We start from the raw sequence: 230686 nt of genomic DNA on the forward strand, positions 1-230686 counted from the left end.
CAATAGATCGGCAAAGGCTGAACGCAGGTCATAATTCTTTTCATGGGGAGCCGATTGTCGATCGTTGAAGGTTACTTTTGCCAACTGGCCTAAAGTATCACTTCTAGAAGCCAGTGTTTTAATGTCTTTTTGTTCCAATTGTAGCCAAGCTTCAACGGGCTGTGCTGTCGCCACTTTGGAGGGATCTTTTTCAAGATAGTAATGGACCGCAGCACGACTTAATTCAAAGTGATGCTTGCGCCCTTCGAGGAACCACTCGCTGACTTCTTTAAGATCAGGATATTGTTCTGATGTAAGTTCTGCTAAATCTTCATACCAGTGAAGAGAAGCATCAACATACGCATCGTATTTCTTGGATAAGCAGGTATTGTCCGCTGCGGTAACCATCGATGAGGTTGCCCCAAGTAACAAAGCAATCAGTAGACGTGTCATAGTATTTCCTTATGAAGAATAGTTATTCTAATTTCTTTTACATTAGAGGGCGCTAAATTAACTGTGATTATTGAGCCTCAATATAATGAATTTTAAGCTAAAATCATGCGATCTAGCCAGCAAGAGACGCAAAGAAAAGCATCATTACGGGGACTAGAAGGCTAAGTATGAAACCGCTGACAATCGCAATCGGCACACAACGAACGCCACCCGTAGTTTGAATCACTGGAAGAGTGAAATCGAGAGCCGTTGCCCCTGCATAGCCGATGGCAGTGCAGGGTCTCGTGCGAATCGCTAGTGGAATGAGGACTAAGGCCATCAATTCTCTGAGAAGTTCAATTAAAAACGAGGCGCCTCCATATACGGGACCGAATGCGTCACCCATTAAAATGCCCGCTAAAGAATACCAGCCAAACCCAGACGCCATTGCCAGTGCCCGAAAAAGATCAATATCGAGCACGAGAGCCGCAAGCGCTCCGCCAAGCATTGATGTCGAAATGACGATGAGCGCGATAATCATACCGTGCTTATTGACGAGTATTTGACGCAGGGTTAAACCACTATTTCTTAACTGAATTCCAATCAAAAATAGTAAAGCAAATAAGATCCATTCGCTGGCGTTATCAACCCAACTGAGACTGAACGGAAGCATCAAACCGACGACAAGACCACTCCCCACGACCAACACCAATTTGACTGACTCGATGGCCATTTCAGATAATGGCAGTTTGGTTCGCTTCGCATCCGTTTGGACTGGAAGAAGCTTGTCGACGAAAGGAAGAACCGCGAGATTGCTGATGCTTAAACAGATGAAGAACACGCTAACGTATTGAATGATCGTCTGTAAGTTTTGCCCGAGGTCGTCCAGTGCAGCGAGGCTAAGCCCCATTAGAGCGAGAATTACATAGATAAGCTTAGAGGTCGCTGTGTTGATTAAATCGAGCTGAGTGGCTTGAGTGACAGAAATCAGATAGCCCGCCATCAGTGGTGCAAAAATAAAAACGATCCCTGAAAACATGTTGGGTCCTATTTAATGGCGGTGGGGCTACAGACCACTAGCACTGATCAGTTCATTAATTTGCAAATTGAAGTCGATATCACTTAAGTTACTGAGTTTATAGAGTATATCGGCACCAGTAACGTCAAATTCAACCGTATGGTCATCAATGGCATCGTCTTGTCTGCGAAACATAAGGATATGATTTGCAATGCGGGCGACATCGATGTAACTGACGTCAACTGTACTGGGCTGCACTGGCTGATTGGACGCCACTTCGAGAAAATCAGCATCAAATCCCCATTTCTCCAAGACCAGTTTGCTGGCATTAGTACATTGATTGCTGAAAATTTGAAAAGCGATGTCTTCGGCCAAATAGTTTCCTTGCTCAAGATAGAGGTGGTACTCATTGACGATACAAAACAAGCCTATATCGGCTAACAGTCCAGTTAACAGTGCTTTGTCTGTTTCCAGATTGTTGTACCTTGGATCATTGGACTCTTTAAATCCTTTTACGACCATCACCATGGTTGCCGCTAACTCTCTTGAGTCATGAGCACTATTAATCAAAATGTCATTGCAGCCGCGACTCAAGTTGACAGAATGTTTTAACTGCTCGATGGCTTGTGCGGTAACGATGTCTCTGACTCGAAGGATGCCAAGGCGTGAAACGGCCGTGACAAGATCAGTGCAGGTAATATTGCGTCGGTTAAATATGACGGAATTCGCAACTCGAATCACAACAGCGGCAAGGCCGGGGTCTTCGAGTAAACTATCTGCGACATCCAAGATGGTTGTGGCGTCGTGAGTACACAACTTTTGAATTTTCAGTACGACATCTGGTATAGGGGGTAGAGTCACTTTACCTGAGTTGATCGCCAGCTCAATTAAAGATGAGAACTCTGATTCAATGCCTCTAATCAGAAGTTCGTTATTTTCGGGTAACCAGTAAAAAGATAGGTGGTTCATTCTTTGTTAGCTAAATAGTCATCAGTTAACAGTTTAACGTTCTTGCTAACTAATATGCAAATTATTGAGCTACCAAATGAGCGTTACCGCCTGATGTATTTTTGACAGTAGAGTACCAAATAGGCCATTCCGTGATATCCATTCCATTTTTATTCCCATTTAGTTTGTATCAGTGTGATATCTGCACAGACATAAGCAACAAGCTTAACTACCATTTATATTCGTTCGCTGTCGTCGACATAAAAAATACACTTATAAAGCATAGTCCTGTCGGCTGAACTCAACTTTATCGCTTATAACTGCTGCTATCTGGTGATCACAAATAATCGGGGTAATGATTAGAAGGATCAATAGAGATGACAGAGCAAAAATTTATCAATTACGTCAGAAAGTTCGGTTTTTTCCAAAAGCGTTCTATGTTTGGTGGAGTAGGGGTGTTTAAGTACGGAGCTATGTTTGCGCTCATTAGTGCGAACAAAGTGTTTATTCGTGGGGGCCGTCATTTGGATGCTCAGTTGACATCCTTAGGCTGTGTCAAATATCGTCATGTTAAGAAGCAGACGATTGCCACCGTAAACTACTATGATATCTCGGAATTGTTTCAACACCGAAGTGCGAGCCTAGATGAGCTTATTAAGGCTGCGATCAATGTTGCGGTCTCTCAACGGCATTTTAAAAAGTCGTCGGCAAGTCGTCGTTTGCGTGACTTGCCCAACATGCAGCTCACGCTCGAAAGAATGGTTAAAAAAGCAGGTGTCGATGATGTCGATACTTTTGTCGAGCTAGGGGCACCGGAAGTTTTTTCTAAGGTAAAGGCTATTTATGGAAACGATATAGACGTTAGACTTCTTTGGAAATTTGCTGGTGCGATTGAAGGGATACATTGGAAACTGATTCAGGAACCACGTAAACAAGAGTTGCTTAAAGGTTGCCCTGAGTAAATAACGGATACGAAGTAACCAAATAGCCGAAGGCAACTCGCCCTTGGCTACTTGGATTCAGTCAACTTGCTTAGAATTTAAAGCGAGTAGTGAACATCAATTGATCACCATAAAAGTCGTTAATTCTTACTTCCCCGCCGACGGAAAAGAGTTCGGTGGAATGGAAACGAACATAGGCGCTGCCGATCCAGTCGTCATTGTCATCAATGGAAACGTACCCACCTTTGCCACCGACTTCCAATTGAGGACCAAGCCATTGGCGGACACCTAAGTTGAGTTCCATACCCGTATCGGTTCCCTTACCACCTTTACCCCCATAGTCGACAACACGTAAAAGCATTTCTCCAGTGAAGTCGGCCCAATTATTGATGGGAGCGTGGAAACCAAAGCCTGCGGCGGTATCGTAATCACCTTCAAATTCAGAGTCGATACGCCCAATAACATGGGCATTGGGGTGGATAGACTTACTTACGGCGACACCAAAAGTGACAGGACTGGCACCAATACGAGCTTCCAGATGATCGTAGCTGAAATTACTCATAACGGATTGACTATTTGTGTCGGTCTCTGCAAAAGCTTGACCAGTTGCGAGCACGAGGGCTGTGGCTAAGATTGTTTTACGCATACGAAAGAAAAACCTATTCTTGTTAATTTCCCTGTTTAGTTGCATTTGAACGCAGCTATTATCAAATCATCCTAATGCATAGTTGTAGTCATACACTACTAAAATGTCATTGTTTTGGCGATCTTTTATATTAATGCAAAAACTGAGCCGCTATGAATAGGTTTAGGAAATATGGCTTGCCAACCTTGATGATTGTTGACGAGAGTGACTCATTGCGTCAGTGAGTGCCGATGGGGAAACGCGGCAAGACGTCGTTGATGGCCTTCATAATAATTGACGTCTTTTTAAGGGTGGCTATCCACCGCTGCTTTCTCCTAAGGTCAATGCGTGCGCAATCGCGTCTAAAGTATTGTAAAGTATTACTTACCCTGATTTATCTCAATGTTTTTTGGTGTAAACTGTCTAAATTAACCCAACGAAGATAAATAAAGATAAACATATGCATCAGTTAAAAAAATACGGCGCTATTGGTGGCGCAATAGCCTTGGTTGTGTGTTGGCCACTGGCAGTCGGTCAAATTGGAAAAAATGTCATTAATGATAGTATTGGTAATATGAGTAGTGACGTGTTGAAAGCGGAGGTTGTTCGCTATGAACGCGGCTACCTTTCTTCCGACGTCCAAACACGTTACACCATTCTGGATCCAGAATTTGTACGTCAATTAGAAAGTGACGACTTACCAACCGAGATTATTGTTAACAGCCACGTTTCTCATGGCATCTTGAGTCTCAAAGCGGTATCAACATTGGATAATTTGGAACAGCTTCCGTTGACGCTTACGACAGTCACGCAACTCAACGGCAACACAGATTACACCTTGGATCTCGACAACTGGCATCAATCTACTCAGGGTGATGAGGGCGTCATGGTGTCAGTGACCCCATCAATATTGAAAGGTCATGTCAGTGTGTTGGGTGAAGTCAGCTTTGACCTAGATATCCCCTCTGTTGAAATCGATTTTGTTGGCGGAGAAAAAATGCTTCTGTCAGGTATGTCGGGTACTGGTCTCGGCCGGAAACAGAATAGTTTCTGGTTAGGTGAGCAGGAAATCAACATGGCAGAGATGTCGATCTTAGATGCTCAGCAAAATACAATGCTGGCGATTAAAAATGGTCAGTATCTGCTTTCTTCGTCAATAGATGAGACGTCGCAGCGACTTCACAGCCAGCATGTATCGACGGTCGAGCAAATTGTGATGCCACAAGGTACAGCCAACGATGTGGTGGTTGATTTTGAGTTGGGTGATCTTGATAGCGTTTCATTTGAGAATATTTTGGAGGTCTACCAAGGCAGCTCAAAATTAGGTCCAGAGGAGAGTGAAAAAGTGATCCCATTTGTGGAAACTCTGATTGAAAAAGGTTTTTACTTATCGCTTAACAAGATGGCAGTCAACTTCGGTAATGATAGTGAATTTGAGGGGCAGATAAAGGTGACGCTCCCAGAAGGAACCAATAGTGTGACGCAGAATCCTATGGCTGTGCTGCAAAATTTGACTGGTGATTTAGGGGCTTCTTTCTCAGGTGGTTTGGTTGAGCAATATCCGTTCATTAAGCAAGGTGTAGAAGACGCGGTAATGATGAAGTTTGCCAGTAAAACGGATAAAGGTTATCAGATTCAAGCGCAGTTAAAAGAAGGCAACCTAGTGTTTGAAAGTGGTCAGAAAATTCCGCTGATGGCGATACTATTTGGTGCAGTGATGCAGTGATGCAGTGATGCAGCGATAAGTTAAATTTATCCATGATTCGAGCAAAAGAGGTCTCTAAGACCTCTTTTGTTACTTTTTATACGCCTTAAAACGTGCTATTAATCCTGACATGAATGATCGAAACTTAGCATGAGCAAGGAAACTCGAAATGGACAAGATTTTTAACTTTAGCGCTGGACCCGCTGGGTTGCCAAAAGCCGTTATGGAAAAAGCGCAAGCGGAATTCGTTGAGTGGGGTGGACTGGGTACTTCCGTCATGGAAATCAGTCATCGAAGTAAAGAGTTTATCGAGGTCGCAGAACAAGCAGAGCAAGATCTGCGAGATTTATTAGCTATCCCAGACAACTATAAAGTTCTTTTTTGTCAAGGGGGCGCGCGGGCTCAGTTTGCTGCGGTACCGCTTAACTTGCTTGGTGGGGCGAGCACAGCGACTTACATCGATGCGGGTTATTGGGCGAAAAGCGCCATTACAGAGGCGCAAAAGTACTGTCAAGTGGCATCTTTTAACGCGAAAACGACGAGAGATGGGAAAGTGGCGGTTATGGATGTGGCCGAATGGAAGGTTGATCCGCAATCGGCCTACGTGCATTTTTGCCCGAATGAAACCATTGACGGTATTGAAATTAGCCAATTGCCAATAACAGACAAGCCTATCGTGGCCGATATGTCTTCGACTATTTTGTCGCGAGAAATCGATGTTTCTCAGTATGGTGTGATCTATGCCGGTGCCCAAAAGAATATTGGCCCTTCAGGTTTATGTATTGCGATAGTACGGGAAGATTTGCTAGAACTCGCCCACGAACTGTTACCCAGTTTTCTCAGTTATAAAGTGCAGGCAGAAAAAGACTCCATGTTTAATACCCCGCCCACATTTGCGTGGTATTTGTCGGGTTTAGTCTTCAAATGGCTTAAAGAACAAGGTGGAGTGTCGGCGATTGAACAAATCAATCGTAAGAAAGCCCATCTGCTTTACGACTGCATTGACCAATCTGAATTTTACAAAAATGACGTCCATGAGTTAAACCGTTCGCGTATGAATGTTCCCTTTCAATTGGCCAAACCTGAGTTAGATGATCTTTTTCTTGAGCAAGCAAAAGCAAAAGGTCTGGTGTCGCTGAAAGGTCACAGAGCAGTGGGAGGCATAAGAGCCTCACTGTACAATGCCATGCCACTTGAGGGGGTGAAGGCTCTGGTGACGTTCATGGATGAGTTTGAGAAAGCGTATGCCTGAATCCGAGCCCTCAAACTTTGATGTCTATCAAAGTCTGAAACGAGCCACCACCTGCTCTAGTTTTTCGACTTTTCGATAGAGTTCGCTAACCGCTTCAGCACCATCCTGAGTCGTGCGAACGGAGTTTGCAGCAATTTGGCTGATGGTGTTGATGTCTCTCGAAATTTCTTCGGCGGCTCCAGACTGCTCATTCCCTGCGGTGGCGATCATATCTATCATTTGGTTAACATCTTGTGCCCGAGAGACAATTTGCACTAGCGCTTCACCCGCCGAATCTGACAGTGTGACGCCTTCGGCAACTAAGTGCGTGCCTTCTTTCATTCTTTCTACCGCCTGACGGGTCTCATTTTGAATCGATGAAATGAGACCGCCGACTTCTTCCGTGGCTTTGGATGTTCTTTCCGCGAGGCCACGGACTTCATCGGCCACAACGGCAAAGCCTCTTCCTAGCTCTCCCGCTCGGGCTGCTTCGATGGCGGCGTTGAGTGCTAAAAGGTTGGTTTGCTCTGCAATATCATTGATGACTTTGATTACATTGCCGATTTCTTCGCCTCGCTTGCCCAAACTGTCGACGGTTTCCGCGGTTTCATTGACGACTTCAGAGATACGATTCATTCCGTGTACGGTTTCCTGCATGAGTTTTCCGCCGTTGGTCGCCTCTTCACCCGCTTGGCGTGAGCTCGAGGCGGCATCTGTGCTTTGCTCTGCTACCTGACTTACTGACATGGTCATTTCTTCCACGGCACTGGCTATTAAGGTGGCTTTATCCGCTTGTTCCTCGATTCCAGAAGCGACAAGCCGGCTGGTGTCATCGACGGTTTTGGTGTTGTTTGATACTTCCGAAGCTACTTGAATAATGTTAGATAGCACATCCCTCAGTGATTGTTGCATACCATCAATGGCCCTTGCTAGCTCACCCAATTCATCTTTATTGGTCTCGTTGATGGGCGCTTCTGACAAGTTGCCTCCTGCAATTGATTTTGCTTTTTCAGCAATAACGTCAAGACGTTTCTTAATGACCTCAGATAGGCCCCATGCGACGACAATGCCGACCACAAGGACAATAATGACATTGGCGGTCAACCAAACAACGATGGTAGACATATTATCATTGAGGTTGACCAAGGCGGCGAGGGAATCGTTGGTTTCTTCATTTGCTGAGGTATTTAATATGTCCTCAAGAGGCACGATGGTTGATTGTTTTAAATCGGCGACGAGTTGATTGGCCATTCTTTTCCCTGTTGGGTCATAGCCTTCAAAGACCTCTTGAGCGATGCGTATGATGTCGAAATAGTATTGCTCTACCTCATCAATGTGATTGATGGCTTGAGGGTTTTGTACTAACGGACGAAGCTTTTCAATATAGTCAGAAAATGAACCAGCATCATTGTTGAACGTATCCCTTGCTGAAGGGTTGCCCATTATATAAGCGTTAAGCGTTGCTATCATATCACCAGCCTCATCAACCAGTTCAAGATAATAGCGGATCGTGGGCAAATCAAAATTAAGAGAACGGCTTAGGCTGGTGCTTCTGTATGCGTCAGCCACTCTTTGTTCCGCCGCTTGGTCAAGAAGGTTTTCGAGAGGGACACCGATATCCTGAGTTAACTGATGGATCTTTTTGATGGCTTCTTTCTCGTCGGCAGGATTGTATTGGGCAAAGACGCCTTGTTTCACTTGTTCAATGTAGTGATTCGATAAAGAAAGGATTTTGTTCATTTTTTCAACATCAGCGTCTTTGCTAGACTCCAGCGCACGCAGCTGTGAAAAATGCTCTTGAAATTCACGAGCGTTACGCTCAAATACATTACGCTGTCCTGCATCGCCATTAAGATATTCAAGTGCATTGGTTTGTAAGATACCGACTTTATTAAGGACATTAAAATAGGCAAGTACACCAGGTACATCATCTGATTCAATTTCTTCTGAGACCATAGAAGAGTGATTGACCAAAGACCAGACGACAAAAGCAAGAATAAGCGTTGTAATGACAATAATTGAAAAACCCATATAGAGGGCGTGGGACAAACGAAGGTTCATCTAGAGTCTCCAGTGACGTCGTTTTACTTCACTAAGTATGGAGTCTATCAACCAAGGCGCAACTAATTCCCCCAATTATCCATTGAGTGGTGTCACCAAAACAAAAAATCGCAGCCAAAGCTGCGATCAATAAATGAAGGTAGGGCGTCTACGGCTAACGGCGTTTTGGCTTGCGACTCACATTTGGTTTGTTGTTTGAACCGCCCTCGGACTTCACCTTGCTCAATCCTGCAGGCTTAGTGTTGTCTGACTGGCGACGGTTGTGAGTTTTTCCGCTGCCTGAGTCATTCATTTTCTCAAAGCCCGGTTGGCTCTTGGTGTGCTTGGTAGCAAATCGGTTAGAGCCATGTCTTCCTGATTTTCTTCGTTGAGCTGGCGTTAACGTGTCATTATCTTCCGCGGGAACCAGACAGCTTGGTTTATCACCAATAAGGTACTTTTTCCCCATACTGATCAAGGCTTCGCGTATTACGGGCCAGTTTGCAGGATCATGATAACGCAGCAAAGCTTTATGCAAGCGTCGCTGACGATCACCTTTGGCGACAGGCACGATTTCTCGTTTTTTGTATTTGACTCGTTTGAGTGGATTGGTTTCTGAGTAATACATTGACGTGGCATTACACATCGGTGAAGGATAAAAGTTTTGGACCTGATCGCACTCGAAATCATTTTTCTTGAGCCACAATGCCAGATTCAACATATCTTCATCTTTAGTCCCAGGGTGTGCTGAGATAAAGTAAGGGATAAGGTATTGTTTTTTGCCTGCTTCAGCGCTGTATTTCTCGAACATTTCTTTGAATTTGTCATAGGTTCCCATGCCCGGCTTCATCATCAGGTCTAATGGGCCTTGCTCGGTATGTTCTGGCGCAATTTTAAGATAGCCACCGACGTGGTGCGTGACCAACTCTTTAACGTATTCAGGTGATTCGATAGCGAGATCGTAGCGAACGCCGGAAGCAACCATGACGTTTTTTACGCCCTTTACATTTCTTGCTGCACGGTAAAGATCGATCGTATGCTTATGATCAGTATTGAGTTTGTTACATATCCCAGGAAACACGCAAGAAGGTCGTCGGCAATTGGCTTCAGCTTTAGGATCGCTGCAACCCAAGCGATACATATTGGCCGTCGGGCCTCCTAGATCGGAGATCGTCCCAGTAAAGCCAGGGACCTTATCACGAATGTTTTCAATCTCATTGATGATTGACTCTTGCGAACGATTCTGAATAATTCGTCCTTCATGCTCTGTTATTGAACAAAATGAACATCCACCAAAACAGCCTCGCATGATATTGACCGACGTTTTGATCATATCGTAAGCCGGGATCTTCGCTTTACCGTATTGGGGGTGTGGTACGCGTGCATAAGGGAGCCCAAAGACATAATCCATTTCTGGTGTCGATAGGGGAATCGGAGCCTGATTGACCCACAGCTCACGGTCACCATGGCGCTGAATCAGCGCTCGGCCAGAGTAGGGATTCGTTTCTAGATGCATAATGCGGCTGGCATGCGCATAAAGTACGCGGTCATTGCTGAGTTTTTCGAAGTGAGGAATGCGTACTGCAGTGTTCGCTGCATCATGACGAGATGGACGAATAGCTATCGGTTTTGCTTCTGTCTCTTGTCCCTTTGTCTTCGTTTCGCATTGTTCCTCGACAGCGTAAGGGTTGGGCGGAACAAAGGCTTCTTTACGAGGTTTTTCTATTCTGGACGAATCGACAACCTCGAAACCTTCTGGTGGGGTAGGCAAGCTAACGACGGTTCCACGAATGTATTTGAGATCGGCAATATCTTCACCGTCAGCCAAACGATGAGCGACTTCCACTAAAGCGCGTTCAGCATTGCCGAATAACAGAATGTCGGCTTTGGCATCAAACAGAATGGAGCGACGTACTTTGTCTGACCAATAATCGTAGTGGGCCAGTCGACGCAGGCTGGCTTCAATACCACCAAGCACAATAGGAACCCCTTTATACGCTTCTCGACAACGTTGGGAGTAAACTAAGGTGGCGCGATCGGGTCTTTTCCCACCTACGTTGTTAGGTGTATAGGCGTCGTCATGGCGCAATTTACGATCCGCGGTATAGCGATTAATCATCGAATCCATATTGCCTGCTGTGATGCCGAAAAATAGATTTGGACGACCTAACTCTGTAAACGCGATTTTGTCTTGCCACTCCGGCTGAGCAATGATTCCTACTCTAAAACCTTGTGCCTCGAGCAAGCGCCCGATGATCGCCATTCCAAAACTGGGGTGATCGACATAGGCATCACCCGTGACAATAATAATGTCGCAGCTATCCCATCCAAGGGCATCCATTTCCTTTCGGCTGGTAGGCAGAAAAGGGGCAGGGCCAAAACATTCCGCCCAGTATTTTTTTTGCTCATGAATAGGAGTTGTCGTGCTGTACATATTTTGTTCTCTGTGCCAAGGAGCGCGAATTATAGCGACTTGCGTGCCTTCTATCCACCACTACATTCCTTATCATCATGACAGTCTCAACTCATCGTGTTGTGGTTTCTGTTAACAAGGTGGCGGATTAAACGAGAGAACCTGACTACAGTTATAGGCACTAGGTTGATTATTGGGATAAATGGACTGCTTATGGAAAATGACATTCTGGCGAAGAATTCAGCGATATTTTTAACGTCAAAACGCCAGCCCAAGTATCGAACCTATCCTTGGGAGCTTGATTTGTCGATCCAGCAATTTACTGCTGATAAAGAGCTGATGGAACAATTGTTCGGTGAGGCATCAACCACCATTTCTGCTAAGTATTTACTCAGGCTTGTGCCTTCTTCTCAGCGTCGAATGGTGCATCGTACATTTAAGCAGGTCTTAACATCTGAGCATTCCAAAACATTTCACTGTTGTCTCATGACACCAACAAGTTTGTTCACCTTTGTTGAGTTCACCATTTCTCAACGAAGTGAAACCGCATTGATGGGGACGATAGCCCCTTGTTTAGTGGTGCCGTCACAAATGGCGGCGGCGGATATCTTTTATTCGGTGTTTGAAAACCGTCATCATGGTGTATTGGTGGCGGATTCTGAAACGCGGATCTTGGCGTGTAATCGTCAGTTTGAGCGTTTAACGGGTTATGAAATGAGGGATTTGGTTGGATTGAAGACCAAGGTCTTCAATGCTGAAGTGCTCAGCGAAGAATACTACGAAGCCTTGTGGCAAAAAATTGAACGTCACGGTTACTGGAGTGGAACCATACTGACACGCAAAGCCGATGGTGGCGCGATACCACAGGATATGACGATTCACAAAATTGCGCCAGGTAACGGTCAACATTATTATTTAGGGTTTTCATCCGACCTCTCTGACCAACTCAGCCGACTCGACGACCATCAAGAGGGAGGGGTAGATTTACTGACACAACTGCCAAGCACTGAGCGGTTTATCCAAAGCCTGACTACATTTTGCAACGAAAGTCAGCCAGACACCCCTTTGATCCTACTGGCTCTTCAGCCTCATTTCCCAAGTTCTAATGAGCAGGAAATTAAACGTCAGTTTGCCAGTTACATTGCCGAGAGTACTCGAACTCTCATTGCTGGCTATTTAGGTGAGAGTCGTTTTGTTGTTCTATTGTCGGGTGACAGTGCCAGCTCTGAACAGAGTATTAGGGTCATTCGCAAAGCGATTAAGTTGTTTTTTCATAGTTTTAATCATGCGCAAGGGTCGGTCGCGTTAGCAATGAAAACTGGCTTAACGGGTGTCTCTTTGTTTCATCATGATGCTCAAACCCCTGATCAGTTAGTTTCTCATGCCTTTCAGGCTTTGTTTGGCATTAAAAAAAATGACAGTAAACACGTGGTATTTTACGATCGAAAAATTCATGGCCAGATTGAGCGTAAAAAGCAACTGGAAGTCAAGGTGACTCAAGCTATCTTAAGTGAATCCATCGACGTTCATTTTCAGCCGATTGTTGACCTCAAGCACGGCCGAATTGATAAGTTCGAGGCGCTATGTCGTTTTCCAGATTTCGGTGAGTTAGCAGCGTCTACGCAAGAGCTCATCAATATTGTTGAAGACCTCGATCAGATCATTGAGTTAGATGATGTGGTTAACAGAAAATCGATGGCCAGTTTATCAGAGTTGCAAGCGCTGTTCGGAGAGCATATCGGTTTGTCGGTTAATCGTTCCTTTTATTGCAAGGAAGATGTCACCGAGGTGCTCAGACATTGCGTTGATTTGATTGGGCAAAGTGGTCTCTCCCCCCATCATTTAACCATAGAATTTACCGAAAGTGCTTATTTCGAAAGTAACCGTCATCAAGAACAGCTGTTGGATACGATCAGAAAGGCCGGTGTGACGATTGCTGTCGATGACTTTGGTACTGGCTCTGCGTCATTAAGCTACCTCAACAAGCGTTATTTTGACGTACTCAAAATTGATCAAATGTTTGTCAACGGACTCTCGTTAGGCAGTCGACAGTATCATATCGTTAAAACGATAATTCATTTGGCGCAAAAGTTAGGCTTAAAAGTGGTGGCAGAAGGAGTAGAAACGCAAGAAGAGTTAGACATCTTAAGCGACCTCGGCACTGATTATATTCAGGGCTACTTTTTTTCTAAACCTTTATCGCTAGAAGATTTGCGTCATGTCGGGGCCTTGTCTATTTTCACCGAAAAGGAGCCGACAAACGTGGTGACTTTACTCTCACTCAGGACGCGAGATCTACCTAAGCTCGATCCCGGAGACCCACTCTCATTGATTCACGCTTATTTTGAAAGTGAGTCAGTATCGGTGATACCTGTCATTGATTCTGGACACTGTGTCGGTTTGGTTGACCGAGTCGCGATGAGTTTGCATATGACGGTGAATATGGGCACCGATCACGAAACAAATCAAGAGCAGGCCAATTGGTCTAAACCCGCCAACAGAATGATGACGCTACCTCTGGTGCAAATTGATTGTCAGACCCCAGTCTCAAAAGTGATCAGCTTACTTGATCAAAAAGAATTACCTTGGGTGCTAACGGACAGTGATGGCAAATTTAAAGGTATCGTCGAACAGAAACACATCATGGGCTTTTTAACCGAACAAGTCCCTTGATGGCGTTAGCCAGTCTGCTATGATTGCCGCCCCTTAACATTACATTGACAAGACATATCATGGTTCAGCAATTATTAGCCGCACTCGCTCCGATGTTACTGGGAGCTCAGCTACTTGTGACGCTTATTTTGATCAAGGGTGAGCTTTGTCCGGGTCAGCGTGGCCGGATCCATAAAATGCTACCTGTCTTCGCGATTCTTTGGTTAGCGGTGGCTTCGATTCACATTGAAGCGATGATGATGGCGTTTGCTTTGGCGTATTTTTACTCTCAGGTCCAAACAAAAAAAACCAGAGTGCAAGGTCCTTTATGGGTGATGCATGTGGCGAATGGTCTTGCTCTCGTTTATATCGGGATTGAGATGACTAAAAAGCCTGATATTGTCGCTGGTATCAATACAGGGATACAAGTCGTTTTGCTTGGTGCCGTTTTTGCCCACCTTCTGTTGACCGTCGCCCGAACCCGTTTACAAGCCTTTCATCGCCTCCTGCCTGCGACGGGAGTAGTGTCGACCATGTTGATTTGCTTGACAGTATTATACAAGTCTCTTGAACTGAGTGAGCCAGCACTGATTGAAGTCGGGGAATCCGTGTTATTGAGTTTCGTATTGTCTATCGCGGCAATCTTAATTTGGTGTGCTCATATCATATTGTCAAAACCCGTTCACAAGTTATCACTGACAGCCGCCGTGATTATGTTGCTGCTGGCCACGACCATGAACCAAGTATTGTTTATCGTTTAGAAGTATTTCATGGTGAGCTTCTTATTTCGGGTCTACGCTTTCTTGAGCGAGAAGCAAAGGAGCATTGTGATGGACTTGAGCAACATAGGTAGCTTAGATAGTGTGATCTTGCTTGGGATTGTGAATGAAAAACTCCGGATAGAATGCCACAGCTTACAAGACTTGGTCACCATGTATGAGATGGACGCCGACACCTTGGTTGTGAAACTGGATGTTGTTGGTTACTGCTATGATCCTTTGACCAACCAGTTTAAGGCCAATGCAGGCTAAACTAGAGTCACCTGACCGTACTCCTAAACAACGTTGATCCCTTCAAGATGATTTTTCGACTGATGTCTGGCGGTGTTAAAAAATGCCTGAAGATAGCGTTTATTTTTTTCTCCGTGACGAGTGGCCGCAAAGAGTCTGCGAGAAAGGCCTGATCCAAAAGATAGGCTGGTAATCAGCCCTTGACGTGAGAACTCGCTGATTGCCCAATTGGGCAGAGCGGCGACGCCAAGACCCGCAGAAACCATTTGCACGAGCATCAACGTATTATCAGCTTGTTTCCATTTAGCAGGCTCAATACCAGCGGGTTGAAGAAAGTGCTTCACCACATCAAGACGATTCTTTTGCACCGGATAGGAAAGCATGGTCTCACTTTGTAAATCCTGTGGCTCGATGCTGGTTTTCGACGCCAATCGATGATTGGTCGCAGTAACCAATCGCATTTCAAAATCAAATAAGGGTTCATAATGAACCTCTGAGCGCGGCTGGATATCCGATGTGATCACGAGATCAAGCTCACCATTTAACAAGGCGGGAAGAGGTTCAAAGCCGAAGCCAGACGAAAAGTCTAATGTCACGCTTGGCCAAGCGACTTGATACTCTCTCAGTGCCGGCATTAGCCATTGAAAACAAGAATGGCATTCAATGGCCATATGCAAACGACCATTGACATCTTCTTTGAGACTGGCCAGTTCGTTCTCTGAACGGGCGATTTGGGGCAGTACCTCATCGGCAAGTCGCAGCAGGATGTCCCCTTCTGACGTAAATCTCACGGGGCGAGTTTTACGCAAAAACAGTGGTGCGCCAATACGTGATTCAAGGTCTTTGAGTTGATGGGATAGGGCCGACTGAGTCAGATGCAAATGGGTCGCCGTTGCGGTGAGAGAACCCGTGTTCCTTAAAGTGGACAGTGTTTTCAAGTGTTTAAGCTCTATCATGAATTCCCTTCAACTTTTAGCTGTTAACGATGAATACAACTAACTTACCTGCAATTACCGGATGTGTAAACATCTAGATGGCCAAGTGTTGAGTTTGTCTCCGTGTCCAACTCGGTAATATGAATTTTCCTAATGATCAGTGTGAGCAATTGGAGATTGTACCGAGCGCGTTTAATGGAGATAGTTTAGCCATCTAGACGCCTCGTTATTTGGCGACTTATTTGGCAGACATTGATAGCGAAACCACATTGAAAGGATCAACCGCATGGCAACGACAACTCATATATTAGGCTACCCAAGAATTGGTGAAAAACGTCAACTCAAGTTCGCATTGGAAAAATATTGGCGTGGTGAGATTGAGCAAGAAGAGCTCAAATCTGTGGGATCAGGTTTAAGGCACCATCATTGGCAAACACAGATGGATGCGGGGCTAAGTTATGTCACGGCGGGAGATTTTGCGTGGTATGATCATGTGTTGACAACCACATTACTCCTCGGTCATGTACCAAAGCGTCATCGTGATGGGCCTTCTGATCTGGATACCTTGTTCAGAGTAGGCCGTGGACAGTCTCAGGCTGGTCGTGACGGCAGCGGCTCAGCGGCATCGGATATGACCAAGTGGTTTAACACCAATTACCACTATATCGTTCCGGAGTTCAGCAAAGATGACCGTTTTGATGTCAGTTGGCCTCAACTGTTTGATGAAGTCCATGAAGCGGTGAAAACTGGCCACCGTGTTAAGCCTGTGCTTTTGGGGCCACTCAGCTATCTGTACTTGGGCAAAGAAATTGAACAGGATTTTGATCGTTTGTCACTTTTACCACATTTGTTAACGGCCTATCAAAGCATACTAGCGAAACTAAAAGAACAAGGAGTCGAATGGGTCCAGATAGATGAACCCATACTGTCTCTGGAACTTGAACAATCTTGGTGCGATGCCTTTCAGCCGGCATATCAGGCCATCCGCAGCGATGTCAAAATCCTTTTGACAACTTACTTTGATTCCGTCACAGACACGTTGGAAAGAATTGTGGAGCTCGATGTCGATGGACTGCATGTTGATGTTTGCGCAGCGCCTGAGCAATTGGAAACGATCATTCCATTTCTTCCCGATCATTGGGTTCTCTCTGTCGGGGCGATCAACGGGCGAAACGTTTGGCGAGCCGATCTTAGTGACTTGCGCCAGCGTTTACAGCCAATAAAAGATAAGTTAGAAGAGAAACTTTGGGTGGCCAGTTCCTGTTCGTTGCTTCACAGCCCAGTTGATTTGGACATGGAACCAACACTCTCTGAGGAAGTGCGCAGTTGGTTCGCATTTGCTAAACAAAAAGTCAGTGAAGTCGCCTTATTAGGACGAGCTTTAGATGGCGATTTACAAGCGATACAAGCGTGTGAACAATACAGCCAACCGATACAGGCTCGCAAGAATGCCAGTCACGTTAATAAGCCTCAAATTCAGGCCCGCTTAAGTCAGTTGAACAGAGCAATGGCTGAGCGCAGTGCGCCGTATGCTGAGCGAGCTGTTCATCAACAGGAAGTCCTCGGTTTGCCGCTTTTTCCAACCACAACCATAGGGTCGTTTCCGCAAACCAATGAAATCCGTCTTCAACGCAGTGCGTTTCGAAGTGGGCAGTTATCGGAGCCGGAGTATATCAGTGCGCTAAAAGGTCATATAAAAGATGCGGTTCAGCGTCAGGAAGCGTTGGATCTTGATGTTCTAGTCCACGGTGAAGCGGAAAGAAACGATATGGTCGAGTACTTTGCTGAAAATTTGGCAGGTTTTCAGACGACCCAATTCGGTTGGGTGCAAAGTTACGGTTCACGATGTGTCAAACCTGCGATTGTCGTCGCCGATATTGAACGTGAACAGTCTATGACGGTCGAATGGTCCACCTACGCTCAGTCTTTGACCTCTAAACAAATGAAAGGCATGTTGACAGGGCCAGTAACGATTCTCTGTTGGACATTCCCTCGAGAGGACATCAGTCGCAAAGACATTACCAACCAGCTTGCGCTTGCGCTTCGTGACGAGGTTTCCGATTTGCAGGACGCGGGGATCAATATTATCCAAATTGATGAGCCTGCCATTCGGGAAGGTCTGCCACTCAAAAAGCGCGACCATGGACAATATCTTGAATGGGCGGTCAATGCTTTTAAGATTTCAGCGGCGAGTGCGAAGCCTGAAACACAGATTCATACTCATATGTGCTATTCGGAATTCAACGAAATTATTGATTCTGTCGCCGCCTTGGATGCCGATGTTATCACCATCGAAACATCACGCTCTAACATGGAACTACTTAAAGCTTTTGAGGAATTCAATTACCCGAACGAAATTGGACCAGGAGTCTATGACATACATTCACCCAATATCCCCAGCGAAGATTGGATAGAAGGCTTATTGAAGAAAGCGGCCGAAAAAATTCCTGTCCAGCGCCTATGGGTTAACCCAGATTGTGGGCTGAAAACGCGCAATTGGTCAGAGACAGAAGCCTCTCTAGCCAACATGGTGTCAGCGGCAAAGAATCTTCGTCAGCAATTCGGGAACTAAGTGGTCAGTATCAGGCCAATGGTTTAAAGGGAAATCCTGTCATAGGATACATACCCTCATCATCATGTGGTGAGGGTTGTTACTATTAAGCACCAAACCCGTTCGAGTTGGTGCTTAATAGTGACACAGAGGCTCATCTGCCGTGTCAAACAATGGGCATAGATAAGGCCTATCTTAGATCGATTCGCCGTTGACACTAACCTCGACATCAATATTGCCGCGAACCGCATTGGAATAAGGGCAGACTTGGTGTGCCAGTCTCGTCAGTTCTAATGCTTGTTCTTGAGGAAGGTCAAGTTGTGCTTCTAATCGAACCGTCAAGGCAAAGCCGCCGTTTTCATTTGGACCAATGCCTACCTCAGCAGTGACAGGCGCTTGTTTAATCGCAACGTTGGTTTCTCTGGAGACGTGAAGAATCGCGTTAGAGAAACAGGCAGAATAACCGGCAGCAAAGAGTTGTTCTGGATTGGTTGCGAGCCCGCTGCCGCCCATTTCTTTGGGGTAAGCAAGATCAAGATGTAATAATCCATCGTCGGTGCTTACTTGACCGTTACGACCTGAAAGTGCTTTGGCGGTGGTTGTATAGAGTGTTTTCATTGATTTTTCCTTTTTATTTAAGTTGTGCACAATTTAATTTCCGACAATCTTATATCGAAAATGAGTTAAGATGCAACTATATTGTGTGCAATTTAATTAAAGAGATCAGATCGACTATGACCAAACGCCGCCAAAAGAGCGATCTCACGAGTGATGAGGCTTTGTTACTCGACAATCAAGTGTGTTTCCCGTTGTACAGTGCTGCAAATGCTGTTAGTCGTGCTTACCGCCCTATCTTGGATCAACTCGAATTGACGTACTCTCAGTATCTAGTGATGATGGTGTTGTGGGAACAAGATGGGGCAAGTGTGAAAGAAGTGGGGGCTCGTCTTTATCTGGACTCCGGTACACTAACACCGCTTCTTAAACGTCTTGAATCGAAGGGGTTTGTGGCTCGATCGCGCAGTGAGGAGGATGAACGGGTAAGAGTACTGAATCTGACTGCAGAAGGCCGACGCCTTCAAAAAGTGGCGAATTCAGTGCCCAGCGCGATGAAATGTAAAATAGATTTGTCGATTGACGAGTTAATGAGTTTGAAGCATTTGTGTGAAAAAGTCGTCAAGAAGCTGGCCTAATGGTGCGGACGTTAAGATCAATCAAGAGGGTAATGTGGCCAGAACGCGTTCTGGCCACATTAGGTTTAACGGTAAATCTAAGTTAAAGCGTCAACAAGTAATTCACCAGTTGGTTGTATTCGTCAACTGAGCGAATCTTCTCCGTTTTAACAATATACTTATTGTTGACCAGTACCCCAGGTACTCCGGTTAGCGTACTCTTATCAAACTGTTTATCGAAGCTTCGCTGCATGGCGTTGACAACAAAGCTGTTGTAAGTTGAGTCGTACTTTTGGGGTTCGACGCCATTGTCAATGAAGAGCTGGCGCAGTGATTGTTCGTTGTTAGGCGCGCTGCGTTTCTCATGGATCTGTTTAAACATAGCAGGCACCATCGTCTTTTCTACGCCTAATGACACCATCGTGGCGTAAGACTTGGCCATAGGAATCGCCATATTGCCGCCCATAAAAGCCACATGTACTTTTTCAAAGGTCGTCCCAGCGGGTAAAGCGGATTTGAGGCGCTCTATTGCGGGTTCGAATTGATAACAATGTGGGCAGTAAAAGGAGAAAAATTCAATCACTTTAGGGGTGGCGGATTTTTCTGTCTCTAGCACTTGGTAATGTGTCCCCAACTCGAATTTTGCTGCGTGAGCACTCACAGTGAGCAAAAGAGATATAAACAGGGTGAACAACGTTTTCATTGATTAAATTCCTTATTGAAACAGTAATTTTAAGCCTAATTGGCTGGTATTTGTGTCAGATTAAGGAATGAGTAATGGGAGGGCGAAAGGGCACCTGAATTCTTGTGACCACTTTATCGATGCCATCGTTGCCAATTGGAGCACGTGAAGTATCCGGGAAATGAGAAGGCGACATACTTGAAATAAACGGAAGGTTAAAAACGCAAGCGGAAGTGCAACAATGTACCGATGCAGAAAGATCGCTGTGCGTTGATATTGAACATTCCACAGGCTGAATATGCCGGTTTTCGTGTGAATCAAACAGGCGCTCATTGACTGCGACAGGTGAAGGTTCAGCGATTGGCATACTCCACGCTACACTGGCAAAAACAAGCGTAAAAACAATCAGCAACAAAAAATACAGCGGACGAACAACCAGAGCGAGATTTCCTTCAGTGGGGGATGATAATGGGGGGATGGCATATTGTTCATTGATATATGCTTACCCTTGCTACTTGCAAAATTATGCCACACATAATGATCTCATCAAGTGATAATCAACACGTAAACCGCGATAACGCCAGCATAATTGATCTGGCGATAGCCATAGAGCGTGTTTCTTTGGTTGATAAAGCGAACTTTATCCACTTACGGGGTGTCATAAACCACATTGTCAATATAAACGGACAGATGCATGCTGCATGTTACTCGTATTCTCTTAATCAATTTATTCCTATTTCCTCTTCAAGTGCTGGCGCAACAACCAGTGATATATCAGTTATCGGTGGATCATGACGATCCTGACTCGGTAAAAGTTGATGTCGATACACAGTCTCTTGGCACGATTGAATTCAACCCTTCGAGGACACGTGGTAATGATACTCAGCCGCAACTGTATTGTACCGAGAGTAGAGAGCACACTTTTTCGCTGTCCTACGGGCAAGCAGCACAATGTCAAAGCGTGCACTGGAGATTGCCGTTAGATAACGTCACAGCCGAAGGGCTAGACATCGCCGACCAACAAGACAGCCGTAGCGTTCAAAAAGGTTGGTATTTTGTGAGCGAATGGAATTCTCTACCGAGAATAAAACAAGTCGAAGATGTGGTTGTATGTGGTCCAGACAAACGTTGTCAGCCGATACCTAAGCTTTCCCAAGCGCCGGCATTTGTTGTTTGGGGTATGCAAGACTTATCACTGGATATTAATGGACATACGGTGAGGGTGTATAGTGACGTCGATAACGTTATGCACGATTTGGCACGTTGGAAACCGACGTTTGAAAGGCAGTTGAGTTATCTTGAGAATGTCTTTTCAAACCCTGATCGTAAACAATGGCAAATGGCCTTTTTTGAACGGAAGAAAAGAGCGGGCAACCTGAGTGGGGCGGCAGGTAATGCGTTAATTTTGATCAACACACTAACGGATAATTCAGGCACTCTATCCGAGCATTCTATCCAGATGCTACTAAAAATTGCGGCGCATGAATCAGTGCATATCATGGATACGGCCTCTCGACCCACTTGGGCTGCTGAAAGTCTCGCCGAGTATTACGCGATGAAGTCGTTGCAAAATACGGACTATCAAACTAACGATCCTCTGCAAGAGTGGGTGACGTTATCCAAACGCTTTCCGTTTTCCGACACCGGTTTGATCGAAGCGAATCGACGTTACGAACACCAACATCAACAACAATATTACCCCTTGTTTTATTTTAAAGGGGCGGCATTTTGGTTCGAGTTAGACCGACAACTGGTCAAGAAAGGGACCAGTTTGGACAGTTTAATGGCCGGTTTGATGTTTAAAGAAACGGGGGACTTGTCTGACGGTTTTGTCGCAACCGTCGTCAATCAGGTCGGCGCTCAACCATGGCGAAACATCGAGCAGGCTTACCTTAAATAAAGAAGGGGCGCATTCTATGCGCCCTTTACGATGACCACCTCAGCACTTACTGGTTGAAATACTGCTTCATAATTTTATTGGCGTCGATTTTTTGTAACCCCTGATCAACAATAGCCTTCCATTTTTTTCCAGACTCATCGTTGGCAAAGGCGATGAACAACTCTTTCTCTGCAAGCAATTTTGAGTTCATTTGTAACGTCTCTTTGGCATTGTGTAAATTCTTATCGCTGGACAGGAGGTAAGCCAGCACATTGCTGTCGATTACGGCCAGAGGAATTCGCTGCCCCACTACTTTTTTGAGGTTTTGACTGTCACTGGTCACGGCTTCAGACTGCAACTCTCCGCTGGCAACTAGGGTATCGAGCGCTTCGGTATTCACGTAGCCCCTGACCACGCCGATCTTCATTGACTTGAGATCTTGTAATTGATTCCAAGTAATGGGGTTGGCTTTATTTTCGACAAAACCTAAAGGGCCTGTGCCGATAGGCTCAGAAAAAACCAGATCGTTGGCTTCAAAGTGATACTCTGGGAAATAACCTGCGTACTTCGTTTGACTTTTGGCAAGGTGGACCGCTCTTTCCCAAGGATAAAACTCAACATTGAGTTGATGCCCCATCGCCTCTACGGCTGCTTTTACGACGGCAACGGAGGCACCTTGTGAGTCGAGCGCTCGTCCCGAGTAAGGGGGCCATTCTAACGAGGTCAGAGTGAGTACCTCTGCACGAACAGGAAGGCATATTATTGCCAAACATAGCATCAAAGACTTAAACGGGTTCATTTGATTGTCCCTTTGTTCCGTGAATGTTGTTAGATCATAGACAATTTTCTAACCAAGATGGTTGTTTTGTATGTATTCCAACGCTTAAACATTAAGTCAATGGCTCTAGTCTTTGGTATGGCTCTTAGCTTTAATCTCGAGGAGGGGACAAAAGCCGTTGAATTTTTTGTTTAGTAGAGAGATCGTTTCTGCGTACATCATGGAAGATTTCAGCCCAAAGGTGGAACGTTACCACGAGCGGATTATCGCTATTGACCGGCTTAGTGATCCCGTAGCGCACGGTTTCTACCTCGGGTTCGAATGTACCGAACAGGCGATCCCAGATAATCAGGACCCCTGCATAGTTTTTGTCAATGTATTGGGGGTTGCGACCATGATGAACTCTATGATGGGACGGCGTGTTGAACACCGATTCTAACGGGCCTAAAGAACGCACCCACTGAGTGTGAACGAAAAACTGTAAACCGAGATTGAATAGCACTGAAAAGAGAACCCACTTGGGCTCAAAACCGATGATGACAAGCGGCACCCAAAACAGCCACATCCCCGCTATTGGATAGGTTAAACTTTGACGGAAGGCCGTGGAGAAATTCATTCGTTCAGAACTATGATGCGCAACGTGAGCGGCCCACATCCAACGAATGCGGTGACTGGCGCGATGAAACCAATAATAGAGAAAATCTTGGAGTATCAGTAGGCAGATAAAACTCATTGCGCCCATTTCGATGTCCATCAGTCGCCAGCCAAACAGCCAAAGATAGAGTTTAACGATCAGCAAGCCGGTGATAAGGTCAGCGAGTTGATGCATTCCGGCTAAGGTAAAGTTACACAGCACTTCCGGCCATCGGTAGGCTGAGCTTTCAGGCAATCTTCCGCGCTGTTGTCCCATGAGATACTCAGTCAGCATGAGCACTATAAAGACGGGAGCAAACAGAATGAGCAGCCATTCGGGGTGATCGATGATGATGTCAAAGGAGAAATCCAGCATGCCGTTGTTCCTCAAAATCGTGATTCACGTTACCAACGTGCAAAGTGGTCTTCTGTCAGTCCGACGGCTTGGTCAATGTCGTGACGCTGTCCAACTTCGTCTTGGATACTTCCGGAAAACATACCGATAAACTGACGGAAGTTACTTTTCAAAATAATCAGGTTTCGCTTTTCACTGCGTTGGTAGAGGGGGTTAAAACTGAGATTAACTCGGCCATCCTCAGAATAAATATGCCAGTTAGGGAGAGTACGGAGACGGTCAAAATGAAAGTGAACAGGCCCCAAGTGATGGCGATGTCCATTAACCCAGAATACATTTTCAGTACTGCCGGTTTCATTCACCCCAGCGGCCAAATTGAAGCCAAATAATCCCGCTGAGGTTTGGAAACTCAGGCTTGCCCAGCGCCAGCTCGTCTCTCTTCTCATAAAGCCTGCGGAATAGTCATAACTGGCCAGTGCGCGGTCAAGATCGAGTTCCCTGTTATTGACACTCAGTGTTCCGGCCACCTTGAGAGCATTGTGCTTTTGAGTATACGTCCAACCTGAGTAGCCCGTGGGTGTGTTGACAGACAAGGGGAGTGAGTCACTTTGCGTCAGGAGACAAACATCCAGCTTGAGATGTTGAGTGTTTGCTTTGATTCGCCACAGCCCTTGTTCAATTGAAAAAACAAGTTTGCTAGAAGCGATGTGAGTGGTGCCAGAGAAGGGAGAGCACGCCATGGTTTTATCAAAATCAAGTGGTCGCAGGAAACGCTCTTCGGTGAGTGTTTGTTGCTCAGTATCGTAAACATAGCAAAAAGCAGAGCCTAAATATCGTATATCGGCAATCGCGATACCGATGAGGTATTCAGGGGTCACGATGCTGACAAACTGAAATCGTTTAAAATGAAAATACTTGGCTAGGCGACTAAACTTGCGGTCCATGCAGGTTCGGTAGTCAAAGTGGTCGACCCCGAGCGATTTTGGGATCCCATCGAAGTGACCGTAAATAGGTTGGCCATTTGGTGAGATCAATGTGTCGGGCGCGGGTTGAGTTTTTGTCATCTTGGCATCGTTTTTTGGCTGAGCTCCTACTCAGTGTGCTCAACATTGAGTTGAATTATCAGGTTAATTTCGGCCATAAACCCGCTTACGATCACGCGCTACCTGTTTGACAACCGCTATGCTTTGGCCAGTGGCCACATAACCTATGATATTGATGTGAAGGGACAATACCAACAGAAGACTCATCGAATTCGATGGACGAATGACCCACGAATATGGCGAAGGGATTCACGCACAAATCAGGCCCAAGTTGATGACGAAACCATCGCGGTTTACCTTGCTTCATACCGTTGTGCCACCCGTGCATTTCAGCCACAAGCCGCCTTAGCCAATCAAATAACAAGGCAGCTTTATCAGACGCTGGGTGACTTTCCTTTAATGGAAGAAATTGCGGCACAGTATGGCTGTTCTTTACGCACGCTGAGAAGGTTACTTACTGATGAAGGCACTAATTATCAGCGTTTATTGGACCAAGTACGGCGACAGCTGGCCAGTGAATTTCTCAGTGCCACAAAGCAGACCGTTGAACAAATTGCCCAAAATATGGGCTTTTCTGATACGGCCAATTTCAGGCGAAGCTTTAAACGATGGACGGGAACAACGCCGAGCCAATTCAGAAAACGTCATTCACCGTCGTGCACTTTGCCTGCGTAAACCATCCACCATGATTTGCTTGTGAGTGAGGAAAAAAATCAGTGTGTCTTGACCAGAGTCAGACCACTAGGTAGAGAATCCCCGAAGGCCCGTTTAGATTCGTTTTCCGTCAGGGTTTTGACCTCTTCGACCAAGGAAACCCAGGATTGAGGCACCTTACTGTGCTTGAGTTTGGACAGCACCTGCTCACGGTAATCGTCGTCAATATCGAAAAGCCGATCACCCGTCTTACGGCAAACCATAACGGCGGCAAAAGCAATCATCGGCTCTTTTTGCCAATTCTCTTGAAGCATCTTGGGTAGCCATTGCTGAACTTGCTCGCGTGGAATGACATGATGCTGACTGCCATACAAAGGCACTCGGGAGGCGAGTCGGCCCAAAGCCCACCAATGTGCCTGCTCAAACTGGTTGTGGTTGATGGCTTTAGTCATAAACCAGTTAGCCAGCAATACCTTGTCTTCTACCTCAAGGTGCTCAAGTGACGCCGCCAGACGAACCATGGACTCATAGCCTGATTCTTGCGCCAATTTGGCTGATTGTGGGTTTTTCATGGCACCAGGGTGAAGGTGTTTGGCCATGTCGGCCAGTAAGGTTTCTTGCTGCTCTTGATTGAGTCCACCCGCGACACGGCGCCAAAACACCCACCAGTCTGTCCAACCTTGGTGATTTTTAAACTGAATACCTTGTTGGTAAAGCGTCCATATTTGTTCGACTCGCCATGAGTCGGTGGCATCGCCAAAACCCGGACGCAGCGAGAAGCCCGCTAGGCGAAGCCAATTTTTCTCGTGCAGTTCTGAACGACGCCGCCGTTTTCTCCCTTGAACGAGGGTATCAAACATCTGACGGAGTATGGCGAAATCCCATTGGTCACGTTTGCCGAGCCTTCTTTCTAATTCTTTACCCAGTGTTTTGATTGCGGTGGAATCGGCACTTTTGTTATTACCACTGTAAATACGGGTGATAAGGTCAGTCGCTTCCGCTAATTTAGGGTGAACATGTTGCGTTTGTGCCGCGTCAGAATTTTGATTCCGAACCTCAAATTCAAGCGCCCAGCGCTTGTTGCTATCGTCGACATGGACGCATTCTATTTTCAGCGTGCCGACTTCGGTAAGCTGGCAAGCAAGCTGGACTTCGACACGTTCTTTTTGATTGACCTCAAGCTCAAGCCCATTACCTTCCAATGTCGATATATAGGGAGGCAGCGGAGTAAATAAATCAGGGTCTACGTCGACCATGATGCCATTTTGCACCTGAGTGTCTTGGGTAAGATTGTCATGAGTCGAGGTCAGAAGGCTAAATCGCACTGGTTCACCTAAGGTCAACGAAAAACGACGACCATTGAGGCGGATCTCCTCTCCTTCCTCGGTTCCTTTCGCTAGAAGACACAGAGCCTTACCCATCTTGTTTTTTTCTTCGAGGTGCAAAAAGTAGGAGCGGGCAGCGCCGCCGCCTATTTTCAATTGTGCCCCATGACGCGCTTTGGCAAACTCAACCGCTCCCAGTGCGACCGACCAGTCTGGATGAGGGTTGTCGAGCACGGTCACCGGTCCAGTTCGCCATTTTTCCAGCAATTGGGTCAATCGTTCGGTCACCAGTTCACTATTAAACACACCGCCATTGAGCAGGACGGCGACCGGAATGGCGGGCTGGTGTTTATCTTGTTGATTGAGGGCCTGATAACACACGCCTTGGTGCTGAGTGAGGAACTGGGCAAGGTGCTTGCTTACCGCAGGATCGGCGACGTACGGCAAACCAAACTCGACCATGGCACTGTGTCGCTTGTCTGGCAGTTGATCAAAGTCGGAAAGGGGGAAGAAACCATCCAGCGCGATCTGGTGGACCTCATGTTGCGTTAACTCGACACTTTTTGTCCCGCCAAGAAGCTTTGAGCCGCTGCCCAACATGGTAATCTTAACGTCTGTTGGTGCGGACTTGGCGAGTAGGCTCTCTTTGGCTTTTCTGGTTTGCTGAATCAGCTTGGTGAGCGCGGCAGCATTGAATTTTTTGCTGGTGCTAAAACGACGCTCGGCAAGGTGTGCAAGGGCTAAGTCGAGGTTATCCCCGCCCAACATCAGGTGATCGCCGACACCGATTCGGTTCAGCGACAATTCCTCATGGTCAGTCTTGGCCTCAATTAAGCTTAAGTCCGTGGTTCCACCACCCACATCGCAGACGAGAATGAGTGGTAAACTATTGAGCGTTTGTGCCGCTGATTTAAGGTGTCGCCCATACCAGTCGTAACACACGGCTTGTGGCTCTTCTAGCAACACAATGTTCGGTAGTCCGGCCAGAGAGGCGGCTTCTAATGTCAGTGCTCGTGCTGTTTCGTCGAAGGAGGCAGGCACGGTAATGACAACGTCCTGCTCGGCGAGTGGGGCGTGCGGGTGGTGATGGTCCCAAGCCTGACGGATATGATTGAGGTAGCTGGCACTGGCAACAATAGGGGAAACTTTCACAACCTCGCTTGTCCCTGCCCAGGGGAGGATATCAGAGCGTCGATCAACCCCTTGATGGGAAAGCCAGCTTTTTGCACTGCAGACTTGCCGCCCTTCCACTTTCGCGCCCAACTCACGCGCCCATTCGCCAATAATAACATGTTCTATATCACCGCTGACAGGCTGAACTTCCCAAGGCAAAGTCAAATCAGAGGCCAACACTTGATCTTGTGCTGGATGAAAACGAAAAGAGGGCAGTAGGGGTTTGCGAACCACTTCGCCAGGGCCAATCAATTGATCGATAGCGAACAGAGACACTTCAGAACGCGGTAAAGATTTTGTCATTTCACAAAAGGCAACAACGGTATTGGTCGTACCCAAATCGATACCGACGAGAAAGCGGGGAGATGTCATGCAAAGCCTTATCTGTCGTTATATTGACAGAATTAATGGGTGTCTTATCCGGCAAAAAGGATGCAAGACGAGTGGATAATACGGGCGTTTGAGTGCGGTTACCCAGCGCTTGTATTAGTGAAAGTAAAGAAGAAAGTGACGGCACCCATGGGATGCCGTAAACGAATCAATCTTCGTGCGTGTGGTTGTCGCGAACATCGAATTCAACATGCCATTTTTGGCCGTTATCCGCAGCAATCGCTTCAAGGTAAAGCGTACCAAGTTCTGTCACCTTTGCAGCGAGGGTGACAGGCACGACATCGCCTTCGCGGCGACCGTCTGAAATTGGAAGAGTAACCTGAATTTCGGGCAACTGATCAAGCTCATCTGGCCCCCAGTGATCCAAATGAGTTCCAGCGGAATCATCGCGTCGAACGGTTGAGCCAAAGAACTGAAAATGAACCGGTTGGCCGATCACCAACCCAAACGGCTGGCTTGGGACATCAACACTGGAGCCTTCTTCCATGCCAAAAGGAGCGACACACAAGGCTTCCATGGGAGCCGCCATACCGGGAATAGCAGGCATAGCACTTTCAATACCCACATAATAGCTAGAGGCGATACCACCGCGAATACGAACGCCTTGACCACGACGCACGGCGCCATAGTAGGCGGCTCCGCCCGCGACGGCGAGATCAAGGTCCACGCCAGTAAGGCGTGTTGCTGGCACTGAATCGGCGTCCTGTAACCAAGTGTTGATGGTGTCTTTTAGACGCTCGGCGAGCAGGGTTGATTTTAACACGCCGCCATTGAATAAAAGAGCCGTTGGTTTGATGAAGTTTGCTGTTGTTGATGTCTCTGCGCTCATTCCCGGTAAGCCTGCAAACGGATTGGGTGGTGGCGTATTCTCTCCGTCCAATGCGTGGGATTGTTTCGACAGGAAGGCCGCGATATGGCGCGTGATCCCTGCGTCTTGAGCATAAGGTAACCCCATTTGCGTCAACGCGCCGCGATGGCGTTGAGCGGGGTGCTCACTGATGGCGACTTTAGGCAAAAAGCCGTCGACCAGAGTCTGTTGAACCTCATCCTGAGTGAGTTCTGTTTTGAGCGTTGCACCGAGTAACTTGGAGCTACGGCTCGGCACGACGATGGGAACCGATGCAAGAGCACTATCATTGAGTAAGGCTTCTTTAGCATCACGACAGGCATGAGTCATTGCTTGCACCTGCCATGGCTGAAGCTCTTTACCTTCTTGAGAGAGTTTCATTTTAAGGCGGTAGGCAAGTGCGAGGTCCATATTATCGCCACCGAGCAAAATATGCTCGCCAACCGCAATGCGATTAAAACTCAGGTTGCCATCATTTTCCGTGACTTCAACCAAAGACAAATCTGTGGTGCCGCCCCCGATGTCGACCACTAAGACAATATCACCGACGGAGACTTGGTCTCGCCACTGGTCATTGCTGTTATCAATCCAGTTGTAGAGTGCAGCCTGTGGTTCTTCCAAAAGCGTTAGTTGGGAGAGACCGATATTACGAGCCGCTTCTGCGGTTAAATCACGGGCGGCTGGGTCAAAGGAGGCCGGGACGGTAATGGTGACATCCTGAGTGGATAAACTGTGTTCAGGGTGAACGTGGTCCCACGCCTGTTTTAGGTGCTCTAAATACAATTCTGTGGCGCGCAATGGCGACACTTTTTCCACGTCCTCTGGACTGCCTGCTGGCAGGAAGGCTTCACGGCGATTGACACCACCATGGCACAGCCAAGATTTAGCGCTGGCGATTAATCGAATCGGTGTTTTACTGCCCAAGTTACGCGCAATCGCTCCAACCAGAGCGGTCGGCTGCGAAGACCAAGGTAACACCCGAGACGCTGAATTCATTTCATGCAGGTGAGGTTGATACAGGAATGATCCTAACTGTTGATGTGATTCCACTGTGCCTGGAGCGACAAGTTGAGGAAGCGTCATTACCTCCACACGCGCATCATCACGAGAGCTATCGATATAAGAGAGCACACAGTGAGTCGTGCCTAGGTCGATACCCACACTGTACTTGGGATCGTCGGATGGAGCCCGATAGTTATTGTCCATTATAGCTCTACCTCGGCAGGCGCAATCACGGAAGCGTCGTAGTTTTCTGCCAGTTGAGGCAGCGTAACGGCGCGCGCTTTCCAGCCTTTGTGAATCAGAGTCCCGTTGAAAGGAGCGTGACCGGTGACATTACCTGTTAGGCGAATATGTTGTGAATTGAAACCCTCCTCAATGATGATGCGAGTTTCCTCATCTTCATTGCGAATCGGTTCCAGTGAAACGTATTCGCTTAACACTTTTTGTCCGCCGCTATGGATCACTCGAGCGGCAGCGCCCACTTCTTCGTCTGAGAAAGAGGTGAGGTCTTCTTGAAGGAAATCGATGAGGCGGGCTTCTTGTTGCATAATTGAGAGAAGTTGCATTGCAGAATCCGTTGATGCGGTAGCAAGTTTTGATTGTACTTCAACGACTTTTTCAACGATCTTTTCAACTTCGATAACTTTTTCAACTTCGACAATTCTTTCGACAGGTTTTTCTATTTCGACAATGGTCTCGACTGGCTTTTCAACCACTTTGGATTTGCGTGATACTGCGATCATGAGCAAGAGTAAACTGGATGCAGTCAGACCTGCATGAAGGATATCGAACGTTTGTGGGATCATTTGTAAATCAAATGTCATGACATTTCTCTTTATCATCGTGTGAACAGCAATCATATCTTGATGGCTACTGTCATTATTACTGGGTTAAATTAGGGCAAATATTACCATATTCAAGTCAACAGACACTCGGAAAAGCGCATTTCTTACGCCTGATTGATTTGTTTTTAGACACTTTCCATCTCCGGATAGGTTAATCAGCGTACTGGCGCAATAATATGGACGTAAAAGTTGGGGAAACTCTGTTCACTTGAAGCGCTTGAGTTCGAGTTTTTTGTGCGACTAAGGTAGAATTTGCGATTCAATAACAAGACTAAACATAGGCGAGCAATGAACCATAACCGCATAGTTTGTTTCGATCTGGAAATGTGCTGTTGGAATGAAAACGGTGTCGGTACAACCGGTGAGATTATAGAAGTGGGTTTGGCAGAAATTGACCTAATCAAAGGGGAGATCGTTAAACGTGCTCAGTATTATTGTCAGCCACAACAGGACGAAATCTCGTTGTTTTGTACTCAACTGACTGGCATCACGCCCCGCAAAATAGATAAGCAGGGTAGGCCATTAGACGATGTGATTAAGTCCATGCTGAAAAATTTTGGCGGCGCTAAAAAAATCTACGCATCTTGGGGACGAGATGACAAAATACTTGCGCAAGAGTGCAAAGATAAAGGCATCGAAATGCCGTTCAATGAGTTCATTAATCTCGCGACGCTTTATCGTATTCAACATCGTCTTAAAGATAAACGAATTGGTCACCGCGCCGCTCAAGAAGCCGAGAATATAGAATGGGAAGGTCGGCAGCATTCTGGCTACATTGATGCTTATAACTTGGCGAAATTGGCATTGACCATGCTTTAATCGTGACGACAGACCGACGAAGCTGCTGGAGCATTATTTGAGGTCAACCACTGAGAGTTTGGCGCGGATAAACTCACTATGGTCAACATAGAGTAGCTCTGCTGTTTTACGAATGACGGCCTCTTCCATTGGGTCTATTTCGCCATCAGCGTTCGCGACTTCCCACATGGCTGTGATCAGCTCGAAACGCTTATCTTGGCTTAATTCTCTGAGTTGTGAGGTAAAATCGTACAACGATGCGGAGTTGTCGGTTTTGGATTCAGCCTGACTCAATAGGCTTTCGATGTCTGTTTCATTTAGGTCAAGCAACCGTATCAGTAGCTGTTGTTTTGCACGAATTTCACTTTCATCAATCTGATGATCAGCACTGGCGACTTCACACAGTAAACAGGCAATGGCAAGGTTGGGGTCGGTCAGTTGGTTCCGGCCAAGATCTTCGCCATCGATAAGCTGCTTAAACAGCGTTGTGATTGAATTCAACATATCATGTCCCTTCATTGTATTACTTCTTTTATTCATAGTGATGATTCACGGCGAGTACAAGCCTTTTGACAGAAACATTACTTTTCTTTTATTTCAGGGAAGTCGATTTCATGGCCCTCACCTGTGAGAATCGAGATTCGCTCCGGTTTCCCTTTTGGATCGAGCCTAAGTTCACCAATCGCGCTGGTATTGACCAAGCGCCGCAACCCTAGGGTATTTGGACTGCGCTTTTTGACTTTGAGACGTTTACGTTTAGTCAGGAAGTTAAGCAGTGAACGGGGAGAATAAAGCAGCCTGTCCAAATGGTCACATATCGCCAATAAGGGTTCTGGGAACTGATTTTTAAGGCCACTGGCGGTAATCTGATAAATATTTGGGCTGTTACGACGAAAACGCAGTTTAATGTCGTACGCAAAAGAATAATGGACATCCCCCGATAAAATGACAAAATTTGTCGGCGTTTTAGTGTGAGTGAAGATACTGAGCAAGGTATTTGCGCTACCTGGGTGCGCCATCCAGTTCTCAGCATCGATCACCAGCGGCTGTCTGAGATGAGTCATGGTCTTCTGCAGGGCTTCGATGAACTTTACGCCAAAAACTGGGGCAGCAGAAACCACGATGACCTTGTCTTGATGCATCAATTCTTGTTGAAATTCTATCAGGGCTTCCCAATCCATCAACCCTGACGGTTTATCCATTCTGGATTCTGAACGCCATCGACGAGTACGGGTATCTAAAACCACAACCTTTGGCGAGGTGTGAATTGTAAAATGCCACTCTTCAAACCGATAAAGGTGATGTATAAACGAGTCGTGATTCTCGGTCGTTGGGCTCGCGAAATACTGAAAAGCCAGCGATAAAAAATCTTGGTTGAAGTTATTGGGGTCGTTCCCCCAACCCTGACAGAGCCAATAGGCGATCAAACCGTTGCCAATGATACGGTTCGAAAAAGGGGTGGTATACGCTGCTTTCTCCCACCCCACGGTCAGGTTCCAATCGTCAGTGACGTCATGATCATCAAAGATCATATAGGTTGGTATGTGCGCGAGCAGCCTATGAACGTTGGGTAACCCCTCGATAAAGTCCTCCAACACAGATTTATCTTGCTGCCACTGTTGCTGCCACTTGGCGGACAAGGTTCGGCCACCGTGCGTAAAACCCTCGTCGAGCAATCGCGACAGGTTAAGGCAAGGCCACAGTGTCGGTGACCAGACCAACAAATACATGGCAAAGAATTCAGCAACGGTGATGAGGTGATTTTCATTCTCCCGCGAACTGAAGACAGGGACACGTCGGTTGGGAAACAGTTTTGTGATCAGTGATGCAGGGTCAGCGTAGTCAGGGAGAAGCTTCTCTCGGCCATAAAAACAATCAGGATGACGATACAAGTCTTGGGCAGAAGATATCGGCGCGTGTTCCAAGATTTCGTCAGGTAAACCCAATAAATTGATAGTTTGCAGTATGGCATCAAGCATGGGACCTGCCACGTGATCGGCGTATATCTGATCGCCACTCATCACCAACATATCCGGCCGCTGTTGTATTGATTGATTGGAGACCTTTTCATCAATGCTGGCTAGCGCATCTTTACTCGGGTGGTGTGGGTTACGGCACGAACCATGAAGTATATAATCGGCTTGAGTAGAGATTTTGAAGGCGAGTTCACTTTCTCCGTCATAAAGAAGGTGCGGGTATCGTTGGCTAAGTGCACCATGTTGTGTTTCAAACTCATAACTCAGGGCAATATCTGTGGGAAATTGCCCTTTAAAATGCGCCAGTGTGACGAAGCAATGGGTTCCAAGCTGAACTGGTTTGTGATGACTGAGGTCGTCAGTAAACACAGTACTGGATTGCGCCGCGTGCTTAAGAATAAAACGGCCCTCAAGTGGGCGACTGGTCACCAACCAAAAAACCAGTTCATTGGGGGTTGATTTTCTTAATAGTGGACCAGCGAGTAGGAAAGGTAATTCAGGTGCGGATTTCATTGACTTTTTGTTGGGTCCTCAGGTGCTTCCATTAATTCGATTATCTCAGAGCTCGATAGTTCGTGGCCCATAAGAAACAGCGCCAGCATAGCATCGGTTTTTGTTTTTGTATCGGTATTTTCATCCAGTATTTGCTTGAATCTATTACGGATCATCTCTATTTCGTGATCGACAAAACCTCGCGCTTCTTCGTCGCCACCAATATCCTCTGGCGCATTGTCAAACGTCAGATACAGAAGGTCTTCGTCGAGGCGTGCCTGTATCAAGCGTTCTGGCAACCAATCGTCTCCAGTCACAAGGCTTGGGTCCTGACCTTCAGGAATCGAATCGAGTAATGTCTTTAAATCGGATACTTTCACAGTCTTAGGTCGTTGAACGAACGGATACTCTTATAGTAACGGTGAATTGCACTTAAAGATAAGTATTAACTTTGTAGATTGGCCACAATTTGCGAGTTTCGATCAAATTTCAAACACATTCGTCAATAAAAAGAGAGAATTACAAGGCGAAATATTTTCACAATTGAATAACCAATACAGACGGGTTTACGATCCGTCTTCGGCTCTGAGCTTCAACGGAAAGCAAGAAAAGCAGGCTTGGCACGTTTGAAATATTTGCTGTGCGGAGTGGGACATTTGCCTCGTCGTCTGTGGTACAATCCGTGGCAGTTTTATGTAGTGAAAAGAATAGGTAACGCTTTGACGTCGTCACAGCCAGAAAAAAAATCAGCCTCGCAAGGTAAAGTAAAGACAAACAGCGCCGGATCTCTGCGGGCAGCGCTCAACCAGTGCATGCTCAAAGACAGGTTTCGCCTGAGTAAACGTATATCGGGTGCCACCAAAATACACAATCAAGTTTCTCGTGACGCCGCGTTTGATGATATCGCACTCGACATCGCAAAGTCGATGATGACGGTAGCGCAGCGGTCACAATCTCAGCCTACCATCGACTACCCGGCTATTTTGCCTGTCAGCCAGAAAAAGGCGGACATTGCCAAAGCGATTGAAACGCATCAGGTGGTGATTGTTGCTGGCGAAACAGGATCAGGAAAAACCACCCAGTTACCGAAAATCTGTGCCGAGCTTGGGCGAGGTCAGTTTGGTCTGATTGGCCATACGCAACCGCGCCGTCTGGCCGCCCGTTCAGTGGCGAACCGTATTGCGGAAGAAATGGAAACCAAGCTAGGTGAGTTTGTCGGCTATAAGGTTCGCTTCAATGATCAGATATCTGAACAAACTCAGATCAAGTTGATGACAGACGGTATTTTGCTGGCCGAGATCCAGCATGACCGATACCTAAACCAATACGACACGATCATTATTGATGAAGCGCACGAACGCAGTCTAAATATTGATTTTATTCTGGGTTACTTGAAAGAGCTCTTGCCGCGCCGTCCAGATTTAAAAGTGATTATCACCTCTGCGACGATTGATCCTCAACGTTTCTCAAAGCATTTTAGTCATGCCCCAATTGTTGAGGTTTCTGGGCGTACTTATCCGGTAGAAACCCGTTACCGTCCACTGCATGGCGAAGACGACGCTGAACGTGACCAACTAGAAGGTATCTTTGAGGCGGTTGATGAGCTGTGTGATGAAGGTTTGGGTGACATCCTGATTTTCATGAACGGCGAGAGAGAAATCAGAGATACCGCAGATGCTCTAGAAAAACGCAATCTCAAGAGTACGGAAATCGTACCGCTTTATGCACGATTGTCTGCCAGTGAACAGAATAAAATCTTCCAGCCACATGCGGGGCGTCGTATTGTATTGGCAACCAATGTCGCAGAAACATCGTTAACGGTGCCTGGCATAAAGTACGTGATAGATCCCGGTACGGCACGAATTAGTCGTTACAGTTACCGAACCAAGGTACAGCGCTTACCAATCGAACCCATTTCGCAAGCGAGCGCTAATCAACGTAAAGGTCGTTGTGGTCGGGTCGAAGAAGGGATTTGTATCCGGCTATATTCAGAGCAAGATTTTGAATTGCGTCCAGAGTTTACTGATCCGGAAATTTTGCGGACCAACCTCGCTTCTGTCATTCTTCAGATGACGGCACTTGGGCTGGGGGATATTGAAGCATTTCCATTTGTCGAAGCGCCAGACAAGCGCAACATTCAAGACGGTGTTCGGCTACTCGAAGAGTTAGGTGCCCTGAGCGATAAATCCAAAGACACCAAAAAACGCCTGACGGCAATGGGCAAACAATTGGCACGCTTGCCGATTGACCCTCGCTTGGCTCGTATGGTGTTAGAAGCCCCCAAATATGGGGCACTTAAAGAAGTCATGATCATTGCCTCTGCATTGTCGATTCAGGACCCTCGTGAAAGGCGGAGTGATAAACAGCAGTCATCGGATGATAAGCACAAGCGTTTCTTTGATGAAGAGTCGGATTTTTTAACCTTCGTTAATCTTTGGGACTATGTACAGAAGCAGCAGAAGGCTTTGTCTGGTAACCAATTCCGCAAGCAGTGTAAGCAAGATTATCTCAATTATTTGCGAGTGCGTGAATGGCAAGATGTTTACTTCCAAATCCACCAATCGATGCGGGAAATGGATTTTAAGCTTAACGAAGAGCCCGCTAATTACCAAGCGACTCACAGCGCTTTATTGGTCGGATTACTGTCGCATATTGGTGTCAAAGATCAGGAAAAGAACGATTATCAAGGCGCGCGCAATGCCCGCTTTCACATTTTTCCTGCTTCGGGGTTGTTCAAAAAGCAGCCCAAGTGGATTGTTTCCGCTGAACTGGTCGAAACGTCACGCTTGTGGGGTCGTGTCATTGCGAAGATACAGCCAGAGTGGGTTGAACCTTTAGCCAAACATTTGATTAAGCGCAGTTACAGCGAACCTCACTGGTCTAAAAAGAAAGCTGCTGTCATGGCGCACGAAAAAGTGATGCTTTATGGCATCGCGATCGTTCCCCAACGTTTGGTGAATTTTGGCAGCATTGACGCTGTGGTGAGTCGGGAAATATTTATTCGCAGCGCGTTGGTCGAGGGGGAGTGGGAGACCAAGCATGGCTTTTTCAGGCAAAATCGTAAATTGCTGCTTGAAGTCGAAGAATTGGAGCATAAATCTCGTCGTCGTGACATCTTGGTGGACGATGATGAATTGTTTGATTTTTATGATCAGCGAGTGGGCACCGAAGTGGTCTCTGGAAAACATTTCGACACATGGTGGAAAAAGGAATCCAAAACCAACGCTGACTTGCTTAATTTTGAAAAAGAAATGCTGTTCAAAGGAGATGCGAGCCATGTAACAGACTTGGACTATCCGAACTTCTGGCACCAGAATGGCTTAAAACTGAAACTGAGCTATCAGTTTGAACCAGGAGAAGATAACGATGGTGTCACGGTTCATTTACCGCTGCCGATACTAAATCAGGTTGAATCAACGGGTTTTGATTGGCAAATTCCCGGTTTACGGCATGAGCTGGTGGTCAGTCTGATTAAATCGCTACCTAAAACCATTCGCAAAAACTTTGTGCCAGCGCCTAATTACGCGGATGCATTTTTGGCGCGAGCTACCGCTTTGGAGATGCCGTTACTCGATGCCTTGGAAAAAGAATTACGCCGCATGACAGGCGCCGAGGTTCTGCGAGAAAACTGGAATATGGCTCAAGTGCCCGATCACCTCAAAGTTACGTTTAGAGCGGTGGACCACCGCAACCGCAGGCTTAAGGAACATCGAGATTTACATGAACTCAAAGAAAGCCTTAAAGACAAGGTTCAAGAGACGCTCTCTAAAGTGGCCGATGATGATATAGAGCAGCAGGGCTTGCACACTTGGAGCTTTGGTGAGTTGCCTAAAGTGTATCAGCAAAAGCGTGGCGGCTATGAGGTGAAAGCCTACCCTGCACTCGTGGACAGTAAAGACAGTGTGGCCATTAAGCTCTATGAGACGGAGCAAGAACAAATATCAGCGATGAAGGGTGGCCAACGGCGTTTGGTGTTACTCAATGTTCCATCGCCCATCAAATACCTTCACAGTCATTTGCCGAACAAATCTAAGCTGGGTTTGTATTTTAATCCTTATGGTAAAGTACTTGACCTGATTGATGATTGTATTGCCTGTGGTGTCGATAAGTTGATTGAGCAAAAAGGTGGGTTGGCTTGGCAACCTGAGCAGTTTGAACAGTTGAAAGAACACGTGCGCGCAGAGCTTGGCGATACGGTGGTCGATATTGCCCAGCAGGTCGAAACCATTTTGACGACAGCCTTTAGTATTAACAAAAAGCTAAAAGGCAAAATTGATTTCACGATGGCGTTTGCCTTATCTGACATCAAAGCACAAATAGAAAGTTTGATATACAAGGGATTTGCGACCGAATGTGGTTGGCAACGCTTGCCCGATATCTTACGTTATATGAAGGCGATAGAACGTCGTATGGAAAAACTGCCCATTGACCCAAATAAAGATCGCCTGCACATGCTAAAAGTCGAATCAGTGACTCAGGACTACAAAGAATTACTGAACAAGATCCCTAAAGGGGTGGCAGTACCTGAAAGTGTTAAAGAGGTGCGGTGGATGATTGAAGAGCTTCGAGTCAGTTATTTTGCTCAGCAATTGGGTACACCTTATCCGGTTTCAGACAAACGCATAAAAAATGCTATTGATCATTGTTAGGTACGTAAATTGCATTATATTTAAACGGCGTTCTATAGTAACAAAATTTTGACTGATATAGGCATGATGCTGCCGGGCAGGGTTATGCCGGGGTAAACAAAGAAGGTTAAATATGAAAAAGACACTACTCGCACTTGCTCTATTGAGTGCATCAGCAACCGCTTCGGCCGATTCATGGATCTACGGCAGTGCAAGTGTAGGTCAAGCGGATTTGGGCGGTGAGTCCACCACTTCTTATAATGTCCATGTTGGTACGGGTATTTTACCGATTTTGGCGCTAGAAGCGGGATACCAGAATCTGGGTGAGTACGATAACGTTACGTATGGTGGCCTGAATCGCGTTAACCTAACGGGATCGTCTATTTATTTTGCCGCAAAGCCTAGCCTTGATTTTGGGCCACTCCATATCTATGCAAAAGGTGGTTTGCATTCTTATGACATTAAAGCTGATGGTGGCTTCAATGAAGATGAGATCGACGTTATGTATGGGGTTGGTGCTGAGTATTTTGTGATGGGCCCCATTTCTTTAGGTGCAAGTTACAGCGTCTTTAATATGAAAGAAGACGACATCAAGAACTTCTCATTGAACGCGACGTTCCACTTCCTGTAATCGTCTGTGAATAAAAAGCCCGGCTCTGAGCCGGGCTTTTTGTTGTCTAACGGCTCAAGCGTGACACTACTTCTGAGTCGCTGCCTTCATTTCAGAGACAAAGTGCGCAAGTTGTTTGAGCATCTCTTGTGGCGATTCAGTATGTGTTTCAATGAGTTTGACAACGGCTGAGCCTGATATGGCCCCCGCAGCCCCTGCCTTAATTGCCTCCTCGACCTGACTTGGCGACGAAATCCCGAAACCAAGTAAAGCCGGTGGTGCGTTAAAGCGGTTAAGTTTGCTGAGCATATCGGCGACAGGCATATTGGCCTGAGTTTCCGCGCCCGTCACACCGGATCGAGAAAGCAAGTAGGTATATCCGGCACTCAATTCAGCAACCGACTGAAGGGTGGTATCTGAGGCGGTCGGCGGCGCAATAAAAATCGGCTCAATGGCGTATTTTTTTGCGGCGGCAACGAACTCAGCACTTTCGTTGGTTGGTACGTCGGCAATCAGCACAGAATCTACCCCTGCTTTAGCACAGCGTTCATAGAAGCTGTCAATGCCACGAGCGTAAACTAAGTTGGCGTACATCAGTAGGCCAATCGGTAATTGTGTATGCTGAGCTCGGATTTTTGCAATCAGATCAAAACAAATCTCTGGGGTAGCGCCAGATTCTAGAGCGCGAATATTGGCGCCTTGGATCGTCGGACCATCTGCCAACGGGTCTGAAAAAGGAATGCCCAGTTCGAGCGCATCGGCACCGGCTTCGACTAATGTTTGCATAATGTGAAGCGACTGCTCAGGATTAGGGTCACAGACCGTCACAAAAGGGACAAATGCGCCCTGATGATGGTTATTCAGACGCTCGAACATAGCTTGATAACGACTCATTAGATCACTCCTTTTTGTTCTAAGATATCGTGAACGGTGAAAATGTCTTTATCACCACGACCGGATAGGTTAACCACTAAGAGCTGATCTTTTTCAGGGTTTTCTCGAGCCATAGTCAGCGCATGTGCCAAGGCATGAGCCGACTCCAGCGCCGGAATGATCCCTTCACTGCGAGCCAGTTCCTGAAAGGCTTCCAGAGCTTCGTCGTCAGTGACGCTATCGTATTCGGCGCGACCAATGGCATTCAGGTGAGCATGTTGAGGGCCCACCGAAGGAAAATCGAGTCCGGCAGACACTGAATAGGATTCCTCTACCTGACCGTTGTCATCTTGCATCAGTGGCGCCTTCATGCCGAAGAAGATGCCGGTTTTTCCATGTTGTAATGGTGCGCCATGCTGATCGGTATCAATCCCTTTTCCAGCAGGCTCTACCCCAATTAAACGAACGGCGTCGTCTTCAATGAAATCAGCGAACATACCAATAGCATTTGAGCCCCCGCCAACACAAGCAATCACGGCATCGGGTAAACGCCCTTCACGGGCGAGGATCTGATTCTTGGTTTCTTCACCAATAATGCGTTGGAAATCACGCACAATCGTCGGGAAGGGGTGTGGGCCTGCTGCGGTACCGAGCAGGTAGTGCGCGTCTTCATAGGTAGCAGACCAATCTCTCAGTGCTTCATTACAGGCGTCTTTTAAAGTGGCAGAGCCTGAATGTACGGGAATCACCTCTGCGCCCATAAGTTTCATTCTGAACACATTGGGGCTTTGACGCTCAACATCTTTGGCTCCCATATAAACGCGGCATTTGAGGCCCAATAAGGCGCACGCCAACGCGGTTGCTACCCCATGTTGCCCTGCACCGGTCTCGGCAATGATCTCATGTTTTCCCATACGCTTGGCGAGTAAGGCTTGGCCTAAGACCTGATTCGTCTTATGAGCGCCACCATGAAGCAGATCCTCACGCTTAAGGTAGAGTTTTGTTTTGGTCCCTTTGGTGAGATTCCGAGTGAGCGTAAGAGCAGTAGGACGGCCAGCGTATTCCTGAAGCAGAGTCATAAACTCGCTACGAAACTCTGGGTCCTCCTGAGCATCGATAAAAGCTTGCTCTAGTTGGTCGAGTGCAGGGACCAATATTTGGGGGACGTATTGCCCGCCGTATTGACCAAAATAGGCATCAAGTTTTGCCATGTGTTTATTCCTTTGTTTCTGTCTGGCACGGCTAAGGCGCACCAGACATCTGTGTGAATTAATTCAAGCTAGTATTGACGAATAGCGTCAAAGACTTGTTGCAGTTTTAGGGCATCTTTTTTTCCGGGGGACACCTCGACACCTGAATTTAAATCCAGTCCTAAACACCCTTGTTGGGCTGCCTTTTGTGCATTGAACGGTGAAATACCGCCCGCCAGCATTACATTGGCGCCATCTTCAATCAGCGACCAGTCGAAGACCAAACCGGTTCCTCCTGTTTGAGAGCCAACTTTAGTATCGAGCAGATGGCGGTCGACGGAGTGCTCAAGCCGAATGGGTAGGGCGTCACGAACGCCATACGCCTTCCATATTTCGACGTGCTGATCCAGTGCCGTTCTCAGTGTGTTGACATACTGTTGGTCTTCATCACCATGCAATTGGACTGCCGATAGGCCAAGACGTTTGACTTTATCCGAGACGTCTTCAATCGCATGATTTTGGAACACACCGACGTATTGCAATGGCGCACCACTCATGGTTAATCGCGCGGTTTCCAAATCAACACAACGTTTAGACTTGTTGACAAAAATCAGCCCGCCAAACACGGCTCCAGCTTGATAGGCTTTGGCGGCATCGTCAGGGTGGGTTAAGCCACAAACCTTATTCTCTCCAAGGGTGACTTTACGGACCGCACACTCTAAATTCTTTTCTGCCATCAGAGAACTTCCGATAAGAAAACCATCGGCGAAGTGCGCGAGATCCCGGACTTGCTGGTGAGTATAAATACCGGATTCGGAAATAATGGTCGCTTGCGGTGCGAGCGCGCTGAGTTTCGGAGCCAACAGCTTGGTGCGATTGAGGTCTGTAGTGAGATCGCGCAGATCGCGATTATTGATACCAATGACTTTAGCGTCGAGTTTAACCGCCCGTTGCAGTTCTTCTTCGTTACTGATTTCGGTCAAAATACCCATATTAAGCGAATGAGCGGTGTCAGCGAGTTCTTGATATTGGGTATCGTCTAACACAGATAACATCAGTAAAATCGCGTCAGCATTATAGTGACGAGCCAAATAAACTTGATAGGCATCAAGCATAAAGTCTTTACATAACACAGGCTGCGAGACCTGATTACGGACTTGTGGTAAGAACTCGAAACGGCCCTGGAAATATTTTTCGTCAGTCAGTACCGAAATGACGTCGGCATGTTTGTTGTACACTGATGCGATATAATCTAGGTCGAAGTCATCACGAATGAGTCCCTTCGACGGAGACGCTTTTTTACATTCAGTAATAAAGCGAGTTTTACTGCCGCTCAACGCCTGATAAAAGCAACGGTCTGACGGTGTCAGCTGGCCGCGAAACGTCTCTAAAGGCATAGAATGTTTTCGGTCTTCAATCCAGAGGCGTTTATCTGCAACAATCTTTGTTAATACTTCAGCCATTTGGGCTTCCTGTACAGAGATGTGGGCGGACAATTTATCTTGTGTCTGGGTCATATTAACTCCTTGATTTCTATGCGTGCTGAGACAGCTGTTCAACGAGCGTATAGGCTTGCCCTGATTGCATCACCTGCATGGCTTTTTCGGTATTGGCGACAAGGTCTTCGTGGCCAAACAGGCGCATCAGCAGAGCGACATTGACGGCGACCGCCCCTGCTTGAGCCTCAGTGCCTTTCCCGGTCAGAATATGGGTCGTGATTGCGCGGTTTTCCAGTGGCGAGCCGCCTTTAATGGCTTCGAGGGGATGAGAGGATAAACCGAAGTCGTCAGGGGTGAGGGTGTATTCAACGATCACCCCGTTTTTGATTTCGGCAACGTGCGTCTCTCCATGAATAGCGACTTCATCAAGGCCGCTGCCATGAACCACTGCCGCGCGCTTTAAACCCATTTGGAGCATGGTTTCTGCGATGGGCCGGACCAGCGCTTGACTGTATACGCCCATGAGTTCGATATTAGGACGAGCGGGGTTAATCAGTGGCCCAAGGATATTGAAAATGGTGCGTGTTTTCATTGTCTGGCGGACAGGCATCGCGTGACGAACGCCGCCATGATATTGCGGGGCGAAAAGAAACGTCACGCCAAGTTTGTCGATGGCAGAACGCGAATCTTCGGCACTCATCGAGAGATTGATCCCGAAGGAATCCAGAAGATCGGAAGATCCCGATTGACTGGATACGCTGCGGTTACCGTGCTTCGCGATTTTCAACCCACATGCCGCGGCAACAAAAGCCGCGGTCGTCGAAATATTAATGGTATTGTAGCCATCTCCCCCAGTGCCGACGATATCGGCAAAGTCATAGTCTGGGCGTGGGAAAGGATTAGCGTTCGCGAGCAGTGCATGAGCGGCGCCAGCGATTTCGTCGGGGGTTTCACCTTTTATTTTTAGTGCAGTCAGGACCGACGCCATAAGGATAGGATCCAACTCCCCGCGTATGATGACATCAAACAGTTGTTGACTCTCTTGTTGCGTCAGAGAATGCTGTTCGTAAAGCTTATTTATGATCGCTTCCATAATACTCTCCTTAAGGCGCGATGGCAGATTGATGTGAGGTATTTAAGGTCCATGCAATGGCATTGGCAAGCAATGTTGCCCCGTGAGTGGTCATAATAGACTCTGGGTGAAATTGAAAGCCGCAAACCCTATCTTGCTCTTGGATAACCGACATGACTAGCCCGTCGACTTTGGCCGTAATGGTTAGAGATTCGGGGACCTCGGTCGCCACCAAAGAGTGATAGCGAGCAATCGCCAATGGAGAGGGTAAGTTGGCGTAGATTGGGTGATGGTCATGAGCCATCATCGACGATTTACCGTGAACGATCTCTCCGGCGCCTGCAACCGTCCCGCCATAAGCTTCAACGATCGCCTGATGACCCAAACAAATACCGATCATGGGCACTTTACCTTTGAGACGTTGTATGACTTCCGGCATTGAGCCTGCTTCAGATGGAGCGCCCGGCCCCGGAGAGAGGACAACAATGGGATGGACCAATTCATTAATTGCCGCTTGGATAACTGAAGGGGCAATATTGTTGCGGTAAATCTTGACCTGATGTCCGAGAGAACGAAATTGGTCAACGAGGTTGTAAGTGAACGAATCAAAATTATCAATAAATACAATATTCGCCATGTTTAAGACTCCGTGTGGGCCATTTTAATCGCGGAGATCACCGCTTGTGCTTTAGCTCGGGTTTCGTCGGCTTCTGCCTGAGGCCGTGAGTCAAAAACGACACCCGCTCCGGCTTGAACTTGAGCGATGCCATTTTCGACGTAAGCGGAACGTATGACGATACAGGTATCAAGAGTGCCTTCGCCGGTGAGATAGCCGACGGCCCCACCATAACTGCCTCGTCGGGTCTTTTCGACCTTGCGTATCAGTTGCATTGCTCGGATCTTGGGCGCGCCAGAGAGGGTGCCCATGTTCATGCATGCTTGATAAGCATGCAGGGCATCAAGGTTTCCTTGGAGTTGGCCAACCACTCGCGACACCAAATGCATGACATGGCTGTAGCGATCGACTTTCAGGAAGTCGGCCACATGACGTGAGCCGGGTTGTGAAATTCGTGCGATATCATTGCGCGCGAGATCCACTAACATCATATGCTCGGCATTTTCTTTTTTATCGTTACGCAGTTCAAGTTCGATGCGGCTATCGAGATCAAAATCGATACTGCCATTGGTGTGCTTACCTCGATGACGTGTCCCTGCAATCGGGTAAATCTCGACTTGGTTCGTGCCAGTTTCATATTTAAGTGCGCTTTCGGGTGAGGCGCCAAACAGGGTAAACAGCGTATCCTTCATGTAAAACATGTAAGGACTGGGGTTACTTTGCTTGAGCAGTCGATAGGCGGCCAACGGAGATGGGCAAGGCAATGTAAAACGTCGTGAGGGGACAACCTGAAAAATATCACCCCTTACCACATGACGTTTCAAATCACGGACAATCTCGCAGAAACGTTCATCAGAGACACTGGTTGTGACCGCGACGTCGTCGCGTTTTTCGGCTTGCGGCATCGGCTTGATATTGGTGCATTGTTGGTGAAGCTCGGATAGCCTGTTTGTCAGAGTAGGTTGTTCTTCAGTATTGGCAAATAGGGTCGCTTGTATTTCGCACGACTTGCGCTGGTGGTCAAGGACCAGCAGGGTTTCTGCGACATAAAAGACGTAGTCTGGACATTGATTTGAAGGTTGGGCGTCACCTAATGGCTCAAAATTAGCCGCCATATCGTAGGCAAAGAGCCCCCCAAGAAACAAGGCGTGTTGCTGATGCTTGCTGAGATCAAAGCTATGCTGTATTAAGCGCAGAGCATCAAAGGACGAGGCTTCTTGCAAGCGAGCATCTTCATCTAAATCATCGCAGGGTACCGTAAATTCTAACGTTAAGGTGTCATCATCAAAATGATGATGGATGTGCGGATGTATATTATGGGTGAGGTGGGTTAGCAGGTGCTGACCATTTTGGGTGAGGGCTCGCAAGGTCACCTGATGCCCATGGCAGACAATACGTACCGCTGCATCGATAATCAGTAAGCTTTTTAAATCTTGTTTTGAATCGACTTCCGCCGATTCGAGTAACAAGCAATCTGTCTTGTTTTCACACAGGGTGTGAAACAAACGTGTGGGGTCTTGGGTATATGGCGCTGATGTTTGAATAATATCCAACGTGCCCAATTTTTTTATTTCAATGGCCTTGTTCACAAGACCTCCTTCTGATTTATAATTTTTGCACTTCCTGTCTTACATAGTCGCACAAAGAAAACATTCACCCAATGCAGAATGTGAGCTAATCTGTGTTTTTTGGGGTATTCAATGTTTAACGCAAGACAAAATAAAAAGCCCGCTTTATGAAGCGGGCTTGATAACATTTACGGGATAAATTAAATGTATGAGTCAGCCCACCAAGAACATGTCCAAGTGCGCCACCAGATCGATTGTACTGAACGAGTTTTCGAACAAGTAACAGCAATAATCGCTTTCTGATTTTGGACGATTTCTTGTAACATAGTGAGCCTTAATTCAGGGACTGTTTATTTGTGTACTAGTTAACTAGTACTTGGGTATAAAGTCAACTAAAAAATAATATTTATGAGAATTGATTTACATAGTCATACGACGGCATCCGATGGCCGATTATCGCCTAGCGAGTTGGTTGATCGCGCTAGCGGTTTTAATATCGATGTGTTGGCGATTACCGATCATGATACGGTTGATGGCTTACAAGCTGCCCATGAGTACGTTGAATCAAAGCAACTGCCGATTAAGATCATCAATGGCATCGAAATATCAACGGTATGGCAAAACAAAGATATTCATATCGTTGGCCTGAATATTGATCCGGAGTCAGCCCCGCTCAATGCATTAATTTTGCAGCAAAAGCAACATCGTCAAGGTCGGGCCGAATTAATGGCTCAGCGCCTTAGCAAAGCCACTCGTGAAGGGGTACTTGAGGAAGTGAGCGCCATCGCAGGAGATGCGCCAATTACCCGTGCTCATTTTGCTAAGTGGTTGGTAGACAATGGCTACGCAAAAAACATGCAACAGGTATTTAAAAAATACCTGACTCGCAACAACCCCGGGTATGTTCCACCGAGTTGGTGCTCAATGAGCGATGCGGTCACCGCCATTCATCGTGCCGGTGGCCATGCTGTTTTAGCGCATCCAGCGCGTTATGACTTAACGGCTAAGTGGGTCAAACGTCTGCTGGCCGCCTTTGTAGAAGCTGGCGGTGATGCGATGGAAGTCGCCCAACCACAGCAAGGCCAACAAGAAAGACGCAACCTCGCTGATTATGCGATACAATACAAACTATTAGCCTCTCAAGGCAGTGATTTCCATTATCCTTCCCCTTGGATGGAGTTGGGCCGAAATTTATGGCTGCCATCGGGCGTCGAAGGCGTTTGGAAAGATTGGGGTCTTGAATCTCCTCAAACCGATTAACTGAGCTTAGGTATCGAGTTTGCTGGGGTTTAGTCTTCCATCAATATATTAGAAAGAAAGGGTCGAAAGACTCAGTGATAAGGAATTACAATGAGCCAGTTTTTTTACGTTCACCCAGAAAACCCGCAGGCTCGCTTGATTAATCAGGCAGTCGCCATCATTCGCAACGGTGGCGTGGTGATTTACCCAACAGATTCCGGCTACGCCTTGGGTTGTCAGTTGGAAAATAAACAGGCTTTAGAGCGTATTTGTCAGATCCGTCGCTTGGATGAGAAACACAATTTTACTCTGCTGTGCCGAGATTTATCAGAGCTATCGATATACGCGCGTGTCGACAACACCGCTTTTCGTCTGCTTAAAAACAATACCCCGGGCCCATTTACCTTTATTTTTAAAGGGACAAAGGAAGTGCCGCGTCGTTTGATGAACGCGAAGCGCAAAACGATAGGGATTCGCGTGCCGGATAACCGTATTGCGCTTGACCTGTTAGAAGCGTTAGGTGAGCCCTTAATGTCAACATCTTTGATACTTCCAGGCAGTGATGTGACGGAGTCAGACCCAGAAGATATTCGTGACAAACTGGAGCATGCGGTTGACTGTATTCTCAATGGTGGCTATTTGGGAGAGCAACCTACCACTGTGATTGACTTCAGTGATGATGAGACCGTCGTAGCGCGCATCGGCGCGGGGGACCCAGCCCCATTCGAATAAAGGCGGAGCCCTTTGTTTTGTTGATCAGGGGAGTGTTCTCCCCTGATCAGCCGCAAACTCTGATACTGGATGCTATGCTGAGTGTTATGTGGCACAACTTAGAACAACATTATGCGTCTTTGGTTTTTTCTTGCTTGTTTTCTGAACATCTCCAGTACGTTGGCGACCCCACTTGAAGTGACAGTACTTCAAAATAATGGTCGGCCACTCCAACAAGCGGTCGTCACCGTCACTTCAGCCAGTCTTCCCTCGGATCGTTCGTTGGTTGACAAAAAATCACCACCAGAAATTGCTCAAGATGGTCAGGCGTTTAGCCCTTATATTTCAGTGGTTCAGGTCGGTGAACCCGTTGTATTTACGAATAAAGATACCATCTCCCATCATATTTATGCTCTGACGGGACCGCTTGATTTCTCGTTTGTCATCCGCGCCACTCAGGCTGGGATTGAAAAGACCTTCTCCAGCCAAGGTACTGTCGCGATGGGGTGCAATATCCACGATTGGATGAGTGGTTACATTAAAGTGGTCAACACACCCTATTACGGCCAGACGAGCAGAACTGGACGGGTTGATTTAGACATTCCTGACCGTCTTGATGAGGCCACCTTGTCGGTTTGGCATCCGCAAATGAATGAAACGTTGCAAATCCCACTGCCCAATGAACGGCAAGTGAAGTTAACGTTGAGTAAAAAGATGTCGCCGATCCCCAAACAAAAAAATACTCAGAAAATTGATTTTTATGGGTCATATCAATGAATCGTGTTAAAAGCATTCAAACCCAGATCTTATTGTCCTTTTTGGCGGTCTTGATTGCGGTGCAAAGTATTCTGTTTTATTCCTTTTTTCAGTCCAATGCTGAAGAGAGGCAGGAGCTGGCCCAGATTCAGATCAATACGGCACGCGTTGTCTTTGAAAATCAATTTAATCAACAAACTCAGCGCCTCACTGTTTTTGCTCAAACCGTCGCCAAAGACTTTGGACTGAAGCAGGCCCTGCGCGAGGATACGCGCAGTTTTCTGGTCGCGCTCAATAACCATCGTCAACGTATTGCTGCCGATTTGGCGATCGCGGTCAACAAGAACGGTGAGTTTATTGGTAAGTTGGTCTTTGACAAACACACTAACCGCACCATTGCTAACACGGAAGTGACCACCTTTACTCTGGACACATCCCGTCTTCCAGATCCGGATCGGCCAATCTTGTATGAGTTTATGGGAGAGGTTTTTCAATTGGTGTTGGTGCCCGTACAAAGCGGCGCCGAATCTGTGGCTTGGATAGGGTTTGGGTTTGCGATTGACGAAGCTTTAGCCGACAGACTAGCACTATTGACGGGAATGAATGTCGATATTGGCCATTTTAAAGAAAACCGCTGGCGTATCCTGGCCAGCAGTCTTGATCCTGAACAGCGCTTAACCGAGGGAGCGCCTTCGGACAGCGCCAACCTCATCACCACGGAGGTTGAGTTTGGGTTTAAACAAAACAAAAAGCTCATTGCTTCTTTATATCTGTCCCGAGACGATCTGTTTGCGGCACTTCAAAAACGCTGGATTCATGTGATTTTAATTGTTGTGATCACATTCGGATTTTCAGTTTTAGCGGCGTTCTTATTGTCGAAGAGTATTGCTAAGCCGCTGCAAACCTTGGTCAAAAAAGCACAGCAGATAGCCAGAGGAGAAGACAGTGGTGAACTCATCGTCAACCGTCGTGACGAGCTTGGTGTTTTGGCGCTTGAATTTAACCTCATGAATCAGGCGGTCCGTGAGCGGCAAGACCAATTAAACTATCTTGCTTTTCATTCGGACCTGACTCGAATGCCGAATAAGAAGAAGTTGGTCGAAGACATATCAAGCCTGATTCGCCAGCACTGCCAAGGGTTTCTTTTGATTCGCTTTCGACTATTGGAGTTTGAAGAACTCAATTACAGTCTCGGCCTCGACACGGGTGAAGAACTTCAAGTCGCCACGGCCAGTCGTCTTTTGGCCTTGGAACAGCAGGCCCAGTTTTATCAATTTGATTCCTCTGAGTTCGCACTGCTGACCCAATGTCACCCAGAAGAAACGGACGAAGAAACGATCAATGTGGTATTGCGAGCATTGGCAGGGACATTTGAATTGCAACGTTTGTCGGTTACAGTGCATACCGCTTCAGGGTACTGCCGGTATCCCAAGCATGGTGAAACGGCACGTCAGTTGCTGCACAACGCAGGCATCGCATTGCAGCAAGCGATGAAATGGCGGCTGTCGAATGTGGAATTTGCCGCGAATATGGCGGAAAGTGCGATTAACCGAGTGCGATTAACACATGAGCTCACAGAGGCGATAGAGCAAGATCAGCTTGTCTTACATTTTCAGCCCAAACTTAACCTAGCCAATAACAAGGTGGATCGTGTTGAAGCGCTGGTACGTTGGAATCATCCACAATTAGGTATGGTGCCTCCTGATGAATTTATTGATATTGCGGAAACGACCGGCCAGATCGATGCCTTGACCGACTGGGTAATAGACCATTCCTTACACCATTTACATCAATGGAAAATGTTGGGTTATGATCTCGGGGTGGCGATAAACATCTCTGCGGTGAACTTGAAGCAGAGCAATTTTGCGACCAAAGTACGTGCCTTTTTGACTCACTATCAGTGCCAAGATAGGGATGTCACCCTTGAGTTGACGGAAAGTGCGCTGGCTGAAGACCCAGATAATGCGTTAATGATCTTACGTCAACTGTCTGAGCAGGGCCTATCCATATCCATTGATGATTATGGCACGGGATATTCTTCTCTCTCTCAGCTTAAGCAATTGCCCGCCAATGAGCTAAAGATCGATAAATCGTTTGTTCTTAACGTAGCAAACGACAGGCAAGACCAGATCATTGCTCGTTCAACCATTCAATTGGCGCAGCACTTTGGTTTAAAGACGGTGGCGGAAGGGGTCGAAAATCAAGCCTCACTCGACTGGTTAAAGCAGCGAAAATGCGACTACGCACAGGGTTTTTACATCAGTCGGCCACTGAGTGCACAAGCATTAATGGATTGGTTGCAGCAGCTTAATCAACAAATCTGGACCGATGACAAGACTAACGAAAACGCGATTCAACAATCCGGCTGATTTATTTAAGTGACGCCGTAACATGTTATAAAACACTCAATTCATTAACGTGTTTGCTACAGTGTAGGCGGCAGACAATAACAAAATAAAGCATGCGTTGTGTCATAGAATTTGCAATAATATGCGACCGCGATTTTGGGTCGCAAACATAGAAACGACGTCTGAGAAGACGACACAAAGGTAGACTAATGAACGAAAAATTACAGAAAGTATTAGCGCGAGCAGGTCACGGCTCCCGACGCGAACTTGAAGCTTTAATCAAAGCGGGTCGTGTGAGTGTCAATGGCATCGTGGCTAAGCTTGGTCAGAGACTAGAAGACGACAGTGCGGTCATCCGTATTGATGGTCACATCGTTTCTGCAAAAGTGCAGGAAGACGTAATTTGTCGTGTATTGGCGTACTACAAGCCAGAAGGTGAACTTTGTACTCGTCATGATCCGGAAGGTCGCCGGACCGTTTTTGATCGTCTACCAAAAATCCGAGGCTCTCGTTGGATCTCTGTCGGGCGTTTGGATGCGAATACATCCGGTATGCTGTTGTTTACTACCGATGGTGAATTGGCCAACCGTCTTATGCATCCCAGCCGTCAGGTAGAGCGTGAGTATTTGGTTCGTGTGTTTGGTGACGTGGATGAAAAGAAAATTCGTCATCTTGTCAGCGGGGTGAAACTTGAAGACGGCATGGCTCGTTTTGAAGATGTTGTTTACGCTGGTGGGGAAGGCATGAACCATACCTTCTACGTGGTCATCAATGAAGGACGCAACCGAGAAGTTCGTCGTTTGTGGGAATCGCAGGATTGTACTGTAAGCCGACTGAAACGTGTTCGTTATGGTGATATCTTCTTAGACAAGAAGCTGCCTCGCGGTGGCTGGATGGAGCTTGACCTTAAACAAGTGAACTACTTGCGTGATTTGGTTGAAATGGGCCCAGAAAAACAAACCATGTTGGATGAAAACAAAGCCAACACATCACGTAAGCGTGAACGCTCTCGTAGCCAGAAAATCCGCCGAGCAGTTAAACGTCATGAAGAGCGTATCAACACTGGCGGAGGTCGCAGTAACAACCCGTCCCGCCGTAAGCCGCGCAAAACCGCTGGCGAACAAGGTGCTCGTAACAAGCAACGTTAACCATTAAAAAAGCAGCCCGATGGCTGCTTTTTTATTGCCTAGAGTGGCGGCAAGGTTAAGACTCCTTGTAATGCAGTAACCGCTTGCCCTGATAAGATGACCCGATCGTTGTCGAGCACTTCGACATCAATAAATCCTCCCCTTGCCGAAGCCTGATAGGCGCGCAACTGAGATTGGTCCAATTTGGCACCCCAATATTGGCCCAGAGCGCAATGGGCTGAACCCGTGACAGGATCTTCGTTCACTCCTACCCAAGGAGCAAAATAGCGTGATATCACATCAATGTCGGCACGATCACTGGATGCGGTCACGAGTATGCCTCTGCCCGCCAATTGTGTCAGTGCTGAAAAATCAGGGCGAAGCTCATAAACCCGCTGTTCATTGTCGAGCTCAAACAGGTCCTTATTATCGAAACGACAATAGGAAATAACGGCCTCACGGCACAAACCCAATGCTTGGATTTTGTCTAGTGGCAAGGGTAACCCCGTTTCCAGCTTAGGGAGGGGGAAATTGAGGTGATAAGATGAGTGACGGATTTCAACGCTGAGCGGCCCTGAAAGAGTGCTAAAGGTCACGCTTTCACCAAGGGCAATCTTTTGTTGTTGTTTGAGGACATGTGCAACGGCAAGCGTACCATGTCCACATAACGCCACCTCAACCTCAGGGGTAAACCATCTCAAATTCATATCAGGTAAATGAAGAAAAGCGGTTTCTGAAACGGCCATTTCACCCGCTATGGCTAACATTTGTGCATCGGTCAGTGGCGAAGAAACCACACATACGCCGGCGGGATTGCCCTTAAAGACCTCATTGCTAAAAGCATCAACCTGATAGATTTCTACTTCCATTTGTGAATTCCTTGAGTTTAAAGTGTCTGATTGAGCTCGAAATATCGGCCTTGTTGCGCAATGAGTTCGCGATGCGATCCCTGCTCAACAATGCGCCCTTGTTCAATAAGGCAAACCGTATCCATCTTATCGAGATTGACCAAGCGGTGAGTGATAAAGACAACGGTTTTGTCGGAAAATTGTTGTTCGAACAGTTGCATTATTTGCTGCTCAGTTTGTTTGTCCAAACCTTCTGTGGGCTCATCAAGTAAGAGTATGGGGCCACTATGCAGTAGCGCTCTGGCAATACCAATACGGCGTTTCTCGCCACCAGAAAGTTGACGACCGCCATCGCCTAGCCAAAAGTCCAAGCCTTGGCCTTTCAACAAAGTATCGAGTCCGACTTTCATCAAAGCCTCACTCAACCTCTCATCACCAGCGTCTGGTGAGGCCATGACAAGGTTGTCTCGCAACGAGCCATTGAGGATATCAACGCGTTGGCTGACGACACTGATGGCAGCGCGGAGTTGGCTTTCGTTCCAGTGCTTGATCGGCTGGCCTGCAATGAGGATCTCACCTTTCTGCGGATCCCAATAGCGGTTGAGTAACTGGACTAGGGTTGACTTGCCAGAGCCCGTCTGACCGACGATTGCGATACGATGTTTGGCGGGAATGTGCAAAGTAAGCTGATTGAGTGCGAGGGCGTCGCTATCGGGGTAATGAAACGAGACATCTTGATAGTCAATCGTGTATTGACCAAGATGCTTGGCTGGTTGGGCGGCGAATTGTACATCGGGTTCAGACAAAATGACGTCATTGAGACGTCTTGCTGAAGAAAGTGTTTGGCCAAGGTGTTGGAAAGCCCCCGCAATCGGCATAAGTAGCTCAACACTTGCCATGGTAGCAAATACGACTAAGGCAATCAGTGGATCGGGCAGTTGACCGTCGACGCCATCGGCGGCAAGCCACAACATAAGCACAATCGTCCAACCGTTGGCGAGCATTAATAGTGCCTGAGCGAGGCCTGAAAAGTTAGTATTAACCCATTGATTACGTAATAGTTTATCTTGTAGGTCAATAATGGTATTGCGATAGCGTGCCTCAGCACCAAACAGGGTGAGTTCACTGTAGCCTTGCAGCCAATCAAGTGTGGCGATTCTCAACGCAGCTTTGTTGTGAGTAAGGTGAGCGCCATTGTTTTTGCCAAGCTGGTAAAACAGGATCGGCCAAACCAAGAGGAGAAGCAGCAAAATACCGCCCAGAGTTAAGCCAAGCTTAAGATCAAACCAAGATACCAATGCACCTAGCCCGACAACGCCAAGGGTGCCGACCACCATCGGGCTGATAAGGCGTAAATAGACGTGGTCCATAGCATCAATATCGGCGACCAGACGGTTGAGCAGGTCTGCATCCCGTAAATTAGAGACTCGTCCGGGGATCAAAGGGGCCAGCTTGGCAAAGAAAAACACACGTAAATCCGTCAACAGTTTAAAAGTGGCGTTGTGGCTTACGACCCGTTCTCCCCAACGTCCTGCGGTACGGCCCATTGCAAAACCTCGCACAAACGCACCGGGCAACATGTAGTTAAAGGTTTCACGTGCAACGCTCAGTCCTGCGACTGCCGCTGCAGAAATAAACCAGCCCGACAAGGTAAGGAGGCCGATGGATGCAAACACCGTTAAAAGCGCGAGTAACATACCCAGAGACAAGCCAAACCAGTGTTTTTTATACAGCTTTAGATAGGGAAGTAAATCACGCATCCAAGTCCGCCTTATTGTGTTGGTTAAGATCATCGTTTGCTTCAAGCATGTCTTTAAACAAACCGACTTGAGAGGATAACTGATTGAAATGCCCTGACTGTACGAGCTTGCCGTCTTGCATGACGAGAATATTATCGACTTCTTGCAAGGGGGTGAGTTGGTGAGTGACCATCAGTGCTGTTTTGCCATCAATTTGGGCATTGAGGCCTTGCATGACCAGTTTTTCGCTGCGCATATCTAGGCTGGCGGTTGGTTCATCAAGAAGCCAAAATTGACCGTTTTGAACCATAGCACGAGCAAGGGCTAGCCGCTGCGCTTGACCGACGGATAACCCACCGGAACGATCTGAGACGAGATAGTCCAAACCCTGTTTGTCGACAAACTCATCACTGAAAGACTCACGCAGAGCGGCGTCCACCACGGCTTGTGGCACAGACTCTTTGCCCAAGGTAATGTTATTGAGAATAGAGCCGTGCACCAGCAACGGATTTTGTCCTACCCAGCTTATCTTTTCTCGCCAGTTGGCCAGATTCAATTCACAGCGTTCGATACCATTGATGGTTAGGGAGCCTTGATAGGGTAGAAAGCCAAGTATGGCATTAACCAAGCTGGTTTTCCCTGCACCGCTAGGTCCAACGAGGGCGGTGGTATGAGTGGCAGACAGTGAAAAGCTAACAGGGCCGAGTAGCTGAGTGCCCTCTGGGGAAAAGACCGTTAGCTCAGTGGCTACGATGGTGATATCGGTGTTAGCGTCAATTTGACGTTCTCCCGATACAACGCTGCTGACCTCCGTTTCGAGAAATTCAACAATGCTTTCCGCCGCACCGACCGCTTGTTGTTTGGCATGATAAAAGGTGCCCAAATCACGCAGTGGTTGATAAAACTCAGGGGCGAGAACCAAAATAAATAAGCCGGCCATCAAGGTGACGCCAGCGCCATAGTCACCAAAATTCAGCTCGCCAATAAAGGCGAAACCGAAGTAGACAGCTGTTACGGCGATAGAAATAGAGGTGAAAAATTCCAAAACTGCGGAGGACAAAAACGCGACTTTGAGGACATCCATTGTGCGAGTACGAAAGACCTCAGAGGCCCCGCGCATCAGCTCGGTTTCTGCTTGGGTGCGATCAAATAGACGAATGGTTGTCATTGACTGTAGGCGATCGTAAAAGTGGCCGGATAGGCGTTGCAGGGCCTTGAAGTTTTTTCGGTTCGCTTCGGCCGCTTTCATACCGACCAGAGCCATAAACAAGGGGACTAAGGGAGCGGTGATCAAAAAAATCAAACCCGCTGCCCAGTTGACAGGAAACACCACAATTAAAATAACAAAAGGCACCAGTACCGACAGGGACATTTGTGGAAGGTAACGGGCAAAGAAATCGTGCATATCTTCAACTTGCTCAAGCAAGAGGGTTGCCCACGCTCCTGCGGGTTTTCCTTTAATATAGGCAGGGCCAAGTTCGGACAATTTATCCATAATCAGTTGTCGGATGAAGACACGGATCTGCTCACCGCAGCGATAACCTGCGATTTCACGTCCCCAACTGCATAAAGCGCGGCAAGCCACAACGGAGATCAAGGCCAGAAAGTACGGGACAAGTTGGTGTTTATCGACTTGTTCAATGATCAATTGGTGAAGCAGGGTCGCAAGTAACGCGGCTTGGGTTAGCAAAAAGAGGCTGGAGAGTACGCCAAGGCCTACCGCCATCATCAGCCAGCGTTTTGCCTGCTTACTCTGCAGTTTGAGCCAGTGGTTCAAGCTGCGTTGTTTGTTTTTATCCATCGTGAAGGCTTAATAATACTTATTATGACGAATTGAAGCTGGCGATTATACAAAAGAAAACCCCGTGGGAATACCACGAGGTTTTAAGGATTTGCACCAAAAATGAAAAATATTATTGATGGTCTGCAAGCGCATCGAGATAACGCTCAGCATCCAACGCTGCCATACAGCCAGAGCCTGCTGAAGTGATGGCCTGACGATAATTGTGATCCATGACATCTCCAGCGGCAAAAACACCGGGAATACTGGTTTGTGTGGCGTTGCCATCAAGACCAGACAGAACCTTGATATAGCCATCCTTCATTTCAAGCTGGCCCTCGAACATGCTGGTGTTGGGCTGGTGGCCGATGGCAATAAAAGTACCCATGACATCAAGATCTTCTACCAAATCAGATTGAGTATCTTTAATCCGAACACCTGTCACGCCCATATCGTCGCCTAACACTTCCTCAAGAGTACGATCGGTATGCAGGACAACATTGCCACTGTCGACCTTATCCATCAAACGATCGATCAAAATTTTCTCGGAGCGGAAACTATCACGGCGGTGGATTAGATGGACTTCGGACGCAATATTCGATAAATACAGCGCTTCCTCGACGGCGGTATTGCCCCCGCCGACCACGGCAACTTTCTGATTGCGGTAGAAGAAACCATCGCAGGTCGCACAAGCGGAGACACCGCGGCCTTTGAATGCCTCTTCCGATTCCAGCCCTAAATACTTGGCTGAAGCGCCGGTCGAAATGATTAAAGCATCGCAGGTATAGTCGCCGTTATCCCCTTTAAGACGAAATGGTCGCTGGTTGAAATCGACTTCATTAATATGATCGAAGACAATCTCCGTTTCAAAACGTTCGGCGTGTTCTTTCATCCGATCCATGAGAGCAGGGCCTGTTAAGCCTTCTGGGTCTCCTGGCCAGTTCTCAACCTCTGTGGTGGTGGTCAACTGTCCGCCTTGTTGAATACCCGTGATGAGAACAGGGTTCAGATTGGCACGAGCCGCATAAACCGCCGCCGTGTAGCCAGCAGGGCCAGAACCAAGAATAAGTAGCTTACTGTGTTTTACGTGACTCATGAGTGCTCCATTCAGTGGGCGTTTGCCAATATATTTGGATTGTATGGAATATATGGGGTCATTGAAAGTGTTAGCAAGGTGAGAAAATGTAATTAATCGTTATAGTTTAGAACGCAATCGTTCGCTTAAGTACACCTAACGCCTTTTTAAAAATACGGTTATTGGCTGTTAATAGATAAGTCATCTGAATTTCTTTGTTGTTGTCCGGTTAAATTGGTTTATATGTCTTATTTCGTGTAAATGTTAGGATTATAGTTTCAAAATATCAGAAATGTTAGATTCAATGGCTGTATTTTGTTGATTTTGCAACATAAATGCTCAAATAATAATTGTGAGGAAATTGTTAATAAAACTGCGTACCTTCATTAAGGAGATGATGATGTTACATAACCGCGAAACCACTTTGCAGTTAACTAAACTGAGTGATGCAGCGATCGCGCAACTGGCGCCTTCGTTCACGAAACTGCCCAATACACAGCATGCCGATGGGAAATTCCGTCTGCGACGTTACTCTGTGATTGCGTTCAAAAGTGGCCAAGTGATTGATTTGCAGAAAACGGATTTCATGCAAACCGATGAAATAAACCCATTTCAGGGTAATGTGTTACGTGAGTTTGAACCGATTGAAAGTGCCACACTCAACAGCGATGGCATGCGGGAGATCTGTCAGTTGTTTGCCGACTCGAACAGGCTCAAAGAGGGACAAGAAATTGAGATACACCAAATGAGAATATCGGCAATCTATGATGAGACTCAGGTTGCGCCTGAAGGCGTTCACCAAGATGGGTTTGATCATATTGCACTTATCGGCATGGGCCGACATAACATTGAAGGTGGGGATGTGATGCTTTACAGCAGTTTTAACGAAGCCCCCTTCTTCCGTAAAGCGTTGCAAAATGGCGAAGTGGCTTTGTTGGCCGACAACAAGTTATGGCATAACGCAACCCCGATCCGCTCTGTGATTGAAGGACAGGAAGGGTATATGGATGTCTTCGTCTTAACCGCGAGGGAAGCTTGTCATGCACTTCACTCCTAACCTAGTAAGGATGCAGTTCCGTGCGCTGCAACAAACCTACAATAATAGGCCTGTGATGTTCTGTGATGGACCGGGTGGCTCTCAAGTACCGGATATTGTCTTGGAAGCGATGACCTCGTACCTAGGTTTTTTTAACGCCAACCTCGGCGGCCACTATTTTTCCAGTCAGCACACCGGCGAAATCGTCACTCGTGCAAGAGAGTCGGCTCAGGCCTTTGTTAATGCAGAATCAAGCGATAACATGGTATTTGGCGCAAACATGACATCGCTGACGTTTCAATTGAGCCGAGCTATCAGCCGAGAGTGGCAGCCTGAGGACGAAATTGTCGTCACAGCCCTTGATCATTACGCGAACGTTTCCAGCTGGCAGCAAGCTGCGGAAGATAAAGGCGCGAGTTTGCGTCAGGCTCGTGTGGATGAGAAAGACGGCTCACTGGATATCGAACACCTAGTGTCGTTGATTAACCGTAAAACCAAATTGGTTGCGGTGGGGTTAGCGTCCAACACGACTGGGTCGATTACCGATATCAAGCGGGTCATTGCAGCGGCGCATCAGGTTGGGGCGAAGGTGTATGTCGATGCGGTGCATTATGCACCACACAATTTGGTTGATGTTCAAGCGTTGGGGTGTGACTTTCTTGCTTGCTCGGCTTATAAGTTCTTTGGACCGCATGTGGGCATGGCGTACGTCGCCCCACAATGGTTGAAGACATTGACGCCGTACAAAGTCGAACCAGCGACCGACATAGGGCCGGGCCGGTTTGAAACAGGCACGCAAAGTTTTGAAAGCTTGGCCGGCGTCATAGCCGCAGTAAAGTATCTGTCTCAGTGGGGGATAGAACAAGGCACCTTACGTCGCCAACTGATCGATTCATATGCCCAGTTTAATCAGCATGAGACGGCGCTCAGTGAGCGATTTTTGATGCGTCTTTCACGATTGCAAGGCGTTCAGCTTGTTGGGCGGTGGCAAGCAGATAGCCAAGTGCGAACCCCTACCTTTGCTCTCACGTTCGACAATCATCGACTGACAGAGATCACTCAACAGTTAGGACAGAAAAACATCTGTGTTGGCAGTGGCCATTTTTATGCGCTTGGTCTGGTGCGGCAACTGGGGCTGGAATCTCAGGGTGGTGTCTTGCGCATTGGATTTATGCATTATAACACCTTGGAAGAGGTGGACCGATTAATGGATGAGCTGGAATCCATTATTCATCCTAGCTGAGCAAAGGGTTGGCGGCGTCTCGCCGCCATCTCTGAGGCGAAAGGACAGACACCGTTGTGCCGTGTTACACAAACGGCCTGTTGATTGGATGAAATAAAGTCTAGAGTGTCACGGTCTGGATTGAATAGTGAAATCATCAGGAGCACAAGTGAACATCACCGTATTGTCCGCGCATATTGGCGCGTTAGTGGAAGGCATTGATCTCGCCACACTGACTTCATCTCAGTTTGACGTGCTTTATCAGGCTTACATCAAACATAAAGTCCTGTTTTTTCATCATCAGAACCTGACCCCACAGCAGCACATTGCCCTTGCGCAGCGCTTTGGAGAGTTGGAACCGGTTCATCCCTTTTTTCCGCACCTCGACGACCATAACCAAGTTGTCGTCATTGAAACCTCACCGGGCCATCCCCCGAGTACAAGCTACTGGCATACCGACTTAACTTGGCAACAGGTCCCCTGTCGATGTTCTATTTTGCAGGCACAATACTGCCCGCCTAAAGGGGGGGATACGATTTGGACGTCGATGTCTGCAGTCTGGGATGGCCTAAGCAGAGAGCAACAAAGTGAGTTGGCCAATTTAACCGCCACCCATGGTTTACATGCATTTGAAGGCAGTCGCTATGACTCAATAGATGCTCAGGGTGGCAGTCAGGTGGCTCAAATCTCTCAGCACTACCCACCGGTGGTGCATCCGCTGGTTGTTCGTCATCCAGACAGCGGCCAGCCCTCGGTGTTTGTTAATGAGCAGTTTACCCGGTACATCAATGAGGTCTCATCTCAGCGCAGCCAAGCCGTTTTAAACGACGTATTTGGCCGCGCGAGGCGCGAAGAATATCAGGTGCGCTTTACTTGGCAACCGGGATCGGTGGCGATTTGGGATAATCTATGTACCCAACATTTTGCGGTGACAGATTATGGCGATGAGCCACGCAGGTTGCACCGAGTCACTGTTAGAGGAACGCCGCTCAATTCACTATAACGAATTCATAGCCAGAGCGGATCGCCGTTTCATTGTTGAAACGGCAATGCATCACCATACCTTAATTACGGCCAAACACTCGCGGCCGATTAAAACGATAAAAGCCTTGCTGTTCCTCTTTGGCAAGCGTCGACGCCCGTCCGTCAAAATATTCGTTTCTCAATTGATTGAGCGCTGTTTCTAACTCTTTCCCTGACAGGGTATTTTTGAGCGCCTCTCTTTCACCCATGTACTGATAACCGATTTGCCAGCGAAATTCATTTTCTTGATCTCTCAGCGCGGCTTTTTCCAGTTGAGCTTCGTTATAACCCAAATCACGCCGGATACTGGTGAGCTGTTGGGCACGCTCGAAGGGCGACATGCTCGCCAGATCTGTTTGGACCGAGTCGAGGCTAAAGAAAGTGTTTGCCATCATCGCAGGGCTAAGGATGCGCCCGCCTGCTTGTTCAGCGAAGTTGTTTTCTATGGTGGCCTTTAAAGTGAATAGGCGTTGGTTAATATCCATATCATAGGCATTATTGAGAAGTTCAATGGATTGCTGTGTATCGGCGATGCGTTGTTCGCGTTCCTCAAGTTCGTCTGACCAAATAAGGTCAGCATTTGCTCCGAATAATTCGCGGCGTTTGGCCCACAGTGCGGCTTGCTTCTCGTCAAAGCTCATCTTAACTAATGTGCTGACATCCGACATTAGCCAAGCCTCGTAGCGGTCCATTAAAGTGACCAGTGTGATGATCGTTTCTGCGTATTGAGGAAAGGCGGCCTCAATCACATCAGTGAAAATCGTATTGCCCTTGGCGGGGTATCGTTGCACCAGATAGTCACGAAAATCACGCAATTCGACCTGAACACTCACTTGGCTTATCCTGTCACCCAGCTCTTGTTTTATTCTATCTATCATGCTGTTTATGAGTGCCGTGTCAGCCTGAGAATTCGCCTCCACTGGGGTCGTAAGGGGGGGAGGGTTCTTGGCTGAGGCTGGGGTGAGCTCGCTCAGCATTGCACGGCTTTCTGATTGAGGAAACAGCCACCAACCTGCGGCAGCAACGGCACATAAGGCAAAGCCCGAAATCCAAATTTTCATTCTGTCCTCCATTTGTCGGCGTCGAGAACCACAGGGCCTCGACGCCGACGGGTTAAATGACTTCCGTTACAGTACCGCGTTGAGAGCTGGCCATATTAACTGCGCCAGTTTGTAGGAACCCGATGTTGTGGGGTGAATGTTGTCTGAGAGGACATCCTCCGGCTGAATCAGCGCTCGGGTGTCGAGAAACTCACATGAAACGGACGTATTGGTGCAGGCTTGTGCCAAACGCTGATCACCAAAATCGATGGCCTGATGCATGTTCACCTTGCTGCCCGTTGTATAGTAATAGCCAAGATAAACGACATGGTTGGTACCATGAGTGTTCATTTGATCAAGCAAGTTGACGGTCTCGACATAAACATCGTCGACCAAACTTTTACACTTATCGCTCAGTTCTGGGCGGTACCAAGTGGTCTTGCATTGGTTAGGGTCAAACAGCATGGCTGGCAAAAGAATATCATTGCCACCCCCATTCATGACGACGATTTTAATATTGGGGTCATCTTGTCTGGCGTCTTGGTATTGTTCAATCACGGGTCTAGCAACAATACCGCCGGTCATTTTTGCACCACTGAGCGTGTAATCGCGAAAGGTCGTATTAGCCATATCGGGCCCTTCAAGAAATTGCTGTAATTCCCCGGATAAATCAAAGATAGAATCACCCAAAGTGATCACATCATTTCTATCCGCCTCAGTCACATAAGGGTTGCCTGCACAACCCATCATTGCACCTAATACTGCCGTTAACGCGAGTCCTTTAACACGACCCAGAGCGCTACGATGTTCTTTTGTTTTATTTAATAGCATTGTTCTTCTCACTATAGGTGGATGACGGCGTCTTTAAGAGCGCCTTGGTAAATTTAGTTGCTATATTGAGTTATTTCAAAGCACTGAAATAAAAAGAAATAGGTGATATAAATGTCACTTTACCTGTGATTAAGAAAAGGCGAATTTAGGAAGACTTTGTCAAGCGTTAATGAGGGAAAAAAGAATACTCAGATCGGGTATTTATTGAAAATATAATTACAAATTTAAAATTTATGTAGGTATAGTTCCCATCAATATAAAAATAAACAAATATCGTTATGAACAAGAGTCTTTTATTCGTTTTATTATTGTTGAGTGGTTGTGCACAGCAAAGTAATCCTGTTGCCTTTAAGCCGAATAACAATTGGTCGACCGGGGTGCTGGACAACGGCTTAAAATATCACATATACCCTTTGGAAACAGAAGCGTTATCCCTGCGCCTATTTGTCCACGCTGGCTCCTTGCAAGAAACGCCATCTCAGCGTGGCTACGCGCATTTTGTCGAGCATATGGCGTTTAATGGCAGTGAAAATTTCACTCCAAATGAAGTGATTGAATTGATGGAAAAAACCGGTGCATCGGGCTACGACGTCAATGCTTACACCAGTTTTCAGGAAACCATGTATCGACTTACCTTGCCGAACCAAGATGAACTGGACAAAGGTCTTCTATGGCTGCGTGATGTCGCCAACCGAGTGAGTTTTGACCCTGCTGAAGTTGAGCGTGAGAGAGGAGTCGTACTGGCAGAATATCGCCGAGCTACCCCTAAACACCCCTCCTTTTATAGTCAGGAGTATGACTTCCGCATAAGGGAGAGCGTCTATGAAGACAAAAGCCCAATTGGGGTGCCAGAGACATTAAACAATGCGACCTCTGACTCGCTGCGTGCATTTTATCGGTCATGGTATCAGCCACAATACAGTGAACTAATCTTAGTGGGAGACGTCAATCGAAAAGACATGGAGGCTAAAATTGAACAAATGTTTGGTGACTGGCAACCCACCACTGAGGCGCCTAAACCGCAACGAGTCTCGGTAGAAAGAAACCCAGGTGACTTCATCACGCAACTCGACGGCCATGGATCTGCTACCTTCAACCTGTCGTTTCCTAGAGGGGACAAGCACCAAGGGACGCGAGATCAACAGGTCAGATATTGGATGGATGACATCGCCGCACAACTGATTGAACTTCGTTTAGATGCAGTTTTTGAACGGCAAGCATTGCCATTACAAGAACTGGTCTCGGAACTGTACTACTCACAGGATCAACGTGTCTATGAATCGTTGATTTCCTTTGCCCCCCAAAATAGAACTCAAGTACAAACCTTGTTTTTGCAGACGTTGGCAGCAGTGCGTGACCATGGTGTCACTCAAGCCGAGCTGGACAGCGTACGCGCTTCCTACCGAAAAATGCGTAAATACGCGGAAGAAGATTGGCATTGGCGCACCGCACAAGAGTTTGCCGAAGAAAAAACCGATGAAATTGCGCTAGGGGAACCGACCCAATCTTTGCGCAGCTACACACGCAGTTTGGATCAGCTGCTGCGGCAAACCAATTTAACGCGCGTCAATCAACACTTAAAAGGTATGCTATCTTCTAAGTACGATGTGTCGACTGGTGTCGCTTCAAGCGAATCCATTGCGTCACTCGAACAGACACTACCAGAGTGGAAAAGTATGTATTCAATGCTAGGCATCAACGAAGATAGTGCTCCTTTGCATATGGGCAGTTTTGTTGAACCACAACAAAGTAAGCCGTTACCAGCGCCTGTTCAGCTTAATGATGACGAGCAAACTTGGGCACTGGATAATGGTATCGATATTGTGTTTGATTCAGACAGCAACAATGATTTCGCGACGGTTGTTTACATGTCGGCAGGCGGCAATGCTGCGCTAGACAGGTCATTGATTCCTGCTTCACAGTTATTGATCTCAACCATTATTCGCAGTGGTATCGCTGAGTTTAATGGCAGTGATCTCAAAGCTTACCTGCGCACTCAAAATATTGATATGCAAATGTACATCAACGGAAGCGAGCATGGTGTTGAAATCACGTTACCCAAAGAAAAGTTGGTGGACGCATTACGGTTAATCAATAATGCTATCCTTCACGCCAACGTTGATCAACAGCAGCTCGATGTGCTGAAAAAAGAGCAGGCCTACCATCTAATCACTCACCTTAAGCAGCCCCTAGGTCAATGGGACGATGCAGTGCTCACTAATACGTATGCCCGAGATAGCCGTTACTATCCTGTCTATGCCCATGATATGGATGGGATCACGGTTGAACAGCTCCAGCAAGCGTACCAGCAATTGTTTCATCAATCGCGCAATAGCAAGTTGGTCATTGTGGCGGACGTGGATGTGGACCAGTTCCGTGATGGACTTGAAACCTATGTCACAACGTTACCTCTTACAACGGCATCGCTGCCGTCATATCGGCAAGCCTTTTCAAGCCGCCCGGACAAAAAAATTAACCTCGCGATCGGCGATCAAAACGATGCTCATTACATGCTGAAGCTCATCAGTAATGATGTGCGAGCACAAGATATCCAGTTAGCCCTGATCGATGATGTACTCGAAATCATAGTGCAACAACATCTGGATAAAGTGATCCGTGAGCAATTAAGTTTGGATTATTCACCAGAGGCCTATTACTGGATCGACTACAACCAACCTCAAACAGTTTGGACGATGAAGGTTCAGTCTGAGTCGACCTCCCTCGCTGAGGTTGAACAAGCGGTCGATGAGATCGTCAGTCAATTGAGTGACACGCTGACGCAACAGGATGTGGAAACCGCCAAGAAACAACTTGATGGTACGCTCAAAGAAGACACCAACAATTCAGTGGACAAGGCATGGTATAAGGCGCTGTTTAGAGTCAATCGGTTTGGCGAAAACAGTTTTGACACCTTACAGAAAACGGTCGACAGTATAACGATCGATCAAGTGAGGCAGCGAGCACGTGAAGCCTTTGGCGCACAAGCGCAACCCTTTAAGTACATTCTGAGCCCGCTCGACTGACCCTCAATCAGATCGCGTAAAAAAGCCCCGTGACAGTGTGTTTCACGGGGCTTTTTTTATTGGCCAGCGGAATCCACAAATCAGGCGCTGACTTCCACTTCATAGGATGTAAACTTACGGATATTAATCACCCCAGTATCAAAAATCATATACTGACCTTTGATCCCTTGTAAGGTGCCGCTCACCTCAGGGTTCTTATCGAAATTATGTGAGGTAATCTTAGTTGGATGCTGCAAGACGGGGTAACCGATCTGCGTGGGTGCTGTAGACAAGACTTCGATGGCATCGTCACCAAATTGTTGCTTTATTTCAGCCACTTTCGATTCAACCAAAGGCAATAACTCAGCGAATCTCTCTTCAAGTGCGATTGGATCACCATCTTGTTTGAGTAAGGTTCGCCAATTGGTTTTGTCGGCAATGTGTTTGGCGAGCTCAATTTCAATCAGTCCGGAAATATATCGGGTTTTGACTTTAAAGATTGGCAGCCCTTGAGTGGCCCCTTGATCAATCCAACGGGTTGGGATTTGGCTATGGCGCGTAATGCCCACCTTGAGGCTTGACGTGTTCGACAAATAAACAAAGTGATCAACCATACAGTTGGCTTCTCCCCACTCGGGCTCTCGACAGGTGCCTTGGTCGTAGTGACAGGTTTCGGGCTTCATAATGCACATATCACAACTGGCGAGTTTCTTCATGCACACAAAGCAGTGGCCTTGAGAGTAGCTTTTTTTGGTTTTCTTGCCACATGCGCTGCAAAAAATATTGCCAGTATGAGTGAGCGTGATCGGCTGGCCGATAAAGGGTTTTAAGTCAACGAGCTGGTCGCCGACGGGGAGGTGATAGTGAACGTCACCTTCTAAGGTCGCCTGCATTTTGCGCAGAGTACCGGTTGCGATTAAAGACATGACAATGCTCTTTTATAATGGTCTGCTCATTTCAACATTGGCAGACTTGTAATATTAGAAGCCTAGTCTAGCAGAGTTTGGCAAAGAGAGAAAAATGACAGGCGCATTGAACAGAGTTAATGCGCACTTAAGCTGTCTTCGGCGAGGCGTTTATTGCTCGTCAGCCAGCGGGTTGTTGTCAGGTTCGGCTGAAGTGTGAGTAAGGATCGGCTCTTTCGGGCCAAGGAATTTGGGCCTCGCTCGCATAATGTAGAGGTCGAGAAAAGCCTTCGCTCGGGCAAAGACCTCACGGAACCTGATTTGATAACCGGAATGAGAGCTGGGTCCTGGCACCGCAAAACATTTGGCATCAATGTTGTGGAAATTAGCAATGAATAACGCTCGTTCACAGTGAAACTTTTGGGTAATGATCAGAAAGTTATCCGTATCGAATATCTCTTTAGCTCTGATGATCGAGTCCAAGGTACGAAAGCCAGCATAATCGAGATAAATATGATTCTCAGGGACGTCGGCACGCAGTAAATCGCGCTTCATAGTCCAAGGTTCATTGTACGAACGATGGGCGTTGTCACCGCTGAGGAGAAAACTATCCACCTTGTGGTTTTGATACAAATTGATGGCAGCGCTAATGCGGTTGATGTAGTAATCGTTGAGGATCTTACCAAGATACTTACTGGTGCCCAAGACCACAGCGACATCGAAATTAGTGACTTCATCAGCTTGGGTGTAGAGTTGATCTTGGGTTTGATAAGAAACCCAACGATCAATCACAATCAGACTGATCACCCCCATAATGAACAAAATACCCCCCCAGCGACACATCTTCAGCACAAAGGCCAAATAAAAATCAGCAGGGTCGGGTCGATGAAAGAGTCTACGCACTAAATTTGTCGATTCCGTTGCGCCCATAAACCAATCAAAATAAAACTAACAAAAACAATAGAGAACATCATGCCAGCGTCAACACTTCTTAGTGTCCGAGAAAGGTAAGGGGTGGCGTTAATAATGATGAGGCTGTAACCAAACGCATTAATGAGGATAAACACGAACGTTCTAAGTACAAAATGTTGGTTTCTCAACAGTGAACGTAAAAAAGCGTTGATCTCACCGCCAGCCATCACTAAGACACAGGCCACCAGCGCGAGAGAAATCTCGCCGATGTAAGGGAGTAAATACTTCCCCGCAGGGGATAAAAATTCAAATATCATCATAAACCAAAGCCCCCATAACAGGGGCTGCATTAATTACTTATTAAAATGAGGTACGCTTGTAACGACGGTAAACCGGTTGCCAAAAGCTACTTTCAATCGCTTCTTCAATGGCTTCGTCAGTGATTTCAAGAGCGACACCTTGCTCAATGGCTTTCTTCGCAACCGCGAAGGCAATCTTTTTAGATACCGAGTGAATGGCTTCTAGAGGCGGAAGCAGTGCCCCTTGACCATTGATCGCCAGCGGTGAACAAGTGGCCAACGCGCGGCTCGATTCCATCAGCATTTCGTCCGTGACGCGCTTGGCATGAACCGCCAAAACGCCCAAACCAATCCCGGGGAAAATGTAGCTGTTATTACACTGGGCTATCGGGAACGTTTTGCCTTCATAAACCACGGGTTCAAATGGGCTGCCAGTCGCGACCAAGGCTTCGCCTTTTGTCCAGCGCATAATGTCGTGTGGGGTGGCCTCAACGCGGCTGGTTGGGTTCGACAGTGGGAACACAATCGGACGCGCGCAGTGCTTGTGCATTTCTTTAATGACTTCTTCACTGAACAGACCAGGCGCACCAGATACACCAATCAATATGGTTGGTTTGCCATTACGCATGACATCGAGCAGTGAATAGGCGTTGTTATCGGCTTGCCATGTTTTCGTGTTGGTGTGCTTTTGCACCAGCTTTTGTTGGAAATCGAGTAGATTCGGCATACCTTCTTGGAGTAAGCCCCAGCGATCAACCATATAAACCTGAGCGCGAGCTTGTGCATCGGATACGCCTTCAGACACCATTTGCGCAATGATGGCTTCTGCGATACCACAGCCTGCGGAACCGGCACCAAGGAAAGTAATGCGTTGCTCAGACAATTGTGTGCCGGCCGCCTTACATGCGGCTAACAGTGAGCCGACGGTGACGGCTGCCGTGCCTTGAATGTCGTCGTTAAAGCAACACACACGATCTTTGTAGCGCTCAAGTAACGGCATCGCATTTTTTTGTGCAAAGTCTTCAAACTGGATCAGGGCTTCTGGCCAGCGGCGTTGAACCGCCTGCATAAACTCTTCAACAAAGGCGTCGTATTCGGCCCCCGTGATACGTGGATGACGCCAACCCATATACATAGGGTCTGCCAGTCGTTGCGGGTTATTGGTGCCGACATCAAGTACGATCGGCAACGTGTAGGCTGGGCTTATCCCACCACAAGCGGTATAAAGGGCGAGCTTACCAATCGGGATACCCATCCCGCCGATCCCTTGGTCGCCAAGGCCAAGAATCCGCTCACCATCGGTGACGACAATCACTTTCACATTGTGGTTAGAGGCGTTATTAAGCAAATCATCGATGCGATCACGATTGGCGTAAGAGACAAACAAGCCACGGCCGCGACGATAGATATTGGAGAAATTTTCACACGCGGCCCCAACCGTTGGGGTATAGATGATGGGCATCATCTCTGAGACATGATTCTGGACCAGACGGTAAAACAGCGTTTCATTGGTATCTTGAATATTTCGCAAGTAGATATGCTTATCCATATCACTTTCGAAATTACAATATTGCTGATAGGCACGTTCGGTTTGTTCCTGAATGGTCTCGGTGGTTTCCGGAAGCAAACCTTCAAGGTTAAAAGAGGCTCTTTCTGCAGCCGAAAAAGCACTGCCTTTGTTGAGCAAAGGCGTACTTAACAATGCTGGACCAGCATAAGGAATATATAAAGGGCGTTTATCGTTATTCATCACTTGCCTATGTTGTAGGGTCTTTAGGAACAGGAACCAGAAAATGATAGGGATTAGTGACCATATTGTAAACCGAATATTCCTCCTATCAGGAGCGAAATAAGGTTATAATTTGCGACTTTACAATACGCGACCGACGCAAACCATGTCCAGTTTACCGATAGATCCTCTCAAATCTGACTTTCTGAGCCGTCTTTGTCTTTACCCTTTGATAGTAGAAGCCGAAACGGGGTCGGGCAAATCGACCCGCTTGCCACTGTGGGCGGCTGAGCAAGGCAGAGTGCTGGTCATCGAGCCAAGGCGCATCGCTTGTACCTCGCTAGCGCAGTTTTTGGCACGGCAGAAAAACGAACGATTGGGGCAATCTGTGGGGTATGCGATCAAGCTGGAGAACTGCTGTGATCAGGACACCGAGATCGTCTTTGTGACGCCGGGTGTGGCGTTGCGCTGGTTTTCGCAAAATCGTCTATCCGATTTTAAAACCATTATTGTCGATGAGTTTCATGAACGCCGTTGGGACACCGATTTACTGGTGGCCTTACTGAAACGGCACCGTCAGCATCAATGGGTATTAACCTCTGCGACCATTGAAGGTGAAAAACTGGCCCGTTACCTTGACGGGCAGCGGTTACAGGCCAAAGGGCGTCATTTCGAGGTGGTGATCGCTCACCGTGCTTCGGATTCACGCCAGTTGCCCGATGCACGTAACCTAGAACGTAGAATAAGAGAAGAAGTACGTCACCTGCTGGACTTGGAGGGTGATATTTTGGTTTTTCTCCCCGGAAGAAAAGAAATCAGCCAATGTCAGAATGCGCTCGCGGATCTCGCTGGTGTCTTGGTCGTGCCTCTGCATGCTTCAATCAGCGATCAGCAAAGAGAAGTGGCGCTGAGGCGTCAGCCACACAAAAAAATCGTGTTGGCGACCAATGTCGCAGAAACCTCCCTCACGATCGACAATATCGTCGCAGTGATTGATTCGGGATTGGAGCGCCGAACCGAACAGCGCAATGGCAAGACCACGCTGAGTTTGAAACACATCTCCAAGGCCAGTGCACGCCAGCGCAGTGGACGAGCAGGGCGAGTGATGGACGGAGTGTGCGTGCGTCTCTACGGTGAACATGCGGCTTTGGTGCAGGTGACGCCACCGGAGTTGCATCGTGAAACGCTGACCGAAGCCATGCTGGCTTCTGCCTGCTGTGGGGTGGCGCTTGATACGCTTGAATTTCTTGACCCTCTTCCAGAAAAATCCATGCATCAGGCAAGTTCTATGCTCCGAACCATGGGGGCGGTCGATGCAAACGGACTTGCCACCGAGCACGGACAACGGCTCTACCCACTGCCCATCGATGCCTTATACGCCGATTTAGTGACCCGCATGCCAGAGCGAAAATTGCAAGAGGCGATGGTCGATCTCACCTCAGTGTTAGCGACCCCGGCAAGTTTATACCGACTGTCCAACGATGAGGACGCCTTAGAGCAGCTCGCCCAACAAGAGCCGTGGGGCTGCGACGCTGAGCTTGCGGTGCGTTTGTTGCGTGGAGAGCATTTCGCTGGCGTGACCCTAGATCCGTCGGTCCTGAAAGAAGCGCGTGCCTTATCGGACCAAATGCGTGCCGCGTTCGCCCTGCCTCAGTTAAGTGTGGCGTCGCGCTATTCACGTCAACAGTGGGTTGAAGCGATTGCTCGGCTACACCCAGAGCTTTTGTTTGTCCGGCGTGAAACCCGTCGAGAAGCGTTGGCTAACGGGGAGATGGAAGTCATGCCGGGGCGGGCCTCACGCTTGCCCGAACGCAGCGACGCGGCACTGGTTCTAGACACCCACAGTCTGCCAGGCCGAGGGGTCAAACAGACCTTGAATCTCGCCACGGTCACATTGCCCATCCATTGGGACATCTTTACTCGTTTGAATCTCGGAGAATGGGTCGAGGGTAAGGTCAAGACCATAGAAGATCAGCCACACATCGAACTTAACTTGATCTATGCTGGACGAGTGGTGGCCACACGAACAGAGCCGGCTCAGGGCACATTGGCCATCACACCGCTGTTGCAAGCCGTAAAACGAGGGGAGTTGTTGCCAGGTTTCGCGCGGCAACGCCATCAGCAGATTGAACATTGGAACCTCTATCAGGCACTGAACCGCCCTGCGGGCACTGCAACGCCCGCTACGACCACCACCTTTGACGACTGGTTTTGCCAGCAACTGACTATGCTTGAGTTGACTCAGGTCGATGAACTGGCGTTATTCAGTGCCGATGACTTTCCCTTTGAAGGGGTCCCAGATTGGGAATACCAAGACTTTGCCGACCGTTTTCCCTTTGAATTATACATTGGCGATCTGACGCTGACAGTCGAGTACCTAGTCCAAAAGAAACGCATTCATCTTGTCTATCAATCTGGGTTGCGTAAAGGCGAACCCAAACGTTGGGAGCTGCCCAAGTGGAGTGGCTGGCGAATCCAGTATAAAAAAGCCAGCCGAATTGTCGACATTCGCTAACGAAGCTGGGAATGATCCACTTGTGGCCGAAAAGCGCCAGCAACGGGTAACTTATGTCGCCAACTTGTACCACTTTTGTTATTTGGCTGCGTTTAATATAGCGTTTTGATTTGTAAAAAGGGTATAGAAGACCATTCTTTTATATCCTATTGCTATATCGGAATGGATGGTCGATATTGGGAACACTGTGTTGTCAACCAACAGGGACCGATATGGAACATCCAGAGAACAAAAGCGTTGTATTTGATTACACCTCCTTTCTTGGCGCCTCGTGTACCAAAAAATGGACGTTTCTTGAAGCCTTTAGCACCTTGATACCCAAGATTAATCTCACATGGCACTATCCTCAAGCGCCGTGTTTGGCGATCGAGGAGCGGTTATGGGCGAGGGCAATGCACGAGTTGTCGGCACACCACAGTGATGAGTCTAACCTGCTTATTTTAATGCAACTGGCTCGAAATGAAGGCATTGATGAACTCACGTTAGTGATGCCCTATCCATTGGACCCAGAGCAGATCACCACCTTGCAAAGCGATGCGCGCTCTGACATTCAATGCGGGCCACACGATCAATTGCAAATCCGCCTGTCTACTATGTAGCGAGCCATGCTGTTTGGCTGTTGCTCCGGTGAAAGGTTAGCCCGCGCGCGTGATATTCGCGTCTGGATCGCGCCATATAAAAACGCCAGCACAGGTAAACTGTGCTGGCGTTGGCTTTCTTAGTGCGGTTGTCGTGATTACATGACCGCGGCGATGGCCTGACATAAAGGCAACATATTGGCGCGCGTCATTCCTGCAACACTGATGCGGCCAGAGCCAACAATATAAAGACCAAACTCATCCTTGAGGCGAGCAACTTGTTCTTTCGATAACCCTGAAAATGAGAACATGCCATTTTGGCGCTCGATAAAGCTGAAATCGGCGTCGACCCCTTGCTCTTTCAAAGTGGCAACAAACAGCTCACGCATTGAGTGGATACGATCTCGCATCTGTTTGACTTCTTCTTCCCACTCGGCGCGCAGCGCGTCATCGTTAAGAATGTGAGTCACAATCGCACTGCCGTGAGCTGGTGGGTTGGAATAAATAGAACGGATAATGGCTTTCACCTGAGAGAAGGCGGTCGTCGCCACGTCTTTAGACTGTGCGACTAGGGTAAACGCGCCGACGCGCTCATTGTAGAGGCCAAAATTCTTTGAGAATGAACTGGCGATCAGAATTTCGTCACAGTACTGAGTAAAGATGCGCAGGCCTTCGGCGTCTTCTTCTACGCCCTTGGCAAAACCCTGATAAGCGAAATCAAACAAGGGCAGCAGTTTTTTCTCTGCGACGCGTTGACCAAGGGCGTGCCATTCGTCTTGCGTTGGATCAATTCCCGTCGGATTGTGGCAGCAGCCATGCAGCAAAACCACATCCCCTTCATTGGCCTGCTCAAGTGACGCGAGCATGGCCGCAAAGTCCTTGTCTTTGGTTTCAGCGTTATAGTAATTGTATTGGGCGATTTCCAAACCCGCAGCGGCAAAGACGCTGTTGTGGTTGGCCCATGTCGGATTACTGATCCAGACTTTGACATCACCTAATTGACGCTTGATAAACTCACCTGCCACACGCAACGCGCCAGTGCCACCGGGCGCCTGAGCGGTTTTTGCCTGCTGGTTAGCCACAATGTCAGCGTCGTGACCAAACAACAACTTTTGCACCGCGAGTGCATAATCGGCGGTGCCTTCAATCGTTAGATAGGACTTGGTTTTTTCATTTTTGACCAGATTGGCTTCTGCTTTTTTCACGGTGGCGAGAACCGGCGTTTCGCCCTGTTCATTTTTGTAGATGCCAACGCCAAGGTTAATTTTGTTGTCGCGGGTATCGTTTTTAAATTCTTCGGTCAGGCCGAGAATAGGATCAGCAGGCGCAGCAACGACTTTTTCAAACATAATTGTCATCCATGTGATTCGAGGGGAAGATAGAAATAATTCAGTTATTTATACCTGTCTCGCGGCGAGGAAACAACATCATTTGGGAAGAAAACGACGAAATTCGTTTATTTTATTTGCGCCGAGCAGGCGCGACTCAACAGCTTAAGCCTGCTCGCTTTTCGTCCGTTCAGCACAGACCTGCGCGCTGTGCAGAGATCAGGGGTGAGCATTGACCGCTAATTCCTCCATCGCCAACGCATTTTCGTGGGCTTCCATATTGCGGTATCTATCGGCAATGTCGACAAATTCCTGCTCAATGGCCAAGAACGCATCAATCAGTGCTGGGTCAAAGTGGGTACCGCGACCTTGCAAAATAATCGACTTGGCTTTGTCGTGACTAAACGCTTTTTTGTAGACCCGTTCTGAGATCAACGCATCGTAGACATCCGCCAGAGCCATTAAACGGCCAGATAATGGAATATCCTCGCCACTGAGTCCCTTAGGGTAGCCACTGCCGTCCCATTTTTCATGATGGGTGAGGGCAATTTCTTTCGCCAATTGCAAAAAGGAATTGCTGCCCAGTTGTGCTTCGGCGGTTGATAACGCTTTGGCGCCGATGTGCGGATGGGTTTTCATGATCTCAAACTCAGGCTCGGTTAACTTTCCTGGCTTGAGCAAAATATGATCGGGAATACCGACTTTACCGACATCGTGGAGCGGGGCCGATTTATAGAGTAACTCAATATATTGAGGGCTTAATAAGGGCTGATGTTGCTCAAACTGGCTTAGGTAAGTCGCCAGTGCACGCACGTATTCCTGAGTACGCAGAATATGCGCGCCGGTTTCGTTGTCGCGCGATTCGGCGAGCGCGGATAGGCTAACAATCGCCACGTCTCGGGTGGTTTTGACTTCATTTTGGCTCAATTCAAGATGATCGAGCATCTGATTGGTCAAATTGGCCATGGACCCCAATTCATCATGTTCAAAAATAGACAGACGATGAGAGGTATTGCCTTGAGTGACGGAGAGCAGAGACTGCTCTTGAGACAGCAATACTTTGCGCATCAGCTTGGTCCACAGCATCAAAATAGCGCAGACATAGCCGCCCAACACCACGGCAATGTAAATAAATTCCTTGATCACGCTCAGTGTTCCACTGCCGTCGAGCAACTGTTCGGGGTGATGCTCTAACCAGTAAATATCTTTGACGGCGACCATAGACAACATGGCCGTTAAAGAAATCAACAGCAGGGCAATCATCGAGATCATCTGTTTGACCATAGATTGGCGTTCACCACTGAGTTCAAAACGGTTTTGCTGCGTGGTGCTCAGTTGGCCAAAACTTGCGAGCTTAGAAGACAGTTGAAGAATGAGCCCAGTAAAGAAACCAAACAAGGTCAGGCCGAACAGAATTTTCAAATTACTGTCTATCGGAAACTCGTATTGAAGGTTGTAGAAAAACGCGAGCGGCAAACTGGCCATAAAAAATAAAGTGGTGTCCAAACGGGCCAGTTTCTGTTCCGCGACCAAGGAATGATGACGCAAAAGATAATGACGAAAGATAAAGAGTACTGCGAAGGTCACGCTGACATGAAAAACAATCGCTTGAGTCGTCAGCGTTTCAAGAAAAGGACACACCCGACCGCCGTAAGCGCCGAAGAGTACCGCGGCCATCGTGTAGAGTTTGAGCGTCAGCGACGCGTTATAGTGTGAGTTAACCATAATCTAGCCCTTGTTATTATCGCCAAGTGCAGTCGACACAGAGTGGTGTCCTGTATCTGTTACTGATAAATGACCCGCGATACTAGCGTTTAATTTCGAGTTTAGATACATTTTCACGACTTACGTAGTGCCGGCATTGCTTAAGTGGATGGTTATCAAACAAAATGTGCCTAAGCTGAACACAGAACGGGCTGGCACGTGATAATAGACCAAGGGCGTCGAGCGCTTCATCGAAATGCTTGTGCGAGGTCGTGAAAGGCGAGGATACCCACCTCAAAGGATAATAAATGAATGGTTTTCATTCGCTTAGGCAAGTTGAAGTCCAATCTGTGGTATGGTGACAACGCAACATTTAATGGTGAGGGACGTATGAATCGCTATCAACAATTGGCACAGCAACTCAAACGACAGATCGAAAATGGGATCTGGCGGGCGGGGGAAAAGGTGCCGTCGGTCAGGATGACCAGCCGAAACAGTTCGGTCAGCGCTTCAACCGTTTTGCAGGCCTACCAGTTGCTGGAATCACAGGGCTGGCTGCAAGCCAAACCGCAGTCGGGCTATTTTGTTACCGCGATCATGGAACGCGAACCTGAACCAATGGCGCCAGCGGTGGTGACCGGCCCAGCGTTCAATGACAAACTTTACGAGTTTTTGCAAAGTAACAGCAAAGCCACGTTGGCACTGGGTTCGGCCTTTCCCGATCCGCAGTTATTTCCCTTACAAGCGTTAAACCGCCATCTCGCCAGTGCGGGGAGAAAATTGCCCTTCAACAGCGTGTCCGATAATATGCCACCGGGCAATTCTGCCTTACGGCGTCAGATAGCCCAGCGCTACCTAAAGCAAGGGCTGCGGGTCTCTCACAACGACATAGTGATCACCTCTGGGGCGATGGAAGCCCTCAACCTTGCCCTTCAGGTCGCGACCCAACCCGGCGATGCTGTGATCATTGAGGCGCCTGCATTTTATGGGGCCATTCAGGCAATTGAACGGCTTAACCTCACCGCAGTGGAAGTGCCCGTCGACCCGGAACACGGCCTGTGTTTGACTCGCTTTGAACAAGCGCTCAACCAGCATAACATCAGCGCCTGCTGGCTGATGCCTAATTTTCAAAACCCGACGGGCGCCAGCCTAACCCCGCAGGGGATGGCGCAGGTCGTAGCATTGGCGAATAAGCATGACATCACGATTGTCGAGGACGACGTCTACTCAGAGCTTTATTTTGGTGACAACAAACCGCGCCCCCTCAAATATTGGGATGAACAAGATCGGGTGATGCTATGCGGCTCGCTCTCCAAATCGTTATGCCCGGGGTATCGAGTCGGTTGGGTGGTCAACGGCCCCTATCACGAACGTTTGCAAAAGCTCCAATTGGTCTCGACCTTATCAGGCAGCGTGCCAGTCCAAGAGGGCATCAACCACTACTTGCAGTACGAAAGTTTGGATAACCACCTCAGAAAGCTGCGCAAAGTGCTTGCTGGCCGTCAGCAAGCCCTTGTTGAGGTGATCACAGCTTGTTTCCCTGCGAGCACGCGTATTTACCAGCCACAAGGGGGCTATTTTATTTGGCTGGAGCTTGAACAAGGCGTCAATACCTATTTGATTTATCAACGTATTCAGCAACGTGGTCTCACCCTCGCGTACGGAAACCTGTTTAGCTCAACAGAACAATTTCAGCATTGCTTGCGCCTCAACGCTTCCTATCCCATGACGGATACCCTCGCGCAAGGCGTGGCGGAAATTGCTAACGCGATCACTGAGTAAATGCTGTTTGGCGATTTTTCGCCTCAACTGTACTGCGTCGCGGATTCGGCTTTGTGATGAAATACTTGCCAGTGATTAATGGTCAAAGAGGTGAGTATGCAACACCAGAGTAAGACAACCCAAAACCACAGGCTTCAGTATCGCTTACTGGCGATGGCGCTTGTGGCGATCCTTTTATTGGTTTTCGGCCATCTGATTTTGGCCAAATCTTTTGCCGACATGGCGTGGACGGAATACACCGCTGCCGCGATTCCTTTTGTGCTGTGTGCCTTGGCTTATTTCGGGTTCAAACACGCAGAAAAGGCCGAGGACGAGTAAACAAGCGCAACACCACGTCAAATTGACGTGGTTCACGCGGCAATGCTTGTTTGGTAGCTCACGATAAATTGGTCGATCTTGCTTCCAAATTTATCAGCAAAACACCCAAAAAATTGGGTGTTTTTTACATTTTATTTCTGACGAAACCAACGAAACGAATATTAAAATAGGCATTTTGCACGAGGTGACCGTTATTTTGCTACCCAAAAAGGCCAATATTTCAGTTAAAATGAACGCTATCGCTAAAATAGTGACACGTTGCATTGTTATCCAGAGCCCGTATAGTACATGGTGTCAATTTCTCAAGGGTTAACCCCTTGTTGAAGCGAGAAAAAAAGGCCTGGAAATAAAACGGGTGGGGATAATACGCGCGCGACGCGTATTGAATGAAACAGCCACGATTTATTTTTAGATTTTAGTGATAAAAAAGTAAATAGCTAGATTTTTGTTGTCCGTGCGATCAAGCAATAACCGTCGGTAGGCTATCGGCGTCCTTGAAATACGCTCCTTAGAGGGAAGGTCACACGCAGCATCAAGGCTAGCCGTGGAGAATTGAAATGCAAATTGTTTGCCAATTTACTCCGGGAAACAAGCTTTCACGGGAAGACATCAATAGATTAATGCTGCCGGATGAATGTGTCGGGCAGCTTTCGCGTTTGAGCGATCCAAAAGACATCATCAGACAACTGCCGCAAGCACTGCTCTCTAGCTTATCCACCATGGCGCAAAAGGACAGCCAGCGCTTAGTCGCAGAAATCAAACCGCGTCTCGTCCGCGCTGAGTGGGTCGCACTGTCAATGTTGCCGCGTCGGCTGGCGTTATCTGAAGCTCAGCTTCAGGCGTATCCGGCGCTCAGAAAACGCGTCGAACAGTGTGAAAGCCAACAGCCGAAAAAATTCATCAAGGCCAACTACAAGGCGGTACTCGATGATGTTCCGTTAGCGCGTAACCTCACCTTTACGCCGGTGGAGCCTTCGCCGGACAAAAAAATTGTGGTTGAGTTTGCTGGCCAATGGCCGGACAACGCGGCGTATCTGATGCTTGGCAAAGGGGAAGAGCAAAAGTCTGCCACCGCCAAACCGCGCCAAGATGGCAACAACGATCATCGCAGCTTAGTGACCTTTAAAAACCTAGAGGATGGACCAAGAGACCTGTATTTGGCGATCCCTATGGTTGGCTTTACCCAGCCCTTGAAACTCAAGCTGGCTGAGCAAGTGGTGCCCGTCGAAGAAAAGCACGAAATGGGCGAGTGGGAGAACGTCTTGGTGCCAGTCAGGCCGCTGGCTTATCTTGACGGCAGCAAAGACAAAGCCAAAGCCTCAGAACTAAAAGGGGGGTTTTTATACCTGTTCTGGAAAGGCAAGCTTTGGCGAGAGCTGGCGATCACCGACAGCGCCTACTATCAAGACATTGACGTGGAATACCATCGCGCCTTGCACCAGCAAGAGCAACAAAACGAGCAGCCTAAGCACCTAAAAAGGGAACCGGATGGCTACCCCTTGCCCCATTTGTGGCTACCGTACAAAATTCTTGGTGAGGTGCAGCAGGGAGAAAGCGGCCTTAAGGTGATGTTCTCACCCAAGCAACAGCGTTTTAGCCAAATAGAAGCCTTAGAATCAGACAGCGCCAAGCTGGCGCAAAACAGCACCAGTCTTGATGAACTGAGCAGCTACAGCGATGCTCAGGCGTTTTCTGCCAAGGAATCCACCTCCGATGTCGACAGTGCAACGGTGCACAGCATCACGGAAGACGATATGCCTTGGCTGACGGACAAAACACTGCTGGTGCGCAGCTATGACCAAAGCAACACCGCCATTGCTTATGTTGATGGCAAAAATAATGGGTTCTTGTTTCGCGTAGACGTCGGTACCTCTGGGATGACAGCAACCAATACACTGTATGTTATTGATCACAATAAAAACGCTAACGAAGTGTATGAGTTGGAACATTTTCAAGGCAAGCAGCATGATTGGCAGCAGGTACTCCTTACCGATCTGTCGCCACAGGGTGTGTTTACCTTTTCGCTAGTGTGTGATGATGACCCAGACAGCCGTCATGTTTTATTTGATCAAGTCCCCTATCAAGATCTTTTTATTCCCCCAGAGTCAGCGCAAGCGTTAGAGAAAGCGCAGCCGAGGGTAACGAGAGACGCAGGCTTTACCTCGGAAGAGCAAGCGAGATTTGAATCTCTGGTGATGGACTGGTGACCGTTATTTCAATATCAGGCACAAAAACCATGAAAACCAAATTACGGCTCGGCGTGAGTGTGATGCTCACGCTGAGTCTTGGGGTCGGCTATTATTTGGCCCAGCCTTATCTTGCCGAGCGGGCGCAAATGGCCGCCGAAGAGGCACGCATTGAAAAGATCGCAGAACAGTTAATACGGCGCAGAGGCGACCCTTCTCTATGGATCCACACCACAGATTTTGAGATGCCCGATAATCCTCAGGTGGGGGACTGGAACATTGAACAGGTCAAAGTCCCGCAGGTGTTGTTTACCATCGCGAACCCCGAGGACCCAACTCGGGTCAGTTATTGGTCGCTCAATATTGATGGTAGCGATCCAAGTTTATTGATCCCTGAAGGGCGCTTGCCCGTCCCGCCGCAAAGTGGCGCGGGGACTAAGGTGTATTATGGCAAGTTTATGTCGCGCTCGCCCAATGGCCGTTATTTGGTGATCCCGCAAACGGGGGGCACCGTGTTGTATGATCTTGACAATGGGGAGATCACCCCGTTGGGGGAAGAATTCGGCACCTACCACGATATTATGTGGGCAGTGGATTCCAGCCAGGTGGTGATTAAAAAACACGATGAGCTGACACGGGTGACCTTGCCCAGCAAGGAGGTGCTTCAGTTGACGGATGTATATGGAAGCGGCGCCAGTACGTTGCTCTATTTTAGCCGGGCGGCGATGAGCCGCGCGGACAACCGTATCTACCTCCACCTCCAGAACAACACCGGCGGTGGCTGGTTATCTTGTCATGATCCCGAGCGCGATCAGTTTATCTTTGAAGGGCAATTAACCACCTGTGGTAACACCATTGTTATTGATGCCGAGACACTCAAAGTCACTGACCGAGGAGATTTTACCCCCAGTGCGTACGATTGCACATTATGGGGCAGCAAGTTTGCAGATGGCTTTTATTGTACAAGAAACAACCAGGTATATCGTATTGGTAAGCCGTCTCAGCCGGTCGGGAGCTATGGCATTAATGGGTATTTGGTTGGGGTAAGCGGCGGCGAGACTTGGTTTACGAGATGGTCACATCGAAACGTGATTCGGTTGCTGGCCGAGAAATCCCCCGACAGCCCGACCACCCGAATGTACTACACCTTTGGTGCAATGAAAGACGGCCAACGCGTTGAGCTGTCGAGCTTTGGTTTTGGTTTTAGCCGTTATGTGCTTGAGCACAGTGACAGTGAAAAATGGAGTGATTACCTCGCGCCCTTACCCAGTTACGCCGACCTGAAAAAAGCCCTAGCCCTACTTAGAAAGGAGCCCAACCGTGTCTAAAACCCCCCTTCAACAAACCGGATTGTATCTTATGGGCCAACGGGTTGGCCCTAACGGAGAAGCCATTGGTGTTATTGGCGGCTCAACAGGACTCATGACGGTCACTAACCCGCCACTCAGAGAGCAACGTTAATGTTAGAGAAGACAACCATGAAAACCAAATTACTGCTCGGCGTGAGTGTGATGTTCACGCTGAGTCTTGGGGTCGGCTATTATTTGGCCCAGCCTTATCTTGCCGAGCGGGCGCAAATGGCCGCCGAAGAGGCACGCATTGAAAAGATCGCAGAACAGTTAAAATGGCGCAAAGGCAATGCCACTAAGTGGCTCCATGAAACGCAATTTGAGATGCCCGATAATCCTCAGGTGGGGGACTGGAACATTGAACAGGTCAAAGTCCCGCAGGTGTTGTTTACCATCGCGAACCCCGAGGACCCAACTCGGGTCAGTTATTGGTCGCTCAATATTGATGGTAGCGATCCAAGTTTATTGATCCCCGAAGGGCGCTTGCCCGTCCCGCCGCAAAGTGGCGCGGGGACTAAGGTGTATTATGGCCAGTTTATGTCGCGCTCGCCCAATGGCCGTTATTTGGTGATCCCGCAAACGGGGGGCACCGTGTTGTATGATCTCGACAATGGGGAGATCACCCCGTTGGGGGAAGAATTCGGCACCTACCACGATATTATGTGGGCAGTGGATTCCAGCCAGGTGGTGATTAAAAAACACAATGAGCTGACACGGGTGACCTTGCCCAGCAAGGAGGTGCTTCAGTTGACGGATGTATATGGAAGCAGCGCCAGTACGTTGCTCTATTTTAGCCGGGCGGCGATGAGCCGCGCGGACAACCGTATCTACCTCCACCTCCAGAACAACACCGGCGGAGGTTGGTTCACTTGTTATGATCCCGAGCGCGATCAGTTTATCTTTGAAGGGCAATTAACCACCTGTGGTAACACCATTGTTATTGATGCCGAGACACTCAAAGTCACTGACCGAGGAGATTTTACCCCCGATGCGTACGATTGTTCATTTTGGGGCAGCAAGTTTGCAGATGGCTTTTACTGTACGATAAACAATCAGGTGTATCGTATTGGTAAGCCCTCTCAGTCGGTCGGGACCTATGGCATTAATGGGTATTTGGTTGGGTTAAGCGGCGGCGAGACTTGGTTTACGAGATGGTCACATCGAAACGTGATTCGGTTGCTGGCCGAGAAATCCCCCGACAGCCCGACCACCCGAATGTACTACACCTTTGGCGCAATGAAAGACGGCCAAAGCGTCGAGCTGTCGAGCTTTGGTTTTGGTTTTAGCCGTTATGTGCTTGAGCACAGTGACAGTGAAAAATGGAGTGATTACCTCGCGCCCTTACCCAGTTACGCCGACCTGAAAAAAGCCCTAGCCCTACTTAGAAAGGAGCCCAACCGTGTCTAAAACCCCCCTTCAACAAACCGGATTGTATCTTATGGGCCAACTGGTTGGCCCTAACGGAGAAGCCATAGAAGGCAATGGCCTGTTTCCCCTTGCCGGTTACCCGCTTGCCTTGCCGGATCAGCGAGCAGAGACGCGCGCTGATGACAGCCCAAGCAAAAACAGTGCGCCGCTGTATTTCAGTGATTCTTCTGGGCAGATACAGGGGTGGAATAACCAGATCACCTCAGTCAAGGACATGACAGCAAACCCCGCGGGGCTTGCCTCTTCACCCTATATGCACACCAGCGGTGATAAAGAAATCAAGGCGGTGTTTATTCCGCCTCACCTTTTAGCGGCGGCGGTGATGTCGGCCAGTGAGGAGTGGACCGAGCAGTTTTATCAAGCGGCGGAACAGATCGCCACCACCAGTCAGAAAATAAACCCGACGTTTTTGCCCGTAGCGACTCTTCACAAAGAGTTAGAGCTGCCTAAAGGCAAAAGAAGCTTTATGCCCCCAGAGCAAGCGCAGTTTTTTATCCAGCAAGCAGAGGATGCAGAACAAGCGCTGGGCAAAACACCGGGCGCCTATCAGCGCCTTTATCGCAACCTCTACAGTGGGGACTACGACCACGACTTTTATTTCCTGAGGGTGCCGCAGGTCTGGGCCATCACTCTGGTGTTTTCTGCTGACTGTTTTGAAGGGGCTGAAGTCACCCTTTCCGGCCAGCCTGAGACTCTGCTGATTGAAGGGGACATCGAAAATTGCCCGACGGTCACCAGTACCGTCCGCTCTGTGACTTATTATGATATTGCCAACCAAGCAGACGATGCCGACACCGCTGAAGAGATTGTCCAATATGTGGCGACCTTTTGGATCACTGGTGGTGAGGTTAGCGACAAGCAACAGCTTGAGCAACTGATTCGTTTTGATATCGATCTCAACAGCATAAACGACTACCTAAAAGATATTGGCCGCTCTAAGGGGGCGGTAGTAGAGGCAAGCAAGGCCATTGCAGCGCTGAAAATACCAGACAATCGTTATGCGCTTTCCGAGCAGGTCTTGCACCTGCCGATTCAGTCAATCGCTGGGCGGAGTATTTTGATCTCTGGCGATCCGGTTTCGGTGGAAGAAGCTTTGTTCCAACATGCTCCAGCTACCTTTCAGCATTGGGTCGATTGGAGTGAGAATCAGCCCCATACCAGTGAGCATAATGCCGCTTCCGAAAGCACCAAAGCACCGGTTGATGTGATCAAAACATTGAGCCTCTACCGCGGGATGATCCGCGCTACAGCGACGGGCCAAGTTGACCCTTTAAGCACCATTACGGTCCATCAGGCATTCAGTGCCGGGCTTAATGCAGGCCAAGCGGGTGAAAGTTACCAAGCCTTATTACTGGCCTGTGGTATTGATTATAAAGCCAAGTTTTTCTTTGATGTGGTTAAGGATTTGCCGCCCCCCGTCGCCGAGACATTGAAGCCGCTCAGCAATCTGGCTGAGAAGCTCAGCTGGAGTAGGCAAATCGGCAAACGGCTCCCCGATGCCTTTAAAGTCCCCTCTGGTCTGCGCCAGTTTTGGACAACAATCGACAGCAAATTGATTACGCCGCTTAAGCCTTTTGCGCCTATGGTTGATAAGTTGTTTGGCCACCCATTCAGTTTTGCCGAGATCGTGTCGACGGGGTTAGGCACCTACCAAGGGGTGCAGAGTTCGCGCAAGGTATTTGAGTGGTATATCGATAAGTCGATCGACTACGCAGTCAAGACCAAATCGGTGGTCTCGTCATTGGCAAATCAGCCTGACGCCGACCGTCAGAGCCTCCTTGAAGCGGAAGCCGAACATAAAAAAGCGTTGCAAGAAGCCTTTTTGAGCAAAAAGGCGCAGCAAAAAGTCTTGCTTAATGGGCACCCACTTGAGGCAAAGAAAGTCGCTAAAGCGGGGGAGCCAAGTTACCTGACGTTATTTTTTGAGTTTGACAGTGCGAGCTTCCAGTTGTCTGACGATGATTTAGCGCTCGTCGGTAAGGTGGCGACTTATTTGAATGGCACCAGTCTGGAAATGGTGCTCACAATAGAAGCTTTCACCTGCGATATCGGCACGTTAGAGTATAATTTACAACTCTCGCAACACCGAGCTTTGGCGTTGAAGACGGCAATCCTGAACCAACTCGACGATAAGCGAGACATTTGGCAAGAGCGTATCATTGCTCTCGGGATGGGGGAACTGCCTGCCAACCGCCCCCAAAATCGAGCCGTCAGCCGTCGTGCTGAATTAAAGTTCTTCCTTCATTCGGCATTGGAGTATCCCGTATGTCGAAGCTGGGCTTTAGGGCTAGAAAAAAGCCGCCAACAAATGGTTTCAGCGGAATTGAAGGTTCACGAGTCCGTTTGGAAATTATCAGGCCAATCTTTTGACTTTGCTATTTTGGTAGGGGCTTCTTTTCTCGGACCGGCAACAGCGGTTGCTTATGCCGTCTACTGGGCAGGAGACCTGCTGGTTTCAACCTATGATGCAGCTGAACAGATCATCCAACCTCAACTGCATCATTACAAAGATCAGCAAAGTAAGTTCTCCGAATTGGATGTGGTTGGCCAGTCCTTGCTGTTAAAAGACGGTGTGTCGTTTAATGAACTGAGTGTATTAGGCAAGGCTTACATTAAACGAGCCTTGGCCTTAAATGGTCTAATACGCCTGTTGTTGGAGGAAAGTCGTATGGGTGAGGTGCCAGAAAGGCAACCACTGTCGTACCGCTCCACTTATAGAGCCAGCCCAGTGAAGCAGGATTTACAGATCGAGGAGTATATTCGTACCTTTATATTAAGCGATGATTGGGAGATTGGCGGTAGTTGGATCCCTTCTTTTCACCTCGATGAAGTGTGGCTTGAAACAAATAAAATTACTCGGAGCGGTATCGAGAGTGGTAAAAGCTTTTTGGCGATGTCCAGTTACATTACCTATAGTGTCAGCCAGTCTGACAAGGGAGAAGCTGCTCTTGAGCAGGCCCAGCGTTACCAGAAATATTGCCCGATACACACCTTATCGGACCCGACATTGGATCAAATACGGTCGTTTGTGAAAAAACCAGATCTTGCATCTTTGGATGACAATATTTATGCCACGTATTTAGTCTCTGTGTATCAAGGAAATCAGTGGTATACCCTTTCTGAACTCGTTAACAAGGGCAAGCGAATTACCCCTCAGGATCAAGTTCGCGTTATGGTGATCCTCGATATGACGGATCAAAATCTGTTGGCATTACAGGCAGAGAACCAACTGCGTTTTGTGCCGCTGGGCGTCCGACCTGTCAGGCAAAATATATTTTTTGATGATACGGGTTCGTATACGAAGGAGTACGTAAAGGAAATATTTCCATCGTCACTGACTGAGCTTGAAAAAGAACATTTGCAGAGCCAAGGTTTGCTTAACGAGGGTGACGCGTTATTGGGAGCAGTGATTGTCCCAACGTATTACATGGGCAGAAATATCATTAGCGGTATAAAACCCATGGCTCTAGATTTTGATAACCATGAATGGACATCTGTTTTTGGTACAGCAAAAGAGCAGCAAGACGTTGAATTGAGTCTGAGGTATAGCCTAGAGGTTGGGGTTCCTAGTGTTGGATCAACAGAGAAGAATCTGACTTATACTCGGGATTTGGTTTATCGCGATAGCACCACCGGTCAACAAGTTGTGAAGAAAATGCACAATTCTTCGATATTTGACCTCACTATGAACAATAAAGATCATGCATTTATGTATGAAGAAACCTTCCTGACTCGCACCAATAAAAAGGAAGTAGAGTACCCTAAATTGTTTAGTGACAGTAAGGCACAGCTCTTTATTCATGATACAAATGCTCAGGTTCTTGTTCCAGGCGATACCCACGATAATCAGATGGAGGCGTTAGGCTGGATTCAGCGCCAACCTGCGTTTAAGACTTGGTCGAAAGCCACTAAGTTACTTATATTGGTCAGCACTAAAGCTGTTGATGCTGATGCGCTTCTTGAAAATGCGGGCTTTGATACTCAGGTCATACCCGTTGACATGGTCTTGAAAGGCAATGATATCAGGGGCAAATATAATATAAATATCAGTGAGAAATACTTACATCCGCTCGGCAAAATTAGTATTGATTATGATAAAAATCAGGTTGGATTTGAAGCAAAAGCGGTCCCTGAAAAACTGTCGGGATTGGCTAACCACCTGACCCAACATATGCACGTTTTGGTTGGCAACCTAGCCGTTAAGGAAAGAAATCTAATGGATCTAGATTTGGTTGATACCGACCTCTACGCTGTGGAAGTCTCACTCGATTACCTCAACGCAGCGGGCAAAAAAATGCCGGGTTTGCGTCCGTTCATTAAAAATCAACGTCAAAAGGCAAGGATAACTGTGAATATTTTGGGTAAGAGTGGTCTGGGGCTGGCGGTGTCTTCTAACTGGGTTGAGGTTTCAGAAGTATATAAGGATACTCATTGGTATGAGGGCGTTAAGGTCGATTATGATACTCGTTGGTATGAGGTCGATAAGGTCGAATTTGAAAAGATCAATGAATACACCGCTGAAACGGGTGACAACTTTGATATGTCACTTGACCAGTTTTCAGAGAAAAAATTTAAGCACAGACCATCTGTTCTGAGTGTCTGGATGGAGGCAAAGCCTAAAATGACGAAGTATACCCCCGCCAACGAAGTCGACCTTTCGGGTGAACGGGGGGCCATTGTCAAGGATTGGCTATATGATGTTGAGTAACTAAACCGCCTACGGGCGGTTTTTGTTCTGAGGTGCACACTGGTTCGCTTTCTTACATTAGCAGGGGCGAAAAGCGTTTGCGTATTCTGTTATTAAATGAGGCCGTGACGAATTGTGGAATGCAGCCCATCAACAGTATCCCCGCTGCAATCCAGTATGACTTAAGGCCATTTTCCCCACCGGTCCCCACGCAAGCGGAGTACGACCAATCTTACCAGCGTCAGTTACGCGAGCGCCAGCAAGCCGCGGATAGGCGCTAACCATGCCAGATAAATACGATATTCCCAACCTGTACTTGATGGCGCGCTTCTATGGCAAAAGCGGCGCCAGCAGTAAGTTTTTCCCTCTGCCCCATGAGACTCTGGTGATCCCAGCGCTGAAATCAGAGCAAGAGTACGTGGCCGACAATGGCACCACTCAGGTGCGTACCACCAATAAAGAGCCCATCGCCATCAGTAATAAACATGGCGAGCTTAACCTGCTCAAAGAAGCCAATGCCGAGAGAGGATCTTTGGCGAGGGGAGTAAACTCAGTGACCTAGATCGTAACCTTGCAGGTGCAACGATACTGCTAGGTCCAGTCGGTAAAGCGGCTGTTAAAACGGGTAAAGTCGCTTATACGGTAGCGAAACACTCCGATGACGCGGTTGATCTGCTTACGGCAAGCTCAAAGGTGCATGATGCGACTAAAGCGACAGATGCAGTGCTGGGTGGTGTTACAAAGGCAGCAAGTAATACTGCTGACCGAACTATGGTTATTAATAAAATAAATGACACAGCTAACAATTATGACAAAACTGTTATGGGTACCTTTAAGGGACAAGGGTATAAAAACACTCGTGGCTTTGTTAATTTCAGGATAAAAGGTAGTGATGTTGTGGTGACTAAAGCCGATGGCTCTTTTGTAACTGTCTTAAAAGATGGAATTAATAACACATCAGTTAAAAATGCTCTTAAGGGAAATTATTAAATGGACAAATTAATTCGTGAAGTTAGTTGCCTTTTAATAGAAATTCTAGGTTTTAGGCTTTTATCTGTTTTTGCTCTTATACATACATTTGATGGAGAGAGAGATTTATCCTCTCCTCAAGAGCTGCTTTTTACTTTTGAAGGCGGCTCTCAGGTTAGAATCAAGTGTGATCAGGATGGTGAGTCAATCCACTTTGATAATCAAACTCCCGTTGAAGCAAATATGGCCGAATACGGACAAGATATTCTGTGTGATTGTTCGAATGATAATAATTTTGAATATGGTATTGGAAGAACAGTTGATCAAATCGAGCTAATTGTTAGTGATAAAATAATATTCGGCTTATTAATGACTTTCGAGGGAGCCCGCTCCATTACAATTATCAACCTAGGTGATGAACTTTATGTCTACGACGAGCTTCCCAAAAACATACTTGAAGAAGAGAAATGGCAAAGAATACTAGTAGACTAATGTTACAAAAATATTTACAAGGACACACACTAAATCTACATAGTGTGCTGAACTAAAACCCTAGGCCTCGCAACATGCGAGGTCTTTTTACATTGACAGTTATTTGCAAGGACACACACTAGGGGCTGTTGATCTTTCAAATAACAAGGACACACACCTTAACGCCACAGATGCTGCGCTGGGTGGTGTGAAATTATGAGGACACACCATAATGCTCGCAATATGTGGGATCACTCCAGTTATCGCATTCCAACACTTGTATTTGAAAGTTAGGCCCTATGAATATCCGATTTGACCGCTTAATTGTTGGGGCGCTGCTGCCCTTAAAATTGTCTGTACTTTATTAATTAACCTATCATTAAGTGTGAGAATTTATAACTCCTGCGTAATGTGGATCCTGCCAGTTTAATCAGATTGAGCGTTTTATTCTGATTAATCTTACCGTCAGATGGTCTAGTCAATTCCATTTGGTTAGAAAGTATGCATTAGTTTAAAAATATATATTAATTGGTGCCTAGTGATTTTATTTGTGTATAATTCCAGCCGGTTTTTGAGAATCGATTTTTCACTTTTTGGGTTTAGTAACGTGAGAGTCAAGACTCTAGATTGACGTGAGTATGTATAGCTTTCGGCATACTCTGGCTTGATGCGGATAGTGATTCACGCTAAACCAGATGATTTTAAAAGATTCCAATTAAAGCGGTATCAGTAAGTAAAGAGGATTATTGAATGGAATATATTGATTTGTTCGCGCTGGGTAACTTTGCTGCGTATTTCGCTACGGCGTTAGTGGTGTTGGTTGCGTTTAAGTATATCATCATTTTTATTACCCCTTATAACGAGTGGGCTTTGATTAAAGAAGACAAGAATGTTGCTGCAGCCATCGCGCTGGCTGGCTCACTGCTTGGATTTTGTATCGCGATTCATGGGGTACTGCAAAATGCGGTTAACTATTATGATTTTGCTATTTGGTCTGTGGTTGCTTTGATGACCCAAATTATTTCAATTAAGCTTGTACGTTTTGTATTCATGCCAAGGTTTGTCGAGCGGATTGAAAATAACGAAGTCAGTGCAGCGATTATCGCCGCTTCTCTTTATATCGCGATTGGCTTGCTTAATGCTGGCTGTATGTCTTACTAAGAGGTGACACTGTGAGCAAGAAAAAAGGTCATGTTAATGTCAGTCGTCATTTGATTGGCGACCGTAAGCCCATTGTGCTTTTTCTCGGGCTAGGCGCTGCAGCATCGATAACAGGGTGCGACACATCACCTGCCTCCTATGTTGCTTTTACTCAATTGAAAACCTGTGAAGGTATTTTACCTGGGCAATGCAATGCGGCCTATAAATTGGCTGAGAAAGAAGCGCAAAGAACGGCCATTAAATATATGGTTGAAAGCGAGTGTGAACGCGATTTTGGTCAATATATGTGTGTCGAACAGGGTAACAACGTGTGGTATCCGCGTATGGCTGGTTTTATTACGCATTCCAACGGAGTTGAGGGTTTTGTTCAGCCGTTTTTCACCAGCTTTAACACCGCGTACAGCAAGTTTGGTAAAGCACTTTTGGCCGACGGTCGGGAAATTGGCGAGGTTCGCGATATGGATGGCCACTATCTTCAATTGGAAGATGCGTTTACCAAAGCGTTGCCTACCATCACCGCAGAGACCGGACTCAATGGTGATCAAATACAAGATTCAGACAACTCAGTGCTAAACGCGGCATTAGCGACTTACCTTGTTGCTGAAGCGATTGATGAAGGTGGGGATTACCTCAGTGAGCGAGAAAAGTCCAAGCGTTATAAGCTCCATTTAAAACAAGGACGAGCTGATGGTAAGCAATATAAGGTTACCTCAGGTACGGCTCGGATCGGTAAAACGAATAAGCCAACGACGTACAAAACGTCTTCTCAATTACAAAAGACATCTCCTCAATTGAAAAAGACCGTTTCTCAAACGAAAAGCACTTACAAGAGCTCATCTGCAACGAAGACAAGCTCTAGCGGCGGTTTTGGTCAATCAGGTCGTTCTTTTGGTGGGTACGGGGGCTAATGGGTGAACCATGCTACAAGTAGATATAGCGCCTCGCCAAGGCTGGGAAACGAGACTTCTTGAATTAGGTTTTGATTTCTATGAAGTATCAAGCCGGCACCCTTACTGGTGTGAGTCTCAATACGTGCAAATGACTCGTGATCAGGTCGACACTATTGATGCTGCCACTGAAGAGCTGCACCAACTTGCCATTCAGGCCGTCGAATACGTCTTCGATAACGACCTATTGGATCTTTTTGGTTTACCACGACGTCATTATGACTTATTACGACAATCGTGGGCGACGGACAAAAGCTACCTTTATGGTCGATTCGATTTCGCTTGGGACGGTAGAGGCTGCCCTAAGATGCTCGAATATAATGCTCAGACGCCGACCTCTTTATTTGAAGCATCGGTTGTTGCATGGGATTGGATGACGCAAAACGTCGATAGTGGCAAACTCCCAAGGCACGCCGATCAGTTTAATCTTCTTGATGAACGTCTCATCGCGCAGTTTGCTTATTTGCGTGAAACCAAGGCTAGACGCTCGTTCGTCTTGCATTTTGCTTGTGATGAGGCGTCATCAGAGGACAGAAGAACCGTGACCTATTTGGCCGAATGCGCCAAAGACGTTGGATTCGAGACGGTTATTGTTGACATAAATGCTATCCAGTTAACGGTTGATCAGCGATTTGCTGACCATAAGGGGCAACCGATCGATAATCTGTTTTCCTTGTATCCCTATGAATTTGCACTGCTTGATGAGTATGGTGACTATATCGCCAATAGTGGGTGCCAGTTTATCGAACCGCTGTGGAAAGTGCTGCTCAGCTCAAAAGCATTATTGCCTATCCTCTGGCAGCTCAACCCTGGACATAAAAACTTGCTTGAGTGTTATTTCAGCCACGATCCACAAGCGCAGCGTATGAGCCAAAAGGTGATCAAGCCGATATACAGCCGCGAAGGAGCCAATATCCAAATTGTACTCAATGGCCAATGTGTCGAGGGAACCTCGGGGCTTTATGGTAATGAAGGTTTTGTTACTCAAGAGTATGCCCCCTTAGTTCAGTTCAAACATGGGCATTGTGTGATTGGATCATGGATGATTGGCAAGACGGCCAGTGGTCTTTCTGTACGCGAGTCTAACCAGCGAATTACGAATGATGTCGCCCGATTCGTGCCACATATTTTCCTTCCTTAATTGGCATACTTCCAGAATACTGTTCGATAAAGGGAGCATCTTGATACCAACGGGCATGTGATCAAATATCACGGCCCGATGGTCTGGTTGGCCATTATTGGATAGAAAACACGTATTGACAGGGTGTCTTCGTCGGTCGTTACTCTATGTGAGTTCCAGCGCACATAGAGTAATACTAGCGAATATCGAAAGTTCGTTGCTCATCACTGTAAATAAAATTTGTTATTAAATTATCAATTAAATATAAAATTTATCATAAATAATGATGGATTGTTTGTTCCGCACCAGTTTTTGACTTCTAATATATGAGTATTTTGCTAAAGGCTGCCTAGTCTTTTAATGCCTTTGAATGAGAATAAAAAGGAAGGGTGAAATAAAGTAAAGGACACATAATCATGTGTTCTCATTCGCTTATTCATATTTTCTAGGCGTCAATCGTGAAAAATTAATCGCTGAATGTTTGTTATATGTGCAACAAATCAAATAACATGCGGTATAGCACTAGTTGAATATTAATTAGGCTTTAAGGTTGCTGCATGCAAACAACAGCCATGGTGTGGAGTCTCCAAATGCAGTGCGTTTGTACATTTATTCCGGGAAATGCGGCCACAAAGGAAAGCATCGATAAGCTACTATTGCCAAACGAGTGTGTTCGGCAGCTTTCCCAAATGGCCAATTCCCAGCAAATTTACCGATTGCTTCCTCATGCGATGTCGGTGCTAATATCTGAGCTAGCGACACAGGGCCTCAACCCCCTATTGAGGCAGAGCCACCCATCTCCTGAACGAGCAGAATGGATCGCCTTGTCCTCTACGCCACGCGCGGTGCCAACCTCGAGTGACCAACTTCAGGCATACCCTATGCTGAAGCAGCGTCTTGAGCATGATCTGCTTAAGGCTAAGCCAGCAATGGAAAGAAAAATTGTCGTAGAAGTTGCGGGCCAGCCTTTGAGCAATGAGGTGTCGGTGATGTTGTCATCGGCTGATGGCCGCAAGAGTGTGTTGAGAAAGCCTCATGCAGACGCGTTGAATGATCACCGGAGTTTGGTTGAATTCACAAACCTTGATGAGTCCGCTTATCGTTTGTCTCTGTCGGTGCCTAAAGCAGGTCTTGCACATACACTGACTTTTTGTTTGGCGAATGATGTGTTTTCCGTCGGTGAGGGGCACCAGCAAAGCGAGTGGGACACTGTGCTCGTGCCTGTTATGCCGATCGTAATGCAACAAGGAAAGCCGAGTCGGCCCTGTACAGGGTTTATGTATCTTGTTTGGAATCACCGAGTGTGGCGAGAAATGGAGGTGACATCTGATGGGCATTTTGTCGACGTTGATCTGGAGTATTATCGAGCCCAGAGTCCAGAAATAAAAGCGCGGTATGTGCAGATCGATGGTGCTCGACTGTCGCCAGACGTCTCACTGGCCGAGGCTGAATTTGAAGTCATTCAATCAGGCGTAAAGGTGCATCAGGGCTATTTGGATAACGAGCAAACTGCGTGTGTTTCTGGCTTGCTTGAAAAGACAGTTGACGTCGTTTTCCCTGCGTTGGAGGCAAGACCTGTCACTTTGGCCACCCACGTCAGTCATGATAAAGGCGGAGAGCATGGCCGACGAGTTGCGGAAGGAGTGCCATTGTCCACTATTTGTGTGCCTTACAAAGTAGCGGGAGAGCGGCAATCTGAGTGTTATTTGTATTACAGTGGCACCCCTTTAAGTTTGACGCAAATTGTTGATCTAGAGAGGGACCCTGCCGCGTTGGCTGTGCCTCTCGCTGAATTAGCGATGTACAGCCGTACTCAGTCGTTTGCCAACGCGGGGCAGAGTGTGTCAGCGGTTCCAGATAGCCTACAAGTGGGGGGGAGGAAGGCGCCAGCCAATGAGCACCTTGGTCGTAATATTGCGGCGGTCAAAGTAAGCCTCAATGGGCATCGGCCATCGCTGCGCTATCTCTATGAGCCTGACGCTGACAAGGATGACGATTTTTTTGCCTTGCGTAGTCTTGAGCATCAATGGATGTATAAATCGTTTATGTGTTCGGCTTGTGAAGATGAAGATGGTTATCGAACATTTTACTTCGCGTTGCCACCACCGGAAATTGAGACCGTGGATCTTATTCGTGGCGGACAGCCTAAGCGTAAGGATGGTTCGCAAGCGTTTATTCTGATCGAGGAAAATATCCCAGTCGAGGAGTTACTCAGCGAGTGGGTTTAACCCGGTAGATAGTTAGAGAGTTAGAGAATTAGAGGGATTCACTTTAGGTGTGTCCTTCTAAATTCTTCTACATGACGCCTGACCGGACCACATCTTCATGTCAACGTGTTGGCACGAAATAAGGCGGTCGACCCAATGAAAGCCCACCTGCCTCTTGCTACATCCATTGCGAACAGTATGTCCAAAGCGTTTACAGTTAGAGTGGCTGAAATTGGCGTATTGGCAGGGATTCTCTTGTAAGTCTTCGCCTAGGGGTTGATAAGTCGCGTTGTCACTGTCTGGTTCATCCATAAACATTCCAAGCGGAAACTCGGATTATCACACCAAATGAAAGCTCTGATCACGTCTGGATGCCAGCCATGCTCATTCAACAATGCGGCGAGTTATTCCTCATATTGAGTTACGTGCTCAGCGTTTAACCACCTGATTTTAAAAAAGTGTTCATTAAAAAATCAGCCCAATGGGAACAGCCACATTATCCACATGGGACAAACTCTTTTGAGTTAAGACTATTATTTCTGAGCTCTTACACCGCCAGCTTGCCCTTTTGGGGCCGCTTGCCATAGCTTTGTTCAACTTCTTACTATTTTGAAACCCATTGTTGAAATCGACCATGTGATGAACAGGGGATCATTTTGCCACTGTAAGCGCATTACGATAATTTGCTATGTGTCGTTTTTTCAACTCGAACAAACATAAACCCTACTCTCAACGGCGCTGAGTCGGTCTGATGGCTACCGAAACACGTTCTATGCAAGCACGCCTTATCCTGTATAAAGACCCAAAAGGTGAAATTTAAGACCGTTACGGCGAGATCAAACAAACTCAAGAAAAGGCGAGAAAGCATAAATCACTTCATTTTACCGTATAAAAGAAAGGACCGAACGTATCCACGTTCAGTCCTTTTTATCCCGACAAAATATCCATGTAGGTATAAGCGTTAATGCTTATCCGAACGGCATTGCATCGTGATGATTGGGTTTGATTTAATGCCGCTATTACAAGCTAGCTATAACCGCGTGATAGTAGGCTTGAGGTGATGCTTGATCCGCAACCACGTTTTCTGCTACCTGAGCGCGTACCGATGCGATCACTTGAGGTTGATCTGCTGAGTTAACGTCTAACATTTCTAGCATAGCGACGAGGTGCTCACCAGAGCCTTGTGAGGTTTCTTCCAAGACTTGGTCATAGTTGTCTTGGATGAACTGAGCGGTTTTGACTTTGCTGCCAGCACAAGATTCTTCAGAAGAAATTCTTGAAGTCACCGCCGTTGTTCCCAAATCCCAAATGATGTTTGAAATGGCAGCGGCAGGCGCTGTGTCTTCAAAAATCATCGCACCGATACCACACTGAGTCCATGGGTTGATGTCGTCTTTGTTTGATTCAGCCATTGCGTGGCCAGTTAAGAATGTGCCTGCAACAGCGGCAAGAAGAGTTAGTTTTTTCATACTATTACCAATAAAGTGAAAAATGAGCGCTGTACTCAAACGCATCGTCATAGTTGACCGATGTCCTTACATCGAAGCTTCGATTTGCAAAAAAACGTTGCTCCCATTTGAGATAGTTTTTGTATTGCGCTATATCGTTAATATAATATTGACTGCCTAATTTTATTGAGGTGACCCAATTCGGAGAGACAGTCCAAACTCCGCCAATTTCGGCGCCACTTAAAGCTCTCGCTTCATGGAACGTGTTGATTTGTAATTCACCTGTGACGGCCAAGTAGCCGATCAACGCTTCACTCATCCCCAAACTTTGGCCGACAAAGCCGCTTATATAGGTATCTGAACAGTCGTTGCAGGATAAGCTTGTCGGTTTGTAACCGGCTGAGAGCCCCCAGGCATAGCGCTGATCTTCAGGTAATCCAGTCTGAGAATAATTGAGATTTACAATCTCAAATAAGGTCAACTCACGCAGGTGCCAGCGGTCTGTCTGATTGAATCGCACCAACTTGAGATCCAATGTATTGAGCGCCGAGTGAGGCACTCTGGCGGCATTTAAATTCAGCAAATCATAGTAATTTGCTCGAAATCGCAGGGTGATCCCTGAACCTAAAGCTTCGTTATACAAAGGGGAAACCTGCACAAGAGCGGTATCTTGCGCTTGATGCGGGGGGGGGTTGGAGGGTGTTTTCCAGCTGACAGCGCCTGAAGGTAATCCGAACCTTTCACTAAGAAGTAATTTCCGTATTTGGTTTTGATCCGCTGATAAGCCATCGTTTTTTTGCTCAACAAAAGCGTAGTAGTCGTAAAGTGTGTCGATAATGCGCTTTTTTGATTGGTCGTCATGTGAGTTGAGCAACGCTAAGGTTTCCTGATGGGCTGCCGACGCAATGTTGAAAACCGTGTCCTGCTCTAATGCGCTCAGCTGAGAAAATCGGTTATACAACTGCTCTTGGCGAGACGCATGGTAGATGACGTCCTCAACATAATGGGTGGTATCAGGCTGATTGAGCATCATGATCACATCATAAGGCATCATCCACAGTTTATTGTTGACGATCAGCGGGCGATCTAGGGTGAGTTCGAGTAACCGAGCCAATTGATAGGCGCAGTTTTCCGTAAAAAAATAGTAAGTCATACTGGCGTTTTCGAGTTCCAGCAGGTGTGCCAACAGAAAGTCGATATCCTGCTGACTTAACTTGAGGCGATACTCCCATAAATCGCGCAGTTCCGATTCATTGTAGGTCAGGCTTTGATGGTGATACTTTTGGTTGGTGAAATAGCCTTGATAGCCACCCGCTATACCTTTGTAGATATAAGTCAGCTTGTTGTCATCGTCCGGAACACGTGCCCCGTAACTGAACGTGTTATCCAATAATTCGTGATTGTTATGGCGATTGAATTTGAGTAAGACGTGGCCATACATAGACGCCGGATTGCCAAGGTATCCACTGGCATAAACAAGGCTGACACTGTCGGCAGCGAAAGCTTGTTTGAATTGTTGATAGTCGGTGCACTCTACCTGAGGCAATTCTAGATCATCCAATCTTGTCAGCAACCATATTCTGCGCGCAGGGAAACGGCATTGAGACTCAGGTTGAGTATAAAAGAGGGAAAGCGTGGCCAGCAATTCTTGGTGAGCATCCTGATGGCCATTTTCTGCAATGAAAAAGTGCTCACTATTGATTGCGCTCTTTTTTCCGAATAGCCCTGATTGGTAGTGCAGCAGAGTCAGCCAAATCTTGTCGTTTGATAGCGTCAGTGCGTCTGCATTGGTCATCAGTGTAGTGGGAACGTTAGCCTGACTGTGGGCAGAAAACAGGCTGCCTAGCAGTAGGCTCAAACAAACAAGCAATGACTTTATAAGCACAAGTTATGTATCACAAGTAAGACAAGGGTGTGATTGTACAGAAGTGTTGTTAATATATTCAACAATTAAATATATTAATTATGCATTTATAATCCCACAAATATTATATTTAATTGTTGACTTTTATATCGGTGTTATATTTTTATGTTTATTTTGGTCGTTTTTTAATCGTTAAATGTTGGTGTTTTATTTTTTGAGGTTTTATTCGTGGTTTTTATGCGCTCGATTGAATTGTCTAAGATAAGGGCGGTGAGGGGGCGCTGAATGGAAGCCGGCATTGTTGGCTTCCATTCATGAGGTCGATGACGCTATTGCCCTTTTTGAGAAACAAGCACGTTTGGTCGTGCTTGTTGTGGTAGAGGCATGAACTAGACGCGTTGGAAGTGGCTGTTTGCGGATGTGACGTGGATAGGTCTTAATGACAATTGATGGTCATTCAATAGGGAAGACTCGCTTTCTTGTAATTCCGTGAGGACCCGCTGAGCAAGCTGGGGGGTGATTGGCGCGTACAGAAAACTGATCTCACGTAAAATGTTACTCACCACAAAACAGGTGCTTTGCACGTGCGCTTTTGTTTGACCTTGTTTGATAGCCCAAGGTGCTCTTTCATGAAAAAATCGATTCAGTGTTGTTAAGGTGTTTTGCAAGGTTAGGGTTGCCTGATACAAGTCATGCTGCGAGTAACTGTCAATGACGTGCCGCAGCTGTCGTTCACAGTCGCTGACGATGGCGAGACAAGCGTCATCTAAGCACGGCTGCACTTCGCGGCTGAGTACGCCATCAAAGTTTGTAAGAATCAAGGTATGATTGCGTTTGACCAAATTGGCAAAATTATTCACCAAATCGGCATTAATGAGTTCGCTAAGTTCATCCAGCGCGAGGTTACCATCTCGATATAAGGGTTTTTGCCTCACTAAAGCGTACCTTAGGCCGTCTGTTGACAGGGCGTTGCTAAATTGACATGGGTGTGAGGTGGTTTGAGGAATCGATTTGGATATTTTATGGCCCTCTATTGTCCACCAACCATGGACGATAAGCTGGTTCGGTAAGGGGAGATCGAGTGCAAGTAAAAAGGCTGGCCAGTACAGCGCATGAAACTTAAAAATATCCTTGCCCAATATATGTCGAGTACGCGCGATGTCGACTGGCGAATGCCCTGCTTGTTGTATTGCCGTAATATAGCTGAAAAGAGCGTCAATCCACACATAGATAGTATGGCTTGGGTCACCCGGAACCGCGACGCCCCAATCCGTATTTATTCTGGAGATCGAGAGGTCATCAAGAGGTCCTTCTTCCAATTGACGGATGATCGCCTGCTGAAAATGATTCGGGGTAATGGCGTTGGGGTTTGATTGATAAAACGCCAACAGAGCGCGTCTATATTTGTCGAGTCTGAACAAGTAGGTCTCTTCTTCTACGCTTTGAACCGCTTGTTTGTGTGTTGGGCAATGTGTTTCGTCGACCAGTTCGTGTTTCGAATAAAATTGCTCGCAACCGAGGCAATAGTCACCGCGATAAGTCCCTAGGTAGATGTCGTCATTGGCCTGAAGTTGTTGCCAGATCGTTTGGATATAGTGCTTATGTGTGCTTTGTGTTGTCCGTACAAATATGTCGGGTTCTATATTGATCTCAGGCCAGAGAGCTGAGAAGGATGCGGATTTCTGGTCGATAAACTGATGGATGTTTTCGCCTGCTTTCTCGGCCGTCTGAGCAATTTTTTGGCCGTGCTCATCCGTTCCGGTAATGAAGAAACTGTCCTGACCAGAAAGCTGAGTGAAACGATGAAAGATATCAGCGACAATGCCACTGTAAGCGTGGCCAAGGTGCGGTTCGCCGTTTGCGTAAAAGATAGGGGTGGTAATAAATGACGTCATATCGAGTGCTCCAGTGTGGATGTTGCATTAACTGGAAATCGAAGTCATCAGTAAGGGGATGTATTCATCATTCCAGCAGAGAGTCGTTGGAATGATGTTGCGTTGGACTTTTTTAGAGCAAGCAAACCATCCCTCTCAGCATTCGCTGTGAAGGCATAGTCATCATTGAGATTTGGTTCAAATATATTTCGCTCATAAATCTAAGCTATCAGATAATCTTTTGTTCCACAACCACTTGCAGTGCGGCGTACAGTCGCCTTTAACCACTTATTGCGTTCTTGTCTTTGGCCCAGTGACACAATGAAAGTGGTGACTTTTCAGTTCAACCTGCTTGATTGAGGTGATAAACTGTCGATCTATTCGATCGAGTGATTAACAGGACTTACAATGAATCCGATTATTGCCATGCTAAGAGAAAACAACATCAGTGATGAGCAAATCAACGAGATTTTTCAAACTTTGACCCAAAACCCACTGGCGGCGATGGGGACCATCAGTCAGCTGGGTTTACCTCAAGACAAGCTGCAAATGTTGATGGGGCAAGTGATGCAAAATCCTGCTTTGATCAAAGAAGCGGTGGAGGAGCTGGGGCTGGATTTCACTAAGGTAGAACAAGCCAAAGAGAAGCTCAATAAGTAAACGCCATGGTGAATGATGGCTAAATACATGATGGTACACGCAGTGCTGCCTATTGAGCACTGCGTCAGCGTCATTAAGCGTTATGGAGGCTTGTGAACACTCTATACTGTTTAGATTGGCGTTAATTCAATTTTGAACGTTTGACACTTATTTGGCGTTAAGGCTTTTCTGTTGAGGACGGCTAAGGCGATAAATCACCTCTGAGTGTTGAGGGTAAGCCTCTAATAACGTTTCTTGGCTAAAGAGTTCAAAGTCTTCAAAAGTAAAGCCGGGTGAGACCATGCACCCAACCAGTGAAAACCCTTGTCCATTCATCTCGGAACCAAAAATACATCCTTTAGGCACCAAAATCTGAGGTTTCTCCCCTGCGGCGATATTAAGGCCCAACTGAGCGGTAGTGAGTTGACCGTATTCATCAATCATAGAGATGGTTAATGATTCTCCAGCGTGGAAGTACCACATTTCATCAGCGGTTAAACGGTGAAAATGCGACACTTCACCGCGACGTAAGAGAAAATAGATACTGCTCCAGAGTGATCGTGTTTCATCGAAGGACTCCTGAGAGCCATAGCTTGCACGGTAATACCCACCTTCAATATGTGGCTCCAGTGCTAAATGTTGTATAAGTTCATCGGCGCTTTGCATGCGTTACGTTATCCTTTGAGTCAGTGACCTTGTTGATAGGTGGCGAGAAAGCAGTCAGTGGCCCTCTTTACCTGTGAGAACAACATCCTGTCTGTGATCGTGCGTTCGGATGATGGCCGTTTGCCAATATGCCACTAGGCACTCATCTTGGCAATCTGCTAGATTGAGAGGATTGTTGTTTTGGCGCCTTACGTGTTCTTTCTATTCAGAGTTAGCTGCAACACCTTGCCACGGTTCAAATTTGTAACATTACCCACTGGCGTTTTGGCGGATAGTCGTTAGTTTAACGGATGCGGTGCGTTGCTATGAACGTATTGAGGGTGGGTATCGGTTCGGAACCAAGCCACCGTAAATCCGCACAACAAGCGGGCAGTCCAATAACTAGGAGAGACATCATGTTCAAAGGCGCTATGCTAGGTGCTGCTTTATTCGCGACCTCTTTATCTGCAGCTGAAGTGGAAAGTGTTGTCAAATATGAGAGCCAATTTTCGGTGCAGGAAACGGCCGACCGATTTGAAGCATTGGCGAAGAAAAAGGGGTTGACGTTGTTTGCACGTATTGATCATCAAGCGAATGCTGAATCAGTAGGGCTGACGTTAAGGCCCACTCAATTAGTGATTTTTGGCAACCCAAAAGTTGGGACGCCTCTAATGCAATGTAAGCAGGAGGTTGCTATTGACTTACCACAGAAAATGCTGATTTCTGAGGACAGTAAACAGGCTGTGTGGATTTCGTACAATAACCCTGAAGCACTTAAACAGCGCCACCATATCGAAGGGTGCGATACGTTAGTCGGTAAAATATCCAATATTTTGCGTGGGCTGGCTCAGGCAAGCGCCCAAGAGTAATCCTGTTCAGTGATTCGGTATGGCTCCAACTTAAACCGTGACCAATGCTTAAATTGGAGCCATGCTTGAGAGTGTCTGTTTGGCTAAATTCACACCTTAACATCCCTTTGAGTTGATTTCCTGAAACACGGCAAAAGATTCCCCTCGTCCATATCGAACTGGCGTATGATAGAGCCGATTAGTGTCTGGGTTTTGGGGAGGATGAAATGTTAGTAGAACGTTGGTTAGAGCTTGAAGGGGATGCACTGTACTGTTTATCAACACCAATCAATAAAGGGCAGGAAACGCTGGTTCTTATTCACGGATTAGGCGACTCACACCTGTGCTTCGCAGATGCGATTGATTGGCTACCCAACTATAACCTTATTATGTTTGATCTTTGCGGTTATGGATACTCACCAGCGTCAATGAGTTCTGATGATACTCGATATCAAGCGCAGCGAATATTAGCAGCACTTGATTCGATGAGTATTCAACAATGCTTTGTGCTTGGCCATTCATGGGGTGCGGATACCGCGACCTTAGCGTGTGAGTTGGATACCCGCGGTATCGTGCAGGGCTTGATCAATGTCGAAGGTGGCCTGCATAAACAAAACATTATATTGTCGCAAATTATTGCGCAGCATTATTCGAATCTCAATGAACAACAGTTTTCTGATTGGGTCAAGGGAGAAGGTTTTGCTCATCAGTTCTCTTTACTCTGGTCTCATGGTGCCGGAGTGGAATACTTGTGTGCCGTTCGCCGTTGTAAACCGAGCGTTCTGGGCAAGACAGCCACAGAAATTTACGCTCAGCACCAAACGTGTGATGAACGCGGTGTCGTGGAGTGGGGGAGAATTTATGAGGATCTGTCGCTACCAAAAATCTATTTCTGGGGAACAAGAAGCCTAGAAGGTTGTGATATGGCCATTGAATTTATCAAGACAATCAATAATGTCTCATTTGAGGGGGCTCACCATTGGGTACAGAGCATACCATCGATATTTTATCCGCAAGTGGATCGCTTTATTCAGCGTGTCAGAATGGTGAGAAGTGCTTAGGTTAACATATTGACAAGCAAAGAGAGACATGGTGATAAAATTGGATTTTTATGATTAATCCCATCAAATTATTTGAATGTGTCTTTTATAAATGTAACAATTTACCATTAGAGCAGTAGGTAAGATTTTTTTATAGACTGATGATTAACGAGAATAAAAATCATAGAGGAATGACAATGCAGTGGTATTTGACGGTAATAAAGAAGTATGCTGTGGTGGATGGTAGAGCAAGGCGAAAAGAATATTGGATGTTTGTTTTATTCAACATTATTTTCTTTTTTCTTCTCACTATGATAGATCTCATGGTTGGCACCTTGGTGTTAAGTTCAATTTACAGCTTAGCAATGTTGGTTCCTAATTTGACCAGCGCAGTGCGTCGTTTACATGATACTGGTCGAAGTGGCTGGTGGTTACTAGCGACCATGGTTCCGTTTTTAGGCTTAGTTGTGGTTTACTTCATGGTTTGTGATAGTGACCCGAAAGATAACCAGTATGGTTGTGATCCTAAAGAGCTGGAACGCCTCTCCGCATAATGTCACTTGGGGCACTTGTCCTTTTATGTCATCGGGTGATATAGAAGGGTGCCCCTATATTCACTGAACATAGCGTCTTGTATTATTAGGCATGTTTTAAGCCATTTGGTTGCGGCGTAAAGGGCACCTGCCTCTGTGTAAATTAAATACATCACTTAGTCTACCGGGTGGGTGGACTTTTATTTGGGATCAAATTAAAAACAAAAGTACATTATCTTTACGCCTTAAGTAATTAAAGATAGACACTCTTACCTTTTTTTAACGTACTGCCTTTGATATTTTCATTGAACACTCGGCCTTTATTTAATGACAATATTAACACTTGCGATCTAAGCAGCTAGACGATCCCTAATCGCTGCGTGTTATTTGGCGTATGGAATATGGAATATGGAATAAATTTTAATGACAAAGTTATTTTTAATGCCAGCTAGCCTGTTAGTGCTATTGAGTTTATCTGGCTGTTCTTCAATCAGCGAAGAAGAATGCGTTCTTGGCGACTGGTATCAGATTGGCCTTAGTGATGGACAGCAAGGAAAGAGAAACAGTCTGGCACTCTACAGCAAAGACTGCGCTAAATATAATGTTGGTGTGGATAGTTCAAGCTATTCTCAAGGTCGTCTTCAAGGGTTGACGTCATATTGTACTTATGAAAATGGTATTTTGGTTGGCAAAGCCCGAGTTGCCTATCATAAGGTTTGCCCAGCTGACTTATCTAAAGACTTCTTAGCGGGTTATACGCCGAACTTCAATTTGGAGCAAGCCAAATACAGAGTCGTAGCGCTCAAAAATAATCGACATAATTATACTACTCGGTTAGCGGAGAAAAACATCTCGGTCTCGGAACGTCAGCAGTTAGAGCTAGATTTGGCTTCATCCAAATCAGCGCTTGAATCAGCAGAAAGTGAGTTGGCTCGATATCAGGTTGAGTGGGCACTGGCCAAATTACAACGAGAAATGGGGCAAATCAATACTGAGCTTGCCCAACCCGGCGCTTCAGGGTTGCACAAGGCGCAGTTAAATCGTCGGCTTGCGACACTAAATAGTCAGCGTACTTATTATGAAACCCTGCTACAAACGGGTAATACAATAAAAAGCATAAACAACATTTTCGACATGTTTTAGAGATCAAAAGGACAGATTTTGAGGCGGTATCGTTCGCTGTGAGTTTATTGTAGGATATTGAGAGCAATGATAAAACGCGTAGCTAGAGGAATGTATGCCGATTCAAATAGAGGTCTTTTTGGTCAATGCTTTTACGGCCAACGGTACTGGCGGCAATCCGGCGGGCGTGGTGTTCGATGCGGAGAGTTTGTCTGAACAGCAAAAACTCGACATTGCTCAAGCGGTCGGTTACTCGGAGACAGCGTTTGTATCGTGGGATGGACGGGCTGAATTTGAGGTGTCCTTTTTCACGGTTACAGAGGAAGTAGATTTTTGCGGCCACGCAACGTTGGCCGTTTTTGCAACCTTGTATGAAACTGGCCAGATCAACGCTGGAGAGTATTGGCAAAAAACCAAAGCAGGAAGATTGTCAGTTGTGATAGAGCCCACTGGGCAGGTCATTATGGGGCAAGCCTTACCCAAGAAACTTGCCGGGTTCTCCGGGCGTGATGTGGCACCTCTTCTCGGTATCGATGATTCGGTGATCGCTAGCACTGGCTTACCTGTCGAGGTAATTTCAACGGGCTTAGCCGATGTGATCATTCCAGTCAAAAAAGGGTATCTAGATAAACTAAAACCCAATCATACGGCTATATCTGCTTTTTGTGAGGCGCATCAGGTGGTCGGCTTTCATGTCTTTGAGCTTGGTACTGCGGAGACTTCTGTTAGTGCGCGTTGTCGCAATTTTGCCCCCTTATTTGGGATTGATGAAGAATCGGCAACAGGGAGCTCGAATGGGGCTCTGGCGTGCTATTTGACCGAGCACTGCCCCTCTGATGAACCGAGTCACTATCTTTTTGAGCAAGGTAAAGCAATGAATGCCACGTCGATGATATCAGCCTCGGTATCTACCCAAAAAGATCAGGTTGTGAGTGTGAGAGTCGGCGGGTTTGCTCGTAGTATTGGTCGCTTGACTTTTGATTTGTCACCCACCGCTTGAGTCAGTGATAAGGGGTGAGCCTTCTCTCTTCCTTTGCAAGTCATAGGCGTCTTCATAGTAACGATTGGGGTTACAGAACAAAGCGAGCGGTCACGGCCACAAATGCATGGTCGCTGGCTTGCTTGTCCCGCTCAAAATTTGGGTTGATCAGGTGGTTGTCGAGAGTCTGATACTGAGTAATATCAGCCAAACAGTGTTGGGAGTCAGGGTGAAATTCTTGCGAGAGCAGAATGTAGTCCAACACATTCCCAGTGGCGAAGTGATAGTGTGTGGCAGGGCGCTCAGCTGCGGGCTGGTTGTTGTGGTAGAGCGACCAACTGTCTTCCAAATTCAGGCGCACGCTTTCTGGGCTTAACGCACTGGTAAGCAAGCCAGTGATTCCAAGAGTTAATGGTTGATTCATATCACCAAGCAGTGCGGTCGGAACCGGTTGAGTTTGATATTGTTGCTCAATAAATAAACGTAGTAGGACCGCTTCCCAACCACGTTGTTGACTTGAGAGCCAACGTCCAATTAAAGCCTGAGCTTGCTCGGGCGCGTCGTTAGCACTCGCTCTTTGCGATTTTAAGTGGCAAACGTAAACGGCCACCTGCCCGATGTCTGGAACGTCTATGACCGCATAGATAGGGGCACGGCTAAATTCTGGTATATCTAGGTTGGTTTTCTCTAACGGTAAAGCACAAGTGGTGACGGCTTGTGTGTGGGTGATCGGATACCTAGAGGCCAGCGCCACGACAGGTTGAGAATAAATATAGCCACTTTCGACATGGGGAGTATCAACGCACGTGAAATAGGGGTAGCCCATGTCAGCAAACAGTTGTTGTGCAGCGTCAATGCTGAATACTTCTTGTACTCCGATAATATCTGCGTTTAATATCTGGAGGTTGTGTTGTGTCCATCGGCATTTCTGTTGCCAAGCCGCGTTGTCATAAATATTCTCAAAGTCATAAAATGCGTTCGGCGGTTTGATGAAGTTGAATAAATTTGCCGTTGCAAGCGTCAGTGTTTTGTCTGTCAGCAATGCAGTTGCCTCTGAGTAAAGTCTCGATGTTTAGTGTAACCAATTACGGTGGTCTTTTCTTAAGATTACGACCTTATGGCGATCTTACAAAAATGGGGCAGACAATTTAGGAGCGATTTATGAAAGCAATCGAGCAGATACTTGATTTTATGGTAGAAATTGAAAAGCTCAAAGGAGTCCAGCGTCAATCAAAGCCAGTGGGGATGACTCGCTATGAAAATTCAGCTGAACATAGTTGGCATGTTTGTGTCAGCGCGTTAATGTTGCACCAATACGCGACGCAGTCAGTGGACATTAATCGGGTTATAAAAATGTTGTTGATCCATGATATTGGTGAAATCGATTCCGGTGACCAGATTGTCTACGAAGGAGAAACTCAAGAGAAAAAGCATCAAGAATGGCGAGGGATCAAGCGGATTTTGGATCAGTTACCCAATCATGATGGCGATGCCTACCTGAAACTGTGGGAGGAGTTTGAAGCAGGCTTGAGTGAAGACGCCAAGTTTGCCAAGGCGATTGATCGAATTCCTCCGCTGCTGCATAACATCCACGGTGCCGGGCATGGGTGGAAAAAGCATAAGGTAACGAAAGAAAAAGTTCTCGCTCTCAATGGTGAACGGATCGCTGCGGCGAGTCCAGAGATTTGGGCCGTGGTTGAAGCAAAACTTCAACAGGCGATCGCCGAAGGGGTGTTGACGTGATATCAGAGGTTGAGCCTTGGGCCAGCATTGTCTAGAATGCGCCACTACTTATCCATTTCAGGTTATGAACATGAGCGACACTAGCAAACCCACGTTACCCGATCACTTGGCCGGCAATCCGCGCAGCCCACATTACGTGGCAGAGTGTTTTGAACATCCTATTGGTATCCGTTTAAACGGTAAGGAACGCCATGATGTTGAGGAATATTGTATCAGTGAAGGGTGGGTAAAAATTCCGTCTCCGAAAGCGAAAGATCGTTTCGGACACCCTATGCTGATTAAACTGAAAGGTGAAGTTGACGCTTTCTATAAGTGATGAGCGTCGGCTGAATCCGTCGTTTCTCGAATAAAGTGGCGCATTAGCGGCTCAAAAAAATCCGAGTGTTAGGCACTCGGATTTTTTATTTGTTGCTGGGGATCAGAAGTTGGCTGAGCGCGCTGCCCGTGGGAATGGGATCACGTCGCGGATGTTTGCCATACCCGTAACGTATGTGACGAGACGTTCAAAACCCAGTCCAAACCCTGAATGTGGCACAGTACCGTAGCGACGAAGATCGCGATACCAGTTCATATGCTCAGGATCGATGCCCATTTCGACCATACGCTTGTCGAGCAACTCCAAACGTTCTTCACGTTGAGCGCCTCCTATGATTTCACCGATGCCAGGCGCAAGTACATCCATTGCCGCAACGGTTTTACCATCCTCATTCATTCGCATGTAGAAGGCTTTGATGTCTTTCGGGTAATTTTTCACAACAACAGGAGCTTTGAAGTGCTCTTCAGCGAGATAGCGCTCATGTTCTGAAGACATATCAATACCCCATTCGACAGGGAATTCAAAGGTTTTACCTGAGTCCAGCAAGAGTTGGATCGCGTCGGTGTAGTCGACTTGTGCAAAGTCTGACTCAACAAAATTTTCAAGACGAGATATGGCGTCTTTATTGATGCGCTGAGCAAAGAACTCAAGGTCGTCGCGACGCTCTTCTAGTACGGCTTTGAAGACATATTTTAGCATGTCTTCTGCAAGTTTAGCGACATCGTTAAGATCGGCAAAAGCCACTTCAGGCTCAACCATCCAGAACTCAGCCAAATGACGGCTTGTGTTTGAATTTTCTGCGCGGAATGTCGGTCCAAAGGTGTACACTTTACTCAGAGCACATGCGTAGGCTTCGGCATTCAATTGCCCTGATACGGTCAGGAATGTTTCTTTACCAAAGAAGTCTTTGTCATAATCAACGTCGCCCGCTTCCGTCATTGGTGTGTTAACCATGTCCAATGTTGAGACGCGGAACATTTCACCAGCGCCTTCTGCATCTGAAGCGGTGATCAGTGGAGCGGACACCCAGAAATAGCCTTGCTCATGATAAAAGCGATGAATGGCTTGAGACAAGCAGTTTCTTACGCGGGCGACAGCGCCAATTACATTCGTTCGTGGACGAAGATGCGCCACTTCACGAAGATATTCAATAGAGTGGCGAGTCTTGGCCATTGGATAGGTGTCGGCGTCTTCAACCCAACCTACTACGGTGACGGCTGTTGCCGCGAGCTCAAAATCTTGCCCTTTCGCCGGAGAGGCGACGATCGTCCCTGTAACTTCAACCGAACAGCCCGTCGTTAGTTTGAGGACTTCATCATTATAATTATTGAGATTATTTGGGACCACGGCCTGAATAGGGTCGAAACAAGAGCCGTCGTAGATGGCAACGAAAGAGATTCCAGCTTTGGAATCACGACGTGAGCGAATCCAGCCGCGGACAGTGACTTCACTGTCAACCGCTAGCTTACCGCTTAATACGTCTGATACAGGCGCGTAAGTCATGGTGTAAGTCTTCTCCATAGAGTAATAAAGACCAACCCGAAATATTCTTTTGGCTTAGGGATAGAATATGGCCAAGTGGGGGGTTGGACCGAAATGTTATGAACGAGATATATTACCTTTCAATTTCTTGGCTTCAACCTTTATTCGCAATTTGTGGCACAAAAACCGATTAATTGAGCCTATTTTTTATGCGACAGCGTAAATTGATCGATGAGTGATTCAAGATAGTCTGAAAGTTGTTCAAGATTTAAACTGATATCACGTGTTGCCGCAGCCGATTGAGAGGTATCGTCAGCGTGTTGGGTGATGATTTTGACCTTGGTCTGAACCTGTTGGCTAATGTGTGTGGTATTGTTGGTTTGATCCTGAATGTTGTGAGCATGATGCAACGCTTGCTGCATTTCGGACATAACCTTGGCCATTTCGACCGACAGCGCTTCTGCCTGATCAGAGCGACGATGGGCTGTTTGGCAAACCGTATCGACTGAGTTCAGTGATGTTTCACTGTCTTGCTGAAACTGGCCGATAATGGTTGCAATGCTGCTGGTCGCATCCGCTGTGCGGCTGGCAAGCTGACGCACTTCGTCAGCGACGACAGCAAAACCTCGACCTTGTTCGCCAGCCCGAGCTGCTTCGATAGCAGCATTCAGTGCCAGCAAATTCGTTTGGTCGGCAATACCCCGAATAACCGCAAGGATGCTCGATACTTCGGTGGTTTGTGCATTTAGCTCGACAATATTACGTTTTACTTGTTCTATATCCGTCACGAGAGTTTTAATCTCTGTGCTCGTGTCGTGTGCCGTTTTGGCACTTTTCTGTGCAACGGTGGTTGTGTGTTTTATCAAGTTGGAGGCTTCGTCTGTCGCTTGCTTGACGTCGAGTTGACGTAACTGCATTTGCTCCATATTGATTTGCACATCCGACGTTTCGTTTTGCTGGTTGTGTGCCGCTTGGTCGGTGACTTGAGCGACTGTCGTGAGTTCAGCCGCAGAGCGGGAAAGATGTTGAGCGGTGCGCTGTACCTTCTCTATGCTGACGCTGACCGTGTCCATAAAAGAGTTAATGGCCATCGCCAGTTGACCTATCTCATCATGATTGTTGAAGGGGAGACGTTGTGCCAGATCTTTACTTTCACTGACACTTTGCATGTAGTGAGAGGTTTTGAGAATGGGTCTAACAATGAATTTCCTGATCAAGACGAGGGTGACGATAAAGCCGATCAAGCCGAATGCAGCCATGATAGTGACGGCGATCATTGTACGTTGGTTGATCATACTATTGATGTGAGACAAGTTGTATTCAAGCCGGATTGCGCCAAGGACTTCACCTTCTGGTGTCATATGGCAGGCAACACAATTGGTTCCGCGGTAGTTTTGACTCGCTTTCATCGGCAAGGCGACCACCAATCCGTTGCCCCAGTCGGCAGAGATTGGCTCAATCACCAGTTCACCGTTGAGTGCTCGTTGATCGATCTCATCTGCTGGCGCCTGATTGAGCTGACCAGCACCATATAGGGCGCTTACGGCGTCTGCACGTAACACTTTGACCTGTTCTATTCCGTCTTGCGCCAATGCTTTTTGACGCAAGGTTTCTTTTTGCGCCATGGTGCCAGTAAGCATCATCATATTTAAGCTGTCGAAGTAATTACTTGCTTTGTCATGAAGTTGTTCGCTGAGCACCGAGTTCATTAACTCTCTTTGTTGCCAGTATTGGTACCCTGTCGATGAGGCAAGAACGAGGGAAAATACGGTAACGAGGGTCACTAATAGTTTGGTCGTAATGGTTGAGCGCATGGGCAAGTACTTAATTTATAGAATTGAAATTGGCGGAAAACATAATGACGAATATGCACCATCACTCAATAGGGCTGTGCCGTTATTGTGACCTTGTACTCTGTGTGGTTATTGAATTGTGATGCAGGCCGTTGCCTTTCACTGGTCGACAGTCGATCGGTGATAACTTTTTCAGCGACGGGTTATCGCCTCACTGACGATCGCTTTTGTCAAACAACATGGGTCGAATCACGGGTGGCCACCTTGGTTTTAACGAAGGTCATTCAAAGATAACTGCAGGGCTTCTCAAATCCAGCGAATAAGCATGAAAATCATAAGGTATTTCTGGTTAATTATTGGCTTAGTGTCGCTTTGCTGGCGTTTGTTGTACGCTTTGAGGTAGCAAGCAACCCGCTATTCGTTGCCATTGCGGCATGAATTTCCACAACGCGCTTGCAATGATGGGGTGAAAGTTATTAAATTGGCGCCGAGATTCGAAAAAGCACCGAGATACTTGCCGATGAGGGCAATGCACGTATCGTGCATAGGTGCATAGGGCCACTCCAAAGAGTGGTCTTTTTTTTTCAGAATACCTTTTGACACTACGGATAAATTGAAATGAACACTCAAAAAGTTGAACTGTACAAAGAGTTTATGTTTGAAGCTGCACACCATTTGCCACACGTGCCTGAAGGGCACAAGTGTGGACGTTTGCATGGCCACTCTTTTTTAGTTCGTCTTTACGTTGAAGGCGAGGTTGATCCCCATACTGGCTGGTTAATCGATTTTTCAGAGATTAAAGCGGCGTTTAAGCCCATCTATGATCAGCTTGACCATTATTACCTTAATGATATCGAAGGTCTTGAAAATCCAACCAGTGAAGTGCTGGCGAAATGGATTTGGAATAAATTGAAGCCGGCATTACCGTTATTGAGCAAGGTTGAAATTCGAGAAACCTGCACGGCGGGATGTATTTACAAGGGTGAATAATTGGGTTAGTGGTTGAAAGCGGAGCGTAAAGCTTCGCTTTTTTGATGTGGCTCACTTGGTTGGTTTCATTTGTTCGGCAAATTATTACGCTGGACGATTGCAATCCGCTTATCAATGATTAAGATGGTGGGCCTCTTCGTGTTGAAGAGCGAATAGCATAGGATTGGCTATTACTCAGGAAACGGATCGTTTCGCATTATCGGACACTCACATGATTGTTAAAATAACGACGCCTATTATTGAGCCTACAGAAGGCTCGCCACACGCTGCTCTATTGTCACTCATCTTTGCCAAAGCGCGCGCTTTTTTTTCCTTTTCTATCCCCTCTTTCGGTTGCGCTTTTCTGTTTAAGGTCCGCTATTCGTATTGCTTTTGATTGTTTGCCATCGCGCTTTTTATGCGCACTTACCTTCTCTTTATCAAAATTTTAAATTAAAACAGATACGAAAAATATGAATACGAAACTTCTCGGTAGCTCCCTGATTATCTCCGGCACTGCGTTAGGCGGTGGTATGCTTGCAATTCCTATGGTTCTGGCACAGTTTGGCCTGTGGTATGGCACCATGTTAATGTTATTTATTTGCTTTGGCACTACGTATGCGGCTTTGCTGTTGTTAGAAGCCACCCTGAAATCAGGCGGTGGTTTGGGGTTGAATTCGATTGCCCGACAGACCTTAGGCCCGATTGGCCAGCTCATAACTAACGTGCTTCTCTATGCATTACTGATTTGCCTTTTGATGGCGTATATTGTCGGGGCGGCGGAACTTGTTGTTAAGCTGAGTGGGGCGATGGGGCTTTCTTTGACACCCATGCAGGCGCAAATCGGTTTCACCGTCATTGCAGGTGCGGTGATTGCCTGTGGAACGGGGGTCATTGATAAACTTAATCGCAGCCTGTTTTTTGTTATGCTCGGCAGTTTAGCGGTGAGTCTAGCTCTTTTGGCACAAAACGTTAGCCTATCGAATATCACAGGAGCGATCAATACTGACCAACTCGCTTTGATCAAAACCAGCGCCGTGCTATTCACCAGTTTTGGTTTTATGGTCGTGATCCCGTCTTTGGTGACTTACAACAAGGAAGCCAGTGATCGTCAATTACGTAATATGGTCTTACTGGGCTCAGGCATTCCTCTTGTTTGTTATCTATGTTGGCTGTTTGCTGTGGTTGCTAACCTTAAGCCAGAACAACTGGGCGGCTTTTCCGATGTTGCCGAACTGGTCGCGGTGTTTGAATCTCACTCACCTTGGATTGGTTCTGTTCTTTCAGTGTTTACCGGATTGGCGTTGCTAACTTCGTTTTTTGGTGTGGCTATGTCGCTGTATCACCAGAATCAGGATATGTTAGGACAAAACCGTATCATTACCTATTTTGTGACCTTTATTCTGCCATTGGGTGGAGCAATACTCGCGGCCAATCAATTCCTTTCTTTGCTCAAGTATGCTGGTATCATCCTTGTCTTTTTGGCTGTGTTTGTTCCATTGGCTATGGTTGCTTGCCTTCGTTTAAAGGCGATTGAAGCGAGACGTTACAGTGCAGAGGGGGGAGGCCTAATGCTAGCCTTTACCTTGCTGTTCGGTCTGTTTTTGTTGGCCTCCCAGTTGGTTTAATCATGTAGCCTGAGGGGTTATGATCTGGGGTTAGATTGACTCCGGATTTTTATGTCTCTCGGAAGTCATGTTAACCCTCGCTGTTTTGGGGGAATAAAAACGCCCCAAGTCAATGAGATTTGGGGCGTTTTATTAATGTATCCTTGGTTCAGTTTTTGCCAGATAGATCGCGAGTCTTAGCAGATTACTTTCACCGCGAGGCCACCCTGTGACGTCTCACGGTATTTGGCATTCATATCTTTACCCGTTTCAAGCATGGTTTCGATGACCTTATCCAGAGAGACGGTGGGAGCCGAAGAGCGACGAAGCGCCATACGAGAGGCGTTAATCGATTTAACTGCCGCGATGCCGTTACGTTCGATACAAGGGACTTGTACTTGTCCCGCGACTGGATCGCACGTTAACCCTAGGTTGTGTTCCATGGCGATTTCTGCGGCCATACAAACTTGTTCCGGACTGCCACCCATCAGCTCAGCAAGGCCAGCGGCTGCCATAGAACAGGCAACCCCAACTTCGCCTTGACACCCGACTTCTGCGCCAGAAATGGAGGCGTTACGTTTGTAGAGACCACCAATCGCGCCTGACGCTGCAAAATAACGCAGGTAATCTTTCTCAGTGACACTTTGAATAAATTTGTCGTAGTAAGCCAAGACCGCGGGAATAATGCCACACGCGCCATTTGTGGGGGCTGTGACCACTCGTCCACCTGCTGCGTTTTCTTCATTTACGGCAAAAGCAAACATGTTGACCCAATCAACGACTGTCATAGGATCATTTGTGGTTTTTTCCGATGTGATAAGTTGTTGACGCAGAGCTGCTGCACGGCGCGGAACACGCAGCGGACCCGGCAGAATGCCTTCGGTATTCATTCCTCGATCCATACATTCACGCATTGTTTTCCATATGTTAGCAAAGTAGGTTCGAGATTCTTCTTCCGAGTGAAGTGCGGCTTGATTCTTCATGACGAGATTACTGATGGACAACCCGTGCTCTGTGCATTGATTCATCAGCTCTTCTGCGGTCGTAAATTCGTAAGGCGTTTTGATTGGGTTTTCTTTCTCTTTGCCGAAGTTCTCTTCGTCAACAATGAAACCACCGCCAATGGAATAATAGGTTTTAGAGTACACGGTTTGTTCATCAATCCACGCGTGGATTTTCATCCCATTTTCGTGCAGTTCTAGGTTGGTTGTATGAAAATTCATACCGCCTTCTTTTGGGAACGATACTGTGTGACAGTGCATGCCAACAGGGAGGCGTTCCGTTTCCTCTACGCGTGCAATAAAGCTCGGAATAGAGTCGATATCTACTTTCTCTGGGGTGTTTCCAGCAAGCCCCATAATTATCGCGATATCCGTGTGGTGACCTTTCCCTGTCAGTGATAATGATCCATATACGTCGACGGTGATTTTAGTGATGTCACGCAATTTTCCCATTGAGCGCAAATCATCAATAAATTCTTTACCCGCCTTCATTGGGCCTACCGTGTGGGAACTGGAAGGACCAACGCCGACTTTAAAGATATCAAAAACACTAATCATATCGATTTCCTCAGAACAAAGCCTCCCAAATAGCGGGAGGCTTATTATTATCGTTATATTTTTGCTTCAATTGCTCAATATATTGAGCAGATTAAAGAGCGCCGTAGACTACAGAACTAATGGCCGCAAGACCACAGATAGTTGTTAAAATCTGCACGGGCGCTGATGTTTTGTACTTGACTTGCATTGGCACGTTTACCATGTCCAATACAGGCATAGGAAAAGGATGGCAAAATCGATGTCCTAATTACAACGCGTCAAGCTGTGATAACAATGATTGCCAAGGAAAAGCGTAAACAACAGAGCTTATCGCAGCAAGACCACAAAGAATGGTGAAAATCTGTACGGGCACTGATGTTTTGTACTTCGCCATCGCCGGCACTTTGATCATGGCCAATACCGGCATAATGAAAAGGATAGCTGCGATCATAGGCGCACCGATCGTTTCAATCATGCTCAGAATGCTTGGGTTAAAGATGGCGACAACCCACGTTGTGATAACAATAAATATCAAAGAAAATTGATTATAGAAGCGTGCAGGAACGTTTGGTGTCTTTGAACTTGGTTTGATCAGGCTAACGAGACCTTCATGGGCACCTAGGAAATGACCAAAATAGCTGGATGTGATGGCAGCAAACGCAACCAATGGGCCAAGGAATGAAATTAACGGAGAGTCATGAATATTGGCTAGATAAGACAACACGGAAATATTTTGTTCTTTTGCCATGGCGAGTTCTGCCGGTGATAAAGACAAAACGACAGAAAAAACAAAGAACATCACAAAGCCCATTAACATGGTCGATGCACCACCAGTGATGGCGTCTGTTTTCTTTACCGCATCGTCGCCATAGACTCGACGTTGTTCTTTCGAGAACTGAGAAATGATCGGGCTGTGGTTGAACGAGAAGACAATGATAGGAATGGACAGCCATACCACACTAGGCAAAGTCGACCAGTCGGGGGCTACTTCTATCATTGAGCTGTTCCAACTTGGGATCAGGTAAACCGATAGAGCGAGGAGAATAACCACTAAAGGGTAGACCATTGCGGAAGTGACTTTGAGCATTAATTCTTTACCAAACACGACACCAGCTGTCATGGCGGCAATCAATGCGCCGGAAAGTAGCCAGCGTGGAATGGGCTCCATGCCCACTTGATTGACAAGAAAGGAATCAACAGTATTCGTGATACCAACACCGTAGATCAACACAATGGGATAGATGGCGAAGAAGTAGGCAAAAGTTATAAGGTTTGCGCCAGCGATACCAAAATGTTCTTCAACGGTGTCAGTAATGTCAGCTTCAGGGTTCTTGGCCGACAGGACGAAACGCGCGAGTGATTTATGAGCGAACCAAGTCATCGGTGCGGCGATTAGTGCAAGGATAACTAATGGCCAAAAACCACCAGCGCCAGCTTTAATTGGTAGGAATAGGACACCAGCCCCAACCGCAGTACCAAATAAAGAGAGGCACCAAGTGAAGTCTCTGTAATTTAACTTACTAGACGATTGTGCGGGAATTTCCGCAGTTTTTGTAGTATTCATTTTGTTATACTCATTTTAGGAACAGGAAATAAGTCAGGTGCAATTTTGCATAATTTCTTTGCAAGAAAAGTAGATCTAAGTCATGGTTTGATAGACGGCACAGTATGATATGCCAAAAACAGTGTTTTGTTCACTAAAATGACGTGCTAGTAACGAATTATACTAGCGTTTTACATTAGTAAAATTCATCTTGTTACCAGAGTGTTTGGTGTGTGTCTTAATAAGGTTTTCGTTTTATTTACGACTTGTATCTCGACTGTTTCTAAGTGGTGCTTGTTGTAAAGATTATGTTTAAATCAATGCATGATGTGTTTTTGCATCGCATAAATGATTTGTGCGGTCATGCCCCAGATAAAGTGTTTTTGATAGGACAGACCAAAGATTTGGTGACTCAGGTTGTTGATTTGAAAACGTTGGCTGTGCAATTGGTGTTGATCAAAAATAATGCGGGCGGGTATTTCAAAAATTTCATCCACTTCGTTGCTATCTATTTGCGGGTGGTAATCCGGTGAGATAAAAGCGAGAAAAGGTGTCACGGTAAACTGACTGATCGTGGTGAGTTCAGGCATCTGTCCAAAGATAGAAATTTTTTCACGTTCAATACCAATTTCTTCATAGGTTTCACGCAGAGCCGTATCTGAGAGGTCGAGATCATCAGACTCATGTTTGCCACCAGGGAAACTGATTTGGCCAGGGTGGTGCCTGAGATGTTTTGCCCGTTTGGTAAAAATGATAGATAAGCCTTGCTCTCTTTCTACAAAGCCAATTAAGACTGAAGCTTTACGCAATGAATGTTGGTTAAGGTGGGCGACACGTTTGAGGGCTTCGTGATCGTAATCGACAGTCAACTGCAATTGAAACTTTTGAATAAGGCGGCTTTTGTTGAGTTGAGAAGGCACATTTACTCCATACGATAATTGGTTACCTAATGGTGGGCTCAAAGAAAATGATACCACTTAAGCATAGCCTAATGTATTTGTTTTCGGTATCGAAAAGCAGAGATTTGTCTGTGTTCTATGCCTGAATGAAGGCGCGGCATCTGCGCTTTGCACTTGCTGCACGCCCTCACGGTTACAGGTCTTAATTATTCGAGTGTTGGCAGGATACGACACAATTTATCGAGAGTTTCCTGATACTCCGCGTTGCTTTTGCTGTCCGCGACCAGACCTCCTCCAGCCCAAACATAGATCTGGGCCTTCTCTGCGATCAGTGTTCTTATTGTGATACTGGTATCCATGGCCCCATGGCGGCTGATATAGCCAATACTGCCACAGTATGCACTGCGTCGATGTGGTTCAAGTTCTTCTATGATTTCCATGGCCCGAATTTTGGGCGCGCCAGTGATGGAGCCGCCTGGAAAGCTAGCTCGCAGTAGATCCGTTGCAGAGTACTGCGAAGCTAACGTGGCGCGAATAGTACTGACGAGGTGGTGGACGGCGGGAAAGCTCTCAATATCAAACAGTTTCGGGACGTGTACAGTCCCTGGTTGAGCCACTTTTCCAATATCATTGCGCAGCAGGTCAACAATCATCAGATTCTCTGCCTGATCTTTTTCTGACTGCGATAATGCCGTGGCCTCTGCTTCATCTAAGGTTTTGTCAACATGCCGCGGCCGAGTACCTTTAATGGGCTTTGTTTCGATTTCACGATTGTTTAACTTCAGAAATCGCTCGGGAGAGACACTGATAATGGCACCTTGCTCGGTGCGAATAAAAGCAGAAAAAGGTCCCTTATTGACGGCCTCTAGTTTCTGGTAGGCGTGCCACTCGCTGCCAGAGTAGGGCGCTTTAAATCGCTGGGCGAGATTGATTTGGTAGCAATCCCCGCTGCGCAGGTATTCTTGTACCCTGTTAAATTTATGCGTGTAATTTTGCTTGGTCATATTTGACTGCCACGGGCCAAGCAGAGTGAAGGGCTGGCAGTTTGGCTCTGGGTGAGACAGGAGCCAGTCATAATGGTCTTCAACTTGCTGACCGACGACACAAGCACTTTGTTGGTGGTGATCGATGATAACCGCCCAATCGTAGAGGCCGATCGCCATATCTGGTGTCGTCAGATCGTGATGAGCCTTGGCTGGCAGAGCTTCAACTCGGCGGCCTAAATCGTATGAAAAGTAACCCAAGGCTCCGCCAACAAATGGAAGTTCACCCATGTAGTCTAGCTTCGGGAGCCACTGGCTTTGCTGTTGTTCAATGAGTGTGAAGGGATCAGCGTCGGACTCAAATGACGCCTGTGGGTTGCGAATTCGAGTTAGTGGCCCCAAGGTCGTCAAGGTCGCTAAAGGCTTAGCAACGATAATATCAAATCGACTATCAACATGGTGTTCTGAGGCGGAATGTAACAACATTGACCAAGGTTGGGATTCAATGCGGCTAAACAGCTGCTTTGACAGCGCCGGATGATAGGCGATCGGTTTGATTTTTAAGCAATTTGGTGCGTTGTTATTCATTTGTGTAATTTGTGACAAAGAAATCGTACATAGCATAGCAAGAGAAGGGATCCAAGAGTATCATAATGCAGTCGATTGCCGCTACTTTGACGTTTTATTATAAAAATGATGTCAGTAATCTAAGCTTGTTTATAGAAATGATGATAAATGTAGGCGAGCCACAACCACTTGACATCAACGATGGCGGCTATACGAAGGAAGCATAACAATAACGAGGCATGCAATGACGGTAATTCGCAAGCAAGATGTGATCAGCAGTGTCGCTGATGCACTTCAGTATATTTCTTACTATCACCCTTTGGACTTTGTTCAGGCTCTTGAAAAAGCGTACCACAAAGAAGAAAGTCAGGCGGCAAAGGACGCGATGGCTCAGATTCTGATTAACTCTCGTATGTCGGCAGAGGGGCATCGTCCTTTATGTCAGGATACAGGCATCGTAACCTGCTTTGTTAATATCGGAATGCAAGTCCAGTGGGACGCGACCGACATGACGGTGCAGCAGATGGTAGATGAAGGAGTGCGCCAAGCCTACACCAATCCGGATAACCCTCTGCGAGCTTCGGTATTAAAGGATCCAGCAGGTAAGCGTATTAATACGAAAGATAATACACCGGCTGTGGTGCATATTAATATGGTGCCGGGAAATACGGTTGAAATTCAAATTGCGGCTAAAGGTGGCGGTAGCGAAAATAAAACCAAGATGGTTATGTTGAACCCATCCGATGATATTGCGGAGTGGGTAGAGAAAACATTACCTCAGATGGGCGCTGGCTGGTGTCCACCGGGGATGCTGGGTATCGGCATTGGTGGAACAGCCGAAAAAGCGGCAGTATTGGCAAAAGAGTCTTTGATGGAACACATCGATATTCAAGAGTTGATTGATCGTGGCCCAAACAACGCGGAAGAAGAACTGCGTCTGGATATCTTTAACCGAGTTAATAAACTCGGTATTGGTGCACAAGGGCTAGGTGGGCTAACGACGGTCGTTGATGTAAAAATAAAAACGGCCCCAACGCATGCTGCCTCGAAACCTGTTTGCTTAATCCCGAATTGCGCTGCGACGCGTCACGTGCATTTCACACTTGATGGTCGCGGCCCAGCTAATTTGCAGCCACCTAAACTTGAAGATTGGCCAGAAATCACTTGGGAAGCGGGCGAAAATACGCGACGTGTCGACCTTAATACGGTCACGAAACATGATGTTGAGCAATGGAAAACGGGTGAAACCGTGTTGCTTTCTGGGAAGATCCTGACGGGACGTGATGCGGCACATAAGCGTATTCAGGGGATGCTAGAGAGCGGAGAAGGTTTGCCTGAAGGCGTCGATTTGAAGGGTAAGTTTATTTATTACGTGGGTCCGGTCGATGCCGTTGGTGATGAAGTCGTCGGGCCCGCGGGGCCAACAACCTCAACGCGAATGGATAAGTTTACTGATATGATGTTAGAAAAAACTGGCATTATGGGTATGATTGGTAAGGCTGAGCGAGGACCTGCAACGGTAGCGTCGATCAAACAGCATAAAGCCGTGTATCTGATGGCGGTGGGTGGAGCGGCTTATCTTGTTTCTAAAGCAATCAAGAAAGCTCGTGTTGTGGCTTTTGAAGATTTAGGTATGGAAGCTATCTATGAGTTTGAAGTTGAAGATATGCCAGTAACGGTTGCCGTTGATTCCAGTGGGGCGAATGCGCACCAAATCGGTCCTGATACTTGGAAAGTTAAGATTCAGGAAATGGAATCCTAAACCTAGATAAGTCCGTCAGGCTTTTTTGATTGGTTACGGTTGTAAGCCTTTGGTGTTTTGCCAAAGGCTTTTTTGATTGTTGTAGGCTGATTCTACCGTCAATTGACATAGCTTTTGACCGATAAAGCCAAGATGTTTGCTGAACATACCAACCATCGTCCCCTTACCGAGATTGACCAGAGGTATTATTTATTCATCTTTGATTAAGATTACCTAAGGTAGAATCCTCGGACTTTTATAGCAAAGAGGTATTGCATGAAGCGTATTGGTCAAGAAGTGAATGACTTTATCCATCGGAGTGTAGATTCCCACATTCGTGTTGCGGTTACGGGTTTGTCACGCGCCGGTAAAACTGCATTTATCAGTTCTTTGGTTAATCAGCTGCTTCATACTTCTACTCATGATCGTCTTCCTTTGTTGGCCTCAGCACGCGATAAGCGTCTAATCGGGGCAAAACGAGAGCCACAGACCGATATGATGGTTCCTCGGTTTGGTTATGATGAAGCCATGGAAGCGGTGTGTTCTGAACCTGCCCAATGGCCAAAACCGACTCGGGATGTCAGTGAAATTCGGCTTGCCGTGAAATACAAACCGACGCGTAAGAGCAAGAGACTGCTTGGTCAAACCGCCACTCTACATATCGATATTATTGACTACCCTGGGGAATGGTTGCTTGATCTTCCATTGCTTGATATGTCATTCGAACAATGGTCTCAAAGTCAGTGGTCGGCTTTAAAAGGTAAGAGAGGAGAGCTTGCCAAAGCGTGGTTAAATGAACTGCAAACACTTGATTTAAAAAGTGAAGCTAATGAGCAGCAGTTGGCGCAAATCGCTCAGTCGTTTACCGACTATCTTCATAACTGCAAACAGGCCGGATTTCATTGGGTTCAGCCTGGGCGTTTTGTCCTACCAGGTGAGCTAGAAGGTGCGCCAGTATTACAGTTTTTCCCTTGCCGCGTCAGTGATCAAGAAAAAATAGTGAAAGGTTCTAATTTGGCAATGCTTAAGGCTCGTTACCAAGAATATCAGCAAAAGGTGGTCAAAGCGTTCTATAAGTATCATTTTTCTACCTTCGATCGTCAGATTGTGCTGGTAGACTGTCTGCAGCCTTTGAACTCAGGGCATGAATCATTCACTGATATGCGCCATGCCCTTGAACAACTGTTGAACAGCTTCCGCTATGGTCGAAGTCATCGCCTGAAGCGCCTGTTTGCTCCTCGGATCGACAAAATTCTTTTTGCGGCGACCAAAGCCGATCATGTTACCCCTGATCAGCATGCGAATCTGGCCTCGTTACTTCAGCAAATGGTGTACCCCTCTTGGCAAAAAGCTTCGTTTGAGAATATTGAGATGAGTTGTATCACGATGGCATCGATTCAGGCGACCACACCAGGCTTTATTCAACAAGGAACGGCGTCGATTCCTGCGATTCAGGGGGTAAATATAGCGGGGCAGCCACTGACTCTGTTTCCCGGCGAAGTACCCAAAAAGCTGCCCAGCCAGAATTATTGGGACACGGGAGGGTTTGAATTTACGGGTTTTTTACCGAAATCCAGTCCTAGAGATGAACCTCTGCCTCATATTCGTATGGATAAAGCGATCGAATACCTGATTGGAGATAAGTTGAAATGAAGCCAGTAGAACCACCTTCCCTGAAACAGAAACACATCTTCACCCAAAATCTTCGTCCAGATCCGATAGAAGCGGAAACGCTGCGAAAGCGAGTGGTGAGCGATAAAAGTCCCAACGCATTTTCTCCCGCCGAAAACGAACCTGTTGATGCACAGGATGACCTTGCTATCGACTTAGAACCTCTTATTCGACCGAAGCTTGGGCGGCGATGGGCAGGAGGGATCTTCTTGGTTTCTTTTTCGAGTTTGCTCGCTTGGCAAATGATTGACCGTGTTATTACATCTTATCAACTGGGTGACTGGCTATCGTTGGGCTGGACGGGTTTTATGTCGGTATTGGCCTCGTTTGGAATCGGGGTGCTGGCAAAAGAAATGTGGAAACTGAAAAGGTTACGACGTCACTTTGATTGGCAGCAAAAGAGCCAAGCACTTCTGGTCTCGGACAGTGTGGGTCAGGGGAAACCATTTTGTGAGCGTCTCGCGCAACACAGCGGTGTACAGCCACACTCACACAGTTATGATCGCTGGCTGAATATGATTCAGCGGTCACATAGTGATGCCGAAATTGTCGAATTGTACGATGCGATAGTCGTCGCTGAACAGGATAAAGTGGCCACTAAGATCATCAGCCGATACGCCACGGAGTCGGCTGCCCTCGTGGCGATAAGTCCATTGGCTATTGTGGATATGCTGCTCGTGGCTTGGCGGACGTTTAAAATGATTGACAGCGTGGCGGATGTGTATGGCATGGAATTGGGCTATTGGTCGAGGCTGAAACTGTTTAAAGCAACACTCATTAACATGGCTGCGGCCGGCGCGAGTGAGCTGGCGATTGATGCAAGCATGGATCTGATGTCTATGGATTTGGCGGGCAAAGTGTCTGCTAGGGTCGGGCAGGGCATCGGCGTGGGTATATTGACCGCCAGATTAGGCCTAAAATCGATGGCGTTACTTAGACCGACGCCTTGGCATCAAGAGCGGAGTGTTAAGCTTGGTACAATTAGAAAGCAGATCGTAGAAAAAATCGCCTCATTAACAATCAAATAGTATGAATGTGAAGCCAGTATTGCGGGTTTGCTTGACGAAGATCAAGGCTTGAGGGAAACTACTGTCAACTTTTCCTGACACCTCAAACTGGGGATAGCGCAGTGCGTTTAGAAGTGACTTGTGAAGACAGATTGGGGCTTACTCGTGAGCTACTTGATATTCTGGCTTCAAGAAATATTGATTTACGAGGCATCGAAATCGACGTCGTCGGCATCATCTATTTAAACTGTCCTGATATCGATTTCGACACTTTCAGTGAACTGATGGCGGAAATACGTCGTATTTCGGGGGTAAAAGATGTACGAAAAATCCAATTTATGCCAATGGAGCGGCATAATACGGAGTTGATCTCGTTGCTGAATAATCTGCCAGAACCCGTATTGGCGATTGACCTAAAAGGCAATGTCGATATGGCTAATCATGCGGCACTAAGCCTATTCAGTCATGAACAGGAACACATGATTGGTCATCAAATCAGTACATTATTACCCAGTTTTAATTTTTCTAAATGGGCAGAAGGTAAAATCACTCGTCAACGCGAAAATATTGTGATTGGTGGTATGGACTATGTTATGGAAATCATGCCTGTCTATATTAGTGATGAGTCTAATGAGTCAGTATTGGCCAGTACGGTGATGATCATTCGTTCTTCTCAAGAGACGTCGGCAATGGAAGATTCCTTACCTTTGCACAATAATCTTGGTTTTGAACACTTTGTTGGTATCTCTAACCGCCATAAAGCACTGATGAGCCAAGCCAAAAAACTCTCGATGCTGGAGCAACCACTCTTAGTACAGGGAGAGACGGGGACGGGGAAAGAAATGTTGGCCCGTGCTTGCCATAATCGTTCCCACCGGGCAGCGGGACCTTTCTTGGTGCTCAGTTGTGCATCCATGCCTGACGATGTTGCAGAGACAGAACTGTTTGGTCATGCACCTGGTTCATTTAATCATGAGCAGGGTCACAAAGGTATTTTCGAGCAAGCCGATGGCGGCACTGTTTTTCTCGATGAAATCGGAGAGATGAGCCCTCATCTGCAGATAAAGTTACTGCGCCTTTTGCAAGACGGTACTTTTCGGCGAGTGGGTGCCGAGCAAGAGATTCATGTTGATGTGCGCGTGATCGCGTCGACGCGACATAACCTTGCCGATCTCGCCGAATCTACATCATTTCGAGAAGATCTTTTCTATCGGCTGAATGTACTGACATTGAATATTCCAGCACTTCGTGAACGTTCAAATGATATCGGTGCATTGCTGGACTTATTTGTTGTTAAATACGTTAAGCAACTCGGGCTCAAGAAGCCAATTTTGGATGAAACCTTGGTCGATCAGCTAGTGACTTATCAGTGGCCAGGCAATATGCGGCAGTTGGAAAATATGGTTCTTAGAGCGTTAACAGAGCTTAATTCTGATACCCTAACCATCGATCTTTTCCATCTTCCACAAGTCGATAGTCCTGTGGCAAGTGGCCCAAGTGTTAACCTCGATGGCTCACTGGATGAAATCATGAAAGATTATGAATCACAAGTGCTAGACCGCTTGTATCAGTCTTTCCCTTCAAGTCGTAAGCTGGCAAAACGTCTTAACGTGTCGCATACGTCTGTGGCGAACAAACTTCGTGAATACGGGATTAGAAAGAGCTAAATGGAACGGATGAGTACTCCTCAACAGGTGTTCGAACAAGATGGAAATATCATTGTGCGGACGGCTGAACCCACTGATGGTTGGTTGATCTCAAACTATTTTGTCGTGAATCGGGAACACCTCAAACCTTGGGAACCGACAAGAGATGAAGCGTTTTACACTGAGTCCGGCTGGACGCAGCGTTTGATCAAATTGAATGAACTGCATCGAATGGGCCTCGGTTACTACCTTATCATCATTGACGATGACACCGGACAAATACTGGGTACTGTCTCGTTCAGCAATATTTCTCGTTTTCCTTTTCACGCCTGCACCATGGGGTATTCATTGGGTGAAAGTGCTCAAGGGCGAGGTGTCATGACTCGGGCGCTGAATTTGGCTGTCAAGTACATGTTTTCCATCCAGAATGTGCACAGAATTATGGCAGCCTATATGCCTCGCAATCAACGCAGTGAAGCTGTTCTTAACCGTCTTGGTTTTGCCCAAGAGGGGTTTGCGGATGATTACCTCTTAATCAATGGACAGTGGGAGGATCACAACCTGATGTCGTTGATAAACCCTTGTTGGAAAGATCCAAACGTTGATAGCCCAAAATAAACACTGAACAAGAGATTCAGAGCGGATGCAAGTGGTTAGCGCTTATCTGCAAGTACTTCGCGCCCGCCAACAGACCTGTAACGAGGATAATTAATGTCATATTTAGCTTTGGATGAATACCAAAGGAAATGGATTTTTACTCACCAGTCGATGCCTGTTCCCGAAGAGGAATTAGAGCACATTAAACCGATGAGTCAGGCTCGCTCTGCCCAATTTTGGAAAGATAATATCAGTGCGCAGAGTCCCGATTCGGAACGTTTAAGCCCCTCAGATTGGCCCATGAAAGCATCAAACTGGCAAGAGAGTGTCAGCTGGATGGCTGCTTGGGAGGGGGATAATACTGAGATGCCTAAAACGCTAGCAGAGTTTATTGATTGGCAGGATGATGTCACGGTCTATTTCTGTTATGAAAAATACAATGTAATAGAAACGAAATGGTCTCTATTCAAAAAACATTGGAAAAACTTTTTATTTTACGATGACGGGCCGATTTTGATTGGTCGCCGCCGTAAAGAAGCGTTGTGGTTTGATTCTCTCGGTAATGTCAAGCTTGGCTATAGAAAATAGAAAAAGCAGCCTTGGGCTGCTTTTTCTTTTGTGGGCCATGGCTGTGGTCGCTAGACAACACTAACAACATCGCAAAGGTTCAGCAGCAATTTATGTGCACTTTTGCCTGACAGTCGGTGTGGCTCAAACTTGGAGCCCGAAGAGTATTTGAGGTTAAGTGGAATGGTGGCGCTTATTTCAGGGATGTAACCCATATTCCAATCACTAAAGTTGCGTTCTGAAATTTCCGAATAATCCAATAGTAAAACGTCTTTGTGTCGGGGATCATTGAGTATGTGATGGTAAATTTGATTGACTTCTGTGCGTGAACCTTCCAAACATTGCAAAAAATAATTTCGGTTAAATAGTAAAATACCAGTGACATCAACCAGCGAATTGTTTTTTCTCGCGGTGTCCAAAATATTTTCAATGTCTGCTTCTTTAATTCCCTTGGTTATCGTGCTCGCATAGACCAGTCTGACTAAGAACATTTGGCTCTCCTTGTAATTGGTTCACCGTAAAAGTATATGCAATAAAACGTACCTTAGGTGCCTTTAGTGCTTTTTATGGGTTTTTCTTGTATGTCAATCAGGGATTCCCTTTTTACAAGTTCGTGTTAGAGCTTCTCAGGGGGCAATATGGTGAAGTCATGACATAAACACGCTAGGCGTCCGTAAAGATCACTTAAGATCGACTAATTATCTGTATTGTAATGATTATACTATTGAGAAAATTGTGATTTTACGCCCAAAAATGGATCGAAGTTTTGCGCAAACGATGTAATACGTTATCATTTTTAAGATAATCTAACTAATTGAACGTTTTATAGCCGCTAATGGAAAGAGTGTTGGGAAAAGCAATGGATTCAAATATCACGCAGCTGCGCAAAGATTTCTATGCTCAAATCAGTGCTATGCAAGCGCATTGTTTGCCTCAAACCAAGCCAACGCTTTCCTTTTTGACCGAGGAAGAGCTTCAAGAGCTCGAAGCTTTATGGATAGAGCTTTCCGTTTGGAAAAAACAGCAAAATCATTAGATAGGTTTTCCTCGCTGACCGCACATAGCCTCATACCTTAAACGATGGGGCTTTTTATTGCCTCCTTATTAAATTGTTATATTATAACAAAAACTGATCGAGTTATTGATTTATGCAGTATCAGACCCCATAGTTATTCATAAAGAGATTTCTATAATGTTAGAAATAAATAAAAACCAGATCCAAGCGAGAAATCATATGGCGCAAGTCAGAGCCAGAGTAGAATTTAAAGTTGGCAGCAAAAGTGATATTGACGCAGAGCTACTGTCTTTTAACGGGTTGATCACTGAAAAAGAACATGTAGCGGTTATTTTTAATCAAGCAGACGTTGAGCAGCGAGTGCCTCTCGTGCGAGTCCATTCCGAATGTTTGACGGGTGATGTGTTTCACTCTTCCCGGTGTGACTGTGGGGAGCAACTCGACGAAACCATTGAGAAAATGAGTCAGTCTGGCGGTATCATTTTGTACCTGCGTCAGGAAGGGCGGGGGATTGGTTTGTACAACAAGATTGATGCATACGAGCTTCAAAGCCAAGGGTTGAATACCTATGAGGCGAACAACCAACTGGGCTTTGGTGATGATTTGCGTGATTTTACAGAAGCAGCGCAGATGCTTAAAGCGCTCAACATCCATAAGATACGTCTGCTGACTAATAATCCGAAGAAAATACGCGAATTGAAAGAGCACGGTATCGAGATTGAGTCAGCGGTTAACACCTCTGCTCACATCAAGGTGGGCAATGAAGGTTACTTAAGAGCGAAGGTATCTCACGGAAAGCATGATCTCAAACTGTAAAGGTTAAATCCTAGTTTTGATAAAAACCTCACTTATGTGAGGTTTTTTTTGTATATCTCTTGCAAAAAAGACGTAAGTTTGTATTATTTGCGACTGCAAGTGCAAATGAGAATAATTAGCACTCATAACTTATAATAAATATTAAGCTCAACAAGGATGCTTTTAATGAATGTACAATCACTTTTAACGCGTTCCGTGACCGCTTCGCTCGTTATTGCCAGCAGCTCAGTGTTTGCAGCAAATGTGACGAAAGAGCAAGTAGTTGAACACTACGCAGATGTCGCCAATGCGGTATTTTCTGACGCTCTCACAACCGCGAAAACGCTCGACCAGTCGATCGAATCTTTTCTTGCGGCACCTTCTCAAGCCAAATTCGATGATGTAAAACAAGCATGGATAGACTCTCGTGTGCCTTACCAACAGTCTGAAGTTTTCCGTTTTGGTAATGCGATTGTCGATGACTGGGAAGGCCAGTTGAATGCATGGCCTCTTGATGAGGGCTTGATTGATTATGTCGCCAGTGATTATCAATATGAACTGGGCAATGTAGGCGCAGGTGCTAACATTGTCGCTAACCAAAAGATAAAGATTGGTGCGACAGAACTTGATGTGACTAAGTTAACTCCAGAAACGATTGCAGACCTTAATGAGGTCGGAGGTTCTGAAGCGAATGTTGCCTCAGGCTATCACGCGATTGAGTTTCTATTGTGGGGCCAAGATCTTAATGGCACTAATTCCGGAGCAGGTGAACGCCCTTATACCGATTTTGTTGTCGGTAAAGGCTGTACCAATAACGACTGTGATCGCCGTAGTGAGTATCTGAAAGCGGCCACGGATTTGTTGGTTCAAGATCTTGCTTGGATGGAGCAACAATGGTCCGCCGAGGTGAAGGGCAACTATCGCGAAACTTTACTGAATGAATCGGCTGAAAATGGTTTACGCAAGATGCTGTTTGGTATGGGGTCTTTATCGTTGGGTGAGCTAGCAGGTGAACGTATGAAGGTCGCCCTTGAAGCAAACTCGACCGAGGACGAGCACGATTGCTTCTCTGACAATACTCATAACTCCCACTACTATAACGAGCAGGGTATATACAATGTTTACATGGGGACCTACGAGCGTCAGGATGGCACGACTCTAAAAGGCCCTAGTATTCACGCCCTCGTGACTCAGAAAAATCAACAAGCAGCTCAAGAGATTCAGAAACAATTTGATGAGACTCGTTCTCAGGTTGGTGAGCTTGTGACGTCTGCAGAAAGTAACGGTCAGTACTTTGATCAACTGATTGCGGCAGGTAATGCGAAAGGCAATGCCTTGGTGAATAAAGCGATTATGTCTCTTGTTGCTCAAACAGCGTCGATTGAACGTGCGGCGAAAATTGTGGGCATTAATAGCCTCAATCCCGATACCGCTGATCACGAGTTCTAACCGTATCCCCCTCTCCGCTAAGGGCTCTTTATTGAGCCCTTTTTCTGTTTCTATAACCACATATTTATTACAACTTTAGATATTGAGTATGGCTGTGAATCTGAGAATAATCGGTATGATTTTGTACAAAAAGACCACAATAATAGCGCTGGTAACTGTGTTGGCCGCAAGTACATCCGTGTCAGCTTATCAAGTGACGTCCGGGGGTGGAACGTCTGTAAAAAAGCAAGGTGCGAATGCATTTTCTCTTCCTGCAGGGAATCTGCCGATGACAGGGCGCTTAGATTTTAGTGTTGGGAATAGTTTTTTTCGAAATCCATGGGTACAAGCTCCAGCGTCAACGGATGCTCGCGACGGATTGGGGCCTTTATTTAATACGAATGGTTGTCAAAACTGCCACATTAAAGATGGTCGCGGTCATCCTCCGGAAGAAGGGGGAGATATCCACGCAGTTTCGATGCTAGTGAGACTGAGTATTCCAGCGCTGACTCCGCAACAGAAGAAACAATTGATTAAAGATGGGGTCATTCCGGAGCCGACTTATGGTGCTCAATTACAAGATTTCTCGTTGCAGAATCAAACGCCAGAAGGGCAGGTTCGCATTGATTATACTGCCGTCCCCGTTCAGTTTGAAGATGGAACTGAAGTGATGTTACGTAAGCCGACTGTCGATATCACTGACCTTGGCTACGGAAAAATGCATCCGGATACTCAATTTTCTGCTCGTGTCGCCCCACCTATGATAGGCTTGGGTCTTTTGGAAAGCTTGTCTGAGGAAACGCTGCAAGCTTGGTCCGATGAAAATGATGCAAATAATGATGGTATCTCAGGTCGTGTCAATCGGGTTTGGGACAACCAAAAACAAGCCTTGGTGACGGGGCGCTTTGGTTGGAAAGCGGGCCAACCGACGCTTATGCAGCAAAATGCGGCTGCATTTAACGGTGATCTTGGATTGACCAGCCGCTTGTTTCCAAATGAAAACTGCAGCAGTAACCAAACGATTTGTACCGATTTACCTAATGGTGGCTCACCGGAAGTCAGTGATAACATTCTTGATTTCGTCGAATTTTATTCGCAGCATTTAGCCGTTCCGATTCGCCGTAATCTGGAAAACCCGGAGGTGATATTGGGTCAGCAGCTATTTTCCAAGGCGGGATGTGAGAGTTGTCATAAAAGCACAGCGACAACCATGACACGTGAGAATTTGCCGGCGTTATCGAATCAAACGATTCACCCTTATACGGATCTGCTACTTCATGATATGGGAGAAGGGCTGGCGGATAACCGTCCTGAATATCTTGCCAATGGTCGTGAGTGGCGAACTCAGCCATTATGGGGGATTGGATACACCAAAGAGGTAAATGGTCATACCTATTTTCTCCATGATGGTCGTGCCCGCAACTTGATGGAAGCGGTGCTATGGCATGGTGGGGAAGCAGAAAAGGCCAAACAAACGGTACTTAAGTTCAACCTAAAAGAGCGTGATGCCCTCATCGCGTTCCTCAATTCATTGTAAGGACTAACGAAACGATGAAGATATTGGCTTTATCAGCGACTGCGGTGCTGGTCACCACATTGGTGGGTTGTCAGTCAACCAGTCGCGAAGGGGCAGAAGCTCAGCAAACCCAACATGTCAGTCAAGCCGTTTATGAGGTTGAGTTTTCAGCGGCGCACTCGTTTTCAGATCAAAGCGCATTGTTATCAAAGACGATGACGTCCTATTGCTCAGGCGAATCTGATCTGATCGCTGTTAAGGAACAGTGGCATCGCGCTATGCAGGGCTGGATGGCGTTACAAGGTCAAGAGAGAGGCCCACAAAAGGCGCTAGAACAAAGCTGGAATATTCAGTTTTGGCCTGATAAAAAAAATACAACGGGTCGTAAGATGTCGCGCCTGACCAACCAATCGACAGAATGGACGCCACAAAAGATTGCCGAACAAAGTGTCACTGTTCAGGGTTTAGGCTCGATTGAGTGGCTTTTGTATGATGAGAGTTCTTCTCTGGAGACATCGCCGTCGACTTGTGCCACTGGGGTAGCGATTACTCAGAATATTGCCTCCAACGCTGAAACTATTTGGGCAGCATGGCAGCAGAATCCATGGGTCGATCTGGATGAAAAAGCATGGACTTCCGAGTATATTTCTTTGCTCTCCAATCAGCTTGAGTACAGTATGAAGAAAATGAGCCGACCGTTGGCGAAGTTTGGCCATCCACGCCCTTATTTTTCTGAATCATGGCGCTCTGAAACGTCCATGATTAACCTCAAAACGAATATTGCCGCTATGCAGGCTCTCTACCTTGCACAGGGGAACGGTTTGGATAAGCAGCTTCGTGATCTGGGCGAAGTTCAGCTGGCTAATAGTATTACACGACAATTTGATACGGCATTGGAAACCTGGCCTGTAAACGAAAGCTTATTTGATATGCTGCACACTAAGCAGGGTTACAGAAAGGCGTATGCCCAGCTCAATAAACTAGAGCAGTTAAAATATATGATTCATGAAGAAGTTGCGATTGAACTGGGCGTTGTGATTGGCTTTAACGCAACCGATGGTGATTAGGTTCTGATGTTGACAGATAATTCGAGACGGAAACTGCTCAAAGCGGCACTGTTTAGCCTTGCCGCCCCCTTAATTCCAGTGGGATGTTCAACTCAAGCGACAGTGTCTGGTCAGCCAGCCTTGATAGGATGTTCACTGCAAGGCCGCAATAAGTATTCGGTCGTGGTTGCTGATGCACTGGGGAGGCCTATTCGCCAGTTGCCTTTGCCTTCAAGGGGACATGGTGTGGCTACGCACGCACAACTGAACCATGCTGTGGCTTTTGCTAGAAGGCCCGGTGCGTATTTTGTGGTGTTTGATTATCGAACCGGTGAGGTGATCAAGTCCTCGCCTGCCAGCAAAAACCGCCATTACTACGGGCATGGGGTATATTCCAATGACGGAAAATGGCTTTATGCCACTGAAGGTGAGCGCAGCACCAGTCGAGGCATTGTCGGCGTGTATGACGTCGCTTCTGGTTACAACAAGGTGGCTGAATTTACAGGCTTTGGGCTTGGCCCCCATGAGGTTATTGCGATGCCAGACGATCGTCTGGCAATTGGGGTCGGTGGTGTACATACCAACGGAAGACAACCGTTGAATTTATCAACCATGTTACCCAGTTTAACTTACCTTGATGCAACAGGAGAAGTGCTTGAACAGGTCGCTTTACCCGATCATCATTTGAGTATCCGCCATTTGGCCCATGATGGAGCTAACACGGTCTTGTGCGGTCAGCAGTACCGCGGTCAACCGGATGAATATCCCTCTTTACTTGCCATGCATTCGAGAGGCGGAAAAATGATTCCCTTACAGGCTGAGCCCGAACAGTGGGCGAGGTTCAACCACTATATCGCCAGTATTGCTGCGACTGATGAGTGGATTTTAGCAACCTCACCACGAGGAAATTGCTACGGTGTGTGGTCAAAAAATACGCATGCATTGGTAGAGTTGGCCGCGTTACCGGATGCCTCTGGCGTTGTGGTTGAGAATGGGGATTTTCGAGTGAGTTCGGGGACAGGTAACGTCATTACTCACACTAGCTCACATGAAAATAGTAATTTTTATTCTAAAATTCAATGGGATAACCATTGGTCAAAAATTTAAACATTGTTGATGGAGCCAGACTTTACCAAGATTCAATTGTCATAAACATTTCCTACTAGCCGCTTATTTCTCTGCCATACTAAGATCTCTGGCAATTGGATTGGAGAGTAAGATGGCTAGATTGCCCCCCCTTCTATTACTGCTGCTCCTGCTTCCAACGTCTGTCTTGGCGAGTAACTATTTCGAGCAAATTGGATGGTTGAAGCCTGATAGCCATGTACTGCGCGTGATTCAATACCCCAATGATATTGAAAATCTCTATCGATCCACAGGCAACCATCTAATTTGGCTGGATATACAGCAAAGTACCCGCTTGGAGTTTCAGTTAGAGGTGATATCCAACGCAGGTTTTAGCCCCTTGTTTGCTCGTCAACTAAGGTATATGGAGTACTACCGTAAAAGCAATCGCTGGCATGAATATGACTTGCTCGCCACCGATACTTTGCTGTTGTATATCAGTTACGCTGAGCAGGCGAAAGTACTGGGTTATGACTGGTTTTTTAAATCTCAGCTTTATAAACCATTGCCCAGACTTAACCCAATGGATCTTTATGGGGTATCTGTGGCCGTTGAGTACCAGCAGTTGAGTGCGCTCATTGATATCTACACGCCCAAAAATGATGATTATCAGGCGCTGATTGCCAATTACTTGCATGTTATTAAGTTCGAGAATCTTAATGTCCCATTATATGAGCAAGACGGCATGCGAGAAATTGGTGATAGGTTAAACAATCGTGAGTTACTGTTGCTGAGAATGGAGATGATCGATGTCGATTTGACGGATGTTCGCAGAGACATCGATTGGTATGATGTGACGTTGGTGGATGCAATCAAGCAGTTTCAGGGACTTCATGGCTTGGCTCAGGACGGAATAATCGGAACGGATACGCTTCGCTGGCTAAATATTAGCCCGACACAGAGGTTGTCTATGCTGGCCCTGAACGCAGAGCGTGGCAGATTGTGGCCAATGGAACGTGATATCATCATTGTCGTGAATGTGCCCGGTTTCGACATGAAATATTGGTACTCGGGGCAAGCCATATTTGAATCTAAAGTGGTGGTCGGTAGCCGAGGCAGGCCGACTCCTTTGATGATCACCAATATGGATTCCCTCATTCTCAATCCGACTTGGAATGTGCCCTGGAAAATTATGGTAGAGGACATTATTCCTAAAGTGAAAAAAGACCCTCAGTACCTAGTACGTCAGCGTATCAATATTATTCCCAAATGGGGGTCGAAAGAGCTTATAGACCCGCAAGAAATCGATTGGCAAAATATGCGTCCCAGTTCCTTTCCGTATCGGATGACACAGTTAGCAGGGGATAAAAATGCGTTGGGGTCCTATAAGTTTAATACGCCCAATAGAAGAGCGATTTTTCTTCACGATACGCCAAGCAAAAACCTGTTCGAGGAAACAACCCGAGCCTTTAGTTCAGGTTGTGTAAGGGTTGAGAATGCAGGTGAGCTCGCTACGCGTCTTCTGGAAACACAAGGCCTAGCGCTTTCTTCACTGAATCGAGAAGCGTTCGCTTCCAATAAGTCGATACCTTTGAAACAGCGCGTGCCTGTCCACATTATCTATCAGACGGCATGGCCGGAGGGGGGAAAGGTTCATTACAGGGATGATATTTACCGCTTAGATAAGTTAAATAGTGGTCGGGGAGGTGTGTAAAAAAATACGCCGCCAATTAAATATGTTTTTTATCATTAACGTCAAAGGGTAAGCGTTATTTCTCGTCTCTGTGATGAGTATGAGCACAATTTATGCATTTGCACTTCATATAAGAGTTAGGTAGTGTCGTCGGTCGGCACATTTCCAGCAACCCAATATGAAGGTGTTTTGACAGTGAACTTTACTCGTAGGGATTTTATCAAGTTGGCAAGCAGTGGCTTGGTCGCGGCGAGCTGTAGCCCTCAATTTGCTTTTGCTTATTACCCAGATCAACCCCGCCCAGAGCGTCGTCGTGAGCTTGCATTTAACAACCTTCATACTGGTGAAGTACTGGAATCTTGTTACTTTGATGGCTACATCTACGTGGCGAATGAATTACAAAGGATCAACCATATTTGTCGAGATTTTCGTCGTGATGAAATACATCAGATGGATAGGCAACTTTTTGATCATTTGTCGGTTATTCAGTCTGAGTTGGGTGTTGCTGCGGAAGTGCAAATTATTTCGGGTTATCGTTCGCCAATCACGAACGGTGCGCTGAGAGCAGCCTCAAGCGGTGTTGCAAAAAAAAGCTATCATATGTTGGGGCAGGCAATAGACTTCCGCCTAGAAGGCGTCAGTCTCAAAAAAGTACGTGACGTTGCCCTGGAGATGAAGTTTGGTGGTGTAGGCTATTATCCGAAAAGCAATTTCATTCACATCGATACTGGTCCTGTTCGTCACTGGTAACGACAAATTCACACGGCAAGGTTGTCAAAAACCTTACCAAATGTCATAGTTTCGCCAGTTTAAATGTAGTGTAAGGTTTCGATATGTCTCTCAAGTATCAAGTGGTTCCAGTAACCTCATTTTCTCAGAACTGCTCCATTGTCTGGTGTGATGAGACAATGGAGGGAGTGGTTGTTGATCCTGGAGGCGATGTGGCTCAACTTGTTAATGTGATCAAACAACTTGGTATACGGGTGGTGAAACTGGTGCTAACACATGGGCATTTGGATCATGTTGGCGGTACTGAAGTGTTGGCTAAAGAACTCGGTGGTGTAGAGATTGTGGGCCCCCATGAAGCCGATAGCTTTTGGTTACAAGGGCTCGCTGGACAGAGCCAAATGTTTGGGTTTCCGTTAACTCAGCCGTTTGAGCCTCACCAATGGCTGAATGATGGTGACGCTGTAACTTTTGGCCGTCAGGTACTCAGTATACTGCATACACCAGGGCATACACCTGGTCACGTTATCCTTTTTAGCGACGAAGCGAAATTGGCTTTTGTCGGTGATGTCTTGTTCAGTGGCTCTGTTGGGCGTACAGATTTTCCTAAAGGTGATTTTGATACCTTGATTCACTCCATCAAAACCAAACTTTGGCCTTTGGGTAATGAGGTAAGGTTTGTACCAGGGCATGGACCAGAGTCGACGTTTGGTAAAGAGCGGGCCTCGAACCCATTTGTCGCGGATGAAATGCCACTTTACTAATATAAGTTTGCGGCCGTTTTTACGGCCTTTTAACCATTTCGCTTTGTTCACACTCTGCTGCTGCTAAGTACCGTCTTGCTAAACCGATAAACTCCTCTGCAGGACGTTCAAGATCTTGCTCTGAAATAAAAATATCGAAATCAAAAAAGAGCCGCTGATACTTCATCCGATTGGCAAGCATAGCCTGGAGGCCAGAAAATTGTGTACCGACCCTGTTTCGATAGGGTTTCGAATCTAAAACCATGTCCTCGAATCTCTCGCTTTGTTGGTGCTGCTTTGCACCCAGATACAGTAATGCCCGCTGGTCTAAAAGGATCTCTGTTGTGATACGGGGGCATATGCTTTCAAGGTAAGGTGAATAATGGTTTAGCTTAATTCCTATCCATGGTAGGGGTTTCTGCCAGCCGTGTTGTTGATAGTAACAAAGGCCGATCTTATTGATGTTGCTCCACTTAACGACCCAACCACCTTTGTAAAAGTGTTGTTGGAAGTGAGTTGATGTCAGAGTGTAGGATACGGTACCTTTGAGAACAAGTCGTTGCCCCAGCCACATCAACACCAGAATACCGATAATAAATAACAGTGCATGTTGCCAATCTGGCGCAAGCATGAGTAAACTTAACAGTGTGACAACGATCGCGAACGAGGCGACTTTCGCAACAGGTGAGGTGAAACTAAACGGCTGATTAGTGAGATGCAATGTTTGCATAGCCCCTCCTTGGAACACTAAAAACCTCTGTTTATATGTTCAGTAGTCATGAAAAGGATTACATCACTTACTGATTAAAATGTAGACTTAAAATAGCATAACACGCATTTTTCGTGGATAAAGGCTGTTATCTACTGTAAATAGCCATGAAATTTTGGTATAAATCGCGCTTCAAATTTTCACCACTGCTTCGTATGCAGTGAAAAGGAGAAATATTCGATGAGACTTGCTCACAAGCGTAAGGTTCAAATGAAACTGCAGAAACGCAGTATGGCGAAAGTTACGAACGTAGCAGTGGCTAAAAAAGCGAAGCCTGTTGTTGAGAAAACTGTCGCACCAAAAGCGGACAAAGTGGCAGCGGTGCAATCGGCCAGCATTACACTGACTCCAAAGCAACAACAAGTCCTCGATATTGTTGTGGCAAATGCAGAAGGCATCAACCCGAAAGGTATTGGCCTTTCAGCGGGTCAAGAAGAAGCTAAAGCAGCAGCTTGGGCGACGGGTGCACTTAAAAAATTGCTCGAAGAGAATTTAGTCGAAAAGCAGCAAATCGCAGGTAATAAGGTTATCTATAAAGCGATTTAAGCAAAGGTCAGGTTAACGTTTGACAGCCTTTGCCAAACCTATCAATGATAAAAAACCTCGATATTTATCGGGGTTTTTCTCTTTTCTGCTGATTATTTTTTCATTTACGCTCTTAATATCTTGCCTCAATCACATTTAATCACATTCCCTTCCTTCTTATATTGCGTTATTAAATACGTAGTTTTTGGTAATACGCCTATGAGAACGAAAATATAATATACTGATATAAAAGGATATTATTTAATTATATGAAATTTCTTACGTGTTTATACGTAATTTATTGTGTCAATAAGTAAGGGCATTGTTACATTTTTTCAGTGCTCACACTGATTTATCAAAGAGGTGAGATGAATCATCCTAAACGAGGATAAAAAGTCACGGCATTGTGGCTCAAACTCACAAAGGATGTAAACATGACTCCAATCAGACAATCTTTGAAATGGATAGTGAAGGGGGCGGCGGTTATGGCCGCAGTGATGATTGCCTCAACCACAGTCAATGCGGCTGAGAAAGTCTACCGACTGAAGTTGGCTGAGACGTGGGGACCAAACTTCCCCATTTTTGGTGATACGACCAAGAATATGGCCAAAATGGCAGAAGAAATGTCTAATGGTCGTTTGCAGATTCGAATCGATTCTGCAAACAAACATAAGGCGCCATTGGGCGTTTTTGATATGGTCAAATCTGGTCAGTATGATATGGGCCACTCCGCTTCTTATTACTGGAAGGGTAAAGTGCCTAATACGCTTTACTTCACTTCAATGCCCTTTGGTATGTTACCGACAGAGCAATATGCTTGGTTCTATTACGGTGGTGGAATGGAGCTGATGGAAAAAGTGTACTCTCCACATAACATGATGTCTTTTCCTGGCGGCAACACTGATACTCAGATGGGAGGATGGTTTCAGAAAGAAATCAATTCGGTTGATGATCTTAAAGGGTTAAAAATGCGCATTCCAGGTTTTGCGGGTGAAATTCTCGCTGAATTGGGGGCAAAACCAACCAATATTGCACCGGGTGAACTTTATACAGCGTTAGAGCGTCGTACCATTGATGCATTGGAGTGGGTTGGGCCTTCGTTGGATTTGCGTATGGGGTTTCATAAGATTGCGCCCTTCTATTATACAGGGTGGCACGAGCCAGGTACGGAGCTGCAGTTTTTGGTCAATAAGCGCACTTGGGAGCGCTTGCCGGATGATCTTAAAGCGATACTTCAAGTCGCGATGAAGACCGCAGCCTACGATATGTATACACAATCCAAACATGAGAGTGGTAAGAACTGGGCCTCCATACAGTCGGAATATCCTGACGTCCAAGTGAAAAACTTTCCGGATAAGGTGATGACTGCACTGCGTGAGGCCAATCAACGTTTGCTAAAAGAGCATGCGGAAAAAGATGAAATGGCGAACGAAATTCAAGAATCTCAAGCCAATTATATCGAGCAGGTCCGCCCATGGTCCGACATTTCTCACCGCGCTTATTTAAATAGCCAAACGAAAGAGTAAGTGCCCAGAAGGTTGGCTCTTAAGGGTCAACCTTTCCACGAGCTGGGCATAGTGTCCAGCGCTCTTTATCAATCTTTGAGTTGCCTTGCCTCATTTGAGTCATGAACTCACCTCTTCTTTCTACGTACTGCAGCCTAAAAGGTGCGGGTGTTTTTCAAGTTCCATGGAGTAGGGAATGAGAAATCTAATTTATGTTGAACGAGCCTTTAATCGCTTCGGCGATTATTTGGGCTGGTTATCGAGCATGCTTTTTATCCTATTACTTGCCAACGTTGTATACGATGTTGTGATGCGCTATGTCTTCAATGATGTTTCCATTGGTTTTCAAGAAATGGAATGGCATCTGTTCTCAGCTGTATTCCTTTTGGGGGTCCCATACGCAATCAAATCAGGGGGGCATGTTCGCGTTGACCTTTTCTATGAACGCCTGTCACTTCGTGCTCAAGCGGTGATCGACGTATTAGGAACTTTGATTTTCTTATTGCCGTTTTGTTTGCTTGTTGCTTGGTATGGAATCGATTTTGCGAGAGAAAGTTATGATCTGGGTGAAACCTCTGGTGACCCTGGCGGATTGCCCTATCGATGGGTGATTAAGGCGATGATACCGCTGTCCTTCTTATTTATGGCGGTTAGTGGTGGAGGGTTTTTAGTTCACTCTCTGAACAAAATTTTCAATCCTCATTTAATGTACACCAATTCAACTCAACTCAAATAAGGAAGCAGAAATGGTTGGTATTGTGATGTTTTTTGTTGCCTTGTTTGCCTTACTACTGGGCTATCCTGTTGCGTTTACATTTGGCGGAATTGCGCTGATTTTCGGTGTGTGGGCGGAAGGGATGGACATGTTTGCGTTTATGCCTTATCGCATTCAATCCATTATGGAAAATACTGTGCTTATGGCAGTCCCTCTGTTTGTATTTATGGGGTTGGTGTTGCAAAAAACACGTTTAGCAGAACAGTTGCTCGAATCCATGGGAAAGCTATTTGGCGGTGTTCGGGGTGGTATTGCCATTTCGACCGTATTAGTCGGGGCGCTGTTGGCGGCTTCAACAGGTGTTGTTGGAGCATCTGTGGTTGCTATGGGCTTGATTTCTTTGCCCGTCATGCTCAAGTATAATTATGACAAGGGGTTGGCATGCGGCACTATTTGTGCGTCAGGGACATTAGGTCAAATCATTCCCCCTTCGATTGTCCTTATCCTGCTGGGAGATGTACTGGGGGTTCCAGTTGGAGACTTGTTTCAAGCAGCGGTTTGGCCAGGTCTGGTTTTGGTCGGAGCCTATGTGATCTATATTCTGATTTACGCTCAATTCAACCCACAAGCCGCGCAGTCTATTCCACGTGATCAATCCATCAGTCGTAAGCAAGAAGTGCTGACGGCTTTAAAAGCAGTGATACCACCACTGGCGCTGATTGTTGTCGTGCTAGGGTCTATTTTTGCCGGGGTTGCGACGCCGACCGAATCTGCAGCTTTGGGTGGCGCGGGCGCGATTGCCTTAGCCCTGATTTATAAACAGTTTAGTTGGACAATGGTCTATGAAGCTTCGAAAGAGACCGTCAAGGTAACGGCAATGGTCTTCGCTATTCTATTGGGTGCAACCGCTTTCTCAATGGCTTTTACCTATACAGGGGGCGATTATCTGGTTGAAGAGTGGATGTTACAAATCCCGGGAGATAAATGGGGTTTCTTGATTATGACCATGTTAGTGATTCTTGTTTTAGGTTTTTTTATCGACTTTGTGGAAATTTGCTTCATTATTGTCCCCATAATTTCGCCAGTCGCAGAAATTATGGGGATAAACATGACGTGGTTTGCCATTTTAATCGCAATGAATTTACAAACTTCCTTTCTCACCCCACCATTTGGCTTCAGCCTATTCTATTTGAAGGGCGTTGCGCCTAAAGGGGTGACGACCAGAGATATTTATCGTGGAGTGATGCCGTTCATTGGCATTCAGGTGCTGGTGTTGGCGTCCCTTTTGTTCTTCCCTGGATTTTATGGAATGTGATCACCCGATTACAGAAACGGAAACAGACTTGCTAAAGTATAGCTGCTCAATATGGGCAGCTTTTTAGTTTGGGAGAAGGGATGCCTCTGAAAGCCAAGTTGATTTTACTCAGTCTGTTGCCGTTGTTGCTTGTTATGGCGCTGACCAGTTGGATCGCTATCTATCAGGCCAAGATGCTAGGTGAGAAAGAAGTGGATATCTTTCATTCTAGTCTTATTCAGTCTAAAGAGTCGGCACTCAAGGATCTCGTCGACTTGGCGCTGGATGCTATAGAACACATTTACAATGACCCTTCGTTGGAAGAAAGCATCGCCAAACAAAAGGTGAAAGCTATCATCAGTCGACTAGAATACGGTACTGATGGGTATTTTTTTGTCTACGACCAATACGGAACGAACTTGGTGCATCCGATCATGCCTGCACTGGTTGGGCAAAATCTGATGGATATACAAGACGAAAATGGTAATCCTCTGATTGAGGAGCTTTTGATTGAGGCGCAGTCAGGAGGAGGGTTTCATCAGTATCTTTGGATAAAGCCCTCCAGCGGAGAGAGTGTCAACAAGTTGAGTTATGCCGCGTGGTTAGATAAATGGCAGTGGATGGTTGGTACTGGCCTTTATATTGAAGATGTGACAGAGGAGGTCAGTAATCTTCAGTTGGCAGTGAACAACAATATTGACACGACCTTTTTTACTTTGAGTGTGATCGTTCTCGTGACGGTTGCCGTGATTGTTGTCATTACGCTGGCGGTCAATCTACATGAACATCGGCTTGCAGATAAGAGCCTCAAGGAACTGGTTCATAAAACAGTGATGTTTCAAGAGGATGAAAAGAAGTACCTTGCTCGCGAGTTACATGATGGAATTAATCAATTGCTCGTCTCTAGCCAGTGCCATCTAGAATTGCTGGCATCAAAACTTACCCATAGTGAACAGAAACAGCATCTGGCGAAGTCGCAAAACTCGCTCAAGTCGGCGATGAATGAAGTTCGGCATATCTCACATCAGCTTAGACCGAGCGCACTTGATGATATAGGGCTTGAAGCGGCAATGAGCACATTACTTATGGACTTTAAGGCACATTCTGGCACAGAGGTTGAAGCTTCATTATCAACTCAGGAGGGTAAACTAAAATCGGAAGTCGCCACAACCCTTTACCGAGTGGCACAAGAAGCGCTGACCAACATCGAAAAACACGCTCAGGCGGACACCGTGACTCTTATATTGCAGCAATTAGGGAATATGCTGCAATTGATTATCCGGGATGATGGTGTGGGATTTGAAGTGAGTACAGCCCTTAGAACCTCGGGGATCGGTTTAAGGAATATGCGAGAAAGAGTGGAGTTTCTAGGAGGTGACTTCGAGCTGGAAAGTGAAGTCGGCCTGGGGACGGAACTGACGGTGTTATTAAAACTAGATGGGTTAATGTATGGATAAACCAATCAGTGTATTAATTGTCGATGATCATCAAGTGGTTCTGGATGGCTTTATGGCGCGTTTACAACTTGAGCCCGACATTAACGTCGTTGGCTCTGCGAGCAATGGCTTAGAAGCGATTGAACAGGTGAGAGTGTTACGACCTGATGTGGTGCTAATGGATGTGAGTATGCCGCTAATGGGTGGGATTGAAGCAACCAGTATTATCAAGCAGGAACAGCCCGACATTAAGGTTTTGATGCTGACTATGCACGACAATAGAGAGTATATCATGAAAGTGATGCAGGCGGGTGCTGTGGGTTACATGCTCAAGGAAATCTGCTCACGGAGAATGGTACAGGCGATTAAAACCGTTTATCAAGGGGCTACATACTTTTGTGAATCGGTTACCCAGACTCTGTTTTCTCAGCAAGAAATTGCAGTTGCGCAAAAACCCAATCCACTCAGTCGACGAGAGCAGGCGGTACTCAAATGGGTTGCTGAAGGTTACAGCAGTAAGAAAATAGCAGCTCTGCTCGACATTAGTTATCGAACAGTAGAAACGCATCGCCAAAACATTAAACAGAAACTAAATTTGCATAGTACCGCCTCTTTAGCTAAGTACGCGGTGGAACAAGGTCTGGTTGAATAACGCCTTGGTTTGATGCCTTTAGGGGCTCAATTTGTGGCAAAAACAGGAGGTTGAGATGGCTTATCCGAAAAATACCCATTCAGAATATCATGCTCATGTATATTTTGATGAAGCGACGACAGATTTTTCTGCTGAGTTGAGAGAGCAGCTGCAAGGGACATTTTCCTTATCTGTCGGTCCTTTTAATCAACGCCCTGTGGGACCACATACGATGTGGAGCTTTTCCATAACCTTTAGCCAGTGTGACTTTGAATGGTTCATTCCTTGGCTTGATCATGCTCGTGGCCGTCAGCCGGTGTTGGTTCATGCGGTCACAGGAGATGACATCAATGACCACACACTTTTTGCCTATTGGTTAGGTCAAGAAGTCGATCTGGATCTCACGGTGTTTCCAAGCCGTTGAACGTCATATTGGGGTAGCGTTCCTACCATTTTAGACTTTCTTTCGGAGGGTTATGATAAAAAGCGAATGCCTCTTTTTTGTGATAGCTTTTACCTATTAATTTTATCGGTTTAATGGTTTTTATATTTCTCTAATAAGTGATTATATTGAAGACATCAAAGAGATTGACCTTTAGTTATCAAAGAGAAAGGGGATAAAATTATGACACATAACGTAAACTTAATTGGCCTTAATAGTGAAAAATCTCAGGTCTTAGCTGCAGAGCTCAACGGACTCATTGCTCACTATCAGGTACTTTATATGAATACTCGAGGTTATCATTGGAACATCAAAGGCCGCCAGTTCTTTGAATTGCATGCAAAGTTTGAGGAAATCTATACCGACCTTCAGAGCAAAATTGATGAATTGGCCGAGCGTGTATTGACCATAGGATCGACACCAGATCATAGCTTTAGCCAATATTTAAGTAAAAGTTCGATTGATGAACATCAGAATGCGACCACAGGACAAGAATGTGTCCGAGGGTTAGTACACGGATTTGGATTACTGTTGACAAAGCAGCGGGCAATCCTTGAAAAAGCAGAAGAGGCACAAGATGAAGGGACTGCAGCGCTGATGGGTGACTACATCCGAGAGCAGGAAAAGCTAATCTGGATGCTTAACGCTTACTTGCAATAAGTAATGAGTAAAAAAACCTGTTTAAATAAACAGGTTTTTCTTGAGTTATTGAAGAGTGAGATGCATACTGTTTTTAAATACAGTATCGGAGGTGGCTTATGTTGTGGGATACCCTTGAACGTGTTAATCGCCTACGCCAAGAGGCGTTAAGAGATCCAGAGTTTATTCGTTCAGCAAAAGCGCATAAAAGAGCGTTGGAGTTTCAAGACTCAACTGAGGTGGGCCATGCAAAATGTTCTGCCAAATCGAAGAAAGAAAAAGCGTTATCTGATATTTTTCAAAAATCCGAGTTTGGTTTCAACCCAGCAGGAACCCATCACTGAGACATTTCTAACGCAGTCCGCCCGACCTTTTTCGTTGTTTCTAGAATAGGGCTATTGTGTTGCTCAGTTTAGGGCATTGTTGTCTTAATCGGTAGAAATATGAGAGTGGGCTCGCTTTATGCATTGAAATTAATGCTTAAGATTTCCCTTTTATTGCCGATGTTATACTATTGATGAATGGAACTTTGTTAATCATAGTAAAGGAAACATTCCTCTTTGGTAGTCCTCTAGGTGTGTTGGAGAAGATTGATGAATGATGTTGAACAAAAACGCGATTATTACCGCTTAAAGTACCCAAAGCGCTATAGGCCTTCGGTGAACTTCTCTAGTGAGCAATTTCATGTCACTGAAGTGTCTGAAGGGGGAATTCGTGTTGCTGTCAATCCCTTTACCAATTGGTATAAAGGTCTCTCTTTGTCAGGCACGCTGACGCTTCACAATAATATGCAAGTTAAAGTAGAAGGGGCGGTATTAAGGTTCGACAACAATGAAGTGGTTCTTAAACTCGTCAAAGGGCCAACGTTTAAGAATATGGTTGAAGAACAGCGCTATATTCGTCAAAAATACCCTGAGCACTTTATCGTCAAATCAACGCAAGTTGCGTAAGTTTAAGGCCGTTGTCTTCTGATGACTTACATCACTAGCAAACAGGAGGGAAGCGGATATCTCAACCAAAAGGGTATGACCAATCTTATCAGAAAACACTACCCTTTAAGCCATTGACCTTAATCACTTTTAGCATCTTAGTTCTCGTTCGACATATCTCATCCATGACACCTTTAAGACTCGTTAAATTTGGCGCGAGTTGCATAAGGTTGCCTCCTAGTTAGGTGTATATATTATCAGGCTAGGTCACATGTTTAAACATTGAGAGGCATTCGGATAACAGTACGCCTTAATTGAAATCAGTATGTTGAGGAAACACCAGTGAAGACAATATCAACTATTATCATGTTGTTCTTTCTAAGCGGATGTTTAGGAATGCCAGAGAACATCGCTCCTGTGAATGATTTCCAGTTAAATAAATATCTGGGACGGTGGTACGAGGTGGCGAGGTTGGATCATTCATTTGAAAAAGGACTGAGCAATGTCACGGCTGAATACAGGCTAAATCAGGACGGTGGGATTTCTGTCATCAACCGAGGCTACTCTGAGACAAAAAATCAGTGGAAGGAAGCTAGCGGCAAGGCTTATTTTGTCCGTCAACCCGATCAAGGCTACCTGAAAGTTTCTTTTTTTGGACCATTTTATGGGTCCTACGTTATTTTTGGGATTGAAGAAGAAAACTACGATTATTCGTTTGTTTCTGGCCCAAATAACGATTACCTATGGTTGTTATCCCGAACTCCAAGCGTCGATGATAGCGTGATTGACGCCTTTATTACCCTGTCTCAGCAATACGATTTTAATACGGAAGCGCTTATCTTTGTTGACCAAAATATGAATCTGCAATAAGCCGTACTTTACAGAAGCCACTCTAAGACGAAATAGAGTGGCTAACTCTGATCACCACATCAGGTCGTCCGGTACGACAAAATCAGCGTAAGGGTCGTCCTCTTTTAGAGTATCGGATGAGGGTGTATTTTGTTCTATGATCGAATGGTCATCACGTTGAGCAATTTTGTTAGCGACGGTACTGGGTATAACAGCATAGCTATCATTAAATCGTGTTATCGCCAAAATACCTTTAATCAATTGCTCACGAACCATAGATCCCACGTACAGTGATTTGACCAATGTGCCATCGGTAAAGTTGTATTTTATTTCACCGTCGTGTAGGTCTATCTTATTCATTTCAATCAGTTGCTTTATTTGAAATTGAACTTCTTTGTTAAGACGCTGCTCATTTTGTTGAACACTTAGCTCTTGGTCGCGCTCCAACTGTTGACGTTTTTGTTCTTCGACAGCAGCTTTCACTTCCCGAGCTTGCACTCGTGATTTTTTTGAGCCTTTCTTGGCTTTTTTGAGCTTCTTCTCATTGACCAGACCCGCTTTTAGCATCTGTTCCTGTAGTGATAGTTTTGCCATTGTGATTCCATGTTTGATCGACGTTTTCTGCATTTTATAGGGACAGAGTTCTCAAATAAAGCTGAACAGTGAATTGTCTGATGGCAAAAATGAAATTTTGTAATATTTCATTGAATTTTGACGTGTTACTTAAGCCATTAAATGTTTGGTATAATCATGAAAGTTAGTTACTTTATACATTTAAATGCTTGCCCTCGTGAATGCGGCTCTGGCTGTCGTTAGCGTCAAGGTGGCCAATGAAAGGACAGCTATGAATATTATCATCGAACAGGAGGTTGCTTTACACCAACATGAAGTGAGGCAATCACCGCGAGAAATTACACGACTTATTCATCCTGAATTCAAAGAGGTAGGTCGATCTGGAGAAAGCTTCGATTTTGTTTCGATTATGACGTTAATGCAAGATGAAAAAACCGCCTCTGGGTATGTCCACGCTCAGGATTTCGAGTGCGTTCGGTTGGAGCCATCGGTTCAACTGCTGTTGTACAAATCAGCGTGGGTCGATGAAAGTGGTAAAAAAGGTGAATTTACCAAGCGGTCTTCTCTATGGACGTTTACAGGTGAGAATTGGCAACTCAAATATCATCAAGGTACGCCATGTGATGCATTTACGTTGTCGGGGTAAGTCTGAGACGTTAACTCACTGAGCAGAAAATTTTTCTAGGATGAACATTATCATGTAGAGGCAGTTATGATATTTACCGAAAATCTGCAACTTAGGCCCGTTTCAAAAGATGACTGGGTTATTTACTCTCAAATTCTCAGTTGTGAAGAGCTAACTCGATTTCTCCCCAAAGGCTGCGCCTACTCACAAAGTGAGATTGAACAGCATGTACAGAGTCGGGTTGAACATTGGAAGAGAGGATTTGGATCGTATGTTATTTTAAAGAAAAGTGAACAAGATCGACCTCTAGGTTATGTTGGTGTAGAGATATGTGGGCGACCGGAGTTTAGTGATATCAGATATGCACTACTACCTCAGTTTCAAGGAAGAGGTTACGCGATCGAAGCTTCACGAGCAGTGATAAAAGAAACGTTCAATTTGGGGTATCATCGAAAAATATACGGTGTATCTTTGCAAGAAAATACGGGGTCTATTACGGTGCTAAAAAAACTTGGAATGCGTTCGGAGCCGAGTATAAACCTGTATGATGATTACCAAGGTTTGTCGACTTTTTCAATCCAACCTAGTGACCTGAAGTAGTACTTATTGCCAGTCATTATTTTTCTATCACAAAGGTTTGGACATCTATCTTGTTCTAAAAACGCTTAAGGGGGTAAGTTGTGAAGGCATTTTCGACAGCACGTTTAGTCATCGAACGCTACCAAAATCAACCACACCACCAAGATGTAATAGCGCGAGTCATGGGGTTATTGACCCAAGAAGTAGTGGTAAACTTGCCGCCTAATTTCCACGGTATTGAGACCATGTTTGCTGCTGAGAAATGGCTTGACACTATGCAGTCAGAAAGCACGCTATTTCTGATCAAACAGAATGTTGATGAAACACTCATTGGCTTTATGTTTATCTATGAAGAAGAGCAAAACGCTCATCTTGGTTATTTGTTTGGAGAAGCTTATTGGGGACAAGGTCTCGCCAGCGAGTTATTGATAGGTCTAGTGAAAACCGTTCACAGAGAAAATTGCTGGTCAAAATTGGTGGCAGGTGTTGAACGCTCCAATCCTGCGTCTGCTAAGGTACTCAGAAAGGCGGGGTTTCATCAACAAAATGAGGAACAAGCTAGCGTATTGTTTTTTGAATATACTTTTGAAAAAGCGGTTCAGTCAACAGACGAAAAATAAAACGATTGTTCCATTACTCGTATAAATAAAGTCAGGCATCGTAATTGTGTATGATTAGTGACTAGATGGTAGATATTGATAAAGTTATGTGAATATAAAGTGTGCTGACTTCTAGTCTCTCGCTAAAAAAGATTCACCTGTCTCTATAGATAGGCGAATATTTTTTATAAACTTTGAAAGCGAACTCTTTGCTTTACGGAGCTGGCGGTCATTTAAAATTGCGCTAGAAATTAACTATCAGTAGGGCTATTCATAGATTCTATAAAAAAGTCCCAATTTCCAGTAATTGACCACTTTCATCTAGATTGACCGTTAACAGGTGTTCTTTACCGAGAACATTGAGCTTCACATACATCACCTTCTTACTTTGGAAGCGTTGGAATAAATCTTCGTCTTTGTCTTTACTCAGCCTCGTTAATGTTGGACGTATGTAGTGTCTGCTAGTGGTTAAATCGAATAGTTTGTCATCGTCACCGAAACGAATTTGAATCTTCCCTGAAATAGGCCTAGTCACATAATGGCTTTTGTTTAAATTTGAAGCAAACACGTGCACGATATCCGACTGTTGCTTCTTTTCGAATATCAGTTTCTTATCTGAGTTCTGATCATTGAGAACTAATTGATACATTCTGTTATTGGGTGAAAATACATTATACTTTTCAACCAGATAGTTATCGCCTGCTTTGTGAATTTTCTCCTCGGTTGCTTCTTGTTGTTTGGGGGCAGCAAATGACCACTGAGAAAAAGCGGCGATAGTGATAAGTAGTGCGGTTCTTATGAGCATTTTCTAATAAACGGCTATTTTAATGTGAGCATGTTAACAATCTGCATTTACAGTATCAATATATTAATGAATAATTTAATTTATAAATAATATTTATTCATAAAAATAGGTAATATTTGGTCAGTTAATTTTTTTAATCAATAGTAATAGTTGCTAGTCGTATCGGTCAATTAATGCTCCAGTTTATCACTGCTTCTCTATTATGATGCTAGTTTCGTATTGGGTGAAGTATTGGTCAACACTGTATATGTGCCAGCAATAAGTTGACCAACTTACTAAGTTTAGAACCCTAATTGTTCCTTTTTTGTTGTTATCACTTGTTTATTACCTTCCCGTGTAAAAAAAATGTTACTAATTTTTAAATTAAGTCATTTTAAATCAATGCATTATGCTCACTAGGTCTCTCTGTTACCTTTTGTTTACAATTGGGCGGTTTTTTGTTTCTAGAATGATTTTGGGTCTGTTTATTCACTTCCTCTCCAAGTTGGTTCAAATTAGCAACAAAGGACGTCACTAATTACTGAGGAAGAACCAATGAATCAAGCATACAATCCACTTGGCACAGATGGGTTCGAGTTTGTCGAGTACACAGCGGCGACTAATGAGGGGATTAGGCAACTCAAGGCTTTGTTTGTTGCTTTAGGGTTTGCCGAGATAGCCAAACACCGCTCCAAAGAAGCGTGGCTATACCGACAAGGAGACATTAGCTTTATCGTTAATGCACAGCCACATAGCCAAGCAGAAAAATTTGCTCAGAATCATGGGCCATCGGTCTGTGGGATGGCATTTCGAGTGCAGGATGCGGGGCTTGCAATGAAGCATGCTTTGGATAACGGTGCTGAGGAATTTACGACACCAGTAGGGCCGATGGAATTAAGTATTCCCGCGGTTTATGGGATTGGGGAAAGCTTGCTGTATTTTGTTGACCGTTATGGTAAGCGAAGTATCTACGATGTGGATTTCAACTTCTATGAGGATGCAGACAGCCGTTTGTCCGATGCCGATGTGGGTCTCTATGACATTGACCATCTGACACATAATGTCAAACAAGGCAACATGGATGTGTGGTCTGGCTTTTACGAGCGAATTGGTAATTTTCGTGAAATTCGCTATTTCGATATAGAAGGTAAGCTAACTGGTTTGGTCAGTCGTGCGATGACAGCGCCATGTGGAAAAATTCGTATCCCTATCAATGAATCCTCTGACGATAAATCACAGATTGAAGAGTTTATTCGTGAATACAACGGTGAAGGAATTCAACACATTGCCATGTCGACAGACAACATCTATCAAACGGTTAAGACATTGCGTGATCGAGGGATGGATTTTATGCCAACCCCAGACACCTATTACGAGAAACTCAACACTCGCGTTGAAGGGCATAGCGAAGACGTCGATAAGCTAAAAGATTTACAGATCCTTATTGATGGAGCACCGACGAAAGATGGCATCCTACTACAAATATTCACTCAAACAGTTATCGGCCCAGTGTTTTTTGAAATCATACAACGCAAGGGTAATGAAGGTTTTGGTGAAGGTAACTTCAAAGCATTATTCGAGTCGATTGAAGAGGATCAAATTCGTCGAGGAGTATTAAGCGATGCATAAATGGATTACATTCCCTCACCGGGAGGGAGTGTGTTCTAAACAAGCGCACGCGGATTTCCCGGAAGAAGCGATTTATGAGCGCGAAGCGGGCCGAAGTGGGTTCTTCGGGCCCGCAGCACATTTCCACCATCAACATGCCCCAACGGGTTGGTCGGAGTGGGAAGGTGAACTCAGGCCTAGAGCGTTCAATTTGAATTTGGTGGAAAAATCAGCCCAGATATCGCCTTGGGCGGTGCCTGTCTTACTGCACAATAAGGAGTGTAAGATCCGAGTTTGGCGCATTGAAACACCGATGGAATTCTTAGTTCGAAACGCGGATGGCGATGAGCTTCTTTTTGTCCATGAGGGCGAAGCGGATTTTTACTCTGATTATGGGCATATGAGGATTTCTGAAGGCGACTACGTGGTGATTCCTCGTTCCACTAACTGGCGTATTGAACCGACAAAGCCAATGTTTATTCTGATGGTTGAAAATACTGACGCAGCCTATTCTTTACCAGAAAAAGGGATGGTAGGTAATCATGCTGTGTTTGACCCTGCGATCCTTGAGGTCCCCTCAATTAACGAGAAGTTTAAAGCTCAGTACGGTGAAACGCCCACTCAGGTTCAGTTAAAAAGGCACGAAAAAGTGAGCGTTATCACTTATCCCTTTAACCCTTTGGATGCGATTGGCTGGCACGGTGATTTGTCTGTAGTAAGGCTCAATTGGCGCGACATCAGACCATTGATGTCCCATAGGTATCATTTGCCGCCATCGGCGCACACCACATTTGTTGGCGCTGGCTTTGTCGTATGCACTTTTGTACCTAGACCCATTGAAAGCGATCCTGGTGCGTTAAAGGTGCCATTTTACCATAACAATGATGATTATGATGAGGTGTTGTTTTATCACGCTGGGGATTTCTTTAGTCGAGACAATATTGAGGCAGGGATGATGACCTTTCATCCTGCAGGTTTTACTCACGGACCTCATCCTAAAGCGTTTAAAGCGGGTCGAGAATATAAAAAGAAGTTCACCGATGAAGTCGCGGTCATGATTGATGCAAGGCATGCGCTCCATTTTGGTGACGAAGCTCGTGCAGTCGAAAATCCAGAATATGTCTACAGCTGGATATCACACCCTAAAGAATAAAGGCATTGATAATGAAGTTAGCGACGTTAAAAAATAATACTCGTGATGGCCAATTGGTGGTTGTCAGTACTGATCTTAGTTTGTGTGCGCCAGTAGGAGAGATCGCGTCTACTTTGCAGTCAGCACTTGATAACTGGTCAAGTGTTGAACCGCAGCTGCTTGAAGTGTATCACGCTCTCAATGACGGTAAATTATCAATTGCGGTTGCTTTTGATCAAAAGGATTGCGAATCGCCACTACCGAGAGCCTATCAGTGGGCAGATGGCAGTGCTTACGTTAATCATGTTGAGCTTGTGCGCAAAGCTCGTGGGGCGGAAATACCAGCAAGTTTTTGGACTGATCCCCTAATGTATCAGGGGGGATCAGATGCGTTTATTGGACCCCAAGATGATATTCCACTGGGAAGTGAAACATGGGGGATTGATTTTGAAGGTGAGGTCGCGGTGATCACTGACGATGTGCCAATGGGCGCGTCAGTTGAAGTGGCTGAGACTAAGATTCGGTTGTTGATGTTAGTCAATGATGTGTCTTTGCGAGGCTTGATTCCTAATGAATTGGCGAAAGGATTTGGTTTCTTTCAGTCCAAACCATCCTCAGCGTTTTCTCCTGTTGCCGTCACACCAGATGAACTTGGAGAGGTTTGGCAAAAAGGCAAAGTTGAACTTCCGCTTTTGTCATTTTACAACGAAGAGGCTTTTGGGTGCCCGAATGCTGGACTTGATATGACGTTTAGCTTTCCTGAGCTCATTGCACACGCAGCCAAAACAAGACCGTTATCAGCAGGTGCCGTTGTGGGTTCTGGGACAGTATCCAATAAACAAGGGACCGATTACGGTACTGCAATTTCAGAGGGTGGTGTTGGATATTCCTGTATAGCCGAAGTTCGTATGATTGAAACGATAAGAGATGGCAAACCATCAACAGACTTTATGAAATTTGGAGACCGGATAAAAATTGAAATGAAAGATAAGGCGGGCCATTCAATATTTGGTGCTATTGACCAAAAAGTGGTTGAGCACTGATGACGGATATATTGCTTTACGGGTATTGGCGTTCTTCGGCAGCCTATCGAGTTAGAATTGCACTCAATCTTAAACGATTGCCTTTTCGGCAGGAATCCGTGAACCTTATCAAAAATGGCGGTGAGCAACATTCTGAGGACTTTCGACAGTTAAATGAGAGTCAACTCGTCCCTGTTCTTATCGATGGTGGGAGGCGACTAACACAGTCGCTCACTATTATCGACTATTTGGATGAGCAGTACCCTGAGTACTTGCTCACACCAGCGGATATAGACAAACGTTTTGTTGTTAAGGCCATGGCTCAAGATATTGCGATTGATATTCACCCACTCAATAACCTTCGTGTCTTGCAGTATTTGACTGATCAGCTGGCAACGAAAGATGAAGCTAAATCAGGCTGGTATCGCCACTGGATAGAAGTCGGGTTTGATTCTTTGGAGAAAAAGCTGTCTAAAACACGAGGGGATTTTTGTGTTGGTGATGACATTACTCTCGTGGATGTCTGCCTGGCCCCTCAGGTCTATAATGCAGAAAGATTTAATGTGGATATAAGCCGTTACCCCAATATTTCAACTGTGACCGAGTCACTGATGAAGCAGCCTGCATTTATTGAGGCCCAGCCAGAAAACCAACCCGATGCCTTAATCGCTTGAAAATACAGAGCCCTTACCGACATAGGGCTCTAGTCTGATTTTTGCCCTCTGTGCTCAAGCTCAGCGAGATTGTAATGGCGGACGTCAAGGCGTGCCAACTCGCTACAAGCTTCACAGGAATGATGGTGAAGACCATCAAGGTACTCTAGTTTGATCACTAGACTGGGCTTTTTACACCAGTCGCATATCCCTTCAATGTTAAACATCGATCTATTCCAACTCATTTGGTCCATAATATTTTGGGCAAAAATTATGACATATGAATGACTTATAAGTTAACTGTTTGTTATCCAGCTTGGGAAGGGGATCGATTGCGCGATGTGGAAGAATAGGCAATCAGGTTATATTGATGCTCTACTTTCTTTGAACATGAGTGATTATAATTTTAAGTGCTCGATTCAGCCGTTTCATTTCTTCATCACTCCCTTTAAGATCGGGATGATATATTTTACACAATTGTTTATAGCGGACCTTAATTTGTTTTTCAGCTGGAATCGTTTCAATTTTGAAACCAAACAGTGAACACGCATGAGACAGGTTTTGATCAACGGCTGCGGCTGTGGGTTGCTGAGTCTTACTGTTGCTCGTAGTGTGTGAGCCTTGAATTTTTTTAAACTGCCGGTAGAGCGTTTCCAGTTGTTTTTTTTGTTGTTTTAGTAAGACATTCTTCTCTTTGAGTTGAGATTCTAACCGACGCTTATCTGAAGCTAAGTCATTTTGAGAGAGTTTGGTGTCGGCCTTAAGTCTGCGTAATGTGCGAGCCATCCAAAACATCAAGATCAGCAATACGATTGATGAAATGAGTAACCAATAAATAACGTTGTTGGCGCGTTTTCTTGGCCCTGCTTTACTTTTCGCTATAGGGCTAAGTTCAATGGTGGAATCATCAAATACCATGTCTAATTGGCCAACGGAAGACACTTGCTTTGCGCGTTGAGCGTTAAATTTTTTTTCAAGGACGCTGGCATAGGCTCGCTGAGCCTCTTCGCTTTGGTCAGAAGCGATACGGTACCAGACTTCAGCAAAATCAAGATGGTTGGATGGCTCAGAAAGGCTTTCTAGCACTTTACCAAGATTGAGTTGGGCTTGAGGGCTTCCTGTGAGGGCGAATCGAGTTAACCAGTAGAGCCCTTCCTGTTGATTGTACGATGGCTTCCCATTGTTTAAGTACAATGTGACAAGTTGTGCAGTAGCGTTCACATTCCCTTGGTTTGCTGCTTTTTCGAACCAATAAAGAGCTTCTTCAATGGCTGCCGGATTATTTTTCTCGTTGAGGTATTGGTTTGCTAATTGGATTTGGGCTTGAACGTCATCGTTCTGCGCCTTGGACATAAGGGCTTCACTAGGTTTTGAGAAACTGGTCCCAGAAAAAAACAAGAACAACAAAACGCTGAAAAATTTCAAGATATCCCTAATCCATCAAATCGGCTAACCTGCACTATAGTCTAATGTATTTCTGGCACAATTAAAAAATGGCTCACCAGAAAATCCTATTTAATTGTGTACAATATGACCTCGATTCCTTTCGGTGTAGAATTTGGGTTTCGATGCGATGATCACGACGGGGTCTTGATGGTTGCTCTTAGGATAAGCGACGTGCTCGGCGCGCTAGAGAGGGGATCAAGGATTGCGCCTTTGGCCTGAGTTTGTTTCTGATTTACCTGTGGTGGTATTTCACTGTTGAGTCACCCGATGGCCACTCACGATCGCAGGGGCCATTATAGTAAGCGTAAACTTTTTCACGCAAACTTGGTTTAAGAGTTGTGAATAGAATGCACGCATTGCTGTTGATGATGCCAATTAGGTAAGCTGTCCTTTATAAGAATGACAACACCGCGGGTAATGGATGGTATTACCGGATCATTTTAGGGGCCTGAGCTCCGTCGATAGGGCGGCTAACAGACACTGTCCTGCCTTTTTTAAGGCCAACTTCGTAGTCATCTGTGAGGTTCTTCATCGCGTCACGCAACTGTTGTTTAAAGGTTTCCCGATCGATATTTTTGAATTCTTTATCGATATAGTCGTCAATTTTTTTATTTGATTCATCATCAGACGTTATGATTGGAAGCTTTTCGATTGCTCCTTCAACCCAACCCGAAATAAAAGAATTCACTCTCCGTGAAACTTCGCCCGTACTGGTCCCTGAACCAGCAAAACTATTGCGGAACTTGCCAGTTTGTTCGTTAAGTTCGCGATAAACAATATCAAACGCAAAAGCGGCAAAAATTGCTCGGTCAGCCTCGCCAATAAATTCGGCTCTTTTGAGGCCTTTATGGTTGGTTAGTACGGCTTCAACACCAAACTTAGTGTTGATACTACGAATAATACGCAGGAGGGTAGAACTAATATTGGATGGCAACAAGTGCGTCGATTTGGTTTTGCCCATTTTGATGAATTCAATATCATCTTTGTCCAAGCCATACTTGAGCATCAGGCTATGCGCCATTTTGATCGCATTTGCCGCTTCATTTACGTTGGCTGAGTTGCCAAGCTCAAGGCACTTAGCAATTTTTTTGAGGGCTTTTTGTTTATCCATCGACAATCGAAAATCTCTCTGATTTTTACGAAGTCGACTATATTAACGTGCTTTAAGTCAAAACGAAACTGTCTCGATACGTATTCAACCAAATAGTTGGTTGCGTTGACGTTGAAAAGTGAGAGAGATAGGCCGTTGCGAGTTGGCAATGGCCCAAGTAAGGATGATTAGATACCAAGCTCATCGAGCAAGTCGCTGTCATCGGGGGTGGCTTCTTGCTTTGGTGCTTTCTTTTTAGACTTAATGTCTTGTTGCGCTTGTTCTAGGATTGCATCTGGGGATTGTTCTTCTGTTGATTCAAATTCCTCAAGCTGAATAAACTCAGTTTTGTCCATTGCAAGCTCTAAATAGAATATGTTGCCGCTTTCCGTCGAGAAAGTAACCCGGCGAGCTTGAGGGCGGTCTAAATTGGTGTCGACAGACAAGATAACTTGTTTATTCAACGTCAGCATCTTGGGCTGATTCTGAGTTATGTGTGTCTGTAGATCTTTTCTAACTTGGTTGGTAAAGTCACCCACCAATTGATTCATCAGTTCTCCCAATACATCTCCCACTTCATCAGAGGTATGTAATACGGCTAATTCTTCCTCCGGCATGCCCATATTTCGCATGTAAGCCGTATAAAGCTCCAACGCAGCTTTTGAATCAAAATTAATGACAACGAGCCCTGAGAAGCCGCCATCAAACAAGACAAAGCAACCGAAATCAGGTTTTAAACTCGTTTTGGTAATTTTTTGTACCATGGCGGAGTAACCAATGTCAGAATTTGTGGCGGAAGAAAGAACACTCGATACCGATTGACACAGTTTCAGCAGGATATCTTCTGTTGTGATAATTTTATTTTTTTTCATTGATGACTCGCTCATGAAAGACACTTACTCATACAGTAATAATAGGTAAGTGTGGATAAGAAATGCAATTAGCGCCATTGTTGCACCGGATTTCTGATTTAATCACCCTAACAAATGTTGTAAAGTGACGAAAATCATAAAAAATCATTGTTGAAATGAAACCCAATGCTGATCGGATCAGTGTAGTAGGGGCAGGAAGCAAATGTTACCAAAATTATCTTCTCAAATTGATGTGGATTCCATCGTTGTAAGTTTTCTTGAGGAACTCAAACTCGCTGGGTTTTCTGGGGATATCGAAAGTCAATATTCAAGTCGTTTGGCGGTTGCAACGGACAACAGTGTCTACCAGCAACTCCCTCAGGCGGTGGTTCATCCAAAGTCAACGCAAGATGTCGTGTTGATTGGGCAAATCAGCAGTGCGACTCAATACCAGTCTGTCACCTTTTCTCCTCGCGGCGGTGGCACAGGAACCAACGGGCAGTCACTGACCAAGGGCATCGTGGTGGATTTGTCTCGCCATATGAACAAGATTCTGGAAGTCAACCAGAAAGAGGGTTGGGTTCGGGTTCAAACGGGTGTGATTAAGGATCAACTTAACGATGCGGTTAGGCCGTATGGGTACTTCTTTTCTCCCGATCTATCGACCAGCAATCGAGCTACTTTGGGTGGCATGATCAACACCGATGCTTCAGGTCAGGGGTCCTTAAAATACGGTAAGACGTCTGATCACGTGTTGTCTCTTCAGGCGGTATTTGCTGATGGTTCGATTCTCGAATCGGATTTATCAGATGGCCTGCCAGCGCAGGGAGAATATGCGTACCAAGCCTTGAAGGTTTCGGAAAATGTTTGTCGATCCAAACGCGAACAGATTGTGGCTAAGTTTCCACCACTTAACCGTTTTCTTACGGGTTATGATCTCAAGAACGCATTCAACGAGGAATCGGACAACTTTGATATTACTCGAGTACTATGTGGCTCTGAGGGGTCGCTGGCTTTTGTGACTGAAGCAACCCTCAATCTAACCCGTATTCCTAAAGCTCGAACGTTAATCAATGTCAAATACAACAGTTTTGATGCGGCGTTGCGCAATGCCCCGTTTATGGTTGAAGCGCAAGCGCTTTCGGTTGAAACGATAGATTCCAAAGTACTCAATCTTGCCAAACAAGATATTGTTTGGCATTCGGTCAATGATTTATTGACCGATGTGCCAGGTCATCAGATGGAAGGCATCAATATGGTCGAGTATGCGGGACAAAGCGATTCGGAGCTGGCGCAGCAAGTGAGTGCGCTTACGGATCGTCTAGACGCTATGATGCAGGCGAATGAGGCGGGTATCATCGGGTATCAGATTTGCAGTGATGTCGCCAGTATCGGCCGTATCTACAATATGCGTAAAAAGGCGGTTGGGCTTCTTGGGGGCGCGAAAGGTCGAGCAAAACCCGTTGCTTTTGCTGAGGATACCTGCGTCCCCCCTGAAAATCTGGCAGACTTTATTGCTGATTTTAGGTTATTGCTTGATTCGAAATCACTCAGTTACGGGATGTTCGGCCATGTTGATGCTGGCGTATTGCATGTTCGACCAGCCTTGGATTTATGTGACCCAGAGCAAGAAGCATTGATGCACCAAGTTTCCAATGATGTGGTGAAGCTCGTCTCAAAATACGGTGGCCTTATGTGGGGGGAACATGGCAAAGGTTTTCGCTCAGAGTACGGCCCTGATTTTTTTGGTGATGAATTATTTACTGAGCTAAGAAGGATTAAAGCCGCTTTTGATCCTGATAATAAAATGAATCCAGGAAAGATTTGTACGCCACTAGGTAGCCACCAAGATTTGGTCAAAGTGACGGACCCTAAGCGTGGGTATTTTGACCGACAAATTGAGGTGACAGTGAGAGATAGCTTTAGACAAGCGATGGAATGTAATGGCAATGGGTTGTGCTTCAATTACGATACCTCTTCTCCTATGTGTCCTTCCATGAAGGTGACGGCAGATCGCCGTCATTCCCCAAAAGGTCGCGCTGGTATGGTGCGGGAATGGTTGCGTCAGCTGACGCAACAAGGGGTGGATATTTTGGACCTTGAAAAACAAACGCTGGAGGAAACGTCTTCGATTAAAGCCATGATAGATAGGGTGCGCAATACACTCAATAAGCGCCATGAAGACGACTTTTCTCATGAAGTCTATGAGGCGATGAATGGTTGTTTAGCCTGTAAGGCTTGTGCGAGCCAGTGCCCAATTAAGGTGGATGTCCCAAGTTTTCGCTCTAGGTTCCTTAATCTTTATTATTCACGATATCAACGTCCGGTTAAAGATTACCTTGTTGCGAATATAGAGTCTTTGCTTCCGTTGATGGCTAAAGCCCCTCGTATCGTCAATGGAGTGATGAGTCTGAAGTGGGTGCAAACGCTGACAGCATCAGCAATTGGGTATACGGATGCCCCATTGATGTCTGTCCCCACGTTGGCAACAAGATTAAAGCCGAGCAAAGCCTTCGATTTTGAATCTCTTGGCACCTTGTCTGAACAGGAAAAAGCCAATCATGTTGTCATCGTACAAGATCCTTTCACCAGCTACTATGAAGCTCAGGTTGTTGAAGATTTTATGAAGTTATTGGTGAAGTTGGGTAAGACCCCCGTTTTACTCCCCTTTAAACCAAATGGCAAAGCGCAGCACGTGAAAGGTTTTTTGCAGCGGTTTGCCAACACTGCCCATGACACCGCGCAATTTCTACAGAAAGTCGCTGATATGAAGCTTGCTATGGTAGGCGTAGACCCTGCTCTGGTTCTGTGTTATCGAGATGAATACAACGAAATTCTTGGAGAAAAACAAGGCGATTTTCAGGTTCTTAATGTTCATGAGTGGTTGATACCAAGGCTTGGCGAATTTTCTCCAGTGCCGTCACAATGCATAGAACCTTGGTACTTATTTGCACATTGTACCGAAAAAACCAAGATGCCGAATGCCGAAAAAGAATGGGGAATGATCTTTCATCATTTTGGATTGAACCTGACAACCGTACCAGTGGGGTGTTGCGGTATGGCGGGGACGTTTGGCCATGAGGTTGATAAGTTGAAAATGTCTGAGGATATTTATGCGTTGAGTTGGAAAGGTAATATTGAACAATTGCCTGCTGAGCGATGCCTGATCACAGGCTACTCTTGCCGGAGCCAAGTGAAGCGCTTTACCCATACTCAGGTTCAACACCCACTTCAGGCACTTGCTCAATGGATTTAGCCAAAAATAGCGGCGAGTTTGGATTGGTAGAATCGACAGCTTTTGGTCGCTTTATATTATCAAAGAACTAACGGGTGAACAGCAGCGCGACAGGCGCTGCTGTGCTTGGTTATGCTGCTTCAGTTAAGGCCGTAAGGTACGACGCTTTACGTTGATTGAATCGCTCAACAAGTTCATCAATATCGTCTTGATTATAGGGTTTCAGTCCACTAGCGACCATGCGTTTTACCCCTTTACCGACAGACTCCAGACCTTGTTTGAAATCAAAATTTAGCGTGACAACACCGCGTTTACCGTCAACATCAAACGTTGCGCCCGCAAACGAGACTTCAGGGTGAGACAAATCTAAACGACTGAACTCTATTTCCATACTTTCATAGATCACCAAAGGTCGCTGGCAGTTGATCATCATCTGCTGCTCTTTCATCAATGGCACCATAATGTGAGGAAAGTTTTTTCCAGAAAATTGGACGTAGTTGGTAACAACATGTTCTATGAAAGACGTGTCTCGATTCACTGTCCCTTCACGGTTCATGTGAAGGTACTCTTTCCCCTCTTGGTCAACAACAGTCGCCTGATTCTCACATTTTTTCTTAATATGCAACGCAGTACCATCAGCGACCATTCCTGAAAAGTCGAAACGCATTTTTTGGCTCACACCTTCTTTTGAAAGCATGACAGCAAAGAGTAGATCGCCGGGTACACAAAAGCGTTTGTTGTCTTCATCGTGAATATGATTGAAATCACCAGCCACGACTTTTGCAAAATGACTGGCTTGCTGACGCGTGAACTGGAAATGTTGATCGCTGCAAGAAAAATATGGATTTAGGAACATAGTTAACCATTATTTACCGAAACTGGAGCGAATTATATATGACGATTTAACTTTAATGGTCCATCCAGTGGGTTTTTCACAAAAATATGACGTAAAAAATGGCAATGGGCTCGGTAAACCGAGCCCTTGATTTTAGTTAAATACTTGGGAGTAAATCAGCGGGCATAAGGAGATTATGTACCGCGAGTTCAAGTATGGTGTTCGCTTTTTCAATGTCTGGAGCAAAGTAGCGGTCTTTGTCGTAGAAAGGGACTTTTTCACGCAGGATATGTTTTGCGTGCTCTACTTTTTCTGACGATTTGTTCGGTGCTCTAAAATCCAAACCCTGAGCGGCTGCAAGGTATTCAACGGCCAAGATACCTCGTGTGTTTTCGGCCATATCACGTAAACGTCGTCCGGCGAACGTTGCCATAGAAACGTGATCTTCTTGATTCGCAGAGGTTGGTAAACTGTCCACAGAGGCAGGGTGAGCAAGCGCTTTATTTTCACTGGCGAGAGCGGCCGAAGTGACCTGAGCAATCATAAATCCAGAATTGACACCACCATTATCAACTAAGAAAGGCGGTAATTTACTTAATGCACTGTCAATCAGTAACGCCATTCTGCGCTCTGATAGGCTGCCAATTTCAGCGATCGCGAGCGCTAGATTGTCTGCGGCGAATGCGACAGGTTCTGCGTGAAAATTTCCGCCTGAAATAATATCGTCATCTTGAGCAAATACCAGTGGATTATCAGAAACTGAGTTCGCTTCTGTTTCTAGTGTTTCTGCTGAATTGCGAATTTGCTGCAAGCAGGCCCCCATGACTTGTGGTTGGCAGCGAAGCGAATAGGGATCTTGAACTTTCTCACATCCAGTATGGGATTGGCCAATATCACTGTTGTTTTCCAAAATATGGCGATAGGCAAGCGCTGCGTCCATTTGACCGCGATGCCCTCTCACACGATGAATTCGAGGATCAAATGGACGTCTGCTGCCGAGCGCCGCTTCGACAGACATTGCACCACAGGTTATCGCAGATGAAAATAGGTCTTCAGCGGCAAACAGCCCTTCTAGAGCGAAAGCGGTTGACGCTTGGGTCCCATTGAGTAATGCCAACCCTTCTTTAGGGGCAAGGGTTATGGGTTCTAACCCCGCGACAGAGAGCGCTTCGATTCCGGTAAGAATTTTGCCGTTGTGGCGAGCCTGACCTTCTCCAAGCAATACTGTGCTCATATGAGCGAGAGGTGCGAGATCCCCTGAGGCACCGACGGACCCCTTTTGGGGCACACACGGATAAACTTCCGCATTGACTAGGTCAATCAGTGCCTGAATGACAGTCAGTCGCAGGCCTGAAAAGCCACGAGCTAAACTGTTGATTTTTAAAACCATCATAAGTCGAACGGTTTCATCTGACATAAAGGCGCCAATGCCCGCGGCGTGTGACAGTACAATACTCTTTTGCAGTGTCTCTAGATCTTCCGGCATGATACGGGTGTTTGCTAGCAAGCCAAAGCCTGTGTTAATACCGTAGACGGTTCGATCTTCAGAGATGACTTTTTCTACGACTTGGGTACTTGCCTCTATATCTGGAATTGCCCTTGGATCAAGAGAGAGCTTTACAGGAGAGCGGCTTATCTTACGCAACTCTTTTAGGCTCACATTGCCTGGCTGGAGCGTTAAATTGAACATGTTAATGATTCCTTACTAGCCACTATGCTTATTTTAGTTTTGTTAGTTGTTGATTGAGCATTGGGAGATCGAGACCTTGCTTAGCCGCACAGGTTTTGGCCAAGTCGTACCCAGCGTCTGCATGACGCATGACACCGGTACCTGGATCATTGTGGAGAACTCGAGCAATACGTTGAGAAGCCTCTTCACTACCATCACAGCAAATCACCATGCCGGAATGTTGGGAGAATCCCATGCCCACCCCGCCGCCATGGTGAAGTGACACCCATGTAGCCCCACCAGCGGTATTGAGCAGGGCATTCAAAAGTGGCCAGTCAGAGACGGCATCCGAACCATCTAGCATGCCTTCGGTTTCACGATTGGGACTGGCCACTGAACCGGAGTCGAGATGGTCTCGTCCGATGACAACAGGGGCCTTAAGCTCACCAATTTTCACCATATCGTTGAATGCTTGTCCAAGACGCTCTCTATCCTCTAAACCGACCCAACAAATTCTCGCTGGCAGTCCCTGAAACTGAATACGTTCCCGAGCCATGTCCAACCAATTATGGAGCTGTGGGTTATCTGGAATCAGTTCTTTGACTTTTTGATCTGTTCGATAGATGTCTTCAGGATCACCCGACAGGGCGACCCAACGGAAGGGGCCGATACCTTCGCAAAATAAAGGCCGAATGTAGGCGGGGACAAATCCAGGGAAATCGAATGCATTTTCCACCCCTTCCTCTAACGCCATTTGACGAATATTGTTGCCATAGTCTAGGGTTGCGGCGCCGCGTTGCTGAAGTGTTAGCATGGCTTTGACTTGAATGGCCATCGATTCTTTTGCCGCTCTAACCACCGCCTTTTCGTCTTGCCTGCGGATCTCAGCGGCGTGCTCCATAGACCACCCAATGGGTAAATAGCCATTGAGAGGGTCGTGAGCGGATGTTTGGTCGGTGACCACATCAGGCGTAATATTGCGTTCAACCAGCTCTGGAAAAATGTCAGCAGCATTGGCTAAAAGACCGACGGAGACGGGGCTTTCGGATTCATAGATGATAGCCAGCGCCTCATCTAGGCAGGTGGCTTTTTTATCGACATAGCCAGTGCGCAGGCGGTAGTCGATACGAGACTCATCACATTCAACCGCGATCATAGAGAAACCGGCCATAGTGGCAGCGAGTGGTTGAGCCCCACCCATTCCTCCTAAGCCGCCTGTGAGGACCCAACGGCCCTTTGCCTGACCATCAAAGTGCTTTTTGGCCACTGAGACGAAGGTTTCATAGGTACCCTGAACGATGCCTTGTGACCCGATGTAAATCCAGCTTCCTGCTGTCATCTGGCCGTACATCATCAGCCCTTGTTTATCGAGTTCGTTAAAATGTTCCCAATTGGCCCAGTGTGGGACAAGATTCGAGTTAGCAATGAGTACACGAGGCGCGTTTTTATGGGTGGGGAATACACCAACAGGTTTGCCCGATTGAATCAGTAACGTCTGATCTTCTTCTAAGCGCTCTAAAACCTCAACAATTTTATCAAAGCACTCCCAGTCTCTTGCAGCACGGCCAATTCCACCGTAGACCACTAAAGCGTGCGGATGTTCAGCGACCTCGGGATCAAGATTGTTCATCAACATTCTCAGCGGTGCTTCAGTCAGCCAGGATTTAGCGGTAATTTCTGTGCCTCTAGGTGAGCGAATTGTACGTGTTGTATCGAGACGCATATCTTCAGTGTTGCGTGCCGTCATGATGAAACTCCTTGTAGTTCACGTATAAAGCAGGGACGTACGCCTGACACGTACGTTAATTCTGCTTTGTTATTGGGGGTTATTTTTCAGAAAAGGCGTTGGCAATATCCCAACATAACCGAGCGGCTAGTCGAGCCGTTTGATTATCAACGTCATAGGTCGGGTTAAATTCGGCAATATCGGCGATAACCAACTTATGCTTGTAATGCAAAATTCTATCGAGGAACAGGGCTAAAGTATCCATGCTGACTCCACGAGCGGCTGGGGCACTAACACCAGGAGCCGTTGCGGCAGAAAAAACATCAAGATCGATGGTCAAGTAGATGTAGTCACAGTTATCAATGAAATGTTGCAGTTGTGTCAGATGGTAGATGTGGTTGAGGTGAGCGAGATCTTTGTCTTCGACAAACCAGACATCGAGCGCTTTGGCGCGCTCAAACAAAGCTTGCGTGTTACTCGCACGACTAACCCCTAAACAAGCGTAATGGAAGGGCCAGTCATGTTGTTGACAGTAATCGTAGATTTGATAAAAGGGGGTACCTGAGCTCGGTTTGACATCGACGTTTGTGCTTTCAAATGTCCTGAGATCGAAATGGGCGTCAAAATTGATAATACCGATTTTCGGTGCCGTGGCTGGTTTTAGGTATTCGAAGTAACGCGCTAAACCTTGAAAAGAAGCCCAAGCAACCTCATGCCCGCCACCTAGGGTGATCACTGGGTTTGAGCGTAGAGCCACGGCGATAACGTCAGCACACTCTGACTGATACCTCTCAAGTAAATCATCCTCACATACGATGTTGCCCAGATCAACCAACTGGCTATCTTGGTGCCAAGCCATATTGGCCAAAGCTCTACGAATCAAATCTGGTGCTTTCTTTGCCCCAATGCGGCCTTTATTTCGCGCAACACCAGCATCGCAAGCAAAGCCCAGTAGGCTAACGGAATTCATCTCAGGAGTGAGTTGATTGGCCTGTTTCTGGGTGATGACGTGATGCACTCGTTTTCCCAACGCGCCATCCTCGGCATCATGACGCCCTTGCCAGTGAAAATCCTGATTGGTTTTGGGTAAGCTAGACATACTCCAGTTCTCCATTGACGACGCGAGCACAAAGACGGGATATACCTTGCTGATAGCTGAAGTCTGCCGGATGGCTTACGTCCCATATCGCAATATCCGCGTCAAAACCTTTGCGAAGCTGACCTCTGCTATTGGCATAACCCAATGCACGAGCAGCATGGGAAGTGACACCACGTAGGGTTTCTTCGGGCGTAAGACCAAAAATTGTGCACCCCATGTTCATTATCATAGTTAAATCTGCAAAAGGCGAGGTGCCTGGGTTTAAATCGGTCGCCAGTGCCATAGGAATATTGTGTTTGCGAAGCAGTTCTATCGGGGGAAGTTGGCTTTCACGTAAGAAATAGAATGCGCCAGGGAGTAGGGTCGCGACGGTACCGGCTTGGGCTAAAGCCATCACGCCCTGTTCGTCAATGTACTCTATATGGTCAGCGGAAAGGCCCTGATAACGAGCGGTAAGAGCGGAACCGCCCAAATTTGACAGTTGTTCAGTATGACCTTTGACGTGAAGCCCATAATGCTGTGCGGCGGTGTAAACTTGCTCGGTTTGCTCTAGGTTAAATCCTATGGATTCACAAAACACATCAACGCAGGAGGCCAGTTTTTCTTCGGCGACTAATGGAATGATCTCCTCGCACACCAAACGAATATAATCATCGGCTTTGCCTTGATATTCTGGCGGTACCGCATGAGCGGCAAGCAAGGTGGTGGACACTTTGATTTTACGATGTTCAGAGAGCGCTTTCGCGGCACGGAGCATTTTTACTTCATCGTTGAGCGTTAACCCGTAACCAGATTTGATTTCTACCGTGGTGACGCCTGTACGAATTAACCCGTCTAGCCTTGGTAGTGCAAGATGAATCAGTTCCTCTACACTGGCTCTGCGCGTTGACTGAACCGTTGACAGAATCCCGCCCCCTTGCTTAGCTATTTCTGAATAAGGCACGCCATTCAAGCGCATTTCAAATTCGTTAGCACGATTACCGGCGTAAATCAGATGAGTGTGACTATCGATGAACCCTGGCGTCACGAGCTTATTTTGACAGTCAAAGGTTGGGACACCATCAAAAGCACTGGTGGCGATGCTGTCAATTTTTCCATCATTAATAGTAAGGCTACAGGGACTTGAGATTTGATACCCTTGCTCGCCATTGATCATAGAAACTAATCTAGCGTTCGTTAGCACCATCTGTGGTGTGTTGATTGAATGTGGCGTCAATGGCGATTCAGGCATGTCGTATGATCTATGATTTAAATGTATATACAAATAATGTTTTACTTGGGCTTTCATTTCAAGTCAGTGGTTACAAAAATGTGATCGTCTGAAAATATAAAGCAATCAGTTGAGTAATATTTTGGAACTTAGCTTGTAACGAGTGCCTGGGTGATAAAGTAAAGCGGAACTCACGAGCTTGTCTTGACTCCAAGTTCGTCTGTTGAGTAGCAAACAAGGTTCATTTGCGCCCAACCTTAAAGCGCTACGTACTCGATCATTGGCGACAATGGCTTCTACAGTATGCTCGACGGCGCTTAACGGGCAATTGATAGACAAATACTGATTGGGCGTACTTTGTGTGAAATCTTGTTCAAGATAATCAGGGGCATGGATGCTATTGACCCATCGAAGCTCATACTGAATTGGATGGCTGTCCTCGAAATGAATGATTTCACTATAAAAAATCGGACTGTTTAGCATTATGCCAAGTTTGGTTGCAATGGTTTCATCTGCCATCTTAGCTACCTGAGTCACGACTTTACTTGAATACTTTTTACCACGAAGATTCACTTCGTCGGCGATATTCTGAATATCAAGTAAAGGGGACTCTGCTTTGTCATCCGGCGCGCAGACAAAAGTGCCGAGTCTCGGACGCCTTTGCAGCTTGCCTTCCGAGACGAGATCGCGTATTGCTTTGTTAACGGTCATTCGACTGACATTAAACTGCTCCGTCAAATCCATTTCTGTTGTGATTCTGTGTCCGATAGGCCAATGTCCCGAATTAATCTTTTCGATAATATAGTGCTTTATCTGTAGATAGAGTGGTGATTGTTTCATAGCATTCATTACGTTTTATTTGACTATACAAATGGTGATGGATTTACGTTGAGAATGCAACCTTAGTGATCGAGTCCGTTCTTCAGCCAAGAATTGATATAAATATCTTGTCAATTAATGAAGATACATGCTACCTAGACGTACCTACAACTATGACAACAAGGGAATGGAATGCTTGGAAAGATAAAGGCTTCTTTAGGATTTGGTGCGGCGAAAGTCGATACGGTGTTAGAAAATATGCCAATCGTTCAGGGCAGCACGCTCTGTGGCGTTGTCCACATTGAGGGTGGTGAGGTCGAACAGCAAATAGATGCCATACATTTGAAGTTATGTACTAGAGCCAAAGTAGAAAGCGACAGTGGAATTAGGTATCAAACATTTGTCTTGGGCGCATTGCAGGTGGTGGAGCCCTTTGTTATCAATCCCCAAGAAAATAAATCTTTTGATTTCGAGTTGGGGCTTGATGATGAAACACCGATTACATTGCTTAGTACGAGGAACAATCAAACTAAAGTGTGGATAGAAACCGTTTTAGACATCGGTTTTTCGGTGGACCCCAACGACAGAGATCTTGTTCATGTAGAGGCACTTCCTGTTGTACAAAAGGTCATTTCAGGCATTGAGCATGCTGGCTTTACAATGATTAAGTCAGATGTAGAGAAAGGCTTTTTGAATGGTCATAATTTCTCATCAAGGTCTGGTTGCTATCAGGAAATAGAATTCAAAAAGGGCGGGCTGATCAACAATAAAGAAATTGAGCTGTCTTTTATACTCGATGGAAGCTTGGTACATGGTTTGGCCGAAGTGGACCGTTCTTTGGGTTGGAGTGATGACCAATATGTTGCGTTTACGCTCCAACGTGAGGCAGACGATGCAGAGATCGGTGCCGTGTTGCACCAAATCCTAACGGTTTAAGTTTTTTGATCTGAACCTCCAAATTGGTATCGATATCCAATACCAAATGCGATATCGGTACTGTTATCAGCATTAAACATGTTCTCAACGGCGGTGAGCTCTATGGCTGAATTTTTCATTTGGTAGCGGTAACCAAACGTAAACTCTGTTGAGGGTTTTGAAAATTCATCTTCCCCTCCAGAGATACCTTGATGAATGGCCAATTGTCCGATGAGGTGGTGACGTGTGGAGAGCCTGTATCGATAGCTGGCGCCAACCGTCCAAGTATTCGAACGATAGGGCATTTGTTTAAATACGCTTGGGGTATTGCGAAAGGTTATGGCAAGCAGTGTGTCGAGGGAGTGCTTGTCCCTGCGGTAGCCATAATTGATTTGAATCGCTTGTTCGAATTGTGAAGAGCTAAAAATACTATGATGAGTATCGTTAAAGTAGAGAGTCGTCCCTAAAGAGATGCCATGATGCGTTTCGTTGAGCAGTTGGTATTGCAGGTAGCCGGTGAAAGCATGACTTAATGACTCCCCTCGAAAGTTGTCTAATTCGATGCCGTAGTCAGGAATGTGGATAACAAAGCGGTTGTTATCGACATTATCTCTACCATTTTGATCCAAGCTAAACCAGTCATGAAAATCTTTAGTCAAACCGTCGAGATGATTATTCCCCGCGTAATTCCAACGATAGTCTACTTCTATCTGCCAATCTGATGTCAATTGCCATTTACCACTTGCAGCCAGCTGATTCTGATAGTAATCCAATTCATAGTCTGGCGTCACGGCCCAGATGCTCGAAATAATACCGGTGATGGTGACCTCTCCCGATTCCGGTGTCATTGAAAAACCTGAGCGTAATTGTGGGGAAAGGCTGTTGGTATGGAAGGGTGATTGTGTATAGCTTTTTACAGGACCATAATCACTGCGGGCCATGGCTGTACTGTTAAAAAACACCAGCATTAGAAAGTAAAAACACCACTTGATCGCCTTCATAACATTCTTTCTGATTTTAATATTCATTCTAAAAGAATAGGTTATGATGTTGCTATGTGCCGTATTTGCTACTTCAGATTGATTGGGTTCGATGGTCGGCTTTGCTAACGGTAATGCTCAAAACACTTCGTTTTGAGCATTCATGTGAGGTTAAAATTGTCCACACTGGCCAATAACAAGGTTACTTTGATGGGCTATGCGGCACTTAGGTGAGTGGTGATATAGGGTTGCCATGCTGTCTGATACAAATGATTCGATTGATTTCGCATGGCATTGATTTTTGCTGTTTCGAACTCGCTGATTGTTCGATTTTCTAACGTGGCTTGCCTTTCAATTTTCTGGATACGTTTGTAAAGATCATGTTCTGGACCACTTTTAACATCCGCAATGGCTTTTAGATGGATCTGGACTTCGGCAATTAAGCCAGTTTTTGGGAGCCGGATCAGTAGATTCAAATCGCGATAACCCGATGGTGACGGTTTCTTGAAACGATTTTTCACTTTAACGATCGTTGTCTCTCGATTGAGCGTTTCATAAGCAGACATCAAACTTTCAATATCATCTGCGACGATCGTAGCTCTTGCCAAATCGGTAATACGCTCGGGCTCATCATTTAATTCAGAGGTTATTTTGTCTTTGGCTCTTTGAGCAGACTTTACCCCTGAAAAATAGGCTTCAGCTGAAGTAAGCAAGGCGGTATTTTTACATATCATTTCTAGTTCGGCCTGAGCTTGATGAGCTTTGCTATAAAGTGTATCAAAGTCGGCATAGGGCTGAACTGGGGTGAGGGTCGTGGATTTTATGCCATAAAGGCCACTGAGATTGTGTTTGAATACTTTGGAACACATTTCGTTTTGGCGAGTGGAGCGCGACTCTTCAGTATTGCTTTCTGTAGGCATTGAGGCAAAAGCGGGTGCACGGCTGAGCATTAATAGCATCAGAGCCGTGGTTCGCAGAAATAGGCTCATGCAGTCTCCTTTGAATTTGTAGCGACTTAGAAAAAAATGGCTTGAAAAGAGTGATCACCAAGTCGTCACTGTCATACTTATTATCTGGGGGCCTATGTGTCATTAAGCAATGGGTTGTATTGTTTGTTCAACAAAAAATTTGATGCTGGTTTGCACTCAGGCTTTAAACCATTGTAAATGAGTTATCTGAACCTAACCTGAATGTGTTCTTCAGATTGGGGATACCACTTGAAACAAGATTCGTATAGGCTAGAAGATTAAGGATGACTCAGGAGAAGAAAATGGAAGATCCAGATTTTTGGCATAGTAAATGGGCGTCTAACCAAATCGGTTTTCATCGAAAAGACGTCAACTCGCTCTTGATGGAATATTGGTCTATGACGAAGCCATCTCGAGACGATAAAGTTTTTGTTCCTTTATGTGGTAAGTCAGAAGACTTGGTTTGGTTAGCATCCCAACATGAGGACGTACAGGCGGTTGAACTCAGTAAAATCGCGGTAAGGGCCTTTTTTTCGGAACATTTTTATACCCCGACGGTCATTTCTGTGAATGGTCAACATGACCTCTACCAGTTTGATGAACTGTCTATTATTAACGGCGATATTTTCAGTGCCCCGGTGAAGCCCGTTGATATCATTTATGACCGAGCTGCGTTGGTCGCATTACCCGAAGAAATGCGAGTTTCCTATGTAGAAAGAATCATGTCGTTACTCAAGCCTAAGGGGAGAGTGTTATTGGTTTCCCTTGACTATCCACAAGAGGAAATGTCTGGACCTCCATTTTCGGTTGCTGAACAGGAAATTAGACGCCTCTTTGAAGGTTATCGCACGACAAAACTCTATCATGATGAGGCCAGTGAAAATCATCCCAAAATTGCATCAAAAGGGTTGTCACGGTTTACAGAAGAAGTGTATTTGATCGAGAGCTAAGCGAAAAGAAAGGGTGTTAAAGGCGCCGCTTGGCGCCTTTTTATCGTCGACCAGTCTGTGTCTAGATGGCTTGGTAGCTCATGGGAATATCTGGGTTGATGGCTTCTATCGTGCTCTGAGTCGTGGCAAGGTGGCTGATGCTGCTTTGCGCCATTTCGACCAAGGCGACTGCTTCAATGTCCTCAAATGATTGTGAGTCCATTAATAATTGGATAATTGCAACTTGCAAAGGGGGTAAACTTGGGTTGAATGCTGCGTTCTCAGCGTAAGCCCCTTGGTACACATTCCCATTTTTTAGTTTGATGCTGACACCACTTAAATTGTGAGAATAGGGTGCATAGCTTTTGTTTAAGGCTTCTAACGCACTATTGATCATCGTATCGGATTCGACACATGTTTTACCGTGATTAACCTCAGTCATTAGGCCTGATTCCATTCCTAAGGTGACTGGGCCAAAAGAGTCGGGCAGGTAGTACTGAAGTGTTTTTTCCTCTTTTTGCGGTAATTGAATCGCCAATTCTCCCGCCGTCGACAGTTCATTCATAAACTGACGGCAATGGCCACAAGGACTAAAACTGACCGTAATATCTGACACGCCACGTTCACCTTTCATCCAAGCATGGCTAATGGCAGATTGTTCAGCATGCACGGTTTGTCCAAGTTGAGTACCAGACATCTCAACATTGGCCCCAAAATAGAGCGTCCCTGATAGGCCACGAACGACAGCACCAACATAAAATTTTGAAATGGGAACATGCGCATAGGTGGCAGCAAATGGCAGTAGTGCAACTCTCAGTTCATCGTCCTGTAAGCCTGATATTGTCAAAAGATCCGAAAATTGTTCCGAAGACAGAGTCGCGTCAAAATCGTCTGCTGATATGATTGGGGTGAGGAACTGTGCGACTTTGCTTGGCGCTTCAGAAAGTGCTTGCTCAATGCGACTTGTCATAGTGAATCCTTGTGTAAGCATTAATCGATATCATTGGGTTTATTATGACCACGAGTGAATCGACTTATATCAACCCGATATTGGTATTTCATTTTAGGGCACCATGAGAACATTTCTTCTATATTGATCACAATAATTAATGTAACGATATTATTTTTTCACAATTAGAGTGATATCACACAAGTTTATTGAGTCGGATAACGATAAAGAGGTGCGTGGAGCGATTAATGATCAAAACGTTTATTGCATCAACCATACCGCCAGAGCAAAAAATACTGGCGCGAGAATGGAGGTAATAAGGCCACAAATGACGAGTGCCAATGAACTGAATGCGGCATCCAGAGGATTTTTTTCAATACAGGTTGCGGTACCCAATGCGTGCGACACTGTTCCCATGGTAAGCCCTCTCGCAATAGGGTGAGTAATATTAAACAGGCTGTATACTGGGTACGCAAAAATCGCACCAACCAAGCCAACAATAAGAACCAAAATTGCTGCGATCGCAGGCTCACCTCCTAAGTTACTCGACACCTCCATGGCAATGGGAGTGGTGACAGATTTGCCAAGTAAACTGGCTATCAGTAATAAATCAGCTTGCGTATAAACAGCGATAAGCGTAGCAGTTAGCATCGACAAAACACTGCCAACGCTACAGGCCAACATGATAATACGCCAGTTGGCTCTTATTTGAGGAAGCTGTTCATAGAGTGGATAGGCTAGGGCGACAACGGCAGGCTGAAGCAAAAGGTTTATCCACTGGTTGTCTTGATAATAAACGTCAAATGGGACGCGACAGTAAGTAAGAAGAGGGATTAAAATGGCTAAACTCACGAGCAGTGGATTCATAAATGGACTTGGGCATTTTTGACATACCCATCGAGCGGAGAAAAAAACCAATAAGGTTATCACTAACCACATTAGCGGCCTCCCCCTTTGAGTAATTTTTCGAGCAATAAACCGAGAACGACAATGACAATGAAGGTCCCCCCAATCGCGCTGGCAAGGATAGGGAGAGCGTTGTTAATCAACATATCAAAGTGTTGCATTAAACCGACGCTAATGGGGACAAACAACAACACCATATATCGAATCAGTAGGTTTGCGCTAGGGCGTACCCATTTTGCAGAAACAAGGCCACTGGCTAGAAGGAAAAATAGCAGCAACATACCAATGATGCTGCTAGGGATGGATGTCGTTGTAATAATTTGAATATAGTGGCCTACCATAAGGCAAATGAGAATCAGCCCCATAGAAACGGCGTATCTTAGACAGGTATTGGCCATAAGCTTTCTTATCCGAAGTGCTACCTAGATGGATGTAATCAAGTGACCGCCTTTTCTTATTTCAAGGCGGATAACTTTCTAGACTCTAGGCATGGTTTCCTCATTTAAGAGACGAGTTTTTCAACGTATTGATACACTGATTTTAAGAGCTTTATTTTATCTTCGTCACCTTCATGTTCATGAACTAAGTTTTCAAGATTCAGCATGTAATTTTCGATCTGGTTTTCAAAATAGTCACGACAATGAACAGCCCATTTGTTTTGTTCGGTTTCACTGAGAGTCCATGGGAAATGTCGAGCGCGATAGCGAAATAATAGCGGCGCTATGCGTGCATCGTCAAAAGTGAGGTCTAGGGTGGAGAGTTGATCCGGTGGCGTTTGTCTAATAATCTCCATCGCGGTCTTATCGGCCGGAGAGAAGAAACCATCGTAGAGCATAGTGTCCACATCAGCACTCTTGTTAAATTCTCGTTCTATCCCATAGAGTGAAACCAGTTTATCTCGAATGTCTGGGTTTTGACGAATGATGGCGAGGTGATTCAGGCATTTTTCTCGGTCAATACCGATATGCGCTGCGTTATCAGCAGTTAGTGTTTTGGCAGGCGCAAGAATAGGACACTTATTTAAATGAATAAGCTTGATTGGAACGGGAAGTTCGCTCGGCGACAACTCAGTACGTTTTGTATACAAGCGCTGGTGTAGTTGCTCTGAGTCGAGGTCTATTAATGGTTGTGGATCTTGGGTTAAATCAGCCACGATGATCGCATTTTGATTGCTAGGATGCCATGCAATCGGTACGACCCAACTCGTATACTGGCGCTCACGGCCTAGCATCGAGGAAACATGCATGAGGGGCGTCATATTGACAATGTCGATCAGTTCGTTGAGTTTTCGTTTTTGGCGCATACCGAGGAAATAGTCGAACAGCTTAGGCTGGGCAGTTTTAACTTTCTTTGCCATTTCAATAGTAGCAACGACATCGGCCATAGCATCATGGGCATTCGAGTGCTCAATCCCATTGGCAACGGAAAGGTGCTCCAGTTTAAAGCTAGTAAAGCCCTCGTCATTGTTGGGCCAGTTAATGCCTTCTGGGCGCAACGCGTAGCAGGCTCGCATGACATCAAGAAGATCCCAACGTGAGTTACCGTTTTGCCAACTCCAAGCATAGGGGTCTAAAAAGTTCCGATAGCATGTATACCGAGTGATTTCATCGTCAAACCGAATACTGTTGTAACCGAGATTAATCGTGTTAGGTATGGATAGTTGCTCATGGATCTTTGCGATGAACTCAGGTTCAGTGAGGCCTTTAGACATCGCTGTTTGAGGTGTGATACCCGTAATCAATGCCGCTTCTGGTGAAGGAAGGTAGTCATTTGGCGGTTGACAATAGATGACGATGGGCTCCCCAATGATGTTTAAATCCATATCAGTGCGCACACCAGCAAATTGTGATGGTCTGTCTCTGGCGGGGTCCGTCCCCCAAGTTTCATAATCAAAAAAGAAGAATGTGGGCTGTTCGCTACTTTTCATAGTTTTGTTTTCTTATTCATCATTATTTGGCAATACTTTGTTTTCAGACGACTGGCAGTTTAAAAAGACTGGCATTGCGGTCGTAAAGTGGCTGGAAAACAAAGGCAATACATCACCGTGGTGTAAGTGGGAACTTGGCCACAGGTTCAAAAGTAAAAAAGGCTGATGTAAGTATCTGACAGACGCTGTAGAGAATGCAAGGCAAATCAATAAAAGGGTTAGGTCACTGAAGAGGTTTGTAGATTCTGAATGGTTAAGCAGACACTGGCCTTGAGTGACTTGGCTTCGTGTTTTAATGTCTCGTGCCTTGCGAATTGAGCAATATCAACGCTCTACTTGCAAGGCACGAGTTCAGCCTTGGGGCTTGGAATTACGATATCTGTTGTGCTTCCAATGGTTGATCGCTGGCTTGTTTTCCCAAAATTCGACTGGTTATGGTGCCAGCCGTCATTGATCCGGAAACATTGAGCGCGGTTCTGGCCATATCAATCAGAGGTTCGATAGAAATCAGCAGCGCCGCGATCGTTACCGGTAAACCCATTGCGGGTAAAACGATCAGCGCAGCAAAGGTTGCACCGCCACCTACGCCCGCGATACCAAAAGAGCTCACGACGATAATGGCGATCAACGATAGGATAAAGTTAACGTCTGTTGGGTCAATCCCCACGCTTGGGGCAACCATTACGGCCAGCATTGCCGGATAGATGCCAGCGCAGCCATTTTGTCCAATCGTCGCGCCAAACGAGGCAGAGAGGTTGGCTATTGCGGGTGGTACCTTGAGTTGATTGATCTGCGCTTCGACATTAAGAGGGATAGTGGCTGCGGAACTGCGAGAAGTGAAAGCAAATGTTAACACTGGCCAGATTTTCTGGAAGTAGGTTTTGGGGCTGACACCAACGAGTGACACCAAAAGACCATGAACGACAAACATGAGGATTATGGCGATATAAGAAGCCACAATAAACCCCAACAGATTGAGTATATCACTGCCACTGGATGTTGAGACCACCTTAGCCATCAATGCCGTGATACCATAAGGTGTGAGAGCCATAATCATTTTGACCAAACGCATTATGACCGATTGTGCCACCTCAACAAAGGTACGAATGGGCGCTTCAAGTTCCGCCTTCTCAGCCATGACTTTACGTGCTGCAATGCCAGTCAGAACGCCAAAAATCACCACCGCGATGATGGACGTGGTTCGCGATCCAGTGAGGTCTGCGAATGGATTGGTTGGGATAAAGCTGACCAGCATCTGAGGTATACTTAGATCACTCACGGATCCAGCACGGTTCTCAAGTACTGCAATACGAGCGGTTTCTCGCGCCCCTTCGGTTAACCCTTCTGCGGATAGCCCGAGTAACTGGGTGACAATGATTCCAACAAACGCTGATATTGCGGTTGTCGTCAATAGAATAGAAATGGTTAAGCCAGAAATTTTCCCTAATGAGCCGCCTTTTTCAAGTTTGACCACGGCTGATATCATCGAAACCAAGACGAGTGGCATGATCACCATTTTAAGCAGGCCAACGTAACCACTGCCAATGATGTTAATCCAGTCTAGTGTTTGCGTGATAACGACGTTGCCTTCCCCAAAAGTAAGTTGAAGGGCTAAGCCAAACAGACTGCCACTCACTAACCCTAAAAGGACCAGTCGAGACAAAGTTTTGTTTTTTCTTTGTTGGTTGTAGAGCAAGCAAAGAATAGCGACAAATACCGCAAGTGAAGCGATCGCCGTTACTGACATAATTGATTGTCCTTATTATTGATTTTAGTCTTTATGATGTGCTGAGATTATTACAGGATTAAATTCCGTAACAAACATAATGATTTGAAATCGACGACAGAAATAATGAAAAGTTATTAGTTATAATTTTTGGTTATTAATCGGGTAGCAGCGGCGACAGGAGTCTTGGCGGGTATCGGGTGAATGAATTCGCATTGAAAGCCCTTCCGTGAATCACGTTACGGCTGAATAAGTGGATCTTAAACTCACTCGTCAAAGACTAATATGGCGATTAACCTTTAGGCGAGTTTTTCTATTATGTAACCGCCGCTCTGCAAAATTCAGAGTCGTGGTTGCTCTACGTTGATACGGTTAAGGCCAGACAAACTCTTACTGGAGTCAATGCTATAGCTCTTTGATCTAATGGATAAAGGCGTCTCTGATTATCCGATAAATATGGTACAATACCGTCAACTGGGATGCGGTGGTCTTCTCGGTTATCTTTTGCCCGGTCAAAGCACTCTCTCTTTTATAGAAATCAATCTTTGAAAGGGTCACTGAGTTTTCTGCCATAAAGTACGATCTCCTACTAATAAGTGGGATCGTCGCTACATAATTTTGCTGAGTAATTCATTAACATACTCGCTGTGCAATAAAGGAGTCGCGCATGCCGAAAAATCTCTTTCATCAATCTTTTCTTTCGGACAGTTTAAATCTAGAAAATGACACCCAGCCAAGTGAAACCAAGTTTGCCAATGGAACGGTATTCAAGCTTCATGAGCGGGGAGTGTTGGAAGTTATCCCTCCTAGATTAGATGCAAATACGAAACATATTATTCTATCCTGTGGTATTCATGGAGATGAAACCGCACCTATGGAACTGATTGATAAAATCATTTCTGATATAGAATCTGGATTTCAACTCGTCTCGCAACGCTTGTTGATCTTGATTGCTCACCCTGAAGCAACCAATGCACACACTCGGTTTATCGAAATGAATCTTAATCGGTTGTTTGATGCACAAGAGTATCCTGAATCAAAAGAACGGCATATTGCTACTCACTTAAAACGTATTGTCGCGGATTTTTATCAAGATACCGCTGCTGACAAGCGCTGGCATCTCGATTTGCATTGTGCGATTCGTCAGTCTAAGCATTATACTTTCGCCGTCAGCCCTAAAACTCGACATCCGGTTCGCAGTAAATCACTGATGGAATTTGTGGCCAGTGCTCACTTGGAAGCTGTGATGTTTTCCAACGCGCCTTCTGGTACGTTTAGTTGGTATAGCGCTGAACAATTTTCAGCACAAGCGCTGACATTAGAATTAGGAAGCGTTGCCCGTATTGGTGAAAATGATCTCAACAAGCTGGTGGCCTTCGATTTGGCACTGAGAGATTTGATTTCTTGCAGCAAAGCGGAACACATACCACGAGCTCCTGTTATGTACCGTGTAAGCCGCACTATCGTGCGGCTTGAAGAGGATTTTGATTTTATTTTTGATGATGGCGTTGAAAACTTTACGGCCTTTAAACACGGGGAAGTATTCGGCCATGACGGTGATAAACCGTTAATGGCAAAGAATGAAGGTGAGGCCATTGTTTTTCCAAACCGACATGTTGCAATTGGACAAAGAGCGGCGTTGATGGTCTGCCCTGTAAAGGTGCGTTATGAAAATGATCAATTAGTTTACGATTAACATCATTGCACTGAAACTTCATAGTATTGCTTTCCATTTTAATGGCTTAACGTTATCGTTAAGCCATTATTATTATTGGTGTGTCAAAGCGATATTTTCGCAGAATAAATCCCATGGAATTACGTCAATTATTAATCCGAAGACATCATAGCTGGAAGCGCTGTCTCATTATTTTAGTCGTTATGTTGCTTGTATGTGCTTCAGCCCACCTGATCGTCGGTGAAGTGTTTATCTCTCCTTTGTCGGAAATGAGTGCTTTGCAGCAACAATTAATCGTCCAGCTACGGTTACCTCGACTGTTAGCCGCGGTAGTGATAGGCGCATCTCTTGCCGTCTCTGGTGCTGTGTTGCAAGTATTGCTCGGTAATGTCTTAGCGGAGCCTGGAGTATTGGGTATCTCTGGCGGTGCAAGTGTCATGATGGTGGGGCTGCTGTTTCTTTTTCCAGTCTTTGCAACACCGGTTGGCTTTATGATCGCGGCGGTCGCGGGGGCGCTTATCTTTACTCTGCTGTTAGTGTCGATGGTGAAAGTGATGAAGCTGAGCACAACCCGCCTGCTTTTGGTCGGCGTGGCATTGGGGATACTTACCTCTGCGATGGTGACTTGGGCGTTTTACTTTAGTGATGAGTTAAGCTTAAGACAGTTGATGTATTGGTTAATGGGAACGATTGGTGGAGCGAGTTGGTATCATCATGTGGTGACATTAGTCATGGTTCCAGTGATCGTATGGCTTTGCTTAAAAGGCAAAACACTCGACAAATTGATGATGGGCGAACAGCATGCAAAGCAGCTAGGTGTCGACATCGACTCCGTGCGCTGGAAGTTGATTTTGGCGGTATCGATTTTAGTCGGTGGAACCGTCGCCTTAGGTGGCGTGATAGGTTTTATTGGCCTAATCGTTCCGCATCTATTGCGATTGATGCTTGGCAGTGAAAATCAATACTTGGTGCCTGTGTCAGCAATTTCAGGCGCTCTGCTACTCGTTGTGGCCGATATTATTGCAAGATTGGCACTGGATTCGGCCGAGCTACCTCTTGGGGTGGTGACGACCACACTCGGTGCCCCCGTTTTCATTTGGATGCTAATAAAACACCATGATACACGTTAAAAATCTGTCTGTGGGTTCTCGGTTACTTCCACTTTCTTTTAGCTTAGAGCAGGGAAAGATTCTTCATGTTGTCGGGCCCAATGGCAGCGGTAAAAGTACGTTGCTGACCGCCATCGCTGGGCTAGTCTCCTTTTCTGGAGACGTCAGAATTTTTGATTTAGTAGTGGGTGAGAGCTCAATGGAGCGTCTTACTTGTTATCGAGCCTTTTTAAGTCAAAATGGCAATCCAGCGTTTAACTTGGATGTATTTCAATACCTTGCTCTGTCGTTACCAAATGATTCCGCTGGATTAGGGGCAGAAGTCGAGCAGGCTGTTAGTGAACTTACGCACATACTCAAATTAGAAGATAAGCTGCACCGTTCGGTACATCAATTGTCTGGAGGGGAGTGGCAACGTGTACGCTTATGTGCCGTTTGTTTGCAAATCTGGCCGACATTGAATGCGCAGACCAAACTTCTTATTTTGGACGAGCCAGCCGCTCCGCTTGATATCGGTCAAGAAGCGATGTTGTATCAATTGCTTAGAAAGGTCGCCTCGATGGGGATTACAGTGATCATGTCCAACCATGATCTCAACCGTACGCTTAAACACGGCGATAAAGCGCTACTACTTGAAAGTGGCGTGATGCAATGTGTCGGTGAAGTCAAAGATGTTTTGGTTGCCAAAGAACTCACTCGAGTGTTCAAGACGCGGGTCACTAAAGTGGAGTTAGACGGTGGCCCAGTCTTGCTGTTTGATTGATGGGTTAAGATCTGCAAGTTAGCATTAAGTGAATCAGCGCAGATAAACCTTTTGGCACCACCTAAAGGGAGTTCTGAAGGTGGTGGTTTTTACAGGTCTAGCGGTTTGTAAGCGGCTCTAGGTTCGCTGGGCGGTAATACACTGACTTCAATACTTTTCCTTGGCGGATGGTTTTCGTTTCAGAGACAAAGTCCTCGGCACACTTTGCAATGATATAGCCACCTTTTTGGACGGCCATCAACTTAATACCCTGCTCAGCATAATAAGCTTCAGTTTCAGAGTATTCTTGTTCGTTACGGCATACTTTACTCATATTGCTGGAATGCACTTCGTTCCAGCAAGACATAAAATCGATACCGCGATTAGTGGCGACATTAAGTAGAAGGTCAATAAGGTAACTGATCGCGATATTGTCTTCAACGGTATCGTCACCGAGATGGACGAGGCGCCCCATCAGTACGTAAATGCTGTCGATGATGGCATCAGCTTGTTCGGTTTTATTATCAGCCTCGGCTAATTCAGTCAGTTCTTCTACTGCTAAAGAAGTATGCAGTAAATCCGCTTTATCGTCTAAACTTTCAGGGGAAGCCACAGGTAAGTCGAAGGTATTACGAAACTCTGTGATGTCTCGGTAAAGTTGGTCAAATGTCTCGTTAGTGAGTTTAGATAATTGCATGGGGGAAGCCTGATTAAGAAATTATCGCGCCATACTAACAAAGCCATGTGAAACCTGCTATCACAGTAAGGAAAAAATAGATAAAGTGCAGGTGTTTAGATTGAGTTAGGTAACCACGTTGGCGGAGTCTAGCCTGAATCTTGTTTTTAAAAATTTACAGTTTGAGGCGGTGTATGACGATAGCAACCGAGAGCGATAAGATAATTCGAAGTCTTTATCAAATCACTCACGACTACCAGAAAGGTTTTGATATTCAGATTATTCAACTGCTTATGTTGGGTCTTGAGCGCTTTAATCTGGACATTGGTATTCTTTCGAAGATTGAGGGAGATAAATACACTGTTCTTCATAGTGTGTCTCCTGAGAATATTGGGATAAGCTCTGGTGATCAGTTTAACTATCATTCTACATACTGCCATATCACTTGTGGCTCTTTTGGGCCTGTTTTCGTCGAACATATCGGCATCCATCGTCAATATTCGAAACATCCGGCTTATAAAGCTTTGGGCTTAGAGTCCTACATTGGTATACCCATTTTTGTTGAAGACGAAGTCTATGGGACGCTAAATTTCTCTTCTGCGGTGCCATATCCACGAAAGTTTCAGGAGATAGACATTGACGCTTTAAAGTTAATGGCGACTTGGGTTGAGGTGGAAATTATCCGAAGGAATCAGGAAGAAAAGCTACGGGAACTCAATAACAAACTTGAGTATCAGGCCCTTTACGATGAACTCACCAGTATGGCAAATCGCAGATGTATGTTTAAAACTATTCATACAGCGATTGAACGTATGAAAGATTGTGAGGGAAAAGGATCGCTGGCCGTCATTGATATTGACCACTTTAAATTGGTTAATGATCAATACGGTCACCTTGAAGGGGATGCGGTTTTGAAAAAAACCGCCCAAATTTTGCACGCCAACTTGAGCGACGCAGATTTTATTGCGCGCTACGGTGGTGAAGAATTTGTTGTCTGGTTACCGGACCGCAGCGATAAAGAGCGACAAACCGTGATTGCTGAACTTCATTCCTCGGTCAACAGTATTGTTTTGGACAAAGTGCCCTTAACGGTTTCTATAGGGGTTTGTGAGTTTAATTTTGAACAACACATAGAGACTGAGTCCAATATCAGTACACTAGAGCAGATCATTGCGGTTGCAGATGAAGCACTTTATTCTGCAAAGAACAGTGGTAGAAACAAAATCATAACACGTCTCTTTTCCCAGAAAGTGCTCTCTGAATAAATGGGTGTGACTTAGCCAAAAAGGTAAGGAAAAAGTTTGGCTAAGTCAGTTTGAGTCAGGTTTTCCACCGTTTTGATGTTTGTATCGGGTATCGATTCTGGATCTGGGTGGTGTTTAAGGACCTTTTCCATACTTTCCTCTCGAATGAGGTGGAAGATAGGATAGGGTGACCGGTTGGTTAAATTTTCCGCATCTTCTGGCTCGGCTCCGCCAAAGCAATATTGGGGGTGAAAAGTGGCGAGTTGATAGACACCTTCCCAACCTTGTCGCTTAATCAATGCCTCTATCCAGTCAATAAATAGGTTATAGTCGTAGAAATCACTCAACATGTTGGGTACAACCACCAAGGTTGTCTCCAACTCTTCAGCGCTTTTGGATTCCAGTTCTAGAAGTTGTGTTAGCAAATCTTCCAGTAAACCCTCTTCTTTTTGAGCGTCACTGACGTATATTTTAACCTGTTTTTTTCGTCGTGGTTTGGCGGCAAAAGGGCATAAATTTAGTCCTATAACCACATTATCTAACCACTGGTCAACGTGTTGAGTGATCGTTTTCGCTGAAGTTGGTGCTTGCATTTTCGTTCCTGATTGTAGCCTTGGCGCAAGGATAACAGAATCGCGATGACGAGGTAAATCGAGGTTTACGCAGCTTGGTTAAGGTATTGAAGAAATATCTTCCTGTTTAGGGGAGGCTGATACCTCACCATTTTTTTTTCTGGGCACCTCAGAGTGTTGATTAAGCCGGCGACATAGCCACAACATCGTAAGATAGAGCAGTGAGCTACCAGCGATAACATATTCCCAGCCGCCCTTTTGCCAACAGTAAATGAGAAAAAATCCACCTATACTGCCACCGACGTAGTAATGAACAAGATAGAGGGCAGTCGCGGCGGCTTTGGCTTGGGTTGCTTTCACACTTACCCATGCATAGGCGAGCGTATGGGTGAAAAATGCGCCAAAGCTTATCAGAGCGAGGCCTAAAACCATCAAAGGCAGTCGATCAATGTAGGCTAACAGCATGCCCAAAAAGCTGACAGTGGTACCGACTAACATGCCTGTTATTGGGGGGTAGGTTCGATTCCATATGGAGGTCAGCTTTGAACTTAGGGTCCCTGGTAGGTAACAAAGAAAAATCAATGACGCCATCCCGATTGGCAAAGAGTGTGGAGCCTCGACGAGGCGAAAACCCATAATGGAGTAGAGATTAACAAACAACGCAAAGTTTATTCCGCCAATCATCATGGCGAACCAGAGGGTTGGATTGCGCAGGTGCTTGACCAAGGCCTTATTGTGATGTCTCAACATCCCGCGCTGAGGCGAAAAATGCTTTTGTTTGGGAAGGGTGATGGAGACGACTAGAGCGCCAATCAGGGAAATAACGGCCATAGCGATGAGTGCGTGTTCCCAACCTAAATTGTCAGTTAATGTGCCGCCTAACACTCTTCCTGTAATGCCTCCTAGGGAGTTTGCCGCGATATATCCGCCAATGGCTTGTTTAAATGCGCGAGAAGACATCTCTTCTACCATGTAAGCAACGGCGACAGAGGCAAAGGCGGCTATGGCGATTCCCATTAATGCACGCATAAAAATGAGAGTAAAAAAAGACTGTGCTGACAGCATCGCCAACCCAATCAACGGCATAGTGAGCAAGCCCGTCAGCATAAGACATTTCCGACCCATAGCTTCTGAAGCGACCGCACAAGGCACCAAACTGAGTGACAATGCAAGTGTTGTTGAAGCAAATACCCAATTAACTTGAGTCGCTGTAACAGAAAAATGCACGGCCAAATGGGGCAGCATAGGTTGAAATAAGTAGAGATTACAAAACACGATGAATGACCCTAGAGCCAGACTGAAGGTCACCTTCTTATAATTGGAGGTATTGGGTTCGATCATGTGTTTTCTCTCACTGTTTTTTGTTTTTTAATTGTGATCAAATTATCAGTGATATCGTGATTTATAAAATATATTATAAATATTAACTTAATATAATTTTTATATGGATTCTAGGATGGACTCGCGTCAACTCAGACACTTTGTCGCTGTGGCTGACTTTGGCCATTTCACTCTGGCGGCTAAATCGATTCGCATTGCTCAGCCAGCGCTCAGTATCTCGATTAAAAAGTTTGAACAGCAATTGGGCGTCGAGCTCTTTCGAAGGCAAGAGCGCCAGATTACGCTTACGGATGAAGGCCAAGTGCTTTATGAACATGCCAAGCGTATCCTCCAGCAAATCGATGATGCCAAGCTCGCGATTAAGGAACTTCGGGGCTTAGAGAAAGGGGAGGTTCGACTTGGTGCGCCCAGCATGATGGGATCTTATTTTTTTCCTGCGGTTTTAATGGCCTTTAAGACCCACTATCCCAAGTTAAAACTATCGCTGATCGATGCGGGCAGTCGTTCAATACGTCAGATGCTTCTTGATGGTGAGTTGGATATTGGTGTGATTGACGAGGAAAACGTTCCAGATGACCTCGATACGGATCATCTCTTGGATGTAGAAATGGTTGCAGTTGTTGGTCCAGAGCACCCGTTAGCACGTCAGGATAAGGTCAGTTTTGATGAATTTTTTAACCATGAGCTTGTGATGTTTAAGTCTGGGTACTTTCATCGTGATTTCGTTGAGAATAAAGCCCGTGAATATAACAAGACGATAAACTTGTCCTTTGAGACAAACTTATTACCAATGATCCTCAATATTGTTAAGCACGAATTTGCCATTACTGCGTTGCTCAGGTTGGTGACTGAGCATGAAAAAGAGGTGGTTGCGATTCCTTTCGAGAAAGGCGTCAACTTTCGGTTGTCGCTGGCTTGGCGACGAGGCGCTTATCTGTCGATTGCAGATCGAACCTTTATCGAATTTGTTAAACAATACGTGTAAATGTCGCGTTGATTTTGACGTATATACGTGATCACGTGTTTGTCTCTAGGTTTGTGGTTAAAACTCAGACAATTACTGGAAAATCTACCACGTTTCTCTAGTCTCAATGTATCGGTCAATAAAATAGACAAAGAGCACAAACCATGGCTAGAGTGATTTTCTATATCTTCGTTGTACTGTATGGGAGCTTAGTACAAGGCGCCAAACCCGAGGTGTTGAGGGTTTACCTTGATGCAGATAGAACGGGGCACCTTGAGTCGGCACTCTCCATTGAGCATGGTGTTAAAGTGGCTTTTGCTCAAGTCAATAACCAGCTATCGGATATACCCGTCGAGTTTGTAACAACCGACCATCGCGGTAATGTGCTGCGCAGCAAAAAAAATATGGAGCGATTCATAAAAGACGCGAATGGATTGGTTTACATTGGCGGGCTCCATTCCCCCCCTTTTATTCGGTATCGGGAGTATATCAATCAGTCAAAAATGCTCACCTTAGTGCCCTGGGCGGCAGGTACGCCGATTACACGCTACCCGTCAGCAGAAGACAACTACGTATTCCGTTTGTCTGTTGATGACTCTAAAGTGGGTAACATACTGGTGAACTATGCACTTAAACAGAAGTGTCAGCAGCCTCATTTGATCTTGGAAAATACAGGATGGGGTAAATCTAACTACCGAGCAATGATGTCTGCGTTGCCAGAGAATCTTACTGATCGCGTTCAAACCAGTTGGTTTAACTGGGGTATTAAAGACGTTGATGCACGCATATTAATCCGCGAAGCTCAGTCTAGTGGCGGAGATTGCGTCTTGTTAGTGTCTAATAGCCGCGAAGGGAAGCTCATTGTTGAAAGCGTGGCTCAGATGGATATTGACATGCCAATCTATAGCCATTGGGGGATTACGGGTGGGCGGTTTGCACAAGACGTCCCATATGATAGTCGTAATAAAGCGAAATTGCGTTTTATTCAATCTTGTTTTAATTTTTACAGTTCTGATAGCAATAGCTTCAATCAGGCTGTTTTTAAGGATGCTCAAACGCTTTTCCCAGCACATTTTGAAGATACCAATATTCAAGCTCCAGCAGGATTTGTTCATGGTTACGATCTAGCAAAAGTATTTATAGAGGCTGCTCGAACTGTTGAACTGTCACAAGACGCACAATCTAATCGAACGGCAATGAAGCAAGCGCTAGAGTCGCTTAAAACACCTGTTCAAGGGCTAATCAAGGAATATAATTCGCCTTTTTCACCCTTTGATGAAGACAATTTTGACGCCCATGAAGCGCTCAATTCCAATGATTTTTGTATGGCATTATATGATGAAAATAATGCGGTCAAATTGCTTCCTAAATCGATATGACTTTTTAGGGGTGGGAGTTTATGCTCAAATTCGATAAAAAAAATGGAATGCACTTATTTTCGTTGTTTATTGTCGTAGGTGCTTTCGTCTTTATGCTTTCTAGCTATATTTTTGTGCAACAACAGGCGCATAAAACCGCCCAAGTCATCATCGGAGAGAGCATAAAGGGTAAGACACTCGCGATTGAGCGATACGTTCTCGAGTTTCTTAAACTTCACGAGCAGACGCTTCAGCGAGTCGTTGAGCATCCGGCCGTTGTTGGTGCGAGTTTGGAAGGGATAACGAGTCGACCTGCATTTCAAGACCAATTATTTAAACTTAAAGCGTCTAGCCACTTATCTTTGATTAATCTTTACGACTTCAGCGGCAGTAATATTTACCAAGAGATGGCCCTGTTTCCTGACATAGAGCGTTATATATCGACGGGGATAACAGATGAATCTTTAATGGAAAAAGTGTCTTTTTCATTCTTCGCTCATGAGGACCGCTCGTACTTGCTTCTAACCGCACCGATTAGTTACAACGGTTATTTTGAAGGGCTAGGCTTGTACATTATGCCCCTAGAAAACAGTGATTTTTTTGAGAGTTTGGGTTCTGACCGATATTATTGGTTTGGCATCACACAGAGTCATTTAAATTGGATAATGACTCCTCCCAGTGATTGGGGGGTAGAGCAGCATCCAATTCGTGGTACGAGTTTTGTTCTGCTTGCTGCGGTCTCTCCAGAACTCGTCGCCAACGCGGAATCTGAACTGACCGGAAGCCTCCTAGTTGGTATGGTGATTGCGACAACACTCACCTTGATTGTTATGTTTGTATTTGGACGACGCGTCTTGGTCTCCCCCTTTCGATCTTTGGCCGAGTCTGAACATAAGTTATTGATACAATCCGAAGCGCTGGTGAAAAAAGAGGCGGAGTCGGCGCGTTTGGCAAGGGTCGTTAAACACATGCGAGACGCCGTTGTTTTTACGGATCTGGACTCAAAGATTACTTGGGTTAACGGCGCATTTGAACAGTTGACTGGATATCGTCAGACAGAGATGGTCGGTAAAAATCCCGGTCATCTTTTGCAAGGTGTTGATACCGATAGAGAGACGGCTCATGCGATCAGGAAAGCGATTGATGCCAGACAACCCGGTTTTTTTGAACTGTTAAATTATCACAGAAATGGTGAGGCCTATTGGATTGAAATTGCTTTAACGCCACTTTATTCCTCTGATGACAAGCTCGAAGGTTTTATGGCGGTTGAGCGTGATATCAGTCAGAGAATCGCGTTGGAAGGATCTCTGAAAGTCAAAGCGGTTGAAGCTGAGTCTGCGAATATGGCTAAATCCCAGTTTCTGGCTGCAATGAGTCATGAGTTAAGAACGCCGATGAACGGTATTCTTGGCGTGGGTGATTTATTGTTGAACACACCGTTGAATAAAGAACAGTACGAGTATGTTGATACATTGCTTGGGTCAGGGGCACACATGCTTAATGTACTTAATGACATTCTAGATTTCTCAAAAATTGAAGCGGGTAAGCTGAATCTGGAACCGAATCCGTTTATGCTTAAGGATACCGTGTTGCGTTTGACGAGGCTTTATAAGCCCCTTTGTACCGACAAAAACCTAGAGTTTGATTGCGCATATTCCCAGCCATGTGACCGAGCGTTATGGGCCGATGAAACCAGATTACTTCAGATATTACAAAACCTCCTGAGCAATGCTTTGAAGTTTACGTCAAAGGGAGGGATCTCATTAACCTTTAAGGTGCATGAAAAGAGTGAGGGCGGAGAATTAATTATTGTGGTAGAGGATTCAGGCATTGGGATCGGCCAAGATAATCAGTTGGCTATTTTTGACCCGTTCTCTCAGGCAGAAAATAATACAACGCGTCGGTTTGGTGGTACTGGCTTGGGATTGTCGATTACTCGGGATATTGTAGAGGCCATGAAAGGCCGTATCAACCTGACCAGTGAACTAGGCAAAGGCAGCTGTTTTACGGTTACAATACCGATAGAGTTCAGTCGTATCGAGAGTCAGGAGACGCAAGATCAGAAGCCGCTCCCCTTTAATGGAAGTGGGCTAAGAATGCTGATCGTTGAGGATACAAAAGTGAATTCCTTGGTATTAGGGAAGTTTCTAAAAAATAAAGGTTTTGAGTTTGATGTGGTTGAAAATGGTCAGCTTGCGCTCGAAAAAGTGCAGCAACAGCATTATGATGGCATATTGATGGATAACAATATGCCTGTCATGGACGGATTGAAAGCGACCCAAGCCATTATTGCTTTGGATTTACCATATTCACCCGTCATCATTGGATGCACGGCAGACGCTTTTGAGCAGACCCGAGAAAAGATGCTTAAGGGGGGATGCTCTGAGGTGATTACCAAACCGATCAGCTCCGCTAAGCTTGATCAAGTTCTCCATGCTTATCTAAAAACCTCGACGGATGTCAACAAACGCTTGGAAGCTTGATCGGGGTTAACGAGTAAAGAATTCAGGTGATTGAGTTTATTCTTGCGACTATGTTGAGTACACAACGCGCTGGCCAATAGGCGATATTGCTAGTTTGTACCCGATAAGGCAAAGAAAACTCGAGTTCACTTCCCCTCGTATATCCGTTCGAAATTTTTAGGATCCCAGCCGATTAAGTACCGGTCTCCAATCTTCAACACTGGTAGTGAGCGGGCACCGATCGCATCCAATTCTTTACGACCTCTTTGCATTTTAGCGTTTGTTAGGCGGTACTTGTAACCTTTCTCATCTAAGTAACGCTGCGCATCTTTACAGTGCGCACACTTATCTTTTACATAGAGTACGAGTCTTTTCATTATTTATTCCTATGGCTTTACGATTTAAGAGTCTAATGAAAAGGGCGTGATTGGCAAGTACGATTACGGTAAACTGGCGAATTTCTTACACACGTGACTCAACGGTTTTTATGCATTCTGTTCTTCGCTTTATTCAAGGGTACCCCGATCATATTGTTAAGTCAGTAAATCAACTCCTTGAATCCGGACGCTTTGAGGATTGGTTTCAACAGCGCTACCCCGATACACATTCGATTAAAAGCGAGAAGGCACTGTTTGAATATGCGATGGCTATTAAAAACAACTACATGAAGAAAACGGCGCCGATTAGCAAAGTGATCTATGACAGTAAAATCCATCCGATTAATCACGCATTGGGTTTACATTCTTATGTGAGTAAAGTGCATGGCGGCAAAGTTCGTGTAAAAAATGAGATTCGAATTGCCAGTGTATTTAAGCACTCACCTGAGCCTCTATTAAGGATGTTGATTGTCCATGAACTGGCCCACTTGAAAGAGAAACAACACAATAAATCCTTCTATCAATTGTGTTGTCATATGGAACCTGACTACCATCAACTGGAGTTGGATGCCCGCCTGTTTATGATTACCACCGAGCTAGATAAAAAGTAACCTTATGACAAAACAACCCAATAAAGCCTCTATCACCAAGAACCCGTCGGACCTTAAGTTTACCACTGTGAAGGGACAAGCGGGCCTGCATAAGTTGAGTCGACATCACGGGCGCTACGATTTTTCGTCAATGGTCAGCTTAACGCCAGAGCTTAAACAACATATTGTTACGAATCCCCACGGTGAGTCATCGATAAACTTTAGCGATCCTATTGCAGTAAAGCTGCTTAATAAATCCTTGCTTGCCATTAGTTACGGGGTCACGTATTGGGATATCCCAAGCGGTTATTTATGCCCACCAGTCCCTGGTCGGGCTGACTATATTCATCGGTTAGCAGAACTGCTTGGCAAGGATCAACCGCGGTTGGAGCACAATCAGGTTAGAGCTTTGGATATTGGAGTGGGGGCCAACTGTATTTATCCGATTGTTGGTGTGCGCCAATATGGCTGGTATTACATTGGCTCAGACATTGACCCTGTGTCTATAGAGAACGCGAACCAAATTGTTAGCCGAAACCCTGTTCTTGCTGGGCGTATTGATTGTCGATTACAGCCGCGACGTGATGCGTTTTTTACCAATATTATTCGGAGTGGTGAGCGATATGATGTCACAACATGCAATCCACCGTTTCATCAGTCTTTTGAAGACGCACAACAAGGCACGACGCGAAAGTTGAACAACCTTAGCCGTAACAGATATCAACGCGGACAAAAATCGCAAAAAATGGAAACGAAAGCGTCTCCTATACTTAACTTTGGCGGGCAACACTCTGAGCTTTGGTGTCCAGGTGGAGAAGCGGAATTTGTTAAAAACTTAGTCAAAGAAAGTCAGGATTTTTCCGATCAGGTTCTCTGGTTCTCCACCTTGATTTCTAAAAAGGACAATGTGCGGTGGATGCGAAAAAATCTGGAGCGAGTCGGTGCAAAAGAAGCTCAGGTTATTGAAATGAAACAGGGACAAAAAGTCAGTCGCTTTGTCGCTTGGACATTTCAAACTCGGTCAGAGCGGCAAAACTGGCGTCGATAAAAACGTAATTTGGAGAGGGCATGGACATCGAAATTTATATGCCCTGTGAGCCACAGTGGTTTTGCGATGCACTTTTGGCCATTTTTTCTGGGTTGTTTTTTCTGAGTATTCTCGTGTTTAGCATTCTGGTGTACAAAGAATATCGAAAAATAAATCGCGTTACGCCTCGCCGTCGCCGCAAGGTTGATCCTCGGCATAAAAAGTGAACGCCTGTTGATAGATGGACTTGCTTTATTGGGAAAGCTCGCGTGCCGAGGGGACGCAGACTTCGGGTCCAATACGTTTCAGAAGTTTTAATACTAAGGGGTGAGCGCCAAAGCGTTGTTGGAATGCCGAGAGTCGATGGCATGCATTTTCTGTTTGTCCGTCGAGTATATCGAGCTGGGCCAGATTAATGATTGATTGGCGACGGTTTTTGTCATGGCTGAGAGCGCGTTCGAACAAATATCTGGCTTGTGTGCTATTTTTTGCCTCAAGGGCACAAAAAGCGGCATTCTCATAAGCGATACTGGTTTTGAAATAGGTTGGTGATGCGATCGCTTGGCTAAAATGGTGTTGAGCCAGATTGTAATTTGCTTGTTTGCATAAAAAGACCGCGTAATCGTTATTAATTTCCCCATCATTTGGTTTTGCTCTCAAGGCTTGCAGATACATGGTATTCGCTGATGCCGTTTCCCCAGTTTCTGACAAGTAATAAGCAACGGCGACTAAAGCACGGTGATAGTTTGGCGCGTGGTTGAGAGCTTTGTATAAATTTTCTCGGGCTTTGATCATATTCCCCTGCTGAAAATAGCGTAGACCTAGTGCAATTCTTGCCTCTGATTTTACCATTTGTTCCTCCATGGTTGGTTTTGGATTGACGGCAACGCAGGCGGATAATATTAAACTAGTCGTCATAATGAGATATCGCATGAGTTTAAAAAAAGCAGTGAGTTCTCAGCCCGAATGTATAATGAGAGTCATCAGGCTTGGTGATAAATAGCGTCAACATGCGACAGATATCGGTATAAAAACGGTAACTAACGGAAGGTAAGTTTGAAAAAAAGTGCTTTAGGTAGAGTTGTTTTGACCTTCTTAGTGGGAGTCTGGTTTCATCTAGTGGGAGCGACAGAACCAGATGACCCGACCTTTTTTACCAAGGAAGGGGTGGCATACACCAAGAAGGGGAGCCCGAACAGTCAGTATCGTCTGATTTTTATTCATGGTTCTCCTGGAAACAAAGAGGGATTTAGCCGTTACATGAATGATGTTTGGTTACTTAATAATGCCGAACTTATCTCGTTGGATCGACTTGGCTATGGTTCGTCTCCACGTGAGCTTGAGGCTAATCTAGATGCTCAGGCCCAATCATTGGAGCCATTGTTATCACCGAGTAAAGTCAATATTCTTGTTGGGCATTCATTAGGGGCCCCGATTGCGCTCAATTTTGCGCTGATGTCCCCACAATCTGTTCAAGGTATGGTGCTTGTCGCCCCTGCTTTTTCGCCTAAGCTAGAGCAGCCAAAGTGGTATAATAAGCTGGCAGATACTTGGTTGGTGGGTTTGTTTCTTTCCCAAGATTGGCACATGTCGAACCGTGAAATGATGTCCCTATCTAACGAACTGGCAAAGGTCAGTCAAAAAGATTGGCATCGTTTGGATTCGATGCCCGTGATCTTGATACATGGTCAAAGCGATACTATTTCAGACCCTCAAAACTCGGCTTTTGCTATGAAGAAACTGTCCGGTTTTGGGAAGCAGCATGTGCAGATAAATAACGAGGGACACTTCATCCTTTGGCAAAATCCCTCGGTAATTATTGATGAGATAAAACGTCTTATTCAGTCAGGAAATGTCAACTATCCTTCGTAAAATTAGCTTCACTGAAGTCATCTAAGTTATAAGGTGTCTGCTGGTAAACGCAGTAATTGAGCCAGTTTGAAAACAGCAGATGCCCATGGCTACGCCAACTAGCGATAGGTTTGTTATCAGGATTATTATTGGGATAATAGTTGACTGGAATGGCAGGCTCAATCCCTTCGCCTAAGTCGCGTGTATACTCAGCGTGTAGGCTAAGGGCATCGTATTCGGGGTGCCCTGTAACGAAAACATTGCGTTTGTCTTTTGTTGCCGCCAGATAAACCCCGGCAACGTCAGACGTGGCAAGGATATCGAGATCGGTATGCTCATCAAGATACTGTGAGGAAAAGTCCGCATAGCGTGAATGAGGCGCTAAAAAGGTGTCATCGAAGCCTCGTAGTATTGGATGAAAAGGTTGGTGGATATGGTGGTGATAGACACCGGACAGCTTCTCTTTACGCGTACGCTTTGGTAAATCATAAAGGAGTTTGAGCCCTGCTTGGGCAGCCCAACAAACGTACAGTGTTGAGGTAACATGCTCATTTGCCCAGTTCATGATAGATTGAAGATGGTCCCAGTAAATGACGTCTTCAAACTGGACTAAGCCCAACGGTGCGCCTGTGATAATAAGCCCATCAAAGTTACGTTCCTTTATTGTCTCAAATTGGCGGTAAAAGTTATCCAAATGTTCGTTTGGTGTCGTTTTACTGGGCCTGTCATCAATACGCAGTAACTCTATATCCACTTGCAATGGGCTATTTGAAAGCAAACGAAGAAATTGAGTCTCAGTCTCGATCTTTTTAGGCATAAGATTAAGAATCAGAACTTTGAGTGGTCGAATTTCCTGCGTAGATGCACGAGATTCTGGCATGATGAAAATATTTTCCTGACTTAATACATCGCTGGCAGGCAGTTGGTCGGGGATTTTTATAGGCACAATATCCTCCTTGGGCTTTTAGACGTCTATACATCTAAAGCTAACCTAATCAGGATAAGATGTCGATAGTATTTTGTGGCATATTTGCGTTAATATTCACCAAAAGCACAACGTCATAAACTTCAATGAGTCTTGTTATGTTGAAATTAATTCTGATTCGTGGATTACCGGGTTCTGGCAAAAGCACGTTAGCAAAACAATTGAAGATCCATCACTATGAAGCCGATATGTATTTTGTCGACAAAAATGGCGACTACCTCTTTCAACCGGAACAGCTACCAGTGGCACATCAATGGTGTCTCAACATGACACGACAAAGCCTAAGTACTCATCATAGTGTGGTGGTCTCGAATACTTTTGTCATGAAGTGGGAAATGATGCCTTACGTGGCGTTGGCAAAGCAGTATGGTGCTCAATTAGATGTGATTGAGTGTCACAATGATTTTGGCAGTGTTCATGGGGTGACGCCTGAGACAATAGAGCGTATGAAAGCACGTTGGCAGGTGTGGGTAGAAGAATAATTCATGGTGAAGCACCCCAATATTTTTTTCCGAGTATCAAAGGTGAGTCTAGGCGTTTGGCAGTGAGTGGATCACTTAGAAAAGGAGGCATTGCACCTCCTTATACATCATCACTATCTTTCTGATGCGCCTTTGCGCCACTGGTACTTCTGAAACAACCTAACAAACAAGGGGCTCATAAGAACCAGCATAGCCAGTACGCTAAAGACCAAGGTAATAGGGCGTGCCCAAAGAAAGCTGAGCTCACCATCGCTGAGCATGAGGGCTCTGCGAAGGTTCTCCTCCATGAGTCCACCAAGAATGAAGCCCAGAAGCAATGGCGCAAGTGGGAAATGGGCGAGTCTTAATGCTATCGCGCCGATGGCAATCAGCAGCATAATAAACACGTCCATGGTGTTGAAGGACACTAGATAAACTCCCGTGATCGAAAAGAATAGAATCATGGGCAGTAAGACAGTTCTTGGTACTGCAAGTAATTTTGAGATGTAAGGGATCAGAGGGAGGTTAAGAATCACCAGTACAATATTGCCAAAGTACATTGAAATAATCACGGACCAAAAAACATCGGGGTGATCAACAAATAGTCGGGGGCCAGGTTGAATTCCATACGCAATTAGTGCGCCTAGCATGATGGCCGTAGTGCCTGAACCTGGAATGCCTAGTGTCAGTAGCGGAACAAATGAACCACTTGACGCAGCGTTGTTGGCAGACTCAGGCGCAACTAAACCTCGAATACTTCCCTTGCCAAACTGCTTTTTCTTGTCTGATGGTGCGAGATTTCTTTCCATGCCATAGCTAAGGAAAGCGGCAATGGTCGCCCCAGCACCTGGCAGGACACCAGTGAAAAATCCAAGTAATGAAGAACGTATCGAAACTGGGGCGACTTCTTTTATTTCTTCTCTCGTCACTTTCATACTACCAATATCACTCATTCTGTTCCGTTCTTCATCACGGCCATCTTTTTCGGGGTTAAGAATCCCCATGAGTGTTTCTCCCAAGGCAAAGGTAGCCATTGCAAGTAGTAAAAAGCTAAACCCGTCCATCAGGTCTGTTAGACCAAAAGTGAAACGTTCTACTCCAACCCCTTTGTCTATACCGACCGTCGATAGCATTAATCCAAGCACTGTCATCATCCATGCTTTTAGGATCTGGCCTGGGCCAGCAAAAGCGGCAACCGCCGAGAGGCCAAGCAACATTAGGGCGAAGTAGTCTGACGATTGGAAACTGAGTGAAACACTGGCCAAAGCGGGCGCGGCAATGAGCAGCATCAAGGCTGATAATGTTCCGCCAGTAAAAGACGAGTACGCAGCCAGTGCTAGCGCTTTTCCGGCTTGACCCTTCTGCGCGATTGGATAGCCATCAAATGCCGTAACGACTGTTGATGAACAACCGGGAGCGTTAATGAGTATGGACGACGTAGACCCACCGAAGACAGCCCCGTAATAGACACCTGCCATTAAAATCAGTCCCGAAGAAGGCTCAAGACCGTAGGTGATTGGGATCATCAAGGCAATGGCTGAAATCGGCCCCAAGCCTGGCAACATGCCAATAAAAGTTCCGACAAAACAGCCAACCACGACCATCATGATGTTCATTGGCATGACAGCAGTCGAAAGACCTTGCAAAATTCCATCTAACATAATGTCCTTCCTTGAGGTTCAAAACCAAAGTGTAAAAATAATGCCGGGCTCAAGATAAATATCCAGTCCCTGCGTTAACAAAAGATAAAAGGCGATGACAAATGGGATTGACGCGCCCAACAATATCTTGATTCGACGTTCGCCGAGTAAGTAAAAACCAGCGAGAAGAAATAGGCTGGTTGCCAGAACGAACCCTAAGTAAGTGAGGCCGACTCCATAGAAAGCCATCAGGATGAGGAAGGAACACAACAGCTTCCAATTGAAAGCAGAATCAGTGTCATTTTGAGTGTCGGGTTGTCCACCGACAAGCAGCAACACAGATAAACCAATACCCACTATAGTAAGCAGTGTAGGGAGAGTTCGTGCGGTAAAAGCTTCATATTCATCACCTGGGAATAAGAGTATCTGTGATGTTTGATAGCCGTAGCAGAGGCAGAGCACAAGAAAAATAAGGGCGCTGATTCGATCGCGGCTGAGTAAGTTTTTTTTTGAGAAAAAGTGATGTTTTTTTATAGGTTTGGTTGGCGATTCCGACATATCCAACTCCATGTATTTGGGTAAAAGCCGACGAGGAGAACCAATCAACCTTGGCTCAACAATAATTTATAACGTGTTTATACTCTGTTGTGAAAAAGGGGCAAGTTCCCTCACCCCTTCCTAAAGGGTTACTTTAGAAAGCCTAGCTCACGCATTAAATCGCCCATCAACTTCTCTTGATCTTCCAAAAATACGTAGAAATCTTTATCAGCTTTATAATTGTCGATCCATCCATTGCGATCACGTACGACCTGCCATTGATCGGTTTTATACATTTTTTCAAGTGCCAGATTCCACTCGTCGATTTTGTCTTGGCTTGTGCCTGGAGCGGCAAAAAAACCACGCCAGTTGGCAAAGACGGTTTCATTTCCGTATTCGGTGAGTGTTGGAATATCTGGTGCGGTATCGAGTCGCTTGGGTGCGGTTACGGCGAGTACTTTTACTTGTCCTGATTTGGACATTTCCAGAACTTCTCCCAACCCAGTAGAGAGGAGTTGAGTTTCACCAGATAGAAGGGCGGCCATCGCCTTGCCGCCTGCATCATAGGCAATATAACGGACCTTACGAGCATCAAACCCTTCCCCTTTAAATGCTGCTGCGACGACTAAATGATCCATACTTCCCCGTGCGGAGCCACCCGCAATTTTCACTTTACGAGGGTTTTCTTTGAAGTCTTTGACTACGTCTTCCCAAGAATTGTACTTTGAGTCAACGGAGGTGACGATCGCGCCATAATCGGCGATTGTTGCCGCGACTGGGGTTAAATCTCGAAACGATTGTGGAAAAATCCCCGTTAAAGAGCGGACAACAATAGGCGTGGAATTGACCATCAAAGTGTCTTCCTGACGTTGCGCTGTTTCAATCAAATGCGCAATGGCTTTACCGCCACCACCGCCAGATAAATTTTGAAAGGAAACACTCTCAACGATATCCGATTTTACTAATACATCTCCTGTTCCGCGAGCGGTCATATCCCAGCCACCGCCTGCACCGCCAGGGATAAGAAAATGTATTTTATCGAGATCAGCAGCCAGCGCACTGAATGAAAGTGACATGGCAATAATTGAAGCGGTTAGGGTGGGTTTAAGTACCTTAATCATGATTCACGTTCCTTATGTTAGATTGCTCGTTAATAGGCAATGTATTTGTAATATATTTATCAACAAAATATGGTTGCTCATTTCCAGTCTTTAGGTTAATGCAATGTTACACAAATGTCGCTAATGAGTGGATAAAAAACCTTTTGCCTATTGTGATTATTTTATTCATAAAGTTCATAGACGCAGTTCAGTGTTTGACTTGTATTTACACTTACGTTGCCATAGCGGCCGTTGATTTTACGGAATAACAGCGATATGCAACAGAGTGATTTCGAAGGCGCTGATCGAAAAATTAAGAATGTCGAGATGGGGGTAGAGACGAGTTAGTACTGATAACGTGATGAATAAAAACGTTTGCGTGTACGTTCCATTGAACGGTAGATTGTCATTCTATGACGTGCTGAGTTTCTAAACGGTGTGGTGCCCAGAGCGAGCGTTTAATAGGAAAGGGAAAATAATTTGACGCAAACAGCAGAGGCTATTTGCGTCAATAAAGCTTTATGCGCTAGCAGAAAAACTTATAGTACAACAACGTTTGCTGCTTGAAGGCCTTTTTGACCTTGCTCAACGTCGAAAGATACTTCTTGGCCTTCGCTTAGCGTTTTGAAACCTTCAGTTGCGATCGCGCGAAAATGAACGAATACATCAGCACCGCCATTGCTTTGAGATAGAAAACCGAAGCCTTTCTCTTCGTTAAACCACTTAACTTGACCAGTTGCTTTGTTTGTATTAGACATTTTGTGTCCCTTATAAAAAAGTTTAAATTTATTTTTCGCAACGAAGATTGCGATGCACTGAGCATGAATTATTTAATGGTTTGATAAAGCTAAGAGAAACACTAAGAATAACTACACTGATGAAGGGATACTAAGAATTTACTTTTACTAGATTTTTCATTGAATAACTCTGAACAACAGAGCGGGTGCATTATCAACGTTACCCTAGCGATTGTAAAGGAATAATTTAAGGTAAAGTTAAAATAATCCAATGGTTCGGTTTGTTGCGGTGAAAAGCTCGAACTAGCGTGATGTACCTAGGGCTCCAGCGCGGTATGCATGCCTCTTAGCTTGCCTCAGTTGCTGATCAATAATTATCATATGACGACTGCCAAGGTGATCCGTTAACGGGGGCTGAAATGTCTGAGCGAAATCAAGTAACGCAAGGCCAGAGAAGGGGTGTTGTCCTAGGAGGGTTTGTAACGATATCGCCAGAGCATAAAAGTCGTCTTGTGGACGAGCATCACCGATGCGCAAACTAGGGTTTAAGGCGGAAAAAAGGGGCGAGCATGATGAATTTGAGAGTTGAGTATACATCGAGCCTATCGGCGCCAAACTTCCCATATCCAGCAAAGTGCTTCTATGCTCTGGCGTAATAATTAAGTTTGACGGTTTAATGTCGCCATGAATAAAACCTGTTTTGTGGAGTGAATGAAGCGCTTGTTCTGCACTAGAAATAATCTTTTGTTTGAGTGAAATCTCCAACTGAGAATAATTCACTGAGAGAGAGTCAATGTACTTAATCACCAGCCAATCAAGCCCCATATCTGACCCATAATCTAGAAACTCTGCCCAATGGGGCGAAGGGTGGAGGTTTAAGAATTCCGCTTCCGTCTTAAGCTGTTGCTTGGCACTGACAGATTGAGCAAACTTAATGACAGTACAGCCATAACAGGGGTGGGTTGCCAAATAAGTCCCATTGCGAAGCATAGAGTACTGGCTAATGCCCAGTACTCTAAAGCACATCTTGGTTTTTGTTTCTGCTTGGTCGTTTATCTCCAAATCAAATACTCGATGGCAATGCAAAAGCTGAAAAGAAATTTGGAACGAATGGGTTATGTTGTCCTTGAGTCTTGATACTCAATTGAACTTGGCTCTCTCCATATCTTATTGCTACTTCTGTTTGCTGAGAAGTGGCCGATGCGACCCTAGAATCAATGAGTTTAAACCAAGCCCAATTTCCTTCGTAGGTCTCGCTTGCAATTGCATTGGACTGTGCATTGATCTGGAACCCAAGAGAATCTTGTTCAAGGGCACTGCCATCCCAACTTTGTTTACTCCATAACCGAGGCCCATGTTGATAGGTAAATAGCGGTTTTTCTGCCTGAATAATGAACTCGGTGACATCTGAACTCATCTCTTTCGCTTTTAGCTGAAAATGCAACGACATGTTTTGCGGATCGGCCAAAAAGAGCGCATTTCGGATATCACGAGCCTTGGTGATCATCTGCCAAACCGAAGGATCAAGTGCTAAACCAGTGTTTGGAAGCAGGCCATATAAGTAGGGCGATTGTTCCTGAGTAGCAAAACTCTTGAGCTTTGCCTGATAGTATTTATCCAAAGTCCCATTCGTTTTAAAAAAAGTGGCAACATCTGCGGTGCTGGCATCCAGATTGGCTGCTTTATTAAACGGATAATACGAAGCGATGGTGGTCTGATAGGGTTGATAAACTTCCGCTTTCCAAGTGGTGTTTAAGTATGCGTGTGCAAGGCTCATCACCAACTCATTGGCTTGCTCTGTGACTTGGCCAAGAATCTGTTTGGAGATACTTGGCTGAGAGTCTTCGAGTTGTGCAAGTACAGAAACAGGATTACTGGTCTTGATCTCAGCGGTTAAGGCATGATAGGCGATTTTTTGAGGATCATCCGCATCATAGAATTTATCGAGCCAAGTTTCAGTTTCGGTAAAGCGTCCAAGTAGTAAGTCAATAGGCTTGGTGCCCTGATCATCAGCGGTGACTTGCTTATGATACTGATTAAACGCCAGATAAATTTGTCGAGCGGATTCTTTTTTATCGATGTCTTGCTCTGGTGGCTGTGTGTCTTCTTTATCTTGCTTGGGTTGCACTAACTCCACCGATGTGTACTTATCAATAGTGCTGTAAAGCTGTGCCAGTGGGTTATTTGAGGCTGTGCTGAGGACAGCCAGTGTTTGCTTGAGCTCATTGGGGTTGGCGATACTCGTGACTTTAATGTGTGAAACAAAGTCTCTCCAGTAATTGATGTAATCGGTTTGATACATCTGTTTAAGATCGCGGCTGACCCGATACATTTCCAATGCACTCGGTGTATTGCCTGCCACCCCTTCGTAGGACTTCAATGCCTCTTTAAAGACGGGGGAGTCAACGGAGAGATCAATTTCATTAAACCCTGCTGGTGTAAATAAATAAGGAACGAGATAACCGACATAATTGGGCGAAAATCCAAGTAATTTTTTGAAGTTAGTTCCAAGTTCGGGGCGTAAATCAATACGTTTTGAGTAAGTTTCGGAATTAAGAATGTGCTCATACAGAAGAGTTTCAACTCCGGTTTGATTGATGACCTTTTTAGCCAATGTTTCTAAATCATAGTTTGGCTTGATAGGAACAAGATCCTGAGCAAAAACATCGTCGAGCAGCACTCTTAGTTGTGCGGTATTGACGCTATCGGCCTCACCCTGTTCTTCCAACGTTGTCACAAAGTAATTTTTCAGCTCATTGATGTTGGTGCGATTTGGGTTAAAAAGTAAGCGATAGTTGTTGAGCAGCGATAGTGTTTTAGCTTGCTCTTCTAGGTTGACGTAAACGAACAGATCTTTTTCCAGCGTATTTTCCATAGACGGTATTAAGACGCGTTGAAGCTCGCTGAAATAGGCTTTTTGTACATCTTGGACAATGCTAGAACTTGGCATCAAGGAGAAGGTATACCAGGGCTTTGGCTCAAGGTATAAGGAATAAATGCGATTGAGAGAATATAGGTTTGGGATATTATTGGACATGTTCTCTATATCGTATGGCTGAGCAGCGATGGCCTCTTTGTAGCGTTCCAGCATGCTATCTGCACGAGCTTCTCGCTCGCTTTGATAATCAAAGTCCAGTTTGATGACGATCAGTACACTTGCAAACAATCCTAACCAGAATAGGGTATAAGCGGTTTGCATCATGAGCAGCATGTTTTCCTTGCGGCGGTTGACACCGACGAGCTCATTTTCATTGATAATCGTGTGTGTCATAAGATGCTGGGCAAACAAACTTTGTTGAACGGGTATTTGCTGATGCTGTTGAAACTGTTCATGGCCAAGCGTGTGGTTGATAACATTCGCTAAAATATCATGCTGTTTTTGGTCTGTGCCATTGTGAGTGAAATAGAAACCACGAAAATTAAGACCATCTTGAAGCTGATCACCTCGGTACATGCGGTGTAAAAATAGCCAAAGGTTCTTTTTCAACAGACCAAACTGGTAGGGGGCAGCGCATATTGCATTACGATAATCTTGATTCAGTTGAGATGCTAATGCGGTACTCATGTTCGAAATGAGTTGGCTAATTAGGTGGTCAAATTCTCGATTGAACCACTCACCGTCGATGCCACCATGCTTCTGGATGGGAGACGTGGCACCGAATACATCATTCCGCTTTGCCTCGTCAAATGCAGAGAAAAATTGACAAAAGTCATTCACCTGACCCATTTGCGTGATGATGTTATAGATAGGCAGAGTGAGCCCAAATGCGTGGTTAAACCCCTTGATTTCCGATTTAATTTGGTCGGCTTTTTGAGTCAAATATTCACTATTACCTAACAGTTCTTGGACATCGGTTGTGAGCAGTAATCCATTGAGCGCTTGGCGTGGACGCCACTTATTTAAAGAACGACAAAGTGTTTTGATATAATGAGTGTTTTGGTCGTCCCCAAGGCTGACAGAAATCAAAATAGAGTGTTCGCTCAGCCAAAACAGGATCGGAAACTCAATATCATTGCCGAAGTCGTCCACTTTGTAAGCTTCATATCCCATTTGGGTGATAATGCTTTTGTCTTTGTTTGGATCATCGCTCAGCAGCAAGTAAATCGGTTGATCGTACCGACTAATAAGTCGCTTTTTGCGTTTCTGAACATTGATCATGTGTTTAAAGTGCTGTGCTAAAAGCTTACAGCGCTTGTTAACCAATGCTTTATTTTGGTCAGGCTTTTGTGAGGAGGGCTTACGTCGTGCAAGCAACCAGTAAACGAACAGGCTAATAACCAATGTTGTTAAGAGCGTCGCGAGTACACCAGACAAAGTATACGCGGGATAAAAGAACGTCCACGTCAGTGTGCCGCCTATGATGAGAAGGACCAAAGCCAATATTGATGTCCAAAGCAGGGCACTGCGTTTACTGCTCGCTGATTGAGGTGAAGTTGATTCCGCCATTCCTAAGGAGCCTCTGAAGTCTTTGTGATGTCAGGTGTGTTGGTCGTGTTCCTACTGGGACTGACACTTCGCACGATGATCGCCTTAATCGAGTCTTTTTCTAGATACCAAGCCTTTATTTTTCTTGCTTGCTCAGATGAGTTGCTTCGTACAATGACTCGAAAGTAAGATTGATATTTTTCGATAGCTGGGTCATATGCGGATGGAGAAAGGGTCTGTATAAACCCTGTTGCATTTTTCAGCGACGAGAAGGTGGCTAATTGGACAAACCAAGCCGATTTGCTGGTGCTAAGAGATTCAGGTGCGGGTACGTCCACCATTTCGATTTTGCTGCCTCTTTTCGGCGCACTGAGAAGATCTTCATCACTACTGATGAAAACAATATCATTCACTTCGCCCGATAAAATGTAACGCTCACTAAACCCCGGCAAAAAGTTAAAATCGCGAGCTCTTTGGGGAGTGGTTTTGTCATACCAAAAGTAGGTGAGCCCAACACTGAACGCGATTAATGTAACAAAAAACAGGGTTGTCAGCAGATATCGCTTTCTTCTTGTAGGCTTACGCATTTTAGGGAGTTTGACACGGGTTCTGCAATGAATACTATTGCTTTGTCGATATTGGCTAATGACTTGTTCAAGCTGGTGGTCAAAGATTTTTAATTGTTCACTGCCCGTTTCGCGATACTGCCCTTTAAAGCCAATGTTGATGAATATGTAAATTATTTCTAGTAAGTCGATAAGTTTATGAGGTTGTCTAGTCGCCTTTTCTGCGACAGTGAAAAACAATTCGCCACCATTACGCATACCAAAAAGCTCACTCAGTAGCGTCTTATTCTCCCAACCTCGTTTTTCACCCCACTCACTGTAGATAATTAATTCATCAAGCACAACGGCATACAAAAAACACAGCTTATCGATGACAGCTACGGGGTAGGTCAATTCTGCGCCTTTGGTCTTGATCTCATTAATACTGCTGACCAATTGATGTCGTAACGTTGTAACATCTTCGGGTTCGGGCAGAGTCGAGACTTTAAGCGTTGTCGCGAGCAGCTCACTACTAATGTTGATCAGTTGATTTTCAGCCTTGTCAAAATGATTTAGAAACTCACGCTGGCTTTTCGTTGCGTTGACTGAAGACCAGCGAGACGTTTGGCCGTCGTCACTATTTTTTGCAACAAAATCAGACTTGTTCGTATCCCAAACCAGTGTTTCTTCGTCTAAATAATCCATTGTATTATCTCAAGGCGTAGAGCATGACGTCTAACTCGTTGATACGAGTGTCAACGTGAAGGGCTATCGCATCGCGGTTTTCGAGCATCTCAAGCCACATTCTGTCGGAGGTATCGACTTCAAAATAGGATACGCCCTGCATAGGCTTTAGCTCGCTAGGAGCGACAGGTAATGGTGATAAGGCAATACCCGAAAGACTATTTCTAACCAATTCTACGATGCGGGTATTGTTACCTAATTTGGCCGACACAGGGAATAGCTCATTAAGTTCAGCGCTACTGATATTGGATTTTACCGCTAATACAAAGCGACGATTTGTAACGCTACTTGTGTCTTTGATCAAAGTGCGAAGTAGGCGACGCCTTTCAAACAAAGAGGTGTCCCAATTGAATTCAATAACGGAGTCTTGTTGTACTAGAGTGAGCATATTCCTTAGACTAGAAAATAAGGGATTAAAGCTGTCGTAGAGCTTTTGATATTGAAGGTTGTTGCAAGGTTCAGGAATAGCGGGCGTTAACGCCATCACTTGTGCTTCAAACTTACGCAGCTCTAGATACAGTTCATTGGTTTGGAATTTTGGGTTTGCAATAGTGAGATCAAACCAAGGAAGCCAAGTATTCAATGTTTGTAACCAAAGGTAGTCTTGCATTAGCGACTGAGGGCTTTTCTGGCCTTGACCGGCCTGAATGCGTTTGAGGAGATTACTGGCCCTGTTGGATGATAAGGCGTGTATTTCTTTCATCCGCTCAACTAACAAATTGGACGCACCATAGTGAAGACAGGCTGGAATGAACGCTCTATCCAGAACGACATCGCCAGATTCGCTACTCTCCAAAATTTTTGCCACCGGTATGAGGGTAAAACCGGAGGTGTCTTCTCCCTCAAGTTTAATCGATGTATTGAGTTGCGCTACATCGATCTCGACACTGGCATTTTCTGAGGTCGACGTATCGAATACATTAATGGATTGGGTAATATAACGACTCTGTTCAGCTTGATCACTACCATAGTCGTTGTTACCTTGCAAAGAGATAGGCAGCGCCAAATAGGCGATAGTTTCTATTGTCCCTTGAGGTATATCACGTGCGACTTCTTCATTTAACTCAAAATGGGTGCCGTCAGGGAACACCCCAGCAGAAGAGGTGATCGATAGCTTACCTATCTTGAGTAGATCGTGATTAACGGTCAGTTCAGTCACACCATAAAAGGGAGCAAAGCTAGCCAAGGTCTCAACGTTTTTTCGAACATAATTCTGAACATATCGATCTTGCTGCTGAAAATGTTGTGGGGCAATGAACATCCCTTCTTGCCATACTACTTTTTTGAATGCGTCCACGTACTTTCCCTATCTTATGATTAAAATAACTTCCACCAAGGTGAAGCTGGGGTAATAATTTCCAATTTAGCAGCATCACCTGAAAGGGTCAGCTGCAGGTAGTCATCCGTTTTGGTCGGTAGCATTGAGACCGCCTTTGGGCTGCTTTTTTGATATTTAATAAATTCAACAAATACGGCTACGTATTGAGTTTGTTTATTGATATCTAACGTCATTGTTTGATCGCTACCTGGAATGATCACAGGGAGGATCTGCTTTGAAATCATATTGGCACTGAGCAGTTGTACGTCGTTGTCGTACAATTCGATAAAGGGCTGCTGTTTAAACATCTGTGCATCTGTGAGCTGATAAAGTCTTACTACCACTGGGTTTGAGTCGTTGGATTCTGAAGGGTTTACCGACTTGTCTGACTTTATAGCTAAAGAGTATTGTGTAACCACAGGCACTGGATCGGATGAACATCCCACCAGAAACAGAGCCAAAACAAAACACCACCTAGCCATTAACTTTCCTCTCTTTGTTTGCGCATATTTTCCATAAACAAGGCTTTAAATTGCCTTCTGAAATCTCCGTTTTCCTGTCGGTGTTGGAAATGTTTGCGGTATATCTTCCAGTATTTCTTGTCTTTATTTGAGAAAAGACCGCCTGAAATATACTCACTAAACTGTTGTTCCAATTGGGTGGGAGCGAATTCATTTAAGAACTGATCAACCGTTTCTTCCAAGGCATCGAACAGGGCATCATGATTCAGTGCTGGGTTTCGTAGATATTGATGATTTTTTTCTGTAATAGAAAGCAGTTTTTCAAGAGAGTTTTCTATTGGTGTATCCGTCTTTGTTTCAACGGGTAAAAATTCCGTATCTTCTGCTGTCCTAACGAATTCTGGTGACGAATCGACGTTGTTCACCTCAATATGTGGTGTGATCGAATCGGAATCTAAATCTTCGAAAGGGTCTGAAGTGAATGGGTCATCGCTTAGAATATTGTTTTGAGAGAACTGATTGTTGTTTTTGCTTTTCATCGGCGCCGGTTCCGCCTCTAAAAAGTCAGTATCATCATTTTCTAGGTCGAGAGAAAAGGGTTCTGAAAATAGGTCATCATCATTGGATTCAGTCTTAGGTTGCGATGTTATAAGGGTCGACACTAGCATCGTGTAGTTTTCGACCTTTAAGATATCACCATCGTTAAGCGTGTAATCTTTTTGCTGAGCCATCTTTTTATCGTTGAGCACCGCGTTATTTTGACCGGTACTTTTGACACTATAGCCATTTTCTGTGAGGCGTATCGTGCCGTGAACTCGTGAAATACGTTTACTTTGATCTGGCAAAGAGATGTCGCAAGACGTCGCCCGCCCAAAATCGCCACCTGTTTCAGGAAGGTAGATAACCCGAGATGTCACCACCTCATCAGAGGGCACAGAAATCAAATGAATACTAATCGTCACTTACTACCCCCTCACATGTAGAAATCGCTGTGTTAAATGCAGATAAGAACCCTGAGTATTTAGTCAGGAATCGATTGGAGAAATACACACCCATGGGCTTTGTTTCCATCACTTGTGAAGGAAAAAAATCTTCAGGTAGGGTCGCTTCGTTGAGTTCAGAACCAAAGACTTTTTCATCTTCGAGTGCGACATCAATTTCCCTTTGTTTTAATAGTTTTAGCAGTACATTGGCATCCCGTGGCTGTTTGACGACGTTGAATCCATTACGTTTAAGCCAAAACCATTTACTGGAGCCGAATTTGGCGGAAAACTTCAAATTGACCTTGGTAAGTTCATTGATTTTAGGATCAACTCCGGGACCAAAATACCAGCGCAGCCTTTGCTGTGCGATCGGGTCTGAAATGGTGGCATATTCATCCCGCTCAGCGGTTTGTGTGGCGACAAAAAAACCATGTTGATTGCCACTTTGAACACGAAGCTGTGCATCAGACCAGACGGTCATGGTGAGCTGATAAGGCTGGCCCATATGACTTAGGGCACATTTTACTTTGTCCACGGCTAGCCCTTGCATTTGCGCTTGTTGATAGCTTTGATAAGGCGGCCAATCCTGAGTTGTCAGCAACAAACGCGCGGGACCAAAAGTCGGCTGTCCAGATGCATTGGCGCTGAACATGAAGCCAAACAAAAGAATGAAACAGCAAATAGGAAATGGCATCATTCTGACCATTCATTTCCTCCAATAAGTTCGGAAATCTTTAAAATTGAGACAGGGGGGTAGTAATCCAGCCTTTGGGCTGCACCTACGTTTACAATGTATGAATATTGGGTCAATGGTTCAATAGGAACCTCACTGGGTTTGAACTTTCCACTTAAAATCTGTTCCGCTTTGTGGCCGGCGAATTGACCGACATTATAATAGCGACTAACGATTCCGAAAAGGGCAGCATGTTTACGAATAGGTGATTCTGTAGCAGAAAAAGTGGCAATGCCTTGCTGGTGCAGACGATCAACGATAGTTTTACCTTGGCTGATGATGTAAGAATCCGGTGGTAGGTAGGCTAATTGAACGCCATCTTCAACCATAAGAGAGACGGACCTCTCAACAGAGTTCACGTCAGGTTTGTTATTGGATGTTCTTAATGGATATAGATAAACCTCTTTTTGAAAGCTGGATGAGAGGGCTTGAATGCTCCGTGCGGTAACAATAGCATTATTTTCCAACGGATTAAAAATAATACCTATTGTATCAATTCCACTGAGTTGGTTGATCGCTTTAAACTGGATGTTATGAGGGACAATATGACTGACCCCCGTAAAATTTCTTCCAGATGAATCGAGCGAATCCACGATTTTGGACCCGACGGGGTCTGTGACAATACTAAAAACGACAGGCGTGTTGCTGTTTGTTCTAAATGGGCTTGGGTTGTTCTGAGTCCCGAGTAAATCTAATGTTATTGTGGTACCGAATGTGTATATGAGGTCAGGCTTGAGTTCATCGATATTGGTCAGGTGCAACTTTAGGATGTCTTTATCTCTCTGAGCATCAAGCAGAGTATATCTGACTTCCATTTTGTCAGATAGGTAGTCCATAAAACCGCGCTCTGCATCGGTAACGCCGCGCCAGAGTACCATAATGACATGCTTCTCATCATTAAAAGATGAGGCAGACGCCACCAGAGTGATACTCGCCAATATGCAGAAAACCAAGGTTTTCATCTTATCACCCCCACCGGATTTCTATCACGTTTAACAAAAAGGCCGTAGCCACTGAGTAAAACGATCGAACTGAAAAGTAGCGCGATCCCAAACAACATGATCGTGTCCTGAAAACCTAAAACACTAAGAGACAGACCAGCAAGCAAAGGTCCGGCGATGTTGCCTAGACGTTCGGTGAGACGAAAAATGCCGATCGTCTTTCCTTTGTCCAAACCCGAATCTGACAATAGGTCGATAATTAAAGGTACTTGTGGAGATACGCAAATCCCATGTGCGATACCTACAAAAATAACGATCGTCAGTAAGCCAAAAGTGCCAGGGAACAGGGTGATATTTATCAATGCGGCTGCAGATAAGAGACCGCCAGCAAAGATAAAGGCTATTTTTCTATCCCACCTATCTACCAAGATAGCAGATAGCGGTGAAACAATAATGATTGCTAAGCCGTAAGTCATCATTACGCGCCCTGAAACCGCACTACTTTCTCCAAGAGATTGGAGATAGACAGGGCAAATATAATACAAGAATCCCGTGAGCACTACTTTGGCTGGAATGGCACTAAAGAAGGTTATTAGGGCAAAATACTTATTTCCTAGAAGCATTTTAAAGTCAGCCAAACGCACAGGCTTGCTTTCTGAGTTAGCTTCCCCTTTCTCAAAAAAGGTGACTACCAACAGAACACCGACGATGGCGAGCGCAGCGGCTAGTGTAAAAGTCATCGAGTAACCCAACTTGTCCGCAAGTACCCCACCGATTGCTGCTCCGCAGAGAGAACCTGAAAAGAAGGCAGAAAGGAACGTCGACATACCTTTCGTTCGATTTTTTGTATCGGTAGTATCTGTGACGTAGCCCTGAGCTGAAATGAAGACAATACCGTAACCCACTGCGGTTATCGCTCGAGCAGCAAGCAGGAATTCTAAGCTTGGGCTAGCCGCCGTGGCGATGAGGCCGAATGACGTGACTACACCGCCGACGATCAAAGACTTTCTGCGGCCAACCTTATCTGACCAGTAGCCAGCGAAGGGAAGCGAAATTGCCCAGAAAAACATGAACAACGAAATAGGCAGACTCGTGACTAAGTCAGCTGGGATCCAATGCTGAGTATTGGGTAAACTGGAGGCAAATTGTGGGAAGAATGCCAATGAAGCGGCTTCAGAAAATATCAGAATAAACAAAGGAAGGCGAACAAAACGATAGTCTTGTAGGTTACGAACTGGGAGAGGTTGTTGTTTGAAACTGCCTTGCACCAATTGGTTTAAATGGCCAATCAATGTCCCAAATTCATCGTTGGATTTAACATTTACCAGATAAGGCACACGTTTGTGCTCGCCCATGGCAATGAGTTGCTTTATTTGTCTCCATGGCTTGATGATCATGAAGTGGCAAATAAATAGGATGATTTCTATTACGAACAGCCCAGAAGCGACCAAAATAGTGAGCATATCCATCAAACTATCACGGATCATTTGCGGAATGATGTTTGTGTCAGCCATCATTTGAAGTTTGATCACACCCTGATGATCAATAGGTAAGGTTAATTCACTAGCTTCAACATAATCAGGGAAGGAATTGGGGTACTGATACAGTGGATTTTTATTTTGTTCAAGTCGTATCGAAAGTAGCTCCTGATGGTTTTCTATATACGCAGAAAATTCTTTCTCAAGCCCGTTCAATTTTTCGAGTGGTACACCTTGTGAGAGAAAGCGTCTAATCATTCTTGAAAGTGTGTCCCCGATAAGGTTGGACTTTTGTTCTAGCTGAGTTTCATATATCGCCGAAAACTTGCTGAGCGATTGATAAGAGCTGCCGAGATTAGAGACCACAGTGAGAGTGATAGCTAGAATAATGATGAGCAACGGGAAATATTTAGCTCTGATGGTGTCCCATTTAGGCCCTTTACGATCAACAATAATGAGATTCTTGGTAGACTGTAACCGCTGCAGTTCTGATAGGCTTTCATTACCCATTTGCTTCGAAGCGGCGGTGACTTTCTTGAGTAGGAAATCAAGTAGGGAGTTTAATAAGACATAGCCAATGACGGCGGCAACCAACACCCAAATTACGGTGTCCATTATTTGTTGAGAGAGTAAAGAGTTCTTGATTTGGTCCAGATACAAGGGCGAATAATACAGCCTTAACTCACCTTCTTTCACATTAAAGGTGTTGACGATGTTCGTTGTGAGTAATCTATCGGACCCGTAGTTGGCGACCCCGGTAGTAAACAAAGCTTCGTCAGAGAGATTGACGACCTGAATTTTACTGATGCCGTCAACAATCTCGGAACGTCGCTCTATTAGAGATTGGATATTAGAAATAGACGAAAGCGGCAGCCCCAAGCTCATCGCCTGACGAATATCGCTGTCGGTCTCGTCAAGAACAACCTTGTAGGTCGAGTCGCTTGTTTGTGTTAAACGCTTGTCGAAATTAAGGTAGTTTAATGTGGTATTTAAACCATTTGAGAACAGCAAGACAACGACGATAGCCAATATGAGTTTTGCTCTTAGTGAAATAAATCGCTTTAATGTCACCATAGGTGTATTGTCCATCTTGCTGTTCAAAGTCAAACGCTATTATTGAATAGTGAGTTCGAAGCCTGCTTCAGTGTTCGCAGCCGCAACGTTCACTTGTGTGATCGGCTGTTGCTGACTTAGCCTGCTAATGCACTCCTCCGCCAATTTGGGCATCAACGAACGGTTAATGATCTGCTCGACAGCTCTTCCCCCAGTTGTCGGGTCAGTATTTTTACCGACGACAAAAGTAATGAAGCCCTCATCCCAAGTAAACGACGCCTGATACTGTTCTGCTAATTTCTTTTTGATCCGATTTAAAGAGATCTCAGTGATCTTAGCTAATTCTTCATCATTTAGCGGATAGTAAGGGACAATGGTTGTCCGACCCAAAAACGCCGGTTTAAAGTACTGCTGTAAATCAGGGCGAATGGCTTCGAGTAAATCTTCATTACTTAAACGTTCGCTATTGTCCGCACAAACATCGCAAATGGCTTTATCGGCGGCATTGGATGTCATGATTATGATGGTATTCTTGAAGTCCACCGTTCGGCCTTCACTGTCTTTAATATGCCCTTTGTCAAAAATTTGATAGAAGAGATCATGAACGCCAGGGTGCGCTTTTTCCATTTCGTCGAGTAATAAGACAGAGTAGGGGTTACGGCGAATCGCTTCCGTCAGTACTCCGCCTTCTCCGAATCCAACATAACCTGCGGGTGAACCAAGTAGCATTGAGATTTTATGCTCTTCTTTGAATTCGGTCATGTTGATAACGGTTAAATCATTGCTACCACCGTATAATTGCTCGGCTAAAGCCATCGCGGTTTCAGTTTTACCGACACCACTTGGACCGCACATTAAGAACACACCAATCGGTTTTCGGCTATCGGTTAGGCCTGCACGAGAAATTCTAATGGCTTTGGCTAATTCTTGCTTTGCGACATCTTGCCCAATGACACGATTATCCAACTCTTCTTCCAGAGAGAGTAAGCGAGCAATCTCGTCGCTCATCATGTTACCGACTGGAATACCGGTCCAATTCGCTATCACTTGTGCAATCGTGTTGTCGTCAACCATGGCGTTAACAAGGGGCTCTTCATCTTGCAGCTCTTTGAGTTTTTCTGTTAACTCTGTAAGCTGGGTTTGCTTTGATTTGTCAACGGGCGCATCTGGTTGAGTATCACTGATCTCCTGTTGAATCGCTTTGATTTGATCGACGAAATCGATCTCTTTTTCCCAACGAGCTTGATAGTCGGTGAGTTTTTGTTGATTGTCGCTGATAGACTGGGTCAATTCCGCGATATCATCTTCAGCGATACCGAAGAGGGCGTTTTCTTTCTCTAGGGCCGTTTTTTCATTCTGCTGATAGCGAATTGTTTGTTCCAGAGATTCAATGACCTCAGGTTTTGCTCCTTGTGTCAGAGCAATTCGTGCGCTGGCGGTGTCAAGTAAACTGATGGCTTTATCGGGAAGTTGCCTGCTCGGCAAATAGCGTATCGACAGGTGAACAGCGGCATCGATCGCTGACTCGGCAATAAAGGCACCATGATGCTTTTGCAAAGATGCGGCGATACCGCGCAGCATCTGCTTGGCATCTTCTGCACTAGGTTCCTCAATTGAGACAACTTGGAAACGTCGAGTTAAAGCGGGATCCTTCTCGAAATATTTCTTGTACTCTGCCCATGTGGTTGCGGCAATGGTTTTAAACTCACCGCGAGCCAGAGCGGGTTTAAGCAGATTAGCGGCATCATTTTGACCAGCAGCGCCACCAGCACCAATCAGAGTGTGTGCTTCATCGATGAACACGATAATGGGCTTTTCACTGTTTTTTACTTCATTAATGACATCTTTTAATCGATTCTCAAACTCACCTTTGACACTAGCTCCAGCTTGGAGTAACCCCAAATCAAGCGAATGGATTTGTACGCCTTGTAAAGCGCCAGGCACTTCGTTGGCTGCAATGCGTAAGGCAAGCCCTTCAACAACGGCCGTTTTACCCACCCCTGGTTCACCAACCATAATAGGGTTGTTTTGTCTTTTCCGACAGAGTATATCAATGGCTTTGCGTACTTCAGTATTGCGTCCGGAAATAGGGTCAATATTGCCGTCGAGTGCTTGCTGAGTCAGGTTGGTGGTGTACTTACTTAAAGCATCGTTTCCAGCTGGTGCACTGCTTGTGCCAGCCGCCGCGGCACTGGTCTTGGCTTGTGCCACCGCTGTTTTATTGATTAAGCCCTGAAGTGACTCCAGAGAAATACTTTGCAAGCTCTCTAACTGGAGAGTATTGACACCTAGAACATTTTGCTGAAGTAAAGCATGGATAAGATGTAGGCTGATGATCTCGCCGTGGCCATAGTTAACGGACGCCAGCATCCACGCATCTTTTACCACTTCAGTCAGGGCTTGACTCAGTGTGGGTTGCCCTTCATTCCCCTTTGGCAGGCGGGCAATTTTGGATGAGAGCTCATTGATAATATTGTCTTGAGAAAGGTTCTGAGACTGAATTAGATTACTAAGATGTTTATCTTGTTGAGAAATAAGCTGTAATAACCAATGCTCCGTTTCAATCGAAGGAACGTTTTGATTCATGGCAGCGCCTGCGGAGAGTTCAAGTGCTTGCTTGAGCTCTGGAGCTAACTTGGCGACTAAATTTGTAAGTGTAACTTGCGTCATACTGTTTTCCTTGTATCTCAAAGGCATCAATACGTCTTTAATACCTAACTGTTTTATTAATACTGAAGTGACCTTACTTCAGAAGAATACTGACTATTTGTTGAGGTTTCCGTTCCGGCGCAAGGCAATCAACTTCACCCAATTTGGCCGCGTTATACTTATTACTGGTCAATCTTGGTCGGTTCAAGTACTCCCGTTTAACATTTAGATAGACAGAAGTTGGTGTATTGTCTTTCAAGTAATGCTGAATAAGCTCTTTCATATCCTTGGCTAGAAGGGGGTCAGACTGAATTGAGATCAGCTCATTTTCTGTTTTGGGCGTGATATGAACAATCAAGTGGCTAAAATGCGTTAAGCAGGTTTTACCAAGTAAAAACCCCTGACCAACTCGACTATTGAAACCTTCATTTTGGCCTAGCCTCGTTAGAGAATCGGCGGGAAGCTGTCTTCTCTCATGCGTTTTCATTGCGACCGAGACATCAAACGGAAAGTAGTCATTCAGTAACTGTTTTAGAGTTGCTAGGTTTCTTTGCCCCTGACTCAGCAGCATTGAGTACTGAAAGTACTTTCCATGGCTCTTTTTCAGAGTTGCTATGTGCTGAAGTAAACTTGTTTTAGCGGGGCTTAGCTCATTTTGAACAATCAACCAAGCGCCGACTTCCAACTGACTGACCATCTCAAAATAGCGTTGGTTAAATACGTCCAGAAAATCTTTTAAAGCGTGATCATCACTGTGAAGGGCTAACAGTAGCTCTTCGTAGATATAGTTAGGAATAACACCCTTGACCCCAGAAAGCGCCTGCTTGGCTAAACGCAGTTTTAGGCGATTGTTTTTGAGAGAAAAGTATTGGATCTCACTGGCATCACCCGTTGGCATTGCCTCGGCTTTTAATTCAAGTTTGATCCGATTTGGATTTTTATTCATCCAATGCGTCAACAGTCTCATCGCCTGAGCAAAGTCATACTGTTGGGGGTTTTGGGTGAGATCGTTGATCAATGACATAATGATTTCGCTGGCAATTACATTGCCAGCTGGCTCCCGTGAACTTTAGGATAGCGCTTCGCTATACCGTCTCTTCCGTAAATCCGCACCGAAAGTTGTATATAGCGGTCAAAGCTACAGAACTGTTGAAAAAAACGGTTCAAAACGTCACTAAAGACCAAAAATCCACCTTGTGTATCCAAGGTCAGCTCTATCTCAGTTCCAGGAGAAAAAACGTTCTTGCCCATAATGCGGATCGCCGAAACCTGTGACTTGATTGAGACGCTGTGTATCGCCTGTATTTCTTCTGATGAAATTTGCTCTCTACTGCACAACTGAAGCATTTGTTTCAGTTTCTCTGTTGGATTTTCTGCGTGAAGTAGTGATGAAAAGTTGCTGTTGAGCAAGCCAACAAACTGCCAGTGAAGATTGAGGTTTTGTTCGCGGCCAATGGGAGCCGTAGGGGGGTAAATGGCTTTGAAATCACCGGGTAGATCGATATTTTCCAAGCACTCCATATGACCATTGATACCACAGGCTTCTTTCCCATTGGTACAAATTAGATGCGTGCCATAAAGCTTATTGAACTCAAGATCGTGATTGGGCCTCAGGCTGATAGCGAGCTTAAACTGACCATTAATATCACGAGCACTTTGCCAATAGTCCGAATTCACATTGGATTTATAGCTGTCTCTAAAGAGCGGTATGAGCGGTTTCTCTCCTTGAGGCGTTATCTCAAACACCTCTTTAACCTCGACGACCTCAATATCACTGCCGCTGTGTGCATCGGCGTTGACAGGAATCGTCAAGCAACGTTGGTCATAGTTGGTGGGTTCCCCAGTTTGTTCAAATAAGTTGATGGCGGGGACAATGTTGAGCTTAAAGACCTGATTATCAAACAGGCGCATAAACTCGGTTGGTATCGAGTTCATAAACAAATTGAGTTTGATGTCGGAACAGGCAAATTGTCTAATTGCTTTACCGAAATCTTTCAATCGAAAAAATTGTCTCTTTTCTTTAAAGAAGAAAAATTCGCTGATCAGCTGAAACCCGGAAAATTGATTGCCTTTCTGGGGCAAAAAGAGAAAGTTGAGATCGCTGATTCTGCTCTTGAGTTTTTCTGCGGGTAAGACAACGTGTTTGTCACATTGGCTATCTGAGATGGAGATAGCTTTCGTTTGGCCGAGTAATAGCTCAACCAAGGAATCGGCGTTGTTCTCGAAACCTTGTACAAATAAGTCTAAATTCTGGTGATCAAGTTGGGAAAAGTACGTTTCTGGGTCCCCAGTTGAAAATGAAAGTTGGATAACCGCAGCCGCTTGTTCGGTCCCCAATGGGCGATTGAACTTAAAAGGAGCACTTGAGGCAGAGGTATCGGTTAACGAGAAAGGGGCCGATTCCAAATCATCCACCGTAGTAAACTGACACAAGTTGCCTTTGGCTTCGGAAGTAAAATGAGAACCTTTAGGGACCAGTACGGATTCCGCGACAGCATCTTCCTGCTCTAGCTGCAAATAGGCAACACTAGGAATCGTTTGTATATAGCTTGGGTAGAGAACACCCAGTAAGCCTTCAACGACTTCAGGGAGCTGTTCCGTCAACTGCTTTTCAACGGTTGCATTAAGTAATGCCACACCATCGAGTAGACGAGCGAGGCTGGGATCTTCTATTTGACCTTGATGAATATTGAGTCGTTCTGCATGGGCGGTATGCTGCTGTCCAAATTGCCCCAACGCCCTTCTTACAAAGGTGAGCTCTTGTTCAAAATAGCGCATTAACGGATCAGTCATAACTGTCCTCTGTCATTACGGTAGTCAGGTCGTTTAAAGAAATCTTAGAATCAAAAACCAGTTCTTGCTCTCCCTTAGATGTTTTTGCTTTTGCTATAATATTGAATATCAAGGCATTCTCATTTTCTTTACGTTCAAGCAACTCCACCATCACTTGGCTTAGGCGTGGTTCGAAGTGCCTAATATAGCTCTCTAGACGCAAGGCTAATTGGGTTTGATCTAAACTTGCACTAAGGAGCTGGACATCTTCAATGCCAAAACGAAAGTTTGAGCGTTGTAGCTCGGTAAACCGGTCGTCAATGTCCACCAAAGAGGACTCTGATTCTAGAAGTTTTGTTAAATGAAATTTAATATCGTCAATTTCATCACTTCGACCGGAGGAGTGTGGTTCTATGAAGGTTTTCCAAAATCCCATTATGCTGCCTCGTCAAGCTCTGTCGTCAAAACGACCTCGCCAGTAAAATGGTCGTATTGGTATTGAGGAACAATTCTTAGCGTGCATACAAAGCTGCCTGGGCGGTTTTCAGACGCTGATACATTGATCTTTGCATAGCTAAGAGGGTATTTGGCCAGTGTCTCCTCATTGGCATAGGTGACATTACTGGCAAACTTCTCAATCCACTGAGTTAGAAATAACTCACACTCAGCCGCGGTATTGAAACTGCCTAACATTTCCCTTACTTGGACTTTGAGATAGTGTGCGACCCGACAAGACATAAGGCTTGTCTGTATTTGTGTCAGAATTTTCTCGTTGTCAGATGTTCCACTGTTCCATATTGAGTTGTTGCCATTAAAAAAATACTTGTCGCTCAGCGGACTCTTGGTTAAAGGAATAAAGCCGTTTTGAGCATAGAACGTAGAGATTTGGCCGAACAAAACAACATTGGTCTGAGGTTCGCGCAAAAATAGGCTTGGGTGTTGATCGACATTGGCCACTGCGCCTTGATATTTATCGTTCCAACGGGACTTGAGAAAACCGAACCAGTTCACTCGATGATATTCACGCATTATTGAGGCCGCGAAAGAAAATCCAGCATTTCCCCAAAGGCCAGTGCTGGATTCGTTGTAAACAAATCCCGCTTTGGCATTGTGATAACGATCTCTCATTCTAATTGAAGGCATTATGAAACCAACAAACCGAGCAGTTGGCTTACTTCGCAAAGACTGCCATGCTTGATAGTCTGGCCCGTTGATGATTTTTTCAATACGACTTACATCGGAAAGCCAGTCTGCACCACTATCGACAAAAAATTTTGTGTCCGGAGAAAAAATCATCGGACAGAGAGTCGATTCACCCAACTTACTCAGCAGTTCTACAGTGAATAAATCGTCGTAATCAGAATCAAAATCCATATCAACAGAGATAGGATGAGTATAAACGATGCAGCCAAAGGGTTGCCCGCCTAAAGTATTCAGTTCCTGATTACCGACTTTATTGAACAAATTGGAGGCTCTAATATGGTAGGCTTGGTTCACATCTGCGGAGACTTCGTCCCAATTCATGTCCAGAAGCTTAAGTTTGGTTCGCTGTTTATTGACAGGCAAGGTCGCTAATCCCAGAAGGCCTAGCCAACTACTGTGAAGATGGGCAAAGCTTTGCTCATGAATGATTTGGTCTAATTGATTTGACAGCTGCTTGTCTAACATCGCGATCAATCTTGAAACCAGATTAACTAAAGTAGATCGGTTGGTTAGGGCGTCTGGGTGAATCTCAGAAAGTAAAAAGAGCGCTTCTCTCAGAAATTCGCTTTTTTTACTGTCTAAAGCGGTGAACTTCTGTGTCCAATCCGCGTTGAAATTTAATTTCATAATGTCCTTAGATTGTAAACAGAAACGAGGAATTGAAGGCCGGTTTTAACCGGCCTTATTGGATATTATCCAGGGATCTTGGCAACCATACGCACGGAAGTGGTCAATTCTTCCAATTGGAGCCATGGGCGCAAATGCGCGACGGCTGAGTATGAACCTGGACGGCCTGGCTGTTCCACTACTTCGATACGTGATTCACAAAGAGGTGTTCTACCACGCTGTTCATTGCCGATAGCACCGGCATTGGTGTACTGATCAATCCAAAGCTGAAGTTCGCGCTGAATATCAGGCGCTTCAAGGTTGGAACCCAACTTATCACGACCCATCACTTTCAAATAATGGGCGATACGGCTGCTCGCCATAATGTAGGGAAGTCGGGCGGAGATCGCCGCATTCGCGGTTGCATCCGGATCAGTGTATGTCTTTGGATTCTGGGTTGTTTGACCGCCAATAAAGACACCATAATTTGAGTTCTTATAGTGAACAAGAGGCAAAAAGCCTAAGTCACTGAGTTCTTTCTCACGTTCGTCAGTGAGGTTGATCTCAGTCGGACACTGTTGCACAAGATCTCCGGCTTCCGTTTTGTAGGTTAGGTTAGGAAGGTTTTCAACCTTACCACCATTGTCCAAACCGCGAATCGAGGTACACCAGCCTGAGGCTGTATACGCTTGAGTCATTTTTAGACCCAAATCATAAGCCGCATTTGACCAGACAAGTTGGTCGTTGCTGGTAGGATTTGGATTGCCATCCATATCTGTACCGAGTTCTTCATAGTCGAATAAATCAGTACCGATACCCTTAGAACCGTACGGAAGACGAGCCATTGTTCTCGGAAGAGTAAGAGTGACGTAACGCGCGTCATCGCTGTCACGGAAGGCGTTCCAAGCAGCATAAGCAGGAGAGTCAAAACCAGCAGCAACGGGTTTTCCTTCCTCGAATGTTGTAAAGTCATTGAATTCAAACATTTGCGCATTTGCTGCGGCGACGAAAGGTGCGTGGCAGGCGGCGGCCACTTCACCCATGTAGCGAAGTAGGGCGACGTCTTCATCTTTCGCGCTGAATTCATAATCACCAATAAAGGTGCCGTAAGGCTCACCGCCCGCAGTGCCAAATTCACCTTGATAAACGGCATTGAATAATGGACTGCGATCGATAGCTGGGGCATCTTCAAATTGATCAAGAAGCTCCTCTTGGGAGTAATCAACCATCTTAATCTTCAGATCTCTGCCAAGCTCGCTCTCTTTAACAAGCTTCTGCAGCCCACGCCAAGACCCTTCCAGTTTTTGAAGGTCTTTTTGTTGCATAACCTCTGACAATTGTTTCGAAAGCTTCTTGTCAATTTCAGAGATTGCATTTTCAATCGTTTTGGTGACGTTTTTGTCCCATGTCACCGTTCCGGATAGTGCTTGCTCAGCAAGGACTGAAAACAATTCCTTGGTCGTATCCGCTGGGGTTTGAGTGGTGGCCTCAATCGCTCGATCCAGAAAACTGAGAGAGCCTTCTGCTGCTTCGGGTTGCGCTTGATTTTCAGCTTCTGTACTCATTATTCGCCTCCTTCCTTCTCGATACCTAACTCATCCGAAAGCGCGCTGATGGTATCTGCACTTTGGAGTACTTCTTTTAACAGCTTCTCTAGGTCTCTAGAGCGATCTGCTTTTGATAGCAGTACTTTGAGTTGATTGCGCGTTTCAACAAGTTTTTTAAGAGGTTCTACCTGGTTAACAATTGCCTCAGGCTCAAAGTCTTTCATTGAATTGAACTTCAGGCTTGCTTCGAATTGGCTATCGTCATCTGCAAGAACATTGTCGACTTTCAAAGACAACTCTGGTCCGACGCGTTTCATAACGGAGTCAAAGTTGTCTTTGTCAACGTTGTAGAATGTACGGTCTTCAACGTCTTCTTTGTCTTGCTTATGACCAGAGTAGTCACCAATTACCCCAACCACAAATGGGAGTTCTTTGGTTTCTACAGCGCCATTAGTTTCCACATCGTAAGTAATACTTACGCGGTTCTTACTTACACGTTTGTGTTGGGAATTCAGTGCCACAATGGTTCTCCTTGGCTAATTATTTAGCTGTCGATGTGACTTTAGCCGTTGTCGCGTCAAAGCCGACTTCTGGACCTTTCTCAATGTTACCGCCTTCGCCTTCAATATAGTAAGCTTTGGAAATTTCGGTGTAGGTTAATGAGAAAGACTCGTTAGGTAGCGTGCCGTCAGTACCAGCCATGTTGTAGCTAGACATGCGAGCTGCTTTCAACGTTAGGATGAGGTAAGGATCAGCACCAGAGCCTTCACGATTCGGTTTCGTCATTACGATTTCGATCGTTTTTCCTTCTTTGCCTGGAGCGTAAAGGAAAGTTGTTAAATGAGGAGTTGCGCCATCACAGCCACGCGTGATGTTGATTTCGCCTAAAGCAACCATGCCTTGGTCAGCATTGTTTGCATTACCGACATCAATACCGACGCCACGGACTGCGTTCCATGTCACAGTATCAATAGCAAAGAAGCCATCTTTACCACCGATCTTTTCTACAGTCGCTGCACCTTTAGGTGTAGTACCATCAATTCTCATGTAAATAGAAGCCATTTGGTTCTCCTTCGCTAATTAGCATTTAGTGTGTAGTGACTTACCACTCAAAACTGCTTACACCGACATTAGATTGATTGGTGTTTGCTTCGTTTTGAGGTGTTTGTTCGCTCGTGGTGACAGGACCTGTTTGAGATAATGCCACTGGAGGTGGAACGGAAACATCTGGCGATGTAGGCCCAGATGAAGTGGGGACTGAGTGCGTTTGGACCGTTGGCGCCGCAGGCCTACTACTGAGGTCGGATTGGTCCATGTTGTCCATACCGGATACTTGATTAATGTATGCTAGGACCCCTGAATTACCTCCCGTCATTTCATTGAGTAACTCAGGTAAACTCATATAGCCCCAACGTATGGCCCGTTCGATGAGAAAAGGAATAGGGCTATGTGGTTCTGTTTTTTGGAAAAACTCAGAAATTTTTCTCAGTTCATGAAATGCATGATCGCGGTTAGTAATGACACCGGAAGCGCTGACGGCAATCGTATTGGGAATAGACGCGGCATCTTGTGTCATGTTTTCACCGTTGTCCTGAGGGACTGCCACTGGTGACGGCGCACTTTGTGAAACAATCTCTACTGCGCTGTCATTTTGAGTGGACGCAGCAACTGGATTGTACTGGTTGTCTAGTGGCCAAGGGGAAAATTTGTCACCCACCAAATATTGGATTGCGTTGAGCAAGTCTGATAGGTTCGATTTGATAAATTTAAAACTTACAGAACCTACGCCAGCATCTTGGCAGTGTTTTGCGATGAGTCTTTCGGCTTGGTTAAAGTTTTGATAGGTCTGCGCCAGATACATGACGGTCGCATCAACATTTTTAGAGTATTCGGCTTGTGCTTTTTCTTTTAGCTCGCCCATGTTGCCAGCCCTTTCTGCCCTGAGAAAATCACCAAAGGACACGTCTCCGATAAGACCTATCATTTGTAATGGCATGTAAAGGGCCGTTGTATCCTGACTTTCGCCAATGAGCTGAAGCAAAGGTTTAAGGCGAAACTCAATACGCTCTTTTGTTTGAGATGCCTCGTCATCACTTGATAACTTTTCGTCAGGCGGGCATGGATTAAGCGTGTCCCAAAAAAGTGTGATAAAACGAACCAAAACCTCTGTCGAATCGGTTAAATTTTTATACGGGTTTTGAGAGAAAGACTGACTTGCAATGAACCATCCGAGAAACTCAAGGTCTTTGGTCTGGCTCGTTAAGGCTTCAAGAGTAGAAGAACGTAAAAGTTCCCAGTTTGTTTGATTTGCATCAATGAGTTCCTCATCACTGGAAGCATCCGGGGTCTCGATCAACTGGCGAAAAGAAGACTGCGCCGTGTTGAAATTATTTCTCAAAGTCCGGTAAGCGGTGCGATCCAGCTTCAGGTATTGACCTGATGGTTGCTGTTCAGAGATAGGTGCCAAAAGTGCTTCAATATCAACCATACATTTTCCGCTGCAAGTGTTTCAATAAAAAGTATTTATGGTGTCGCTTTCTGTGTCTGACTTTATGGGATCCCATCTAACACAGTCTAGGCTTATTTTTTTAAAAGGCTCGTTGAATTTTATAAATTGCCTTGAAAAGTGATCTGCATCCAATAAATTGGACCGATGACGCATAAATTATTGTCAATGCCTTGTTTTATCGATGGTTTAAGAGAAATAAATTAAATAAATTATTGAATATAATAGCCATGTTTGCTAAAGGAATCATCTAGCTTAAGTGGGACCGCGAACCCTTATTAACCCCCGATGAGCACAGTTGGCATACCGAGAACGATCGTTCCTCCGTGTGATGTCGTGTCTCCCATTCGAGCTGCGGGTTTGCTGTTCAACAAAACGGTAGCGCTGCCTTTCACTATCGAGTCAGGTGGACCAACACAGACGCATATATCACCCAAGGTAGCGGCAGGCATACTACCAATTAATACCGTTGGGGCTCCTGAGCCTGTTATTGGGCCGCCTACATGAGGGATCGGAGGCACCGCGGGGGTTTGCATTGGACAAACGTGCATGTCCGTTAATCGGGCTGCGGGTAACGTCATTGGGTTCCTCCATTTCCACCTGAGGCGATATCGAGAGCCGCCATAATGGCATTCTCATAGTATGATTCGGATTTGTCCCATTCTGGTAGTGACGCGGAGTGATTGATTGCACCACTCACCGCTTTGGCATAGAGAAAGGGGTCGGGGAGTACGATGGGAAGGTCGGGTGCCACAATACTGCCTGAGCCGTTCCAGAACACTGCTTGGGCTAACCAGGATGGACCGCAGTTAAGTTTCAGGCGATTGGCCAATAGTTCGGCACGTCTCCGCAATTCCTCAGACGGTGATTGGGCCCACTGCTTTACGACACCTAAACACATCTTTTGGGTATCGCTCCAAACATCATCGCGTGTTGAGATACAACAAAGTGCCCACCAAATGCTTTCCCTAACGGGTAATGCATGAGCCAAAAACTGTGTTACCTCGTTGTAAAGTTTGGCCTCTTTAAGTTTACTGATCGTTTTATCTACGGGACACTCATCGCCAATGAGTTGTTTCGCTTCATCTGATACTTCGAATCTTGGCAGAATTTGAGCACTGCTCTGGTAAGGAATTTTTTTATACATAGTTTTAGTTAACCTTAACGATTGCGCCTTTCAGCTCACCTAACACACCACCATCAAATGTTCCTTTGAGGCCCGACTTAAATTCGGCGCTTAAGGAACCCTCTGCAGTTAGGGTTGTGCTAGCTTTCATGGCAATACTTAGCCCTTTGATACTGTTTGAGCTTGTTGCTTCTAATGCTGTGGTTGTACCCGAGATTTTATTTGCGGAGGTCGCTTTGCTAGTCACATTCACCCCCTCAAGGTTTAATGCACTGCTCGCTTTGATATCAATATTGGTCGCTTCAATTGAAATGGATGAAGAAGAGATAGATATTGTACTTGAGCCGACTTTCAAGTCGATCGAGTCGTCGGCTTCAAAGGTGATTGATTTGGCGTTGCCACTCAAGGCTTTGGTGACCTTGAGTGTGTAATTATCTTCGGTGGTAATGGCCATTGTTTTGGTCACGGTTTGGCTGAGTTCACCTTTGACTGTTTCAGTGTGGTTGTTTTCAACTTCTTGCGTTATGTCTTTGGCGGCGTGTAGATAGACCAATTCGTTGTCTTTCTTATCATCAAAATAGAGCTCATTTGTCTGCCCCGTTAATTTGGTCTTGATACCGGTTTTAGTCGCATTCGCCTCTTTATAAGGTGGTGCATTTTTACTGTTGTAAACACTACCAGTAATAATGGGTTGATCAGGATCACCATCAATAAAGGAGACTAAAACTTCTTGGCCTACACGAGGGATAAACTGTGTGCCATAACCACTGCCTGCCATTAACTGGGCAACGCGAACATAACAACTCGTTTTGTCCCCACTGGCTTGCGTGTCCCAATGAAATTGAATCCTAACCCGCCCTTGATCATCCTGATTAATTTCGCCTGCTGTGGAACCTGCAACGGTGGCACTTTGCAGTCCATGGATGACTTTTTTTGACCTTGGCTTCGGGTAAGAAGGCGTCGATTTAGGCAATAAAGTGACCGTAGTATTACAACGAACATCTTCCGTATAGTGCGTAAATACTTGGACGACAGAAAAGTCCCCTAATTGCGATTTATCCAAATGGCTTGCCAAAGAAAACCAAGTCGCGATATCAAACATGTCATGTTCAGCGGTAGCGATCACCGATTGATAGTCTTGTTCGATCTGTTCAATACGGCGTTTAGCCAGATTACTGGACAAGTCCGTCATATCGCCACTAATACCTAGATCTGGATAGTGTACTGAGGTTAGCTTAGTATTGTTTGCAATCGTGTTGCTGCTTGTTTTGGCTTTACTCGTGACCAGCTTTGATTGAGAGTAATCATAAGCGGTGAGCTCAACGCTAGCACCATGGAAAGACATCACAGGAGACCACGTTTTTATGAGTGGTAAGCTTCCTGATGGTGTTTCTTGCATATCGAATTTGGTGACGTCTGCTTTATCAAAAGGGGATTGCCCGTCTTGAACAACCAGAGAGTGATCGCCAGAATCATGTGTAAAAAAGTAATGGAGCCCTTCCTCTGCAAGCAGACGAGTGACAAAGTCAAAATCTGATTCGTTATATTGTAAGCAATACTCTCGTTTAGTCGAAGGGAGGCTAGAAAGTGTGTATTTACCTTTAAACCCCGCATTGTCAAAAACGTCACTAATAATGTCTTTCGTTGACATGTTTTGATAAACGCGAAATGCATGTGTGTGCGTCAGTAGCCAAAACCACGGTCTCAATGTGACTTTATACTGCATGAACGTTAGGTTTGCGTCTAATCCGATTTGTTCTATGCGCGAAATCATGCCATTGAATGAACGCTGTAGTTTGCTGCTCCCAGATTCATTGGAGTACCGATTGACAGTAAGAGGTTGTCCAAGTTGGTCTTTCACACTAAAACTGGATGAAACTAGTGTTGCAGTGATCTCATATGGTGTAGACAAAGCTTGAGAAACGGTGAATTCACTGACCGTATGCTCTTGATTCTTATAGTCCTTTGCCGAAATTAAGCTAGCCGACGCCGAATACTTATCAGCCATATAATATCCTTAATATAATTGAACTTTTAAGAAAAAAATCTGCAAAATTATACTGATACACTCAATATAATTTATTTGACTTTACCAAAATAGCAGCAAAACCACCTTAAATAAATCCTACCACAAATTTTATAACCTGCTTGTGAGGTGAAAGCCTCGTTGGTCTATAGTCAGGCTTGGAAGGTAGCGATGCCTTTATCGGTTATCGACTAGTAGCATTTTTGCATTTTTATAGGCGAAATTCATTCCTTCGACTTCATTGCGTTTGCTCAGAATAAGATCAACAGATGGAAGTACAATGAAGAAAACCAGCGGCTTAGGGTGTAAATATTCCCACCTTAGGCTCGTTTCCGACTTTTTGTGAACGACTAGGTTGACGGTGAGAACAAGGCTACTGGCCTGCAGGTCACTGTGGTCAAATTTGCCGAGTTCATGTATCGCTCCCCAAAGAGAGGTTAAGGCTCTTTCGTGGGTACTTTTAAGAAACATATTCATTTGGATCTTATCGAACTGGCCATTGGTGGAAATACTTAACCTATGAGTGGTATGCAATCCCGCTTTAAACGGAAGGTATCCCAAGTTATTACCGACAATTTTATGGTCAGGCGGGCAAAGTTGAATCGAGTCAAACGGTTGTTGGCTGGAAAACAGTTCACAGGAAAACTGTTTTATGATGCGTTCAAGTCCGACATGAAATGACTGTTGTTGGAGATCTAAAGCGCTGATAGCGCGACTTTCTAAGACTTCAGAGAACACTTTTTCGATATTCTGGTTAACTCTTTCATGGGCTGAGACCATCACATATTGGTTGGTGCTAATGGCTGTCTTGAGGACATTATTGGAGTCAATAACAGTGACGCCTTCTGTTGAATATATCGATTCACTCAGTGTTGGATAATAGACAGGTTCCGTTGACCCAGAGAACATGGAGCATGCGGCTATGCCCCAGAACGTAATACTTATTATGAAGAATCGACCGATCGTTATGAACATCCTGTTCTGTCCTGTTTCTACCTTTGGCGGCTGATTTTAGATAGTAGTGATGCGCTCCAATTAAGCCATGGCTGCTTTTGTTTATTGCCGCTTCGGTTCACAAACAAAGATGCAAAGTATTTTTTGTCGTGTAAGTGTGACACAGATTGGCCAAAAACTAATACCTTAGTCTAATTTGTCGACAATTATCTTCATTTTTTGTTTAAATTTCGATATTTTAGGTTTAAATATCATATATTGTAGACAATGTGCTGTGGCTGATATGAGTGAGTTGACCATGAATGATGATTTAGGCATCAAAATGAAATCTAAGTCCTTAGCAACAGAAAATACCAAGTCTGAAAGCCTGACAGAACTTCTTATTGAGGCGATTGTAGAAGGCGAATTGCAACCAGGCAGCAAGATATCAGAGCCAGAACTGGCCAAAAGGTTAGCCGTCAGCAGAGGTCCATTGCGCGAGGCGATCATGCGACTTGAAGGCCTTAGCCTGATCGAGCGAATACCTCATGTAGGCGCGAGAGTGACGACTCTTACACCGGCAAAGTTAATTGAGATTTATGCGGTACGCGAGGCATTAGAGGGCATGGCAGCAAGATTGGCCGCACGTCATATCTCTGATAAGGAACTGGTTAGTTTAGAGCAGCTACTGGATCAACATCTATCGCATCTCGACGAAGTGTCTGGGGCCTCTTATTTTCACCAGCAAGGTGACTTTGATTTCCACTATCGAATTATTCAGGCAAGCCGCAATGACAAGTTGATTACTCTACTTTGTGGGGAGCTATACCACTTGCTACGTATGTACCGATATCAGTCGCCGCGAGCCCACTCCCGACCCAAAGAAGCCTTGAGCGAACACAAATTTATTCTTCAAGCGATTAAAAATCGGGATGAAGAGCTCGCTGAAATGCTGATGAGACGTCATATCTCAGGAAGTAGGCAGTTAATAGAGAGACAAATTTTTCTGACAGAAAACCAATAGAGGAACGTGTCATGAATTTATCACAAGGGGCGAAGTTTAGAATCGCCATAGAGCAAAACGACCCTTTGCAGATCGTTGGGACGATTAATCCGTATTGCGCAATGATGGCAAAAAATATCGGTCATCAAGCTATCTATCTTTCTGGAGGCGGTGTGGCAAATGCGTCTTATGGACTGCCTGATCTGGGTATCACCACTCTGAATGATGTTTTAGTGGATGTAGAGCGCATCACCAATGCCTGTGATCTCCCCCTTTTGGTCGATATCGACACAGGGTTTGGGGGGGCATTTTCTATTGCGAGAACGATCAATGCAATGGAAAAAGCAGGGGCTGCGGCCGTGCATATCGAAGATCAGGTTGCACAGAAACGCTGCGGTCATAGGCCGAACAAAGCGATGGTGAGCCAAAGTGAAATGTCAGATCGAATAAAGGCTGCCGTGGATGCTCGTGACGACCCAAGTTTTGTCATTATGGCTCGCACTGATGCGCTCGCCGTCGAAGGAATAGACAAAGCAATAGAGCGTGCTATTGCATGCGTTGAGGCTGGAGCGGATATGATTTTCCCTGAAGCCATGAATAAGCTCGATCAATATGCTCGTTTTTCCCAGTCCCTAAAAGAAGCCACTGGAAAACATATTCCGATCCTCGCCAATATTACTGAATTCGGTCAGACCCCACTCTACAGTGGTGAACAGTTAGCAAAATCAAATGTAGATATGGTTCTCTATCCATTAAGCGCTTTCCGAGCGATGAACAAGGCAGCGGAAATGGTTTATAGCCATTTACTGCGAGAAGGTAATCAAGAGGCATTAATTGAGTCGATGCAAACTCGTCAAGAGCTCTATGATCATCTCCAGTATCATGATTACGAGAATAAATTGGATCAGCTTTTCTCTGAACATGACTAATGGCAATAGCGGCCAGTAATCAAGGGCAAATGATATCATTCACTTGTCTGGAGAGCACAGATATTTACCAGCAGTAAAGCAGATAGAAAAGGAGTTCAAAAAATGGAAAATAAACAGTTGGGTGGCGCAGGTCTTCGTGGGCAGAGTGCGGGAACAACCTCATTGTGTACAGTCGGTAAAACGGGAACGGGTCTAACCTACCGAGGTTATGACATCACGGATCTGGCCAACTATGCGCAATTTGAAGAGGTAGCCCATCTTTTATTGAGGGGAGCGTTACCTACCCAGCAAGCATTGGACGATTACAAGACGCGTTTAATAAACCTTAGAGGTTTACCTGCTGAGTTAATGCAAGCACTGGAGTTGATTCCTGCTAGCGCACATCCCATGGATGTGATGCGCACAGGGTGTTCGGTGCTAGGCAACCTTGAACAAGAAAAGGATTTCTCTGATGAGGAAAGCGCAGTGGAAAGAATGTTGGCTCTCTTTCCCGCCATTATTTGTTACTGGTATCGTTATAGCCATCATGGTGTCCGTATTGATACGAAGGATCAATCACAAGACTGCATTGGCGGCTACTTTCTGAAGATGTTATTAGATAAAGAGCCCAGCAATTTGCATAAGCAAGTCATGCATTGCTCTCTTATCTTATATGCTGAACATGAATTTAATGCTTCTACATTCGCGGCACGAGTTTGTGCGTCGACCCTATCAGATATGCACTCCTGTATTACTGCTGCTATTGGGACGTTGCGAGGCCCACTCCACGGCGGAGCCAATGAATCCGCCATGGACATGATTCAGAATTGGCAAACGCCAGATGAAGCCGAAAGTCATATTCTGAAGATGTTGGAAAACAAAGACAAAATTATGGGTTTTGGTCACGCCGTTTACCGTGAAAGCGATCCCCGTAATGATTTGATCAAACATTGGTCTAAGCGTTTATCGGAAACCGTGGGAGACACACACCTCTACGCGGTTTCAGAAAGAGTTGAAGAAGTCATGAAACGGGAAAAAGGCTTGTTCTGTAACGCTGATTTCTTTCATGCCTCTGCTTATCACTTCATGGACATCCCAACTAAGTTGTTTACGCCGATATTTGTGATGAGCAGATTGACGGGGTGGGCTGCTCACGTAAGCGAGCAACGTTCAAATAACCGTATTATTCGCCCTAGCGCGGACTACACTGGCCCCGAGCATCAGCAGTGGGTACCCATTGATAAGAGGTGATTCCTAGCTATCCGAACCGTCCCCTTTTGAATCGATCAGAAGGGGACCAAATGGCCTAATTCTTATTGAATGGACGCAATGACATGAGCAGTACATTAAACATCCGTTATCGAAAGTCACTCCCTGAATCACATTTGGATTTCTTTGACACTCGGCAAGCGGTCAACGATATCTCCCCCAATTCTTTCCAAACGCTTCCCTATACTTCGCGGGTTTTGGCAGAACAATTAGTGCGTCGATGCGAACCTAAATTACTGACAGCATCACTCAAACAACTGATTGATCGTAAGCGGGATATCGATTTTCCATGGTATCCATCGCGTGTTGTTTGTCATGACATTCTCGGTCAGACGGCCTTGGTTGATTTAGCCGGGTTAAGAGATGCGATTGCAGCGCAAGGAGGCGACCCATCAAAAGTTAATCCGGTGGTCGAGACTCAACTGATCGTTGACCACTCATTGTCCGTTGAGCACGGCGGATATGAAGTGGATGCGTTGGAGAAAAATCGCAAGATAGAAGAACGCCGTAACGAAGATCGATTTCATTTTATCGAATGGTGTAAAACAGCTTTTGAGAATGTCAGTGTGATCCCTGCTGGAAACGGCATTATGCATCAGATTAATCTTGAGAAAATGTCACCGGTTATTCAAGCGAAAAATGGTGTTGCTTATCCGGATACCTGTGTCGGTACAGACAGTCATACGCCTCATATTGATGCGCTGGGGGTGATTGCTATTGGCGTTGGTGGTTTGGAAGCGGAGACGGTCATGTTAGGCAGGCCCTCAATGATGCGCCTGCCAGATATTGTTGGCGTTAACTTACAAGGGCAACGCCAGCCAGGTATTACTGCCACAGAT

202 protein-coding genes and 1 other annotated feature (2 of these 203 only partly in view) are annotated in these 230686 nt (G+C 45.7%); of the genes, 100 read left to right on the top strand and 102 right to left on the bottom strand.

All coding sequences use genetic code 11. The features are described from left to right. The 3 genes from HLM86_RS02645 to HLM86_RS02655 form a co-directional block, all read right to left on the bottom strand. Positions 1–432 carry the 5' portion of a hypothetical protein gene (locus HLM86_RS02645; RefSeq protein WP_076584927.1) on the bottom strand. Its footprint begins 84 nt before the window's first position, so the window shows 432 of its 516 coding nt (coding positions 1–432); the start codon lies at positions 430–432; its stop codon lies off the left edge, out of view. 112 nt (positions 433–544) lie between these two features. Further along, positions 545–1450, bottom strand: coding sequence for a LysO family transporter (locus tag HLM86_RS02650; protein WP_170882029.1), 906 nt, complete (start codon positions 1448–1450; stop codon positions 545–547). Between the two features lie 27 nt (positions 1451–1477). Continuing rightward, positions 1478–2398 (bottom strand): HDOD domain-containing protein, encoded by a 921-nt coding sequence (locus HLM86_RS02655; protein ID WP_076584923.1) that lies wholly within the window; start codon positions 2396–2398, stop codon positions 1478–1480. A gap of 356 nt (positions 2399–2754) precedes the next feature. Between HLM86_RS02655 and HLM86_RS02660 the strand changes: the two genes are divergently transcribed. After that, positions 2755–3339, top strand: coding sequence for a TfoX/Sxy family DNA transformation protein (locus HLM86_RS02660; RefSeq protein ID WP_170882028.1), 585 nt, complete (start codon positions 2755–2757; stop codon positions 3337–3339). A gap of 70 nt (positions 3340–3409) precedes the next feature. Here the strand turns inward: HLM86_RS02660 and HLM86_RS02665 are convergent, their stop codons facing one another. Further along, complete coding sequence (locus HLM86_RS02665; RefSeq protein ID WP_076584919.1) at positions 3410–3964, bottom strand: hypothetical protein; 555 nt, start codon at positions 3962–3964, stop codon at positions 3410–3412. Positions 3965–4403: 439 nt separating this feature from the next. On the opposite strand from HLM86_RS02665, the gene HLM86_RS02670 reads away from it, so the two are divergent. Next, complete coding sequence (locus HLM86_RS02670) at positions 4404–5669, top strand: DUF945 family protein (protein WP_170882027.1); 1266 nt, start codon at positions 4404–4406, stop codon at positions 5667–5669. 148 nt (positions 5670–5817) lie between these two features. After that, positions 5818–6900 carry a 3-phosphoserine/phosphohydroxythreonine transaminase gene (gene serC, locus HLM86_RS02675; RefSeq protein ID WP_170882026.1) on the top strand — a complete coding sequence of 361 codons (1083 nt, stop codon included), beginning with the start codon at positions 5818–5820 and terminating at the stop codon, positions 6898–6900. Positions 6901–6927: 27 nt separating this feature from the next. On the opposite strand, the gene HLM86_RS02680 is transcribed toward serC, so the two are convergent. Together HLM86_RS02680 and HLM86_RS02685 are read right to left on the bottom strand one after the other, a co-directional pair. Then, positions 6928–8940: a methyl-accepting chemotaxis protein gene (locus HLM86_RS02680; protein ID WP_170882025.1), complete on the bottom strand. Its 2013-nt coding sequence runs from the start codon at positions 8938–8940 to the stop codon at positions 6928–6930. A gap of 154 nt (positions 8941–9094) precedes the next feature. Continuing rightward, positions 9095–11353, bottom strand: coding sequence for a YgiQ family radical SAM protein (locus tag HLM86_RS02685; RefSeq protein ID WP_170882024.1), 2259 nt, complete (start codon positions 11351–11353; stop codon positions 9095–9097). A gap of 192 nt (positions 11354–11545) precedes the next feature. Here HLM86_RS02685 and HLM86_RS02690 point away from each other — a divergent pair, with 192 nt between their 5' ends. From HLM86_RS02690 to HLM86_RS02700, 3 genes are all read left to right on the top strand, one after another. After that, positions 11546–14005, top strand: coding sequence for an EAL domain-containing protein (locus HLM86_RS02690; RefSeq protein WP_170882023.1), 2460 nt, complete (start codon positions 11546–11548; stop codon positions 14003–14005). A 59-nt stretch (positions 14006–14064) separates the two neighbouring features. Continuing rightward, entirely contained in the window at positions 14065–14745 is a 681-nt protein-coding gene (locus tag HLM86_RS02695; RefSeq protein WP_170882022.1) for an HI_1241 family integral membrane domain, read from the top strand. A gap of 69 nt (positions 14746–14814) precedes the next feature. Further along, complete coding sequence (locus HLM86_RS02700; RefSeq protein WP_076584905.1) at positions 14815–15015, top strand: DUF4250 domain-containing protein; 201 nt, start codon at positions 14815–14817, stop codon at positions 15013–15015. A 23-nt stretch (positions 15016–15038) separates the two neighbouring features. Here HLM86_RS02700 and metR read toward each other — a convergent pair whose 3' ends face one another. Beyond that, positions 15039–15950 carry an HTH-type transcriptional regulator MetR gene (metR, locus tag HLM86_RS02705; RefSeq protein ID WP_076584903.1) on the bottom strand — a complete coding sequence of 304 codons (912 nt, stop codon included), beginning with the start codon at positions 15948–15950 and terminating at the stop codon, positions 15039–15041. Positions 15951–16215: 265 nt separating this feature from the next. On the opposite strand from metR, the gene metE reads away from it, so the two are divergent. Next, entirely contained in the window at positions 16216–18501 is a 2286-nt protein-coding gene (metE, locus tag HLM86_RS02710) for a 5-methyltetrahydropteroyltriglutamate--homocysteine S-methyltransferase (protein ID WP_170882021.1), read from the top strand. A 174-nt stretch (positions 18502–18675) separates the two neighbouring features. Here the strand turns inward: metE and ohr are convergent, their stop codons facing one another. Further along, on the bottom strand, positions 18676–19098 hold the full coding sequence (gene ohr / locus HLM86_RS02715; protein ID WP_170882020.1) for an organic hydroperoxide reductase Ohr: 423 nt from the start codon (positions 19096–19098) through the stop codon (positions 18676–18678). Between the two features lie 116 nt (positions 19099–19214). On the opposite strand from ohr, the gene ohrR reads away from it, so the two are divergent. Then, complete coding sequence (gene ohrR, locus HLM86_RS02720; RefSeq protein WP_076584897.1) at positions 19215–19673, top strand: transcriptional regulator OhrR; 459 nt, start codon at positions 19215–19217, stop codon at positions 19671–19673. Positions 19674–19755: 82 nt separating this feature from the next. Here ohrR and HLM86_RS02725 read toward each other — a convergent pair whose 3' ends face one another. Beyond that, positions 19756–20355 carry a thiol:disulfide interchange protein DsbA/DsbL gene (locus HLM86_RS02725; RefSeq protein ID WP_170882019.1) on the bottom strand — a complete coding sequence of 200 codons (600 nt, stop codon included), beginning with the start codon at positions 20353–20355 and terminating at the stop codon, positions 19756–19758. A gap of 55 nt (positions 20356–20410) precedes the next feature. Beyond that, positions 20411–20701: a hypothetical protein gene (locus HLM86_RS02730; protein ID WP_170882018.1), complete on the bottom strand. Its 291-nt coding sequence runs from the start codon at positions 20699–20701 to the stop codon at positions 20411–20413. Positions 20702–21028: 327 nt separating this feature from the next. On the opposite strand from HLM86_RS02730, the gene HLM86_RS02735 reads away from it, so the two are divergent. Further along, entirely contained in the window at positions 21029–22234 is a 1206-nt protein-coding gene (locus HLM86_RS02735) for a hypothetical protein (RefSeq protein WP_076584893.1), read from the top strand. Positions 22235–22280: 46 nt separating this feature from the next. Here HLM86_RS02735 and HLM86_RS02740 read toward each other — a convergent pair whose 3' ends face one another. The 3 genes from HLM86_RS02740 to HLM86_RS02750 all read right to left on the bottom strand — a co-directional run bounded on the left by HLM86_RS02740 (position 22281) and on the right by HLM86_RS02750 (position 25043). Further along, complete coding sequence (locus HLM86_RS02740; protein WP_076584891.1) at positions 22281–23012, bottom strand: substrate-binding periplasmic protein; 732 nt, start codon at positions 23010–23012, stop codon at positions 22281–22283. 130 nt (positions 23013–23142) lie between these two features. Then, positions 23143–24000, bottom strand: coding sequence for a sterol desaturase family protein (locus HLM86_RS02745; protein WP_076584889.1), 858 nt, complete (start codon positions 23998–24000; stop codon positions 23143–23145). 29 nt (positions 24001–24029) lie between these two features. Continuing rightward, positions 24030–25043, bottom strand: coding sequence for a DUF2804 domain-containing protein (locus HLM86_RS02750; protein WP_076584887.1), 1014 nt, complete (start codon positions 25041–25043; stop codon positions 24030–24032). Positions 25044–25199: 156 nt separating this feature from the next. Here HLM86_RS02750 and HLM86_RS20395 point away from each other — a divergent pair, with 156 nt between their 5' ends. Next, positions 25200–25697 carry a helix-turn-helix domain-containing protein gene (locus tag HLM86_RS20395; protein ID WP_076584885.1) on the top strand — a complete coding sequence of 166 codons (498 nt, stop codon included), beginning with the start codon at positions 25200–25202 and terminating at the stop codon, positions 25695–25697. Positions 25698–25735: 38 nt separating this feature from the next. Here the strand turns inward: HLM86_RS20395 and HLM86_RS02760 are convergent, their stop codons facing one another. The 3 genes from HLM86_RS02760 to HLM86_RS02770 form a co-directional block, all read right to left on the bottom strand. Further along, entirely contained in the window at positions 25736–28546 is a 2811-nt protein-coding gene (locus HLM86_RS02760; RefSeq protein ID WP_076584883.1) for an Hsp70 family protein, read from the bottom strand. Between the two features lie 166 nt (positions 28547–28712). After that, positions 28713–30617, bottom strand: coding sequence for an Hsp70 family protein (locus HLM86_RS02765; protein ID WP_076584881.1), 1905 nt, complete (start codon positions 30615–30617; stop codon positions 28713–28715). After that, entirely contained in the window at positions 30617–31237 is a 621-nt protein-coding gene (locus HLM86_RS02770; protein WP_076584879.1) for a DUF2760 domain-containing protein, read from the bottom strand. Before HLM86_RS02770 ends, HLM86_RS02765 begins: the two co-directional genes overlap by 1 nt. A 309-nt stretch (positions 31238–31546) precedes the next feature. On the opposite strand from HLM86_RS02770, the gene HLM86_RS02775 reads away from it, so the two are divergent. Further along, positions 31547–32077, top strand: coding sequence for a 3'-5' exonuclease (locus HLM86_RS02775; protein WP_170882017.1), 531 nt, complete (start codon positions 31547–31549; stop codon positions 32075–32077). A gap of 33 nt (positions 32078–32110) precedes the next feature. On the opposite strand, the gene HLM86_RS02780 is transcribed toward HLM86_RS02775, so the two are convergent. From HLM86_RS02780 to HLM86_RS02790, 3 genes are all read right to left on the bottom strand, one after another. Beyond that, on the bottom strand, positions 32111–32560 hold the full coding sequence (locus tag HLM86_RS02780; RefSeq protein ID WP_076585950.1) for a tellurite resistance TerB family protein: 450 nt from the start codon (positions 32558–32560) through the stop codon (positions 32111–32113). A 77-nt stretch (positions 32561–32637) separates the two neighbouring features. Next, the gene (locus tag HLM86_RS02785) at positions 32638–34545 is read right to left on the bottom strand and encodes a metallophosphoesterase family protein (protein ID WP_170882016.1); all 1908 of its coding nucleotides are present in this window, start codon (positions 34543–34545) and stop codon (positions 32638–32640) included. Beyond that, positions 34542–34904 (bottom strand): VC1380 family protein, encoded by a 363-nt coding sequence (locus tag HLM86_RS02790; protein ID WP_170882015.1) that lies wholly within the window; start codon positions 34902–34904, stop codon positions 34542–34544. The genes HLM86_RS02785 and HLM86_RS02790 overlap by 4 nt, the downstream gene beginning before the upstream one ends. Positions 34905–35243: 339 nt before the next feature. Between HLM86_RS02790 and hrpA the strand changes: the two genes are divergently transcribed. Then, the gene (hrpA, locus tag HLM86_RS02795; RefSeq protein ID WP_217702063.1) at positions 35244–39173 is read left to right on the top strand and encodes an ATP-dependent RNA helicase HrpA; all 3930 of its coding nucleotides are present in this window, start codon (positions 35244–35246) and stop codon (positions 39171–39173) included. Positions 39174–39285: 112 nt separating this feature from the next. Beyond that, complete coding sequence (locus HLM86_RS02800; protein ID WP_076584869.1) at positions 39286–39783, top strand: outer membrane beta-barrel protein; 498 nt, start codon at positions 39286–39288, stop codon at positions 39781–39783. Between the two features lie 66 nt (positions 39784–39849). On the opposite strand, the gene trpA is transcribed toward HLM86_RS02800, so the two are convergent. From trpA to trpL2, 7 genes are all read right to left on the bottom strand, one after another. After that, positions 39850–40656 carry a tryptophan synthase subunit alpha gene (gene trpA, locus HLM86_RS02805; protein WP_170882014.1) on the bottom strand — a complete coding sequence of 269 codons (807 nt, stop codon included), beginning with the start codon at positions 40654–40656 and terminating at the stop codon, positions 39850–39852. After that, a complete protein-coding gene (gene trpB / locus HLM86_RS02810) occupies positions 40656–41846 on the bottom strand; it encodes a tryptophan synthase subunit beta (protein WP_076584865.1) in 1191 nt (396 codons plus the stop codon). Before trpB ends, trpA begins: the two co-directional genes overlap by 1 nt. Before the next feature lie 68 nt (positions 41847–41914). Beyond that, a complete protein-coding gene (gene trpCF / locus HLM86_RS02815; protein ID WP_170882013.1) occupies positions 41915–43342 on the bottom strand; it encodes a bifunctional indole-3-glycerol-phosphate synthase TrpC/phosphoribosylanthranilate isomerase TrpF in 1428 nt (475 codons plus the stop codon). A gap of 16 nt (positions 43343–43358) precedes the next feature. Then, a complete protein-coding gene (gene trpD, locus HLM86_RS02820; RefSeq protein ID WP_170882012.1) occupies positions 43359–44357 on the bottom strand; it encodes an anthranilate phosphoribosyltransferase in 999 nt (332 codons plus the stop codon). A 10-nt stretch (positions 44358–44367) separates the two neighbouring features. Then, positions 44368–44973 carry an aminodeoxychorismate/anthranilate synthase component II gene (locus HLM86_RS02825; protein ID WP_170882011.1) on the bottom strand — a complete coding sequence of 202 codons (606 nt, stop codon included), beginning with the start codon at positions 44971–44973 and terminating at the stop codon, positions 44368–44370. Between the two features lie 2 nt (positions 44974–44975). Then, positions 44976–46541, bottom strand: coding sequence for an anthranilate synthase component 1 (locus HLM86_RS02830; RefSeq protein WP_170882010.1), 1566 nt, complete (start codon positions 46539–46541; stop codon positions 44976–44978). Between the two features lie 129 nt (positions 46542–46670). Continuing rightward, positions 46671–46774 (bottom strand) — a sequence feature (Trp leader region). Beyond that, positions 46721–46846, bottom strand: coding sequence for a tryptophan operon leader peptide (gene trpL2, locus HLM86_RS02835; protein ID WP_076584855.1), 126 nt, complete (start codon positions 46844–46846; stop codon positions 46721–46723). Its footprint overlaps the feature before it by 54 nt. A gap of 82 nt (positions 46847–46928) precedes the next feature. Between trpL2 and rnm the strand changes: the two genes are divergently transcribed. The 5 genes from rnm (at position 46929) to rluB (ending at position 52722) form a co-directional block, all read left to right on the top strand. Then, positions 46929–47780 (top strand): RNase RNM, encoded by an 852-nt coding sequence (gene rnm / locus HLM86_RS02840; RefSeq protein WP_076584853.1) that lies wholly within the window; start codon positions 46929–46931, stop codon positions 47778–47780. A gap of 90 nt (positions 47781–47870) precedes the next feature. Further along, positions 47871–48491 carry an L-threonylcarbamoyladenylate synthase gene (locus tag HLM86_RS02845; RefSeq protein ID WP_076584851.1) on the top strand — a complete coding sequence of 207 codons (621 nt, stop codon included), beginning with the start codon at positions 47871–47873 and terminating at the stop codon, positions 48489–48491. Between the two features lie 111 nt (positions 48492–48602). Continuing rightward, a complete protein-coding gene (locus HLM86_RS02850; RefSeq protein ID WP_076584849.1) occupies positions 48603–49247 on the top strand; it encodes a cupredoxin domain-containing protein in 645 nt (214 codons plus the stop codon). Further along, positions 49244–51595, top strand: coding sequence for a bifunctional diguanylate cyclase/phosphodiesterase (locus tag HLM86_RS02855; protein WP_170882009.1), 2352 nt, complete (start codon positions 49244–49246; stop codon positions 51593–51595). The genes HLM86_RS02850 and HLM86_RS02855 overlap by 4 nt, the downstream gene beginning before the upstream one ends. Before the next feature lie 188 nt (positions 51596–51783). Next, positions 51784–52722 carry a 23S rRNA pseudouridine(2605) synthase RluB gene (gene rluB, locus HLM86_RS02860; protein ID WP_076584845.1) on the top strand — a complete coding sequence of 313 codons (939 nt, stop codon included), beginning with the start codon at positions 51784–51786 and terminating at the stop codon, positions 52720–52722. A gap of 38 nt (positions 52723–52760) precedes the next feature. Here rluB and HLM86_RS02865 read toward each other — a convergent pair whose 3' ends face one another. The 4 genes from HLM86_RS02865 to trxB form a co-directional block, all read right to left on the bottom strand. After that, positions 52761–53570, bottom strand: a complete 810-nt coding sequence (locus HLM86_RS02865) for a PhzF family phenazine biosynthesis protein (RefSeq protein WP_076584843.1) — start codon at positions 53568–53570, stop codon at positions 52761–52763. 17 nt (positions 53571–53587) lie between these two features. Further along, a complete protein-coding gene (gene cydC, locus HLM86_RS02870) occupies positions 53588–55309 on the bottom strand; it encodes a heme ABC transporter ATP-binding protein/permease CydC (protein ID WP_170882008.1) in 1722 nt (573 codons plus the stop codon). Continuing rightward, positions 55302–57089 (bottom strand): heme ABC transporter permease/ATP-binding protein CydD, encoded by a 1788-nt coding sequence (cydD, locus tag HLM86_RS02875; RefSeq protein ID WP_076584838.1) that lies wholly within the window; start codon positions 57087–57089, stop codon positions 55302–55304. The genes cydC and cydD overlap by 8 nt, the downstream gene beginning before the upstream one ends. 112 nt (positions 57090–57201) lie before the next feature. Continuing rightward, positions 57202–58164, bottom strand: coding sequence for a thioredoxin-disulfide reductase (gene trxB, locus HLM86_RS02880; RefSeq protein WP_076584836.1), 963 nt, complete (start codon positions 58162–58164; stop codon positions 57202–57204). A 376-nt stretch (positions 58165–58540) separates the two neighbouring features. On the opposite strand from trxB, the gene HLM86_RS02885 reads away from it, so the two are divergent. The 3 genes from HLM86_RS02885 (at position 58541) to HLM86_RS02895 (ending at position 61404) form a co-directional block, all read left to right on the top strand. Then, positions 58541–59200: a 2OG-Fe dioxygenase family protein gene (locus HLM86_RS02885; protein ID WP_076584834.1), complete on the top strand. Its 660-nt coding sequence runs from the start codon at positions 58541–58543 to the stop codon at positions 59198–59200. Beyond that, on the top strand, positions 59184–60422 hold the full coding sequence (locus HLM86_RS02890) for a cysteine desulfurase-like protein (protein WP_076584832.1): 1239 nt from the start codon (positions 59184–59186) through the stop codon (positions 60420–60422). Before HLM86_RS02885 ends, HLM86_RS02890 begins: the two co-directional genes overlap by 17 nt. 148 nt (positions 60423–60570) lie before the next feature. Next, positions 60571–61404, top strand: coding sequence for a TauD/TfdA dioxygenase family protein (locus HLM86_RS02895; protein ID WP_170882007.1), 834 nt, complete (start codon positions 60571–60573; stop codon positions 61402–61404). Between the two features lie 61 nt (positions 61405–61465). On the opposite strand, the gene HLM86_RS02900 is transcribed toward HLM86_RS02895, so the two are convergent. Together HLM86_RS02900 and HLM86_RS02905 are read right to left on the bottom strand one after the other, a co-directional pair. Further along, positions 61466–62485, bottom strand: a complete 1020-nt coding sequence (locus HLM86_RS02900) for a hypothetical protein (protein WP_076584828.1) — start codon at positions 62483–62485, stop codon at positions 61466–61468. A gap of 66 nt (positions 62486–62551) precedes the next feature. Further along, entirely contained in the window at positions 62552–63295 is a 744-nt protein-coding gene (locus HLM86_RS02905) for an SGNH/GDSL hydrolase family protein (protein ID WP_076584826.1), read from the bottom strand. 278 nt (positions 63296–63573) lie between these two features. Here HLM86_RS02905 and HLM86_RS02910 point away from each other — a divergent pair, with 278 nt between their 5' ends. Further along, positions 63574–66318 carry a M16 family metallopeptidase gene (locus HLM86_RS02910; protein WP_170882006.1) on the top strand — a complete coding sequence of 915 codons (2745 nt, stop codon included), beginning with the start codon at positions 63574–63576 and terminating at the stop codon, positions 66316–66318. Positions 66319–66398: 80 nt separating this feature from the next. On the opposite strand, the gene HLM86_RS02915 is transcribed toward HLM86_RS02910, so the two are convergent. The 4 genes from HLM86_RS02915 to HLM86_RS02930 form a co-directional block, all read right to left on the bottom strand. Continuing rightward, complete coding sequence (locus tag HLM86_RS02915) at positions 66399–67223, bottom strand: DUF2797 domain-containing protein (RefSeq protein ID WP_076584822.1); 825 nt, start codon at positions 67221–67223, stop codon at positions 66399–66401. Positions 67224–67373: 150 nt separating this feature from the next. Next, on the bottom strand, positions 67374–68045 hold the full coding sequence (locus HLM86_RS02920) for a SanA/YdcF family protein (protein WP_076585948.1): 672 nt from the start codon (positions 68043–68045) through the stop codon (positions 67374–67376). Positions 68046–68104: 59 nt separating this feature from the next. Further along, on the bottom strand, positions 68105–68434 hold the full coding sequence (locus HLM86_RS02925; protein ID WP_076585946.1) for a DUF3392 domain-containing protein: 330 nt from the start codon (positions 68432–68434) through the stop codon (positions 68105–68107). A gap of 40 nt (positions 68435–68474) precedes the next feature. Further along, a complete protein-coding gene (locus HLM86_RS02930; protein ID WP_076584820.1) occupies positions 68475–70163 on the bottom strand; it encodes an NAD-dependent malic enzyme in 1689 nt (562 codons plus the stop codon). A 145-nt stretch (positions 70164–70308) separates the two neighbouring features. On the opposite strand from HLM86_RS02930, the gene HLM86_RS02935 reads away from it, so the two are divergent. Beyond that, on the top strand, positions 70309–72657 hold the full coding sequence (locus HLM86_RS02935; RefSeq protein ID WP_170882231.1) for a helicase-related protein: 2349 nt from the start codon (positions 70309–70311) through the stop codon (positions 72655–72657). Between the two features lie 212 nt (positions 72658–72869). Next, positions 72870–73256: a transporter gene (locus HLM86_RS02940; protein ID WP_076584815.1), complete on the top strand. Its 387-nt coding sequence runs from the start codon at positions 72870–72872 to the stop codon at positions 73254–73256. 137 nt (positions 73257–73393) lie between these two features. On the opposite strand, the gene HLM86_RS02945 is transcribed toward HLM86_RS02940, so the two are convergent. Further along, complete coding sequence (locus HLM86_RS02945) at positions 73394–74584, bottom strand: amino acid aminotransferase (RefSeq protein ID WP_076584813.1); 1191 nt, start codon at positions 74582–74584, stop codon at positions 73394–73396. Between the two features lie 198 nt (positions 74585–74782). Further along, a complete protein-coding gene (locus HLM86_RS02950) occupies positions 74783–76288 on the bottom strand; it encodes an HD domain-containing phosphohydrolase (RefSeq protein WP_076584811.1) in 1506 nt (501 codons plus the stop codon). 369 nt (positions 76289–76657) lie between these two features. On the opposite strand from HLM86_RS02950, the gene HLM86_RS02955 reads away from it, so the two are divergent. The 15 genes from HLM86_RS02955 to HLM86_RS03025 all read left to right on the top strand — a co-directional run bounded on the left by HLM86_RS02955 (position 76658) and on the right by HLM86_RS03025 (position 94913). Further along, positions 76658–78049 (top strand): aminotransferase-like domain-containing protein, encoded by a 1392-nt coding sequence (locus tag HLM86_RS02955; RefSeq protein WP_076585944.1) that lies wholly within the window; start codon positions 76658–76660, stop codon positions 78047–78049. A 96-nt stretch (positions 78050–78145) separates the two neighbouring features. Next, complete coding sequence (locus tag HLM86_RS02960) at positions 78146–78367, top strand: hypothetical protein (RefSeq protein WP_076584809.1); 222 nt, start codon at positions 78146–78148, stop codon at positions 78365–78367. Between the two features lie 557 nt (positions 78368–78924). Beyond that, a complete protein-coding gene (locus HLM86_RS02965) occupies positions 78925–80574 on the top strand; it encodes a hypothetical protein (RefSeq protein WP_076584807.1) in 1650 nt (549 codons plus the stop codon). Between the two features lie 29 nt (positions 80575–80603). Further along, entirely contained in the window at positions 80604–81881 is a 1278-nt protein-coding gene (locus HLM86_RS02970; RefSeq protein WP_170882005.1) for a hypothetical protein, read from the top strand. Continuing rightward, positions 81874–82014 (top strand): hypothetical protein, encoded by a 141-nt coding sequence (locus HLM86_RS02975; protein ID WP_170882004.1) that lies wholly within the window; start codon positions 81874–81876, stop codon positions 82012–82014. Before HLM86_RS02970 ends, HLM86_RS02975 begins: the two co-directional genes overlap by 8 nt. 17 nt (positions 82015–82031) lie before the next feature. Beyond that, positions 82032–83309: a hypothetical protein gene (locus tag HLM86_RS02980; protein ID WP_170882003.1), complete on the top strand. Its 1278-nt coding sequence runs from the start codon at positions 82032–82034 to the stop codon at positions 83307–83309. Next, positions 83302–88038: an OmpA family protein gene (locus tag HLM86_RS02985; RefSeq protein ID WP_170882002.1), complete on the top strand. Its 4737-nt coding sequence runs from the start codon at positions 83302–83304 to the stop codon at positions 88036–88038. Before HLM86_RS02980 ends, HLM86_RS02985 begins: the two co-directional genes overlap by 8 nt. A 119-nt stretch (positions 88039–88157) precedes the next feature. After that, positions 88158–88298 carry a hypothetical protein gene (locus HLM86_RS02990; RefSeq protein WP_170882001.1) on the top strand — a complete coding sequence of 47 codons (141 nt, stop codon included), beginning with the start codon at positions 88158–88160 and terminating at the stop codon, positions 88296–88298. A 2-nt stretch (positions 88299–88300) separates the two neighbouring features. Next, a complete protein-coding gene (locus HLM86_RS02995; protein WP_170882000.1) occupies positions 88301–88579 on the top strand; it encodes a hypothetical protein in 279 nt (92 codons plus the stop codon). Between the two features lie 131 nt (positions 88580–88710). Next, positions 88711–89007: a hypothetical protein gene (locus HLM86_RS03000; RefSeq protein WP_170881999.1), complete on the top strand. Its 297-nt coding sequence runs from the start codon at positions 88711–88713 to the stop codon at positions 89005–89007. Next, on the top strand, positions 89008–89478 hold the full coding sequence (locus tag HLM86_RS03005) for a hypothetical protein (protein WP_170881998.1): 471 nt from the start codon (positions 89008–89010) through the stop codon (positions 89476–89478). Between the two features lie 729 nt (positions 89479–90207). Then, complete coding sequence (locus HLM86_RS03010; protein ID WP_170881997.1) at positions 90208–90618, top strand: DUF350 domain-containing protein; 411 nt, start codon at positions 90208–90210, stop codon at positions 90616–90618. Between the two features lie 11 nt (positions 90619–90629). Next, on the top strand, positions 90630–91526 hold the full coding sequence (locus tag HLM86_RS03015; RefSeq protein WP_076589408.1) for a DUF1190 domain-containing protein: 897 nt from the start codon (positions 90630–90632) through the stop codon (positions 91524–91526). Positions 91527–91536: 10 nt separating this feature from the next. Then, positions 91537–92706, top strand: a complete 1170-nt coding sequence (locus tag HLM86_RS03020; RefSeq protein WP_076589407.1) for a glutathionylspermidine synthase family protein — start codon at positions 91537–91539, stop codon at positions 92704–92706. A 536-nt stretch (positions 92707–93242) separates the two neighbouring features. Further along, positions 93243–94913, top strand: coding sequence for a hypothetical protein (locus HLM86_RS03025; RefSeq protein WP_170881996.1), 1671 nt, complete (start codon positions 93243–93245; stop codon positions 94911–94913). 998 nt (positions 94914–95911) lie between these two features. On the opposite strand, the gene HLM86_RS03035 is transcribed toward HLM86_RS03025, so the two are convergent. The 3 genes from HLM86_RS03035 to metG all read right to left on the bottom strand — a co-directional run bounded on the left by HLM86_RS03035 (position 95912) and on the right by metG (position 100099). Continuing rightward, positions 95912–96361: a DUF3015 family protein gene (locus tag HLM86_RS03035; RefSeq protein WP_076589421.1), complete on the bottom strand. Its 450-nt coding sequence runs from the start codon at positions 96359–96361 to the stop codon at positions 95912–95914. 4 nt (positions 96362–96365) lie between these two features. Then, the gene (locus HLM86_RS03040; protein WP_290311896.1) at positions 96366–98225 is read right to left on the bottom strand and encodes an Lnb N-terminal periplasmic domain-containing protein; all 1860 of its coding nucleotides are present in this window, start codon (positions 98223–98225) and stop codon (positions 96366–96368) included. Positions 98226–98593: 368 nt separating this feature from the next. Further along, positions 98594–100099 (bottom strand): methionine--tRNA ligase, encoded by a 1506-nt coding sequence (gene metG / locus HLM86_RS03045; protein WP_170881995.1) that lies wholly within the window; start codon positions 100097–100099, stop codon positions 98594–98596. 387 nt (positions 100100–100486) lie between these two features. Here metG and HLM86_RS03050 point away from each other — a divergent pair, with 387 nt between their 5' ends. Then, positions 100487–100738: a DUF2999 family protein gene (locus tag HLM86_RS03050; RefSeq protein ID WP_076589403.1), complete on the top strand. Its 252-nt coding sequence runs from the start codon at positions 100487–100489 to the stop codon at positions 100736–100738. 147 nt (positions 100739–100885) lie between these two features. Here HLM86_RS03050 and HLM86_RS03055 read toward each other — a convergent pair whose 3' ends face one another. Continuing rightward, positions 100886–101383 (bottom strand): cupin domain-containing protein, encoded by a 498-nt coding sequence (locus HLM86_RS03055; protein WP_076589402.1) that lies wholly within the window; start codon positions 101381–101383, stop codon positions 100886–100888. A gap of 395 nt (positions 101384–101778) precedes the next feature. Here HLM86_RS03055 and HLM86_RS03060 point away from each other — a divergent pair, with 395 nt between their 5' ends. The 5 genes from HLM86_RS03060 (at position 101779) to HLM86_RS03080 (ending at position 105905) form a co-directional block, all read left to right on the top strand. Beyond that, complete coding sequence (locus tag HLM86_RS03060) at positions 101779–102231, top strand: DUF302 domain-containing protein (protein WP_076589401.1); 453 nt, start codon at positions 101779–101781, stop codon at positions 102229–102231. A gap of 206 nt (positions 102232–102437) precedes the next feature. Continuing rightward, positions 102438–103271 (top strand): alpha/beta fold hydrolase, encoded by an 834-nt coding sequence (locus HLM86_RS03065; protein WP_170881994.1) that lies wholly within the window; start codon positions 102438–102440, stop codon positions 103269–103271. A gap of 176 nt (positions 103272–103447) precedes the next feature. Next, on the top strand, positions 103448–103804 hold the full coding sequence (locus HLM86_RS03070) for a DUF805 domain-containing protein (protein ID WP_076589399.1): 357 nt from the start codon (positions 103448–103450) through the stop codon (positions 103802–103804). A gap of 402 nt (positions 103805–104206) precedes the next feature. Then, positions 104207–104926 carry a DUF2799 domain-containing protein gene (locus HLM86_RS03075; RefSeq protein ID WP_076589398.1) on the top strand — a complete coding sequence of 240 codons (720 nt, stop codon included), beginning with the start codon at positions 104207–104209 and terminating at the stop codon, positions 104924–104926. 94 nt (positions 104927–105020) lie between these two features. Then, positions 105021–105905, top strand: a complete 885-nt coding sequence (locus HLM86_RS03080) for a PhzF family phenazine biosynthesis protein (RefSeq protein WP_170881993.1) — start codon at positions 105021–105023, stop codon at positions 105903–105905. 70 nt (positions 105906–105975) lie between these two features. On the opposite strand, the gene HLM86_RS03085 is transcribed toward HLM86_RS03080, so the two are convergent. Further along, a complete protein-coding gene (locus HLM86_RS03085) occupies positions 105976–106926 on the bottom strand; it encodes an endonuclease/exonuclease/phosphatase family protein (RefSeq protein ID WP_076589397.1) in 951 nt (316 codons plus the stop codon). 119 nt (positions 106927–107045) lie between these two features. Here HLM86_RS03085 and HLM86_RS03090 point away from each other — a divergent pair, with 119 nt between their 5' ends. Both HLM86_RS03090 and HLM86_RS03095 read left to right on the top strand, forming a co-directional pair. Next, complete coding sequence (locus HLM86_RS03090) at positions 107046–107627, top strand: HD domain-containing protein (RefSeq protein ID WP_170881992.1); 582 nt, start codon at positions 107046–107048, stop codon at positions 107625–107627. 70 nt (positions 107628–107697) lie between these two features. After that, a complete protein-coding gene (locus HLM86_RS03095; RefSeq protein ID WP_076589395.1) occupies positions 107698–107943 on the top strand; it encodes a DUF3297 family protein in 246 nt (81 codons plus the stop codon). 102 nt (positions 107944–108045) lie between these two features. Here the strand turns inward: HLM86_RS03095 and asnS are convergent, their stop codons facing one another. Both asnS and HLM86_RS03105 read right to left on the bottom strand, forming a co-directional pair. Continuing rightward, positions 108046–109446 carry an asparagine--tRNA ligase gene (gene asnS / locus HLM86_RS03100; protein WP_170881991.1) on the bottom strand — a complete coding sequence of 467 codons (1401 nt, stop codon included), beginning with the start codon at positions 109444–109446 and terminating at the stop codon, positions 108046–108048. A 179-nt stretch (positions 109447–109625) separates the two neighbouring features. Continuing rightward, positions 109626–111239 (bottom strand): methyl-accepting chemotaxis protein, encoded by a 1614-nt coding sequence (locus HLM86_RS03105; protein ID WP_170881990.1) that lies wholly within the window; start codon positions 111237–111239, stop codon positions 109626–109628. Positions 111240–111836: 597 nt separating this feature from the next. Here HLM86_RS03105 and queD point away from each other — a divergent pair. Both queD and HLM86_RS03115 read left to right on the top strand, forming a co-directional pair. After that, complete coding sequence (queD, locus tag HLM86_RS03110) at positions 111837–112208, top strand: 6-carboxytetrahydropterin synthase QueD (protein WP_170881989.1); 372 nt, start codon at positions 111837–111839, stop codon at positions 112206–112208. A gap of 452 nt (positions 112209–112660) precedes the next feature. Next, on the top strand, positions 112661–113815 hold the full coding sequence (locus tag HLM86_RS03115) for an aromatic amino acid transport family protein (RefSeq protein WP_170881988.1): 1155 nt from the start codon (positions 112661–112663) through the stop codon (positions 113813–113815). Positions 113816–113991: 176 nt separating this feature from the next. On the opposite strand, the gene HLM86_RS03120 is transcribed toward HLM86_RS03115, so the two are convergent. The 4 genes from HLM86_RS03120 to pabB form a co-directional block, all read right to left on the bottom strand. Beyond that, positions 113992–115353, bottom strand: a complete 1362-nt coding sequence (locus HLM86_RS03120; protein ID WP_076589390.1) for an L-serine ammonia-lyase — start codon at positions 115351–115353, stop codon at positions 113992–113994. 247 nt (positions 115354–115600) lie between these two features. Next, complete coding sequence (locus HLM86_RS03130) at positions 115601–116896, bottom strand: SLC5/6 family protein (protein ID WP_076589389.1); 1296 nt, start codon at positions 116894–116896, stop codon at positions 115601–115603. Between the two features lie 296 nt (positions 116897–117192). After that, on the bottom strand, positions 117193–117795 hold the full coding sequence (locus HLM86_RS03135; RefSeq protein ID WP_076589388.1) for a CoA pyrophosphatase: 603 nt from the start codon (positions 117793–117795) through the stop codon (positions 117193–117195). 185 nt (positions 117796–117980) lie between these two features. Next, positions 117981–119345 carry an aminodeoxychorismate synthase component I gene (pabB, locus tag HLM86_RS03140; RefSeq protein ID WP_076589419.1) on the bottom strand — a complete coding sequence of 455 codons (1365 nt, stop codon included), beginning with the start codon at positions 119343–119345 and terminating at the stop codon, positions 117981–117983. 223 nt (positions 119346–119568) lie between these two features. Between pabB and HLM86_RS03145 the strand changes: the two genes are divergently transcribed. From HLM86_RS03145 to HLM86_RS03170, 6 genes are all read left to right on the top strand, one after another. Continuing rightward, on the top strand, positions 119569–121086 hold the full coding sequence (locus HLM86_RS03145) for a fumarate hydratase (RefSeq protein ID WP_170881987.1): 1518 nt from the start codon (positions 119569–119571) through the stop codon (positions 121084–121086). Positions 121087–121341: 255 nt separating this feature from the next. Beyond that, positions 121342–122718, top strand: coding sequence for a YcjX family GTP-binding protein (locus HLM86_RS03150; RefSeq protein WP_170881986.1), 1377 nt, complete (start codon positions 121342–121344; stop codon positions 122716–122718). Beyond that, positions 122715–123764 (top strand): YcjF family protein, encoded by a 1050-nt coding sequence (locus HLM86_RS03155; protein ID WP_170881985.1) that lies wholly within the window; start codon positions 122715–122717, stop codon positions 123762–123764. Before HLM86_RS03150 ends, HLM86_RS03155 begins: the two co-directional genes overlap by 4 nt. 101 nt (positions 123765–123865) lie before the next feature. Next, positions 123866–125410 (top strand): transcriptional regulator TyrR, encoded by a 1545-nt coding sequence (gene tyrR / locus HLM86_RS03160; RefSeq protein ID WP_076589384.1) that lies wholly within the window; start codon positions 123866–123868, stop codon positions 125408–125410. Continuing rightward, a complete protein-coding gene (rimJ, locus tag HLM86_RS03165; protein WP_076589383.1) occupies positions 125411–126007 on the top strand; it encodes a ribosomal protein S5-alanine N-acetyltransferase in 597 nt (198 codons plus the stop codon). Between the two features lie 93 nt (positions 126008–126100). Continuing rightward, positions 126101–126574, top strand: coding sequence for a DUF2947 domain-containing protein (locus HLM86_RS03170; RefSeq protein WP_076589382.1), 474 nt, complete (start codon positions 126101–126103; stop codon positions 126572–126574). Positions 126575–126624: 50 nt separating this feature from the next. Here the strand turns inward: HLM86_RS03170 and HLM86_RS03175 are convergent, their stop codons facing one another. Next, complete coding sequence (locus tag HLM86_RS03175) at positions 126625–127044, bottom strand: BLUF domain-containing protein (protein WP_170881984.1); 420 nt, start codon at positions 127042–127044, stop codon at positions 126625–126627. Positions 127045–127412: 368 nt separating this feature from the next. On the opposite strand from HLM86_RS03175, the gene HLM86_RS03180 reads away from it, so the two are divergent. The 9 genes from HLM86_RS03180 to HLM86_RS03220 all read left to right on the top strand — a co-directional run bounded on the left by HLM86_RS03180 (position 127413) and on the right by HLM86_RS03220 (position 136601). Beyond that, the gene (locus tag HLM86_RS03180; RefSeq protein ID WP_170881983.1) at positions 127413–127589 is read left to right on the top strand and encodes a hypothetical protein; all 177 of its coding nucleotides are present in this window, start codon (positions 127413–127415) and stop codon (positions 127587–127589) included. A 198-nt stretch (positions 127590–127787) separates the two neighbouring features. Next, positions 127788–128384: a GTP cyclohydrolase II gene (locus HLM86_RS03185; RefSeq protein WP_170882229.1), complete on the top strand. Its 597-nt coding sequence runs from the start codon at positions 127788–127790 to the stop codon at positions 128382–128384. A 165-nt stretch (positions 128385–128549) separates the two neighbouring features. Beyond that, on the top strand, positions 128550–129812 hold the full coding sequence (locus HLM86_RS03190) for an imelysin family protein (protein WP_076589380.1): 1263 nt from the start codon (positions 128550–128552) through the stop codon (positions 129810–129812). A 115-nt stretch (positions 129813–129927) separates the two neighbouring features. After that, positions 129928–131328, top strand: coding sequence for a di-heme oxidoreductase family protein (locus HLM86_RS03195; RefSeq protein ID WP_076589379.1), 1401 nt, complete (start codon positions 129928–129930; stop codon positions 131326–131328). Between the two features lie 14 nt (positions 131329–131342). Then, positions 131343–132374, top strand: coding sequence for an imelysin family protein (locus HLM86_RS03200; protein ID WP_170881982.1), 1032 nt, complete (start codon positions 131343–131345; stop codon positions 132372–132374). Between the two features lie 6 nt (positions 132375–132380). Next, a complete protein-coding gene (locus tag HLM86_RS03205; RefSeq protein ID WP_076589377.1) occupies positions 132381–133460 on the top strand; it encodes a DUF1513 domain-containing protein in 1080 nt (359 codons plus the stop codon). Between the two features lie 112 nt (positions 133461–133572). Then, positions 133573–135132 carry a L,D-transpeptidase family protein gene (locus HLM86_RS03210; protein WP_170881981.1) on the top strand — a complete coding sequence of 520 codons (1560 nt, stop codon included), beginning with the start codon at positions 133573–133575 and terminating at the stop codon, positions 135130–135132. Positions 135133–135306: 174 nt separating this feature from the next. Then, positions 135307–135861: a peptidoglycan L,D-endopeptidase MepK gene (gene mepK / locus HLM86_RS03215; protein WP_170881980.1), complete on the top strand. Its 555-nt coding sequence runs from the start codon at positions 135307–135309 to the stop codon at positions 135859–135861. 83 nt (positions 135862–135944) lie between these two features. Continuing rightward, the gene (locus HLM86_RS03220) at positions 135945–136601 is read left to right on the top strand and encodes an MBL fold metallo-hydrolase (protein WP_076589375.1); all 657 of its coding nucleotides are present in this window, start codon (positions 135945–135947) and stop codon (positions 136599–136601) included. 19 nt (positions 136602–136620) lie between these two features. On the opposite strand, the gene HLM86_RS03225 is transcribed toward HLM86_RS03220, so the two are convergent. After that, a complete protein-coding gene (locus HLM86_RS03225; RefSeq protein ID WP_170881979.1) occupies positions 136621–137310 on the bottom strand; it encodes a DUF2982 domain-containing protein in 690 nt (229 codons plus the stop codon). Between the two features lie 219 nt (positions 137311–137529). On the opposite strand from HLM86_RS03225, the gene HLM86_RS03230 reads away from it, so the two are divergent. The 11 genes from HLM86_RS03230 to HLM86_RS03280 all read left to right on the top strand — a co-directional run bounded on the left by HLM86_RS03230 (position 137530) and on the right by HLM86_RS03280 (position 146335). Then, positions 137530–137895: a MarR family transcriptional regulator gene (locus HLM86_RS03230; RefSeq protein WP_076589373.1), complete on the top strand. Its 366-nt coding sequence runs from the start codon at positions 137530–137532 to the stop codon at positions 137893–137895. Between the two features lie 413 nt (positions 137896–138308). Then, on the top strand, positions 138309–139400 hold the full coding sequence (locus HLM86_RS03235; protein WP_076589372.1) for a TRAP transporter substrate-binding protein: 1092 nt from the start codon (positions 138309–138311) through the stop codon (positions 139398–139400). Between the two features lie 175 nt (positions 139401–139575). Next, positions 139576–140115: a TRAP transporter small permease subunit gene (locus HLM86_RS03240; RefSeq protein ID WP_170881978.1), complete on the top strand. Its 540-nt coding sequence runs from the start codon at positions 139576–139578 to the stop codon at positions 140113–140115. Positions 140116–140125: 10 nt separating this feature from the next. Continuing rightward, positions 140126–141409, top strand: a complete 1284-nt coding sequence (locus HLM86_RS03245) for a TRAP transporter large permease (RefSeq protein ID WP_076589370.1) — start codon at positions 140126–140128, stop codon at positions 141407–141409. Positions 141410–141489: 80 nt separating this feature from the next. Beyond that, the gene (locus HLM86_RS03250) at positions 141490–142845 is read left to right on the top strand and encodes a cache domain-containing protein (RefSeq protein WP_170881977.1); all 1356 of its coding nucleotides are present in this window, start codon (positions 141490–141492) and stop codon (positions 142843–142845) included. Then, positions 142838–143476 carry a response regulator gene (locus HLM86_RS03255; protein WP_170881976.1) on the top strand — a complete coding sequence of 213 codons (639 nt, stop codon included), beginning with the start codon at positions 142838–142840 and terminating at the stop codon, positions 143474–143476. Before HLM86_RS03250 ends, HLM86_RS03255 begins: the two co-directional genes overlap by 8 nt. 55 nt (positions 143477–143531) lie before the next feature. Then, positions 143532–143879: a DOPA 4,5-dioxygenase family protein gene (locus HLM86_RS03260; RefSeq protein WP_076589367.1), complete on the top strand. Its 348-nt coding sequence runs from the start codon at positions 143532–143534 to the stop codon at positions 143877–143879. 201 nt (positions 143880–144080) lie between these two features. Next, complete coding sequence (locus HLM86_RS03265) at positions 144081–144557, top strand: Dps family protein (RefSeq protein ID WP_170881975.1); 477 nt, start codon at positions 144081–144083, stop codon at positions 144555–144557. A gap of 98 nt (positions 144558–144655) precedes the next feature. After that, positions 144656–144880 (top strand): hypothetical protein, encoded by a 225-nt coding sequence (locus tag HLM86_RS03270; protein ID WP_076589365.1) that lies wholly within the window; start codon positions 144656–144658, stop codon positions 144878–144880. A gap of 249 nt (positions 144881–145129) precedes the next feature. Then, positions 145130–145486 carry a PilZ domain-containing protein gene (locus tag HLM86_RS03275; protein WP_076589364.1) on the top strand — a complete coding sequence of 119 codons (357 nt, stop codon included), beginning with the start codon at positions 145130–145132 and terminating at the stop codon, positions 145484–145486. A 321-nt stretch (positions 145487–145807) separates the two neighbouring features. Then, entirely contained in the window at positions 145808–146335 is a 528-nt protein-coding gene (locus HLM86_RS03280) for a lipocalin family protein (protein ID WP_390224749.1), read from the top strand. 51 nt (positions 146336–146386) lie between these two features. Here HLM86_RS03280 and HLM86_RS03285 read toward each other — a convergent pair whose 3' ends face one another. Then, complete coding sequence (locus HLM86_RS03285; RefSeq protein ID WP_170881974.1) at positions 146387–146908, bottom strand: DUF2058 domain-containing protein; 522 nt, start codon at positions 146906–146908, stop codon at positions 146387–146389. 250 nt (positions 146909–147158) lie between these two features. On the opposite strand from HLM86_RS03285, the gene HLM86_RS03290 reads away from it, so the two are divergent. The 3 genes from HLM86_RS03290 to HLM86_RS03300 all read left to right on the top strand — a co-directional run bounded on the left by HLM86_RS03290 (position 147159) and on the right by HLM86_RS03300 (position 148711). Further along, positions 147159–147533: a nuclear transport factor 2 family protein gene (locus HLM86_RS03290; RefSeq protein WP_170881973.1), complete on the top strand. Its 375-nt coding sequence runs from the start codon at positions 147159–147161 to the stop codon at positions 147531–147533. A 66-nt stretch (positions 147534–147599) separates the two neighbouring features. After that, positions 147600–148112, top strand: coding sequence for a GNAT family N-acetyltransferase (locus HLM86_RS03295; RefSeq protein ID WP_170881972.1), 513 nt, complete (start codon positions 147600–147602; stop codon positions 148110–148112). Positions 148113–148192: 80 nt separating this feature from the next. Then, positions 148193–148711, top strand: a complete 519-nt coding sequence (locus HLM86_RS03300; protein WP_170881971.1) for a GNAT family N-acetyltransferase — start codon at positions 148193–148195, stop codon at positions 148709–148711. Between the two features lie 259 nt (positions 148712–148970). Here the strand turns inward: HLM86_RS03300 and HLM86_RS03305 are convergent, their stop codons facing one another. Beyond that, entirely contained in the window at positions 148971–149495 is a 525-nt protein-coding gene (locus HLM86_RS03305; protein ID WP_170881970.1) for a hypothetical protein, read from the bottom strand. A gap of 534 nt (positions 149496–150029) precedes the next feature. Between HLM86_RS03305 and hppD the strand changes: the two genes are divergently transcribed. Genes hppD through maiA form a run of 4 tightly spaced genes read left to right on the top strand, consistent with a single transcriptional unit; the run spans position 150030 to position 153910 of the window. Then, positions 150030–151103 (top strand): 4-hydroxyphenylpyruvate dioxygenase, encoded by a 1074-nt coding sequence (gene hppD, locus HLM86_RS03310; RefSeq protein ID WP_170881969.1) that lies wholly within the window; start codon positions 150030–150032, stop codon positions 151101–151103. Further along, positions 151096–152235, top strand: a complete 1140-nt coding sequence (locus HLM86_RS03315) for a homogentisate 1,2-dioxygenase (protein ID WP_170881968.1) — start codon at positions 151096–151098, stop codon at positions 152233–152235. Before hppD ends, HLM86_RS03315 begins: the two co-directional genes overlap by 8 nt. 11 nt (positions 152236–152246) lie before the next feature. Next, positions 152247–153257, top strand: coding sequence for a fumarylacetoacetate hydrolase family protein (locus HLM86_RS03320; protein WP_170881967.1), 1011 nt, complete (start codon positions 152247–152249; stop codon positions 153255–153257). Continuing rightward, positions 153257–153910 carry a maleylacetoacetate isomerase gene (maiA, locus tag HLM86_RS03325; RefSeq protein ID WP_170881966.1) on the top strand — a complete coding sequence of 218 codons (654 nt, stop codon included), beginning with the start codon at positions 153257–153259 and terminating at the stop codon, positions 153908–153910. Before HLM86_RS03320 ends, maiA begins: the two co-directional genes overlap by 1 nt. 29 nt (positions 153911–153939) lie before the next feature. On the opposite strand, the gene HLM86_RS03330 is transcribed toward maiA, so the two are convergent. The 4 genes from HLM86_RS03330 to HLM86_RS03345 form a co-directional block, all read right to left on the bottom strand. Beyond that, positions 153940–154116: a hypothetical protein gene (locus HLM86_RS03330; RefSeq protein WP_170881965.1), complete on the bottom strand. Its 177-nt coding sequence runs from the start codon at positions 154114–154116 to the stop codon at positions 153940–153942. Positions 154117–154264: 148 nt separating this feature from the next. After that, positions 154265–155242 carry a tetratricopeptide repeat protein gene (locus HLM86_RS03335; RefSeq protein WP_254868740.1) on the bottom strand — a complete coding sequence of 326 codons (978 nt, stop codon included), beginning with the start codon at positions 155240–155242 and terminating at the stop codon, positions 154265–154267. Positions 155243–155762: 520 nt separating this feature from the next. Then, entirely contained in the window at positions 155763–156446 is a 684-nt protein-coding gene (locus HLM86_RS03340) for a DUF2786 domain-containing protein (protein WP_076589352.1), read from the bottom strand. Positions 156447–156613: 167 nt separating this feature from the next. After that, on the bottom strand, positions 156614–157297 hold the full coding sequence (locus tag HLM86_RS03345; RefSeq protein WP_076589351.1) for a DUF3334 family protein: 684 nt from the start codon (positions 157295–157297) through the stop codon (positions 156614–156616). Between the two features lie 202 nt (positions 157298–157499). Here HLM86_RS03345 and ydiJ point away from each other — a divergent pair, with 202 nt between their 5' ends. Beyond that, complete coding sequence (gene ydiJ, locus HLM86_RS03350) at positions 157500–160532, top strand: D-2-hydroxyglutarate dehydrogenase YdiJ (RefSeq protein WP_170881963.1); 3033 nt, start codon at positions 157500–157502, stop codon at positions 160530–160532. A 109-nt stretch (positions 160533–160641) separates the two neighbouring features. Here the strand turns inward: ydiJ and HLM86_RS03355 are convergent, their stop codons facing one another. The 6 genes from HLM86_RS03355 to hutC all read right to left on the bottom strand — a co-directional run bounded on the left by HLM86_RS03355 (position 160642) and on the right by hutC (position 167890). Further along, complete coding sequence (locus HLM86_RS03355; RefSeq protein WP_170881962.1) at positions 160642–161367, bottom strand: DUF3581 domain-containing protein; 726 nt, start codon at positions 161365–161367, stop codon at positions 160642–160644. A gap of 136 nt (positions 161368–161503) precedes the next feature. Beyond that, on the bottom strand, positions 161504–163036 hold the full coding sequence (gene hutH, locus HLM86_RS03360) for a histidine ammonia-lyase (protein WP_076589348.1): 1533 nt from the start codon (positions 163034–163036) through the stop codon (positions 161504–161506). A 28-nt stretch (positions 163037–163064) separates the two neighbouring features. Further along, positions 163065–164762: a urocanate hydratase gene (hutU, locus tag HLM86_RS03365; protein ID WP_170881961.1), complete on the bottom strand. Its 1698-nt coding sequence runs from the start codon at positions 164760–164762 to the stop codon at positions 163065–163067. A 79-nt stretch (positions 164763–164841) separates the two neighbouring features. Then, positions 164842–165840 carry a formimidoylglutamase gene (gene hutG, locus HLM86_RS03370; RefSeq protein WP_076589346.1) on the bottom strand — a complete coding sequence of 333 codons (999 nt, stop codon included), beginning with the start codon at positions 165838–165840 and terminating at the stop codon, positions 164842–164844. Next, positions 165833–167071 (bottom strand): imidazolonepropionase, encoded by a 1239-nt coding sequence (hutI, locus tag HLM86_RS03375; protein WP_170881960.1) that lies wholly within the window; start codon positions 167069–167071, stop codon positions 165833–165835. The genes hutG and hutI overlap by 8 nt, the downstream gene beginning before the upstream one ends. A gap of 105 nt (positions 167072–167176) precedes the next feature. Further along, the gene (gene hutC / locus HLM86_RS03380) at positions 167177–167890 is read right to left on the bottom strand and encodes a histidine utilization transcriptional repressor HutC (protein ID WP_076589344.1); all 714 of its coding nucleotides are present in this window, start codon (positions 167888–167890) and stop codon (positions 167177–167179) included. Between the two features lie 171 nt (positions 167891–168061). Here hutC and HLM86_RS03385 point away from each other — a divergent pair, with 171 nt between their 5' ends. Further along, positions 168062–168805: a sporulation protein gene (locus tag HLM86_RS03385; protein ID WP_170881959.1), complete on the top strand. Its 744-nt coding sequence runs from the start codon at positions 168062–168064 to the stop codon at positions 168803–168805. Here the strand turns inward: HLM86_RS03385 and HLM86_RS03390 are convergent. Then, positions 168802–169785 (bottom strand): DUF3187 family protein, encoded by a 984-nt coding sequence (locus HLM86_RS03390; protein ID WP_170881958.1) that lies wholly within the window; start codon positions 169783–169785, stop codon positions 168802–168804. The genes HLM86_RS03385 and HLM86_RS03390 overlap by 4 nt on opposite strands. A 194-nt stretch (positions 169786–169979) precedes the next feature. After that, positions 169980–170753 carry a RelA/SpoT domain-containing protein gene (locus HLM86_RS03395; protein ID WP_076589341.1) on the bottom strand — a complete coding sequence of 258 codons (774 nt, stop codon included), beginning with the start codon at positions 170751–170753 and terminating at the stop codon, positions 169980–169982. A gap of 281 nt (positions 170754–171034) precedes the next feature. On the opposite strand from HLM86_RS03395, the gene HLM86_RS03400 reads away from it, so the two are divergent. Beyond that, the gene (locus HLM86_RS03400) at positions 171035–171682 is read left to right on the top strand and encodes a thiopurine S-methyltransferase (RefSeq protein WP_170881957.1); all 648 of its coding nucleotides are present in this window, start codon (positions 171035–171037) and stop codon (positions 171680–171682) included. A gap of 61 nt (positions 171683–171743) precedes the next feature. Here HLM86_RS03400 and cdd read toward each other — a convergent pair whose 3' ends face one another. From cdd to HLM86_RS03425, 5 genes are all read right to left on the bottom strand, one after another. Then, positions 171744–172631: a cytidine deaminase gene (gene cdd, locus HLM86_RS03405; protein ID WP_076589339.1), complete on the bottom strand. Its 888-nt coding sequence runs from the start codon at positions 172629–172631 to the stop codon at positions 171744–171746. A gap of 240 nt (positions 172632–172871) precedes the next feature. After that, complete coding sequence (locus HLM86_RS03410; RefSeq protein WP_076589338.1) at positions 172872–173549, bottom strand: CidB/LrgB family autolysis modulator; 678 nt, start codon at positions 173547–173549, stop codon at positions 172872–172874. Beyond that, positions 173549–173914 carry a CidA/LrgA family protein gene (locus tag HLM86_RS03415; RefSeq protein ID WP_076589337.1) on the bottom strand — a complete coding sequence of 122 codons (366 nt, stop codon included), beginning with the start codon at positions 173912–173914 and terminating at the stop codon, positions 173549–173551. Before HLM86_RS03415 ends, HLM86_RS03410 begins: the two co-directional genes overlap by 1 nt. A 104-nt stretch (positions 173915–174018) precedes the next feature. Further along, the gene (sbcB, locus tag HLM86_RS03420) at positions 174019–175443 is read right to left on the bottom strand and encodes an exodeoxyribonuclease I (protein WP_170881956.1); all 1425 of its coding nucleotides are present in this window, start codon (positions 175441–175443) and stop codon (positions 174019–174021) included. A gap of 370 nt (positions 175444–175813) precedes the next feature. Then, positions 175814–177190, bottom strand: coding sequence for an L-cystine transporter (locus HLM86_RS03425; RefSeq protein WP_076589335.1), 1377 nt, complete (start codon positions 177188–177190; stop codon positions 175814–175816). 646 nt (positions 177191–177836) lie between these two features. Here HLM86_RS03425 and HLM86_RS03430 point away from each other — a divergent pair. From HLM86_RS03430 to btuD, 3 genes are all read left to right on the top strand, one after another. Next, the gene (locus tag HLM86_RS03430; protein ID WP_076589334.1) at positions 177837–178865 is read left to right on the top strand and encodes a succinylglutamate desuccinylase; all 1029 of its coding nucleotides are present in this window, start codon (positions 177837–177839) and stop codon (positions 178863–178865) included. Between the two features lie 113 nt (positions 178866–178978). Then, positions 178979–179974 (top strand): vitamin B12 ABC transporter permease BtuC, encoded by a 996-nt coding sequence (btuC, locus tag HLM86_RS03435; RefSeq protein WP_170881955.1) that lies wholly within the window; start codon positions 178979–178981, stop codon positions 179972–179974. Then, positions 179961–180716, top strand: a complete 756-nt coding sequence (gene btuD, locus HLM86_RS03440) for a vitamin B12 ABC transporter ATP-binding protein BtuD (RefSeq protein WP_076589332.1) — start codon at positions 179961–179963, stop codon at positions 180714–180716. The genes btuC and btuD overlap by 14 nt, the downstream gene beginning before the upstream one ends. Before the next feature lie 97 nt (positions 180717–180813). On the opposite strand, the gene HLM86_RS03445 is transcribed toward btuD, so the two are convergent. Continuing rightward, entirely contained in the window at positions 180814–181392 is a 579-nt protein-coding gene (locus HLM86_RS03445) for a nucleoside triphosphate pyrophosphohydrolase family protein (protein ID WP_076589331.1), read from the bottom strand. A 173-nt stretch (positions 181393–181565) separates the two neighbouring features. Here HLM86_RS03445 and HLM86_RS03450 point away from each other — a divergent pair, with 173 nt between their 5' ends. After that, positions 181566–182636: a sensor domain-containing diguanylate cyclase gene (locus tag HLM86_RS03450; RefSeq protein WP_076589330.1), complete on the top strand. Its 1071-nt coding sequence runs from the start codon at positions 181566–181568 to the stop codon at positions 182634–182636. 11 nt (positions 182637–182647) lie between these two features. Here the strand turns inward: HLM86_RS03450 and HLM86_RS03455 are convergent, their stop codons facing one another. Beyond that, the gene (locus tag HLM86_RS03455) at positions 182648–183208 is read right to left on the bottom strand and encodes a DUF1415 domain-containing protein (protein WP_076589329.1); all 561 of its coding nucleotides are present in this window, start codon (positions 183206–183208) and stop codon (positions 182648–182650) included. A gap of 78 nt (positions 183209–183286) precedes the next feature. Then, positions 183287–184528 carry an MFS transporter gene (locus tag HLM86_RS03460; RefSeq protein WP_170881954.1) on the bottom strand — a complete coding sequence of 414 codons (1242 nt, stop codon included), beginning with the start codon at positions 184526–184528 and terminating at the stop codon, positions 183287–183289. A 115-nt stretch (positions 184529–184643) separates the two neighbouring features. On the opposite strand from HLM86_RS03460, the gene HLM86_RS03465 reads away from it, so the two are divergent. From HLM86_RS03465 to HLM86_RS03475, 3 genes are all read left to right on the top strand, one after another. Next, positions 184644–185513: a LysR family transcriptional regulator gene (locus HLM86_RS03465; protein ID WP_076589327.1), complete on the top strand. Its 870-nt coding sequence runs from the start codon at positions 184644–184646 to the stop codon at positions 185511–185513. Between the two features lie 143 nt (positions 185514–185656). After that, positions 185657–186871: an ABC transporter substrate-binding protein gene (locus HLM86_RS03470; RefSeq protein ID WP_076589326.1), complete on the top strand. Its 1215-nt coding sequence runs from the start codon at positions 185657–185659 to the stop codon at positions 186869–186871. Between the two features lie 20 nt (positions 186872–186891). Then, positions 186892–189333, top strand: coding sequence for a PAS domain-containing hybrid sensor histidine kinase/response regulator (locus HLM86_RS03475; RefSeq protein WP_170881953.1), 2442 nt, complete (start codon positions 186892–186894; stop codon positions 189331–189333). A gap of 125 nt (positions 189334–189458) precedes the next feature. On the opposite strand, the gene HLM86_RS03480 is transcribed toward HLM86_RS03475, so the two are convergent. After that, positions 189459–189689, bottom strand: a complete 231-nt coding sequence (locus tag HLM86_RS03480) for a glutaredoxin family protein (RefSeq protein ID WP_076589325.1) — start codon at positions 189687–189689, stop codon at positions 189459–189461. A gap of 110 nt (positions 189690–189799) precedes the next feature. On the opposite strand from HLM86_RS03480, the gene HLM86_RS03485 reads away from it, so the two are divergent. Together HLM86_RS03485 and rlmF are read left to right on the top strand one after the other, a co-directional pair. Continuing rightward, positions 189800–190300: a M48 metallopeptidase family protein gene (locus HLM86_RS03485; protein WP_076589415.1), complete on the top strand. Its 501-nt coding sequence runs from the start codon at positions 189800–189802 to the stop codon at positions 190298–190300. Positions 190301–190304: 4 nt separating this feature from the next. Continuing rightward, positions 190305–191327 carry a 23S rRNA (adenine(1618)-N(6))-methyltransferase RlmF gene (gene rlmF, locus HLM86_RS03490; protein ID WP_170881952.1) on the top strand — a complete coding sequence of 341 codons (1023 nt, stop codon included), beginning with the start codon at positions 190305–190307 and terminating at the stop codon, positions 191325–191327. Positions 191328–191558: 231 nt separating this feature from the next. On the opposite strand, the gene pilW is transcribed toward rlmF, so the two are convergent. Then, the gene (gene pilW, locus HLM86_RS03495) at positions 191559–192239 is read right to left on the bottom strand and encodes a type IV pilus biogenesis/stability protein PilW (protein ID WP_367947039.1); all 681 of its coding nucleotides are present in this window, start codon (positions 192237–192239) and stop codon (positions 191559–191561) included. A 123-nt stretch (positions 192240–192362) separates the two neighbouring features. Here pilW and HLM86_RS03500 point away from each other — a divergent pair, with 123 nt between their 5' ends. Further along, complete coding sequence (locus HLM86_RS03500; protein WP_170881950.1) at positions 192363–193178, top strand: alpha/beta fold hydrolase; 816 nt, start codon at positions 192363–192365, stop codon at positions 193176–193178. Here HLM86_RS03500 and metA read toward each other — a convergent pair. Continuing rightward, positions 193162–194103 carry a homoserine O-acetyltransferase MetA gene (metA, locus tag HLM86_RS03505; RefSeq protein WP_170881949.1) on the bottom strand — a complete coding sequence of 314 codons (942 nt, stop codon included), beginning with the start codon at positions 194101–194103 and terminating at the stop codon, positions 193162–193164. The genes HLM86_RS03500 and metA overlap by 17 nt on opposite strands. 137 nt (positions 194104–194240) lie before the next feature. Here metA and HLM86_RS03510 point away from each other — a divergent pair, with 137 nt between their 5' ends. Next, a complete protein-coding gene (locus tag HLM86_RS03510; RefSeq protein ID WP_076589320.1) occupies positions 194241–194624 on the top strand; it encodes an ATP-binding protein in 384 nt (127 codons plus the stop codon). Positions 194625–194737: 113 nt separating this feature from the next. Here the strand turns inward: HLM86_RS03510 and HLM86_RS03515 are convergent, their stop codons facing one another. The 26 genes from HLM86_RS03515 to HLM86_RS03640 all read right to left on the bottom strand — a co-directional run bounded on the left by HLM86_RS03515 (position 194738) and on the right by HLM86_RS03640 (position 226709). Further along, the gene (locus HLM86_RS03515) at positions 194738–196264 is read right to left on the bottom strand and encodes a tripartite tricarboxylate transporter permease (RefSeq protein WP_170881948.1); all 1527 of its coding nucleotides are present in this window, start codon (positions 196262–196264) and stop codon (positions 194738–194740) included. 18 nt (positions 196265–196282) lie between these two features. Further along, entirely contained in the window at positions 196283–196813 is a 531-nt protein-coding gene (locus HLM86_RS03520) for a tripartite tricarboxylate transporter TctB family protein (protein WP_170882227.1), read from the bottom strand. Positions 196814–196929: 116 nt separating this feature from the next. Beyond that, positions 196930–197901 carry a tripartite tricarboxylate transporter substrate binding protein gene (locus tag HLM86_RS03525; RefSeq protein WP_170881947.1) on the bottom strand — a complete coding sequence of 324 codons (972 nt, stop codon included), beginning with the start codon at positions 197899–197901 and terminating at the stop codon, positions 196930–196932. Positions 197902–198419: 518 nt separating this feature from the next. Beyond that, entirely contained in the window at positions 198420–198638 is a 219-nt protein-coding gene (cspE, locus tag HLM86_RS03530; protein WP_076589316.1) for a transcription antiterminator/RNA stability regulator CspE, read from the bottom strand. A gap of 282 nt (positions 198639–198920) precedes the next feature. Beyond that, entirely contained in the window at positions 198921–199679 is a 759-nt protein-coding gene (locus HLM86_RS03535; RefSeq protein ID WP_083949358.1) for a protein kinase domain-containing protein, read from the bottom strand. 1 nt (position 199680) lies between these two features. Then, complete coding sequence (tssM, locus tag HLM86_RS03540) at positions 199681–203064, bottom strand: type VI secretion system membrane subunit TssM (RefSeq protein ID WP_170881946.1); 3384 nt, start codon at positions 203062–203064, stop codon at positions 199681–199683. A 2-nt stretch (positions 203065–203066) separates the two neighbouring features. Further along, entirely contained in the window at positions 203067–204293 is a 1227-nt protein-coding gene (icmH, locus tag HLM86_RS03545) for a type IVB secretion system protein IcmH/DotU (RefSeq protein ID WP_076589313.1), read from the bottom strand. A gap of 4 nt (positions 204294–204297) precedes the next feature. Next, positions 204298–205629, bottom strand: coding sequence for a type VI secretion system baseplate subunit TssK (gene tssK, locus HLM86_RS03550; protein ID WP_076589312.1), 1332 nt, complete (start codon positions 205627–205629; stop codon positions 204298–204300). A 20-nt stretch (positions 205630–205649) separates the two neighbouring features. After that, on the bottom strand, positions 205650–206132 hold the full coding sequence (gene tssJ / locus HLM86_RS03555) for a type VI secretion system lipoprotein TssJ (protein WP_076589311.1): 483 nt from the start codon (positions 206130–206132) through the stop codon (positions 205650–205652). Further along, positions 206132–207073, bottom strand: coding sequence for an FHA domain-containing protein (locus HLM86_RS03560; RefSeq protein ID WP_076589310.1), 942 nt, complete (start codon positions 207071–207073; stop codon positions 206132–206134). Before HLM86_RS03560 ends, tssJ begins: the two co-directional genes overlap by 1 nt. Beyond that, positions 207063–207800: a transporter substrate-binding domain-containing protein gene (locus HLM86_RS03565; protein WP_076589309.1), complete on the bottom strand. Its 738-nt coding sequence runs from the start codon at positions 207798–207800 to the stop codon at positions 207063–207065. Before HLM86_RS03565 ends, HLM86_RS03560 begins: the two co-directional genes overlap by 11 nt. Continuing rightward, entirely contained in the window at positions 207788–208789 is a 1002-nt protein-coding gene (locus HLM86_RS03570) for an ABC transporter substrate-binding protein (RefSeq protein WP_076589308.1), read from the bottom strand. The genes HLM86_RS03565 and HLM86_RS03570 overlap by 13 nt, the downstream gene beginning before the upstream one ends. Then, a complete protein-coding gene (locus HLM86_RS03575) occupies positions 208786–211335 on the bottom strand; it encodes an MFS transporter (RefSeq protein WP_076589307.1) in 2550 nt (849 codons plus the stop codon). Before HLM86_RS03575 ends, HLM86_RS03570 begins: the two co-directional genes overlap by 4 nt. Before the next feature lie 24 nt (positions 211336–211359). Continuing rightward, complete coding sequence (tssH, locus tag HLM86_RS03580; protein ID WP_170881945.1) at positions 211360–213969, bottom strand: type VI secretion system ATPase TssH; 2610 nt, start codon at positions 213967–213969, stop codon at positions 211360–211362. Between the two features lie 73 nt (positions 213970–214042). Further along, positions 214043–214972, bottom strand: a complete 930-nt coding sequence (locus HLM86_RS03585) for a type VI secretion system baseplate subunit TssG (RefSeq protein WP_076589305.1) — start codon at positions 214970–214972, stop codon at positions 214043–214045. A gap of 17 nt (positions 214973–214989) precedes the next feature. Next, entirely contained in the window at positions 214990–216741 is a 1752-nt protein-coding gene (tssF, locus tag HLM86_RS03590; RefSeq protein ID WP_076589304.1) for a type VI secretion system baseplate subunit TssF, read from the bottom strand. Continuing rightward, positions 216734–217156 carry a type VI secretion system baseplate subunit TssE gene (gene tssE / locus HLM86_RS03595; protein WP_076589303.1) on the bottom strand — a complete coding sequence of 141 codons (423 nt, stop codon included), beginning with the start codon at positions 217154–217156 and terminating at the stop codon, positions 216734–216736. Before tssE ends, tssF begins: the two co-directional genes overlap by 8 nt. Continuing rightward, positions 217156–218550, bottom strand: a complete 1395-nt coding sequence (locus tag HLM86_RS03600; protein ID WP_076589302.1) for a type VI secretion system contractile sheath domain-containing protein — start codon at positions 218548–218550, stop codon at positions 217156–217158. The genes tssE and HLM86_RS03600 overlap by 1 nt, the downstream gene beginning before the upstream one ends. A 65-nt stretch (positions 218551–218615) precedes the next feature. Beyond that, the gene (gene tssC / locus HLM86_RS03605; protein ID WP_076589301.1) at positions 218616–220094 is read right to left on the bottom strand and encodes a type VI secretion system contractile sheath large subunit; all 1479 of its coding nucleotides are present in this window, start codon (positions 220092–220094) and stop codon (positions 218616–218618) included. Then, on the bottom strand, positions 220094–220597 hold the full coding sequence (gene tssB, locus HLM86_RS03610) for a type VI secretion system contractile sheath small subunit (RefSeq protein ID WP_076589300.1): 504 nt from the start codon (positions 220595–220597) through the stop codon (positions 220094–220096). The genes tssC and tssB overlap by 1 nt, the downstream gene beginning before the upstream one ends. 19 nt (positions 220598–220616) lie before the next feature. Continuing rightward, a complete protein-coding gene (locus HLM86_RS03615; protein WP_076589299.1) occupies positions 220617–221138 on the bottom strand; it encodes a type VI secretion system tube protein Hcp in 522 nt (173 codons plus the stop codon). 40 nt (positions 221139–221178) lie between these two features. Then, complete coding sequence (locus tag HLM86_RS03620) at positions 221179–222564, bottom strand: type VI secretion system protein TssA (protein ID WP_170881944.1); 1386 nt, start codon at positions 222562–222564, stop codon at positions 221179–221181. A gap of 296 nt (positions 222565–222860) precedes the next feature. Then, positions 222861–223163, bottom strand: coding sequence for a PAAR domain-containing protein (locus HLM86_RS03625; RefSeq protein ID WP_170881943.1), 303 nt, complete (start codon positions 223161–223163; stop codon positions 222861–222863). Next, a complete protein-coding gene (locus HLM86_RS03630; RefSeq protein WP_076589296.1) occupies positions 223160–223729 on the bottom strand; it encodes a DUF6931 family protein in 570 nt (189 codons plus the stop codon). Before HLM86_RS03630 ends, HLM86_RS03625 begins: the two co-directional genes overlap by 4 nt. 4 nt (positions 223730–223733) lie before the next feature. Then, positions 223734–225716, bottom strand: coding sequence for a type VI secretion system Vgr family protein (locus tag HLM86_RS03635; protein ID WP_076589295.1), 1983 nt, complete (start codon positions 225714–225716; stop codon positions 223734–223736). A 195-nt stretch (positions 225717–225911) separates the two neighbouring features. Beyond that, positions 225912–226709 carry a hypothetical protein gene (locus HLM86_RS03640; protein WP_076589294.1) on the bottom strand — a complete coding sequence of 266 codons (798 nt, stop codon included), beginning with the start codon at positions 226707–226709 and terminating at the stop codon, positions 225912–225914. A 277-nt stretch (positions 226710–226986) separates the two neighbouring features. Between HLM86_RS03640 and HLM86_RS03645 the strand changes: the two genes are divergently transcribed. The 4 genes from HLM86_RS03645 to acnD form a co-directional block, all read left to right on the top strand. After that, positions 226987–227691 (top strand): GntR family transcriptional regulator, encoded by a 705-nt coding sequence (locus HLM86_RS03645; protein ID WP_076589414.1) that lies wholly within the window; start codon positions 226987–226989, stop codon positions 227689–227691. 11 nt (positions 227692–227702) lie between these two features. Beyond that, positions 227703–228599 (top strand): methylisocitrate lyase, encoded by an 897-nt coding sequence (prpB, locus tag HLM86_RS03650; RefSeq protein ID WP_076589293.1) that lies wholly within the window; start codon positions 227703–227705, stop codon positions 228597–228599. Positions 228600–228701: 102 nt separating this feature from the next. Continuing rightward, positions 228702–229829 (top strand): bifunctional 2-methylcitrate synthase/citrate synthase, encoded by a 1128-nt coding sequence (prpC, locus tag HLM86_RS03655; RefSeq protein WP_076589292.1) that lies wholly within the window; start codon positions 228702–228704, stop codon positions 229827–229829. 83 nt (positions 229830–229912) lie between these two features. Further along, positions 229913–230686, top strand: partial view of a Fe/S-dependent 2-methylisocitrate dehydratase AcnD gene (gene acnD / locus HLM86_RS03660; RefSeq protein WP_170881942.1) — the beginning only. It continues 1818 nt past the right edge of the window; only the first 774 of its 2592 coding nucleotides appear in the window; the start codon lies at positions 229913–229915; its stop codon lies off the right edge, out of view.

It is taken from the genome of Vibrio ostreicida (assembly GCF_013074385.2).
Classification (GTDB): Bacteria; Pseudomonadota; Gammaproteobacteria; order Enterobacterales; family Vibrionaceae; genus Vibrio; species Vibrio ostreicida.

What these genes read in the sequence shown, in the direction of transcription:
- trpD (WP_170882012.1), bottom strand. Translation starts at nt 44,357, where the DNA reads ATGGAAGCGATCATAAATAAGCTTTACGAACAGCATTCTCTGACGCAA.
- HLM86_RS02750 (WP_076584887.1), bottom strand. Translation starts at nt 25,043, where the DNA reads ATGACAAAAACTCAACCCGCGCCCGACACATTGATCTCACCAAATGGC.
- rlmF (WP_170881952.1), top strand. Translation starts at nt 190,305, where the DNA reads ATGACAAAACAACCCAATAAAGCCTCTATCACCAAGAACCCGTCGGAC.
- HLM86_RS02670 (WP_170882027.1), top strand. Translation starts at nt 4,404, where the DNA reads ATGCATCAGTTAAAAAAATACGGCGCTATTGGTGGCGCAATAGCCTTG.
- tssE (WP_076589303.1), bottom strand. Translation starts at nt 217,156, where the DNA reads ATGGGATTTTGGAAAACCTTCATAGAACCACACTCCTCCGGTCGAAGT.
- HLM86_RS03220 (WP_076589375.1), top strand. Translation starts at nt 135,945, where the DNA reads ATGTCTCTCAAGTATCAAGTGGTTCCAGTAACCTCATTTTCTCAGAAC.
- trpA (WP_170882014.1), bottom strand. Translation starts at nt 40,656, where the DNA reads ATGAGTCGTTATCAAGCTATGTTCGAGCGTCTGAATAACCATCATCAG.
- btuD (WP_076589332.1), top strand. Translation starts at nt 179,961, where the DNA reads ATGATACACGTTAAAAATCTGTCTGTGGGTTCTCGGTTACTTCCACTT.
- ohrR (WP_076584897.1), top strand. Translation starts at nt 19,215, where the DNA reads ATGACCAAACGCCGCCAAAAGAGCGATCTCACGAGTGATGAGGCTTTG.
- prpB (WP_076589293.1), top strand. Translation starts at nt 227,703, where the DNA reads ATGAATTTATCACAAGGGGCGAAGTTTAGAATCGCCATAGAGCAAAAC.
- HLM86_RS02680 (WP_170882025.1), bottom strand. Translation starts at nt 8,940, where the DNA reads ATGAACCTTCGTTTGTCCCACGCCCTCTATATGGGTTTTTCAATTATT.
- cydC (WP_170882008.1), bottom strand. Translation starts at nt 55,309, where the DNA reads ATGCGTGATTTACTTCCCTATCTAAAGCTGTATAAAAAACACTGGTTT.
- HLM86_RS02695 (WP_170882022.1), top strand. Translation starts at nt 14,065, where the DNA reads ATGGTTCAGCAATTATTAGCCGCACTCGCTCCGATGTTACTGGGAGCT.
- trpCF (WP_170882013.1), bottom strand. Translation starts at nt 43,342, where the DNA reads ATGACCCAGACACAAGATAAATTGTCCGCCCACATCTCTGTACAGGAA.
- HLM86_RS03060 (WP_076589401.1), top strand. Translation starts at nt 101,779, where the DNA reads ATGTTCAAAGGCGCTATGCTAGGTGCTGCTTTATTCGCGACCTCTTTA.
- HLM86_RS02800 (WP_076584869.1), top strand. Translation starts at nt 39,286, where the DNA reads ATGAAAAAGACACTACTCGCACTTGCTCTATTGAGTGCATCAGCAACC.
- HLM86_RS02685 (WP_170882024.1), bottom strand. Translation starts at nt 11,353, where the DNA reads ATGTACAGCACGACAACTCCTATTCATGAGCAAAAAAAATACTGGGCG.
- HLM86_RS02905 (WP_076584826.1), bottom strand. Translation starts at nt 63,295, where the DNA reads ATGCTATTAAATAAAACAAAAGAACATCGTAGCGCTCTGGGTCGTGTT.
- HLM86_RS03615 (WP_076589299.1), bottom strand. Translation starts at nt 221,138, where the DNA reads ATGGCTTCTATTTACATGAGAATTGATGGTACTACACCTAAAGGTGCA.
- queD (WP_170881989.1), top strand. Translation starts at nt 111,837, where the DNA reads ATGAACACTCAAAAAGTTGAACTGTACAAAGAGTTTATGTTTGAAGCT.
- HLM86_RS02725 (WP_170882019.1), bottom strand. Translation starts at nt 20,355, where the DNA reads ATGAAAACGTTGTTCACCCTGTTTATATCTCTTTTGCTCACTGTGAGT.
- tssJ (WP_076589311.1), bottom strand. Translation starts at nt 206,132, where the DNA reads ATGGCTAGGTGGTGTTTTGTTTTGGCTCTGTTTCTGGTGGGATGTTCA.
- HLM86_RS03285 (WP_170881974.1), bottom strand. Translation starts at nt 146,908, where the DNA reads ATGGCAAAACTATCACTACAGGAACAGATGCTAAAAGCGGGTCTGGTC.
- HLM86_RS03480 (WP_076589325.1), bottom strand. Translation starts at nt 189,689, where the DNA reads ATGAAAAGACTCGTACTCTATGTAAAAGATAAGTGTGCGCACTGTAAA.
- HLM86_RS03075 (WP_076589398.1), top strand. Translation starts at nt 104,207, where the DNA reads ATGACAAAGTTATTTTTAATGCCAGCTAGCCTGTTAGTGCTATTGAGT.
- asnS (WP_170881991.1), bottom strand. Translation starts at nt 109,446, where the DNA reads ATGACTTACGCGCCTGTATCAGACGTATTAAGCGGTAAGCTAGCGGTT.
- HLM86_RS03425 (WP_076589335.1), bottom strand. Translation starts at nt 177,190, where the DNA reads ATGTCAGTAACGGCGATCGCTTCACTTGCGGTATTTGTCGCTATTCTT.
- HLM86_RS02965 (WP_076584807.1), top strand. Translation starts at nt 78,925, where the DNA reads ATGCAAATTGTTTGCCAATTTACTCCGGGAAACAAGCTTTCACGGGAA.
- HLM86_RS03485 (WP_076589415.1), top strand. Translation starts at nt 189,800, where the DNA reads ATGCATTCTGTTCTTCGCTTTATTCAAGGGTACCCCGATCATATTGTT.
- HLM86_RS03345 (WP_076589351.1), bottom strand. Translation starts at nt 157,297, where the DNA reads ATGAAAAAAAATAAAATTATCACAACAGAAGATATCCTGCTGAAACTG.
- HLM86_RS03335 (WP_254868740.1), bottom strand. Translation starts at nt 155,242, where the DNA reads ATGTCCAAGGCGCAGAACGATGACGTTCAAGCCCAAATCCAATTAGCA.
- HLM86_RS02955 (WP_076585944.1), top strand. Translation starts at nt 76,658, where the DNA reads ATGAATCGCTATCAACAATTGGCACAGCAACTCAAACGACAGATCGAA.
- HLM86_RS02900 (WP_076584828.1), bottom strand. Translation starts at nt 62,485, where the DNA reads ATGAAAATTTGGATTTCGGGCTTTGCCTTATGTGCCGTTGCTGCCGCA.
- HLM86_RS03170 (WP_076589382.1), top strand. Translation starts at nt 126,101, where the DNA reads ATGTCATATTTAGCTTTGGATGAATACCAAAGGAAATGGATTTTTACT.
- HLM86_RS02980 (WP_170882003.1), top strand. Translation starts at nt 82,032, where the DNA reads ATGAAAACCAAATTACTGCTCGGCGTGAGTGTGATGTTCACGCTGAGT.
- HLM86_RS03445 (WP_076589331.1), bottom strand. Translation starts at nt 181,392, where the DNA reads ATGCAATTATCTAAACTCACTAACGAGACATTTGACCAACTTTACCGA.
- HLM86_RS02700 (WP_076584905.1), top strand. Translation starts at nt 14,815, where the DNA reads ATGGACTTGAGCAACATAGGTAGCTTAGATAGTGTGATCTTGCTTGGG.
- metG (WP_170881995.1), bottom strand. Translation starts at nt 100,099, where the DNA reads ATGACGTCATTTATTACCACCCCTATCTTTTACGCAAACGGCGAACCG.
- HLM86_RS03010 (WP_170881997.1), top strand. Translation starts at nt 90,208, where the DNA reads ATGGAATATATTGATTTGTTCGCGCTGGGTAACTTTGCTGCGTATTTC.
- HLM86_RS03470 (WP_076589326.1), top strand. Translation starts at nt 185,657, where the DNA reads ATGGCTAGAGTGATTTTCTATATCTTCGTTGTACTGTATGGGAGCTTA.
- HLM86_RS03620 (WP_170881944.1), bottom strand. Translation starts at nt 222,564, where the DNA reads ATGGTTGATATTGAAGCACTTTTGGCACCTATCTCTGAACAGCAACCA.
- serC (WP_170882026.1), top strand. Translation starts at nt 5,818, where the DNA reads ATGGACAAGATTTTTAACTTTAGCGCTGGACCCGCTGGGTTGCCAAAA.
- HLM86_RS02855 (WP_170882009.1), top strand. Translation starts at nt 49,244, where the DNA reads ATGAATCGTGTTAAAAGCATTCAAACCCAGATCTTATTGTCCTTTTTG.
- HLM86_RS03455 (WP_076589329.1), bottom strand. Translation starts at nt 183,208, where the DNA reads ATGCAAGCACCAACTTCAGCGAAAACGATCACTCAACACGTTGACCAG.
- HLM86_RS03290 (WP_170881973.1), top strand. Translation starts at nt 147,159, where the DNA reads ATGAATATTATCATCGAACAGGAGGTTGCTTTACACCAACATGAAGTG.
- HLM86_RS03475 (WP_170881953.1), top strand. Translation starts at nt 186,892, where the DNA reads ATGCTCAAATTCGATAAAAAAAATGGAATGCACTTATTTTCGTTGTTT.
- HLM86_RS02780 (WP_076585950.1), bottom strand. Translation starts at nt 32,560, where the DNA reads ATGTTGAATTCAATCACAACGCTGTTTAAGCAGCTTATCGATGGCGAA.
- HLM86_RS02845 (WP_076584851.1), top strand. Translation starts at nt 47,871, where the DNA reads ATGAGCCAGTTTTTTTACGTTCACCCAGAAAACCCGCAGGCTCGCTTG.
- HLM86_RS02745 (WP_076584889.1), bottom strand. Translation starts at nt 24,000, where the DNA reads ATGCTGGATTTCTCCTTTGACATCATCATCGATCACCCCGAATGGCTG.
- HLM86_RS02825 (WP_170882011.1), bottom strand. Translation starts at nt 44,973, where the DNA reads ATGGCGAATATTGTATTTATTGATAATTTTGATTCGTTCACTTACAAC.
- HLM86_RS03330 (WP_170881965.1), bottom strand. Translation starts at nt 154,116, where the DNA reads ATGTTTAACATTGAAGGGATATGCGACTGGTGTAAAAAGCCCAGTCTA.
- HLM86_RS03510 (WP_076589320.1), top strand. Translation starts at nt 194,241, where the DNA reads ATGTTGAAATTAATTCTGATTCGTGGATTACCGGGTTCTGGCAAAAGC.
- hutI (WP_170881960.1), bottom strand. Translation starts at nt 167,071, where the DNA reads ATGCCTGAATCGCCATTGACGCCACATTCAATCAACACACCACAGATG.
- pabB (WP_076589419.1), bottom strand. Translation starts at nt 119,345, where the DNA reads ATGAATAACAACGCACCAAATTGCTTAAAAATCAAACCGATCGCCTAT.
- trpL2 (WP_076584855.1), bottom strand. Translation starts at nt 46,846, where the DNA reads ATGTTACAAGAAATCGTCCAAAATCAGAAAGCGATTATTGCTGTTACT.
- hppD (WP_170881969.1), top strand. Translation starts at nt 150,030, where the DNA reads ATGAATCAAGCATACAATCCACTTGGCACAGATGGGTTCGAGTTTGTC.
- HLM86_RS02735 (WP_076584893.1), top strand. Translation starts at nt 21,029, where the DNA reads ATGCTGCATGTTACTCGTATTCTCTTAATCAATTTATTCCTATTTCCT.
- rimJ (WP_076589383.1), top strand. Translation starts at nt 125,411, where the DNA reads ATGGAACGGATGAGTACTCCTCAACAGGTGTTCGAACAAGATGGAAAT.
- HLM86_RS03070 (WP_076589399.1), top strand. Translation starts at nt 103,448, where the DNA reads ATGCAGTGGTATTTGACGGTAATAAAGAAGTATGCTGTGGTGGATGGT.
- HLM86_RS02775 (WP_170882017.1), top strand. Translation starts at nt 31,547, where the DNA reads ATGAACCATAACCGCATAGTTTGTTTCGATCTGGAAATGTGCTGTTGG.
- HLM86_RS03210 (WP_170881981.1), top strand. Translation starts at nt 133,573, where the DNA reads ATGGCTAGATTGCCCCCCCTTCTATTACTGCTGCTCCTGCTTCCAACG.
- HLM86_RS02970 (WP_170882005.1), top strand. Translation starts at nt 80,604, where the DNA reads ATGAAAACCAAATTACGGCTCGGCGTGAGTGTGATGCTCACGCTGAGT.
- HLM86_RS03150 (WP_170881986.1), top strand. Translation starts at nt 121,342, where the DNA reads ATGAAGCGTATTGGTCAAGAAGTGAATGACTTTATCCATCGGAGTGTA.
- HLM86_RS02770 (WP_076584879.1), bottom strand. Translation starts at nt 31,237, where the DNA reads ATGACATTTGATTTACAAATGATCCCACAAACGTTCGATATCCTTCAT.
- HLM86_RS03130 (WP_076589389.1), bottom strand. Translation starts at nt 116,896, where the DNA reads ATGAATACTACAAAAACTGCGGAAATTCCCGCACAATCGTCTAGTAAG.
- HLM86_RS03200 (WP_170881982.1), top strand. Translation starts at nt 131,343, where the DNA reads ATGAAGATATTGGCTTTATCAGCGACTGCGGTGCTGGTCACCACATTG.
- HLM86_RS03080 (WP_170881993.1), top strand. Translation starts at nt 105,021, where the DNA reads ATGCCGATTCAAATAGAGGTCTTTTTGGTCAATGCTTTTACGGCCAAC.
- HLM86_RS03465 (WP_076589327.1), top strand. Translation starts at nt 184,644, where the DNA reads ATGGACTCGCGTCAACTCAGACACTTTGTCGCTGTGGCTGACTTTGGC.
- HLM86_RS02765 (WP_076584881.1), bottom strand. Translation starts at nt 30,617, where the DNA reads ATGGACAATAACTATCGGGCTCCATCCGACGATCCCAAGTACAGTGTG.
- HLM86_RS02990 (WP_170882001.1), top strand. Translation starts at nt 88,158, where the DNA reads ATGCAGCCCATCAACAGTATCCCCGCTGCAATCCAGTATGACTTAAGG.
- HLM86_RS03055 (WP_076589402.1), bottom strand. Translation starts at nt 101,383, where the DNA reads ATGCAAAGCGCCGATGAACTTATACAACATTTAGCACTGGAGCCACAT.
- HLM86_RS02865 (WP_076584843.1), bottom strand. Translation starts at nt 53,570, where the DNA reads ATGGAAGTAGAAATCTATCAGGTTGATGCTTTTAGCAATGAGGTCTTT.
- HLM86_RS02920 (WP_076585948.1), bottom strand. Translation starts at nt 68,045, where the DNA reads ATGTGTCGCTGGGGGGGTATTTTGTTCATTATGGGGGTGATCAGTCTG.
- HLM86_RS02930 (WP_076584820.1), bottom strand. Translation starts at nt 70,163, where the DNA reads ATGAATAACGATAAACGCCCTTTATATATTCCTTATGCTGGTCCAGCA.
- HLM86_RS03255 (WP_170881976.1), top strand. Translation starts at nt 142,838, where the DNA reads ATGGATAAACCAATCAGTGTATTAATTGTCGATGATCATCAAGTGGTT.
- HLM86_RS03415 (WP_076589337.1), bottom strand. Translation starts at nt 173,914, where the DNA reads ATGGCCAATACCTGTCTAAGATACGCCGTTTCTATGGGGCTGATTCTC.
- HLM86_RS03450 (WP_076589330.1), top strand. Translation starts at nt 181,566, where the DNA reads ATGACGATAGCAACCGAGAGCGATAAGATAATTCGAAGTCTTTATCAA.
- HLM86_RS03355 (WP_170881962.1), bottom strand. Translation starts at nt 161,367, where the DNA reads ATGTTCCTAAATCCATATTTTTCTTGCAGCGATCAACATTTCCAGTTC.
- HLM86_RS02925 (WP_076585946.1), bottom strand. Translation starts at nt 68,434, where the DNA reads ATGATGATATTTGAATTTTTATCCCCTGCGGGGAAGTATTTACTCCCT.
- HLM86_RS03460 (WP_170881954.1), bottom strand. Translation starts at nt 184,528, where the DNA reads ATGATCGAACCCAATACCTCCAATTATAAGAAGGTGACCTTCAGTCTG.
- tssM (WP_170881946.1), bottom strand. Translation starts at nt 203,064, where the DNA reads ATGGCGGAATCAACTTCACCTCAATCAGCGAGCAGTAAACGCAGTGCC.
- HLM86_RS03635 (WP_076589295.1), bottom strand. Translation starts at nt 225,716, where the DNA reads ATGGCTGATAAGTATTCGGCGTCGGCTAGCTTAATTTCGGCAAAGGAC.
- HLM86_RS03315 (WP_170881968.1), top strand. Translation starts at nt 151,096, where the DNA reads ATGCATAAATGGATTACATTCCCTCACCGGGAGGGAGTGTGTTCTAAA.
- hutH (WP_076589348.1), bottom strand. Translation starts at nt 163,036, where the DNA reads ATGTTCAATTTAACGCTCCAGCCAGGCAATGTGAGCCTAAAAGAGTTG.
- HLM86_RS03645 (WP_076589414.1), top strand. Translation starts at nt 226,987, where the DNA reads ATGAATGATGATTTAGGCATCAAAATGAAATCTAAGTCCTTAGCAACA.
- HLM86_RS03585 (WP_076589305.1), bottom strand. Translation starts at nt 214,972, where the DNA reads ATGTCATTGATCAACGATCTCACCCAAAACCCCCAACAGTATGACTTT.
- HLM86_RS03175 (WP_170881984.1), bottom strand. Translation starts at nt 127,044, where the DNA reads ATGTTCTTAGTCAGACTGGTCTATGCGAGCACGATAACCAAGGGAATT.
- HLM86_RS03265 (WP_170881975.1), top strand. Translation starts at nt 144,081, where the DNA reads ATGACACATAACGTAAACTTAATTGGCCTTAATAGTGAAAAATCTCAG.
- HLM86_RS03600 (WP_076589302.1), bottom strand. Translation starts at nt 218,550, where the DNA reads ATGAAATTAAATTTCAACGCGGATTGGACACAGAAGTTCACCGCTTTA.
- HLM86_RS03195 (WP_076589379.1), top strand. Translation starts at nt 129,928, where the DNA reads ATGATTTTGTACAAAAAGACCACAATAATAGCGCTGGTAACTGTGTTG.
- HLM86_RS03565 (WP_076589309.1), bottom strand. Translation starts at nt 207,800, where the DNA reads ATGGTCAGAATGATGCCATTTCCTATTTGCTGTTTCATTCTTTTGTTT.
- HLM86_RS03640 (WP_076589294.1), bottom strand. Translation starts at nt 226,709, where the DNA reads ATGTTCATAACGATCGGTCGATTCTTCATAATAAGTATTACGTTCTGG.
- HLM86_RS03295 (WP_170881972.1), top strand. Translation starts at nt 147,600, where the DNA reads ATGATATTTACCGAAAATCTGCAACTTAGGCCCGTTTCAAAAGATGAC.
- HLM86_RS02885 (WP_076584834.1), top strand. Translation starts at nt 58,541, where the DNA reads ATGATGTTACATAACCGCGAAACCACTTTGCAGTTAACTAAACTGAGT.
- HLM86_RS03035 (WP_076589421.1), bottom strand. Translation starts at nt 96,361, where the DNA reads ATGAAAAAACTAACTCTTCTTGCCGCTGTTGCAGGCACATTCTTAACT.
- HLM86_RS02945 (WP_076584813.1), bottom strand. Translation starts at nt 74,584, where the DNA reads ATGTTTGAAAAAGTCGTTGCTGCGCCTGCTGATCCTATTCTCGGCCTG.
- trpB (WP_076584865.1), bottom strand. Translation starts at nt 41,846, where the DNA reads ATGGCAAAACTTGATGCCTATTTTGGTCAATACGGCGGGCAATACGTC.
- HLM86_RS02665 (WP_076584919.1), bottom strand. Translation starts at nt 3,964, where the DNA reads ATGCGTAAAACAATCTTAGCCACAGCCCTCGTGCTCGCAACTGGTCAA.
- HLM86_RS03625 (WP_170881943.1), bottom strand. Translation starts at nt 223,163, where the DNA reads ATGACGTTACCCGCAGCCCGATTAACGGACATGCACGTTTGTCCAATG.
- HLM86_RS03250 (WP_170881977.1), top strand. Translation starts at nt 141,490, where the DNA reads ATGCCTCTGAAAGCCAAGTTGATTTTACTCAGTCTGTTGCCGTTGTTG.
- HLM86_RS02740 (WP_076584891.1), bottom strand. Translation starts at nt 23,012, where the DNA reads ATGAACCCGTTTAAGTCTTTGATGCTATGTTTGGCAATAATATGCCTT.
- HLM86_RS02915 (WP_076584822.1), bottom strand. Translation starts at nt 67,223, where the DNA reads ATGTCTTTAATCGCAACCGGTACTCTGCGCAAAATGCAGGCGACCTTA.
- HLM86_RS03020 (WP_076589407.1), top strand. Translation starts at nt 91,537, where the DNA reads ATGCTACAAGTAGATATAGCGCCTCGCCAAGGCTGGGAAACGAGACTT.
- HLM86_RS02890 (WP_076584832.1), top strand. Translation starts at nt 59,184, where the DNA reads ATGCACTTCACTCCTAACCTAGTAAGGATGCAGTTCCGTGCGCTGCAA.
- HLM86_RS02785 (WP_170882016.1), bottom strand. Translation starts at nt 34,545, where the DNA reads ATGAAATCCGCACCTGAATTACCTTTCCTACTCGCTGGTCCACTATTA.
- HLM86_RS03185 (WP_170882229.1), top strand. Translation starts at nt 127,788, where the DNA reads ATGGCGCAAGTCAGAGCCAGAGTAGAATTTAAAGTTGGCAGCAAAAGT.
- HLM86_RS02730 (WP_170882018.1), bottom strand. Translation starts at nt 20,701, where the DNA reads ATGCCAATCGCTGAACCTTCACCTGTCGCAGTCAATGAGCGCCTGTTT.
- rnm (WP_076584853.1), top strand. Translation starts at nt 46,929, where the DNA reads ATGAGAATTGATTTACATAGTCATACGACGGCATCCGATGGCCGATTA.
- HLM86_RS02660 (WP_170882028.1), top strand. Translation starts at nt 2,755, where the DNA reads ATGACAGAGCAAAAATTTATCAATTACGTCAGAAAGTTCGGTTTTTTC.
- HLM86_RS03025 (WP_170881996.1), top strand. Translation starts at nt 93,243, where the DNA reads ATGCAAACAACAGCCATGGTGTGGAGTCTCCAAATGCAGTGCGTTTGT.
- HLM86_RS03525 (WP_170881947.1), bottom strand. Translation starts at nt 197,901, where the DNA reads ATGATTAAGGTACTTAAACCCACCCTAACCGCTTCAATTATTGCCATG.
- HLM86_RS02960 (WP_076584809.1), top strand. Translation starts at nt 78,146, where the DNA reads ATGCAACACCAGAGTAAGACAACCCAAAACCACAGGCTTCAGTATCGC.
- tssH (WP_170881945.1), bottom strand. Translation starts at nt 213,969, where the DNA reads ATGACGCAAGTTACACTTACAAATTTAGTCGCCAAGTTAGCTCCAGAG.
- HLM86_RS03180 (WP_170881983.1), top strand. Translation starts at nt 127,413, where the DNA reads ATGGATTCAAATATCACGCAGCTGCGCAAAGATTTCTATGCTCAAATC.
- HLM86_RS02935 (WP_170882231.1), top strand. Translation starts at nt 70,309, where the DNA reads ATGTCCAGTTTACCGATAGATCCTCTCAAATCTGACTTTCTGAGCCGT.
- HLM86_RS03225 (WP_170881979.1), bottom strand. Translation starts at nt 137,310, where the DNA reads ATGCAAACATTGCATCTCACTAATCAGCCGTTTAGTTTCACCTCACCT.
- HLM86_RS03400 (WP_170881957.1), top strand. Translation starts at nt 171,035, where the DNA reads ATGGAAGATCCAGATTTTTGGCATAGTAAATGGGCGTCTAACCAAATC.
- HLM86_RS03275 (WP_076589364.1), top strand. Translation starts at nt 145,130, where the DNA reads ATGAATGATGTTGAACAAAAACGCGATTATTACCGCTTAAAGTACCCA.
- metR (WP_076584903.1), bottom strand. Translation starts at nt 15,950, where the DNA reads ATGATAGAGCTTAAACACTTGAAAACACTGTCCACTTTAAGGAACACG.
- hutG (WP_076589346.1), bottom strand. Translation starts at nt 165,840, where the DNA reads ATGTCTAGCTTACCCAAAACCAATCAGGATTTTCACTGGCAAGGGCGT.
- HLM86_RS03515 (WP_170881948.1), bottom strand. Translation starts at nt 196,264, where the DNA reads ATGTTAGATGGAATTTTGCAAGGTCTTTCGACTGCTGTCATGCCAATG.
- HLM86_RS02850 (WP_076584849.1), top strand. Translation starts at nt 48,603, where the DNA reads ATGCGTCTTTGGTTTTTTCTTGCTTGTTTTCTGAACATCTCCAGTACG.
- HLM86_RS02760 (WP_076584883.1), bottom strand. Translation starts at nt 28,546, where the DNA reads ATGACATCTCCCCGCTTTCTCGTCGGTATCGATTTGGGTACGACCAAT.
- HLM86_RS02690 (WP_170882023.1), top strand. Translation starts at nt 11,546, where the DNA reads ATGGAAAATGACATTCTGGCGAAGAATTCAGCGATATTTTTAACGTCA.
- HLM86_RS03305 (WP_170881970.1), bottom strand. Translation starts at nt 149,495, where the DNA reads ATGCTCATAAGAACCGCACTACTTATCACTATCGCCGCTTTTTCTCAG.
- HLM86_RS03270 (WP_076589365.1), top strand. Translation starts at nt 144,656, where the DNA reads ATGTTGTGGGATACCCTTGAACGTGTTAATCGCCTACGCCAAGAGGCG.
- HLM86_RS03430 (WP_076589334.1), top strand. Translation starts at nt 177,837, where the DNA reads ATGCCGAAAAATCTCTTTCATCAATCTTTTCTTTCGGACAGTTTAAAT.
- trxB (WP_076584836.1), bottom strand. Translation starts at nt 58,164, where the DNA reads ATGAGTCACGTAAAACACAGTAAGCTACTTATTCTTGGTTCTGGCCCT.
- HLM86_RS03115 (WP_170881988.1), top strand. Translation starts at nt 112,661, where the DNA reads ATGAATACGAAACTTCTCGGTAGCTCCCTGATTATCTCCGGCACTGCG.
- hutC (WP_076589344.1), bottom strand. Translation starts at nt 167,890, where the DNA reads ATGAAACAATCACCACTCTATCTACAGATAAAGCACTATATTATCGAA.
- HLM86_RS02910 (WP_170882006.1), top strand. Translation starts at nt 63,574, where the DNA reads ATGAACAAGAGTCTTTTATTCGTTTTATTATTGTTGAGTGGTTGTGCA.
- HLM86_RS03260 (WP_076589367.1), top strand. Translation starts at nt 143,532, where the DNA reads ATGGCTTATCCGAAAAATACCCATTCAGAATATCATGCTCATGTATAT.
- HLM86_RS03575 (WP_076589307.1), bottom strand. Translation starts at nt 211,335, where the DNA reads ATGGACAATACACCTATGGTGACATTAAAGCGATTTATTTCACTAAGA.
- HLM86_RS03145 (WP_170881987.1), top strand. Translation starts at nt 119,569, where the DNA reads ATGACGGTAATTCGCAAGCAAGATGTGATCAGCAGTGTCGCTGATGCA.
- HLM86_RS03155 (WP_170881985.1), top strand. Translation starts at nt 122,715, where the DNA reads ATGAAGCCAGTAGAACCACCTTCCCTGAAACAGAAACACATCTTCACC.
- metE (WP_170882021.1), top strand. Translation starts at nt 16,216, where the DNA reads ATGGCAACGACAACTCATATATTAGGCTACCCAAGAATTGGTGAAAAA.
- HLM86_RS03230 (WP_076589373.1), top strand. Translation starts at nt 137,530, where the DNA reads ATGAGACTTGCTCACAAGCGTAAGGTTCAAATGAAACTGCAGAAACGC.
- rluB (WP_076584845.1), top strand. Translation starts at nt 51,784, where the DNA reads ATGAACGAAAAATTACAGAAAGTATTAGCGCGAGCAGGTCACGGCTCC.
- ydiJ (WP_170881963.1), top strand. Translation starts at nt 157,500, where the DNA reads ATGTTACCAAAATTATCTTCTCAAATTGATGTGGATTCCATCGTTGTA.
- HLM86_RS03050 (WP_076589403.1), top strand. Translation starts at nt 100,487, where the DNA reads ATGAATCCGATTATTGCCATGCTAAGAGAAAACAACATCAGTGATGAG.
- HLM86_RS03240 (WP_170881978.1), top strand. Translation starts at nt 139,576, where the DNA reads ATGAGAAATCTAATTTATGTTGAACGAGCCTTTAATCGCTTCGGCGAT.
- HLM86_RS03245 (WP_076589370.1), top strand. Translation starts at nt 140,126, where the DNA reads ATGGTTGGTATTGTGATGTTTTTTGTTGCCTTGTTTGCCTTACTACTG.
- HLM86_RS03205 (WP_076589377.1), top strand. Translation starts at nt 132,381, where the DNA reads ATGTTGACAGATAATTCGAGACGGAAACTGCTCAAAGCGGCACTGTTT.
- HLM86_RS03095 (WP_076589395.1), top strand. Translation starts at nt 107,698, where the DNA reads ATGAGCGACACTAGCAAACCCACGTTACCCGATCACTTGGCCGGCAAT.
- HLM86_RS03090 (WP_170881992.1), top strand. Translation starts at nt 107,046, where the DNA reads ATGAAAGCAATCGAGCAGATACTTGATTTTATGGTAGAAATTGAAAAG.
- HLM86_RS02940 (WP_076584815.1), top strand. Translation starts at nt 72,870, where the DNA reads ATGGAACATCCAGAGAACAAAAGCGTTGTATTTGATTACACCTCCTTT.
- HLM86_RS03005 (WP_170881998.1), top strand. Translation starts at nt 89,008, where the DNA reads ATGGACAAATTAATTCGTGAAGTTAGTTGCCTTTTAATAGAAATTCTA.
- HLM86_RS03570 (WP_076589308.1), bottom strand. Translation starts at nt 208,789, where the DNA reads ATGAAAACCTTGGTTTTCTGCATATTGGCGAGTATCACTCTGGTGGCG.
- HLM86_RS03340 (WP_076589352.1), bottom strand. Translation starts at nt 156,446, where the DNA reads ATGGATAAACAAAAAGCCCTCAAAAAAATTGCTAAGTGCCTTGAGCTT.
- HLM86_RS03235 (WP_076589372.1), top strand. Translation starts at nt 138,309, where the DNA reads ATGACTCCAATCAGACAATCTTTGAAATGGATAGTGAAGGGGGCGGCG.
- cspE (WP_076589316.1), bottom strand. Translation starts at nt 198,638, where the DNA reads ATGTCTAATACAAACAAAGCAACTGGTCAAGTTAAGTGGTTTAACGAA.
- btuC (WP_170881955.1), top strand. Translation starts at nt 178,979, where the DNA reads ATGGAATTACGTCAATTATTAATCCGAAGACATCATAGCTGGAAGCGC.
- HLM86_RS02995 (WP_170882000.1), top strand. Translation starts at nt 88,301, where the DNA reads ATGCCAGATAAATACGATATTCCCAACCTGTACTTGATGGCGCGCTTC.
- HLM86_RS03105 (WP_170881990.1), bottom strand. Translation starts at nt 111,239, where the DNA reads ATGCGCTCAACCATTACGACCAAACTATTAGTGACCCTCGTTACCGTA.
- tssF (WP_076589304.1), bottom strand. Translation starts at nt 216,741, where the DNA reads ATGACTGATCCGTTAATGCGCTATTTTGAACAAGAGCTCACCTTTGTA.
- ohr (WP_170882020.1), bottom strand. Translation starts at nt 19,098, where the DNA reads ATGAAAACACTCTATACAACCACCGCCAAAGCACTTTCAGGTCGTAAC.
- HLM86_RS02950 (WP_076584811.1), bottom strand. Translation starts at nt 76,288, where the DNA reads ATGGTTAACTCACACTATAACGCGTCGCTGACGCTCAAACTCTACACG.
- cydD (WP_076584838.1), bottom strand. Translation starts at nt 57,089, where the DNA reads ATGGATAAAAACAAACAACGCAGCTTGAACCACTGGCTCAAACTGCAG.
- HLM86_RS03120 (WP_076589390.1), bottom strand. Translation starts at nt 115,353, where the DNA reads ATGATTAGTGTTTTTGATATCTTTAAAGTCGGCGTTGGTCCTTCCAGT.
- HLM86_RS02655 (WP_076584923.1), bottom strand. Translation starts at nt 2,398, where the DNA reads ATGAACCACCTATCTTTTTACTGGTTACCCGAAAATAACGAACTTCTG.
- prpC (WP_076589292.1), top strand. Translation starts at nt 228,702, where the DNA reads ATGGAAAATAAACAGTTGGGTGGCGCAGGTCTTCGTGGGCAGAGTGCG.
- HLM86_RS03065 (WP_170881994.1), top strand. Translation starts at nt 102,438, where the DNA reads ATGTTAGTAGAACGTTGGTTAGAGCTTGAAGGGGATGCACTGTACTGT.
- HLM86_RS03320 (WP_170881967.1), top strand. Translation starts at nt 152,247, where the DNA reads ATGAAGTTAGCGACGTTAAAAAATAATACTCGTGATGGCCAATTGGTG.
- hutU (WP_170881961.1), bottom strand. Translation starts at nt 164,762, where the DNA reads ATGACGGCACGCAACACTGAAGATATGCGTCTCGATACAACACGTACA.
- HLM86_RS03385 (WP_170881959.1), top strand. Translation starts at nt 168,062, where the DNA reads ATGCTTGGAAAGATAAAGGCTTCTTTAGGATTTGGTGCGGCGAAAGTC.
- sbcB (WP_170881956.1), bottom strand. Translation starts at nt 175,443, where the DNA reads ATGAAAAGTAGCGAACAGCCCACATTCTTCTTTTTTGATTATGAAACT.
- icmH (WP_076589313.1), bottom strand. Translation starts at nt 204,293, where the DNA reads ATGGATTATTTAGACGAAGAAACACTGGTTTGGGATACGAACAAGTCT.
- HLM86_RS03410 (WP_076589338.1), bottom strand. Translation starts at nt 173,549, where the DNA reads ATGTGGTTAGTGATAACCTTATTGGTTTTTTTCTCCGCTCGATGGGTA.
- HLM86_RS03190 (WP_076589380.1), top strand. Translation starts at nt 128,550, where the DNA reads ATGAATGTACAATCACTTTTAACGCGTTCCGTGACCGCTTCGCTCGTT.
- HLM86_RS03390 (WP_170881958.1), bottom strand. Translation starts at nt 169,785, where the DNA reads ATGAAGGCGATCAAGTGGTGTTTTTACTTTCTAATGCTGGTGTTTTTT.
- maiA (WP_170881966.1), top strand. Translation starts at nt 153,257, where the DNA reads ATGACGGATATATTGCTTTACGGGTATTGGCGTTCTTCGGCAGCCTAT.
- HLM86_RS03520 (WP_170882227.1), bottom strand. Translation starts at nt 196,813, where the DNA reads ATGGAGTTGGATATGTCGGAATCGCCAACCAAACCTATAAAAAAACAT.
- pilW (WP_367947039.1), bottom strand. Translation starts at nt 192,239, where the DNA reads ATGCGATATCTCATTATGACGACTAGTTTAATATTATCCGCCTGCGTT.
- HLM86_RS03395 (WP_076589341.1), bottom strand. Translation starts at nt 170,753, where the DNA reads ATGAGCCTATTTCTGCGAACCACGGCTCTGATGCTATTAATGCTCAGC.
- HLM86_RS02650 (WP_170882029.1), bottom strand. Translation starts at nt 1,450, where the DNA reads ATGTTTTCAGGGATCGTTTTTATTTTTGCACCACTGATGGCGGGCTAT.
- cdd (WP_076589339.1), bottom strand. Translation starts at nt 172,631, where the DNA reads ATGACAAGTCGCATTGAGCAAGCACTTTCTGAAGCGCCAAGCAAAGTC.
- HLM86_RS03630 (WP_076589296.1), bottom strand. Translation starts at nt 223,729, where the DNA reads ATGTATAAAAAAATTCCTTACCAGAGCAGTGCTCAAATTCTGCCAAGA.
- tssC (WP_076589301.1), bottom strand. Translation starts at nt 220,094, where the DNA reads ATGAGTACAGAAGCTGAAAATCAAGCGCAACCCGAAGCAGCAGAAGGC.